Annotated in this window: 184 protein-coding genes, 1 tRNA gene and 1 pseudogene (1 of these 186 only partly in view); 89 read left to right on the top strand and 97 right to left on the bottom strand. The window is 45.9% G+C overall.

The window, feature by feature from the left end; all coding sequences use genetic code 11:
- From ACO08K_RS14600 to ACO08K_RS14590, 3 genes are all read right to left on the bottom strand, one after another.
- A protein-coding gene (locus ACO08K_RS14600) for a methylmalonyl-CoA mutase family protein (RefSeq protein WP_421797142.1) crosses the window boundary here: on the bottom strand, window positions 1-2,821 show its 5' portion. 554 nt of this gene lie to the left of the window's left edge; the window shows 2,821 of its 3,375 coding nt (coding positions 1-2,821); its start codon is at window positions 2,819-2,821; the stop codon falls past the left edge of the window.
- Between the two features lie 272 nt (window positions 2,822-3,093).
- Window positions 3,094-4,092 carry a S1C family serine protease gene (locus ACO08K_RS14595; RefSeq protein ID WP_421797141.1) on the bottom strand — a complete coding sequence of 333 codons (999 nt, stop codon included), beginning with the start codon at window positions 4,090-4,092 and terminating at the stop codon, window positions 3,094-3,096.
- Between the two features lie 133 nt (window positions 4,093-4,225).
- A complete protein-coding gene (locus tag ACO08K_RS14590; RefSeq protein WP_421797140.1) occupies window positions 4,226-4,570 on the bottom strand; it encodes a rhodanese-like domain-containing protein in 345 nt (114 codons plus the stop codon).
- A gap of 242 nt (window positions 4,571-4,812) precedes the next feature.
- Between ACO08K_RS14590 and ACO08K_RS14585 the strand changes: the two genes are divergently transcribed.
- Window positions 4,813-5,307 (top strand): Lrp/AsnC family transcriptional regulator, encoded by a 495-nt coding sequence (locus ACO08K_RS14585; protein ID WP_421797139.1) that lies wholly within the window; start codon window positions 4,813-4,815, stop codon window positions 5,305-5,307.
- Here ACO08K_RS14585 and ACO08K_RS14580 read toward each other — a convergent pair whose 3' ends face one another.
- The 3 genes from ACO08K_RS14580 to ACO08K_RS14570 all read right to left on the bottom strand — a co-directional run bounded on the left by ACO08K_RS14580 (window position 5,308) and on the right by ACO08K_RS14570 (window position 7,743).
- Window positions 5,308-6,489 (bottom strand): glycosyltransferase family 87 protein, encoded by a 1,182-nt coding sequence (locus ACO08K_RS14580; RefSeq protein ID WP_421797138.1) that lies wholly within the window; start codon window positions 6,487-6,489, stop codon window positions 5,308-5,310.
- Window positions 6,490-6,550: 61 nt separating this feature from the next.
- Window positions 6,551-6,913 carry a methionine-R-sulfoxide reductase gene (locus ACO08K_RS14575; protein ID WP_421797137.1) on the bottom strand — a complete coding sequence of 121 codons (363 nt, stop codon included), beginning with the start codon at window positions 6,911-6,913 and terminating at the stop codon, window positions 6,551-6,553.
- Window positions 6,914-7,035: 122 nt separating this feature from the next.
- Window positions 7,036-7,743 (bottom strand): DUF4197 domain-containing protein, encoded by a 708-nt coding sequence (locus ACO08K_RS14570; protein ID WP_421797136.1) that lies wholly within the window; start codon window positions 7,741-7,743, stop codon window positions 7,036-7,038.
- 474 nt (window positions 7,744-8,217) lie between these two features.
- On the opposite strand from ACO08K_RS14570, the gene ACO08K_RS14565 reads away from it, so the two are divergent.
- The 5 genes from ACO08K_RS14565 (at window position 8,218) to ACO08K_RS14545 (ending at window position 15,180) form a co-directional block, all read left to right on the top strand.
- Window positions 8,218-10,596 carry a TonB-dependent receptor gene (locus tag ACO08K_RS14565; RefSeq protein WP_421797135.1) on the top strand — a complete coding sequence of 793 codons (2,379 nt, stop codon included), beginning with the start codon at window positions 8,218-8,220 and terminating at the stop codon, window positions 10,594-10,596.
- 189 nt (window positions 10,597-10,785) lie between these two features.
- A complete protein-coding gene (locus tag ACO08K_RS14560) occupies window positions 10,786-11,862 on the top strand; it encodes a sensor histidine kinase (protein WP_421797134.1) in 1,077 nt (358 codons plus the stop codon).
- 155 nt (window positions 11,863-12,017) lie between these two features.
- Window positions 12,018-12,449: a DUF2141 domain-containing protein gene (locus ACO08K_RS14555; protein ID WP_421797133.1), complete on the top strand. Its 432-nt coding sequence runs from the start codon at window positions 12,018-12,020 to the stop codon at window positions 12,447-12,449.
- Window positions 12,450-12,629: 180 nt separating this feature from the next.
- Entirely contained in the window at window positions 12,630-13,025 is a 396-nt protein-coding gene (locus tag ACO08K_RS14550) for a BlaI/MecI/CopY family transcriptional regulator (protein WP_421797132.1), read from the top strand.
- Between the two features lie 124 nt (window positions 13,026-13,149).
- Window positions 13,150-15,180 (top strand): M56 family metallopeptidase, encoded by a 2,031-nt coding sequence (locus ACO08K_RS14545; protein ID WP_421797131.1) that lies wholly within the window; start codon window positions 13,150-13,152, stop codon window positions 15,178-15,180.
- A 206-nt stretch (window positions 15,181-15,386) separates the two neighbouring features.
- Here the strand turns inward: ACO08K_RS14545 and ACO08K_RS14540 are convergent, their stop codons facing one another.
- Window positions 15,387-16,145 carry a LytR/AlgR family response regulator transcription factor gene (locus tag ACO08K_RS14540; RefSeq protein ID WP_421797130.1) on the bottom strand — a complete coding sequence of 253 codons (759 nt, stop codon included), beginning with the start codon at window positions 16,143-16,145 and terminating at the stop codon, window positions 15,387-15,389.
- 169 nt (window positions 16,146-16,314) lie between these two features.
- Here ACO08K_RS14540 and ACO08K_RS14535 point away from each other — a divergent pair, with 169 nt between their 5' ends.
- The gene (locus ACO08K_RS14535) at window positions 16,315-17,838 is read left to right on the top strand and encodes a hypothetical protein (RefSeq protein ID WP_421797129.1); all 1,524 of its coding nucleotides are present in this window, start codon (window positions 16,315-16,317) and stop codon (window positions 17,836-17,838) included.
- Window positions 17,839-18,019: 181 nt separating this feature from the next.
- On the opposite strand, the gene ACO08K_RS14530 is transcribed toward ACO08K_RS14535, so the two are convergent.
- Entirely contained in the window at window positions 18,020-18,814 is a 795-nt protein-coding gene (locus ACO08K_RS14530) for a hypothetical protein (protein ID WP_421797128.1), read from the bottom strand.
- 315 nt (window positions 18,815-19,129) lie between these two features.
- Between ACO08K_RS14530 and ACO08K_RS14525 the strand changes: the two genes are divergently transcribed.
- Window positions 19,130-24,742, top strand: coding sequence for a T9SS type A sorting domain-containing protein (locus ACO08K_RS14525; protein ID WP_421797127.1), 5,613 nt, complete (start codon window positions 19,130-19,132; stop codon window positions 24,740-24,742).
- 210 nt (window positions 24,743-24,952) lie between these two features.
- Here the strand turns inward: ACO08K_RS14525 and ACO08K_RS14520 are convergent, their stop codons facing one another.
- Window positions 24,953-27,448, bottom strand: a complete 2,496-nt coding sequence (locus ACO08K_RS14520) for a DUF5916 domain-containing protein (RefSeq protein WP_421797126.1) — start codon at window positions 27,446-27,448, stop codon at window positions 24,953-24,955.
- Window positions 27,449-28,130: 682 nt separating this feature from the next.
- Here ACO08K_RS14520 and ACO08K_RS14515 point away from each other — a divergent pair.
- The 5 genes from ACO08K_RS14515 to ACO08K_RS14495 all read left to right on the top strand — a co-directional run bounded on the left by ACO08K_RS14515 (window position 28,131) and on the right by ACO08K_RS14495 (window position 32,922).
- Window positions 28,131-29,699: a DUF4394 domain-containing protein gene (locus ACO08K_RS14515; RefSeq protein ID WP_421797125.1), complete on the top strand. Its 1,569-nt coding sequence runs from the start codon at window positions 28,131-28,133 to the stop codon at window positions 29,697-29,699.
- A gap of 140 nt (window positions 29,700-29,839) precedes the next feature.
- A complete protein-coding gene (locus ACO08K_RS14510) occupies window positions 29,840-30,553 on the top strand; it encodes an endonuclease/exonuclease/phosphatase family protein (protein ID WP_421797124.1) in 714 nt (237 codons plus the stop codon).
- Between the two features lie 14 nt (window positions 30,554-30,567).
- Window positions 30,568-31,059: a TspO/MBR family protein gene (locus ACO08K_RS14505; protein ID WP_421797123.1), complete on the top strand. Its 492-nt coding sequence runs from the start codon at window positions 30,568-30,570 to the stop codon at window positions 31,057-31,059.
- A gap of 146 nt (window positions 31,060-31,205) precedes the next feature.
- Window positions 31,206-32,276, top strand: a complete 1,071-nt coding sequence (locus ACO08K_RS14500; protein WP_421797122.1) for a hypothetical protein — start codon at window positions 31,206-31,208, stop codon at window positions 32,274-32,276.
- Window positions 32,277-32,343: 67 nt separating this feature from the next.
- Window positions 32,344-32,922 carry a Crp/Fnr family transcriptional regulator gene (locus ACO08K_RS14495; RefSeq protein WP_421797121.1) on the top strand — a complete coding sequence of 193 codons (579 nt, stop codon included), beginning with the start codon at window positions 32,344-32,346 and terminating at the stop codon, window positions 32,920-32,922.
- On the opposite strand, the gene ACO08K_RS14490 is transcribed toward ACO08K_RS14495, so the two are convergent.
- The 4 genes from ACO08K_RS14490 to ACO08K_RS14475 all read right to left on the bottom strand — a co-directional run bounded on the left by ACO08K_RS14490 (window position 32,919) and on the right by ACO08K_RS14475 (window position 39,284).
- Window positions 32,919-33,887: an NAD(P)-dependent alcohol dehydrogenase gene (locus ACO08K_RS14490; protein ID WP_421797120.1), complete on the bottom strand. Its 969-nt coding sequence runs from the start codon at window positions 33,885-33,887 to the stop codon at window positions 32,919-32,921. The two genes, ACO08K_RS14495 and ACO08K_RS14490, sit on opposite strands and share 4 nt — an antisense overlap.
- Window positions 33,888-34,105: 218 nt before the next feature.
- Window positions 34,106-36,493: an ABC transporter permease gene (locus ACO08K_RS14485; RefSeq protein WP_421797119.1), complete on the bottom strand. Its 2,388-nt coding sequence runs from the start codon at window positions 36,491-36,493 to the stop codon at window positions 34,106-34,108.
- A gap of 3 nt (window positions 36,494-36,496) precedes the next feature.
- Window positions 36,497-38,872 carry an ABC transporter permease gene (locus ACO08K_RS14480; RefSeq protein WP_421797118.1) on the bottom strand — a complete coding sequence of 792 codons (2,376 nt, stop codon included), beginning with the start codon at window positions 38,870-38,872 and terminating at the stop codon, window positions 36,497-36,499.
- A 178-nt stretch (window positions 38,873-39,050) separates the two neighbouring features.
- The gene (locus tag ACO08K_RS14475) at window positions 39,051-39,284 is read right to left on the bottom strand and encodes a hypothetical protein (protein ID WP_421797117.1); all 234 of its coding nucleotides are present in this window, start codon (window positions 39,282-39,284) and stop codon (window positions 39,051-39,053) included.
- Between ACO08K_RS14475 and ACO08K_RS14470 the strand changes: the two genes are divergently transcribed.
- The 10 genes from ACO08K_RS14470 to ACO08K_RS14425 all read left to right on the top strand — a co-directional run bounded on the left by ACO08K_RS14470 (window position 39,252) and on the right by ACO08K_RS14425 (window position 47,622).
- A complete protein-coding gene (locus ACO08K_RS14470) occupies window positions 39,252-40,841 on the top strand; it encodes an ABC-F family ATP-binding cassette domain-containing protein (RefSeq protein ID WP_421797116.1) in 1,590 nt (529 codons plus the stop codon). The genes ACO08K_RS14475 and ACO08K_RS14470 overlap by 33 nt on opposite strands.
- A 116-nt stretch (window positions 40,842-40,957) precedes the next feature.
- Window positions 40,958-41,443, top strand: a complete 486-nt coding sequence (locus ACO08K_RS14465) for a response regulator transcription factor (protein WP_421797115.1) — start codon at window positions 40,958-40,960, stop codon at window positions 41,441-41,443.
- A 113-nt stretch (window positions 41,444-41,556) separates the two neighbouring features.
- The gene (locus ACO08K_RS14460; RefSeq protein WP_421797114.1) at window positions 41,557-42,063 is read left to right on the top strand and encodes a DUF4199 domain-containing protein; all 507 of its coding nucleotides are present in this window, start codon (window positions 41,557-41,559) and stop codon (window positions 42,061-42,063) included.
- A 68-nt stretch (window positions 42,064-42,131) separates the two neighbouring features.
- A complete protein-coding gene (locus ACO08K_RS14455; protein WP_421797113.1) occupies window positions 42,132-42,455 on the top strand; it encodes an ArsR/SmtB family transcription factor in 324 nt (107 codons plus the stop codon).
- 1 nt (window position 42,456) lies between these two features.
- Window positions 42,457-42,921, top strand: coding sequence for an SRPBCC domain-containing protein (locus tag ACO08K_RS14450; protein WP_421797112.1), 465 nt, complete (start codon window positions 42,457-42,459; stop codon window positions 42,919-42,921).
- 6 nt (window positions 42,922-42,927) lie between these two features.
- Window positions 42,928-43,311: a DoxX family protein gene (locus ACO08K_RS14445; protein WP_421797111.1), complete on the top strand. Its 384-nt coding sequence runs from the start codon at window positions 42,928-42,930 to the stop codon at window positions 43,309-43,311.
- A 9-nt stretch (window positions 43,312-43,320) separates the two neighbouring features.
- Window positions 43,321-43,896 (top strand): YdeI/OmpD-associated family protein, encoded by a 576-nt coding sequence (locus ACO08K_RS14440; RefSeq protein WP_421797110.1) that lies wholly within the window; start codon window positions 43,321-43,323, stop codon window positions 43,894-43,896.
- 17 nt (window positions 43,897-43,913) lie between these two features.
- On the top strand, window positions 43,914-45,008 hold the full coding sequence (locus ACO08K_RS14435) for a DUF4185 domain-containing protein (protein WP_421797109.1): 1,095 nt from the start codon (window positions 43,914-43,916) through the stop codon (window positions 45,006-45,008).
- Between the two features lie 53 nt (window positions 45,009-45,061).
- Window positions 45,062-45,868, top strand: coding sequence for an alpha/beta fold hydrolase (locus tag ACO08K_RS14430; RefSeq protein WP_421797108.1), 807 nt, complete (start codon window positions 45,062-45,064; stop codon window positions 45,866-45,868).
- A 338-nt stretch (window positions 45,869-46,206) separates the two neighbouring features.
- Window positions 46,207-47,622 (top strand): hypothetical protein, encoded by a 1,416-nt coding sequence (locus ACO08K_RS14425; protein WP_421797107.1) that lies wholly within the window; start codon window positions 46,207-46,209, stop codon window positions 47,620-47,622.
- 125 nt (window positions 47,623-47,747) lie between these two features.
- Here the strand turns inward: ACO08K_RS14425 and glgP are convergent, their stop codons facing one another.
- From glgP to ACO08K_RS14365, 12 genes are all read right to left on the bottom strand, one after another.
- Window positions 47,748-49,367, bottom strand: coding sequence for an alpha-glucan family phosphorylase (glgP, locus tag ACO08K_RS14420; protein ID WP_421797106.1), 1,620 nt, complete (start codon window positions 49,365-49,367; stop codon window positions 47,748-47,750).
- A 106-nt stretch (window positions 49,368-49,473) separates the two neighbouring features.
- A complete protein-coding gene (locus tag ACO08K_RS14415; protein WP_421797105.1) occupies window positions 49,474-51,249 on the bottom strand; it encodes a capsule assembly Wzi family protein in 1,776 nt (591 codons plus the stop codon).
- A gap of 196 nt (window positions 51,250-51,445) precedes the next feature.
- Window positions 51,446-51,937 carry a D-glycero-beta-D-manno-heptose 1-phosphate adenylyltransferase gene (gene rfaE2 / locus ACO08K_RS14410; RefSeq protein ID WP_421797104.1) on the bottom strand — a complete coding sequence of 164 codons (492 nt, stop codon included), beginning with the start codon at window positions 51,935-51,937 and terminating at the stop codon, window positions 51,446-51,448.
- On the bottom strand, window positions 51,915-52,997 hold the full coding sequence (locus ACO08K_RS14405; protein WP_421797103.1) for a lysylphosphatidylglycerol synthase transmembrane domain-containing protein: 1,083 nt from the start codon (window positions 52,995-52,997) through the stop codon (window positions 51,915-51,917). The genes rfaE2 and ACO08K_RS14405 overlap by 23 nt, the downstream gene beginning before the upstream one ends.
- 67 nt (window positions 52,998-53,064) lie before the next feature.
- On the bottom strand, window positions 53,065-53,691 hold the full coding sequence (gene rsmG, locus ACO08K_RS14400; protein ID WP_421797102.1) for a 16S rRNA (guanine(527)-N(7))-methyltransferase RsmG: 627 nt from the start codon (window positions 53,689-53,691) through the stop codon (window positions 53,065-53,067).
- Window positions 53,692-53,786: 95 nt separating this feature from the next.
- On the bottom strand, window positions 53,787-54,152 hold the full coding sequence (locus ACO08K_RS14395; protein ID WP_421797101.1) for a transmembrane 220 family protein: 366 nt from the start codon (window positions 54,150-54,152) through the stop codon (window positions 53,787-53,789).
- Window positions 54,153-54,562: 410 nt separating this feature from the next.
- Complete coding sequence (locus ACO08K_RS14390) at window positions 54,563-55,198, bottom strand: LuxR C-terminal-related transcriptional regulator (RefSeq protein ID WP_421797100.1); 636 nt, start codon at window positions 55,196-55,198, stop codon at window positions 54,563-54,565.
- A gap of 296 nt (window positions 55,199-55,494) precedes the next feature.
- Window positions 55,495-56,010 (bottom strand): hypothetical protein, encoded by a 516-nt coding sequence (locus ACO08K_RS14385; RefSeq protein WP_421797099.1) that lies wholly within the window; start codon window positions 56,008-56,010, stop codon window positions 55,495-55,497.
- Between the two features lie 120 nt (window positions 56,011-56,130).
- Window positions 56,131-57,756: a SusD/RagB family nutrient-binding outer membrane lipoprotein gene (locus tag ACO08K_RS14380; RefSeq protein ID WP_421797098.1), complete on the bottom strand. Its 1,626-nt coding sequence runs from the start codon at window positions 57,754-57,756 to the stop codon at window positions 56,131-56,133.
- Between the two features lie 135 nt (window positions 57,757-57,891).
- Window positions 57,892-61,131, bottom strand: a complete 3,240-nt coding sequence (locus ACO08K_RS14375; protein WP_421797097.1) for a SusC/RagA family TonB-linked outer membrane protein — start codon at window positions 61,129-61,131, stop codon at window positions 57,892-57,894.
- 336 nt (window positions 61,132-61,467) lie between these two features.
- Window positions 61,468-61,770 carry a phosphoribosylpyrophosphate synthetase gene (locus ACO08K_RS14370; RefSeq protein WP_421797096.1) on the bottom strand — a complete coding sequence of 101 codons (303 nt, stop codon included), beginning with the start codon at window positions 61,768-61,770 and terminating at the stop codon, window positions 61,468-61,470.
- Window positions 61,771-61,787: 17 nt separating this feature from the next.
- Complete coding sequence (locus ACO08K_RS14365; protein ID WP_421797095.1) at window positions 61,788-62,408, bottom strand: alpha/beta hydrolase; 621 nt, start codon at window positions 62,406-62,408, stop codon at window positions 61,788-61,790.
- Window positions 62,409-62,543: 135 nt separating this feature from the next.
- Between ACO08K_RS14365 and ACO08K_RS14360 the strand changes: the two genes are divergently transcribed.
- Window positions 62,544-64,307, top strand: a complete 1,764-nt coding sequence (locus tag ACO08K_RS14360; protein ID WP_421797094.1) for an SMP-30/gluconolactonase/LRE family protein — start codon at window positions 62,544-62,546, stop codon at window positions 64,305-64,307.
- A gap of 8 nt (window positions 64,308-64,315) precedes the next feature.
- On the opposite strand, the gene ACO08K_RS14355 is transcribed toward ACO08K_RS14360, so the two are convergent.
- Both ACO08K_RS14355 and ACO08K_RS14350 read right to left on the bottom strand, forming a co-directional pair.
- On the bottom strand, window positions 64,316-65,512 hold the full coding sequence (locus ACO08K_RS14355) for an anhydro-N-acetylmuramic acid kinase (RefSeq protein ID WP_421797093.1): 1,197 nt from the start codon (window positions 65,510-65,512) through the stop codon (window positions 64,316-64,318).
- Window positions 65,513-65,720: 208 nt separating this feature from the next.
- Window positions 65,721-66,710: an ABC transporter ATP-binding protein gene (locus ACO08K_RS14350; RefSeq protein WP_421797092.1), complete on the bottom strand. Its 990-nt coding sequence runs from the start codon at window positions 66,708-66,710 to the stop codon at window positions 65,721-65,723.
- A 156-nt stretch (window positions 66,711-66,866) separates the two neighbouring features.
- On the opposite strand from ACO08K_RS14350, the gene ACO08K_RS14345 reads away from it, so the two are divergent.
- Window positions 66,867-67,313 (top strand): GatB/YqeY domain-containing protein, encoded by a 447-nt coding sequence (locus ACO08K_RS14345; RefSeq protein WP_421797091.1) that lies wholly within the window; start codon window positions 66,867-66,869, stop codon window positions 67,311-67,313.
- 111 nt (window positions 67,314-67,424) lie between these two features.
- Complete coding sequence (locus ACO08K_RS14340; protein WP_421797090.1) at window positions 67,425-68,954, top strand: aldehyde dehydrogenase family protein; 1,530 nt, start codon at window positions 67,425-67,427, stop codon at window positions 68,952-68,954.
- A gap of 77 nt (window positions 68,955-69,031) precedes the next feature.
- On the opposite strand, the gene ACO08K_RS14335 is transcribed toward ACO08K_RS14340, so the two are convergent.
- The 4 genes from ACO08K_RS14335 to ACO08K_RS14320 all read right to left on the bottom strand — a co-directional run bounded on the left by ACO08K_RS14335 (window position 69,032) and on the right by ACO08K_RS14320 (window position 73,652).
- Window positions 69,032-69,808 (bottom strand): Fpg/Nei family DNA glycosylase, encoded by a 777-nt coding sequence (locus ACO08K_RS14335; RefSeq protein WP_421797089.1) that lies wholly within the window; start codon window positions 69,806-69,808, stop codon window positions 69,032-69,034.
- Window positions 69,809-69,960: 152 nt separating this feature from the next.
- Window positions 69,961-70,494 carry a hypothetical protein gene (locus ACO08K_RS14330; protein WP_421797088.1) on the bottom strand — a complete coding sequence of 178 codons (534 nt, stop codon included), beginning with the start codon at window positions 70,492-70,494 and terminating at the stop codon, window positions 69,961-69,963.
- A gap of 394 nt (window positions 70,495-70,888) precedes the next feature.
- Window positions 70,889-72,448, bottom strand: a complete 1,560-nt coding sequence (locus ACO08K_RS14325; protein ID WP_421797087.1) for an AAA family ATPase — start codon at window positions 72,446-72,448, stop codon at window positions 70,889-70,891.
- A 55-nt stretch (window positions 72,449-72,503) separates the two neighbouring features.
- Window positions 72,504-73,652, bottom strand: coding sequence for a LacI family DNA-binding transcriptional regulator (locus ACO08K_RS14320; protein WP_421797086.1), 1,149 nt, complete (start codon window positions 73,650-73,652; stop codon window positions 72,504-72,506).
- Window positions 73,653-73,907: 255 nt separating this feature from the next.
- Here ACO08K_RS14320 and ACO08K_RS14315 point away from each other — a divergent pair, with 255 nt between their 5' ends.
- The 9 genes from ACO08K_RS14315 (at window position 73,908) to ACO08K_RS14275 (ending at window position 91,925) form a co-directional block, all read left to right on the top strand.
- Window positions 73,908-76,925 carry a SusC/RagA family TonB-linked outer membrane protein gene (locus ACO08K_RS14315; RefSeq protein ID WP_421797085.1) on the top strand — a complete coding sequence of 1,006 codons (3,018 nt, stop codon included), beginning with the start codon at window positions 73,908-73,910 and terminating at the stop codon, window positions 76,923-76,925.
- A 35-nt stretch (window positions 76,926-76,960) separates the two neighbouring features.
- Entirely contained in the window at window positions 76,961-78,448 is a 1,488-nt protein-coding gene (locus ACO08K_RS14310; protein ID WP_421797084.1) for a RagB/SusD family nutrient uptake outer membrane protein, read from the top strand.
- Window positions 78,449-78,505: 57 nt separating this feature from the next.
- Entirely contained in the window at window positions 78,506-80,413 is a 1,908-nt protein-coding gene (locus ACO08K_RS14305) for a hypothetical protein (RefSeq protein ID WP_421797083.1), read from the top strand.
- A 221-nt stretch (window positions 80,414-80,634) separates the two neighbouring features.
- On the top strand, window positions 80,635-83,142 hold the full coding sequence (locus ACO08K_RS14300; protein WP_421797082.1) for a glycerophosphoryl diester phosphodiesterase: 2,508 nt from the start codon (window positions 80,635-80,637) through the stop codon (window positions 83,140-83,142).
- Window positions 83,143-83,289: 147 nt separating this feature from the next.
- A complete protein-coding gene (locus ACO08K_RS14295; RefSeq protein WP_421797081.1) occupies window positions 83,290-84,975 on the top strand; it encodes a sodium:solute symporter family protein in 1,686 nt (561 codons plus the stop codon).
- A gap of 90 nt (window positions 84,976-85,065) precedes the next feature.
- Window positions 85,066-87,075, top strand: coding sequence for a glycoside hydrolase family 2 protein (locus ACO08K_RS14290; RefSeq protein ID WP_421797080.1), 2,010 nt, complete (start codon window positions 85,066-85,068; stop codon window positions 87,073-87,075).
- Window positions 87,076-87,172: 97 nt separating this feature from the next.
- Complete coding sequence (locus tag ACO08K_RS14285) at window positions 87,173-89,503, top strand: FAD-dependent oxidoreductase (RefSeq protein ID WP_421797079.1); 2,331 nt, start codon at window positions 87,173-87,175, stop codon at window positions 89,501-89,503.
- Between the two features lie 227 nt (window positions 89,504-89,730).
- Window positions 89,731-90,408, top strand: a complete 678-nt coding sequence (locus tag ACO08K_RS14280) for an XAC2610-related protein (protein ID WP_421797078.1) — start codon at window positions 89,731-89,733, stop codon at window positions 90,406-90,408.
- Between the two features lie 89 nt (window positions 90,409-90,497).
- On the top strand, window positions 90,498-91,925 hold the full coding sequence (locus ACO08K_RS14275) for an AAA family ATPase (protein WP_421797077.1): 1,428 nt from the start codon (window positions 90,498-90,500) through the stop codon (window positions 91,923-91,925).
- A gap of 15 nt (window positions 91,926-91,940) precedes the next feature.
- On the opposite strand, the gene ACO08K_RS14270 is transcribed toward ACO08K_RS14275, so the two are convergent.
- Together ACO08K_RS14270 and ACO08K_RS14265 are read right to left on the bottom strand one after the other, a co-directional pair.
- Entirely contained in the window at window positions 91,941-92,303 is a 363-nt protein-coding gene (locus ACO08K_RS14270) for a hypothetical protein (protein WP_421797076.1), read from the bottom strand.
- 102 nt (window positions 92,304-92,405) lie between these two features.
- Window positions 92,406-93,164: a hypothetical protein gene (locus tag ACO08K_RS14265; protein ID WP_421797075.1), complete on the bottom strand. Its 759-nt coding sequence runs from the start codon at window positions 93,162-93,164 to the stop codon at window positions 92,406-92,408.
- Window positions 93,165-93,343: 179 nt separating this feature from the next.
- On the opposite strand from ACO08K_RS14265, the gene ACO08K_RS14260 reads away from it, so the two are divergent.
- Window positions 93,344-95,149 carry an aminopeptidase P family protein gene (locus ACO08K_RS14260; protein ID WP_421797074.1) on the top strand — a complete coding sequence of 602 codons (1,806 nt, stop codon included), beginning with the start codon at window positions 93,344-93,346 and terminating at the stop codon, window positions 95,147-95,149.
- Window positions 95,150-95,382: 233 nt separating this feature from the next.
- Here the strand turns inward: ACO08K_RS14260 and ACO08K_RS14255 are convergent, their stop codons facing one another.
- Entirely contained in the window at window positions 95,383-97,176 is a 1,794-nt protein-coding gene (locus tag ACO08K_RS14255; protein WP_421797073.1) for an ABC transporter ATP-binding protein, read from the bottom strand.
- 222 nt (window positions 97,177-97,398) lie between these two features.
- On the opposite strand from ACO08K_RS14255, the gene groL reads away from it, so the two are divergent.
- Window positions 97,399-99,036 (top strand): chaperonin GroEL, encoded by a 1,638-nt coding sequence (gene groL, locus ACO08K_RS14250; protein WP_421797072.1) that lies wholly within the window; start codon window positions 97,399-97,401, stop codon window positions 99,034-99,036.
- Between the two features lie 171 nt (window positions 99,037-99,207).
- On the opposite strand, the gene ACO08K_RS14245 is transcribed toward groL, so the two are convergent.
- Both ACO08K_RS14245 and ACO08K_RS14240 read right to left on the bottom strand, forming a co-directional pair.
- The gene (locus ACO08K_RS14245) at window positions 99,208-99,909 is read right to left on the bottom strand and encodes a LytR/AlgR family response regulator transcription factor (protein ID WP_421797071.1); all 702 of its coding nucleotides are present in this window, start codon (window positions 99,907-99,909) and stop codon (window positions 99,208-99,210) included.
- Window positions 99,906-100,880, bottom strand: coding sequence for a sensor histidine kinase (locus ACO08K_RS14240; protein WP_421797070.1), 975 nt, complete (start codon window positions 100,878-100,880; stop codon window positions 99,906-99,908). Before ACO08K_RS14240 ends, ACO08K_RS14245 begins: the two co-directional genes overlap by 4 nt.
- Before the next feature lie 156 nt (window positions 100,881-101,036).
- On the opposite strand from ACO08K_RS14240, the gene ACO08K_RS14235 reads away from it, so the two are divergent.
- A complete protein-coding gene (locus tag ACO08K_RS14235; RefSeq protein ID WP_421797069.1) occupies window positions 101,037-101,795 on the top strand; it encodes a hypothetical protein in 759 nt (252 codons plus the stop codon).
- A 151-nt stretch (window positions 101,796-101,946) separates the two neighbouring features.
- On the opposite strand, the gene ACO08K_RS14230 is transcribed toward ACO08K_RS14235, so the two are convergent.
- The 3 genes from ACO08K_RS14230 to ACO08K_RS14220 form a co-directional block, all read right to left on the bottom strand.
- Window positions 101,947-103,278: an IS5 family transposase gene (locus ACO08K_RS14230; protein WP_421796432.1), complete on the bottom strand. Its 1,332-nt coding sequence runs from the start codon at window positions 103,276-103,278 to the stop codon at window positions 101,947-101,949.
- A gap of 131 nt (window positions 103,279-103,409) precedes the next feature.
- Window positions 103,410-103,829 (bottom strand): hypothetical protein, encoded by a 420-nt coding sequence (locus tag ACO08K_RS14225; RefSeq protein ID WP_421797068.1) that lies wholly within the window; start codon window positions 103,827-103,829, stop codon window positions 103,410-103,412.
- Window positions 103,830-103,839: 10 nt separating this feature from the next.
- Window positions 103,840-104,367 (bottom strand): hypothetical protein, encoded by a 528-nt coding sequence (locus ACO08K_RS14220; RefSeq protein ID WP_421797067.1) that lies wholly within the window; start codon window positions 104,365-104,367, stop codon window positions 103,840-103,842.
- A 121-nt stretch (window positions 104,368-104,488) separates the two neighbouring features.
- Here ACO08K_RS14220 and ACO08K_RS14215 point away from each other — a divergent pair, with 121 nt between their 5' ends.
- Together ACO08K_RS14215 and ACO08K_RS14210 are read left to right on the top strand one after the other, a co-directional pair.
- Window positions 104,489-104,803: a helix-turn-helix domain-containing protein gene (locus ACO08K_RS14215; RefSeq protein ID WP_421797066.1), complete on the top strand. Its 315-nt coding sequence runs from the start codon at window positions 104,489-104,491 to the stop codon at window positions 104,801-104,803.
- Between the two features lie 245 nt (window positions 104,804-105,048).
- Window positions 105,049-106,356, top strand: a complete 1,308-nt coding sequence (locus ACO08K_RS14210; RefSeq protein WP_421797065.1) for a hypothetical protein — start codon at window positions 105,049-105,051, stop codon at window positions 106,354-106,356.
- Window positions 106,357-106,840: 484 nt separating this feature from the next.
- Here ACO08K_RS14210 and ACO08K_RS14205 read toward each other — a convergent pair whose 3' ends face one another.
- Complete coding sequence (locus ACO08K_RS14205; RefSeq protein ID WP_421797064.1) at window positions 106,841-109,465, bottom strand: DNA gyrase/topoisomerase IV subunit A; 2,625 nt, start codon at window positions 109,463-109,465, stop codon at window positions 106,841-106,843.
- A 356-nt stretch (window positions 109,466-109,821) separates the two neighbouring features.
- Between ACO08K_RS14205 and ACO08K_RS14200 the strand changes: the two genes are divergently transcribed.
- The gene (locus ACO08K_RS14200; protein WP_421797063.1) at window positions 109,822-110,778 is read left to right on the top strand and encodes a threonine ammonia-lyase; all 957 of its coding nucleotides are present in this window, start codon (window positions 109,822-109,824) and stop codon (window positions 110,776-110,778) included.
- 11 nt (window positions 110,779-110,789) lie between these two features.
- On the opposite strand, the gene pabB is transcribed toward ACO08K_RS14200, so the two are convergent.
- From pabB to ACO08K_RS14175, 5 genes are all read right to left on the bottom strand, one after another.
- On the bottom strand, window positions 110,790-112,109 hold the full coding sequence (gene pabB, locus ACO08K_RS14195; RefSeq protein WP_421797062.1) for an aminodeoxychorismate synthase component I: 1,320 nt from the start codon (window positions 112,107-112,109) through the stop codon (window positions 110,790-110,792).
- A gap of 223 nt (window positions 112,110-112,332) precedes the next feature.
- Window positions 112,333-113,412 carry an OmpA family protein gene (locus ACO08K_RS14190; RefSeq protein ID WP_421797061.1) on the bottom strand — a complete coding sequence of 360 codons (1,080 nt, stop codon included), beginning with the start codon at window positions 113,410-113,412 and terminating at the stop codon, window positions 112,333-112,335.
- A gap of 22 nt (window positions 113,413-113,434) precedes the next feature.
- Entirely contained in the window at window positions 113,435-114,568 is a 1,134-nt protein-coding gene (locus ACO08K_RS14185) for an OmpA family protein (RefSeq protein ID WP_421797060.1), read from the bottom strand.
- Between the two features lie 43 nt (window positions 114,569-114,611).
- Window positions 114,612-115,826 carry an OmpA family protein gene (locus ACO08K_RS14180; protein ID WP_421797059.1) on the bottom strand — a complete coding sequence of 405 codons (1,215 nt, stop codon included), beginning with the start codon at window positions 115,824-115,826 and terminating at the stop codon, window positions 114,612-114,614.
- Window positions 115,827-116,067: 241 nt separating this feature from the next.
- Entirely contained in the window at window positions 116,068-117,291 is a 1,224-nt protein-coding gene (locus ACO08K_RS14175; protein ID WP_421797058.1) for an acyl-CoA dehydrogenase family protein, read from the bottom strand.
- A 105-nt stretch (window positions 117,292-117,396) separates the two neighbouring features.
- On the opposite strand from ACO08K_RS14175, the gene folB reads away from it, so the two are divergent.
- Window positions 117,397-117,756 carry a dihydroneopterin aldolase gene (folB, locus tag ACO08K_RS14170; RefSeq protein WP_421797057.1) on the top strand — a complete coding sequence of 120 codons (360 nt, stop codon included), beginning with the start codon at window positions 117,397-117,399 and terminating at the stop codon, window positions 117,754-117,756.
- 15 nt (window positions 117,757-117,771) lie between these two features.
- Here folB and ACO08K_RS14165 read toward each other — a convergent pair whose 3' ends face one another.
- Together ACO08K_RS14165 and ACO08K_RS14160 are read right to left on the bottom strand one after the other, a co-directional pair.
- On the bottom strand, window positions 117,772-118,575 hold the full coding sequence (locus ACO08K_RS14165) for a segregation and condensation protein A (RefSeq protein WP_421797056.1): 804 nt from the start codon (window positions 118,573-118,575) through the stop codon (window positions 117,772-117,774).
- A 100-nt stretch (window positions 118,576-118,675) separates the two neighbouring features.
- Window positions 118,676-121,828, bottom strand: coding sequence for a TonB-dependent receptor (locus ACO08K_RS14160; RefSeq protein WP_421797055.1), 3,153 nt, complete (start codon window positions 121,826-121,828; stop codon window positions 118,676-118,678).
- A 168-nt stretch (window positions 121,829-121,996) separates the two neighbouring features.
- Between ACO08K_RS14160 and ACO08K_RS14155 the strand changes: the two genes are divergently transcribed.
- Complete coding sequence (locus tag ACO08K_RS14155) at window positions 121,997-122,965, top strand: tocopherol cyclase family protein (protein ID WP_421797054.1); 969 nt, start codon at window positions 121,997-121,999, stop codon at window positions 122,963-122,965.
- Window positions 122,966-123,107: 142 nt separating this feature from the next.
- Entirely contained in the window at window positions 123,108-123,401 is a 294-nt protein-coding gene (locus ACO08K_RS14150; protein ID WP_320030862.1) for a hypothetical protein, read from the top strand.
- A gap of 7 nt (window positions 123,402-123,408) precedes the next feature.
- On the opposite strand, the gene ACO08K_RS14145 is transcribed toward ACO08K_RS14150, so the two are convergent.
- Window positions 123,409-124,419 (bottom strand): tetratricopeptide repeat protein, encoded by a 1,011-nt coding sequence (locus tag ACO08K_RS14145; RefSeq protein ID WP_421797053.1) that lies wholly within the window; start codon window positions 124,417-124,419, stop codon window positions 123,409-123,411.
- Between the two features lie 43 nt (window positions 124,420-124,462).
- On the opposite strand from ACO08K_RS14145, the gene ACO08K_RS14140 reads away from it, so the two are divergent.
- From ACO08K_RS14140 to ACO08K_RS14125, 4 genes are all read left to right on the top strand, one after another.
- Window positions 124,463-126,103, top strand: a complete 1,641-nt coding sequence (locus ACO08K_RS14140; protein ID WP_421797052.1) for a T9SS type A sorting domain-containing protein — start codon at window positions 124,463-124,465, stop codon at window positions 126,101-126,103.
- Window positions 126,104-126,266: 163 nt separating this feature from the next.
- Window positions 126,267-127,199, top strand: coding sequence for a DMT family transporter (locus ACO08K_RS14135; RefSeq protein ID WP_421797051.1), 933 nt, complete (start codon window positions 126,267-126,269; stop codon window positions 127,197-127,199).
- A gap of 120 nt (window positions 127,200-127,319) precedes the next feature.
- Entirely contained in the window at window positions 127,320-128,087 is a 768-nt protein-coding gene (locus tag ACO08K_RS14130) for an alpha/beta fold hydrolase (protein ID WP_421797050.1), read from the top strand.
- A 26-nt stretch (window positions 128,088-128,113) separates the two neighbouring features.
- Entirely contained in the window at window positions 128,114-128,785 is a 672-nt protein-coding gene (locus tag ACO08K_RS14125; protein ID WP_421797049.1) for a DJ-1/PfpI family protein, read from the top strand.
- Here the strand turns inward: ACO08K_RS14125 and ACO08K_RS14120 are convergent.
- Window positions 128,782-130,944, bottom strand: a complete 2,163-nt coding sequence (locus ACO08K_RS14120; RefSeq protein WP_421797048.1) for an alpha-galactosidase — start codon at window positions 130,942-130,944, stop codon at window positions 128,782-128,784. The two genes, ACO08K_RS14125 and ACO08K_RS14120, sit on opposite strands and share 4 nt — an antisense overlap.
- 286 nt (window positions 130,945-131,230) lie before the next feature.
- Between ACO08K_RS14120 and ACO08K_RS14115 the strand changes: the two genes are divergently transcribed.
- The gene (locus tag ACO08K_RS14115) at window positions 131,231-131,632 is read left to right on the top strand and encodes a cyclic nucleotide-binding/CBS domain-containing protein (RefSeq protein ID WP_421797047.1); all 402 of its coding nucleotides are present in this window, start codon (window positions 131,231-131,233) and stop codon (window positions 131,630-131,632) included.
- Between the two features lie 108 nt (window positions 131,633-131,740).
- Here the strand turns inward: ACO08K_RS14115 and pth are convergent, their stop codons facing one another.
- The 3 genes from pth to ACO08K_RS14100 all read right to left on the bottom strand — a co-directional run bounded on the left by pth (window position 131,741) and on the right by ACO08K_RS14100 (window position 134,862).
- Entirely contained in the window at window positions 131,741-132,301 is a 561-nt protein-coding gene (gene pth / locus ACO08K_RS14110) for an aminoacyl-tRNA hydrolase (protein WP_421797046.1), read from the bottom strand.
- A 226-nt stretch (window positions 132,302-132,527) separates the two neighbouring features.
- Entirely contained in the window at window positions 132,528-133,346 is an 819-nt protein-coding gene (locus tag ACO08K_RS14105; RefSeq protein ID WP_421797045.1) for a 2,3,4,5-tetrahydropyridine-2,6-dicarboxylate N-succinyltransferase, read from the bottom strand.
- A gap of 157 nt (window positions 133,347-133,503) precedes the next feature.
- Window positions 133,504-134,862, bottom strand: coding sequence for an MFS transporter (locus ACO08K_RS14100; protein WP_421797044.1), 1,359 nt, complete (start codon window positions 134,860-134,862; stop codon window positions 133,504-133,506).
- Between the two features lie 303 nt (window positions 134,863-135,165).
- Here ACO08K_RS14100 and ACO08K_RS14095 point away from each other — a divergent pair, with 303 nt between their 5' ends.
- The 6 genes from ACO08K_RS14095 (at window position 135,166) to ACO08K_RS14070 (ending at window position 139,473) form a co-directional block, all read left to right on the top strand.
- The gene (locus ACO08K_RS14095) at window positions 135,166-135,834 is read left to right on the top strand and encodes a C40 family peptidase (RefSeq protein ID WP_421797043.1); all 669 of its coding nucleotides are present in this window, start codon (window positions 135,166-135,168) and stop codon (window positions 135,832-135,834) included.
- 177 nt (window positions 135,835-136,011) lie between these two features.
- The gene (locus ACO08K_RS14090) at window positions 136,012-136,584 is read left to right on the top strand and encodes an adenylate kinase (protein WP_421797042.1); all 573 of its coding nucleotides are present in this window, start codon (window positions 136,012-136,014) and stop codon (window positions 136,582-136,584) included.
- Between the two features lie 141 nt (window positions 136,585-136,725).
- Complete coding sequence (gene obgE, locus ACO08K_RS14085) at window positions 136,726-137,802, top strand: GTPase ObgE (protein ID WP_421797041.1); 1,077 nt, start codon at window positions 136,726-136,728, stop codon at window positions 137,800-137,802.
- Between the two features lie 171 nt (window positions 137,803-137,973).
- Window positions 137,974-138,447 (top strand): single-stranded DNA-binding protein, encoded by a 474-nt coding sequence (locus ACO08K_RS14080; protein ID WP_421797040.1) that lies wholly within the window; start codon window positions 137,974-137,976, stop codon window positions 138,445-138,447.
- Between the two features lie 79 nt (window positions 138,448-138,526).
- Complete coding sequence (locus tag ACO08K_RS14075) at window positions 138,527-139,123, top strand: hypothetical protein (RefSeq protein WP_421797039.1); 597 nt, start codon at window positions 138,527-138,529, stop codon at window positions 139,121-139,123.
- 137 nt (window positions 139,124-139,260) lie between these two features.
- Window positions 139,261-139,473, top strand: coding sequence for a hypothetical protein (locus tag ACO08K_RS14070; RefSeq protein WP_421797038.1), 213 nt, complete (start codon window positions 139,261-139,263; stop codon window positions 139,471-139,473).
- On the opposite strand, the gene ACO08K_RS14065 is transcribed toward ACO08K_RS14070, so the two are convergent.
- The 4 genes from ACO08K_RS14065 to ACO08K_RS14050 form a co-directional block, all read right to left on the bottom strand.
- Complete coding sequence (locus tag ACO08K_RS14065) at window positions 139,453-140,094, bottom strand: LysE family translocator (protein WP_421797037.1); 642 nt, start codon at window positions 140,092-140,094, stop codon at window positions 139,453-139,455. The genes ACO08K_RS14070 and ACO08K_RS14065 overlap by 21 nt on opposite strands.
- Window positions 140,095-140,199: 105 nt before the next feature.
- Window positions 140,200-141,051, bottom strand: coding sequence for a lycopene cyclase domain-containing protein (locus ACO08K_RS14060; RefSeq protein ID WP_421797036.1), 852 nt, complete (start codon window positions 141,049-141,051; stop codon window positions 140,200-140,202).
- A gap of 8 nt (window positions 141,052-141,059) precedes the next feature.
- Window positions 141,060-141,896 carry a phytoene/squalene synthase family protein gene (locus ACO08K_RS14055; protein WP_421797035.1) on the bottom strand — a complete coding sequence of 279 codons (837 nt, stop codon included), beginning with the start codon at window positions 141,894-141,896 and terminating at the stop codon, window positions 141,060-141,062.
- Window positions 141,897-141,928: 32 nt separating this feature from the next.
- The gene (locus ACO08K_RS14050) at window positions 141,929-143,401 is read right to left on the bottom strand and encodes a phytoene desaturase family protein (protein ID WP_421797034.1); all 1,473 of its coding nucleotides are present in this window, start codon (window positions 143,399-143,401) and stop codon (window positions 141,929-141,931) included.
- 202 nt (window positions 143,402-143,603) lie between these two features.
- Between ACO08K_RS14050 and ACO08K_RS14045 the strand changes: the two genes are divergently transcribed.
- Window positions 143,604-143,843 carry a hypothetical protein gene (locus ACO08K_RS14045; RefSeq protein ID WP_320027591.1) on the top strand — a complete coding sequence of 80 codons (240 nt, stop codon included), beginning with the start codon at window positions 143,604-143,606 and terminating at the stop codon, window positions 143,841-143,843.
- 177 nt (window positions 143,844-144,020) lie between these two features.
- Complete coding sequence (gene recA / locus ACO08K_RS14040) at window positions 144,021-145,082, top strand: recombinase RecA (RefSeq protein ID WP_421797033.1); 1,062 nt, start codon at window positions 144,021-144,023, stop codon at window positions 145,080-145,082.
- Between the two features lie 66 nt (window positions 145,083-145,148).
- Here the strand turns inward: recA and ACO08K_RS14035 are convergent, their stop codons facing one another.
- The 4 genes from ACO08K_RS14035 to hutH all read right to left on the bottom strand — a co-directional run bounded on the left by ACO08K_RS14035 (window position 145,149) and on the right by hutH (window position 150,867).
- Entirely contained in the window at window positions 145,149-146,156 is a 1,008-nt protein-coding gene (locus ACO08K_RS14035) for a formimidoylglutamase (protein ID WP_421797032.1), read from the bottom strand.
- Window positions 146,157-146,332: 176 nt separating this feature from the next.
- The gene (gene hutI, locus ACO08K_RS14030) at window positions 146,333-147,574 is read right to left on the bottom strand and encodes an imidazolonepropionase (RefSeq protein ID WP_421797031.1); all 1,242 of its coding nucleotides are present in this window, start codon (window positions 147,572-147,574) and stop codon (window positions 146,333-146,335) included.
- Between the two features lie 118 nt (window positions 147,575-147,692).
- A complete protein-coding gene (gene hutU, locus ACO08K_RS14025) occupies window positions 147,693-149,345 on the bottom strand; it encodes a urocanate hydratase (protein ID WP_421797030.1) in 1,653 nt (550 codons plus the stop codon).
- Window positions 149,335-150,867: a histidine ammonia-lyase gene (gene hutH / locus ACO08K_RS14020; protein ID WP_421797029.1), complete on the bottom strand. Its 1,533-nt coding sequence runs from the start codon at window positions 150,865-150,867 to the stop codon at window positions 149,335-149,337. The genes hutU and hutH overlap by 11 nt, the downstream gene beginning before the upstream one ends.
- Before the next feature lie 94 nt (window positions 150,868-150,961).
- On the opposite strand from hutH, the gene ACO08K_RS14015 reads away from it, so the two are divergent.
- Window positions 150,962-151,834 carry a LysR family transcriptional regulator gene (locus tag ACO08K_RS14015; RefSeq protein WP_421797028.1) on the top strand — a complete coding sequence of 291 codons (873 nt, stop codon included), beginning with the start codon at window positions 150,962-150,964 and terminating at the stop codon, window positions 151,832-151,834.
- Between the two features lie 30 nt (window positions 151,835-151,864).
- On the opposite strand, the gene ACO08K_RS14010 is transcribed toward ACO08K_RS14015, so the two are convergent.
- Window positions 151,865-152,626 (bottom strand): NIPSNAP family protein, encoded by a 762-nt coding sequence (locus tag ACO08K_RS14010; RefSeq protein ID WP_421797027.1) that lies wholly within the window; start codon window positions 152,624-152,626, stop codon window positions 151,865-151,867.
- 92 nt (window positions 152,627-152,718) lie between these two features.
- The gene (locus tag ACO08K_RS14005) at window positions 152,719-153,303 is read right to left on the bottom strand and encodes a hypothetical protein (protein WP_421797026.1); all 585 of its coding nucleotides are present in this window, start codon (window positions 153,301-153,303) and stop codon (window positions 152,719-152,721) included.
- 86 nt (window positions 153,304-153,389) lie between these two features.
- Between ACO08K_RS14005 and hisIE the strand changes: the two genes are divergently transcribed.
- From hisIE to ACO08K_RS13985, 4 genes are all read left to right on the top strand, one after another.
- Entirely contained in the window at window positions 153,390-154,004 is a 615-nt protein-coding gene (gene hisIE / locus ACO08K_RS14000; RefSeq protein WP_421797025.1) for a bifunctional phosphoribosyl-AMP cyclohydrolase/phosphoribosyl-ATP diphosphatase HisIE, read from the top strand.
- 282 nt (window positions 154,005-154,286) lie between these two features.
- A complete protein-coding gene (locus ACO08K_RS13995; protein WP_421797024.1) occupies window positions 154,287-154,775 on the top strand; it encodes a methylated-DNA--[protein]-cysteine S-methyltransferase in 489 nt (162 codons plus the stop codon).
- Window positions 154,776-154,802: 27 nt separating this feature from the next.
- Window positions 154,803-155,591: a hypothetical protein gene (locus tag ACO08K_RS13990; RefSeq protein ID WP_421797023.1), complete on the top strand. Its 789-nt coding sequence runs from the start codon at window positions 154,803-154,805 to the stop codon at window positions 155,589-155,591.
- Entirely contained in the window at window positions 155,506-155,964 is a 459-nt protein-coding gene (locus ACO08K_RS13985; RefSeq protein WP_421797022.1) for a T9SS type A sorting domain-containing protein, read from the top strand. Before ACO08K_RS13990 ends, ACO08K_RS13985 begins: the two co-directional genes overlap by 86 nt.
- Window positions 155,965-156,196: 232 nt before the next feature.
- On the opposite strand, the gene ACO08K_RS13980 is transcribed toward ACO08K_RS13985, so the two are convergent.
- On the bottom strand, window positions 156,197-156,910 hold the full coding sequence (locus tag ACO08K_RS13980) for an NUDIX hydrolase (RefSeq protein WP_421797021.1): 714 nt from the start codon (window positions 156,908-156,910) through the stop codon (window positions 156,197-156,199).
- A 234-nt stretch (window positions 156,911-157,144) separates the two neighbouring features.
- Here ACO08K_RS13980 and ACO08K_RS13975 point away from each other — a divergent pair, with 234 nt between their 5' ends.
- A complete protein-coding gene (locus ACO08K_RS13975; protein ID WP_421797020.1) occupies window positions 157,145-158,755 on the top strand; it encodes a carboxylesterase/lipase family protein in 1,611 nt (536 codons plus the stop codon).
- A gap of 80 nt (window positions 158,756-158,835) precedes the next feature.
- Here ACO08K_RS13975 and ACO08K_RS13970 read toward each other — a convergent pair whose 3' ends face one another.
- Both ACO08K_RS13970 and ACO08K_RS13965 read right to left on the bottom strand, forming a co-directional pair.
- A complete protein-coding gene (locus tag ACO08K_RS13970; RefSeq protein WP_421797019.1) occupies window positions 158,836-159,948 on the bottom strand; it encodes a DUF2911 domain-containing protein in 1,113 nt (370 codons plus the stop codon).
- Window positions 159,949-160,365: 417 nt separating this feature from the next.
- Window positions 160,366-162,801 (bottom strand): outer membrane beta-barrel protein, encoded by a 2,436-nt coding sequence (locus ACO08K_RS13965; RefSeq protein WP_421797018.1) that lies wholly within the window; start codon window positions 162,799-162,801, stop codon window positions 160,366-160,368.
- Between the two features lie 106 nt (window positions 162,802-162,907).
- Between ACO08K_RS13965 and ACO08K_RS13960 the strand changes: the two genes are divergently transcribed.
- The 4 genes from ACO08K_RS13960 to ACO08K_RS13945 all read left to right on the top strand — a co-directional run bounded on the left by ACO08K_RS13960 (window position 162,908) and on the right by ACO08K_RS13945 (window position 167,564).
- Entirely contained in the window at window positions 162,908-163,780 is an 873-nt protein-coding gene (locus ACO08K_RS13960; RefSeq protein ID WP_421797017.1) for a 3-keto-disaccharide hydrolase, read from the top strand.
- A gap of 84 nt (window positions 163,781-163,864) precedes the next feature.
- On the top strand, window positions 163,865-165,025 hold the full coding sequence (locus ACO08K_RS13955; protein ID WP_421797016.1) for an alginate lyase family protein: 1,161 nt from the start codon (window positions 163,865-163,867) through the stop codon (window positions 165,023-165,025).
- Window positions 165,026-165,260: 235 nt separating this feature from the next.
- Window positions 165,261-166,106, top strand: a complete 846-nt coding sequence (locus ACO08K_RS13950; protein ID WP_421797015.1) for a sugar phosphate isomerase/epimerase family protein — start codon at window positions 165,261-165,263, stop codon at window positions 166,104-166,106.
- Between the two features lie 21 nt (window positions 166,107-166,127).
- Window positions 166,128-167,564, top strand: coding sequence for a hypothetical protein (locus ACO08K_RS13945; protein ID WP_421797014.1), 1,437 nt, complete (start codon window positions 166,128-166,130; stop codon window positions 167,562-167,564).
- Between the two features lie 7 nt (window positions 167,565-167,571).
- On the opposite strand, the gene ACO08K_RS13940 is transcribed toward ACO08K_RS13945, so the two are convergent.
- The 3 genes from ACO08K_RS13940 to coaD form a co-directional block, all read right to left on the bottom strand.
- Complete coding sequence (locus ACO08K_RS13940; RefSeq protein WP_421797013.1) at window positions 167,572-168,117, bottom strand: GNAT family N-acetyltransferase; 546 nt, start codon at window positions 168,115-168,117, stop codon at window positions 167,572-167,574.
- Between the two features lie 114 nt (window positions 168,118-168,231).
- Entirely contained in the window at window positions 168,232-169,863 is a 1,632-nt protein-coding gene (gene pruA / locus ACO08K_RS13935; protein WP_421797012.1) for an L-glutamate gamma-semialdehyde dehydrogenase, read from the bottom strand.
- 19 nt (window positions 169,864-169,882) lie between these two features.
- Window positions 169,883-170,341 carry a pantetheine-phosphate adenylyltransferase gene (gene coaD / locus ACO08K_RS13930; RefSeq protein WP_320028841.1) on the bottom strand — a complete coding sequence of 153 codons (459 nt, stop codon included), beginning with the start codon at window positions 170,339-170,341 and terminating at the stop codon, window positions 169,883-169,885.
- Between the two features lie 132 nt (window positions 170,342-170,473).
- Between coaD and ACO08K_RS13925 the strand changes: the two genes are divergently transcribed.
- Window positions 170,474-172,444, top strand: coding sequence for a glycoside hydrolase family 127 protein (locus ACO08K_RS13925; protein WP_421797011.1), 1,971 nt, complete (start codon window positions 170,474-170,476; stop codon window positions 172,442-172,444).
- A 127-nt stretch (window positions 172,445-172,571) separates the two neighbouring features.
- On the opposite strand, the gene ACO08K_RS13920 is transcribed toward ACO08K_RS13925, so the two are convergent.
- On the bottom strand, window positions 172,572-172,745 hold the full coding sequence (locus ACO08K_RS13920; protein ID WP_320028843.1) for a hypothetical protein: 174 nt from the start codon (window positions 172,743-172,745) through the stop codon (window positions 172,572-172,574).
- Window positions 172,746-172,990: 245 nt separating this feature from the next.
- Here ACO08K_RS13920 and ACO08K_RS13915 point away from each other — a divergent pair, with 245 nt between their 5' ends.
- From ACO08K_RS13915 to ACO08K_RS13890, 6 genes and pseudogenes are all read left to right on the top strand, one after another.
- Window positions 172,991-175,213, top strand: coding sequence for an NB-ARC domain-containing protein (locus ACO08K_RS13915; RefSeq protein WP_421797010.1), 2,223 nt, complete (start codon window positions 172,991-172,993; stop codon window positions 175,211-175,213).
- Window positions 175,214-175,298: 85 nt separating this feature from the next.
- A pseudogene (locus ACO08K_RS13910) lies at window positions 175,299-175,457 on the top strand (hypothetical protein); the annotation flags it as partial.
- 2 nt (window positions 175,458-175,459) lie between these two features.
- Window positions 175,460-175,603: a hypothetical protein gene (locus ACO08K_RS13905; protein WP_421798330.1), complete on the top strand. Its 144-nt coding sequence runs from the start codon at window positions 175,460-175,462 to the stop codon at window positions 175,601-175,603.
- 410 nt (window positions 175,604-176,013) lie between these two features.
- Window positions 176,014-177,564 (top strand): DNA cytosine methyltransferase, encoded by a 1,551-nt coding sequence (locus ACO08K_RS13900; protein WP_421797009.1) that lies wholly within the window; start codon window positions 176,014-176,016, stop codon window positions 177,562-177,564.
- A complete protein-coding gene (locus tag ACO08K_RS13895) occupies window positions 177,557-180,013 on the top strand; it encodes a sensor histidine kinase (RefSeq protein ID WP_421797008.1) in 2,457 nt (818 codons plus the stop codon). Before ACO08K_RS13900 ends, ACO08K_RS13895 begins: the two co-directional genes overlap by 8 nt.
- A complete protein-coding gene (locus ACO08K_RS13890; RefSeq protein ID WP_421797007.1) occupies window positions 180,010-180,942 on the top strand; it encodes a hypothetical protein in 933 nt (310 codons plus the stop codon). The genes ACO08K_RS13895 and ACO08K_RS13890 overlap by 4 nt, the downstream gene beginning before the upstream one ends.
- Before the next feature lie 9 nt (window positions 180,943-180,951).
- Here ACO08K_RS13890 and ACO08K_RS13885 read toward each other — a convergent pair whose 3' ends face one another.
- The 5 genes from ACO08K_RS13885 to ACO08K_RS13865 all read right to left on the bottom strand — a co-directional run bounded on the left by ACO08K_RS13885 (window position 180,952) and on the right by ACO08K_RS13865 (window position 185,608).
- Window positions 180,952-181,290 (bottom strand): XisI protein, encoded by a 339-nt coding sequence (locus ACO08K_RS13885; protein ID WP_421797006.1) that lies wholly within the window; start codon window positions 181,288-181,290, stop codon window positions 180,952-180,954.
- Between the two features lie 91 nt (window positions 181,291-181,381).
- Window positions 181,382-182,314, bottom strand: a complete 933-nt coding sequence (locus ACO08K_RS13880) for a tryptophan 2,3-dioxygenase family protein (RefSeq protein ID WP_421797005.1) — start codon at window positions 182,312-182,314, stop codon at window positions 181,382-181,384.
- Between the two features lie 64 nt (window positions 182,315-182,378).
- Window positions 182,379-182,747 (bottom strand): fluoride efflux transporter CrcB, encoded by a 369-nt coding sequence (crcB, locus tag ACO08K_RS13875; protein WP_421797004.1) that lies wholly within the window; start codon window positions 182,745-182,747, stop codon window positions 182,379-182,381.
- The gene (locus ACO08K_RS13870; protein WP_421797003.1) at window positions 182,744-183,826 is read right to left on the bottom strand and encodes a glycosyltransferase family 4 protein; all 1,083 of its coding nucleotides are present in this window, start codon (window positions 183,824-183,826) and stop codon (window positions 182,744-182,746) included. The genes crcB and ACO08K_RS13870 overlap by 4 nt, the downstream gene beginning before the upstream one ends.
- A gap of 57 nt (window positions 183,827-183,883) precedes the next feature.
- A complete protein-coding gene (locus ACO08K_RS13865; protein WP_421797002.1) occupies window positions 183,884-185,608 on the bottom strand; it encodes a M3 family oligoendopeptidase in 1,725 nt (574 codons plus the stop codon).
- Window positions 185,609-185,893: 285 nt separating this feature from the next.
- Between ACO08K_RS13865 and ACO08K_RS13860 the strand changes: the two genes are divergently transcribed.
- The 3 genes from ACO08K_RS13860 to ACO08K_RS13850 all read left to right on the top strand — a co-directional run bounded on the left by ACO08K_RS13860 (window position 185,894) and on the right by ACO08K_RS13850 (window position 189,764).
- Window positions 185,894-186,634, top strand: coding sequence for an isoprenyl transferase (locus tag ACO08K_RS13860; RefSeq protein ID WP_421797001.1), 741 nt, complete (start codon window positions 185,894-185,896; stop codon window positions 186,632-186,634).
- Between the two features lie 50 nt (window positions 186,635-186,684).
- Window positions 186,685-187,296 carry a nicotinate (nicotinamide) nucleotide adenylyltransferase gene (gene nadD, locus ACO08K_RS13855; protein ID WP_421797000.1) on the top strand — a complete coding sequence of 204 codons (612 nt, stop codon included), beginning with the start codon at window positions 186,685-186,687 and terminating at the stop codon, window positions 187,294-187,296.
- Window positions 187,297-187,403: 107 nt separating this feature from the next.
- Window positions 187,404-189,764 (top strand): hypothetical protein, encoded by a 2,361-nt coding sequence (locus tag ACO08K_RS13850; RefSeq protein WP_421796999.1) that lies wholly within the window; start codon window positions 187,404-187,406, stop codon window positions 189,762-189,764.
- Between the two features lie 23 nt (window positions 189,765-189,787).
- Here ACO08K_RS13850 and ACO08K_RS13845 read toward each other — a convergent pair whose 3' ends face one another.
- Window positions 189,788-190,420, bottom strand: coding sequence for a thioredoxin family protein (locus ACO08K_RS13845; protein ID WP_421796998.1), 633 nt, complete (start codon window positions 190,418-190,420; stop codon window positions 189,788-189,790).
- Window positions 190,421-190,667: 247 nt separating this feature from the next.
- Here ACO08K_RS13845 and ACO08K_RS13840 point away from each other — a divergent pair, with 247 nt between their 5' ends.
- From ACO08K_RS13840 to ACO08K_RS13815, 6 genes are all read left to right on the top strand, one after another.
- Complete coding sequence (locus ACO08K_RS13840) at window positions 190,668-191,993, top strand: UDP-glucose dehydrogenase family protein (protein ID WP_421796997.1); 1,326 nt, start codon at window positions 190,668-190,670, stop codon at window positions 191,991-191,993.
- A gap of 1 nt (window position 191,994) precedes the next feature.
- Window positions 191,995-192,723, top strand: a complete 729-nt coding sequence (locus ACO08K_RS13835; RefSeq protein WP_421796996.1) for a toxin-antitoxin system YwqK family antitoxin — start codon at window positions 191,995-191,997, stop codon at window positions 192,721-192,723.
- A 14-nt stretch (window positions 192,724-192,737) separates the two neighbouring features.
- Window positions 192,738-193,796: a type IX secretion system protein PorQ gene (gene porQ / locus ACO08K_RS13830; protein WP_421796995.1), complete on the top strand. Its 1,059-nt coding sequence runs from the start codon at window positions 192,738-192,740 to the stop codon at window positions 193,794-193,796.
- Window positions 193,797-193,865: 69 nt separating this feature from the next.
- Complete coding sequence (locus ACO08K_RS13825; RefSeq protein WP_421796994.1) at window positions 193,866-195,182, top strand: hypothetical protein; 1,317 nt, start codon at window positions 193,866-193,868, stop codon at window positions 195,180-195,182.
- A 252-nt stretch (window positions 195,183-195,434) separates the two neighbouring features.
- Window positions 195,435-196,280: a glycosyltransferase family 2 protein gene (locus ACO08K_RS13820; RefSeq protein WP_421796993.1), complete on the top strand. Its 846-nt coding sequence runs from the start codon at window positions 195,435-195,437 to the stop codon at window positions 196,278-196,280.
- Window positions 196,281-196,412: 132 nt separating this feature from the next.
- The gene (locus ACO08K_RS13815) at window positions 196,413-197,216 is read left to right on the top strand and encodes a glycosyltransferase family 2 protein (protein ID WP_421796992.1); all 804 of its coding nucleotides are present in this window, start codon (window positions 196,413-196,415) and stop codon (window positions 197,214-197,216) included.
- Between the two features lie 96 nt (window positions 197,217-197,312).
- On the opposite strand, the gene ACO08K_RS13810 is transcribed toward ACO08K_RS13815, so the two are convergent.
- Window positions 197,313-198,551 (bottom strand): hypothetical protein, encoded by a 1,239-nt coding sequence (locus ACO08K_RS13810; protein WP_421796991.1) that lies wholly within the window; start codon window positions 198,549-198,551, stop codon window positions 197,313-197,315.
- Window positions 198,552-199,225: 674 nt separating this feature from the next.
- On the opposite strand from ACO08K_RS13810, the gene gmd reads away from it, so the two are divergent.
- The 4 genes from gmd (at window position 199,226) to ACO08K_RS13790 (ending at window position 202,545) form a co-directional block, all read left to right on the top strand.
- Window positions 199,226-200,341 (top strand): GDP-mannose 4,6-dehydratase, encoded by a 1,116-nt coding sequence (gene gmd, locus ACO08K_RS13805; protein ID WP_421796990.1) that lies wholly within the window; start codon window positions 199,226-199,228, stop codon window positions 200,339-200,341.
- A gap of 49 nt (window positions 200,342-200,390) precedes the next feature.
- Complete coding sequence (fcl, locus tag ACO08K_RS13800; RefSeq protein ID WP_421796989.1) at window positions 200,391-201,323, top strand: GDP-L-fucose synthase; 933 nt, start codon at window positions 200,391-200,393, stop codon at window positions 201,321-201,323.
- 396 nt (window positions 201,324-201,719) lie between these two features.
- The gene (locus tag ACO08K_RS13795) at window positions 201,720-202,307 is read left to right on the top strand and encodes a plasmid pRiA4b ORF-3 family protein (RefSeq protein WP_421796988.1); all 588 of its coding nucleotides are present in this window, start codon (window positions 201,720-201,722) and stop codon (window positions 202,305-202,307) included.
- Between the two features lie 163 nt (window positions 202,308-202,470).
- A tRNA-Val gene (locus tag ACO08K_RS13790) sits at window positions 202,471-202,545 on the top strand.
- Between the two features lie 87 nt (window positions 202,546-202,632).
- Here ACO08K_RS13790 and ACO08K_RS13785 read toward each other — a convergent pair.
- Complete coding sequence (locus ACO08K_RS13785) at window positions 202,633-206,538, bottom strand: T9SS type A sorting domain-containing protein (protein ID WP_421796987.1); 3,906 nt, start codon at window positions 206,536-206,538, stop codon at window positions 202,633-202,635.
- Between the two features lie 480 nt (window positions 206,539-207,018).
- Here ACO08K_RS13785 and ACO08K_RS13780 point away from each other — a divergent pair, with 480 nt between their 5' ends.
- Window positions 207,019-208,089, top strand: coding sequence for an NAD-dependent epimerase/dehydratase family protein (locus tag ACO08K_RS13780; protein ID WP_421796986.1), 1,071 nt, complete (start codon window positions 207,019-207,021; stop codon window positions 208,087-208,089).
- Between the two features lie 569 nt (window positions 208,090-208,658).
- On the opposite strand, the gene ACO08K_RS13775 is transcribed toward ACO08K_RS13780, so the two are convergent.
- From ACO08K_RS13775 to ACO08K_RS13680, 20 genes are all read right to left on the bottom strand, one after another.
- The gene (locus ACO08K_RS13775; protein ID WP_421796985.1) at window positions 208,659-209,669 is read right to left on the bottom strand and encodes a glycosyltransferase family 4 protein; all 1,011 of its coding nucleotides are present in this window, start codon (window positions 209,667-209,669) and stop codon (window positions 208,659-208,661) included.
- A gap of 193 nt (window positions 209,670-209,862) precedes the next feature.
- A complete protein-coding gene (locus ACO08K_RS13770; protein ID WP_421796984.1) occupies window positions 209,863-211,587 on the bottom strand; it encodes a carbamoyltransferase in 1,725 nt (574 codons plus the stop codon).
- Between the two features lie 25 nt (window positions 211,588-211,612).
- A complete protein-coding gene (locus tag ACO08K_RS13765; RefSeq protein WP_421796983.1) occupies window positions 211,613-212,749 on the bottom strand; it encodes a glycosyltransferase family 4 protein in 1,137 nt (378 codons plus the stop codon).
- 6 nt (window positions 212,750-212,755) lie between these two features.
- Window positions 212,756-214,201 carry a hypothetical protein gene (locus tag ACO08K_RS13760; protein ID WP_421796982.1) on the bottom strand — a complete coding sequence of 482 codons (1,446 nt, stop codon included), beginning with the start codon at window positions 214,199-214,201 and terminating at the stop codon, window positions 212,756-212,758.
- Between the two features lie 172 nt (window positions 214,202-214,373).
- A complete protein-coding gene (locus ACO08K_RS13755; protein WP_421796981.1) occupies window positions 214,374-215,354 on the bottom strand; it encodes a hypothetical protein in 981 nt (326 codons plus the stop codon).
- Between the two features lie 397 nt (window positions 215,355-215,751).
- Entirely contained in the window at window positions 215,752-217,209 is a 1,458-nt protein-coding gene (locus ACO08K_RS13750) for an MBOAT family O-acyltransferase (protein WP_421796980.1), read from the bottom strand.
- A gap of 306 nt (window positions 217,210-217,515) precedes the next feature.
- Complete coding sequence (locus ACO08K_RS13745; protein ID WP_421796979.1) at window positions 217,516-218,358, bottom strand: FkbM family methyltransferase; 843 nt, start codon at window positions 218,356-218,358, stop codon at window positions 217,516-217,518.
- On the bottom strand, window positions 218,355-219,161 hold the full coding sequence (locus ACO08K_RS13740; protein ID WP_421796978.1) for a CgeB family protein: 807 nt from the start codon (window positions 219,159-219,161) through the stop codon (window positions 218,355-218,357). The genes ACO08K_RS13745 and ACO08K_RS13740 overlap by 4 nt, the downstream gene beginning before the upstream one ends.
- A gap of 218 nt (window positions 219,162-219,379) precedes the next feature.
- Window positions 219,380-220,270: a hypothetical protein gene (locus tag ACO08K_RS13735; protein WP_421796977.1), complete on the bottom strand. Its 891-nt coding sequence runs from the start codon at window positions 220,268-220,270 to the stop codon at window positions 219,380-219,382.
- A gap of 3 nt (window positions 220,271-220,273) precedes the next feature.
- Window positions 220,274-221,434, bottom strand: a complete 1,161-nt coding sequence (locus ACO08K_RS13730) for a glycosyltransferase (protein WP_421796976.1) — start codon at window positions 221,432-221,434, stop codon at window positions 220,274-220,276.
- Window positions 221,431-222,570, bottom strand: a complete 1,140-nt coding sequence (locus ACO08K_RS13725) for a glycosyltransferase (protein ID WP_421796975.1) — start codon at window positions 222,568-222,570, stop codon at window positions 221,431-221,433. The genes ACO08K_RS13730 and ACO08K_RS13725 overlap by 4 nt, the downstream gene beginning before the upstream one ends.
- 340 nt (window positions 222,571-222,910) lie before the next feature.
- A complete protein-coding gene (locus tag ACO08K_RS13720; RefSeq protein ID WP_421796974.1) occupies window positions 222,911-223,597 on the bottom strand; it encodes a class I SAM-dependent methyltransferase in 687 nt (228 codons plus the stop codon).
- Between the two features lie 384 nt (window positions 223,598-223,981).
- Window positions 223,982-224,911 carry a glycosyltransferase gene (locus tag ACO08K_RS13715; RefSeq protein ID WP_421796973.1) on the bottom strand — a complete coding sequence of 310 codons (930 nt, stop codon included), beginning with the start codon at window positions 224,909-224,911 and terminating at the stop codon, window positions 223,982-223,984.
- A gap of 13 nt (window positions 224,912-224,924) precedes the next feature.
- Window positions 224,925-225,956: a glycosyltransferase family 4 protein gene (locus ACO08K_RS13710; protein WP_421796972.1), complete on the bottom strand. Its 1,032-nt coding sequence runs from the start codon at window positions 225,954-225,956 to the stop codon at window positions 224,925-224,927.
- Between the two features lie 266 nt (window positions 225,957-226,222).
- Window positions 226,223-226,972: a hypothetical protein gene (locus tag ACO08K_RS13705; protein WP_421796971.1), complete on the bottom strand. Its 750-nt coding sequence runs from the start codon at window positions 226,970-226,972 to the stop codon at window positions 226,223-226,225.
- Entirely contained in the window at window positions 226,965-227,690 is a 726-nt protein-coding gene (locus ACO08K_RS13700) for a glycosyltransferase family 2 protein (protein WP_421798314.1), read from the bottom strand. Before ACO08K_RS13700 ends, ACO08K_RS13705 begins: the two co-directional genes overlap by 8 nt.
- Window positions 227,690-228,013, bottom strand: a complete 324-nt coding sequence (locus ACO08K_RS13695) for a hypothetical protein (RefSeq protein ID WP_421796970.1) — start codon at window positions 228,011-228,013, stop codon at window positions 227,690-227,692. The genes ACO08K_RS13700 and ACO08K_RS13695 overlap by 1 nt, the downstream gene beginning before the upstream one ends.
- On the bottom strand, window positions 228,013-228,750 hold the full coding sequence (locus ACO08K_RS13690; RefSeq protein ID WP_421796969.1) for a glycosyltransferase family 2 protein: 738 nt from the start codon (window positions 228,748-228,750) through the stop codon (window positions 228,013-228,015). The genes ACO08K_RS13695 and ACO08K_RS13690 overlap by 1 nt, the downstream gene beginning before the upstream one ends.
- A gap of 2 nt (window positions 228,751-228,752) precedes the next feature.
- Window positions 228,753-229,382 carry an HAD family hydrolase gene (locus ACO08K_RS13685; protein WP_421796968.1) on the bottom strand — a complete coding sequence of 210 codons (630 nt, stop codon included), beginning with the start codon at window positions 229,380-229,382 and terminating at the stop codon, window positions 228,753-228,755.
- On the bottom strand, window positions 229,369-230,010 hold the full coding sequence (locus ACO08K_RS13680; RefSeq protein ID WP_421796967.1) for a hypothetical protein: 642 nt from the start codon (window positions 230,008-230,010) through the stop codon (window positions 229,369-229,371). The genes ACO08K_RS13685 and ACO08K_RS13680 overlap by 14 nt, the downstream gene beginning before the upstream one ends.
- A 437-nt stretch (window positions 230,011-230,447) precedes the next feature.
- On the opposite strand from ACO08K_RS13680, the gene ACO08K_RS13675 reads away from it, so the two are divergent.
- Complete coding sequence (locus tag ACO08K_RS13675; RefSeq protein WP_421796966.1) at window positions 230,448-230,621, top strand: hypothetical protein; 174 nt, start codon at window positions 230,448-230,450, stop codon at window positions 230,619-230,621.
- The last annotated feature ends 65 nt before the right edge of the window (window positions 230,622-230,686 follow it).

Raw genomic sequence — 230,686 nt, 5'->3', positions numbered from 1 at the left:
GGGTGGTGATTGCTTCGTCGTAGGCATTGGTATGCAGGGAGTTGCAGTTGTCATAAATGGCATAAAGTGCTTGTAGGGTGGTACGGATGTCGTTGAAGTCGATCTCCTGTGCATGCAGGGAGCGTCCACTGGTTTGGATGTGGTATTTGAGCATTTGGGAGCGCTCGTTGGCTCCGTATTTTTCCTTCATGGCCTTGGCCCAAATGCGGCGAGCCACCCTGCCAATCACTGCGTATTCAGGATCGACGCCATTGGAAAAAAAGAAGGAAAGGTTGGGTGCAAAATCGTCGATGTGCATGCCCCGGGAGAGGTAGTACTCCACAAAAGTAAAACCATTCGCAAGGGTAAAAGCCAGTTGGGAAATCGGGTTGGCACCTGCTTCAGCGATGTGGTAGCCCGAAATGGACACCGAGTAAAAATTGCGCACCTGTTGCTGCACGAAATACTCCTGCATATCCCCCATCAATTTTAAGGAAAACTCGGTGGAAAAAATACAGGTATTTTGCGCCTGATCCTCTTTCAGAATGTCCGCCTGCACAGTTCCCCGCACGGCACTCAGCGCTTTGGCTTTGAGTTGGGCGTATACCTCGGCGGGCAAAACCTGATCGCCAGTAATGCCCAATAAAAGCAACCCCAGGCCATTGTTGCCCGCTGGAATTTCGCCATGGTATTGCGGGCGATGCATACCCTTTTTATCATACAACTCCTGCAACTTGGTCTCCACCACCGCTTCCAAATGGTGCTCCCGAATGTATTTTTCACACTGCTGGTCAATCGCCGCATTCATAAAAAACGCAGTGATGGTGGCGGCAGGGCCATTGATGGTCATCGATACCGAGGTACGCGGATCACAAAGGTCGAAGCCGGAGTACAGTTTTTTGGCATCGTCCAAACAACAAATGCTCACCCCTGAATTGCCAATTTTTCCATAAATATCGGGTCGGTAATCGGGGTCTTCGCCGTACAGCGTCACTGAATCAAAGGCGGTGGAGAGGCGAATGGCGGGCATGTCTAGCGATACGTAGTGGAAGCGGCGATTGGTGCGCTCGGGGCCACCTTCGCCAGCGAACATGCGGGTGGGGTCCTCCCCTTCCCGTTTGAAAGGAAATACTCCAGCGGCATAAGGGAACTCACCCGGCACATTTTCGCGCATCACCCAACGCAGGATTTCGCCCCAGTCCTGGTATTTCGGCAGGGCTACGCGGGGAATGCGGGTGTGGGAAAGAGAGGTGGTGAAAGTGGGCACCCGAATTTCTTTGCCTCGTACCTTATACACAAATTCGTCGCCGGCATAGGCGGCAATGCGGGCAGGCCACTCGGCCAGGATTTTTTTGGCCGCGGGCGAAAGGTATTGTTCAAGTTGTTGGTATTGTTCGCTCAGTGCCTGGATCAGCTCGGTGGAAACACCGCGTTGTTGCAAGGTTTTGATACTGGTATCGAGTGCAAAAAGTTGGCGGGCCAGTTCACTTTCCTGGATTACCTTTTGCTCGTAAGCGCGGTTGCTTTCGGCAATTTCCGAGAGATAGCGCACCCGCTGGGGAGGAATGATGAAGACCTTTGTGCTCGCCTCAGTTCCAGCTTGGAGGTGGGAGGGCAAATTGGCCCCCGTTTTTTCCACCAGCACCTCCATCACTTTGCGGTACAGGCGGTTCATTCCCGGGTCATTGAACTGCGAAGCGATGGTGCCAAAAACGGGCATGTCCTCTACTGCTTTTTGCCACAATTGGTGGGCTCTTTGGTATTGTTTTTTGACGTCGCGCAGGGCATCCAGCGCGCCGCGTTTGTCAAATTTGTTGATGGCAATCACGTCGGCATAATCGATCATGTCGATTTTTTCCAGCTGGGTAGCGGCGCCGTATTCGGGGGTCATCACGTAGAGGGAAATGTCGGAATGGTCTACAATTTCAGTATCCGATTGGCCGATACCCGAAGTTTCCAGGATGATCAGGTCGTATTGGGCGGCCTTGAGGATATTGACTGCGTCGGCTACATAGCGAGAGAGGGCCAGATTGGATTGGCGGGTCGCCAGAGAGCGCATGTACACCCGGGGATTGCTGGCGGCATTCATGCGGATGCGGTCGCCGAGTAAGGCCCCGCCCGTTTTGCGCTTGGAGGGATCGACGGAAACGATGGCGATGGTTTTATCGGGGAAATCGAGTAAAAAACGCCGCAGTAATTCATCTACCAAACTACTCTTGCCCGCCCCACCCGTGCCAGTGATGCCAAGTACCGGGATGTTTTTATTGCCAACTTCTTTGCTCAATTTTTCCAACCACTCCCGATTGGCTTCGGGATAATTTTCGATGGCTGAAATCATCCGCGCGATGCTGCGCCCTTCGCGCAGGTGGAAAGTTTTTAACTCTCCATTGAGGTGTTGCCCTACCGGGAAATCACATTTTTGCAACAAGTCATTGATCATGCCTTGCAAACCCATGTGCCGCCCATCGTCGGGTGAGTAGATTCGGGCAATGCCGTAGGCCTGAAGCTCTTCAATTTCCTGGGGCAGAATAGTGCCACCGCCTCCGCCAAAAATTTTGATGTGCCCCGCGCCTTGTTCCTTCAGTAGGTCGTACATGTACTTAAAGAACTCCAGATGCCCGCCTTGGTAGGAGGTAATGGCAATGCCTTGTACGTCTTCCTGAATCGCTGCGTCGACGATCTCACGCACCGAGCGGTTGTGCCCCAGGTGGATGATTTCGGCACCTGAGCTTTGCAGGATACGCCGCATGATGTTGATGGCGGCATCGTGGCCGTCGAAGAGGGAGGCGGCGGTGACGATGCGGATTTTGTATTGGGGCTGGTAGGCGGTGATGGTTTCCATAATTTGGCGATCTGGTCAGTTGGGAAATTCACCACCAAATATTTTTTACTTACGAATGCATTAGAAGCATCGTTGCTAAGGTGCTCTAAGGTGCCTAAGGTGGTTCAGAAAAAAAGTGTTCTACGCGCTTGCGCGCAAAAGTTTTTATTTGAACCACCTTAGGCACCTTAGGACACCTTAGAATGGATACGCGAAGTGGTATATCCTTAAGTCAAAAATACTGTGGTAATTCCCAGCGCAAATTTACACAAAAAACCAGCGCCTCGCAGCATTTAAAGCGTCACTTGCCCCGGAATGACTTCTACATCAACCCGGTGCCCATTTCGCAAAACACCCAGCTGGGTGCGTTGCCCGATGCGGCTGAAATTGAGCAGTTTGTGCAGGTCGTCCACGGAGGCAACCGGATTCCCTTCAAAGTCTACGATGATGTCGCCTTTGCGCAATTGTTGGTTGTTGAAATGCCCGTCGGGGATGACCTCGTAAACGTATACGCCCGTAGCAGTGCTCAGGCGGTTGGCGGCGATCATACGGTTCGTGAGATTGACACCCTGGGCACCGATGCCGATTTGGGCGCGGCGCACCTGGCCATGGAGGATCAATTGTCCGGCAATGTATTCGGCCAAATTGGAGGCGATGGCGAAACATAAACCTTGCGCTGAGGCGACAATAGCGGTGTTGACACCAATCACCTGTCCGAGAGAATTGAGCAATGGGCCGCCACTATTGCCAGGGTTTAATGCAGCATCGGTTTGAATTACATCGTCGATCAATCGGCCATTGTTGGCGCGTAAGGTTCGGCCCAGGGCGCTAACGACCCCTGTGGTTACTGTGTATTGCAAACCCATCGGATTGCCAATGGCTACCGCGATTTGGCCAACTTGAAGATGTGAGGAATCCGCCAATTGTAAGGCTTTGAGCCCGGTATCGTCAATTTTTAAGACAGCGATATCTGTGGATGCATCTTTACCTTTGATCTCGGCATTGACCCTACGCCCGTCGGTGAAGGATACGCTGATTTGATCCGCCGCATCTACTACGTGGTTGTTGGTGAGGATAAATCCGTCGGAGGAGATGATGAATCCCGAGCCAGTACCAGCGGGCATGGCCTGTCCTTTGTTTCTTCTATCGTTGCTTTTCTTCTTTACTTCAATGTGTACTACCGAGTCGGCAACCGCCGCAACCACTCCGGTGATGGTCCGAGAATAGGCATCCAGCAATGGGCCATCGTTGTGGGTAGTCGAGATATGGGTGATATGGGATGAATGTTCCATACTTTTTTCCCATCAAAACAATGTCCAAATGGAAAAAGATGACAGAGTGGCGGATGAAAAAAAGAGGTTGTGGAGATTTTACCAATTTTGGCAGATATCATTAATAATTTAAAATCGAGAATGGCCAAAAAAATTATTGCCATGCCTTTATCCCTCCATCCAGGTTGTACACTTCTTTGAATCCACTGTTGCGCATCAGGACACAAACCCTTACTGAGCGCCGACCGCTGCGGCAGTAAACGAGGTAAGGTTTACTTTTGTCCAATGCATCCATTTGTTCGATCAAATCGGGGCCAAAATAATCCATGTGGATGGCACCAGGCAGGTGCCCTGCTTCAAATTCGGACTGGGTGCGGACATCCAGAACGATCGCATCCGGTGCGGCTTGTACCAATTCCTCGAAATGTTGTTGATCCAGGTTGTTCAATTGGCGGCGGAGTAATTCCCAACGATTGATTTCACAAGCATCCACATTCATTTTTTCTGCTTTTAGTCGTATTCATACTCAAAGAAATCGGGCACAAGATACGCAGAATGGCTAAATGCTGCCATTTCTTTTATTTTTCCAAAAAATGAACTGTTTTTAGAATAAATTTTCATCATATTGCTTAAATGCTGGAACAGAATACTTATTTTCACCTATTATTCAGTTCTGTATAGATCTCAAGCGATTTTGACCTCCTACCACACTCTGCGCTAAACCCTCAATCCGAGATTAGTATGAAAACGCTGGATCACATTGATTACCGCATTTTAGATTTATTGCAGGTAGATGCCAAGTACACCATCAAGGAAATTGCCTCCGAATTAGGCATGACTGCTACGCCCGTTTACGAACGTATTCGCAGGATGGAGGAAGAAGGCTACATTAAGCGCTATGTAGCGCTGGTGAACAAAGACATGCTCGATTTTCATGTAGTTGTATTTTGTAGTGTTTCACTCAAGGGACACAATCGGCAAGTCCTCAAAACCTTTGAACAGCAAATCAGCGGTTTTCCTGAAATCGTGGAATGTTACCACATTGCGGGTACTTATGATTATTTGTTGAAGGTCATTGTCCGTAGCATGAACGAATACCAGGAGTTTATGGTCAATCGTTTGGCCAATTTGGAAGAACTGGGGCAGGTACAAAGTTCCTTTGTCATGTCGGAGGTCAAATATTCGACCGGTCTGCGGCTGGATGGGCACCTGAACGGGAATGGCGAAATTACCTGATCAATCGACCTCTACTATCTGCTCGGCCCTGGGCATCCGCAACATTTCCCAAATGATTTTCCCCCAAATAAGGATACAAGGTACCGCCTTGACCACATAAGGTTCTAAAAAACCCTTGCGGATGAATTTGGGGAACAAATCGGTGGGTGAAAGGGATGTAAAAACAATCGCCAGTATTAGTAGTACCAGATTTTCCGTGCTCAATTTTTCCTGTGCAAAAAACCAGATCGCAATGCCACTCATGGCAATCACAAAGGTGGCTGACTCCGCTTTGTGGTTAAAAATAATTACCCAAATGAGCACGGAGCAAAGGGTTAGGGTGCGAAAGGTGAAATTTGAATACAACTTGAAGCGCAGCAAGGGCAGGCAAAACAACAACACGCCGATGCCAAGCACTACTATTTTGTCTGGCATCAAGCCAAACCAGGTATTCAACCAACCCATCACCGAAAAACCGTAGGAAATGCTATGGTCGTCCTGCAACAAATGGCCCCAACTGCGGTAGAGGAACAACAATTGCTGCCAATCCACTACGACCAATGGCAACACGAACAAAACCACTGCCCAAAGCGCACTGTACAAGGCCAATTGACCTTTGCGGGGGTAAAACAAAAACAGGGCCATGGCCACCAGCCCAAAAATTTTGATGTACACCGTTGCCATGATAAAAAACGTGGCTGCCAGGTATTGCCGGCGTTCAAGGCAAGCAAAAGCCCAGATCAACAGCCCGGCCATCATGGCATTGCTTTGAGCGTTTTGCAGGCTGGTCATGAGTTCCAGTACCACCACCAGGAGCAACAATGCCTTTTGTTTATTGGTAAAGTTAGGTAGCGCCTTTACTCCAAAAAACAAAATCAGCGCATTGAGCACATTCCATAAACTCAAGCCGACTACAGCAGGCAAATAAGCAAAGAGCCCAAAAAACAGGGCAAAAGTTGGACTGTATTTGTACAAATCCCAATGTTCGGCGGGGTAGAGAATGTAGAGGTCTTTTTGCTCCACCAAGTGGAAAAAGGACTGGACAAAAATGACGTAGTTGTTGTAATGGGTATACAACGGCCCGTCGGGCTGGAAGGTTTTGAGTCCCAATAAAACGGATTGCACAGAAGCCAAAATGGCGAGTAGAACGAATAGAACAAGGAGGGTAAGGGGCTGTGTAAACAGCTTTTTCAGGTGTTGCATGATTTCAGGGTGTTTCAGGAGGTGGAGACGCACGGCCGTGCGTCTCTACACGCGCATTGCATCATGGTTCCGGTACAAAACGCATCGACAAACTATTCACACAATGCCGCGTATTTTTGGCAGTGAAACGTTCGCCTTTAAATACGTGCCCCAGGTGCCCGCCACAGGTATTGCAAAGAATTTCGATGCGGCGACCATCGGCGTCGGGTACCTGTTTGACTGCACCGGGAATTTCGTCGTCGAAACTCGGCCAGCCGCAACCGGAATCGAATTTGTCCTCCGAGCGGTACAAGGGCGTATTGCACTGGCGGCAAAGATAAGTACCCGCTCCTTTAAAATTGTAATATTCGCCGGTAAAAGGCCGTTCGGTTCCTTTTTTCAGGATGACGTATTCTTCTTCTGGACTAAGCTTGTTGTATTCCATAGTGATTGAGTTGAGCAATTGAGAGGGTTGAGGAGTTTAGGCTGCCGCAGCGACTCTGACCAGGATGTGTCTAAGCAACTGCGGCAGCCTAAACTTCTCAACTCCTAAACTTCTCAACAAAGTTACTTCTTGTCTTGTTTAGCAAAAACTTTTCGCAGCAAGTCGCTCGTCCGGGCGGAGACATTGGTACGGATGTTTTGCTCTTCTTTGGCCACCATGCCAAACATACCTTTCAGCGCTTCACGGGTAACGTAATCGCCCAAATCAGGGTTGGCTTTGTTGATCAGCGGGATTTTGTTGTACACCGCTACTGCGTCCGACCACACTTTACGGGCCTGGAATTTATCCAAGGATTCAACGATGACCGGATTAAACTCCTGGTACAATTGTTCATTGGTCTTTTGTTGCAGGTATTGGGTTGCTGCATCCGGTTGCCCCATCAGGATATTCAAAGCGTCGCTAAAAGTGATTTCAGTGATGGCTGACACAAAAATTGGTTTGGCCTTTTTAGCGGCATCTTCGGCACCTCGGTTGATTTTTTCCAGGATTATATTTTCCAGGTCGGAAAAACCTGGTACGTTTTTCAACTTGGCGGTGACGTTGCGGGCTTCTGCTGGTAAGAGGATTTTGTAGGGGCTTTTGAAATAACCATCTACCTGTGAAAGTGCATCGGAGCCTTTGCTGATGCCAATTTCCAGCGCAGACTTCAAACCGGAGCCAATTTCTGCCTCAGTGGGTTCGGAATATACCGATGTAACGAGGTTGGAAAGGGTGTCACATGAACTGGCCAAGAGGGCGATGCTCAGTACGAACAAGGTTCTTTTAATCATTTTCTTTGGTTTTTTGAGTAAAAACAATCCTTCATAACAAGTACAAAGATTGTGCTGCTCTAATAATGGTTGTTTGTGGTGAAAATTGTGTTTTGCCCCAAAAATGGCCTTCTGCCCCAACAACTCAGCCATTTAATCCTACAATTCACTCCATTCAAATTACAACTGGGCACAAAACGCTGGTTTACGGCCCGATATCAGGCCATTTTTGCAGCGTAGTCAGCCACGGGTGTGTCCCGCATACTGTCTACTCCTCTTGCTGGTTCAAGTCTCCAGACTTGAACCTATATTTTCGCGTCTCTGACGCATGAGCAATGCGAAAATATCGAGCAAACACACGTCTGGAGACGTGTTGATATTGGTTCAAGTCTGGAGACTTGAACCAGCTAGCACTTGAACCAGCAAGGCGTTGAATTTTAGAATTGATCGAATCTGATCGACACCGACTTATACCAACACAAACCTATACTCATTATGAAGGCTCTTAAACACTCGACTGTTTTTTTTATCCTCTGCCTCTTTGGCCTATCTGCGCTGGCTCAAAACAGCCAAACGGTAAAAGGAAGCGTTTTTGACAAACAATCCGAACAAGCCCTGATCGGCGTAACCATTGAACTGCTCAACTCCAATCCGGCCAAAGGCGCCGTGACGGATCTGGATGGTAAATTCAGCATTGAAGCAGTACCCCTGGGGCGCCAGGCTTTTCGGGTCAGTTACCTGGGCTACAACAGCATTACCGTACCCAATGTGCTGGTTTCAGCGGGCAAAGAAGTGGTACTCGAGCTTAGTCTGGAAGAGGCCGTAGTCAAAATGGACGAAGTGGTGATTTCTGCCGCCGTCAACAAAGACAAAGCCAACAACGACATGGCCAGTGTCAGTGCCCGTTCCTTTAATGTGGAAGAAGTAAACCGTTTTTCGGGAGGGCGCAACGACGTTGCCCGCCTGGCCGGAAGTTTTGCCGGGGTAGCTGCGGCCAATGATTCCCGCAACGATATCGTCATTCGAGGTAACTCGCCTACGGGATTGTTGTGGCGTTTGGAAGGCATTCCTATTCCCAACCCCAACCATTTTTCTACCTCCGGTACAACGGGTGGCCCGGTAAGTGCGATCAACCCCAATTTGCTGCGGAGTTCTGATTTTTTTACCTCTGCTTTTCCTTCAGAATATGGCAATGCCATGTCGGGGGTGTTTGATTTGGGTTTCCGCAGTGGCAATTCAGACAAGGCAGAATACACCTTCCAATTGGCAGCCTTTAGTGGTTTGGAAGCCATGGCAGAAGGACCTTTGAGCAAAAAGCACAACTCTTCTTACATTGTGAGTGTGCGCAACTCCTTTGTACAATTGGCCGATGTGGTGGGTATCCCGGTTGGTACGGCTGCCATTCCGAATTATCGGGACGTATCCTTTAAGTTTGATTTGCCCAACAGCAAAATCGGCAAGTTTTCCATCTTTGGCATTGGGGCGAGCAGCAACATCGACTTTTTGGGCAAAGACCTGGATGACGATGACCTGTTCGCCGAAACGGGCAAAGATTCCTACGTGAAATCCCGCCTGGGCATTTTAGGGCTGCGGCACAACATCGTGGTGGGTAAAAATGCCTACTGGCGCACAGTGGCATCTTGGTCAACTTCTGGTAACCTCTATGACGAATACCAGTTGCCCAATGATGAAGTCCCAGAGCGACGCCAGATTGTAGAAGTGGATGACCGGACCGATACCTGGTCTTTGTCTTCGTACTACAACCAAAAATTCAATGCCCGCTTTACCCTGCGCACCGGGATTTTGGCACAATTTTATGATATAGCGACCAAGGTGCTGGATCGGGAGGATACCCCAAACTGGCAAACTGTGCGCGATTTTGACGGTGGGATGGGGCTATGGCAAGCTTTTGCGCAAGGACAATTCAAGCTGGGGCAAAAATTGACTTTGAATGCAGGCTTGCACGGCCAACTATTTGATTACAACAATACTTCAGCCCTGGAGCCTCGCCTGGCATTGAGCTGGCAATTGGCGCCCACTCAGACTTTGACACTTGGCTATGGTTTGCACAATCAAACGCAACCGCTTCCGGTATTTTTCTTCCGCGAGGAAACCAGTCCTGGCGTATTTGTACCCTCCAATGAAGACCTGGATTTCACCCGCGCCAACCATTTTGTATTGGCTTACGACCAAAAAATTGGCACCGACTGGCGGGTAAAAGCGGAAACCTATTATCAAACTTTGGATAAGGTGCCTGTAGAGGCTGCACCCAGCAGTTTTTCCCTGTTGAATGCCGGGGCGGACTTTGTGTTCCCGGAAGCGAGTAACCTGGTGAACGAAGGTACTGGCCAGAATTACGGGGTGGAGTTGACCATTGAGAAATTTTTCAGCAAGGGCTACTATACCTTGATTACTGGCTCGGTATTTGATTCAAAATACAAGGGCAGCGATGGCATTGAGCGCAATACAGCCTTCAACAATGGCTACATTTTGAATGTTCTAGCGGGAAAGGAGTTCCGTTTTGGCAAAGGAGGCAAAAATGCCTTTACTTTTGACACGAAATTCACAACTGCTGGCGGGCGGAATTATACGCCGATCAACCTGGAGGCTTCGCGAGCAGTAGGTGAAGAGGTGTTGTACGAAGACCAGGCCTTCAGCAAACGTTACGAACCTTACCTGCGCTGGGATGTTAAATTCGGCTACCGGGTGAACAGCAAGAAGAAAAACGTTTCCCAGCAGTTTTTTATGGATTTTCAGAATGTTACCGGCAAACAAAATATCTTTAGTCGGAGGTTCAATACCCGGACAAATGACATCAACGATGTGTACCAGTCGGGATTTTTCCCGGATATTATGTATCGGATGCAGTTCTGAGTTGAAGATCACAAAGAGGAATTGTTTATCATAAAGAATGCCTAAAGCGACATTTTTTTAGCACAAAGGACACAAAGGAAGGCACAAAGGACACAAAGTTAGACAATGACTGTTCTTTGTGCCCTTTGTGCCTTCCTTTGTGTCCTTTGTGCTAAAATGTGTCGCTTTGGGATTGAAACCAGTGTTACCATGACGCCCAAAAAAGGCAGAAAACTGAGCAATCGCGAGCTATTTGGATTTGACGACCGTTGGGCGATTGTCATTGTTGTGCCCATTCTGGGGGCAATTATGCCTTTTTTGTTGTTTAAGGACTATGTGTATACCACTTTTCAGGAGTTCTCAGTCAATTGGGCGATGTCTTGTACCTATACCATCAGTTATTGGATGGCGGTACGCACGGTGATTGCCCGCAAACGGATTCGTTATCCTCATCCGAGTCAAATTGGGAAGCGGATTGGGTTTTCAATTTTGTTGATAGGTGGTTCCTACATTATCTTGAATTTTTTACTGGATATCGTGCACCATTGGGTCATGGCGCATATGGACCATGCCGAACCATCGGAATTGACCACCAACTTGATTTCCATTTTCCTCATTGCCCTTTTTTGGTCCATTTACGAAAGCATCTACATGTACCACCGCTGGAAAGATTCGCTCAATGAAGCGGAGCGACTCAAGCGGGAATTTGTACAAGCCCAACTGGATGGCCTCAAAAGCCAGGTCAACCCTCACTTTTTATTCAATAGCTTGAACACCTTGGTGTACATCATCCCGGAAGACCCCGATAAAGCTGTGGAATTTGTACAAAAACTGGCAAAAGTATACCGCTACATTCTGGAAATTCAGGAGCGCCGCCTGATCCCGCTTTGGGAAGAAATGGAGTTTCTGGAATCGTTTTGGTTTTTGCACAAAGAGCGTTTTTGTAATAACCTGCGTATCAGCATTGACATCCCCAAGGCAGAGCGCAAACACCTGATCGTGCCCCTTTCACTACAATTGCTTTTTGAAAATGCCATCAAGCACAACATCATCTCGAAGGAAAAACCATTGAGCATTTCGTTAAAAATTGAAGATGGGAAAAGGCTGGTGGTGCGCAACACCTTGCAACTGCGTTCCAACCCCGAACCTGGTACTCAAACTGGCCTGGCCAACATCAAAAACCGCTACGAATATTTCAGCGATCAGCCGGTAGTGGTGGAACAGACGGATCAGGAATTCGTCGTCAGTTTGCCACTTATTCAGGAAGCAATAATTGCTACGGCATAACCATTTGTTCATTTTTGCGTTGTAATGCTTAAGTGTCCCTTAAGTGCCTTTGGTTTCTTAGGTGGTGAAAAACAAAAAACCTGCGAAGCAGAGTATTTTACCACCTAAGAAACCAAAGGCACCTAAGGAACACCTGAGCATTACAAGCCTAGATGATGAACATTCTTTTTATCCTTCTCCTCAGCTGGGTTCAAACCGACCAAAAAGGTACGCTGACCGTCAAAGTAAAGGACGTTTTGCAAGCCCAAGGCAGCGTTCGAATGGCAGTGTACAACAATGAAAAATCTTTTCCCAGTGAATCCCAATCGTTTCGTGGTGCTACACTTCAATTGAAACCAGGGGTCAATCCCCAACTCAACTGTGATCAACTTCCCTTTGGCACTTATGCTGTGGCCGTTTACCACGATGTTAACAACAATGGTAAAATGGATAAAAACGGGCTGGGTATTCCCACCGAGCCTTATGCTTTTTCGAACAATATCAAAGTGAAATGGCGGGCACCGAAATTTCGTGAAGCTGCGTTTAGCTTTGCGGCTCCACAGCAGGAGATTGTAGTGGTGTTGAAGCGCTGGTCGGCGCAGGAGTAAAGCGCAGATTTTATCATCTCTCCTTAAAAACGCTCTTTAATTTATCGCATCCGCGATGCAACCTTCTCTATTCATTCCCTGTCTTTTGCATTAACTACGAAATTCTTCGTAAGAAAAATTTGCAATTACGAAACGCTTCGTATATATTTGTCTACGAAATTCTTCGTAATCACCGGGAAGATGAAAACAAACGAGATACCACAACCCACCGAAGCCGAACTGGAAATCCTCACCGTACTCTGGGAACAAGGCCCGGCAACGGTCCGGGAGGTCAACGACAAGCTCAATGAGCGACGTAGTAAAGAAATGGGGTACACAACTACCCTGAAGCTTTTACAAATCATGTTTGAAAAAGGCCTGGTCACCCGCAATGCCGATGCGCGAACCCACATCTACAGCGCTGCAATGGCTCAAACGGATGTGCAGCGCAACATGCTTCAGCGCCTGGTCGATACCGCTTTTCAAGGTTCGGCCATGCAAATGGTCATGCAGGCTTTGGGCGATCACGATGCTTCGACGGAGGAATTGCAAGAAATAAAGGCATTGATTGAAAAGGTTGAGAAGTTGAAAAGTTGAGGAGTTTGGCTACCGCGAGCGACTTAGACAAGGACATTGTCAACCTAATTCGCAGTAGCCTCAACTTCTTAACTCCTCAACTCCTCAACTCCTCAACTCCTCAACTCTTCAACTTCTCAACTCTATGGAAAGCAACTACACAGATGCACTCATCTACGCTACAGGTTGGACGGTGGTTCACTCTTTGTGGCAGGCATTGACGATTGCTTTGGTCTTGTCGATCATCCTGATCAGCACACCACGCCGACTGGCCCATTGGCGCTACAGCTGCGCTGGGGTTGCACTCTTGTTGGTATTATTGGTGGGAGGGGCCACCTTTTACCACTACTTCCAACAGGCGATGCTACAAGTAGAATCGGATTCGACTAGTCTGGTCCAGTTTACAGAAGTAGCAGGCCCTGCTACCGAAAGTTTTTGGCAGTACTGGCAAGGCCGTTTTACCGATTATTTCAACCAGCATTTACCGATGATCGTGACGGTGTGGTTGTGTGGCCTGGCCTTTTTTATGCTGCGCATGATGGGAGGATTAGCCTATATCCGGCAACTGCGCTACCAAGGTACTCAGCCCGTACAGGAGGAATGGGAAGAAATGTTGCGCGAATTGGCACAAAAGCTCAAAATCCAGCGCCCAGTTGCCATTCTGGAGTCATTGCGCATCCAATCGCCAGTAGTGATTGGGCATTTCAAACCTTTGGTTTTGGTTCCCGTAGGATTGCTGGCGGGTTTGAGTATAGATCAGGTTGAGGCCATTTTGGCGCATGAATTGGCGCATGTCTACCGCCGTGATTATTTGCTGAACCTTTTACAAACCCTGATTGAAGCCTTGTTTTATTTCAATCCCGGGGTATGGTGGATTTCCAGTTGCATCCGCATCGAGCGGGAGCATTGTTGCGACGACATTGCCGTTGCCGTTTGCCAAAACAACCTGGAATACGCCAAAGCCCTGGTCAGCATCAAAGAAATGAAGCAGGGCTTTACACCCCAACTGGCCATGGCAGCCCGTGGTAAAAAGAAATTGTTGCTTACCCGCATTCAACGCATTTTACAACAACCCGTAAATACGTCCGACATGAGTGAAAAAATAATGGTTACTGGCATGCTAGCCTTTATGCTGGTGTGTATGAACCTCAAAGCTGAGCGCAAACTGCCCGAGCCCGAGCGAGAAAAAGCTGCCATCTCGGTAAGTTCAGCTAATAGTGCTTTACCTGCAGCAAATGTACCTTTCGATACTTTGCCAGAAGGGAAAATTACCATTCGAACCAGTCGAAATGGCAAAAAAATTGAGGCCAAAATTTCCGATCAAAAAATCCAGGAATTGATCGTGGATGGCAAAACGATTCCCTCCTCTGAGTACAACAGTTACGAAGAAACCCTCAATGACATCATTGCTTCGGTACCGCCGCCGCCGCCGCCGCCATCTTTCCCCAAAATGCCCCCTCCAGGATTACCCGGTGATGTGCCTCCACCGTCTATTCCGGCACCACCTAAGGTTCCGATGCCTCCCAAAGGCAATGGCTACTACTATTATCACAATGGCGACGACCACATCATCATTGAAGGGTCGAAAAAAGGGTTTGGTTATCAGTATAAAATGAAACCTGAATTTAAATACAACTGGGTTGATAGCCCGCTTGGCTTTGATCGCTCGATTGTGATTGATGGAATGGATTCCACTGAGGTGGCTTTTTTTAGACCTAATTTTAGTTTTCGTGGGGCTGAATCGGTCAATGTATATTTTGATTCTGTTAGGCTAAGACTGGACACTGCACAGATGCGCAAATTGAAGCACAAACTGGGTAATGTACACATCCAGCTGGATGAACTGAAGCATAAGTTAGGTGACCGACAGTTTCATTTTGAAGGGCAAAAATTTAACATGGAACCTGGTGTCTTCAACTTTGGACTACAAACACCTATGCCTTTGATGAAAATGAAGGGCTGGGGTGGTAGTACCAGAGAGCGCATTGAGCAGACCCTGATCGGGGATGAATTGATCAAATCGGGTAGCCGTTATACCTTTGAACTAACCGACAAATACCTCAAGATCGACGGCAATAAAATGCCGGAGGCCTTGTTTGAAAAATACCGAAAAATCTACGAGGAAAGTACAGGCATAAAATTGGAAGGCGAGAGCAAAATTCTGCTCAGTAACTGATTATGACGCAAAAAATTACTTCCCGATTTTTTTTGAGGCATTTGAATAGGAAGCTCACTTGGAATGAACCGTTCGACTTCCTATTCAAAACCCAAATCGGGAAGTTAATTTTTCTGCGTTATTAAAGAAGCAAAAGCTAGCGAATAGTAAGGCTTGTAAGGGTTGGAAATACCTTGCAAGCCTTTTTTTATTAAACTTGAATTGGTTTATTGATCAATCCAATTTTTAAAGTCTTGTACCCGCTCCCGGCTCACCACGATTTCAAACCCGGGACTGGGTTGGAGTTCCAATTTGAGTCGATTGTTGAAATAGGGGTGAATTTTGTCTACTGCGTCGATGTGTAGTAAAATTTTACGGTTGATTCTGAAAAAATGGGTAGGGTTGAGCAATTGCTCCAGTTGTTCAAGTGTATGATCGAGGGAGTATTTTTTGCCATCGGCCAGGCGTGTAAAAACCAGGCTATCCTCGGCGTAACAAAACCGCATCTCCTGCGCTTGAATGTAGGTGAAGGCATTGCCAAACTTAACGAGAAAACGCTCCCGATAATTGCGGTTTTTCAGGTTGTCCAACATCCCATTGAGCATTGAATAATCAAAGCTTGCTGTATTGCCGCGCACCTGATCGTACTTGTCCAGGGCATTTTTTAGCTCCAGCGCGTCAATGGGTTTCAACAAATAATCAATGCTGTTGACTTTAAAAGCACGAATCGCATATTGGTCATAGGCCGTGGTGAAAATGACCATAGACTGGATTTTGATCGACTGAAAAATATCAAAACTCAAACCATCGGCCAAGTGAATGTCCATTAAAATCAGTTCAGGAGCAGGGTTTTGAGCAAACCATTTTACGGCTTCCGAAATTGAATCGATTACTGCCAGGATTTCCACTTGTGGGCGTTGTTGGCGAATCAGCTGTTCAATTCGGCGCGCAGCGGGCAACTCGTCTTCAATGATTAAAATCCTCATTCAGAAAATTTGTATTTGTATTTATGGGCGAAGTTAGTAACTTAGCATTAATTTCATGTCAAATCCACTATAGAGACTACTCTACTGTTCCATTCACCTCACACCCATAGTATGCTTTAATTACTAACACCTGGCTTTTGTCAAAAAGCTGGAAAATACTGTAATACGTATGAAGGCCCTATCTGAGTTGGCCGAGATGGTGCACAACACAAAGATCAGAGAAGTTGAGTTGGTGCAACAAAATCGCAATGACCATTCGCCACTGAATACATTGCTAAACGGCATTTTAAACAATGAGTTCTCTTCAGATCAGGAGGCCGCACAAAAAGTACTCCAGGTAGATGCCACTGATCAATTGTATCAGCGCTTGCGGCGCAAGTTGCGGCGCGGCTTGCTCAATGCTGTATTCTTCTTCGATTTACCCCAATCTGATTACAATGAGCGCCAGCGAGCCTACCATGAAAGTTGTAAAAACTGGGCTGCCGCCAAAATCCTGCTTGCCAAAAATGCGAATTACATCGGCATTGAGTTGTGCCATAAACTCCTAAAAAAAGCCGAAAAATTTGATTTTACCGACCTTGTGATGGACATTACCCGCATCCTTCGCTTGCATTATGCCACCAGGGAAGGGAACATCAAAAAGTATGAACTGTACAATGATCTTTTTAAACAATCCGAAAAGACCTGGATTGAAGAAAACCTGGCTGAAGAGCTGTATATGGAACTGGTTTTGCGCTACGTCAACAGTCAAAATATCTTAGAAGAAACCCATTCCAGAGCCATAGGCTTTTACAAACAAATTGAGGGCTCGCTTGCACAAAATAAAAGCTTTCGCCTGCATTTGTGTGGTATGCTGATTCAACAAGTTATTCATTCCACCAAATACGATTGGGAAGGGATGATTAATTTATGCGAAGAATCGATTCAATTTTTTCTCAACAAACCCTACAAAGCATCAGTCCCCTTACAAATCGCTTACCATCACCAATTGATCGCGTATACTCAACTTTTGAGATTTGAAGAAGGCCAGAAGGCCGCTACTTCTTGCCTTGAATACCTGGAGCCAGGAAGTTTTAACTGGTTCAAACACCAGGAATACTATTTTTTATTGTGCATGAACACAAGGCAGTATCAACAAGCTTTTGAAATTTTTAAAGAAACCACCACCCATCGCAGGGTACAATTCCTTTCTCCTGCTGCCGCTGAGGTGTGGAAAATTTATGAAGCCTATCTCTACTTTTTGCATTCCAATGGTGAAATTTCAATCCCTGAAAGTGATTCTTCCTTGTCAAAATTCAGGATATACCGCTTTTTGAATGAAACTCCCATTTTCTCCAAGGACAAAAAAGGAATGTACATTCCCATCCTCATCGCTCAGATCCTGATTACGCTGAAGGACAAAAAATACAACCAGGCCGTTGTGAATATTGAGAACATTGACCGGTATTGTTCACGGTATTTAAGGCAAGGGGAAACTTTTCGCAGCAATTGCTTCATCAAAATGTTATTGACCATTCCCAGCTCTAATTTTCATCGGGAAGCAGTAGTACGTAAGGCCGCAAAATTGAAGAAAAGATTAGAGCAAGAGTCAAATAAATTTGTGCGTGCTGAGATTGAGATTATTCCCTATGAAACCCTATGGGAGTACGTACTCAACTCTTTGAGCAATAAGGCCTATCAGGTAAGGAGATAGCTTTAGATAAAAAAAGCAGAGACCAATAAGGTAAGAGTCTCTGCTGCTACAATGTGCTTGTTATGGAAAAACTTAAATTTCAACTCAAAAGCGAAAAAAAAGTTCATACACAAGCCAAAAAAAATAGCAAAGCTTGTCTTATATTGGTCGAAATCTTAGCACGATAATAGTTAAACTCTCATCAGGCCCGCTCTCTTTGTAGCGTTTTCACTTGTTGAACCAAAGCTGTATTGATCTCAGGAGCAAACATATTGCCCGCCAAACGATCGTCAAAAATTTCCAATTCCAGTTGTTTAGCGAGGTTTTTTGCCAGGTCACCCATCGCCCGGGCGAAACCTGCCGTTTTACCTAAGGCCATAAAATGGTCTACAATGGCCGCACGAATGGTTTCCAGGGGATCGATGTACTGCAACATTTGGCGCTGCGTTTTGCCTTTGCTGCTCACTCCTTTGTTTTCGAGGCGTACCCGCAAATCGTCGGCGTTAAACCCTAGCAGGCTGGAGCGGTAGTTCCACCAATTGCCCGTAGAGTTGCCATTGCGGGCTGCATATACTTCCATATGGTGTTGTTCGGCAGCTTCCTGGCAAGAACGCATACTCATGGCTTTGACCAGTTCGATCATGTTGAGCACTTCTTCCTTGTCCAAAGGCATTTGGCTACCTTCTGAGGCTTCAATTTCCTGGAGGTAACGAGCCAGTTTGAGTTTGACCTTACTTTTAGATTGTAGGGCAATCAACTTGGCCAGTTCTATGGAGAGGTAATAATCCTCCAATACACTGCTATCTTTTTGTTTGCGTAATGCATAGTCCTTCATCACTACCGGGCGCCGAATGCCGTCCTGAAACTGATAAACATCCTTTAGCCAGCGTCTTACATTCACGCCGTAATGATGGTTGCTTAGCTCCAGCGTTTGGTGCAGATCCATTGCCGTCACTACTTTAGTTCCTTTCTTGCTGGTGAAAACTGCGATTTCCATACGCAAATGATTGATTTTCAATGAAAATTCGTTTCTACACTTCAAATATACATTAATAGTTTTAAAAGTCAAAATTTTTAAAACTATTTTTTTATTTTTTAAACTAGACTTTTCCTGACCATTGCCGTATATTGCATTGGTTTTACCCATCAATTTGTTCAGATCTCACTGGCAACTTATAATCCACGTCCTTTACAGCACTTGCAAAAGAGCTTAAACCAGCTTTATGCCTGTGACAAAACCTATTTTTTACTGTCAAAACTTCAAACAATTCTATAGTACTTGTTTGAGTCATGAACATTATCCTTTTGACGCATGAGAAAACGTTTACTCTCCTTGTTGAGCACATTGCTGTGCGTGGTAACAGTTATTCAAGCCCAAAACAATTGTTGTGTTGGAGAAAACCTGGGTGGTGCCTGTTTGGGGGAAGAGAACTGTGAAAGTTTTGTCCCTTACATTTGTGACACGCTCAACAACCGTTGTTTCCAAAAATGGTGGACCTGGCCAGGTACATCGATTACAGCTGAGGACTATGTGCCGGCCAATTTGAGCTCCTCACGCCGATACGAAGGTAGCCGCTCCTTGCACATGCGACCCGATGCCAATGGTGCCCGACCCGACGTGGTTAAGGATTTGTTTGATTTGTCGAGTGGCATTCACCGACTTTCCTGGAAAATGTACGTGCCGAGTGGAAAAACCGGATATTTCAACATCCAGCACGATTTCAAACGATTGATGCGAGGGCAGCCCAATTGGGCGTACCAGGTGTTTTTTACCCCCGATGGTTCTGTGCAGATACGGGTTGGTGCAGAGGGCACTTTTCGCGTATCCTCCTTCAAACCCGATTGCTGGCTGAAGGTGACCCAGGTCATCAACCTCGATCGGGACAGTGTGCATTTTTTTCTCAACAACCGCCTGGTTGCCCGCTGGAAATTTAGCTTTGGCGTAGTTGACCTCGACAATGACGGCCGGGGAGATCAAAAGTTTGTTGACCGCAAGTTGGGGGCCATTGATTTTTATGCCGACAATGGCTTTGAATACTACATCGATAAAATTTGTTACCAACAAGCTCCGGTATTTTCCGGTGGCAATTGCCCAGCCCAGGGCTTGGGTACTTACTGCCTTGGTGGTGTTGTCCCATATACGCCCACCAATGCCTGTGGTTTACCCGCATATGATGGCTACGTGGAAGGGGAAGAAGCTTTTCCCGGAGCCTGCAATCCTGGAGTCAGTGCCTGTGCCGATGCAATACCCCTGGCCTGTGGCCAAACCCTGAGCAATCAAAGCAATGGAGGTATTGGCGCTAAAAACACCTTTACCTCAAAAGATTTTTCTTCCTGTATTTCCACCCAAAATGCCTACGGAGGCAATGACAAAGTTTACCGTATTGTCATCACGGAACCCACCAATTTACAAGCTACCTTAAACATCCTTGATGCGGGGCGCAACCTGGACATGTTTCTGATGAGCAGTTGTTTGACCTACCCATTTGCGAATACCAGCCAACCCGAATGTGTGTATTGTATCGCCTCCAGTACCAACAACAACCTGAGCAACCCGGAGGAAAGTTTCAGTACCTTCCTCGAGCCCGGCACTTATTATTTGGTGGTGGATGCACCGCAGGCGGGCACAAGTGTCCGATTTAATTTGAGTTTGTCCTGTGGCTGTAGCTGCGTAGAGGGAGGCGACACCCCTCTGGGGCCAAACGTCTTGTGTGAAAATTTTGACGTATACAACCCTGGCGCTTTGGTAGCACAAAGTCCACGTTGGAAACTCTGGGATGCCACTTCGCACGACGCCATTGTTGAAGCTTCGACAGAAGGCACCGGAAAAGTACTGCGCATCCAACGTACGAGCACTTTAGCCCCGGATGTGGTATTTCCACTGGGCAATCGGACGACTGGGCGTTATCGCCTGTCCTTTAACCTGTTTGTGGTAAAAGGAGCCAGTGGCTACTACAATGTACAACATACTGATGGGGGCGGAACGAACCCCAACTGGGCTTTCCAGGTAGAATTTCAAAGCAATGGTTTTGGTCGCCTCTTCATCACGAGCAATCGGGTGATTGGTGCTTTTTATTACAAAAATGGTGAATGGAACAAAATCGTTCAAATCATCGACCTGGATAAAGACCGTGCAGAATTGTGGATCAACAACCAGATGGTTCATTCCTGGCGCTTCAGCGTAAGCAATACCGTGGAATTGAATCAATTGGGGGCCTTGAATTTCTACGCCAATACCGGGAATAACATTCTGCTGGACAACATTTGTATGTTTGCCAAAGAGTCGACCTGCACTGATGCAAGCCTGAATCCCGTTTGCCTCAGTGATGGCCGCAGTTACCGCAATGAAACGCAAGCACGCTGTGATTTGTACACTTCAGCTGAACTGGGCGCTTGTGTGTCAGTTTGCGATCTGGGAGGCACCATGATTTATCGGGGTGACCGCTTTTCGGGCACTTTGGCCGTTACCGATCAGGCCCCCAACTTGTCCTGGCAAGACTCTTGTGTCACTGCAACTTTTGCTCAAGCTGGGCTCGATTCACTGTTCAGCCACGGCTATATTTTTTACAATGATGAAGCCAATCCTTTCAACATTAACCTCACTGCGACCAATGGGGCAAGGGCTTTCATCTACCGCTGTTCTCAAGATGGCATCAGCAGCAATACGGCGCGTTTCCGCTGTATTGGTCGCGACGGGGAAACTTTTTCCCAAAAAGGATACTACTACGTTTTGATTATGGGGCCGCGCAGCAACAGCACTTATGCTTTTTCGGTATTGCCAGAAGCAAATTGCCGCCTCAACCCCACTGAAATAGCCTGTAACGTTCCATTTGCCAATACCTTGAGCAGCCCTAGCCGTTATGGGATAGGCAGCGGCGGAACCAATGTTTACCAAAGTTGTTACCAAGGCAGCCGTACTTACTCCGGCAGTGACCGGGAATTTTCTTTCCGCCTGACCAAAGCGGGCAAAGTGAGCATCAGCATTCAGGGGCAGGCTGGTTTAGGCGTTTTTGTATATGACTTTCTTTGCGGCAAAAACTGCATCAACTTTGCCGAAACCAACGATCAGGGTGCCTTGGCCCGGACGGATACCATGCTATTGAACCCAGGGATTTATTACGTGATCGTGGATCAAGCGATAAGTGGTTCCAATGGGACTTTCACCCTCACGGTCAATTGTACGGATTACAACCAAACGGCCTTTGTGCAAGAGATTGGAGCGCCCAATTGCGCCATCAACGCCAGCGGCCGCCACAACGTGATCCTGCGCTCCTTGCGCAATACCCGGGTGAATGGCCAAAGGCTGAATGCCAATGATCGACTCCACTTTTTTTACCCCAAAAACAATCGGGGAGATCTGTTGGCCAGTTCCGTGAATTGGAATGGTAGCGAGTTACAAGTGTCTTTGCCCCAGGATGCAACAGGGGATACGCTCAAGTGTGGCTATGCCAACAATGACTTAATAAAAATCAAACTCACGCGCAACAATGTGGTGTATGACCTTACGCCTCAGTATCAACCCATCGATGGCAGCGCGGTAACCGCTAGTAATCGCTTCGCCAGCAATGGCACCAGTTTGATTACGGAACTCAACAGCTGTTGTACACCCCACAACCTGAAAATTTCGCCCTCCCAACGCGAATTAACTGGCCAGGGTGGCCTAGCCGAATTCCGGGTGGCTTCCAACATGTCCTGGACGGCGCGCATCAAAGGAAACAGCTCCTGGCTTAAAGTGACGAATGAAAATGGCTTTGCCAACGACATACTGCGGGTGGAGGTAGACCCCAACAACTCCAATGCCGAGCGACGTGACACCATATATCTGGTCAGCCCATCCAACGAAGTGCAAAAGGTGGTGATTACCCAAAGCCGTAGTTCATGTGCCGCAGTTGCGGTCAACCTAGGCCCCGATCGGCAGATTTGTAGAGGGGAAGCCCTCAATTTAACCGCAGCGGGCACTGGTAATTTCCTCTGGAGCACAGGCCAAAGCGGCAGTACGATCAATGTGCGCCCCCAGGTCAGTGCCTCTTATTCGGTTACGATCACCCAAAATGGTTGTTCCGGCGTGGATGAAGTCAATGTTACGGTGAACGAAACCCCGGTCGTAGACTTGGGGCAGGACCTGCAATTGTGCTCTGGTGACAACATCGTTTTTGTGGCTACCGGCGGTGACAGTTACCGCTGGAGCAATGGGGCCTCGACTGCCACGGTTTCGGTACGGCCGATCCAAAACTCTACTTATGGGGTCACCGTCACCAAAAATGGTTGTGCGGGTACGGACGAAGTGGTCGTAACCCTGGAGGAAGCGCCCCAAGTCAATGTCACCGCCAATCAGTCTATTTGTTCAGGGAAATCGGTGAGCCTCGTGGCTACCGGCGGCGCTTCTTATCTTTGGAGCAATGGCCGTACTTCTTCCACCATCTCGGTTTCGCCGACATCAACAACCTCGTATACCGTTACTGTCACCAATGGCAATTGTAGCGCCATCGGGCGCACCACGGTCAACGTCACCCCGGGTCCTACGATAAACACAAGTATTGACCTAACGATCTGTGCGGGGGAAAGCCCGACTATTGCAGCGAGTGGTACCGCTCCATTCCGCTGGAGTACTGGTGCGACAACTTCCAGCATTGTCGTTAGCCCTACCGAAACAACGACTTACAGTGTTTCAGTAAGTGCAAATGGCTGTGAAGCCAGCGACGATGTCAAGGTTACGGTCTTGCCCAAACCGAGCATCAATGCAGGTGCTGACCAGACGATCTGTGACGGGCAGGTAGCCAACCTGGCCGCCACTGGTTCGGGGGGGAATTACCGTTGGAGCAACGGGGCAACTACAGCTTCCATACAAGTCCAACCCAATACCTTGAGTGAGTACACCGTCAGTTTGACCAAAGATGGTTGTACCAGCACCGATAAAGTAATTGTTGACGTCAACGCCAGCCCGGTGGCCAATGCGGGGCCAGACAAAACCATCACCTGTGAGGCTACGCAGGTCAGACTGGACGGGAGCAAATCTGCTTCGGGGGTACTGATCCGTTACCAATGGACGGAGTTGGATGATGGGCGGATCATATCCGGGAACACTACAGCCAGCCCCGTCGTCAATCGCCCGGGCAATTACAGCTTATTGGTGAGCAACATCATCACGGGTTGCTCTTCCACGGATCAAGTCAGTGTAAGTGGCATCGGACCTGTAGAAGTATTTTCCATTCAGTTGTTAGAAGTGCGTTGTTATGGGGAAGCAACCGGCTCGGCAAACCTGACCTTGCGGGGTGGCCAACCTCCCTATCAATACAATTGGAGCAATGGAGCCACAACCAATGTGGTGCGTGGATTGAAGGGGGGAACTTATACGGTTACCGTTTCTGACCAAAGCACTTGCCGCGATACGCTCTTGATAGAAATTGTCCAGCCAGAAGCAGTCAAAATCACCAATATTCGGGTTACGCCCGCACCAACTGGCAATACCGGAAGAATCGACATCAGTGTGACTGGTGGTTCGCCGCCTTATGATTACCGCTGGTTCAAAGGCAGCACTTTGCTAAGCGCCACCGAAGACTTGACGGGCATTGGTATTGGTGAATACATCGTAGAAGTATACGACGCCAACAACTGTTCTTACCGCAGTGATCCCATTGTTGTCAGTAGGACAGTGGGGGTTGAGGATTTGGCCCTGGCGAAAGCAAGTAAAATTTATCCCAATCCTACCGATGGAAAATCTACCCTGGAGATTAACCTGCCCAAGGCGGAAAAAATCACCCTGGAGTTGTACGATTACCTGGGCCGTAGGCTGGAGCAGCGCAAGCTGGGCAATGGCTCCAGGTTTGTGGAGGTTTTTGACCTCAGCAAACGGGCGGCAGGACTGTATTATGTGCGCATGGTGACGAAGGACGGATTTGCGGTGAAGGAGGTGGTGAAGGAGTAGCTCTGGATTAATAAGTTTTTACTAAAAAGCCTTCTTTACAGCACTGATAAATCGAATTTGTATAGCTGAGGTGTGGCTGAGGTGTCTTTGGTTTCTGAGGTGGTGAAAATACACTGCCTGCTTTGCAGGCTTTTTCTTCACCACCTTAGAAACCAAAGACACCTAAGAGGCACCTTAGGCTGTCGAAGCGACCCTAAATTTCCCTTAAGCTTATTCCTTACCTTTTTTCTTCCCCTTCAACTGCAAATAATCCAGGAAATAAATCACCTTCAGCGAAAGGTTGTTGTTCTGATCGGCGTCCAGGGTATTGCTCAGGTTTTCGAAGTAGCCGTCGCGGGGTGAATCTGCGCCATAAAATGTGGCATTTTTCCACACCGCATTCAGGAAGCTACCTGGGGCAAACTGCCAGGTATACACCATGTCAATGTTGAAATAATTCACGTTGCGGTCGAAATTCTGGGTGATTTTGTCTGTGGGATTTAAGGAGCCGTTGGGATTGAGTGTAAAAAACGACTTGTTTTCCACCGTACTCACATAATGACGCAGGCGGAAGGTCAGTCCCATTTTATTGGTAAAGTTGTATTTCAGGTTCAACACGTTGTCGATGGTATTGACTTTGCGCAAGGCAAAAAGGATGCTCTGATCTGCAAGGATACTGGTAAAGCCTACATTCTTGGGGCGAGGATTGATACCCAGACGGTAGTTGATCGAAAACTTGCTGCTGAAGCGATAGGTTTGCCCAAAGAAAATGTCCAGCCCATTGGCATCGTAGAAGTTGAAAAACTTGCGTTCGAACAATTCCATTACGACGGAGTATTTTTTCGCCTGGTTGGTTTCTACCCAACCACCGATGGTCACACTGTTTCCCCGGCGAAACAGGTAACCTTCCCGACGTGGTTCGTAAAAATCGTGCTCGTGCGGGCGGTAATTCAACATCAAACCAAACCACATCAGTTTTTTGGTCTGAGCATTGATATTGACCTGAACACGAGAATTTTGATAAGTACTTTCCAGGCCACCGATTGGGGCAAAAAGGGAGCTATAATGCGAGTTGAAATTTAAAAAGAGCCGATTGTACCAACCTTTGGGCTCAGTGTAGCGGTAACCTACTTGCAGGTAATGATTAATGTAGTTGTTGTTGGTAAAATAGCCCAGGTCATTGCTATTGAACTTGGTATCGGCCAGTTCCTGATTGTAGTTAAAGGTGAACAGGCCACTGTTTTTCCCAAAATGCAGGGTATGCTGATAGCCCATAATGTTGCGCCCTTCGGGACCTTTGTGTGTCAAGTTGCTCAAGGCCGCCCCACCAGACAAATTATAGGTGTTCTTTTTGTCAAAAAAACTAAAAAGTCCGGAACTCACATTGGCGTTGTAGTTGCCACTACCACGCAAAACATTGGTATTGATGAAGCTGACGCTGGAGTTGTTTTTGAGGGTTTGATCCAGTACAAGGATATTGTAGTTGGTGAGTGGGTCGGTCTCTATTTGCCGGGTACTTTTGGTTTCCAGGTTTTCAATGGTGGCAAATTGCGCCCTTGTAATGGCATTGAGAACCCCTATACCCAGGCCATTTTTGGTTCGACCCGAAATTTTGGAGGCATTGATCAGTTTGGATTCGTTCGGATTGCTGAGTATTTTTTCGTTGGAATCCACGTTTTCATAGGCTTTGTGCAGGTTGATGGGCCTGCCACCGATGCGGCGGGAGTAGACGAGGTTCCCTTTCCCAAATAGCTCCGTTCCTTCAGTGAAAAATGCCCGGTTTTCATTGAATTTTACCTCAAAAGGGGTGAGGTTGAGCACCTGGTTGTCGCTTTGTACCTGGCCAAAATCGGGTATGAGGGTCGCGTCCAGGGTAAATGCCTGGTTGAGCCCCAACTTGAGGTCAAGCCCTCCGGAAACCTGGCTGGTCCAATTGTTTTGCCCGGGCAGATTAGCCGGAAAATGGTTGCCATAGACAGAAAAGTAAGGCGACAATTGCAAGCGCAAAGGTGGTTTGATATCGGTGATTCCCGTCCAGGTGCCTTCCTGGGTCAAAAATCCATTGACGTTTGGGTCAATGGCATTCCAGGTGTATTGCTGCTCGGTTTTGCGGCGTCGGCGGGTGATGTTTAAACCCCAATCCTGGACTTTGTCCTTGCTGAATCGGATGGCTGAATAGGGCAGAAACATTTCAAAAGACCAGCCTTTTTCATGGATGACCACGGCGCTTTTCCACACCGCATTCCAGCTGAAATCTTCACCCCCATTGTTGCTGTTTTGGTTGGAGGTCATCTTGGCGTCCCACTGCTCACCCAAAGGGGTTACAAAGTATTCAAAGCCGTTGAGCTTGTCATTGTAGGTATCAAAAATGAGCCCGATGTAGTCATTCATTCCAAAACCATCGCGGCCCGCCAACTCCTTGGCAATACTATCAATGCTGCGTTCGTAACAGGTTCCTCCAAAATAAATGCCCTGATCATCGTACATCAGAAAGGATTCGGTGCGGTTCTCATAGGATTCTTTGCGCCCGATCACCGGACGAAATTCAACATATTCGTCAGCCTTAGCTGCGTCTTGCCAGGCGGCTTCATTTAACTTACCGTCGATGGTGACGTGCTTGTTGGTGCGCTGCGCAGGAAGCTTCTTGGGCGTGATTTGCCCAGATAAAATAGCGGTCGTAAGCAGAGTGGTGGCAACCGTAAGGCAGCACATAAACCTGTTTGTCATGGTCAGTCGGATGAGAGTTTTAAGAGAGCCTGTTTAAATTTTTGGGATCGGGCTGCAAACGGCCCATTTTGACTGAAATTTCGTTCCGAAAATGCTCATTTAGCCCTGCTAAACTCCGCTTTTCGTGCCTCATTTCAGCCAAAATGGCCTCGTTTTCGCCTTCGTCCCAAAAAATTAAACAGGCTCTAAATCGGGTGTTACTTGATTTCAAGTAAAGACAGCTCTTTTTTGTACATGTTGCATGGCAATGGTAAGATTACTATTGCTCATGCTAGTATGGCTTTATAGGGTGATAAAAGGTTTTGGATCAAAATTTATACCAAGAATTTAATCAACTAATTATGAGTTTTTTATGCAAAAAAACAAAGCACAGATTGTTCGTTTTTGAACACTAAGTGTACGAAAAAAATACGATAATATCCACTTCAAGCGCTCGTAGCTAATTGAGTTATTATAAAAAACAATCTCTTCCAGTAAAAAAAATGAACTTACCGCAATCCGGTTTCACATAGCGCTTCGTAGCTATGTATGAATTCAACTTCTAAGTATGGCGCAAAAAATTAACTTCCCGATTTTTTAAGAGGCTTTTGAATAGGAAGCTCACTTGAAATGAAGCGTTCGACTTCCTATTCAAAACCCAAATCGGGAAGTTAATTTTTATGCGTTCCTAAATCAATTTCACATGCTACCAAATCAAATGAAGCTTGGTGCAGCACTGCTGCTATCAGGCCTAGTCACCTTTTTCTCCTGTACGAAGGATCAGGACAATCTATCTAGCAGCGCCGAAGATTTTCCAGCATTGGGAATCAAAGATTTTTACCGGGATCTGTACACCAAAGATGTCAATGTGTATGCCCTGGTTGACAGCAATACACTGGTGAAATACATTGCCCGCCAAACGTTTAGTGAAGATAAAACGGTAAGCATTACGGGCCTGCAAGCCAGTGAAAAAATCCTCGCCATTGATTTTCGCCCTGCTAGTGGCCAATTGTATGGGGTAAGCAACCAGAGCCGGATTTACATCATCAATCAAAATACAGGTGCTGCCGTAGCGGTTAGTGCCACTCCGTTTACACCCGCCATCAGCGGAACCCAGGTTGGCTTCGATTTTAACCCAACCGTAGATAGAATCCGCCTGGTGACCAATACAGGCCAAAACCTGCGCCTGCACCCAGAAACTGGAGCCCTGGCCTTTACCGACGGCAACCTGAACCCAGGTACTCCCGGGGTTTCTGCAGTGGCGTATACCAATAGTTTCGCGGGAGCCACCAGTACCACACTTTATGATATTGATGTGACCAGCGATAAACTGTTCATCCAAAATCCACCGAACAACGGAACCCTGGTTGAGGTTGGCGCCTTAGGCATTGACGTGGTTGGCGAAGGTGGATTTGACATTTCTCCTAAAAATGACATGGCCTTGGCGGCATTTTCGGCCAATGGTACTGGCGACGACACCCCAAGTTTTTACAGCATTGATCTGAAAACAGGCTTGGCAAAAAATGTGGGAAAAGCCAAAAAAGGAGTCATTGATATTGCAATTCCGACTGGCATGGTGGCTTATACTGTTACGGGAGGCACCAATTTAATGATCATCAACGGCCTGGCCAATGGAGACCGCTTCACTAAAGCCATCACTGGTTTGCAAAGTGGCGAAACGGTTTTGGGCATTGACATGCGTCCGGCCAACGGGCAATTGTACGCACTGGGCAGCTCCAGCCGTATCTACACCATCAATACCTCTAATGGTGCTGCTACGGTGGTAGGAACAGGCTTTACTCCAGCGCTGAGTGGTACCGAATTTGGCTTTGATTTCAACCCAACGGTCGACCGCATCAGAGTGGTCAGCAATACCGGCCAAAACTTGCGCCTGCATCCCACTTTAGGGACCGCAGTGTTTACCGATGGTGCACTGAACCCAGGTACCCCGGCAGTAGATGCTGCGGCTTATACCAACAATTTTGCAGGCGCAACCACCACTGCTCTGTATGACATTGATTACGAAACGAATTCACTTTACCTGCAAGCACCACCCAATGATGGCAAACTTACGCTGGTTGGTGGTTTGGGCGTAAATATCAACTCGGGTAATGGATTTGACATTGGTGGCACCTCTGGCAAAGCCTACGCCATCTTAAAAACGGGCACGATCTCCAGTGTATATTCTATCAATCTGACTACAGGTCAAGCGACTCGTTTGATCGGGATTACGACCAGTGCCAATGGATTTGCGCTGGGCAATGGATTCTGATTTTTCAGATAAATTGGGTAAATTTAGCGTTTAGAAGGGTAAGGGGGTAACTCCTTACCCTTCTTTGTTTTTTAAAGAATATACAGCTATCGATTATATTTATTCCCAATTTCAAGTAAGAGCATGTCTAAAGACCAAAAATGAAATTAATCACCTGGAATTGCCAAGGCGCATTCAGAAAAAAAGCAGCCCAAATTTTGCTGCACCGCCCGGATATTGTGGTGGTTCCAGAATGTGAGCACCCCGATAAACTAGTCTTCAACTCAACCACCCCACAGCCCAATGATCTGCTTTGGGTTGGCGACAACGTACACAAAGGACTTGGCGTTTTTTCTTACAGCGACTACAAATTTCAACTGCACGAGCAACACAACCCCGCCCTAAAAATCATTTTACCCATTGCGGTTACTGGTGGGCAATTTGACTTCACCCTTTTTGCCATTTGGGCCAACAATCGCGAGGATCCGGATGGGCAGTATGTGGAGCAAATCTGGAAAGCGCTGCACCATTACGAACACCTTTTAAACAGTGAACGGAGCATCTTAACAGGCGACTTTAACAGCAACAAAATTTGGGATAGGCCCCGCAGAATGGGTAATCACTCAGCAGTAGTGGCCAAGCTGGCCGAGAAAAACATTCACAGCGTTTATCACGGGTATTTGAATCAGGAACAAGGCCAAGAAAATGACCCGACTTTTTACCTCTACCGGAACAAAAACAAACCTTATCACCTCGATTATTGCTTCAGTTCCGCTGAGCTCTACCACAAAGTCACAGCGATAGAAATAGGAAAATACGAACAGTGGATAAACTATAGTGATCATACCCCATTATTCGTTAACTTTGGAGAATGACAACCACAACTCCAATGCGCAAACAGCGCAACACATCCTCCATCTGGAAATTAATCATTGCCATCCTCGCTTGTGAGGTAATTGGATTCACCAGCGGCCTGATCGGCAGTGCGGCCATGAATACCTGGTTTGACAACCTTCAAAAACCTTCCTGGAACCCTCCGAGCTTTCTTTTTGCGCCAGTATGGACTACTTTGTATGCCCTCATGGGGATTGCTTTTTGGCTAATTTGGAAAAACGAAACTCCTGAAGCCAACAAACGCAGTGCCTATCTGGCATTTGCTATCCAACTCTTCCTTAATTTTTGCTGGAGCATTATTTTTTTCAAGTTCCAGGCGCCATTTTTTGCCTTGATCGAGATTCTGTTGCTGCTGGCCATGATCCTCCTGACGGTTTATCACTTCGCGAAAATTTCAAAAACAGCAGCCTACCTACTGATTCCTTACGTTTTATGGGTATCCTTTGCCAGCTTTTTAAATTACACCCTTTGGAGTTTAAATTATTGAACAGCAGTAGGAAAGTAACGCAATGGCGATATTATTAACGGTACGGTAGTTGTAATTTCAGGGTAGAAATTTTTAACACTGAGCCTTTGCAACAGTCAAAGGTTTAAGCTTGTCTTTTAGTCAATTATACCATCACCGACACTGTTATGAAGCACAAATTTACCTTACTCTTTGCGGGCATATCCCTCATTGTCGCCTGCGAAAAAAGAACAGAAATTCTCGAAATTCCTGTTGAAAAAAAGTATAGTTGGATCGAAAAAAAGCGATTTACAGGTACGGAAAAAATCTTCTTAAGTTCAGGGAAAAAAGCTAATTCCATTTACCTGCAACAGCCCTACAATTTCACCGCCCTTACCAATCAAAATGCAACCACAGGAATTACGGTATATGCTGCCGCCCTGCCAACCGACATTGAAATCAGAATTCCCATCAACGGTGATTTTTGTGCGTTCCCTTATTCGGACACAATCCTGCGGGTAATCAACAATGCTCACCCCCTGGTAAGCCTTTCGGGAGGCTATTTTAATTTAAAAAAAATTGACCCTAGCCTGAGCGCCATTCAGAAGCATTATTACACCCTGTTTAAGTCCATGGCCATCAACAAAAACGGGGCCTTGCTCTTGGCTTATTTCAATAATCGGCCTGTCCCGGTACTCACCTTCATGCTTTTGAAAATTAAAACCAGCCCGAGCTTTCCCTATGTTGATACCTTATTTACGAAAAAAATAGCCATTCCCAAAACTGGTGTGGATGCCTATGTAAGGCACATCGCTGCCGTAAATGATTATTTTCTGCTGGATCTTTCGAGCAATGGCATCTATAAAATAAAAGAAAATGGAACCTTTGAACGGGTTTACGGTCCAGCTACAATTGATGCTTTTTATGAGTGGCAAGGGAGAATTTACGCCCATGGTGAAAACGACCGACTTTTAATTTCAAGCAATAACGGGGATAGCTGGCAGGAATTCGGCGGCATAAATACTTCAATGACCTTTAGCAATTATTATGTGATCAACGATAGCTTAATTGGCGTTTATCGGGATAATTTATTTACCTTAAAATGGAATGGTTCGAGTTATAAACAACGTTTTCTCAAAAACGATGGTGTTGAAGGAACGAGAATAAATGGTGTTGAAATTTTGGGTGATACCGTTTTCCTGGCTACTACTTCGGGGCTTTTTGTCCGGCCGATCAAGGGATTTTTTGATACAAAATGAACCAATAGCTCATTAATCGTTAAATTTGGAAGCTGACAACAGCCCACACTTGGATAAGCATTGAGCAATGAACAACAAATTTGTACAACACTTTTCCAAAATAAGCCCTCTCTCCGCAGAAGAGGCCGCCGCAATCGAAGCCAGTATGCGCGTCGAGACCTTCAAAAAAGGCACCCTGCTTTTGCGGGAAGGACAAATTCAGGTTAATTCCTACTTCATTTTGGAAGGCTGCATCAGAGAGTACATTTTAGTCGATGGCGAGGAAAAAACGACCAATTTTTTCACTGAGGAACAATGGGTGATTTCTTTGGGCAATTTCGGTGCACCCAGCCCGGCCATGCACAATCTGGTTTGTGTGGAAGACACCTCGGTGTCGATTGGGAATGAGCGCGAAGCTCAGGAAATGTTTAAACGTTTTCCCCGTTTTGAAACCATCTCCCGAGCGGTTGTGGAAGCTGCTTTTGCCGAACAAAAACAAGCCTTAACTGCTTACCTGACCGACTCCCCGGAACAGCGCTATTTGAAATTATTGAACACCCGCCCAGATTTGTTCCAACGAATCCCGCAGTATCAACTGGCCAGTTATTTGGGGGTAAAACCGGAATCATTGAGCAGAATTCGGAAAAGACTGAATCAAAAGCCTTAAACCATTATGACCAAATTTCCCCTTTTGTGCCCTTTTTCAACGTACTGATGCGCCGCCGCCAATTGTGATAAGGGGAAATGCTGGTCGATCACCGTTTTAATTTTCCCCAATCTCAACAGCTCCTTAATCTCCAGAAAATAGGCAAAACGTGCCTTCACTGGCAGCATTCCAGTTGAGGAAGATTTGGCTTTTTTGCTGCCAAATATCGAGGTCCAGATCATGTGCAGCAGCAAGGAAAAATCAATCACGCTTGAAAGGTAAATCCCGTTCTGGCTGAGTGAATTTTTGCATTCTCCAAAACTCCTTTTGCCCACCGTATCAAAAATGATGTCGTATTGTTCACCATTTTTGGTGAAGTCTTCCCGGGTGTAATCAATCACGGTGACCGCCCCCAAAGCTTTGACCATTTCTACGTTGCCAGTGCTACAAACGCCCGTTACTACTGCGCCATAATGTTTGGCAATTTGTACCGCGTAAGTGCCCAATGCGCCAGACGCACCGTTGATCAGCACTTTTTGGTTCGGCTGGATTTTGGCCAGGCCTTTCAAAAAATTCAAAACCGTGATGGCACTTCCACTGACCGGAGCGGCCTCCTGATAGCTGATGTTGTTGGGCATGGTGGTGATGACGTCATTTTCACTCACACATACATATTCCGCGTAGCAACCGAGGGTAGTAGTGCCACCAAAAACCTTGTCGCCAGATTTGAACAGGGTAACCTCAGCACCTACTTCGACAACTTCGCCGGCAAATTCAAAGCCCAGGATGGTTCGGCTGGGTTTGTTCAAACCGAGGTAAAGTCGACCAATCAGTGGCTTGCCGTTGCGCATCATTATGTCCGCGGCGGTAACGGTGCTGGCGTAGTTTCGGATCAGTACCTCATTGGGCTTGGGAGAGGGTTTGGTTACTTCACTGACTTGGAGAACTGTTGCTTCTCCGTATTGCAGATATTCAATTGCTTTCATGTCAACGCTTGTTATTGTGTTTGATTTTTTCATGACACAAAATTATAGCGCTGATTTTTCGGGTTCATTGACCTGGGTTAAGAAATGGAAAAGGTCCAGAGAAATTGCTATAATCATTCGAGTAAATAACAAAATCGGGCAACACAAAAAATGATGGATGATTCCGGATTGTAGAGACGCACAGCCGTGCGTCTCTACGGTGCGTTGCCCCCACTTTATCACTCCGATTTCAATGACTTCACCGGATTCACCAAGGCCGCCTTGAATGCCTGATAACTCACCGTCAGCAAAGTAATCGCCAACGCACCTATAACAGCCACAGCAAAAACCCACCAGGAAATTTCGATGCGGTAGGTATATTTTTGCAGCCACTCGTTCATAAAATAATAAGCAATGGGTGTAGCAATCAGGCAAGAGATCAGCACCAAAACCACGAAGTCTTTGGATAAGGATTGCCAGAGTTTGGCTACCGATGCGCCCAAAACTTTGCGAATGCCAATTTCTTTGGTGCGCTGCTCAGCCATGAAGGACGCCAAACCAAATAAACCCAGGCACGAAATAAAAATGGCTAAAATGGAGACAATCAAAGAAAGGTTGCCAATGAAGGCAGTGTATTTGAATTTTTTGGCGTATTCGGCATCCGCAAAGGCATAGTCAAATGGAAATCCGGGATTGTATTTGTCGAATATCGGCCCAATTTTGGCCATGGCCTCCGAGCTTGAAACATTGGGATTTATCCTCACACATAGGCACTCCACCCAATCTTTATCGAATACGATTGATAGGGGTGAGATGCTTTGGAAAGGCGATTCCATGTTGATGTTGGGAATTACTCCAACGACGCTCAGGGCTTTTCCATTCCATTTCACTACTTCACCGACGGGGTTTTCCAAGCCCATCCGTTTGACGGCAGCTTCGTTCAAGATCACCCCCGTAGCATCGGTGCTGAATTCCCTGGAAAAATCCCGCCCTGCCTTGAGTTCAACGCCCATGGTTTGAGTGTAGTCATACGTGGTGGCAATGATGTTAAAAAGGGTGCCTTTGTCGGCTGGAGTGGAGCCACGCCATTCCCAACCATTGCCGTTGCTCCAAATTTCAGAGGCGGGCGAGCTCGCTATACAAATCGAGGACACCATTCCCGAAGCCAGCAATTCATTGCGCAATGGCTCGAAATTCTGCGTCAAATCTTGAGAAATAGCGACCGAAATTAGGCCTTGGTTGTTGAATCCAATGGGTCGGTTTTTGACAAACTGGATTTGTTGGTAAATAATCATGGTGCCGATCATCAGCACTATGGAGAAGGAAAATTGTACCACGATCAAAACTTTACGGGGCAAGGCTGCATTTTTACCCACCCGAAACCCACCTTTAAGGATTTTCAGCGGACTGAAAGACGACAAATAAAGCGCAGGATAACTTCCGGCCAAAAGCCCGGTAAACAGGGTAAAAACAAGCATCACTCCCCAAAAAGCCGGGCTCCCAAATTGAATGCTCAACTCCGTTTCGGTGAGGGCATTGAAAGAGGGCAAAAAAACTACCACCAGGATCAAAGCCAAGGCCAGTGCCAAAAATGTGATGAGCAGCGATTCCCCTAAAAACTGTCCGATGAGTTGTTTCCGCCTTGAACCTATGGCTTTGCGCACCCCAACTTCTTTGGCGCGTTTTTCGGAGCGGGCTGTACTCAAGTTCATAAAATTGATGCAGGCAATCACCAAAATGAATAGCCCGAAAATCCCAAACAGCCGCACATATTTGATGAAACCGCCCGTGTTTTTCCCATTTTCAAATTCCCCATACAATCGCCATTTTGACATTGGGTGGAGAAAAACCGCAGGTTTGATGGCTTTTTGCATCAATTTGTCTTCACTGACATGGTTCAGGACCACATCTTTGATTTTGGCCTCGGTATTTTCTGGCTGTAATCCTTCCTTGAGTTGTACATAAACCTGATAGGAGTTGTCCTTCCAATTGGTTGCAGAGGTTTTTACCCAATCGTAGAGTTTGATCTGTAAGTCCCAGGGCAACAAATAGTCAAATTGTAAACTCGCATTTTGCGGCTGTTCGGCCACTACGGCGGTCACTTTTACATCCACGATATTGTCTACCCGAATGATTTGATCAAGAGGATTTTGTTTTCCAAAAATCGCTTGGGCGGTTTTTTCGGTCAGCACAATCGAATAAGGGTCTTTTAAGGGGTTTTTATCACCACTCAAGATGGGCAATGAAAACATCTCAATGGCCTCTGTTCCAATGTAATGCCCTTTTTTGAGGAACTTTTTATTTCCAGCTACCAAAGCCCGTTTTTCTCCCCAATCACACATCGCAACTGCTTTAAAATCGGGGTACTTTGTTTTTAGTTCAGTCCCCAATGGATAAGGCATAGCCACTTGTGAACTGCGCTCCCCATCAAAAGTTTGATGCATCATCACCTGGTAAAGGGTTTGGTAGTTTTGGTGGTGCTGGTTGGCCGACAATTCATTGTTCACCCAAAGCGCAATCAGCATCGCTACAGCCATGCCCACGGCCAGCCCAGCGATGTTGATGAAGGCCGAAACCTTGTTTTTCAGGAGGCTGCGAAAAGCGATTTTTAAGAAGTTGCGGTACATGGCTTATTCGGATTTGAGTGATTGAACTGGATTCACCAACGCCGCCCGGATCGCCTGATAACTCACCGTCAAAACGGTAATCACCAAGGCCCCGGCTCCAGCCGCAGCAAAAATCCACCAGGAGATTTTGATGTGGTACGTATACTGCTGCAACCAATCGTTCAGGTAGTAATAGGCAATGGGAATCGCCAACACGAAGGCAATGAAAACCAGGCCCAGAAAGTCTTTGGACAATAGGCCCCAGAGGTTGAGTACGGAAGCGCCCAGCACCTTGCGGATGCCAATCTCCTTGATGCGCTGCTCTGCCGTAAAGGAAACCAGACCAAAAAGCCCCAAACAGGAAATAAAGATGGCCAGGATGGCAAAAAACGCCGCCAGTTTGCCGATCTGTACTTCAAATTCAAACTTCCGGGCGTATTCTGCGTCTACAAACTGGTACTCAAAAGGCGCCGAGGGGTTGTAGGTTTTGACCACCTTTTCCACCTTGCTCAAAGCGGAACTGGTGCTCAAGCCAGCCGCCAGTTTGATGTTGATGACGTTGGCCATGCCCTTGTCCAGGGTATAAAAGGAAGGTTTTATGCTTTCAAAAGGAGACTCTTTGATGATGTTTTTGACCACGCCGATCACCCGATAATCCCGACCGGCCCATTTTACAATTTCATCCACCGGCTTTTCAAAACCCATCAGGGCTACTGCTTCTTCATTGATGACCATGGCAGCTGAATCCGTTAAAAACTGGGGCGAAAAATCCCTGCCTTCCAGCAATTGCCAACCAATCGTTTTGCCGTAATCAGTGGTAATGACGTTGGAGATCAACAGGGGATTGTGGTCTTCTTTTTTCCCTTTCCAGGACAGGCCAGTCACCCCACCGTAATCCACCGTGATTGAGCCAAAAGATTTTGACACCCCATCCACTGCGCCCTCCTTGAACAAATCATTGCGCAAGGCATCGTAGTGCTGCTTCAATTCAGGTGTCTTCATGGTGATTTCAATCAGGCCATCGCGGCTGTAACCAACTGGCCGGTTTTTGGCAAATTGAATCTGCTGAAATACAATCAGGGTGCCTATGATCAAAGTAATGGAAACCGTGTATTGAAAAACCACCAAAACCCGCCGCGGAATGGCCGCAAACCGTCCGGCCCGAAAGGTTCCTTTCAACACTTTGATAGGCCGAAACGAAGACAAATACAAAGCCGGATAACTGCCTGCCACCAAACTGGTAAATAGGATAAAGGCCAATCCTGCTGCCCAAAACCAGGGCTTGTCCCACAGAATTTCGACTTTTTTATTGGTGATATCGTTAAAAAAAGGCAAGGTGAGTTGCACCAAAAGTAAAGACAAACCAAAGGCAAAAACCACCACCAAAAAAGACTCCTGAAAGAATTGCAAAATCAATTGGCCACGGCCGGAGCCGATGCTTTTGCGAATGCCCACTTCTTTGGCCCGCCGTTCGGAACGCGCGGTGCTCAAATTCATAAAATTGACACAAGCAAGCAGAAGTACAAACACTCCAATCGCCCCGAAGAGCCAGACAAACCTGATTAGCCCGCCATCATTGACGCCCTGGTTAAAGCTGGAGTACAGGTGCCATTTCGACATTGGATGCAGGAAAAACTCCGGCTTGTAGGAAGGTGGATTGTCCCGCTTCATCCGAATGTCCTTGATTTTGGCCGACACCTGTTCAATATCAGCACCCGCTTTGAGTTGTACAAACAGTTGTTTGGAATTTTCATCCCAGATGTCTTTGGCGCGTGCCGTTAGTTCATCCGTCGCCAACAACAAATCCCAGGGTGCGAGGAGTTTTACGTCCTTGAAGGAGCTGTTGGAGGGAAAATCCTGGTAGATACCAGCAATCTTGACGTCTTGCCGATTGTTGATTTTGATGATTTTATTGAGTGGCTTGTTCTCCCCAAAGAAGGTTTTCGCCAGCGACTCTGAAAGCAAAATGGAATGAATGTCTTTTAGGGCGTCCCGGTTGCCCGCCAGCATGTTCAAGTCCAGCATTTCACTGAACACTGGCTCGACAAAATTGCCGGTTCCGACCATTTTTTTATCCCCGTCGGCCAAAATGAGGTCCATGGTATTGGAGGACAAACTGACTGCCTCAAAATCGGGATACTTGCTGCGCAACTCTTCTGCCAGAGGAATTGGCATGACCTGATAAGCCGCTTTGTCTTTTTCAAAAGTTACAAATTGCCAAACCTGGGCAATGCGCCCGTAGTTTTTTTGATCCTGATCAAAGGACAGTTCGTCCCAAATCCACAATCCGACCAACATGGCGACCGCCATTCCTACGGCCAATCCACCAATGTTGATCAGGGAGGAAGATCTGTTTTTCAGGAGGCTGCGAAAAGCGACTTTGAAGAGGTTGCGGTACATAGTTGAACTTTTAAATTGCTTGGGAATTTTTTATGGGTCGATATTTAGTTTTTAAACCAAATTTTATGCCACCTACCTATCTTTTTAATTGTCAATGGTATAACTGGATTTTGGTTTCTACAAAACGTTCACATTCGGACAGTGATGGCCCAAATACGATCAGTTCAATTAAAAATTCTCAACCCCTTGCATCCAAAATAAAATCCCCATAATTTTGCATCCTCTCACCAAAAGATAATTCAATGTAGGAGACCATTTCTTTCAAAAAGCGATAACTGGCAAACCCGCAAAGCGCTGTGCCATCATTATTCACTTTTTGAGCCTGAGTCAGTTTTTTGCTTTCGCCAAAAAACTGCAGATCGCTCTTAAGAAAGAATTCATGTTGATTCTGCAAAATCTCTCTTATCTCCATCCCAATAAGGATTTATTGTTCGATAACCTCAATGTCACCTTCAATCGGCAACACAAAATCGCGTTGATTGGCAACAACGGCATTGGGAAATCTACCCTGCTCAAAATCATGGCTGGTGCTTTAGTTCCGGCCGCTGGTGTAGTAAAAACCGAACATACTCCTTATTACATCCCGCAACTTTTCGGGCAATTCAACGACTACAGCATTGCCCAAGCCTTGCGCATTGAAGACAAATTAAATGCCTTAAAAGCCATCGAAAACGGTGAGGTCAGCGAAGCAAACCTCAATGCCCTGGACGACGACTGGACGATTGAAGAGCGTTGTCAGGAAGCCCTGATCCATTGGAAATTGGAGGATCTGGATTTGACCCAAAGTATGGGCAATTTGAGCGGCGGGCAAAAAACCAAAGTTTTTCTCGCGGGCATTTCCATCCATCAACCCGAGATCATTTTGCTGGATGAACCCAGCAACCACCTGGATACCGAAGGGCGCCGGATTTTGTACGATTTTATCCAAAACACGAACAGAACCTTGGTCGTAGTCAGCCACGACCGAAAGTTGTTAAATCTGCTGGATACTGTATACGAATTGAGCAAACGTGGCATTACGGTTTACGGTGGCAATTACGATTTTTACGCTGAGCAAAAACAGATTGAAAGTGCTGCCCTTGACCAGGACATCCAAAGCAAGGAAAAAGCCCTGCGCAAAGCCAAAGAAGTAGCCCGGGAAACCCTAGAACGCCAGCAAAAACTGGATGCCCGAGGCCGGAAAAAGCAGGAAAAAGCGGGGGTGCCTACCATCATGATGAAAACCATGAAAAACAGTGCCGAAAAAAGTACGGCCCGCATTAAGGACATCCATGCTGAAAAAACCGGGGGCATCGCCCAAGAACTGACGGAGTTGCGCAAATCACTGCCGGACATCGACAAAATGAAGTTTGGCTTTGATGCTTCCGCCTTACACAAGGGGAAAATCCTGATCAATGCCAAAAACATCAACTTTGGCTATGGGCAGAAAATGCTTTGGGCAGAACCGCTGAACGTGCTTCTCGCCAGTGGGGAAAGATTGGCCATCCGTGGGCTCAATGGCTCGGGCAAAACCACTTTGATCAAAATCATTTTGGGTGAACTGGAGCCACTGGTCGGTAGCATCCAACGGGCGACCACCAAGGCGGTGTACATCGATCAGGATTATTCGCTGATTGACAATCGACTCAGTGTGTATGAACAAGCGCAAAAATTCAATACCAACGCGCTACCGGAACACGACATCAAAATTCGCCTGAGCCGCTTTTTGTTTGGCAAAGACGATTGGGACAAATCCGGGACCGCCTTGAGTGGGGGCGAAAAAATGCGCCTGATGCTTTGTTGCCTCACCATCGGCAATCAGGCACCCGACCTCATCATCCTGGATGAACCAACCAATAACCTGGATATCCAGAACATCGAAATCCTCACTGCTGCCATCAACGAATATAAGGGGACTTTGCTGGTCATTTCTCACGATGCTAATTTTTTGGAGCAGGTAGGGGTAGAGCAGGGGATCGATCTGAGTTGATGCATGTTGCAGCCAAAGCAGTAAAAGCTGTATATATTTGCACACGCTGACTACTATTGACTCTTTTGAGTGAAGAGTGAAGAATACATGAGTTAAGAATTTTGAACTATGCCACAATGACCATGTCGTTTCTAAAGGATTTCTGGCTCAAAACGCGCTACATCACCCTCTATGGCTTGCTCATGGCGATTTTGGTATTTGTGCTAAAATGGTCCCAGTGGCGCTTTTTGATTCTCGACAACGCCTTGGACATTTACATTGGATTGATCGCGGTGTTTTTTACCGTATTGGGTGTATGGATCGCCCTGCAATTGGTGAAACCAAAGGTTGAAACGCACATCGTTGAAAAAGAGGTATACATTCATACTTCTGACGACACGGCCATCAATGAAGCCGAGCTTAAAAAACTGAACTTGAGCACCCGGGAATACGAAGTGTTGCAGCTCTTGACCAAAGGCCAGAGCAACGCCGAGATTGCAGAGAACCTGTTCCTTTCTTTAAGTACCGTTAAAACCCATGTCTCCAATCTATTTGTAAAAATGGATGTAAAAAGCCGGGCCCAAGCCATCGAAAAAGCCAAAAGGCTCAAAATCACCGCATAAATCAACTGGTACTTTAGGCTGAAATCCCTAAAAAAAGCACAATTGGTACTAAAGTATGAAGCCTCCTGTGGCAGCTGGCCTTAGTTTTGCCCTGAATCAAAACCAGCAAAGCCATGAAAAAAACTGTGCTCATTTTTGGACTCGTGCTTGGCATCGTCCTCTGCATCAACATGATTTACACCGTCAATATGGTGCGCAACAATGCTGACTTCAAGGGCAACGAGGTCATTGGATATGCCGCCATGGTCGTGGTATTTTCACTGACCTTCTTCGGCATCCGCAACTACCGCGACAAACAATTGAATGGCGTCATTTCCCTCGGCAACGCCTTTAAAACTGGTGCTCTGATTGCTTTAATCGGTGCGACCATGTACGTTGTGGCCTGGATTTTTTTTTACTACCTCTTTGTACCCGATTTTTTGGACAAATACATTGCGCATGTTTTGAAAAACGTCCCCGCCGCTGATCTGCCTGCCAAAACCAAAGAGATGCAAAACTTCAAAGAGATGTACAAAAATCCGCTGTTCATGATTTTGATTACTTATTCGGAAGTATTGCCAGTTGGGCTGGTGGTTGCTTTTGTGAGTTCACTTATTCTGAAAAGGAAAATCAAGGTTTAGAAAAAAATGAAGAAAAAAATTGCGTAGTCAAGTAACTACACTTATATTTGTAGCCAAATGACTACGCAATGAAAGAAAGACGAGACGTATTCCAAGCCATCGCCGACCCAACCCGCCGGGCTATCCTGCTTTTGCTCGCCACTCAAGCCATGACTGCAGGTGCAATAGCCTCAAACTTTGACACTGCCAGACCCACCGTTTCCAAACACTTACAAATCCTCACCAAGTGTGAATTGCTGGAACAAGAGCAAAACGGCAGAGAAATTCACTACCACATCAATGCAAAAAAAATGAAGGAAGTAGCTGACTTCATTGAACCCTTCCGCGAAATGTGGGATGATCGCTTCAATAAACTGGAAGCCATTATGAAAAACTACAAACCCAAGAACTAAGATGGAACGCAAAACCAAAATCCACGCCGAGGATGGCAAACAAGAAATAGTAATCACCAGGGAATTTGAACTGCCTCTGGAATTGCTGTTCAAAGCCTATGTCGAGCCCGAAATCGTAGAACAATGGATGGGTACCAAAGTGCTCAAACTCGAAAACAAAAAGCACGGCAGTTACCAGTTTGAAACCATCGACCCCAAGGGAAACAAACATGGGTTCAATGGGGTCATCCATGAGTTTTTTCCAAATGAAAAAATCACCCGGACTTTTGAAATGGAAAACAGCCCTTTTGCCGTCCAGCTCGAGTTCCTGAGCTTTGAAGCATTGAGTGCCGACAGCAGCAAGCTCACCATGCAAATCGTGTATAAATCCGTTGCCCTCCGAGACCAGATGCTCCAGCTGCCCTTTGCCCAAGGCCTCAATATGGCTCACAACCGCCTACAAGACATCTTCAACCAACTAAAATAACCAACCATGACCAAAAGAAACAAAATCATCTATTGGATTGCTACCATCTGGCTCGCCTTGGGAATGGTATCCACCGGAGTTGTACAATTGCTCCAGGTAAAGGAGGAAGTAGCCCTGTTTACCCGTTTGGGTTATCCGGCTTATTTGCTGACCATCCTGGCCATTTGGAAATTTTTGGGCGTAGTTGCTGTCCTGATTCCTAAATTCCCTCTGCTCAAGGAATGGGCCTATGCAGGCTTCTTTTTTGCCATGTCGGGCGCGGTGTTTTCTCACCTGGCCGTGAGCGATGGTGCTGTTGAATATTTTGGGCCAGTATTGTTGATTGTGCTGACGGTGGTATCCTGGTACTTCCGGCCTGCGAGTAGGAAACTTGCTTCTGTTAATCTATAAATGAAAAACATGAATCCCAAGGTTGATTTTTACTTCAACAAAGGCAAGTGGCAGGCCGAAATTGAGCAATTGAGAACGATGGTGCTTGACTGCATGCTCAGCGAAGAATTGAAATGGGGCGTTCCTTGCTACACCTATCAAAAAAGCAACATCGTTTTAATTCACGTGTTTAAAGAGTATTGTGCATTTTTGTTTTTCAAAGGTGCCTTGTTGCATGATGCCGAAGGCATTTTGGTTCAACAAACGGAGAATGTAAAAGCGGCACGCCAGATTCGCTTCACCAGTGTTCAGCAGATTCTGGACATGGAAGCCATTTTAAAAGCCTATATTTATGAAGCGATTGAAGTGGAAAAAGCGGGCTTAAAAGTGGAGTTAAAAAAGACTACCGAATTCGCCATGCCCGAAGAGTTTCAACACAAATTAACAGAAAATCCTGCCTTAAAAACCGCATTTGAAGCATTGACCCCTGGACGACAAAGAGCATACTTGCTGCATTTTTCAACACCCAAACAAGCCAAAACCCGGGAAGCGAGAATTGAAAAATGTATGATACAAATACTCGAAGGGAAGGGCTTAGACGATTGAAAGAAATAGCCAGGTTCATGAAAATATATTCCCCCATTGCCATTTTACTACTCCTTGCCCGCATTTGCATTGCTCAGCCATTCGACACGGCAAAGTACAGCATCAAAGTGGAATGGTCCAAAACTGCAGATGAGTATTTCACCCATGATCCGGTTTGGCGTGGGGCCGATGGAGCGGCTTCGATTGACCTTGGAAACGGGAAGGTGTTGTGGCTGTTTAGCGATAGCTTCATCAGCGACTCGGCTGGCTCGAGGAAAAAATCAAAAATCATCCGGAACAGCATTGCCATTCAGGATGGCTTTGATTTACGCACCGCATCCTTGACGTTTTATTGGGATAAGTCTAAAAAAGAACCGGAAGCATTTTTCCACACCCCTGGTAATTTCTGGTTCTGGACCGGGCATGGCACCATGATCAAGGATAAGTTGCTGGTTTTTTTAATGAAGGTGCACGAAGTACCATCCGGCCTAGGCTTTGAAGTTTTTGGGTGGAGTGCAGTACTGATTGCAAACCTGCAGGAAGAACCTTCCACCTGGAAAATGCAATACCTGGACAGCCCCGAGACCTTTGGAACCATTGCTGGCTCCGCCGCAGTGCTTAAAGACAAAAACTACCTTTATGCCTATGGCGCTGTTGAGCCAGCCACCCATGAAGTATTCCTTTTGCGCTGGAAAATAAACAAGATTTACCAGGGCAAAATAAATAAACCGGAATGGTGGATCGCCGGAAAATGGAGCGCCCGGAAAATCGAAAAACCGATTCCTGAACCCCTATTCATTGGAGGCACCGAATATTCAGTCCATTATGACCCAGTTTTGAAAAAATACCTGCAAATCCAGTCCTTCGGTTTTGGTGAGGCAAAATTGGGGGTCAGAATGGCGGATCATTTGTACGGAAAATGGACGGAACCCTATCTGTTTTTTGCACCTGAATACCCGGGGGTAAAAAAGCCTTTTATGTACTCCGCCAAAGCCCACCCCGAGCTCCACGGTGATGGATTACAAATTACCTACAATGTCAATAGTTTTGATTTTGGAGAGCTGATTGAAAACCAGGGTATTTATTTTCCGAGGTTTGTGGTTGTGAAAATTGTGGAGAAAAAAGAGCCTTAGCGTTCTTATTGGTGGCTTTTTAATTTGAATTTTGCAGCATAAAAATGTAGAAAATGGAAATAGAAACCAAAGACAGTTTGACTTTTAAAAGTGGCTATTCAGAGGTGAATGGACTGAAAATGTATTACGAAATTTATGGACAAGGGAAACCAATTGTATTAATCCATGGTGGTGGTTCAACTATCCAGACAAGTTTTGAAAAAATCATACCTCTGCTTGCCCAAAACAGAAAAGTAATTGCAGTTGAATTACAAGCCCACGGTCGGACCAATGACCGAAACGCAGACCTTAGCTTTGAACAGGATGCAGATGATGTTGCTGTGCTGCTCAAAAACTTAAACATCGACCGTGCTGACTTTTTCGGTTTTAGCAATGGCGGAACTACTACTTTACAAATAGCGATTAGACATCCTGAAATGGTTGATAAAATGATTTTGGGTTCAGCTCTTGCCAAACGAAACGGCGCTCCTGAATGGTTTTGGGGCTTTATGGAACAAGCCAAGTTGGAAAATATGCCAGAACAACTGAAAACGGCATACCAACAAGTCGCGGCTGACCCAAATGGCTTACAAGTCATGCACGACAGAGATGCAAAAAGAATGGTAAATTTCAAAGACATTCCAGACGAGCAAATCAAATCGATTAAAGCCCCAACCCTCATCATCATAGGCGACAAGGACATGATTACCCCCGAACACGCCATTGAACTCCAGCGACAAATTACCAATTCTGAATTGGCCATCATTCCAGGTGGACACGGAGATTACATGGGGGAAATTACTACTATAAAACCAGGCTTTAAAACCAGCGACCTGGTTGTTCCGATTATTGAGAAGTTTCTTGATAAGGAAGGAAAGTAGACAAAGAATGACGAAGCATTCAGATCAGGCAATGGAAGTAGAAAATTGATCAGCTCAAACGCCCAGAAAGGTCAAACCTTTGACTTCTTGAACGAGGAAGAAGATTTGTATTCTGTAAGTGATTTGAAGGAAGTTTACAGTGGCTAAGATAAGGTGTATAAGGGAAAGGTGAAAGTGAAGGGGGTGAATGGGGTTGAGGTGGGCGTGAAACCAGGGAAGCCGAGATTTTAGCAATTTAATTTTATTGTTGTGTGACAGAATAAAAATCCATTTTCTTTGTTATAATAAAGAATGGGAAAATATTTATTTTTGTTATTATTTTGTTTTAATAAATAGTTATGAAACTCATACGTTCTCTGTTCCTGATTTTTTCAATTGGCCTCCTTCAATCAGGTATTTTACAAGGCCAAACCAGTTCTACCACAATCACAATCCATGAAGATGAAATCCCACAAAGTGCTTATGCGGTTGATGGCGCAGGTGTTCTATTTCTCAACAAAGCGTCGATGGAGCAAGCAAAACGGGTCGGCCTACGCGGCAATTATCCTGGGGTAAAAATATACCGCATCAATACGCAAGGACAAAAAGTATGGGAAGTATTGACCGGCCCTCAGTCTTTTCAAGGCCTTTTAGATGAAACCAGTGTAATGGGCAAAATGATTTTTTCTTCCGGCTTAGAAACTGTATATTTTGTTTCGGGAACCCAGCAAAAATTGGTGCTTACGCGGATCAATACCCAAGGAGAGACCAAAAGATTAGAGATTGAAAATCTTTTTGGCTACAATTTTCCTCATGCGATGTTTTGTACAAAAAATGAATTTGCAGTTATCATTCGTCGAAACGAGCCTGGTAAAAAAGGGATCCCAGCTAAAAAAATTTACTTCTTAGATACCTGGGATAATGATAATTTGACGAAACGTGAAATTACCCTCGAACTTCCATTGATTGAAAAAAACAGCGCATATTCGGATTGGTCTTATTATAGCAACTCGGATGATGCGATATACTTCGTGAGTCATTATACACCCGAGATGATACATGATACCAAAGTTCGCATTTTGAAAGTTGATTTTGCAGGTAAAGTCCAAGCTGATTTTATGCTGGATTTGGCAATTAACAAGAACCTGGGGATGTATAGTGTCACCAATCCTCGAATGCTCCATGGGGCAGGATATTTTGACACCAACATCAATCAAAGCGATATGGCCTCACTACTATTTGATATTAAAAACAATGCCATCTATACTTGGGGAGTAGGCCTTTGGACGGATCAAAAAAAGCGCAATGAAGGTTTTTATTTGAATAAATATGATTTGAATGGGCAATTGGAATGGACTACTCAGGAAGAAATACCAGAATCTTTTGTAAAAAACGGGCTGGTCAAGTCTGTATATGCCCTGCACAGTTTTAGTGTCTTACAGGTAAATTTTGATCAAACCCTGAGATTGCATTTTTTGGCCCTTGGCGCAATCTATACCCTTGAATTTTTCCCCCATGGAGATTTAAGGGGCTCTTTTTTCAACAATGATGTAGGCATAGGCACTCCAAACATCAGTGATGCCAGCTTTCATTTTGTTGACAGAGATACATCTCCTGCCTTCAATTTTTTACGAAAAAAATATGAAGCAGAGGCCAAGAACAAAGACTTTGCAAAAGGCGCTTTCCATTTCTTTCGCTTCTCAGATGGAGAACTACTTGCTGAGTTTCCCAAAATTTCGGACCGCTTTGACTTGCATTGGTTCAAGAGGGAATGAGGCCTATCATAGGAAGTTTTAAGTCAAATATCAAAGCGAAACTCTTGCTAATGGGTTAAATACAAAAGGGTTTGAGGGACTAAGCGCACCTCAAACCCTTCCAACATATTCAGTATCAGAACTCCCTACGCCTTATACAACAACTCATAATACTCCTCCAACATCCGTTTCACCGCAAACTGGTCCTTCGTACTCAGGATACTCGCCTTCATCATGGCGACCCATTTTTTGCGGTCCTTGTAGTAAGTTGGGATCACTTCGTTCAAAAGCACGTCGTAGAGTGCCTTCAGGTCATGAGCGTCGTGAGCCTCTACATCCTCTTCGTTTTCGTAGGCATCGCCAAATTGCCAGCCGTTCACGCCGTGCTCACAAGCTTCAGGCCACCAGCCGTCTAGGATGGAGAAATTCAATACCCCGTTCATGGCTGCCTTCATCCCTGAAGTACCACTCGCTTCGAGCGGACGACGCGGATTGTTCAACCAGATATCCGAGCCACGCGTGAGCATACGCCCGATCGCCATGTCGTAGTTTTCGAGGAAGATGACCGCTTTGGGGTATTGGCGCGCCATTTTCACCAGGTTGGCTACGATTCCTTTGCCCGTATCATCCAGCGGGTGTGCCTTACCCGAGAAAACGATCTGAACCTTGCGTGATTCCAGCAAGGGTGCAATTACCTCAGGATCAGTAAAGATTAAATCGGAACGCTTGTACGGTGCAGCACGGCGGGAGAAACCGATGATCAGGTTGTTCTCATCCAGGCGGTGCCCCGTTTTGGCTTCGATGAAGTCGATCATCGAACGTTTGTTCTGCAAGTGGGTTGCCCAAAGGTCACCGTCGTTTTCAGCCGCCGCAATCATTGCTGGATCTACCCAGGTAGGCAGGTGAATAGCGTTGGTAATGGCGATAATTTCTGAACGATCCTCAATTTCCGCCCACATTTTATTGGAAGTCTCGCCGTGCAATTGCGCTACGGCGTTTGACTTTTTGGACAAACGCAGTGCTCCAACAGTCATGTTGAATGGGCTGCCCCCCAGTTCTTCCAATTGCTCCCAAGTCAGGTGCATGTTTGCGCCCATGTACATGATGCGCTCGATGGGGTGCGACTCGTTGCCCTGTACAATAGGGGTATGGGTGGTGAACACGATTTCGCTTTTCACTGCATCCACCGCTTCTTCAAAATCCAGTTCTTCTTCTTCCATCTTTTCGCGCAGCAATTCAAAACCCGCGAAAAGGGCGTGCCCTTCGTTGAAGTGGTATACATCTACCTTGATGCCCAGTTTGCGGAGGGCCCGTACACCGCCGATGCCTAGTACAATTTCCTGAGCGATGCGCTCTTCGCCAAACCAGCCGTACAATTGACCGGTCACCCAGGTGTCGTTGTTGCCGGGGATGTCGGTATCCAGCAGATAGAGGGGAGCGTTGCCAAAGGCTTCTAGCTTCCACACTTTACATTCCACTTCCAGGCCACGAATTTCTACGGTAACACTGACGCCAGTGTCCTCCATAAAGTCGTAGTTGTAGTTGTGGTAGGTATCATAAGGCTTACCCATGGGGTCGATCCGCTGATCGGTGTAGCCTTGTTTCCATTTGATACCAATGCCAACGATGGGAAAATTGTGGTCTTTGGCGCCTTTCATGTAGTCGCCCGCCAGAATACCCAGACCACCTGCGTAAGCCTTGAAGGATTGGTCCAAGCCGTACTCCATACAGAAGTAGGCTACTGAAGGATTTGTTTGGGTTGCCATAAGTTGTGTTTATTGTTGAGGGGTTGAGAAGTTGAGGAGTTGAGAACGTTTGCGTCCAAGCCGCTGCGGTAGCCTCAACTCCTCAACCTCTCAACTTCTCAACTCATTAAAAGTCCATTCTAAGTTTCCCCATATTCACCCGTACTCCTGCACTGATGAATTGGGCTTTTTGATCTCGCGCATTTTCGGCGCTGTCCTTTCGGCGGTAAAAATACTGAAGATCAATGAAAACATTATGCGCTAATTGGTAACTCAGGTCCAAACCCAGCAAAGAAGTTTCAGCAGCGATACCCTGACCGATGAAATTGCCGTATTCGCGCTGGAATTTGTAGTTGTTGAGCAGGATGTTGCCGCCCCAGTTGTCAGTCGGACCATCTTCTCCAAAATTGGCTCGGATGTAGCGAACATCCAACACCAGTTTTTTGAAAGGCTGGTAGCGCAGCATGGCGATGAATTCTTTAAAATTCGCACCGAGTGGATGTGCCAGGGGTTGGTTGATCTGAGTATAGGTGGATGCTGTGTCGAAGTGGGCGTAGGTGTAAGGCCGAGCCAGGTTGTACTCCAATTGCAAGTCCAGGTGATCTATCCCCAGTGCATTCACGTATTTCAAGCCAGCTTGCAACGCAAATTTGTTGGCCCAATAGCCTTGGTTGTCAGAGATGAGGCGTTTGAATAAAAATTCATCAATGGTCAACTGGCCGTAGAGTTGAATTTTGCGAAACAGGTTCCACTTGCCATCAAAACCCAGGATCACGTTGTCCGGGCTTCCCAAACCTTGCTCCACTGCCCGATAGAAAATGACTGGATTGAGGTAGTGGAATTCAAAGTGATCGGGCCGGGAGAACATCACGGTTTCAAAAAGTCCCAGGTTGAGATTTGGCCCCAGGTTGATGCTCAGGTGGTGAGCGGCCATGTATTTTTTCTTTTCAATGACATTGTTGCTGTTAAAATTGGGTGAGGAGGACACCATCTCGGCAAAAATGTTTTGAAAATGAAACTTCCAGATGTGCCAATTGAGCTTGAGGTAAAAATAATTAGGTGCAAAATCGGACAACAGTAAGGAGCGGTAGCCATTGCCGATAAAATTGCGGCCAAAACCAACTTGCGTACCAATGTGCCGCGTCAAATTGAACCCGACATAGCCATCACTCAGCAAAAAATCATAGCCATTGTTGAATTTCAGAAACTTGCTGTTGTAATTTTTTACCAAAGCTGCACCGGGTAAAGCATAGGTTTTGTTGTACAAATCCCGCACATACTGGGGGTATTGGGCCTGATTTTCCAGCAAGTTCATGTATACAAATACCCGATCATCGATGCCTGCCCGCAATTCTACACCTCGTGAGTATTGGAAAAATTTTTGAGTATCATCGTTGGTTTTGCCCAGTTGCATGTTGAGGACTGGGTTGAGCCGCAAATGAAAATCGGGGGTATTTACCTCAAAAAGGTTGGCTGGCGTTGGGTAAAGCCATTTGAAGAGCTGCCGTTTGCTGCGTTGGTAATGGGTGCTGCGCAAACTGGCTTCGATCATGTTCACCACACTATCCCCTCTTGGCTGGTATTTGGGGCCACCAATGGTATTGGGCAAAGCGGCTTGCCCCAGCCATTCATTGTTGTCGAGAAAAAGGTAGTTCAAATCCTCCCGATCCAGGGTAGACCAATTGACAGAGGATAAGGAATCCAGTTGTAAGGCAAATTGGGTGACTTTGCTGCGGGCGTAGTATTTGAGCGAGGAGTGATAAGGCGCTTCGATTCCGCCGAGGATTTCTAGGCGATCCAGGATGGAGTAGGCGTAGTTGCCACGGGGAATGGGGCTGCTTTGGGCGTGGGCGTTTCCTGTCGCGATGAGGAACAGGAAGAAAAAAAGGAGTTGTTTTCTCATGTGCGAATTTTCAATGGCGTGGATTGTCTCCAAGCTTTTTCCAAAGCGACATATTTTTTCACAAAGGACACAAAGGCAGCACAAAGGGCACAAAGTTAGACGTTGACGCCGCTTTGTGCCCTTTGTGCTGCTTTTGTGTCCTTTGTGCTCATTTTGTCGCTTTGGGAGAATATTGGGAGTCAATCTATGTCAATCGTTAACTATTCTTGATCTTTTGTTCAATCGAAGTCGTAGAGTACCCCTCCACAAAAGGCAAGGTCATCACTTTTCCACCCCTCCCTAGCACAATATCAGCCCCAACGATGCTTTCCGGCGCATAATCTCCTCCTTTCACCAGAATATCCGGTTGGAGCGCCTGGAGCAAATCCCAGGGAGTATCTTCTTCAAACGTGACTACTATATCGATAAATTGTAGGGAGGCCATTTGCCAGATGCGGGTATGCTCGTCGTTGATGGGGCGATGCGGCCCTTTCAGGCGCGATACCGAAGCAGCCGAATTCAGGCCCAGCACCAGCCTTTGCCCCAAGTCCCGGGCTTGTGCCAGATAGTGCAAATGCCCGTAATGCAAAAGGTCGAAGCAACCATTGGTAAACACTACCTTTTCGCCCAGAGCTTGCCATTCCCGCACTTTCTGGCTTGCAGCATCCCAATCCAGGATTTTAGCTTCAATTTGTGCCAGCATGCTCATGGCTCAAGGTTTTGGGTTGGTAGTTGCGGTTTACTACGGGCAACAACAGCCAGGAAGCCAAGCCAATCCCCACGTTACCACCCAATTGGATGGTAAAGAAGGAGATGTTGGCCCAGGAAAAACCATCATCCCCACTGATGCCGTACATGGCCAGCGCGGTTTGTGCCAAAAAATGGTAGGTGCCCATCCCCCCAGGCGAAGGAATCACAATGCCCCAACCGCCAAACACAAAAGTGATCAGCGCGGCTACCAGGGAAAGGTGTGCGGTGGGGGGAAAAGCATGGAAATTGAGATAAGTCATGGAATAGTACATGAACCAAATCAAAAAACTGTGGAATACAAACAACCAGGGGCGCTCCAATTGGCGTACCGTTTGGATGCCTTGCCAAAAACCTTGTGCCAGATTGGTGATTTTTTGTCCAATGCTGGTCGCCAGCAGTGGTTTGCGGAAGTACCACAGTACACCAAAACCAAGGAGCATCAGCGGAATGCCCCACAAGATCATTTTTTGCAAAAGCGCAATTTTATCTGCAATTGATACATGTTGCTTAGCAAAAGCGAGGATGGTATCGTATTCCAGGCCAATCGACAGGGCGGTAACCAGCAAAATGCTGATCACATCAATCACCCGATCCACCACCACGGTGCCCATTACTTTTTCCACCGGAATTTTTTCGTATTGTGCCATGGTACCCGCCCGCAAAACCTCACCTAAACGGGGCAAACCCAGATTGGCAAAATAACCAATCATGATGCAGAAAAAGGAATTGATGAGCCGTGGCGTATAACCCAGCGGTTTGATCAACATGTTCCAGCGAATCGCCCGGGAAATGTTGCTTACCACAAAGGCACAAAGCACCAAAAACAACCAGCTTACTCTTACTGTGCCAAAATCGTGAACTACTTTATCAATCAAACTACATTCTTCGCCGGGAATTCCCTTCAAGGCGCATTCTGCCTGAAAAGCAGCATTTTGATGGCGGTACAAAAGGTACAAAATGACAACGCCAACGCCCAGGAATAAGAGAAACTTCAAAAAATTGAGCAAATATCGTGGCATAAGTGGTGATTAGAGGTAAGTCAAAGGGGTGATGAATAGACGGTTCCCATTGCTGTAAACGACTCTTTTAAGCTTGAACGTACACAGCATATTTTTCCTCATAATAAGGATCTTTAAAAAAGTTGCTGAGGGGAATTTTGTTCACAAAAGATCCTTTCGGCAAAGCCGCAATTTCTTCACGCAGATTTCCACCCTTGAGCGTGATCAGGCCATTGGGCAAGGCGTGCTGCTGCTTGCGCTTGATGAGTGGCCAACTCCAGGCACACAGTTTATCCAGCGTTGTCACGGCCCGACAGACGGTAAAGTCAAACTGTCGCTTGAGTTCTTCGGCGCGGGCATGCTGGGCATCCACGTTTTTTAATCCCAAAGCCTGGGCAATTTCCTTGACGACCAGGATTTTTTTACCTGTTCCATCCACCAACGTAAACTGGGTTTCGGGAAAAACAATCGCCAGTGGAATCCCTGGCAAACCGCCCCCCGTACCAATGTCGAGTATCTCTGCACCGGGTTTGAACTGCACCACCTTAGCGATGCCCAATGAATGGAGGATGTGGTGCGCATAAAGGGAATCAATGTCCTTGCGCGATACAACGTTGATCTTGGCATTCCACTCCCGGTACAATTCGTCCAACTGCGCAAATTGCGCCTGTTGTTGGGCGTTGAGGTTGGGAAAATAGTCTAGGATAACCTGCATCGATTGGCTTGGCTTTTTTTGTACGCCGCAAAGATAACAAAACTGGAGTAGTTGAGCAGTTGAGGGCTTGAGAAGTTGAGACTACCACACAATACTCAAGCTTTTTGACTTTTGCGCAAGCGATACCATTGCCACCCCAATGCCGACATACACACCACCAGGCCCAAAAACTCCCGGGTCAGCTCAATGTGTGGAGCTTCGGCTTTCATGTGTGCCACAATTGTCGGCATACCCATTTGAACCCAATGGATAAAATCGGGCAGGAGGGTCAACATCCAAATGGCACTCACGCCCAGCCCCAGGATTAGCATAAACTTATTGCTTTTGCCAAAGGCAGCCATGCCGCAGGCAGCCGCTACATACAGGTACAAAGCAGCCCAGCCCCAGGGATCTGGGTCGTTGTATTGGACCACCGCAAAAAGAATAAACAGCACCGCAAGAATCAAATTGAGGACTTTCATAGTATGGTTGATTTTGTGGAGGAAAGTTAGAAAAAAGGAAACAGTTTTGTAACTATTTAGCAGCCGCCTGCGGCGGGATTTTTCACCACGAAGACACTAAGACGCAAAGACACCAAGAGACAACATTTTTGCGCTTAATATCTTTGTGCCTTAGTGTCTTAGTGGTATAAAATAAAAAACCGCCGCAGGCGGCTGCTAAATAGTTACACAGTTTTAATGGAAAACCCCAAAACTTCCCGCTCTACAAAGCCCTGAAGGGGCGTCATCTCCCAATAAAGGGCACCGCCCTTTTTACTTTAAGGGCAAGGCCCTTAAAGTAAAAAAGCCACCTCTGTCACAAAGAGGTGGCCAATCAAAATTAGTATGAAAAAACTCTCAGTCTTTCGCGTGTAAGCACACGCTTCCGGGGTTTAAATCAATTTTTCCAGTGTTGCTTTTTCAATGGCGTCGGCCTTGGAGTGCACCTCCAGTTTGCCGTAAATGTTTTTGATGTGCGAGCGCACTGTTTCTTTGTCTACGTACAAAATGTCGGCAATTTGGGTATAACTTTTTCCCCGCGCCATCCAGCTGAGTACCTCGCGTTCACGGGGCGTAAGCAAAGAATCGTTGTTTTTGAAAAAAGAAGCCACCACCAGGCGGGCCACATTCATGGTCATGGGGGCACCACCATCCTGAATTTCGCGGATGGCTTCGAGCAGTTTGAGTGGCGAGACATCACGGGTCAAAAAACCTCCAGCCCCGGCTTTCAACATATGAAAAACGAGGTCCTCATCCTCCCGTTCAGATACGACAATGATTTTGACCAGTGGCAAGAGGCGCCGAATGGCCGCGATACTGGACAACTCTTCCACATCGGGTTGCCCCAATAAGAACAGCAATACGTCTGGTGAGTCCTTGTTCAGATCTCCCAGCGCCTCTTTGGCCGAGGCATACACATGTGCAACCTGCAGACCAGCAGTACCATTGATGAGCAAGGACAAGCCTTTGGCATTGGGGGATTGCCCATCAATAATAGCCACTCTGATCGGTCGAGCTTGGGCTATCATAAGTCAGTCGGGTTTGGATAAATCAACTTGTGGTCCTCAACTCAGCACGCTAAATGTATTGTCAATTCCCACAAGTCTGCTATATCAACAAAGTGATCATTTTTTTAAAAAGGTTGCAAAAAACAGAGGGTTTAGGTGTTAAAATTGGGTGATTTTGTCAGGTGTTTTACCAAATTGAAAAAACATGTCAACTTGAACGTTTTCTTAAAAACCCCTAAGGTGCACCTTAAGTGTCTTCGGTTTCTAAGGTGGTGAAAAAACTTCTTTACTACCTTAGAAACCGAAGAATCACCTAGCTAGGGTTTAACATCTATTTCTATAAAAGGTGTGAAACTGGCATATTGCCCCTGAATGATACTCGGCGCCGAGTTGGCTGGGCTCATCACCCGTCCATCTGTCAGCGTCACATGGTTTTCCAGCAGAATTTTGTCTCCTGCTTTCAGACTAGAGATACCTGCCAATTTAAAGGCCTTAACCACATCCGCCGCAGTAATGACTCCCCGGGCTTTTCCGTTTGTGAAAGCTGAACCTGGCAAACTTAACAATACCTCATTTTTAACGGTATCGGTTTTGCTAATGTATCCCCCAATCAATTCCACTTTTTGTATATTGTTGTTGATCGAATAGGCATCAAATTCAAAAGTGCTGCTGTTGATGTTGGCCAATTTAAGTGAACTTTTGTCGGCATCAATGACTATGCGCATATTGGCCCCTTCCAGGAAAGGAGGAATACGAATTGCATCTTCGTCTTCACAGGCAAACAAACCGCAGAGCAACAGCGATAAAAAGAAAAATTTATGGATGGTTTTCATACGTGTTATTTTTGGCCACAAAGACACTAAGGCACAAAAGTCAATGTTTAAACTTAGTGGCTTAGTGGCTTAGTGCCTTTGTGGCTACTTAAAAAACGCGAGCCGAAGGCCGCGCAATTATTAATTTTGGTCCCAAAAAACCTTATCCGTAGCAATCACCCGCTGCGTTTTTGGCGCATTGGGATTGATTTGTAAGTCGCTAGTCGGATAGGGGAAGGACACGATGTAATTGCGGATCAACTCCGTATTGGGGTTGTTGTCCGTACTGGGATCGAAGGGCTTGGGATAACCCGTGCGGCGGATGTCGTTGTAGGCTTCAATGCTGAACCCAAAGTTGGCGATCCATTTTTGAGTCATGATCAACTCCAACTTGCGCGCATCATTGGCAGCTTGGTACAGCGCCAGAATTTTGCCTACGTATTCATCAATGCTGGCCTTGCTGATGGTCGCTACCCCTGCCGTGGTCGCAATGCGATTCACTTCGGCAAAAGATTCCTCCATCGCCAGTTTGAACAAGTTCTCCGCATTTTCGCCCGTGTTGCGGGTGAGCGCCAATTCTGCCCGGATGTACAGGCTGTTGAAATAGGTCAACATGCGGTGCAAACCTGCGCCCCGCAAGCCACTGCTAAAGGTTGCAGCACCACCGCGGCCATCGTCAAATTTGCCTCCCGCTGGATACAGTCCCAACACTGTTTTGGAAGTGTTTTGGTCAAAACCCTCGTTGGGGTCAATGTTCAGAGAGCCAAACCAGATCGACACAAAGCCCCCATCCCGGTAGGATACCGCGTTTTGGGCAGGTTGTGCTGGGGTCAGCTGGTTGTAGAAGTAATACGGAATCCGTGGGTCAACAATGTCCTTAAAGATGGTATTCAGCTGGCTTTTGCCTTGCATAATTTGGTAGAAATAAGGACTGATGTTGTAAGCCGGACTGTTCTGGGTGTACTCATCGATGAAAGTTGGGTGCCGGGTATCGGGAGACACCACATTGCCGTACAACATTTCAAAATCGTCGGTCGCAGCCCCCATCAACTTGTTGCCCGTTAGCAGGGATTTAACTGCGGCATCATCGTAGACGGGAGTTAGGCGGGCCTGGTTGTAGAGGCGCAATTTGAGGGTATTGCCAAAACGTTGCCATTTGGCCACGTCCCCGGCAAAGTACAGGTCGGAGTTCCCCATCCGTACATTGCTTACTTTGGCCAGATTGGTCTGAGCTTCATCAACGAGTTTGAGCAAATCTGCATACACCTGACTGCCTGTATCAAATACCGGATAAGGTTTGAGCGAACCCAAATTGGCTTCCCGATAAGGCACATCGCCCCACACGTCGACCAGGGTACCCATCGTAAAAGCGGTCAGCAATTGAGCAGCTCCCACAAAATTCCAGGCTTCATCTTCGGTGCCTACGTCGATGATGCGCCGCAGGTCGGTCAGGGCAATGGTATACAATTGTTCCCAGGGATCGCTGACCGCACCATCGCCACCCTGCGCAAAATAGCTATTGAAGTTGTTGCGCGTTACAATGTAGTGCGAAAAGCAGGCCGCTGGTTCGCCCAAGCCCTGACTGTGTATGGAAAGGGCATTGGACATGGCCAATTCCGCATAGGGCAACAATTGGGTCAGGGGGACATCGGTGGGGTTGTTGGGATCCACGTTGATGTCCAGAAAGCCTTTTTCGCAGGCGGGCAGCACCAGTAAGGCTACCGCGACGATGAGGCTTTGGAGAAGGTATTTATGTTTGGTTTTCATGTATTCGTTTTTTTGGGGTTGAGGAGTTGAGGAGTTGAGAAGTTGAGGCTACCGCAGCGTTTTTGACAGAGATTTTGTCTAAGTTACTGCGGCAGCCTCAACCTTCTCAACCTTCCTAAACCTCCTCAACCTTCATTAGAAAGTCGCTTGCAAATTCAAACCCACTCGCCGAACCGAAGGCGCAGCCTGATACTCAAAACCCACAAAGTTTTGGCTACCAAAAGTGCTGGTTTCAGGATCGAATCTGGTCGATTTGGGGAAATTGGGTGCCCGGTACCAAAGATTACGGCCAGTCAAACTGATGCGCAAAGAGCCCAGGAAAGTGCGCTGCAACAGGTTTTTGGGCAAGGTGTAACCCAGGCTGACCTCGCGGATGCGGATGGTGGTAGCGTCAAACACGCCCCATTCGTCGTTACCGTTCACCGCGAAGGTGTTGCCGAAGTACAAGTCATTCATTTCCAGCTGGATGTTGTTCGGGATTTTGTTGCCTCTTTCATCCAGTAAGGGCTTGTTGGTGTCGGGATCACCCAGGAAGCCAGGAATGATGTAGTTCATTTCCCGCTTTTCAGTGTCTTTCAACACCCCACGACCCAACATCTGATTGACTGTGCCAGAGTACAAATCGCCACCTTTGCGGTAATCGAGTACCACACTCAGACTCAGACCCCGGAAGGAGAAGGTGTTGGTCAAACCCAGGATAAAGTCTGGATTGGGATCACCTACAATTTCTTCCTGCAAAGCCGTAATCAACTGACCATTGCTGGGATCGATCAACAAATTGCCCTCATCGTCGCGCAAGGAAACTGTGCCCCGAATCGCCCCGTAAGGCAAACCCGGGCGCAATACGGGCGTCACACTACCGGCAAACAAACCCTGGATTTCGATTTCCTCCAAGCCCGGAGCCAGTTCGCGCACCAGGTTTTTGTTGTGGGTAAAAGTGGTGTAGATGTTCCAGTTTACCCCTTTTTCCGAGCGCAACGGATCAAGGCTCAGCCCCACTTCGATGCCTTCATTGTCCAACACCCCAAAGTTGGTCAGCAAGTTGCTGAAACCCGAAGCAGCGGGCAGTGACAAACGCCCGATTTGATCCGTGGTACGGGTTTTATAATAAGTCATATCCAGGCCGATCCGCCCGGTGAAAAACTTCAGTTCGGTACCAATTTCCACACTGCGGGTAAACTCCGGTTTCAGGTTGGGATCGGTAGCCGTATTGGACAAGGTGGCAGCAGACAAACCACGGAAAGGGAAGTCGTTTTGGCGAATGCCACCTACCAAATTTTGGCTGTTGCCCAGGTTGATCAGATAAATTGGTGATAGTGCATAGGCCGGTGCATCATTACCCACGGTGGCCCAGCTAGCCCGGATTTTACCGAAATTCAATACCGAAGACTTCATCTTCAAGGCATCGGTGAATACCAGTGAGCCATTCACACCAGGATAGAAGAAGCTGCGGTTTTCAGCGGGCAAGGTGGAAGACCAGTCGTTGCGCCCGGTGAAATTCACAAAAGCCCAGCCCCGATAATCGAGGGTCAAGTCCGTAAATACACCGTACAACCTACGCCGCTCGTAGTCTCCACCGAATGGAATGACATTGGAGGTGTTATCGAGATCCAAAATGTCAAAATTGACCATGCCTTGCCCCCTGAACCTTTGCTCATTGGTAGTGCGTTGGTTCAGGTTATGTCCAACTACGGCTTTGAAGCCAAAATCCGAATTGAGTTGTGTGGTGGCCGTCAACAGGAAGTTGGACTCAATTTCCGTAAAGCTGGTGTTGCCTTCGGCGATTTGACCAATCCCTCCTGCGCCCCGTGAGCCGGGCCGAAACCATTCTTTGTCGTTTTGGGAATAGTTGTTGATGCCAATTTTGTATGCAGCACTCAACCAGGAAGTCAGATCGTAGGCAGCGCCCAAACTGGCGACGACACGGTTGACATTGCCCCCAAATCCATCGTATTTGGTACTCCAGTAGGGATTGGTGGCTGAACCCACTGGCAAAAAGAATACTGATCCCCGGGTAGTGGGGTCTTCAAAAGGTAGCTCCTGCAGCGGCCAGTTGCGGCCCAGGAACATGGTACGACCAAAGGCCGAAGCGTTACCTACGGCGTTGTTGGCTCCACCGGCAGGGCCAAATTGCACCGTGTTGGTAAAGGCCAGGTTGCCGTTGAGCACGAGGCCATTGTCCAGTTTGGTGCTTCCACCCAAACTGACGTTGAATCTTTTAAAGGAAGAATTAGGAATGTAACCCGTTTGATCCAGCTTCGACAGCGTGGCGATCAGGCTACTTTTATTGGTGCCACCCGAGAGCGTCAGGGAGTTTTCCAGGACAACCCCTGTTTCAAAAAAGTCCTTGACGTTGTTGGGATAAGCCTGGTAAACGTGTTTTTTACCCCGCAAAGTAGCAAAGGCATTGCCATAAGCGGCCCACATCGGAATGGAATCGATGGTGGGGTAGTTGACGGCACTTTTGAATGGTGCCCCCCAGGAGCCATTGGAAAATGCAAACACAAAGCCCGTGCCCGTACCATAAGTGTTCTGATAATCAGGTACATTGGCGATGTTTTCCAAGGCTACCGAAGATGAGTAGGTGATCTCCAGACCCTTCTTCGACACCTTGGAGCTCCCCGTTTTGGTGGTGATCAACAATACGCCATTGGCGGCGCGGATGCCGTAAAGGGCCGCGGCTGCCCCACCCTTGAGTACGTTGATGGATTCGATGTTGTTGGGGTCCAAATCGGCCAGACGGCTGGAAAATGCCCCACCACCGACCAGCTGGCTATTGCCCCCGGCACTGATCCCGTTGGTTTCGTTGTTGTACGGAATCCCGTCTACCACGATCAAGGGTTGGTTGTTGCCAAAAAACGAACGGTTGCCCCGCAAGGTGATGCGGGTAGCACTGCCGGGTACCCCACTGGAGCCGATGATGTTGACCCCGGGCACTTTGCCCGAAAGGCTGCGCAACATGTCGGGTTCGCTGGTTTGTTGCACTTTTTCGGCGTCGACCCGCTCGATGGAATAACCCAGGGCTTTTTGCCCGCGGGAAATCCCGACTGCAGTGACGACCACTTCGTTGAGTTTGAGGATATCGGACTCCAGGTTCAGGTCGATGGTGCTGCGTCCATTTATGTTTTCTTCAATGGTGGCAAAACCGGTGTAGCTGAATACCAAAATCCCATCACTGGGAGCACTCAGGGCGTATTTGCCATCAATATCGCTTACAGTGCCCCGCGTTGTTCCTTTGATAAAAATACTGACCCCGGGTAGAGTGAGTCCATCCTCTTTCGATCGGACGGTCCCGCTAACATTGAGGTCTTGGGCCAGCAAGGGGCCTGCGCATAGCAGTAGCCCGATGGCCAACAAGTACAAATTTGGCTTCATCCTTACATAGGTTAGTGAGTGATTGATTACAGTCGTGAAAAATTTTGCGCCAGCGTCAAAAAATCTGTGCTTAAAGATAGAGGGGTGAGGCCGAGTGGGAAATCCTGCAAAATGGGGGATTTTTTAGGCGACGAAATGCAGTTTTTCGGACACAAAATGCAGTTTTTTAACCAAAACGGTCAAAAAACGGCCTTTTTGGCGCAAGGAGGGCTCACCCATTTTGGGGGAGAATCGCCAAGTGGTGCTTTGTCAGTTGGATGACCAAAGTGGATGGAACAAGGGCTGGCAGTACCCGGATTCTGCTCGGGCACCAGCCTTTAGAAGCGTTTGGATGGGTTAAATTTTCAATTTTGTCAGCATTTCCTCCGCAATGGGGTCAGCGTAAATGCCAAATGAGCTGAGCAAAGTACCTTTGAGCTCATGTTTATCCGAAGAAATGGCGTACAACACACTTTCTTCGTCCGGGTCGGAGGAACCCGATTCAAAACGATAAACCTGATCTACGTGAAATTCATCGTGCAGCAATTGGTATTTCCCCGCTCCACATACGAGGCAATTTTGTTTGAGGTTAAAATCTTCGGTATAACCACGGGCCTTCAGGCCATCGAGTGCTTCTAAAACGCTATTGTAATTTTCCATTTTGGGAAGGTTTTGAATTAGGTTGAAAAAATAAATGCTTTGGCCAGGCTCTGCTCTTCTGGCGACACAATGTGGGCGCGTCCGGGATAAATCACCAAATTCAGCTCGGCACCCAGGTTTTCTAAAACAGCCTTGCTCTCTTCACTGCGGCTTTGGGGCACATGCGGATCATTGTCACTGTTCGTCATCAAAATGCGGGTTCCGGCAAATTGGGCCTGATAGGGACTTGTATCCAGCGTTTGACCGATCAGGCCCCCCGTAAAAGCAATCACGCCCCCAAATGGTCGGGCGAAACGAGCTGCACTTTCCAGGGTTAAACAGGCGCCTTGTGAAAAACCCATCAGGTAAATTTGCTTGGAAGGCAACACCTTTTCTGTTTGTTCAATCAATTGCTGAACATTGGCCAAGGCCGAATCCAACCAGGGTTGATTGTCGATCACGGGAGCCATAAAACTATAGGGATACCAGGTATTGTTGGTGGCTTGTAATGCGGCTAAATAGGTGCCTGCCGGGGCGATTGCCCGCCCGAGTTCAAGGATGGCCTGGGCATTTCCGCCCCGACCGTGAAACAAGAGTAAGGCTCGCTCGGCCTGGGCCAAGGGAACGCCTTCTTCAAACAATGTAAAGGTATGCGACATAGCGAATAAGTTATGGGGTTAGAATCTTAACAGCCCTGAAGGAAAATAAGTTGGCAGCATCCCCTTCAATTTTATCACCCTTTTCTCCCACATTCCTGGATAAAAGATTAATTTTCATGCCTATAAACTATAAACATGAAAAAACTGATCGCAAGCTTGCTGTGCCTGGGCTATGCCGCCCTGGCTTTGGCCCAAACACCTGCCGAATCCTATCCCGTCGATGCTGCCTCGGTCGAACAGGCCGGAGTGCCCAAGGGAGAAATCATCAAATTCACTTTTGAAAACTCCAAAATTTTTCCCGGCACCCGCCGCGAGGTATCCGTTTACATCCCTGCTCAATACCGCTCGGACAAACCTGCCTGCGTGTATGTGAACCAGGATGGCGTCCAATGGAAGGCGCCCACCGTTTTTGACAACCTGATCCACCAAAAGGAAATGCCCATCACCATCGGCGTTTTTATCACCCCTGGCCAAGTTAAAGCGAGCAATGAAGAGACTTCCCTTGATCGCTACAACCGCAGTTTTGAATACGACGGCCTGGGCGACGCATACGCCCGCTTTGTGTTAGAAGAAATTTTACCCGAAGTAGAAAAACGCAAAGCCGCCGATGGTCGGGCCATCCTGCTTTCCAAAAGTGGCAACGATCGCGCCATTGGCGGCTCAAGCAGTGGCGCAGTTTGTGCCTTTACCGCAGCCTGGGAGCGACCCGACGCCTTTTCCCGGGTCTTCAGCGCCATTGGCACTTACGTCAATCTGCGGGGTGCTGATCGTTATCCTTCCCTGATCCGCAAATACGAGCCCAAGCCCATCCGCATTTTCTTGCAAGACGGCAGCAATGACCTCAACATCTACGCGGGCGACTGGTGGAAAGCCAATGAAATGATGGCCCGCGCCTTGACCTTTGCCGGGTACGAGGTGAATTACATCTGGGGCGAAGGGGGGCACAATGGCCAACATGGCACCGCCATTTTCCCGCAGGCCATGCGCTGGTTGTGGAAGGATTACCCGAAACCAGTTGGCAAAGGAAGCTCCAAAAATCAGTTTCTCAGCGACATTCTAGTGGAAAATACCGAATGGGAATTGGTTGGAGAAGGTTACTCCTTTACCGAAGGTACTGCTACTAACGCTGCCGGTGAGTTCTTTTTCCAGGATTTTCCTAATTCCAAGACTTACAAAGTTGGCCTGGACGGCAAACTCATTGCCTTGCCCATCGACTCCAAACGGGCCACGGGTACCGCCTTCGGCCCGGATGGCAAACGATACACCGCCGCAGGTGGCAGTAAACAAATCCTGAGTTATGATGCCCAGGGCAATGTAAAAGTAGTAGCGGATAGTGTCGCCAGCAGCAATGACATCACTGTGGCGGCCAACGGCAATATTTATTTCACTGCACCGGATGGTCGCGAACGGCCCAGCAAACTGTATATGATCCGGCCCAATGGTGAAAAAGTGGTGGTGGATGAAGGCTTGAAGTTCGCCAATGGGCTGTGCTTATCCCCCGATCAAACCCAGTTGTACGTGACTGAATCTGCCTCGCATTGGGTTTGGGTGTATCAGATTCAGGCAGATGGCAAACTGGCCAACAAACAAAAGTTCGGCTGGCTCCATGTCCGCGACGAAGACGAAAACGCCTGGTCGGATGGCTTGAAATGTGATCGGGATGGGCGCATTTACGTCACCTCGCTCACCGGCATTCAGGTACTGGATCAATTGGGACGGGTGAATGCCATTTTGCCCGTGCCCCTGACCAAAGGCCAGGTATCGAACTTGTGTTTTGCCGGCCCCAATTTTGACACCTTGTACATTACCTGCCGGGATAAAGTGTATCGCCGGAAAGTAAAGGTGAAGGGCGTGAATGGATTTGAGGCAGGGGTGAAACCTGGGAAGCCGAGGTTGTGAGTGTTTGTTTAGCCCGGCCAACAAATCTTCCCCATCACTACCGAAGGTACCTTGTGCCGATCACCAAAAGAAGTATACCCTCCTGCCACCGCCTCATTGGCCAAAATGGCAAAAAGGACCGCTTCTTTGGCATCGCCAGGTACCCCTAGTACATCCGTGGATTGAAAACTGGCCCCCGGGAATTGTGCCCGAATGGCCCCGATCAAGGCTGGATTGTGCGCTCCGCCACCGCTCAAAAAGAAAGCAAAAGGTTGAGTGCCAATGGCCCGTTTGATGCCTGCCACGATGGTATCTGCACTGAATTGCACTAGCGTGCACAGTAGGTCGGGGGCACCCAGGTGTAGGGTATTGGTTTTCTCCTGTGCTGCTTTAAGGTATCCTAGATTAAAAACCTCTGGTCCAGTGGTTTTTGGGAAAGGCGCGTCAAAAAAAGGATGAGCTTTTAAAGCTTCCAACAATGCCACATTGGTTTGCCCCGACAAGGCAATTTTCCCGTCTTTATCGTAATCCAGGTGGGGATAAAACTGCCGGGTGATGGCATCCAAAAGAGTATTGCCCGGGCCGGTATCGGTGGTAAAAACTTTGCTGGCATCGAGGTCACCTGGTAGGTAGGTGAAATTGGAAATGCCGCCCATGTTCAGCAAAATACGGTCTTCGCCAGCCTTACCCAATACAAAATAATCGCCGTAAACCGCCAGTGGAGCGCCTTCGCCTCCCGCCGCGATGTGGCGCATGCGGAAGTCGGCGAGAGTGATGATGCCTGTGGTGCGCGCTACATGGTCACCATCGCCAATTTGCAGGGTCGTATTGCCATAATCCGCGAGTCCATGCTGGGTTTTGGGCGCGTGATAAACCGTTTGCCCGTGACTCGCTACCAGATCCACTTCCGCTGCTGAGATGCCCCATTCCGCTAAACAAGCATTGATCATTTGGCCGTGCAAGATGCCGATTTTGGGGTGCAAAAGACAAAGGTGCTGGAAGTCGATTTCCCGTTTGGCAAACACCTGGCGAATTTCTGCTTTGAGGGCAGCGTCGTAAGGCACGGTGCTGAATTGTAACAACTCCACCTGGGTATTGGGTCCTGCACCCCGCAAGGCGCAAAGGGCAACATCCAAACCATCCAGTGAGGTACCCGACATCAAACCAATGATGTGGCGCACGGGCTTTTGGGCGATATTGTAGAGTTGCTGTAAATATGGGTTCATTGGAAAAGGATTTTAAAATTTAAGCTACCGTAGGCTATAAAACCCCTTTCCGAAAGTTTTCCACTTTCGGAAAGCTCTTTAGCGCAGGATTTTGAGCAAAAGGCTACTACCTGAATCTTTATGCGCAAGACCCTGCTGTAAAGGAACCTTCCGAAAGTCGAAAACTTTCGGAAGGGGGTGCTTGGATTTTATGGTGAATTTTTAAAAATCAAACGATTGTCAAAAAAATATTTTGCCCTGCTTCAATATTTTTTGAACTATACCCAACCAAACTTTTTCCACCTAACTCAACCCCAACCCGATACCGACTACCTTCAAACACCCCCCACAAACCCTTGGCTGCCAGAGATGCTGGAACCGCTTCGGTATGGATGACGAATTTTTCTGGCCGGATCAACACCTGGTCTTCGGGTAAGGAATGCCCTAGTCCTTTTCCCAACTTTTGAGCCACCCATTTTTTTGGCAAAATATTCACTTCGCCACTCAGCGTGGCCACATAGGCATTGATTGGATTTTTGTAAATCTCCTGAGGCGTACCCACCTGCACCAGGCGTCCCGTTTGTAAGATGCCCATCCGCTGCGACAGGCCCAGTGCGTCCGTAGCATGATGGGTGACAAAAATGCAGGCCGCTCCAGTTTGCGCCACTGAATTGCGGATGGTATCGGCGAGGCGGCGATTGTTTGGCAAATCCAGGTTTGCAAAAGGTTCGTCCAACAATAAAATCCGGGCTTCTTCAGCCAGAGCCCGGGCGATGGCAGTGCGTTGTTTTTCACCACCAGAAAGCAGTTTTGTGGGGCGTTCGGCCAATTCCTGCAATTGACAAAGTTCCAACAACTCCTCAATCCGGGCATCCCGGTAATCTTTTTCGTAATAACGCAGGGCGTAGCGAATGTTTTCGCGCACCGAAAGATTGGCCGAAAGTTGATAATCCTGGTGCACGATTTTGATATCAGGGTGGCCTGGAATAAGCAAGCCGCTTGGCAACGGCAGTTTTTCTCCCTCCAGCCATACCTCTCCCGCATCCGGGTTGATCAGGTTAGCGGCTAATTGCAAGAGGGTACTTTTGCCTGCTCCACTTTCCCCTAACAAACCAAAAATCTCGCCTGCCTGTAAATTCAGGCTGAGTCGGTCAACAACAGGCTGATCCTGCTGATAAGCTTTGCTGATGTGGCGGAGTTCGAACAATGGCGTGCTCAACAAGATGATTTTTGGGGTAAAACGATTAATACGGCGGAAAGTTAAGCATTATCTGGTTTTGTTTTAAAGTTCTATCCCGTACCTTTGCGGCCTGGAACTAAACCATTCCATTTGCTTGTTTGTCTTCCCATTGTAATCATTTAATTAAGTATGAACATGAATTTAGAAGATCGGATCAACGAAGCCCTGAAAGAGGCAATGAAGGCCAAAGACGAAGCCACCAAACGGGGCTTGCGTGAAATCAAAGCCCAAATTCTGCTGGCCAAAACCGATGGGTCTGGCGCGGAGATAAACGAAGACCGTGAGATCCAGATTTTGCAAAAAATGGCCAAACAACGCCGCGATTCCCTGACCATTTATGTGGAGCAAAGCCGCAATGATTTGGCCGAAAAAGAACGGGAAGAATTGGCAGTCATCGAAAAGTTTTTGCCAAAACAACTCAACGCTGAAGAATTGACCGTCATCCTGCAAGGCATCATCGCCGAAGTAGGCGCCAGCTCGCCCAAAGACATGGGTAAAGTGATGGGTGCAGCAACCAAGCAGTTGGCCGGTAAAGCGGATGGACGTTTGGTGTCTGAAGTTGTGAAGCAGCTGTTGAAATAAAAACGAAAGGAGTTTAGTCCAATCCATCAATCAACCGGTCACTGAGCGAAGCCGAAGTGCCGGTTGATTGATGGATTGGACTAAACTCCTTTTCGTTTAAAGCCTTAACCAATGAACAAAGATTTTTTACAAGTGCTCGGTTTACAGGAAAAAAACCATGGAACCAGCACCGGATTGGAATCCTCCAATCTCTCCCAGGTGTACATCGACTCCTACTCGCCCGTCGATGGCGCTTACATCGCCAGTGTCAGCGTAACCAGCCGCAAAGAATACGACCTCACCGTAGTCAAAGCCCAGGAAGCCTTCAAATCCTGGCGCAGTGTTCCAGCCCCCAAGCGGGGTGAAATAGTCCGCCAATACGGCGAGTCCTTGCGCAAAAACAAGGATGCACTGGGCAAACTGGTCTCCTATGAAATGGGCAAAAGCCTGCAAGAAGGTTTGGGTGAAGTACAGGAAATGATCGACATCTGCGACTTTGCAGTAGGACTTTCCCGCCAGTTGTACGGCCTGAGTATGCACTCCGAACGTCCCGGTCACCGCATGTACGAGCAATGGCATCCAATGGGTGTGGTGGGCATCATTTCGGCCTTCAATTTCCCGGTTGCAGTGTGGTCCTGGAATGCCATGATTGCCATCGTTTGTGGCGATACCTGCGTTTGGAAAGCTTCCGAAAAGACTCCCCTCTGCGCCGTAGCCTGCCAGAATATCTTGCACGAGGTGCTGCGCAACAACAATGTACCCGAAGGGGTCTCCTGCATCGTCAACGGCGACTACCGGGTAGGCGAATACATGACCCAGGACAAACGTCTTCCCTTGATCTCGGCCACGGGCAGCACGCGGATGGGCCGCACCGTTGGGGCAATGGTAGCCGCACGCATGGGCCGTAGCATCCTGGAATTGGGTGGCAACAACGCCATTATTGTAACACCAAGCTCCGATTTGAATATCGTTTTGACTGGTGCCTTGTTTGGAGCTGTTGGTACTGCCGGTCAACGTTGTACCAGCACCCGCCGGTTGATTGTACACGAGAGCATTTATGATACCGTGCGTCAGGCACTGGCCAAGGCCTACACCCAACTGCGCATCGGCGACCCTCTCGATCAGAACAACCACGTTGGCCCGCTGATCGATCAGGCCGCAGTGCGCAATTACAATAAAGCACTGGAACAAATCGAGGCCGAAGGTGGCAGCATGTTGGTACAAGGCGGCGTATTGGAAGGCCCCGGTTATGAAAGTGGCTGTTACGTCAAACCTTGTGTGGCCGAAATCAAACACAATGCAGCAATTGTACACCACGAAACCTTTGCACCCATTCTGTACCTGCTCAAGTACTCTGATCTGGAAGAGGGCATCGCCATCCAAAATGAGGTTCCACAAGGGCTTTCTTCAGCCATCATGACCAACAACCTGCGCGAAGCCGAACTTTTCCTTTCCAGTTCCGGTTCCGACTGCGGCATCGCCAACGTCAACATTGGTACCAGCGGTGCCGAAATTGGCGGCGCTTTTGGTGGAGAAAAAGAAACGGGCGGTGGCCGCGAAAGTGGTTCCGATTCCTGGAAAGCTTACATGCGCCGGCAGACCAATACAATCAATTACAGTACGCAGCTGCCATTGGCGCAGGGGATAAAGTTTGAATTATAGAAATGATGAATGATAAATGATGAGTGATGAATTGTCCATACGCTTAGACATCTTGACAATTCATCACTCATCATTCATCATTTATCACTCAAAAAGTACGTCGTTCTCCCCGCAATCGTCCCCTTCTTCACCACACCCTTGCCATCAGCGGGCACAAAACCTTCGACCCGCCATTGCCAGAGCCAATCTTCGGGATAATCTTTGTAATAAGCGCGGCGCTCTACCGCATAATTGAGGATTTTTTGCAGGGTATGGAAAAGCAGTTTTTTCTCCTCCTGAGACAGGTCTTCAATGCGTGCGGCCGGGTGAATCCGGGTTTGGTAGCAGAGCTCATCGGCGTACAAATTGCCAACTCCTGCCAGGTATTGTTGATTGAGCAAAAAGGCTTTGAGTTGGCCTTTTTTAGCGTTGATCAAATCCAGAAAATCGGCTTCGGAAATGCGCAGGGCATCTTCGCCGAGGGGCAAGGAGTCGATGTAGGCTTGTAAATCTTCAAGGTAGAGGATGCGGGCAAACTTGCGGGGATCGTCAAAGCCCAATTGAAAGCCATTGTCAAATACAAAGGCGAAACGTTCATATTTGGGCCGATCCAGGGGGTCTTCGTAATACTTGATGTCGCCCGTCATGCCGAAGTGCAGCAGGACGTGATGGCCGTTGTCCAGTGCGCCAAAAAGGTATTTTCCCCGGCGGTAAGAGCCCGTAAAGCTTCGCCCCTGTAGCCGTTCGGCAAACTGCGCCCCGTCCATGTTTCGAATGATTTTATCGTCGTGTACGTCTACGCGCTGGATGCGTTGATGTAAGGCACTGGCGTCGAAGTAGCGCTGGAAGGTATTGACTTCGGGGAGTTCGGGCATGGTGGTAGTGGTTTTTTTGGAGGATAAACAAGCTTTGGTAGAAAAGGTTAAAAGGGAGGTTCATTATGAGTAAAATTTTTAGATAGTTATTTTTCATCATAGATGTCTATTAATCTTTTACTCTTCGTTTTCCATTTGCAAACTCATACCTTCTATACTATAGGTTCATCTCTAGGGTTTTCAGGTATATATGCCATATTGAATTGTTCTTCAAAATCTTTACTCATTATAATTTTTACTAACTCCTGAAATCCTGTGCAAAGTGAATAGTAATTTTTTTTAATTTCTGGTTTATCTTTAATGTCAAATTTTGCATAAACTACTGGTGATTGATCTACTCTATTGTAGGCATACACAATACCTTTCCAATTTCGATCAATCCGTTTATCTACATATTCACCTAGCATCAAAAAACCTTGAGCGTTAATGTATTGAGGCAAGGAGAAAATAAGCTCATCTTCTGGCAAACCAAAACCATAAAGGGCGACCAAAAAGGTTGAAGAGCTAAAAAAAACGCCATTTATGCGCTGGATAAAATCAACAAACACGGTATCTTTCTTTACAAAAGAATACAAATCAAGGTATTCTTTTGTAAGCTCATGCCTTTTAGAGGATTTTATATTCCTCTCTAAATAGACATGCTTAACACCTTGAAAAAACTCCACAACATCAAATTCTTTATTCATTTTTAACAAAAATATATGTGATAGCAGAACCACACTACTAGACATTTTTTGTACCAAGACGACACAAAGCGCTATTAATCAAATAGTTTTTATTTGATATATTTGAGCCTTTGTGGCAAAAAAATGGAAATATCCAGTAGTGTACGAATAACTCATCTTCTTTGACAAACCATTTGACATCAATGTTCAAATCGAAGAACTTGAAAAGGTTGTTGTGATCACATTCTAAGCTAAAAATGCTATCTACATGATGTGTTTTTTGCAGTACCCCCTTTTCGTTCTGCGCTCTTTCTTTTGGCTGAGTACAAGCACACAAAAATAGCACTGATAATAGCAAAAGCTATTTCATTGAACTATTGAAGAATTGTTTTATTGAAAGCATTTCAAACTCTTCTCACACCCGCACCACAAACACCCTTTTCCCCTTCAATTCCTCCCATCCACTCGTCCAGACCTTCTTTTTCAACTGATCAAAAACCAACAAAAATCCCTCTTGTAGCGCCTGTCGATCCAGGTAATCGACCAATTGTTCCAAGCCCTCAGCGTGTGCTTCGGGGCCACGCCAGATTTTGAGTTCTACAATGTATTTGTGTTGAAAATAGGTGATAGCCACGTCCAAACGGCGCTCCTCCGAGATTTGTGGCTCTTTAAAATCATACCCTGAGCCGTTGATGATGGGTTTGATGAACGCCAAGAACACTAGGCGGGCGTTGCGCTCCAGGAAGTTTTGATCCTTCTCGCTGTTTTGTTCCCGCATGAATGCCTGAAACTTCAGCAGTACAGCTTCCATGTTCAGGCGCTGATCGGGCAGTTTAAAATTTTTGGGCACATTGTATTCGCCCAAGCGCACCTGAGCGGTGGCTTTGGAACTCATGTATGCATAAATGACCTCTTCGTAGATGCGATTATGGACACTAATGCCTTGTCCATTTTTGAGTATCCCGTACATCAAGCCCATGCTCACGGTAGGGTCATGGATGGAGAGTCCCTGGTATTCTACGTCGACCAATTTTTTGAACACCAATTCATACAATGCAGGGTTGTTTTCCAGGTTTTTGATCAGGCTGTCAAAATTGGTGTTGGTTTCCTTGACCACCATGGATACCGCAACATCTACATCTTCCAGGGTCCAGTTTGCTTCTTTTTTTTCTGGTAAAATTTGCTCATCCAGGACTTTGCACAATTTACTCACCAAAAACGGATAGCCAGAGGTGTAATGAAACAAGTGCTCGGAAAGGGCTACTGCGTCTAATCGCACCGCCCGGTCCTTTGCATATTCCTCCAACATTGGGCGAATTTCGCTGGGCTGGAGATTCATGTCTACTGTGAATTCAGCGGCAATGTTCCAGGGGGAATTGAATTTTTGTTCGTCTTCGGGGCGCAGTTTTAACTTGAGCGAACGGACATCATGTAATCCTGCCAGCACTACGGAGTGGAAGGTTTTGAAGGTATGACGCTCCAGGTATTTGTTGCGCAACATAGCCAAAAAACTGATGAACAATTGATTGTTGCTGCTCTTGTCCACCTCGTCGATCATCAACACGATTTTTTTATCGGTCTGATCTGTCATTCTGGTAATTAGCTTTGATAGAGCTTTAAATCCCTGAATTTTAGGTGATTCTTTGATCAACCATCCTTCTAATTTCGGTGCATAAACACTGGCATAATCAGCCAAAAGCTCAACAAAACTTTGCGCGAATACTTTTTCGTCTCTAAAAATATCATCCCCAATTCCCTCAAAACTAGTGTTGAGGACGATGTATTCTCCCGTTTTTTGGAGCATTTCTGCAATGGCATAAAGGGTCGTCGTTTTTCCATACTGGCGTGGCCGGTTGATGATGAAATACTCTCCCGAATCAACCATATTGAATGTTCTGGCCAACTTTTTTGACACATCCGCCATGTAGTGTTCCTGCGGAAAACAAAGACCCGTTATGTTGAATTTTTTTTTCATTTCAGTTCAAAATCATCAATCAAAGATACACTTTTTGCGCATACCAATCATCCCCTCAACCCCTCCTCCGCGACGAATCCCTCACAATCAACCTCGTCTTCAACACCTTCGTCTCCAACCTCGGTTGCTCCAACTGCTCCAGCAACAACTGAGCCGACTGCTCCCCAATTTCCCACACGGGCTGCTCCACTGTAGTCAAAGCTGGTTCAATAATCGCCGAAACCGGGTCATTGCTAAAACCTACAATACCCAAATCCTGTGGGACTTTAATGCCCCGTTGTTTGGCCAACAACAGCACTTCCAGCGCGGAGGGGTCATTGACCGCAAAAATGGCATCGGGGGGCTGAGGCAAATCCAATAAATGTCGGGCACATAGCCGGGCACTTTCCTCGGTCAGATCGTGGTAGACGATCAAACTTTCATCCAGTGGTAGCCCATGTTTTTGTAGGGCATCCACATAGCCTTGCATCCGCAGCCGGGCGATTTGCAGAATGCTGGGTCCGGCCAGGTGTGCGATGCGTCGATACCCTTGCTCAACCAGGTGCTCGACTGCTTGAAAAGCACCGGAATAATCGTCGATAATGACTTGCGGGGTTTCCAGTTCCGGGCAAACCCGGTTGAAAAACACCATGGGGACTTCCTTTTGCAGTACGGTGCGGAAGTGGTCAAAGTTTTGGGTTTTGCCCGTAATCGAAACCAAGAGTCCATCCACTCGGCTACGCAGCAGGGCCTTGACGTTGGCCACTTCTGTTTCGTAGGATTCGTCGGATTGAAAGATCATCAGGTTGTAGCCCGCCTTGGAGAGCACAGCTTGTGCGCCCATGATGATGGTGGGAAAAAAATAATGGCGAAACTCGGGCACCAGCATCCCGATGATGTTGGTACGGCGTTTGAGTAGAGCATTGGCGAGGGGGTTCGGCTCATAATCCAGCTCTTTGGCCAAATCCAGGATCATCTGGCGGGTACCTTCGTGGATGTCGGTATGCCCGCGTAGTGCCCGCGAGACGGTAGACTTGGAAATGCCCAGCTGTCGGGCAATGTCCATAATGGTGACTTCGTGGTGGCGCTTGTGTTCTGTGGGATTGCTTTCTTCAGCAATGGTAAAATGGAAATCGCAGGACTTGCAGTAGTAGCGTTGCTTCCCCCGCATGATGCCCGATTTTTGAATAAACTCAACCTGCTTGCACTTTTTACATTTGATCATACCTCTGGACTGTGCTCTTAGGAACGGAAAAAAAGAGAAGGTACACATTTTGGCTAATTTTTTTTACCAAAATCTCGCTATCGTTACCCGTTTCGAGAACCTTCCCGATAGGTTTTGTCTCCTTCTGTCAGATTCATGCGGTTGATTATTTTGAATGTGGCTTTATTTTCGGAAAAAAATCGGCTCAATAGGTTTTTTAAGCCTAAAAAATTGGTTTTAAAAAATCACTCATCACCGACTTTAACCTTTCTACCTATGTCAGGCAAATTACAAATATGGCTGGTGTTTTTTGGTCTCCTGACCAGCGCCCAGGCCCAAAATCTCTCCCTGAGGGGGAAGATATCCGATTCCAGCGGAGAAGCACTCGTTGGTGCCAGTATCGCTATAAAAGGCACCACCAGTGGAACGGTCTCTGAACTGGATGGCAGTTACCAACTGGAAGGCGTTTCGCCGCAAGCTACACTGGTTGTTTCTTACACCGGGTACCTTACCCAGGAGGTAGCCGTCAACAACCGTACCCTCATTGACATTGTGCTCGGCCTGGATGTGGAAGCCCTCAACGAAGTTGTGGTAGTCGGCTACGGTACCCAGCGCAAATCCAGCACCACGGGGTCCATTGTTTCCATCAAGGCCTCGGATCTGATGCAAACGCCCGTAGCCAACGTAGCACAGGGGATACAGGCGCGTGCTTCGGGTATCCAGGTCACCCAAAACTCCGGTGCGCCAGGTGGTAACATCAGTGTGCGCATTCGGGGCACGAACTCCATCAACGGAACCTCCGAACCCCTCTATGTAGTGGACGGAATCCAGGTATCCAACGGCGGAGGGATCAACGACATCAGCCCTTTGTCCACCATCAACCCAAGTGATATCGAGAGTATTGAAATCCTCAAAGACGCCGGAGCTTCGGCCATTTATGGTTCGCGCGCGGCCAACGGGGTAGTACTGATTACAACCAAAAGAGGTAAAGCGGGCGCAACCCGCGTAACTTTCGATAGCTACTACGGCATGCAGAAAGTACTCAAAACGCTGCCCGTACTCAACGCTACCCAGTTCGCCCAAGTGGAAAATGAGGTTTTTAAAAACAACTATTACAGTGACCCCGCCTCGCTGGGCGAGGGAATCGACTGGCAGGGGCTCATCTTCAGGGAGGCACCCATCCAAAACCACCAGTTGTCCATCAATGGTGGCAATGAAAAAACCCAACTGGCGGTTTCATTAAACTACTTCAACCAGGATGGCGTCATCATCAATTCCAACTTCAAACGTTATTCCTTCCGTACCAACATAGACCACCGCATCAGCAAAAAATTCAAGGTAGGGACCAGTATTTTGGGCAGTTACTCCATCAACTCCGGGGTTACCACTGGCTCAACCTCTGTAGGTGACGGCGCGGTAGTAACGGGCAGTATTCTGGGCGCTGCGATTGGTGCGCCTCCCGTCCTGAAACCCTATCGTGCCGATGGTACCATCTTCCCCTTTGGAGAGCAAGGCGATGGGCGTTACCGCGAGGTATCCAACCCCTTGGGCTTTGCCCAAACCCTGAACAACACCGATCTGCGCCGCACTTTGGCCAACTTTTATGGCGAATTTGAGATTTTGAAAAACCTGACTTATAAGGCTTCCTTCAATGTCGATTTGCAAAACAACCTGAATGATCGGTACTCACCTCGTTCAATTATAGCTGTGCGGGACTTGAATGACAACTCAGGCTCTGGTTCCAAGTCCAATTCCAACTTTACCGGGCTTTTGCACGAAAGTATTTTGACTTATGCCCGCAGCCTGGGCGCAAATCACACGCTGAAATTTACGGGCGTTTTTGCCACCCAATCTGACTTGAGCAACAGCAACTCCATTAGTGCTTCAGGTTTTCCAAACGACGCTACACGCAACGAAGCCCTGCAATTGGCCCTCAACCGCACCGTAAGCAGTGGCCGCAGCAAACAACGCCTGGACTCTTACATGGGTAGGATCAACTACGGTTTTAAGGATAAATACTTCATTGACGTGGTGGCCCGGGTGGATGGTTCCAGCCGTTTTGGAGCCGAAAACAAGTACGGCTTTTTCCCTGCTGCATCCGCATCCTGGCGGGTCATTCAAGAGCCGTTCATGGACAACCTGAAGTGGATTTCTGATTTCAGAATCCGTGGTGGTTACGGCATCACGGGTAATGCTGGGGGTATTTCGCCTTACCAGTCGCTGAGTACCGTAGCTTCGGTGGGTAGTGACTACACCTTCAACAACACCTACGTGACCGGCATCAACCCTACGGGTATTGCCAACCCAGCGCTGCGTTGGGAGAAATCCAAACAGGCAACCCTGGCGGTAGATTTGGCCTTCTTCAAGGATCGCTTCAGCATCCAGGCAGAAGTTTACCACAAAACAACCGAAGACTTGTTGTACATCAAAACCCTACCACTGAGCTCCGGTTATACCAGCATCACGGGTAACTTCGCCTCTTTGGAGAACAAGGGTTTTGAACTCATGGCCAACGCCCGCATCAGCGACGGCGCCATAAAATGGACCGTATCAGCCAACGCTACCATCAACCGGAATAAAGTATTGGATCTCGATGGCGGCACTACTCAGGAGCGTTTTGTGACTTCCTATACCGTTCTGAAAGTAGGTGAGCCTTTGGGCTTGATTAAAACCTTCGTGTTTGATGGTGTCAACCAAACTGGTGAAACCATTCTGCCCGGCTACGACGGCCGTTTGGGCGGTCACAAGGTCAAAGACATCAATGGTGACGGTACCATCAGCGCAGCAGATCAAATCATCGTAGGCAACCCTAACCCGGATCTCATTTTTGGTTTTTCGACCAACTTGTCTTTCAAAGGTTTTGATTTGAGCACTTTCTGGTCCGGCACCCAAGGCAACGACATCTACAACGTCAGCCGCCTGTCTTTTGAAAACCCACTGGGGCAACGCAACCTGTATGAAGGGGTAGTGAACCGTTGGTCGCCAACCAACCCCAGCAACCAATACGTGAGTGCTGCTCAAGGTGGTCGCCTACCGGTAAGTGATTATGCGCTGGAGGATGGTTCTTACCTTCGCTGCAAAAACGTCACTTTGGGTTATACCATCAAAGGCATCAAAGGGTTACAAAACATCCGAGTGTATGTAAGCGGAAACAACCTCATTACCATCACTGATTATTCCGGCTTTGATCCTGAAGTAAACACCTTCGCAGGTTCCAACACCGTAATCGGCATCGACAACCTGGTGTATCCTCAGGCGCGTTCCTTCATCGGCGGCCTACAAGTGAATTTTTAAGGGTGAAAATTTTAAAGATTTTAAAAGTAAAAAACATGCGAGCACCATATAAATTAATCGGACTGGGCCTGGCTTTTTGCCTGCTGAACACGTCCTGCGAGTTGGAGGAAACCATTTATTCTTCCATCTACACTGAAGCATTTTACAAAACTGCCTCTGATGCCGAAAAAGGGCTGGTCGCGGTATACGACCCGATCGGCGACATGGGCTCAGGGCCAGCCTTGACCATCGTGTCCGATTTTAGTGCCGACCAATGCTACCCTCGGGCCGTAGTAGGGCGAAATACCCTCACCATTTTTGCTTACGATGACAACTACACCACCCAGCGCACTGCGGGTCGGATCAATGAATCACCGCAGCAAATCTGGCAATCTTGCTACGATGGCATCGAAAAGGCCAACTGGGTCATTGCCAAAGTGCCCGATGCGGTGATGGACGCTACGCGCAAAAATCAGATTCTCGGCGAAGCTTACTTTTTGCGGGCTTTTTACCACTGGAACCTGACTAAAAACTTCAGAGACGTGGTCATCAAAACCACGCCTAGTTATTCAGAGGCAGAAGGTATTTTACCTAAAAGCCTCAAAGCCGATGTATACAAGCAAATTTACGCTGATTTGGATCTGGCTCTGGCAGCAGGATTGCCATCTTATCCCGCCGTGGAAAAAGGCCGTCCTTCCAAAGAAGTGGTGAATGCACTGTATGCCAAAGCCGCTCTGTACAATGAAGATTGGGCCAAAGCCCTGCAAAAAGCCCAGGAAGTAATCAGCTCCGGCAAATACAGCCTTATGGCCGATGTACGCGACGTGTACCGCTACGACAAGGAAGACGCTGCCCGGGTTGAAAACATGTGGGCTTATGAATCTGCGCCAATTTCCCCTGGCCGTAGCCATCAGTTGACCAGCCTTTGTGGCCCTCCAGGTAGTGCAGGTGCAGATTATTCCCGCACCTCTTTCGGATCGATGTTTGCTTTCCAAACTTTTTTTGATTCTTTTGATCCCAAAGACAAGCGCCGCCAGTTGCTGGATACCACTTACGTCAACCGCAGCGGTGTGACGGTGAAGCAAAAAGACATTACGCCGATCACCACCAAAGCTGTTTTGATCAAAAAATACCAGGATCCAATTTCTACCACTGGTCTGATCTCCAACATTCCCATTTTGCGTTTGCCCGACATGTACTTGATTGCAGCAGAAGCAGAAGCCCGTCTGAACGGAGCGACCACCGCCGCTTATGGTTTTATCAACCCAATCCGCAAACGTGCAGGTTTGGATGACCTCACGCCCGGTTTGAGCAAAGAAGCCTTCATCGATGCGGTATTGCAAGAGCGTTCATGGGAATTTTTTGCAGAAGGTGACCGCTGGTACGACCTTACCCGGACCAATACATTTCTCACTGCAGTACCTAAAGCAGTGAACAACGTGTATCCCGAGCGCAAGCCATTGGCCAAGCACCGCTATTTCCCCATCCCCTTGGATGAGCTATTGGCCAATCCTAAAATCGAACAGAATCCAGATTGGAAATAAATTCAAACCATGCAGAGGCTGTATGATGCATATCTTCATACAGCTTCTTTTTTTACAATGAGAGCATTTTTCACCATCCTACTCTTCTCGATTTGTGCAATAGTTTTTGCTCAAAACAACCCCTTGGTCAATCAAGCAGGTTACAATTTGGGCGAAGCCAAACGTTTTGTCTGCCCAGGAGCTAAAGACGGCACACCTTTCAAAATCCGCGACTACAGCACCAAACAAGTGGTGTTTGAGGGCGAAATCCTGAATCAGGAAGGCTGGTTCAGCAAGTTCAACCCCAAGACGAAAGATGAATTTTACATCGACGTAAATGGACATGGCCAATCGGTTCCCTTCTGGATTGCCGATCATTTGATGGAAAAAATTTCTGCTAAACTTGCCTACGATTTTTTCATCGATGTACGGGGTTCTGAAGACGCCGCTATTGCGGATTTGAGCAAAATCTATGGCGGTGGCCCCTCGCGCGATGGCGGTGCTTACGGGCTCGAAACCATTTTCGAATGCCTCTACTACGCCTCCAATCCGGCACTGTTTGACCGCTGGAAAACGGAACTGGGCGACAACAATGTGCCCGATCTCATTGACCTGATCCTTTGGCACGCCGAATTTGCCTACGCCCATGTCGCCTATCAAGGCCCAGTGGCCAGTCGGCACGGCAGCCTGGGTTACGAGGGTCAGCCGAGAATGCAGTACGATTATTGGAATCACCTGGATCAGTTGTCGGTAATTTGTGCGGCCTATCACGATTTTTTAAAACCCTATCTCCCCCGCGAAAAGTACTTGCTTTACCGCAAGGTTTGCAACGAAAAATGGCTGGCTTACGAGCGCCACCACGAGAACCGCTACTGGACTTACAGCACCAAATGGGTGGATCTTGGTTTTCAGGAATTCAATGAAATGGGCAATGCCTTCGGGCAGTCGGTTTTCCGCAATTTATTCATGTATTATTGTGAAAAAAATGAGGTGGATGGCCAGCCTGCCAAATACCTGAAATGGGCTCAGGAAAGCGCCCGCGACATCATTCAAAACTGGGATTTCAACAACCCTCGCCACATGTGGTGGATCCGCAATGCGGAACACATTACCCAGCAAGCCTTGGCCTATTTCCTACTCCTGGCACCCGAACAAGCTCCCCTTGGAACACGTGAAAAACTGAATGCATGGGCGATTCACATGCAGCAAAAAACGAACAATTTCTGGAAATACCGCGTACACAGCGAAACGGAATGGGCCCATCCCAAAACCAAAGAATTGGGCGGAGCTCCTGCACTGGGCGGTTCACTGTTTGCCGTAGCGCACTTGCTGAAAAATCCCCGACTCCGCGACATCGGCTGGGCACAGGTGGATTTTGTTTTTGGCGTCAATCCACTCGGCGCACACTTGAGCAACAAAAGCCAGGATCGCTTGGCCATTGGTGGGTATTGGGCCGGGGTCGAAAATGGTTGGCCCGCAGCACACCCCAATGGTTACGGGCAATTGGGCAAAGTGCGCGGCACGCTAGACGGCTCTCCGTTGGACAAGGATTTTCAACAAAAAGCAACCACCAGCACGGAAGGCAATATCCCCAAAGACCAGATTGGCAAAGACGCCTACGCCACCGAAGGTTGGTGCGTGTCCAATCGGGGTTGGATGGCCACATTGACTTTTTCTACCCTGGGTAGCCAAGAAGTCAAAATTTTGAATGCTAGCGGAACAGCCGTCACTCAGGCCAAAGTTGGTGAAACCCTGACGATTGAACTAAAAGCGGCTTTGAATCTGGATTGGGATCAGGTCGAGAAAGGTAAGGTTTGGGTCAAAATGGATCAAAGACCCGCCATCTCCCTCGAAGTGACGGAAACGGGTGAAAACACTGGCCTTTTTAGGGCCAACTACAAAGTGCCAAGCACTGGACGTACCCTACAAGTTAGCTACGGTTCCTTTGGGTTTGCCCAGAGAGCCAGTATCAACATAAAACCTTGATTGAGCAAACAAAAAGCACCGCATAATCAGCGCTGTGCTGGTACAAGTCTCCAGACTTGTACCAGTATCGACACGTCTCTGACGTGTATTTATGCCCTGTTTTCGCGTTACGCATGCGTCAGAGACGCGAAAATATTGGTACAAGTCTGGAGACTTGTACCAGCTGATCTGGAGCCTTTTAACAGCGCCAGTGGACGGGTGATACTTAAAAGTCAAAAGACATGAAATTGTTATTCTCTTTTTTGTTCTGTAGCATGATCCTCTGCCTCGCGGCCCAAACGCCGCAGGTGCTCAATCTGGCCAATGCCAATCTGCGCCTGCGTTGGGAAAACAGCGGATCGGGCTGGCGCATCAAAACCATTGCCGTTAAAAAAGGCCAGACCTGGGTCAACCTGGAGCAGCCCTCAGGAGAACACACTTTACTGTACAGCGCCGACAAACCCCAAACAGAGCCCGACTCCACCTTCAAAAGCATCACCGGACAAAAATTTCCCGAAGACACTTACCATTACCAGCAAAAGATCTGGGCGGAAAGTATCAACCCCGTTTCCCTCAACACTGCCGGACAGGCACTGCATTTTTTTGCGCAAAAAGGCCGGCAAATCGCCCCCAATCAACTGCGTTTTGAACAAGAAACCGAGCAAGGAACGCTGATAGCCGAATGGCGTTTTGACCCCAAATTTCCCAACAATATCCTGTTGACTCAAACCCTTACAATAAAAAAAGACGGGTATTACTCATTGGCTACTCCTAGTTTGGCCAACATCGGCGAAAGCAACCTGGCCTGGGCTTCGGTACCGGGCTATTTTCATGGAAACTACATCCAACCCAACTTTGCCCTATCTTATGCTTACGGACATGGAGTTCCTGCCTTACCCGTGGTTTATCGCGAACGCTCGGCCAGCACTCTGGCACCATTGGTGAGCACTAAAACCGGACTGACCCTGGCCCTGATTGCCGATCCCGGCCTCTGTCGCGATCCCTGGGCCAAAGACAAAAACACGCTCCACGACTGGAACATTGGTCTTTCCCACAAAAATCGCAGAGCCCAACTGTCGCCGACCTTGTACTACCCCGTTTTGGGCGAGCCCAAATCTTTGCTGAAAGCGGGTGAAGCAATCAGCTATACTTCTCGCTACCACCTCGGCACTGGTGATTGGTTTCAGGCCATCAAACACGCGGCCTATGATGTGTACCAACTCAAATCGGCCCTGGCGCTGCGCCAAAGCAAACAATCCTTGACCAGCCGCATCCAACACATGCACCATTACCTGACCGATCCACAAACTTCCTTGTGGAACATTGAGGAGTTTCAGGGACGAAAAATTGGTGCACAATCCTACCTCGGTGGCGTAGTGGGTTCGAACAAGGACGCCATGAAAAATTCCGATTACGGTGCCATGTGGATGTTGGCGAATGCTACGCAGGATACCTTGTTGACCAAAAATGTGCTGCCTTATGCACTCAATTTCAAGTTTGTGCAACAAATCAGCGAGCCCGGTTTTTTCAATGGCTCACTTGCGGGACAATACTACCTGGCCAAAAGCAAAAAATTCGTAGAAGAATGGGGCGAAGTGGTTGAACCCATCGCGGTGACCTACTACACCATGCTCGACCTGGGCAATATCCTGCTTTTTGAACCCAACAACAATGAGCTGAAAGCACGGCTCCGCGCCGGAGCAGAGTGGTTGTTGAAAAACCAAAAGCCCGATGGCAGTTGGGCCGTAGCCTACGACCGCAAAAATGAGGCAGAATTGTTCAAAGACATCAAAGATTTGCGGGCTACTTTTTATGGATTAGTGGTGGCTTACCGCATTTTGAAAGATCCGCGTTACCTTGTCGCGGCTCAAAAAGGTGCCGATTGGTTGTTGCAGGCCGCCGTTGCCAAAGGGAGCTACCTAGGTGTGTGCGGGGATGCGCGTTACGCCCCCGATTTTGCCACGGCTCAAACCGCCCAGGCATTTCTGGATCTTTTTGACCTGACCCAACAAGCGAAATATAAAGCGGCTGCCATCAGCGCGGCGAAGATATACACCACTTCCATTTTTACCCACCCTATTCCCACTACTGCTGCTAAAACTGTGAATGGAGTGGAGCGCCAGGACTGGGAAATTGCCCAGGCTGGGCTCAGCTTTGAACACGGCGGGATTTTTGGTTCTTCCAATATCCACGGCCCCATCCAATTGTGCAGCCACGCGGGTTTGTTTATCCGCATGTACGGCATCACCAAAGAACCCATCTTCGCCGACCTCGCGCGGGCGGGTGCCTGGGGCCGCGATGCCTTTGTTGACGCTAAAACCAGTGTAGCTTCTTATTACTGGAATGCGATGAACCGGGGCGCCGGGCCTTACCCTCACCACGCCTGGTGGCAAATTGGTTGGTTGACCGATTACCTGATGGCCGAAGCGGAATTGCGCTCAAATGGCCAGGTGCGTTTCCCCCGTGGATTTGTGACGCCTAAAGTTGGTCCACACCAGTCCTATGGTTTTGCTCCTGGCACAGTCAATGGTCAAAAAGCACAGCTAATTGTGGATGAAAACATAGTCAAAGTGGATCATCCGGCAATTGACTACTTGCTGGCAACTACTGAGAAAAAAGACAAGGTTTTTGTGATCTTGATGAACAATCGGGCACAGGCTACGGATTTTCAAATCAGCATCAAGGGGGCTGCGGGAAAGGCAAAGCAGTTGCCGGCATTGGGTTTTGAAATTTTGACGATCACGCCTTAAATGATTTTATTTTTATCTGTTATTCCTGAGGTGTGTCTTCGGTGCCTAAGGTTTCTTAGGTGGTGAAACAGTTTTTTTACCACCTAAGAAACCTTAGGCACCGAAGACACACCTCAGGGCGAAACAATTCACCAAAACAAGTACATTTTGAACGCCTACATCGATACCGCCGTCATTTTTATCTTCTCTGCCTTTGTGTTAAGCATTGGTTTGCTCTTTGCCCGTACCGGCCGCAACCTCAAATCCTTCTTTGCCGGCGGCGAGGCAGTACCCTGGTTCATTGGAGGTTTGTCTCTCTTTATGTCTTTCTTTTCAGCGGGTACATTTGTAGCCTGGGGTTCCATTGCCTACAAACACGGCTGGGTAGCAGTGACCATCCAGTGGACGATGTGCCTTGGAGCCATTGTAACCGGGTTGTTTCTATCCCCGCGTTGGCGGGCTACGGGCAACCTCACCGCAGCAGAATTCATCCGCGAGCGTTTGGGCGAAAACGTGCAAAAAATCTACATCGGCATATTCACGCTAGTATCTGTATTCATCAAAGGTTCGGTATTGTATCCGGTGGCGAAATTGGTGAGTGTTTCGCTGGGCTTTCCACTCTTTGAATGCACCATAGTGTTGGGCATTTTTATGATTGCCTACACGGCGGTGGGTGGCCTATGGGCCGTGATGGTTACGGACATTTTGCAGTTTGTGATTTTGTCAGCGGCAGTCTTCATTTTGCTGCCGCTTTCTCTGGGCAAAGTGGGCGGATTTGAGGCCTTTACCCAGCAAGTTCCTGATGATTTTTTCAACCTGCTGAATGGCGAATACACCCTCGGTTTTATCCTGGCTTTTATTTTTTACCACATCGCTTACATTGGTGGCAACTGGACTTTTGTGCAGCGCTACACCAGCGTGGATAGTCCAAAATCGGCCCGAAAAGTCGCCTTTTTGTTTGCCGCCCTGTATTTCATCAGCCCGATGATCTGGATGTTGCCACCGATGATTTACCGGGTTTTGAACCCAGATCTGGTAGGGCTGGATACCGAAAATGCTTACTTGAAAATTTGCCAAACCGTATTGCCTCCAGGCCTCTTGGGGCTCATGCTGACGGGTATGTATTTCTCTACTTCGGCCAGTGCGAATACAACTTTGAATGTGGTGTCGGCGGTCTTCACCAATGATGTGTATCGGGGTTTCATCAACCCGGCGGCTACTGATCGGCAGTTGATTCGGGTAGCACGATTGTCTTCCTGGGGCTTCGGCCTGGGCATGATTGGCATTGCCTTGATGGTACCCGCAGCCGGGGGAATTGTGGAAGTAGTGTTGAGCATTTCGGCGATTTCGGGAGGGCCGCTGTTGGCACCGCCGCTCTGGGCACTGTTTTCCAAACGACTCAATGGACGCACCACTTTTTGGATCACCCTCATTGGGCTTTCGGTCAATTTATTTTTTAAAATCCTTGCCCCCATGTTGCTCCACTTCAAATTGACGCGGAGTGTAGAAACGATTGTAGGCATTGGCTTACCGCTGGTCCTGCTTCTTGCCTACGAACTCTATGCCCGAGCCAAAGGCAAAATTGCCCCGGAATACCTGCAATACCTCGAAACCAAAGCCAAACGTACCGCAGATGCTCTGGCTGAATCGCCGGAAGAGGCACTGGAAGTCAAAAAACAAAACCGTTTTGGTATGCAAGTCATTGCTGGGGCCTTGGTTTTTGTAGCTCTTATTTTATTGATTTTGAGCTTTCTGACTACGTCCGGGGTAGTGGTTACGCGCCTAATTTCACTGGCAATTTTGCTAGGCGCACTGATCCCTTGGCAAGCAGCGCGAAAAATTTTGGCAGCGTAGAGACGCACGGCTGTGCGTCTCCGTCCAATGTTTCAGAGACGCACAGCCGTGCGTCTCTACAGTCCCATCAAACCATCAACCTAAACAAATATGCGCTATATCCTTTTTTTCTTACTCCTCTCCACCCAATGCCTCGCCCAGTTCACCCTGCGGCAACCCGACGCAATCCCCCTGCACGGGCAATGGTCTTTTGCGATGGACACCCGCGAGATTGGCGAAGCCCGTGGTTGGTACAAAGACAGCTTTACCAGCAACAATTGGGATCAGGTGACGGTGCCCCATTGTTTTTCGGTGGACCCCCGGTATCAGTTTTTCACGGGCACCGTTTGGTACCGCAAAAATTTCCCCTGGCAACCTCAGGCTGACAAACGGGTCTTATTGCATTTTGACGCAGCATACTACAAAGCAGGCATATGGTTGAACAACCAAAAAGTGGGTAGCCACGAAGGCGGTTATACCCCATTCCACTTCGACGTCACGGACTATTTAAAAGCAGGAGACAACCTGCTCTCCGTTTCCGTCAATAACGACACCTGGCAAACCGGCTCCATCCCCGGTTCCAAAGACAATGGCAATCCAAATGATCCTTTCCCAGGTTGGATCAACTACGGGGGGCTCAATCGCCCAGTTTATTTGACCGTTGAACCAGCAGTTTATCTGGAAAACCTGAAGATTGAAGCTACTCCAGACCTTGAAAAAGGAACCGCCCTCCTGCGCGTGAAGGCGCGGGTGCGCAACGCCTCGGCACAAGGCAGTACGGGTAAAATCAGTCCATTGGTATGGTTGAAAAACCAGTCACTTAAACTGGTTTGGAAAAGCAACACTGGGACCATTCCAGCGGGGCAAACTGCCATTTTAGAAGCGGAAGTCAGCCTTAAAAGTAACGAGGTTCAATTGTGGAGTCTTGATGCTCCCCACTTGTATCAACTCAAAGTAGGTTTGGGCAGCGATACCCTGGCGACTCACTTTGGCATCCGCAAATTGGAGGTAAAAAACGCCCAAATCCTGCTCAATGGGGTGCCTCTGCGTTTGGGTGGCGGCAACCGGGTAGTGGACTATCCTGGTCTGGGCGCTTTGGAACCCGATTGGTTGGTAGAAAAAGATTTTCGCCTGATGAAAGAAGCGGGCATGGAATTCCAGCGCCTAACCCACTATACCCCCAACGAAGCTTTTTACGACTGGGCTGACCGCTATGGCATGCTGATCATTTCGGAACCAGGCAATTGGCAACTCACGCCTACGCAGATGGACAATGACACCATTCGGCAAAAATTCCAGCAGCAGTTCCGCGAAATGATGGAGCGCGATTGGAATCACCCCAGCGTAATCGCCTACAGCGTGGGCAATGAATACCTGTCGGAAACACCCTCCGGGCAACGCTGGACCAAAGACATGATCGATTATGGTCGCAGGCTCGACCCGACCCGCCTGTACACCTTTGCGAGCATGCGCCTCAATATTTTGCCCAAAAGGCCCGAAGACGAGGCCAGTCAATACTGTGATTTTGTCTGCACCAATACCTATGGCAACCATGCCAAAGTACTGGACCATATCCATCAGCTTTACCCCGACAAACCCATCCTGATCAGTGAATGGGGCACCCGGGCCGACGGGCCCAATGGTGAAGCCGGGCAGGTCAGCCACCTGGAGTCGGTGATGGCCGAAATCCGTAAACGCCCCTACGTGGTAGGTGCAGCCTGGTGGACGTACAACGATTACCAAAGTCGCCACGTAGGCACCAATCCCAATGGGTATCGCCCCTGGGGTTTGGTAGGGCCAGATCGAAGCCCTCGCCCACTGTACGCATCGCACCGCCGTGAGATGGCTCCCTTAACCCTGAGTAAAGTAAGCTATGTGCCGGGAGGACAGGGCAAACATGAGTTAATCCTGCGGGTAACAGCCCGGGCAGATTTTCCAGCTTATCCTTTGAAAGGTTTCAGCTTTAAAACCAGGGATGTACAGGTGGCTATCCCAGACGTGCAGCCCGGTCAAAGTGTAGATGTAAAAATCCCCATTACGGGTTTTGACAAAAACATCCAGGTGGAAGTGCTGAAGGCCACAGGTTTTTCGGTACTCAGTGAAAGTTTTGAATTGAAATAACTTAGAAAGGTTGAGCAGTTGAGAAGTTAAGAAGTTGAGGCTACCGCTGCGACTTCCTCAACTCCTCAATTCCTCAACTCCTCAACTTCTTGAGATCATGATAAAAGCAGCAGCAAGCGATAAAAGAACTCCCAAAAATACCACCCTGAATAGTGAGCTGGTGGTGGTAGGTGGTGGTTTGTCGGGTTTGTGTTCCGCGATTACGGCGGCACGTGCAGGCATTCGGGTGACCCTGGTCAGTGACCGGCCGGTTCTAGGTGGCAACTCTTCCAGTGAAGTGCGTTTGTGGGTATTGGGCGCTACCTCCCACATGGGCAACAACAACCGCTGGGCCCGGGAGGGGGGCGTTTTGGACGAGTTATTGGTGGAAAACATGTACCGCAATCCCGACAGCAATCCCCTCATTTTTGACACCATTTTACTGGAAAAAGTGGTGAGCGAGCCCAACATCACGCTGCTGCTGAATACTGCTGTATACGATCTGGAAAAATCGGATGCGGATACAATCTCCAAAGTGTACGCTTTTTGCTCCCAAAACTCCACCCGCTACGAATTGGTCGCGCCCTTGTTTTGCGACGCTTCGGGCGATGGCATTGTAGGTTTTCTGGCGGGAGCGGCTTTCCGCATGGGCGCGGAGGCGCAGGAGGAATTTGGAGAAAAATTTGCCCCTTCTAAAGCCTACGGCGAGCTGCTGGGGCATAGTCTCTATTTTTACTCGAAAGATGTAGGCAAACCCGTCAAGTTCGTGGCACCGAGTTTTGCCCACGATGTCACCCAAAAGGTGCCCAAGTTTCGTTCTTTCAATACCCAGGATTTTGGTTGTAAACTCTGGTGGATCGAATATGGTGGCCGACTCGATACGGTACACGACACCGAAACCATCAAATGGGAACTTTGGAAAGTGGTGTACGGCGTTTGGAATTACATCAAAAACTCGGGCCTCTTCCCGGATGCAGAAAACTTGACCCTGGAGTGGGTGGGCCATATTCCCGGCAAACGGGAAAGCCGGCGTTTTGAAGGCGATTACATGCTGATCCAGCAAGACATCGTCGAACAACGCGCCCATTACGATGATGTGGCCTTTGGCGGCTGGTCGATTGACCTACACCCTGCCGACGGCGTTTTTTCGGAAAAAGAGCTCTCCAGTTGCAATCAATGGCACAGCAAAGGGCTTTACGGCATTCCTTACCGCTGTTTTTATTCGCGCAACATCAGCAATCTGTTCATCGCCGGGCGGATCATTTCGGCCAGTCACGTGGCTTTTGGCTCTTCCCGGGTGATGGCCACGAGTGCGCACGGCGGGCAGGCAGTAGGCATGGCGGCGAAGTTTTGTGCCGAGCATGGCTTGTTGCCCCGCGATTTGGCGAAGCCGGAATTCATCCAATTGTTGCAGCAAGAACTGCTCAAAACCGGGCAACACATCCCCAACCTGCGCTTGTATGATCCGCAGGATTTGGTGCAAAGTGCCCATATTTCTGCCAGTAGCCAGTTGCAATTGGCCGAATTGTTGCCTACTGGCGAAGCGGAGCCAATGCCTTTTTCCCTGGCGCAAATGCTACCCTTACAATTTGGCGCAAACCAGGCTCCACTCCAATTTGTCATTCATCCCTACGCCGATACGGCTACGGAACTGGAAATCGAACTACGCGTATCCAGCAAAGTAGACAACCATACCCCCGATGTCATTTTGGCCAAACAGGTCGTACAACTGCAGCCTGGTCGCAACTGTGTGCCGCTCAGTTTTGCACTCAATGAGCACCCACTTTTGGCCAAAAACAGTCCTGCGGCCCAACTACAGGCTTATGGTTTTGTGACCATTTTGAAAAATGAGCAGGTCAAATTGCAATTTTCAGACCAGCGCATCACGGGGATATTGACCGTGTTCAACGCCGTCAACAAAGCGGTTTCCAACTACGGCAAACAGGAGCCATTGGAGGATATTGGAGTAGATGCGTTTGAGTTTTGGTGCCCCCAACGCCGCCCTGCGGGGAAAAACCTGGCCCTGAAATTTACTCCTGCGCTGACTGCCTTTGCTGCTGAAAACATCCGCAATGGTTTACAACGCCCCACCAATCAGCCAAATGCCTGGGTGGCTGACCCTGCCGACGAACGGCCTAGTTTGCACCTAAGATGGGAGGAGCCTCAAAACATCAAGCAATTGGTGCTGCATTTTGACAGCGATTTTGACCATCCCATGGAAACGGTGCTAATGGCACACCCGGAGAATGAAATGCCTTTTTGTGTGAAAAGGGTGCGGGTGTGGAATGATCAGGAGGAATTGGTGGCGGAGATTTTGGGCAACCATCAGAGTCAGCGGAGGATTGATTTTGGGGTGGTATTGAGCACTCGGTCTTTGCGGATAGAGGTAGAGCATCCTTCTGCCTTGGTGCCTGCTGCACTGTTGGAGGTGAGGTGTTATGGGGGTTGAAATGGTTGAAAATATCGTAATTGTATAGTTATAGCTAAAATGAGGGTGTCATTTTGGCTATAACTGGGTTTTGGAATCACTTTTAGCTGAGATGGGGGGATTCGGCAGCTTAAAACTGTTTACCTATGCTAAAACAAAATCAATATTTTCTCAGCCATAGGGTAGAATAAATCGGACAGTAGCTTGTTTTATTAAAGTGTTGATTTTGACCACAACACTGAGTCTCCATGAAAAAATGGCCTATTTACTACCTTCTATGGCTTGCTTATCTAAGTATCGGGTTATGCTACTGTACCCAACCACCCCAGACTCATACCCCTACCACAACAAAAAAAGTGGACTACGGCACCTGTTATTTTAAAAACCTTTCTACAGCCTATGACCTAAACCTCAAGGTCACTAAATTTAGAGAATTTGATGGTCAGCTGGATTCCTGCCTGGTAAGGCTTATTTTGATTGATAAAACAGCTCAAATCCAGGTTGATAGTCTACATTTCTCCGCCATTCTATTTTTAAACGAGACTTATGAGGATTGTAATGAAGTGTTGTCCTATACAACTGGACAAAACATCTCCAAGGAAATTGTAGACAATATGTATGGGGACATAGTTGTTGCCGATTTTAATTTCGATGGATTAGAAGACATTGCGATGCTGAACGATAATGGGGGAAATGGTGGACCTTATTACAACTTTTACTTACAAGGGAATGGTCAAAAGTTTAAAAAGAGCCAATTTTTGACCGACTCTGTAGCTTTTTTTCCCTCTAAAATTAATCCTAGTACAAAAACATTAACCACTTATGCTCATGCTGGTGCATGCTTGATGGAAAAATGTGTTTTTCTTTTGGAGAAAAATAAAGCCTGGAAAAAACAAAGTCAAAGGCTTATTGACGTTTGTAAATAGCAGTAATTATATAGTTATAGCTAAAATGAAGGTATCATTTTGGCTATAACTCATTTTTTGACTATATTTATAGCCAAAATGAAAACCAAATGACCAACCCAATTATTGGCAGAAACAAAGAATTAGCACTTTTGAAGGGTTTAGCCAATTCTTCAAAATCTGAATTTGTTGCGGTATATGGTCGGCGTAGGGTTGGTAAAACGTTTTTGATTCGGCGGGCTTTTGAACAAGGCTTTGCTTTTCAGGTGACAGGGTTGGCCAATGCCAGCTTGGAACAACAATTGCTCAATTTTCATGTAGCCCTGGAAAAAATTGGTGCAAACCCAAGTGATAAACCAGCCGAAAATTGGTTGTACGCCTTTTTGCGTTTGAGCAATCACCTTGAAAAACTAGAGGGCAACAAAAAGGTGATTTTTATTGACGAATTGCCCTGGTTCGATACGAAGGGGTCAGGTTTTGTGCAGGCTTTGGAGCATTTTTGGAACAGCTGGGCCTCTGCCCGAAGCGACATTGTTTTAATTACGTGTGGTTCGGCAGCTTCCTGGATGATCAATAAATTGCTTAACAACCATGGAGGGTTGCACAATCGGGTAACCAAACGATTAAAAATCAATCCCTTTACCTTACACGAATGCGAAGCCTTTTTGCGCGCCCGAAACTCAAGCCTGGAGCGTTACCAAATCATCCAATTGTACATGGCCTTGGGCGGGATTCCTTTTTATTGGGATGAAGTGGAGCCCAATCAAAGTGCAGCTCAGAACATTGAACAGCTCTGCTTCAGTGAGAATGGCCCCTTACGCACGGAGTTCAACAACCTCTTTAGTTCCCTTTTTAGCCACTCGGAACGACATATTGCGGTGGTACGCGCTATAGCTAGCAAGGCAATGGGGCTCATGCGGGAAGAAATCATTGCGCTCAGTGGCCTACCCAACGGAGGTACAATGAGTACGCTCCTGCAAGAGTTAGAAGAAAGTGGATTTATTCGCCGCTACGTACCTTTTGGTAAAAAAACACGCAATAGCCTCTATCAATTGGTGGATTTTTATACGCTGTTTTACCTTCGCTTTCTGGAAGGACTGGTGGAAATAGAGGAAAATCATTGGATCAATGGTCTCGATAATCCACAGTTTCGCGCCTGGAGTGGCTATGCCTTTGAGCAGGTTTGTTTGTATCATGTGGCTCAAATCAAAAAGGCTTTAGGTATTAGTGGCGTACAGACATCCACCTCCGTTTGGCGGGGCAACAGCGGTGGTACAGGCGCTCAAATTGACTTGTTGATTGATCGTCGTGATCAGGTCATCAACCTCTGTGAGATGAAATATTCAGTCAATGAATACAGCATTGACAAAAAATACGCCGAGGAATTGCGCAATAAAGTAGGGGTTTTTAAAGCCGAAACGGGCACCAAGAAGTCGGTCTTTTTGACGATGGTGACCACTTTTGGTTTGAAGCAAAATCAGTATTCGCTGGGTTTGGTGCAAAATGAATTGAGGATGGAGGTGTTGTTTGAACTTTGAATCCAAATGGACTACTCATTTTGTCCCACTAAATTTAATAGTCAAGCCTTTGCTGATTTTGAATTCAAGCCCATACACAAAAGCGATATGCCTTAAATGTAAGCTTAAATCAAACCATCTGGTTCCATTATGATGGGGTTTACTGGTCGTTTGGTTAAAAATTTCGACTGCACCAAGTATGTCTTCTTGGCTTAGCTCATCCTTTAGTAAAATGGTATTGATTTCCTTTATCGCTTCATAATTCGGATAAAAATTGGGGTCTTCTTCAGCATGACGTTTAAAGTAATCTTCTGTATTTTTTAAACGGAGGAAAAAATTTGGATCGAGCTTTTCTCCCTGATTTGATGCTTCCAACGGTGATATTTTACGGTTAACCATCACTAATATTTTTTAAAGATTGGGTACGAAATCCACAACAAGATGAGTCTTGCATAATAAGCACAACGAATATTCAGCGGTGTCGGGCTTGCTCCCACCTTGTTACTTCAGTCGGTTAAAAACTTTTTGCTCAACCTCTTCGATTAATGCTTTTCGATCCTTTTCTTCTACTGGCCTTGAAAGCTCGATATGATGGAGCTTCAACTCCGTTTGAGCTCCTTTCTCCTCAGTTGAGACCATAATTTCAATTGATTCACTATAAAGATCTGAAGGAATAAACAAATAAAAAGCACCTGAATGTTCAAACAAAGAATCGAGCCCCAACCCATTGTCGAATGAATCAATTCTATCGCTCAACCGAGCAATTAACGTGTCTTTGGAAAATGGATAAGTGTATGTTTTTTCAACCTTAAACCCAAAATCTTTAGTTCGACTTGTCGCCACGAAAGCAAAGCATGCCACCAACATAGGCAAAATGGGATTAAACTTAAGCTCAGGTGCTTTCGGGACTGTTTTCGAATGCAATCCAGCGAGGGGCAACATCAACAAAGCAACAAGATCAGTATAATCAACAACACGCTGAATATTGAAAATGGAGAGGCTACTCCAAAAATTTATGATCGGCTGCGAAAAAGGTGATTTCCAAAAAATGAACAAAATTCCCGTAGTATACAACACAACTTGCCTGTACTTGGGGAAAAAGGCAATAAAAAACAGCGAAAAGACAAACAATCCAGCAAAGTCGGATAGTTTGCCTGTCAACCAATTGCCATATAGGTCCTTCAGGATAAAATCGTTTAGTAACAAAATGACAAGGGCAATGATAAACCAATAGGAATTAAAAATATGCTTATTTTCCATTGGACACCTTATTTAAAAGCAATATAACAATTTAGAAACTACAATCCAATTTTTGGGGTTTTTAACAACTCCTCCTGAATACTATACTGCCCACAATTTACAGCACCAACAAAAATCCCCCTCCCAATCACCGCTTTCTGAACTTTTACCAATAGCTTTAGCCCACAAAAATACACACCATGCCTCGCTCCGCCCTTGCCGCCCTACGCCAAGCCCTCCAGCGCCAGGAGATATCTGCCTACATCGTGCCCAGCAACGACCCGCACCAAAGTGAATACGTGCCTGAATATTGGAAACTTCGCGAGTGGCTGTCTGGATTTACCGGCTCAGCAGGCACTCTGGTCATTACAGCTACCGAAGCACAAGTTTGGACGGACGGCCGCTACTTCATCCAGGCCGAGCAGGAACTGGCTGATGGCCCTTTTGTGCTCAAAAAGCAACAAGTGCCCCATGCCCCCGAGCACATCGACTGGCTGATGGAAAACCTACCTACGGGTGCGGTGGTAGCTGCGGATGGCAAACTCTTTAGTGTCCAACAGCAGCGCTACATCGAAAAACGTTTTGCCCAAAAAGGCATTGAATTTGATACCCAGCTCGATTTGTTGGGACCACTTTGGGAGGAGCGTCCAGCTTTGCCTCTCAATCCGGTTTTTGAACAAGACACCTATTTCGCGGGTCTGAGTCGCGCCGAAAAATTGCAGGCCTTGCGCGCCGAAATGCAGGCACAAGGCTGCACCCAGCATTTGGTCTGTACCCTCGAAGACATCGCCTGGTTGCTCAACCTGCGCGGCAGCGATGTGGCCTATACCCCCGTTTTTGTGGCCTACCTGATTGTGGGTTTGGAAGAAGCCAATCTGTTCATTCATTCGGCCAAAGTGCCTGCCGATATTTATACCCAATTGCAGCAAGACAAAGTCCGGGTGCAATTGTACACGGGCATCGATGGCTTTTGTGCCGAGTTGAGTGCCCGCGACACCATTTTGATCGATCCGGGTTCCTGTAGCTGGCACCTGTACCAAATGCTCGTTAAGGTGCGCATCAAGGAGGGTGAACACCTGATTCGCCAGCAAAAAGCCATCAAAAACCATGCGGAGATCTATCACTTCAAAGCCGCCATGCGCAAAGACAGTGTAGCGCTGCTGCGCGCTTTCCGCTGGTTGGAAGCAAGTCTGGCGGCGGGCGAGCAGCCTAGCGAGTACGATTTTGCGCAAAAAATTGCCGCCTGTCGCGCCGAGCAAGCCGATTATGTGAGTGAAAGTTTTCCGGCCATCATCGGTTACCAGGGCAATGGGGCCATCATCCATTATCGGCCACCGCAGATAGGATCGGCGCGCATCAAACCGGAAGGCATCCTGCTGGTAGACTGCGGCGCACAGTACCGCGACGGAACCACCGATATTACCCGGACCATTGCGCTAAGTGAACCGACTACCCAGCAACGCTTGCATTTCACGCTGGTATTGAAAGGCATGATTGCCCTGAGCAGCGCCGTATTCCCCAAAGGCACCAACGGCATGCAGCTGGATGCACTGGCTCGACAAGCTCTTTGGCAACACGCTCTGAATTACAACCACGGCACCGGACATGGCGTAGGGGCCTTCCTGAGTGTACACGAGCCGCCACAAGGCTTTGCCAGCAATGCTACCACCAGCAGGGGGACTTGTGCCCTTGAGCCGGGCCATATTTGCTCCAATGAACCTGGCTTTTACCTCCCCAACGAATACGGGATTCGGGTGGAAAACCTGATCCTTTGTGTGCCCCATCTGGAAACGGAATACGGCCAATTCTTGCGTTTTGAAACGCTGAGCCTGTTCCCGATTGATTTGAAATTGGTGGAGATTGATTTGTTGACTGCTGCCGAAAAACAATGGCTGGATACCTATCACGCTACCGTGCTGGAGCGTTTGCAGGATTTATTGACTACGGAAGAGTTGGATTGGTTGAAAGAAAAGGCGAAAATAAGCCCTAACCGTACCAGCCGCTAAGTCGACTAAACTCAAAATAGCTTCGTAGTGCATCAACTTAGTAGTGGGGCAAAATGATCACTTATTTTTTTATCGCCCCTTATCAATTTTGACACACCACCCACACTACTGGACATTTTTTTGCCACAAAGGCTCAAAGGCACTAAGCAAAAACCTATTGATTCATAGCCCTTTGTGTCTTTGTGTCTTCGTGTCTTTGTGGCAAAAAAAATGCCCCGTAATGCACACACCACCTATGCTATTCCTGCCTGTTCCTGGTGCTTCCACATCTCCTGAAACGCAGGGCTGTGCTCCCGCAAATACTCAAAAGTCCCTTCGTCGACGATGTAGCCATTTTCCATCACATAGACGTAGTCGAAGTGGACCAGTAGGTGCAGGCGGTGTAGGGCGGACACAATGGCTTTATCTGAAAACTCCTGGAACATACGCTCATAGATCAGCAATTCGGTTTTAGGGTCGACACTGCTGGTCGGTTCGTCCAGCAAAATGATGTCGCTGTCTTTGGCAGCCAGAACTCCACGCGCCAAAGCCAATCTTTGTTTTTGCCCACCGGAAAGATTCACTCCTTTTTCGCGGATGTTGGACTCCAGGCCCGAGGGCAATTGCTCTACCACATCTGAGAAATGGGCGGTTTCGCACACCTTCATCACTTCTTCCTTGCTGAAAGGTAAGCCCAGGGTTATGTTGTATTCAATGGTGTTTTCAAAAATTTCGGGCTCCTGGGGGAACAAGGTGATGTAATCAGAAAGCACCTCCAGTCTGTCGTAATTTTGGCCATCCGCAATCAATTGCAGACCTGGTTTAGGTGGGTACAGGCCCCGCATCAAGGCCAGCAAGGTACTTTTGCCACTACCACTTTCCCCAATGAGTGCGACCCGTTTGCCCCGCGCGATTTGGATGTTCAGGTCATGTAAGCCCGGTCGATACTGGCCTTCTGCGGATGCACCCTCCAGTTCGTGGACGTAATTGAGCTGACTGATCTGAATTTTTTGCCATTGCTTTGGCAAAAGCCCGGCGGATTCGGGCAGATGTTGCTGGTCGTAAGCCTCAAAGATGCTTTTGGCAGTTTGTACATCGGTGTGTTGAGTGACAATCTGGTTGTACTGCCAGGCAATATCGTGGAACACACTGGTGAAACGCTGGACATAACTCATCAAGGTGACCAGCCCCCCAATGAGGAAAAGTTGGCCAGGAACATAAGTTTGATAGATGTAGCCCACGATGATGGTGCAATAAATAATGGCTACAATGCCGTCAACGGTGAACCATTTCAGTTCGTTGATCCAAATTTTGCGCCGAAAAGGTGGGAAAATTTCGGCCACTTTTTGCATCAAACCACTCTCCATTCGTTTTTCCAGCCGCAAAGTGATGACCGTAACAATATTGGAAAGGCTATCAAATAGATTGGCCGAAACCGCATGTTCCCGCTCGTTTGTTTCCCGCTGGTATTTGATCATGGGTTTATCAAATTTGAAAATGGTGTAAACGGCGATAACCCCCAACAGAATGGCAATTGAACCAAACAAGGGCGAGAAATAGAGCATTGCAGCAAATGAAAAAACGAATTTGGTGAACGCATGGATGTACATAAAGCCATTTTGGAAAAAATCCTTGAGGGCCTCATAAGCTTTACGAACCCGGTTAATGGTCATTCCGCTGTGGTTGTCCTGGTGCCATTTTACGGTTAAGTGCAGCACTTTGTGGTACATTTCCTGGAGAAAATTCCGACTCAGGTTAAAAGCAATGCTTCGCTCCATAATCCGGGCAAAAAAGTGAAAACCCCAGCCGCTAAAATGCAAGACCAAATAAGCCACAACGTAGACCCAAAGGGATTTTAAAACATCAACCCCCTCCTTTTGGAGCTCATTGATGAACCAGCCCCAGGCAATGGGCATGCAGGCATCAATTAAGTTGTTGGCCATAAACATGCCATACACAATCAGGTAACGCCAGCGTTCCTCACGGGCATATTTCCAGGATGTAATCAAAAGGGAGATATAGGGATTGCTAGCAATGGATTTGAACATGGCAGGAGTGATTTCTAAGCAGCAAAATAAGGTAGCTTTCGGGCAATGAACCCCAATCACACTGAAAAAGTTTCCTGCTGGCTGACATTCTGCCTGCCAAAATGACAAATTAGTCGATTGTTCGGTGCTTGGCACAACCTTTGACAACAGCAGGTGAGCCAATGTAGCAGTACAGGGCCTCAATTTGCTTATTTCTTCCAGAAAAATAAAATCAAAACCATTATGGCAGCAAAGGAAATTACCCTCAGCAATGCCGCTCAGGAAAAACTCAAACGTGGCATTGATAAACTGGCCAACGCCGTTAAAGTAACCCTCGGGCCCAAAGGCCGTAACGTGGTGATTGAAAAAAAATTCGGAGCTCCACAAGTCACTAAAGACGGGGTAACCGTAGCCAAAGAAATAGAACTGGAAGACGCACTCGAAAACATGGGTGCCCAGATCATCAAAGAAGTAGCCTCCAAAACGGCCAATGCGGCAGGTGACGGAACAACTACTGCCACTGTTTTGGCACAAGCCCTGATCACCGCAGGCTTAAAAAGTGTCACTTCGGGTGCCAACCCCATGGACCTCAAACGCGGCATCGACAAAGCAGTCAGAGCTGCCGTGGCTAACCTGAAAGAGCAAGCCGAACAAGTAGGCGACGACTACAATAAAATCAAACAGGTAGCCACCATTTCAGCCAACAACGACGAAGAAATTGGTGAACTGATTGCCGACGCCATGAAGCGGGTCAGCAAAGACGGCGTCATCACCATCGAAGAAGCCAAAGGCACCGAAACCTACGTGAAGGAAGTAAGCGGCATGCAATTCGACCGCGGCTACCTCTCGCCCTACTTTGTGACCGATACCGAGCACATGGTAGCTGAATACGACAATCCTTTCATCCTGATTCACGATAAAAAGATCTCCAACGTCAAGGACATCCTGCCGATTTTGGAAAAGACCTCTCAAATGAGTCGTCCTCTGTTGATCATCGCTGAAGATGTGGATGGATCGGCATTGAGCACCCTGGTGGTCAACCGCCTGCGCTCCGTGTTGAATGTGGTAGCCGTTAAAGCTCCAGGTTTTGGCGACCGCCGCAAAGCCATGTTGGAAGACATCGCCATCCTGACCGGAGGCACCGTGATCAGTGAGGAGCAAGGTTACGCGCTGGAAAATACCGACATTACGATGCTCGGCCAGGCCGAAAGAATCACCGTAGACAAAGACAACACCACGGTTGTAAATGGCAAAGGTGCCGAAGACGCAGTGAAAGGCCGGGTTGGTCAAATCCGTTCTCAAATCGAAATCACCACATCCGACTACGATCGCGAAAAACTGCAGGAGCGCCTGGCCAAATTGGCGGGCGGTGTAGCCGTACTGAACATCGGTGCAGCTACCGAGATGGAAATGAAGGAGAAAAAAGACCGGGTAGACGATGCACTGCACGCAACTCGGGCAGCCATCGAAGAAGGTATTGTAGCAGGTGGTGGGGTAGCATTGGTGCGTGCCATCAAAGCACTTGCCAACCTGAAAGGAGTAAACGAAGACGAGAACATCGGCATCGACATCGTGCGCAAAGCCCTGGAATCTCCCTTGCGCAACATCGCTGAAAATGCAGGTGCAGAAAGTTCCGTCGTATTGCAAAAAGTGCTCAACGGCAAAAGCGGCTACGGCTTCAATGCCCGCACTGAGGTATACGAAGATTTGATGGGTGCAGGGGTGATCGACCCCGCCAAGGTTACCCGCGTAGCCCTGGAAAATGCTGCTTCGATCTCCGGTATGGTGTTGACCACTGAGGCTGCAATCAGCGACAAGCCTGAGAAGAAGAGTGCAGGCGGTGGCGGACACCACCATCACCACGATGATTACGGAATGTAATTTTTAGCATAAAGACAGAAACGAGGGTACAAGGAACACCAAGCGAAGCGTTGTCAACGTCTAACTTTGTGTCCTTTGTGCCCTCTTTTTTTTCTTTGTGGTAAAAAAATGTCGCTCTAGTTTTTTGGCTTAGTAGTGGGGCAAAATGATCACTTATTTTTTTATCGCCCCTTAGACCTTAAAGTAACTCAACACACTCTGCTTGTACGACACCCCAATCGGGATTTCCGCCCCACCCTGCAAATACACCCGATTGCCCTCCAATCTGCTCAGGTAATCCACATTGATCAAATACGACTTGTGTACCCGGATGAACTGCGGCAATAGTTTTTGTAGGTCCCCCATTGTTTCACTGGCCAATAAAGGGCGCTGCTGCAAGAAGTGCAACTGCGTGTAATTGCCCGCAGCTGCGATGTAAACAATATCGGCAGTATCGATTTTTTGTCGGGCATTGTTGATGTTCAACAAAAGATAACTTGGTGCTGCATGGGAAGTACTAGGCACAACCGGTGGCTCCGCGCCAGGCGCAATCAATCGGTCAACCGCTTTGATGAAGCGCTCAAAACGAATCGGTTTGAGCAAATAATCCACCACACCATACTCATACCCTTCCAATGCAAACTCAGCATAAGCAGTGGTGAGAATCACCCGCGGAGGATTTTTTAAAGCGGTCAAAAGCTCCAGGCCGCTCAGTTCCGGCATGTCAATGTCCAAAAACAACAAATCGATGGGGTGCTGGTGCAAAAAATTGAGAGCATCCAGCGCATTGTAGCAATGACCCAGTAAGGTCAGGCGCTCAATTTTTTCGATGTAGCGTTCTAGCACCACATGGGCCGGGGGCTCGTCGTCGACAATCAGACAGCTTAATTTCATCGGCTTTCGAGTTGTAGGGTTAGGGTCAAATGGTATTTTTCGGGCGTATGTTCGATGTCCAGCTGGTGCCGCTGTGGGTAATCGGCCAACAAGCGCTGGCGGACGTTTTGCAAACCCAGCTGATTCGAGGTTTTGGGGCTGGGTTTGGCCGCAATGGAGTTTTGGCATACAAATTTCAGCCTCTCTCCTTCCACCTCAAAACAAACCTGGATGCGCTGCGGCCCAATGCCTGCGCTGTGCTTGAAGGCATTTTCCACCAAGGGCAAAAACAGCAAGGGAGTGATTTGCAAGTGCTCAAAATTGCCCCGTTTTTCCACTTCCACGACTGCATCGTACAAGCGAATTTTTTCCAATTCAATAAAATGTTCGGTCAAGGTAATTTCTTCGGCCAGGGCTACTTTGGCGCGTTTGCTGATTTCCAATTGGTAGCGGAGTAGGTCGGCCAATTGCAGAATCATTTCATTGGCTTTGGTGGGGTCTTGCAGGTTCGTGGCGTAGAGGTTGTTCAGGGCATTGAACAAAAAGTGGGGCTGGATTTGCATTTTGAGCAACTGCATTTCCGCTTCCAATTGCCGGGCCCGGGCATCCTGTAACTGTCTTTGTCGCCGGATACCGGATTGAAAAAAGTAAGTCCCCGTCGACAGCAACCAATTAATGAACAAGGTAGGGAGCAGACCCCAAAATGCCAGCTTCTCCTCGCGCACGTAAGCCAAAGCCAGGCCCAAGACAAGGTTGGACAGGAAAAAGAAGGGCAACATGCGCAGGAAGTAAGCGCCATAACGCTGCCGATCCAGAAAGCGCTCCAGACAAAGGTAATTGACATAGCTCAGTACCGTAGAAACGACCACAAAGCAGGCCAGAGACCCCAGGATCAAGGACCATTCGGCTCCTTCTCTGCCCCTGGACAGGATGAGCGCTCCCCAAAAGCCCAACCAGGCCACCAAATGCCAAAGCCAATTTTTCCACTTCATCTGCGGAAAATACGCTTAGAAAATGAATAGGAAAAATGTTGAATGATGAACCGCATTCATCCGGCATCAACTGCGTTCGTGTAAACACAGCAGGGCTTCATCATTTGGATTTGGAATTGCCCTGGCCTGCGTAGAGTTTTGTACACAAAAAGCACGATGAAAATTTACCCGACTGTTGTTTTTTGTTTCTTTTTTGTAGCCCAAATGGCTGCCCAACAAGTAGATACCATCCACATCGACAAGCAGGATCTACTCACCCAAAACCTCAAATCGGCCAAAAGTCAGTACCTGGTTTCTGTGCACAGCACTGACCCCGCACGGATCCGCAACCTCTTCCTCTGGACGCGTGAGCTCAGCCTGGAGACCCGTCAGGGCAAAGAGATAATTGTGGTAAAGCAAGATTGGCAGGGGCAAGATACCCTCTTCAACCGCAGCATTTATTCAGTATCGGAAAAAGCTACGTTCAAGCCCATTTACCACTACGCCAAATCCCCACGAGGCATCGAGGCCTACAATTTTGAAGCCGGCCGCATCATTGGTGCCGACAGTGTCGCCAACAATACCCGCAAGGCTTGGCAGATCCCCTTGTCAGAACCCACCCTGAATTGGGAGCTGGACTTGGAAATCCTGGCACTCCTGCCTTTTAAGGAAGGCAAAACCTTTGCCGTCAATTTTTATCACCCTGGCAGTAAGGGAGGCCCCCAATATTACCTCTACAAAGTGATTGGCAGTGAAATGCTCGACCTCGCCGGAGGCCAACGCGTGGATACCTGGAAACTCCAGATCGATTACGGCCAGTACAATTCAACGGCTACGTTTTGGGTGAGCAAAAAAACGAGGGAAGTGTTGAAGTCGCTGGATTTGTTTAAAGGAGGGTATCGGTACAAGGTGAAATTGGTGAATGGAGTGGAGTGAGTACAGGGGGATGGAGATTTTTCCCTGCAATTTCGTTTTTTCATGGCGAAATTGCAGGGAAAAATCTACTGCGAACTGTTTATTATCTAGTCGACCCTGAGAAACCCTATTCCCCAATAGGACTTGTTTAGAAGCTCTGTTGTGAAGAACTTCATCTCCAGCCCAAAATTGGCGTAGCGAAGCATCTAACGAGGCAGCACAAGCCCTCCCAGGTGTAAAAAATAAGTGCCCTGATCTCTCTGAGGCGGATTCTGAAGTTGTAAGCAGCGCCAGCCATCAAAGCATTGAAGGCATCCCCCAGGGTTCCGCTCAAGAAGTTACGCTCCAGGCCAAAATCGCTTTTCAGATGGCCAATGGTCGGTTCGATGGCGGCTCTGGATCGGAATAATTGTTGGAGTATTTTCTTCTCCTTTGCACTCACCTTACTCGATCCGTTTGAAGGGATTAATACCTGTGTGTCCCCAATTTTGGACCGACCTTTTCCTCCTCGATCATAGATGACCTTTTTGGGCCGTTCGCCTCCCAAGGGCTTAACGATTCGTTCCAGTTGTTCCAGAGTAGGTTCAATCGTATCTCCATCATAGGGATTGCCCTCAAAGCACTTCATGGCTACAATTACCCCTTTTTTTACTGTTCGGCTAACCGATACTTTGCAGCCAAACTCATACTTTTTATGCGCTTTACCTTTGGCAATACAACTCACCTGGGGTTCATGAATGGAGTAGCACTTGTTTTTGTCGCTCCGCTTTTGCTTTAGTAGATCTTTAAAAAACGAGAGGTAAGGCGCATAATGTTCTCGTAATGAATCCGGTAATTCAGATTCCACCTCCCGCATTAAGCGCCCTGCAATGGTCCTTAATCGTTTCAGGGCAGCCCTTCGTTTTTGTTCAAGACCTTTCTGCCGACTGGGTACTGTGATCTGACGGCGCAGCCGCTTTTCTTCCTTGTCGTAGGTTTGCTTCAACTTAATTTCGCTGCTCTTGGCGATGCGACGAGTCCAAAACAGAATTTTTGACGCTAATTTTTGATCAGTGGGATAGGTGATGTTTTTCTCCTGAACTGTGGTGTCCATTTGGACCATCTCCGCTTTTTCTTCCCCCTTGTGCACCTTCACACTCAAGGTCAGGATTTTCTCCACTCCTGATTCGCCGACCCTTTTGCGGAACAGTACAAAATCGGTCGGATCGAATGGTTTCCGCTTTTGAAAATAGGTCTCACCCGTGAAATATTGCCAATACGGATTCTCGATCCACCGCGCAATCACTGATTCATCCGACTCATTGAACAATTGCTTGAGGATAAGCAACCCAGCTATTTTTCGAATCGGAACGCTGGGACGACCTTGGTCAGCATAAAAAGGCGAAAGCTCCGCTTCCAGCCATTTCCAGTCTAGTTCTTTGGATAGAATCACCAGGTCATGATTCATATCGAGTAGCGTTTCGAGTCGTATTTCGCCTTTGCCAGGCCCTAAGCGTCCTAACATTTCTCCCAGTTTTTGACCTAAAACTCACGATTCTTAATAGAAATATACCGCTTTATTCTTAATATACAAATTCTATGCCTTTGATTTACAGCAAGGTATTAGTCGATTCTGACTTCGTCAGGGTCGACTATCTAAGCCTCCACGGCCGCTAACCACCCTTGCTGTTCAAATACATCTTGCACATCCTTGACAAAACGCTTCCAGTCAAAATTGGCAATCTTCTTCTTGGGCAGCCACTGCTGCATGGTTTCGATGTACTTCGCCGCCATCATGTGCAGCACTTCTTGTGGGGTAGATTTTTGGACTTCGTGGTAAGAGAGGCGTATTTGGGTATGAATTTCTTTAAGCTTGGGTCGGTAGCTGAAACCATCCTGGTAGAAATCCTCCTCCTGTTCAATCACATAAATGAAAGCCACTCCAGCAATGTCACCATAATCGCTGAGCTGTATCTTGGCTTTTAATAGTTCTTCTATACTGACAACATTATCGATGGCCACTTCAAGGGGCACCTCGCGCCAGCTGATGCTGGATACAACAAATGGGTCTCGCATAGTTTTAGTTTTATCGGTCTACTTTGTTTCCCGGAGGCCGAATCAATGGCCTAGCCCTTTTCAGGTTCTCCGGAAGGGTAGCATAGTTGTAGATTTTATTGGCTTCTTGTATAAGGCAATCCTCAAGGTTGCCCCAGTATTCCGTTTGTGAAATAAGATTCATTCTGGACAGCCAAGCATTGCTATAACGCGCATTACCATAGGTTACACCGTATTTCCAGACCTCTCCTTTATGCAGGTAAATGAGCGAATCTTGGCCACAATTGAAACAAGGATAGTATCCATCTATGGTTGCCAACAGTACATATTGCTTAGCCTTTCGGACTTGTTTGAGCCGCTTTTGCAACTCTTTTTGTCGCTGTGGTGAAATCTGGACGTTTCCCGATTCGTCCACCACAAGAAAATCCACACCTTTCCAATGTGCATAAAACCCCAAGATAGTCAGCATTAAGAAAAAAAGCAAGACTGGCCCACGGCCTTTTGGCTGCGGCATTGGAGGTTCACTAATAGGCTGGTATTTTTTAGTCACAGCATTCATAGGGGAAATTAGTTAGGGGGAATGAAGAAATAAATGTGTTATTTTGGAAAACAGTTCCTTTAACCAGGGCAAAAATAAAAGAGAGTTTTATTTTTTAGACTATTTTTTCATTTTATTCCATATGGGTGAGCAAAATTTTTCCAAATCTTTACATGAGCGGGCCAAAACAGCGATCAAATCATTGAATCTCGATCAGCAGCAACTGGCCGAAAAACTGGGGCTTACCCAAGCCGCAATTAGTAAAGCACTGAATGGAAAAAGTGATCGCTCATTCCAACGTTTGTTGGTTTTGCTCTCTGATGAATATGGCGTTAGTTTTGATGCAGTGCCAAAAACGGTGGAAAATGAAGACCTGGAAGCAATCAAAAACGAATTGAAGGAGATTAAACAGGGGATTGAGGAATTAAAGGAGATGTTTGGAAGGTTTGAGAAATGATTTTTTGGAACGGTTTTGAAATAAAAATGTCATAATCAAATTAATAAAAGGATGTCACGAAAAAATGACTGAAAAGATTTTTGCTGATAACTTGAAAATATATCATACATAAAGGAACTAATTTGGATTTTTTCTTGTTACTTTAAACATCTTGTTGCCCATTAAAACTATAACAAGGAGTTAGCTAGATGGGTGGAGAAAATTGGGAATAAACCCTATTATTTGTAATTTATAAAGACACAACAATGAAACAAGCATTAATTCTTGATAATATAGATAGAGGTCCTACTTATACATTTTTTCAAGCGAATGATTTCTATATTACGAAAAAGGTTTTAAAATCTAGTATTTCTAATTGGGAATCTATTTGTGTGATTCTAGAAAATGACCATAAGGATGAAATTGTTATCGTTGGAAAATTTACTGAACATATATTGGGCTATTTTTTAGACAAAGAGTATTCAGATGTTTCAAAACGCCTTATTCAAAATATTTTAAAAAAAAGGCACATAATTTTTGTTTATTCAGATAATTATCACGGCTACTTTAATTTTAATGATGGTTACGTAAGTCCAGATGAAGCAAAAAATCAAAAAACCGAATTTGACCCTAAACTTAAAGACTTAATAGATAAGTTCAACAGGTTGGACTTAAATATTGCTATATACGAAACTCTAGTTGATCTTGAAATTTCATCACAAAACTTTATTGATAATGTTTCTCAAGGGCTATTGCTAAGATTTTATATACCAAATGACAAGTTTGGAAGTACAGAACTTGACAAGTTTATTATCCTATTTAAAGACTTTATTTCAACTGTAACAAATAAAATCATTAACATAACTCAAAACAGAACAAAACATGGAATAACCTGCACTCTTTATTCAGAAACTGCTGAAATTAAACATGAAGACCTGTATAAAATGTTTGATGACTTTACAAAGTTTATGGAGCTTTGTCTAAATAACCCTGAAGCAGCAGCTGAAATTCTTATAAATAATGATATCCCAAGAGAAAGGGTATCATACTTAATTACAAAACATATAAAGGAAGCTAAAAGAATTTTTTTAGACTTAAAGCAAGATAAAGAAAGACGTTTACTTTCAATCAAACAAAATCTAGAATCAGAGTTACTAGAAGAACATTTAGGAAATGAACTGAATAAAAAAATTGAATCTTTGGTTCCTAATATTACTGGAATTGTCGATTTAATAATTGATAGAAAAATTGACAATCTTCAAATAAATATTAACCCCCAAATAATCAGCAAAGTTGAAGGTGTAGTAGCTAAAGAATTCAACGGCTCGGTTGTATTTACTAAAGAAGATAACCAGCTAAAAGAAATGATTCAGGAATATTCCGTAAGTAAAGCCCAATTTGCTGAACTTATTTCCGCGCTCTATGAAATGAAAGATTCAGAAATATCTTCAAAAGACAAGAAAGCAGCAACAAGTAAGTTGAAAAATTTCGTATTGAAAATTGGGGAAAAAATTGGCGATGTTGCTTTTGACCTTTTAACAAAATATTTAGAAAAAAAAATGGGGCTTGATTAAAACTATGCATTATAACAGCTGAAAGAAATTGGTTATTTAGTGATAGTTGAAACCTTGTGCTTTGTCTTAAGTTAAGGATGGGTAAACAGGTTAGTGCTTCCAAATTGCCAACTTCTTGTAGTCGTAATCATTGACCACAATTCGACCCTATAATTTCAGCAAGACCCATTTAAAAAACTTGCAAATCCCTATTTCTCCCCACAACTTTTAACTTCAAAGTACTTATTTAAAACATCCAAACCCACCTCCATAAAAATCGGCATCATCCTCGCCTACATCCAACGCTAGGAATTCGACCACAAAAAAGATTTTGTCCCGCCCATCACCGGCATTCATCTAGCCGCCCTTACCCCTGAAAAGAAAAAAGAGGATACAAGGAACACAAAGCGAAGCGTTGTCAACGTCTAACTTTGTGTCCTTTGTGCCCTCTTTTTTTTCTTTGTGGTAAAAAAAACGACTTGTGCCCTGGGTGAAATGGTGTGGATTAAAACAACTTCGTTTGTCCATCCACATCAAACTCGATGCTATCACCTGCATGCAGCTTATCAGGCATTACCTCAGCAGGTTTTTCTGCGGGTTTATCAGCAGGAGGAATGAGTTCTACCTCCGTTAGTTTCTGATCACTCAATTTATTGCCCAGGGCTTTCCAACCTTTTACATCAATGAAGTCGGCCAGATTGAGCTCGCCTTGCATTTTTTTGTTCTTCAGTTTCATCGAGTAGCGCACCTGTGGATTGGTCTCGATAGTCGCAAAGAGGAGCCGCGAATCCTTGTGGTCGGTCAGGTAGCTGAAGCGTTCCTTGAGTTTGGTGGTTTCTACCCGGAAGCGTTTGACCATCGTCAGGCCCTTGTTTCCATCGTAGTGTACCGCGCTGATTACCATTTCGGGATCAAATTTGCCAAGGTGGTACAACTCGACAAGGTTAAAACGACGGGTCATGTCCAGTTCGGCCATTTCGTAGGTACCGTCCTTGAAGAGGATGAACATCAGTTCGCCAGTATCAAATTCACCCAACAGCCGACCACGGCCATCGTTGTTCAGGCGGCCACTCACGTCGTCGATGTACACTTTCAATGCCCCAATGGTGGAACGGCCAGCTTCTTTCAAACTGACTTTTCGGACAGGATATTTGGTGATGAGATTACCCTGCGAGCTACGGCCTTTGATGGCGAGTTCTTTGAAGTCGTAATCGAACATTTTTTTCTTTGCCGTAGAGGCCTGGGTCAGTTGGATGTTGACCACTTCCGCCTCCCCATTTGGGTTTGCCGTGAAGTAGAGTAGTTTTGAGCCCTTGGCTTCTGAAGTCAACACATATTCCTTGTCCCTCGTGATGGCCGTAACGTTGAAACGTTTGGCGAAAGTGCGGCCATTGGCGCCATCGGAGTAGACCAGATTGTAAGTCGTCCGTTCGTCATTTTTCTTCCAAACGGCGGCGTGGATGATGTCTTTGCCCACAAAAACCTTGTCCGCGATTCGTTTGACCATGAAGCGGCCATCGGCGCGGAAGACAATGATGTCATCGATGTCGGAACACTCAGAAACAAAGACGTTGTTTTCGTCTTTTTTCAAACCAAAGCCAATAAAACCCTCGGTGTAATTGACAAACAGCTTGGCGTTGTTGGCGACTACTTCGGTGGCCTGAATATATTCGAAGGAAGTGATTTTGGTGCGGCGTTCGCGGCCTTTGCCATATTTTTCCAACAAACGTTTGTAATAGGCAATCGTAAAATCGGTGATGTGCTCCAAATCGTAGCGCACTTGCTCCATTTCCGCTTCCAGGGCGGCAATGTGCTCATCCGCTTTGAAGGTATTGTATTTGGAGATGCGTTTGATGCGGATTTCGGTCAATTTGACGATGTCATCTTCGGTGATGTCGCGCATCAGGCGCATGCGCTGGTCGTTTGGGCCTGGGTTGTCAACTGGCGTCACCACGTATTTGCGCAACTCGCGGTCGATGGTCGTCAGGACTTCCTCCCAACTCTCACATTCTTCAATTTGGTGGTAAATCCGGTTTTCGATGAAGATTTTTTCCAAACTGGCCATGTGCCATTTTTCCAACAGCTCACCCAATTTGATTTCCAGCTCCGTTTGCAACAGGTCACGGGTGCGGAAGGTATTGTGCTCCAGGATTTCCTCAACGGTCATAAAGCGCGGCCTATCCTCATGGATTACGCAGGCGTTGGGCGAAATGGATACTTCACAATCGGTAAAAGCATAGAGGGCGTCAATGGTGACATCGGGTGAAGTGCCGGGGATCAATTCGATTTGCACTTCTACGTCCTTACTGGTCAGGTCGACCACCTTTTTGATCTTGATTTTCCCTTTGTCGTTGGCTTTAATGATGCTTTCGATCAGGGATTCGGTCGTTACGCCGTAGGGCAACTCCTTGACGGCCAGCAGGTCTTTATCTAGTTTCTCGATCAGGGCACGGATTTTGATTTTGCCCCCACGTTTACCCCCATTGTAATCGCTCACGTCGACCATAGCCCCGGTTTGGAAATCGGGGAAAATCTGGACTTTTTTGCCTTTGAGGATATCAATCGATGCCTTGATTAGTTCAATGAAATTGTGAGGCATAATTTTGGTGGACAAACCCACCGCAATGCCATCTGTACCCGAGGCCAGCAACAAGGGGAATTTGGCAGGTAAGGTCACGGGCTCCCGTTTGCGCCCGTCGTAGGACATTTGCCACTCGGTCGTTTGGGGGTTAAACATCACCTCCAGCGCAAACTTGGTCAAACGTCCTTCGATGTAACGGGGAGCAGCGGCACCAGCCCCGGTGGCTACATCACCCCAGTTTCCCTGGGTGTCTATGGTGAGTTCTTTTTGCCCCATGTTTACCAATGCGTCGCCAATGGCGGCGTCGCCGTGGGGGTGGTATTGCATGGTCAGACCAATGACGTTGGCAACTTTGTTGAAGCGCCCGTCGTCGGTTTCTTTCATGGCGTGCAGGATGCGCCGTTGTACTGGTTTCAGTCCGTCGTCGATATGGGGTACCGCACGTTCCAAAATAACATAGGAGGCATAATCGAGGAAATAGTCCTGATACATGCCCTGCAAATTGATTAGCTGGCCGTTGCCGTTGGCGGTTTTGTTCGATTGATCCATGCTCAAAAAACAAGTAGAAGTTGAGTTGAGGAGTTGAGCAATTGAGGAGTTTAGATCGACGCTTCGACTCCGCTCAGCGACCTATTTAAACTCCTCAACTTCTCAACTCCTCAACTAATTCAGCAAAAGTACACAAAATAATTTTAAACACAAATTGTTTTTGATTAAAAAAAGCCAACAAACCTATTCAAAAAGCGATAAAGTAGTGGGGCAAAAATAAGTGTTCATTTTTCTTGAGCCAAAGGATTAGATAAGACGCTTAAAATGAACCGCTTACTTATCTAATCCTTTGGCAAAATGAAGCACTTATTTTTTTATCGCCCTAAAGCTGCGATATTGAGGCAAAATTATCCGTCATGCAGCCTTTAGTTCAGGTGCCTAGTGCAGCCGATATCCAGCAATCCCACGCCTTGATTCAGCCTTACATCCACCGTACGCCGGTGCTGACCTGCCAAAGCATCAACACGATCAGTGGCGCACAATTGTTTTTTAAGTGCGAAAACTTTCAAAAGATCGGGGCTTTTAAAATGCGTGGTGCCAGCAATGCCGCTTTGCGCCTGGATGAAGCAGCGCAGAAAAAGGGCCTGGCTACCCACTCTTCGGGCAATCATGCCCAGGCCGTGGCCAAAATTGCCCAGGCCCTAGGTGTACCCGCACACATCGTGATGCCCGAAAATGCGCCGAGTGTAAAACGGGAAGCCACTGCTGGTTATGGGGCAAACATCGTGTTGTGTGAAGCCACCCAGGCCGCCCGCGAAAGTACCCTGGCCCAGGTGTTAGCCGAAACGGGAGCTACCTTTATCCACCCTTACGACGATTACAATGTGATCGCTGGGCAGGCGACCGCCGCTCTGGAATTGATTCAGGAAGTAGCAGATTTGGATGCAATCATTTCCCCCATTGGCGGCGGAGGCTTGATGAGCGGAACGGCTTTGAGTACGCACTATTTCTCGCCAAATACCAAAATTTATGGCGCGGAACCAGAGCAGGTGAATGATGCCTGGCTATCGTTTAAAAGTGGGGTTCGGACGCCCCATCGTGGCTTGCCTTCCATTGCCGATGGTTTGTTGACCAACATGTCGGAAAAAACCTTCGACATCATTAAAACCTACCTCAGCGATGTGTTTACCGTTACCGAGGCGGAGATAGTGGCGGCCATGCAATTGGTTTATGAGCGGATGAAAATTGTAGTGGAACCTTCCTGCGTGGTGCCGCTGGCCGCAGTGCTGAAGAATGGGGAGATTTTTGCCGGAAAGAAGGTGGGCATAATTTTGACCGGGGGGAATGTGGATGTGCGGAACTTGCCGTTTTGAACTGCAAGCAATTAGCTCCGCAGCACCTCTCGCAGCCTTTCCGCCTTCAGCAAACACTCCGCATACTCTTCCTCAGGGTCAGAGTCGAACACAATCGCGCCTCCAACCTGTAAGGATAGGTACCCACTTTCCTGCTGGTACAACAAACTGCGGATGACTACATTAAAATCAAAATCGCCATTGGGCGCGAAATAACCGATTGCTCCAGAGTACAGCCCCCGGCGACTCTGTTCCAATTGCTCGATCAACTGCATGCTGCGCAGCTTGGGCGCACCGGTCATGGAACCCATTGGGAAAGCTTTTTTGATGGCTTCAATCGCTGATACTCCGGCAGACAAAGTCCCGGTCACCGTCGAAATCATCTGGTGGACCGTGCTGAAGCTGTAAATGCCAAAAAGCTCTTCCACATTGACCGTTCCCGGCTGGCAGCTACGCGCCAGGTCATTGCGCACCAGATCTACGATCATCACGTTTTCGGAACGGTTTTTCGGGCTGAGGAACAATTCAGTTTTGAGCGCAGTATCCTCTTCCTCGGTTTTGCCCCGACGGATGGTGCCTTTGATGGGCTGGGAAATCAGTTTTTGCCCGCGCTTGGCCAAAAAGCGTTCCGGGCTGGCACACAGTGCAAAATGATCCTGCCAACGGAAAAAAGCCGCGAAAGGGGTCTGCGTTTTGAGCCGCAGGCGTTGAAACAGGGCAAAAGGATCTAATTCACAAGCCGGGTGGAAAAACTCCTGGCAGAAGTTCATTTCATAAATGTTCCCCCGGCCAATTTCCTGGCGAATTTGTGCTACAGTGTGCAGGTAATCCTCGCGTTGGATACGGGGTTGTAGCTCAATTTTTTCGGCAGCTTTGGGAGAGTGGACTTTGGTTTGTACAATCTCCTGGTAAAGGTCTTCAGGTGCCCGGGTCGCCGAGGCAATCGTCAGCACCTGATTCTGTACACTGATGCGGTGCTCGGGCACAAAAAAGCACAGATCGGGCCATTCCATTGGGTCGGGATGGCGGGAATCCAGTTTTTCCAGCTCGTTCTTCAAGTCATAAGCCAGGTAACCAAAAAGGTATTCCTGGGGGTACTGATTCTTGAACTGGGTCAATTGTCCAAATGCGCCCTCTCCCGCCCGGGCCTGGATGGCATCCAAACAGCCCACTCCAACCAGTAAATCATAAGTTTGATAAGCATCCTGGCCGTGCCCATTGGAATCGAGGTAGCTGAATTGTTCAAAACGCGCCAACCACTGGATGAGCTTGGTTTTAAAAGCTTCCAATGCAGCTGGATCAGCCAGTTTGCTGCGGTAAATGCGCCAGGTGGGTGCCGATAGGTCTACCATTCAATGCCGGGTGTGTCTTTTTGCTGCAAGGCTAATCAAAGCCCTGCATATACCCTAAACATTTAGAAAGGATTTTTGTCGCAGGGTCACAAGGGGCGATAAAAAAATAAATGTTCATTTTGCCAAAGGATTAGATAAGTAAACGATTCATTTAAAGTGTCTTATTTAATCCTTTGGCTCAAAAAAAATGAACATTTATTTTTGCCCCACTACCAGGTGTTTTTTAAAAATCGGCAATTTTGATTTCGACACGCTCGTCTGCATCGCTCAGTTGTTTGGCATTGAGTGGTTGGCCATTGCCATAACCCCGTATCTTGAAGCGGCTTTTTTTGACCAGTTTATCCAACAAATATTGCTCGATGGTATTGGCTCGTTGCACCGAGAGGTCTTCGGCATCGGTTTTGTCGTAGCGGTAACTGAGGTGCACACTGATTTCAACCACTAGCGTGGGGTTCAGGGTCAAGGTTTCGATCAATTTGTCCAGGGTTACGTATCCTGAACGTTGCAGGTCGCTAGTACCAGTAGAAAATTTGATGGCTTTGAGGGGTAGCGGCTCTCCTTTAACAAATTTTGGAAGCTCAGGAGCAGTCACTACAATTGAAGGGTTTGGGTCAGATAAAGTATCAGATGGTAAAGCAGAAGTTTCACCCGAAACAGCCATTCCTTCTTTACACGTTATTGGAACAATTGCCGAGGCATTATCCAGGAGAATATTTCCGTTGTAAGGGAAAAGATTGGGTTTTTGATAAAATGCTTCGAAGACGATGAAAGTAAAATTGTCTTTGGGAGATAAGGTGAAAGTAAAGCGCTTCCAGTCGTAATCTTGGACCAGTTCGGATTCTGCCAGTAATTGCTGGCGATCACATGGTGTATTGCCCCCATAAATACGCAATTTGATACTTCGATTGTAATTTACCTCTTTTTCACTCAGCCGACTCTGGCTTAAATATATGGGGCTTTTGGCCATATGAATGCTGAATTCATAACAATTGCCTTGTACCAAGGCCTTGTTGAGATGCTGACTGACTCTTTCCCAGGTTTCGTTGTCGCGCACCACCATACCCAGATAGGTAAACCCATCAAAAGGCCTCATGGTCACCCCAAAGTGACCGCTGGGCTGGATGTCCGGCTCGGATTCACCAGTAAACCCACAATCGATCCATTCTTTTGGTGTTTTGCTATGACTAGGTTGATCCTCAAACGAGGCATTGCGGAGCACAATCGTCCCTTGTTGAGCATACAACACAACACCTGCAAACAGCAGGCATAGCGCGGCCAATAGTCTGAGTTTAGCTTTTTCCATCACCAGTTGAGTTTTATTTGTTTTACAATTCCAAAATCTTCACATCCACGCGCTGATTTTTCGGATCATTTTTCACTGCTGAAACTGGCTGCGTTTTCCCATAGCCCTTCATCACCAGGCGCTCTTGTACAACCCCTTTACTGATCAAATAATTCCCGACAGCGGCAGCCCGGCGTTGGGACAAACGGTTGCAAAAATTATCCTCACACAAACCATTGGTGTGGCCACCAATCTCGATGAGTACGCCCGGGTTGTTGGTCAAAAACTTTACCAGGTCATCCAATTGAGGATAAGATGCGCGATTGATGATGGTATCGTTGACGGCAAAATTGATGCTCGACATGCGGAAGGTTTGCCCCTTGCTGAGGTCTTCCGTTTTGAGCGCGCTGAAGTTTGGATTGAGCACGACTTTGGCCTCAGCTACAGGTGGCTGAATCGGCGCAGGAGGAGGGGTAGTGACTACAGGATTGACAACGCTGTCTTTTTTGGGTTGCTCAACTTTGGCTACTTCCGGTTTTTCCTCACAGTCTTCCGTGATGGGTGTGATGGGTGAGGCATTGTCCAGCAAGAGGTTGCCATTGTAGGGAAACAAATTCGGCGTTTTGTAAAAAGCCTCAAAAGTAATATGCGTATAGTCGTCAGTAGGCTCGAAGCGGAAGTTGTATTCCAGCCAGCGGAAGTGTACAATCAAGTTGGTTTCCGCCAACAAGAACTGGCGGTCACAAGCGGAAAAACCGCCATAGATGCGGAGTTTGGCCGGGGTGCCATAATTGGCTTGGCCCCCTTTGGCTTCACTTTGACCAATGTATTTTTCGCTACGCGCCAGGAAAATTTTGAACTCGTAACATTTGCCCCCTTTCAGCGGTTTGCTCAGTTTTTGGCTGATTTTTTCCCAGGTTTCGTTGTCGCGCACCACCATGGCCATGTAGGTCTTGCCGTGTTGGGCAGGAGTAGTTACGCCAAAATCACCACTGGGTTGAATATCCGGTGCCAGGGCTGCATCGCCATTGCAATTCACCCAACCTTTGGGCAGGTGGTTGGCCTGAGGTACATCTTCAAAGGAAGGATTTTGCAAATAAATCAAAGAGTCTTGTGCAAAAACACCAGAACAGACTGTGCTGAACAAAACAGCTACAGCAAAAAACAACTTGTACATACGATGATATTTCAAAGCGGAACCAATTGATACTGCCCCATTGCTACAACTCCAGGATTTTTATCTCTACCCTTTGGTTCAAGGGGTCGTTCTTAACTGCCGATAGTGGCTGGGTTTTGCCATACCCTTTGACTTCCAGACGATTAGCTACGATTCCATTTTTGATCAAATAATTGGCCACAACTCTGGCCCGCCGCAAAGATAAACTATTGCAGTAGGAATCGTCGCACAGACCATTGGTATGACCACCAATTTCAATCACCACCTTCTCATTTTGCTTCAGGAAGTTGTTGAGCTTATCTAAATCCACATAAGAACTGCGGTTCAAAGTGGTATCATTCACCGTAAAAATAATCGAGCGTATCCGGATGGTTTGCCCTTTAGTGAAATTGTTCAGGGTGTCCAGGTTAGGGTTCTCGATGACTTTCGGGCCTTTAGGCGTGGTGTTTACAGTCGTTGTGTTGACTGGAGGTCTTACTGGATTTGAGACCGGAGGATCGGTGCTTTTAGGGTTGTCTACGGTAGTTTTTTTGATCCCCCCAGTGGTTTTGGGTCCATTTGAAGTGTCTTTTCCAGGAGGTGGAGGAGTTGAGTTGGTTTTAGTGGTGACCACTACCGGTTTACAAGGCACTACTGTCAAAGCAGAAGCATTGTCCAGCAAGATGTTGCCATTGTAAGGAAACAAGTTGGGGGTTTGATAAAATGCTTCAAAAGTGATGTAGGTAAAATCATCATTAGGCTCAAAGCGGAAATTAAATTCTTTCCAGGTAAAACTCCCAATCATAGCCGATTCGGCCAATAACTGTTGTCGGTTACAAGGAGAAAAGCCACCGTAAATCCTCAATTTGACGCTTCGGTTGTAATTCACCTCTTTTTCACTCAATCGACTTTGGCTTAGATATTGAGGGCTTTTGGCCAAATAAATGCTAAATTCATAACATTTGCCATTTTCCATCGGGCTACTTAGTCTTTGGCTTACTCGTTCCCAGGTTGAATTATCCCGCACAACGAGCCCCAGGTAGGTATCTCCATGCTGAGGTAACATGGTTACCCCAAACTGGCCGCTGGGCTGCACGTCTGGCTCTGACTCTCCGGGAAAGCCACAGTCGATCCAGTCCCTTGGCGTTTGGCTATGGCGAGGTGCATCCTCAAAAGACGGGTTTTTGAGTTGAATCTTTTGCTCCTGGGCTTGTGCAAAGTTGCTGGTTCCTCCGAAAACAAGTACCAGGGCCCCAAAAAAGAATAGTCCACTCCTCATATAACAGTATTTTCGGATAGTTTGCCTAATTGGAAAAGGAACGTTTAAAGGGTATCAAATGGTCTTTTCTTCTACCCAAATTATAACATTTAGGTAAAAAAAGAAAGGCTTAGGCCCCTTGGATGGGTGAAAATTTCAATTTTAACTAAAATTTTCAGCTTTCCTTTGGTTTATAGCCTAGCCTTTCACTACTACAAAACTACCGTTTCCGGTCAAATTATTACCTTTTCTCTTTCACTTTTTATTGAAAAGCATTGAGTCCGGTCACATCATTGCCCGTAATCAGCAGGTGAATATCGTGGGTGCCTTCGTAGGTAAGTACCGTTTCGAGGTTCATCATGTGGCGCATCACCGGATATTCGTTGGTAATGCCCATCCCACCGTGGATTTGCCGGGCTTCGCGGGCTACTTCCAGGGCCATGTGTACGTTGTTGCGTTTGGCCATCGAAATCTGCGCGGGACTGGCTTTGCCCTGATTGGCCAAAGTACCCAGGCGCCAGGCCATCAGTTGGGCTTTGGTGATTTCGGTAATCATTTCGGCCAACTTCTTCTGGGTCAATTGAAACTGACCAATTGGCCGACCAAACTGCATGCGTTCTTTGGAGTAGCGCAGTGCTGAATCGTAACAATCCAGCGCAGCCCCGATCACTCCCCAGGCAATGCCATAACGGGCTTTGGACAAACAGGACAATGGCCCTTTCATCCCTTGTACATTGGGCAATACATTGCTTTTGGGCACCCGTACGTCCTCAAAAACCAGCTCACCCGTAATGGAAGCACGCAGTGACCACTTTCCGTGAATTTCGGGGGCAGAAAAGCCCTTCATACCGCGTTCCACAATCACTCCACGCACCACACCACCTTCGTCTTTGGCCCAAACGACGGCTACATCGGCTAAAGGGGAGTTGGTAATCCACATTTTGGCACCGTTGAGGATGTAGGAGTCCCCGTCATCTTTGATGTTGGTTACCATCCCGTTGGGATTGGAACCGTGATCGGGTTCGGTGAGGCCAAAACAGCCAATGAAGTCGCCATTGCCCAATTTCGGCAGGTATTTGCGGCGTTGTTCCTCTGAACCAAAGCGGTAGATCGGGTACATCACCAGGGAACCTTGTACGGAGGCCATGGAGCGGATTCCGGAATCGCCGCGCTCCAGTTCCTGCATAATGATGCCATAGGCAATTTCATCCATGCCGCCACCGCCGTATTCTTCGGGCAAACTCGGCCCAAAAGCGCCAATTTCGGCTAGCCCTTTGAACAAATGAGTAGGGCACTGGGCCCGATCTGCATATTCTTCAATGATGGGAGTTACTTCTTGTTTGACCCAGGTACGTACTGCATCGCGGGCTAAGAGGTGGTCTTCGCTGAGCAGCTCGTCAATGTTGTAATAATCGTGCCCCTGAAAGCGATCCTCACGTGCTCGCTTCTGAATTGGCGGTGTGCTCGCCCCATTTTCTAAGGACATAATGTTAGTTTTTTGTGGTTAGGATTGCAATAATTCATTCAAACGACAAAAATACGGATTTATCCTGCTCAGTTTTAGTATTTTCGCGCCGTTAAATCCGCTATTATGACGACGATTGCGCTGGAGGGTATGCAGTTTTTTGCCAATCATGGCTATTATGAGGAAGAACAGGCTACCAACACCTATTTTATTGTGGATGTATACGTGCAAATTGGGGACAAAAGTATGCGCGAGGTGACGATTGCCGACGACCTCACGGGTACGGTCAACTACGAAATGATCTACGAGATTTGTAAAATGGAAATGAAAAAAACCACTCGACTGATTGAAACCCTGGCGCAGCGCATCTACAATCGACTAAAAATGCAGTTTCCTTTTGCCACCAAGATAGAAGTGAAGTTGAGTAAAAAGAACCCACCTTTGGCGGGTGTGGTGGATCGGGCTTACGTCTACATTACGCAATGATTGCGGCGTTAGCGCTTATTCTTCTTCCTGTTCTAAGTTTGGTTCCTCTTCCCACTCTGAGGCCATTTCTTCGTTGGGGGCCTCCTCCAGCCAAAAATTATTCATGCCTTCGCCTTGCAGGACTTTCACTTTATGCAGGTTCACCAGATCGAGCAGTGCCAGGAAGGTAATGATGGCGTGGATGCGGTCTTTGCACTCGCCAAAAATAGCTACAAAATCGGCCCGGCGACCATTGCTGATGCGGCTGTAAATGAATTCCTGTTGGCCTTCGATGGTATGGTTGAAGCGGGCAATCTGGTGTACTGCCTTGGGCTGGGGCGTTTCAAAACGCGTCATCACACTCTCAAAAGCGCGTAAGAGGCGGAAGAGCGTCAGCGATTCCAGCTCGGTGTCAACCAAGGCTTTGGTGGCAATCTGCTGGAGCTCCTGGGTGATGTTGCCCCGAACTTCCTGCATGGCCCGGTGTTCCTCCATTTCGCGCATTTCATCGAGCACACTTTTGTAGCGTTTGTACTCCAAGAGGCGTTGTACCAACTCATCACGAGGGTCAATTTCATTGCCTGCTTCGTCTAGTTGTTTGCGGGGCAGCAGCATCTTCGCTTTGATCCGGCAGAGGGTGGCCGCCACCAGGATGAATTCGCTGGCCATGTCGATGTTCAGCTGCTCCAGGTGGTGCAGGTATTCCAAAAAATCGTCGGTGATGGTGGCAATAGGAATGTCGTTGATGTCCAGTTCATCACGCTCGATGAAGAACAACAAGAGGTCGAAGGGGCCTTCGAACTGCGGCAGGTGGATGGTATAGGTATCGTTTACGGCCATAGAGGGGCGAATTTAGGGAGAATTTGGGGAAAAATAAAGCGCTACCCACCTAGCAGTGAATAGCGCCTTAATGCTACCTAAAATATTTTCAGCTTACGATTTAGAAAGTATACCGCAAACCCACTCTCGCCTGCCATCTCGATAACAAGCTAAAGTCGTCAGCAAAAGTATTTTTGAGCGAAGCGTCAAAGGAGTAAGTTGGTACTCCATTGGCCACACTTACGCCCAGCGGCTGGGTATTCACTGGCAATTGGCGTACACCCCAGTTGGAGTTCAATAGGTTGCCAAAGTTCAGAATATCCAGGCTGAGCTGGATTCCACGGCCACCGTCACCCATCTTCATGTCTTGTGCGATACGAATGTCCCACTGCGAATACCAGGGCGCCAGGATGCCGTATTTTTCAACGTACTTGCCGCGGTTGGCACTCAAGTATTTGTCTTGCTGAATGAAGCTGCGGAAGGCATCACGCTGGGCCGCAGTTTGGAAGTTCATTTGGCTCAATTGAGCATCAGTTGGGATGAAGAGCAGGTCGTTGAGGCCTGAGCCATCGTTGTTGATGTCACCAGAGTAAGTGTAGCTGAAGCGGAAGTCGGCTACGTTGTCGTTTTGAGTGGTACCACCTTGGGCATACTGGAAGAAGGTCGACAAAGTAGTCGCCCAACGGCCACCGTACTCAAACGTTTTGAAGGCCGAGCCAATGATGCGGTGCTTCGCTCCAAACAAAGAAGGTGCCAAGAGCGCATTGTTTACATGGTTGATGGCCGGGTTGCGGTCGAAGGCATCGCTGGAAATTTCTGCTTCCACCGAAGAAGCATCCTTGGCATCCAGGAAGTTGTAACCCAACATCACCTGGCCATTTTTGAAATTGCGGCGCAACTGTACGCTGGTATTGAAGGAGTAACCCACGTTGGTGTTGGAGAACACGTAAGCATTGGTGGGGCCACCAAACACCAGGGTGCGGTCAGCATTGGTATAAATCGGACGATTGTCGGGGCCTTGCAACTTGCCAGTTGGCAATTTCAGGCCGTAGTTGCGCACCATGGCAGCTTGCAGGTCTTTGGTATACAGCACATCGAGGGTGAAGACCCAATTACCCATTTTGCGGTCATAGCCCAGGTTAGAGCGCCATACTTGTGGGAACTTGAAGTTCGGATCGGTGTAGTTGTAGAAAAAGAAGTTGGGGTTTGCAACCTGGTTGCCAATCCATACGAAAGGCAAACGGCCCGTGAAAAAGCCCGTCCCCCCGCGCAATTGAGCACTTTTGCCATCGTTGCTCAGGTCGTAATTGAAGCCAATCCGGGGCGAGAAGAGTGGTACCTGTTTGGGCAACTTGGTATGGTCAAATTTTTGAGGGTCTCCCTGCTCGTTGTACCAGGTGATGCTTCCGTCATAGCAGCAGTTGCGGTCGATGTTTTCCTGGATTTTTTCAGGCGTGTTGAAGTACAAAGGCATGTCCATGCGGATACCATAGGTCAGTGTGAATTTTTTATTCACCGTCCATTCGTCTTGCAGGTAAAAGGCAAATTGCCCCACGTTGGTTTCAGCAAGAGCCCAACCTTTGCCTGGGGTGCCATTTTCACCCCCATTGGCATTGGCAAAAGCGCGGGCAGCGGCTACTTCATTGTCGAAAGCGCCTGTGTTTACGCTGTCCAAAAAGGCAGTTGTGCTGACGAAGTCAGGGCCAAAGGTGCCTCCATAAGCATTCAGGTTGAAGGAGTTGTCAAAACTAAACACTTCCAGACTGGTGCCGATGGTGTAGTTGTGTTTGCCTTTGTAGATGTTGAAATTGTCGTTAAACTGGAAAACGTCTTGATTCAAGCGGTTAAACACCGAGAAGGGCTCATGGCCCGCTACGATGTAACGAATCCCGTCCTTGGCGATATTGATTACCGGGAATGGCTCTGAAAAAGGATCGCGGGCGTCGCGGAAAGCAGTGTAGCCCACTTGCAACTTGTTGGCCGCAGAATTGCCAAACAAGGAACGCAATTCGATGATGCCGGAATTGATCTTGTTGTTGATCTGATAGCCGGAATTGAAAAATTGCAGTGTAGTCAAGTCTGGTCCCCGGCGACCGATTGCCGAAGGGTGAGCAGGTTTTTGTTTGAAGGCATCCAGGAAGTTGTAGGTTGCCGTCAGGGTATGGTTTTTGCTGATTTGGTAGTCCAGTTTCAAGATGGCCTTGGTGCTATTGGTATTGTGCAGATAGTCTTCGTACGGGCCGGTTTTGTATTGGTATTTGCGATTCAAAGCTTCGGAAACCGCGTCCAAATCCGACTTGGCTACCCGCGATACGTTGGAACCTGTGCGTCCGGCGGCAGCAGCAATAGCGGTGGAGCCGAGGTCGCTACGATCGTCGATCTCAGCGTTGGCAAAGAAGAAAAGTTTGTTTTTGATGATCGGACCACCCAATGCAAATCCGTACTGGACTTGAGAAAGATCCGGTACGACAATTTTTTCTCCACTTACTTTTCCACCCGTCAAATCCTGGTTGCGGAAAAATCCAAATACGGAACCTTTGAGGGTATTGGTTCCCGATTTGGTTACCGCGTTCACCGAAGCACCTGTAAAGCCAGCCTGGCTTACATCATAAGGTGCCAGGGAAACGGTGATTTGTTCAATGGCATCCAGCGAAATGGGTTGGGCATCCGCCTGTCCACCCGGAGTAGCCGCATCCAAACCAAATGGGTTGTTAAAAATGGCGCCATCAATGGTGAAGTTGTTGAACTGGTCATTGCGGCCCGCAAAAGAAACCCCATCCGAAGCTGGAGTAGCCCGGTAGAAATCTTGTGCCGAACGGGTGATGGTGGGCAGTTTGGTCAATGCGTCCGAACCAACGTTGGTCTCAGAACCTGTCCGGCCTTTGCCAAAAATATCGGTACGGTTAGACGTGATTTCTACCTCGCCTAAAAGTGCAGAATTTTCAGCCAACTTGGCATTGACGGTGAATTTGCTGCCCAATTGCAGGAAAACGCCATCGAGTTGGAAATCTTTAAAGCCTACGTAGGTCACTTTAATCGAGTAAGGGCCACCTACCCGCATGTTGGGAATCGTAAAGCCCCCATCTCCACGTGTGTCCACACCATAAACGGTGCCTGATTCAACGTGCGTGGCAACTACACTGGCACCTACGAGGGCTTCGCCAGATTCAGAAGTTGCAGTACCTTGGATGGAAGAAGTAGTTTGTTGTGCGTAAATGTTTGAGCATAAACACAACATGGCCAGGAGTGGCCATAGTCGTAAACCTAGTTTCATTGAGTGTACGTTTTGATTAGGGTAATTTGATCCAGACAAAAATAGTTTATACAGGCTTAACCAATGGATTACTAAATTTAAGTTATTGTAAATAAAAGGTTAAATCATTGTTGAGAATAAACATAAATTAGAGCGCGGCATTTTCAGTTTAAAAAAATGTAAATCACCATGCAAAATCAAACACTCCGCTGGCGCGCCCTTTGGCAGCCCGAAATGTACCACGGCTGGGGGCGTACCCGCAACTACTTTGAAGGCTGGTACTTCAAATTGGTTGACCCCAGTAGCAAGGCGGTTTTTGCGGTGATTCCCGGGGTGAGTTATGCACAGGATGGGCAGGCGCATGCCTTTATCCAAGTTTTGGATGGCATTCAGTGCAAGGCCTTTTACCACCAATTCCCCATTGAAGCCTTTCAGCCCAGTACGGATCGCTTTGCCGTACAGTTGGGCGATAATTTTTTTTCTGCCGAAAAAATCACCCTCAATCTGCCCCAATTAAAAGGCACCCTCCACCTGCAAAACCTGCATCCCTGGCCCAAAATGCTGGGTGCCCCAGGCATCATGGGGTGGTTCAGTTTTGTGCCATTTATGGAGTGTTACCACGGGGTCGTGAGTGTACACCATCGTTTGCAAGGGCAATTGGAAGTGTACGATCAAGCTGTTGACTTTAGTTCTGGTATCGGTTATGTCGAAAAGGACTGGGGAGTGTCCTTTCCAAAAGCTTGGATTTGGATGCAAAGCAACCATTTTGACAGCACCAAGCCCATGTCCTTGATGGCTTCAGTGGCGCATATTCCCTGGCTGGGCAGCCATTTTATCGGCTATATTGTTGGTTTTTTGTGGGAAGGGAAATTGTACCGTTTTGCCACCTACACCGGAGCCAAAATGCAGGTGGAACTGGCGGAGAACCAAGTGAAACTGGCTTTTTTTGACCGCAAAAACCGCCTTGAAATCACCGCGCACCCTGCTCCGGGGGCCAATTTGATTTCTCCCATTAGTGGCCAAATGACGGGCAAGGTGAACGAGAGTATGCAGGCCACCCTGGATGTTGCTTTTTATGAAAGGGGGGAATTGCGCTACCAGGGCCAGGGGAAAAATGCCGGGCTGGAGCTGGCCGGAGCCTTGGATGGATTGGTATGACGCAAAAAATTACTTGGTTGGAAAACCTGCAAAAAACCAATAAACAACAGTGCGAAGCCTTAAAAAAATGTAGATTTGTAGGAAGTTACCAGGGTGCTAATTTAAGTTTTTTAGTTAGGGCTACAAACGACAATTTCTTCCTATGCTCATTGTGATACGAATCTTAATCATCTTGTTTATTCTGGGCCTGATGGTTTTCATGGGGCACCTTTCCGTGCGGATGGAAAAGCGGCGCGTCGGCGGCAAATACCACGATTTTTGGCAGGACACCATGGGGTCGGTGTGGCGTACTGGTGGTGAAAATTTTCTGCCTGTTCCTTCCTGGAAAGAAGAAAGTGACGCGTACTGTGAGCGATTGAGGCAAAAGCGAAATTTGGTGGTGTATTTGTTTTGGTTGATCTGGGTGCTGATTGTCTTGGTTTTTATTGTTTTTTGAAAAAAAACTACCTCACCCTTTCCAATCCCTCCTTCGCCTTTGTATAATCCGGAGCCAACTTCAGCGCCTGCTCATAATCCGCCTTGGCCTGTTGCTTTTTGCCCAAAATTTCCGCCGCGACGCCCCGGTAGAAATAGGCTTGAATGTGTACTGGTGAAGCTTTAATAGCCGCATCAAACTTTTCATAAGCCGAAGGAATCGAGTCCATGTCCATCAGCAAGAGCCCGGCGTTAAAGTAACCTTCGGCGTATTTAGGATCAATGCGGTTGATCTTGCGGAAAGTAGCCAGTGAGCCTTTCAGGTCGCCGATGCTTTGCTGGTAATAGCCGCGAGCGTGAAGTGCTTCGATGTTTTTAGGGTCAATGCGGGTAGCAGTCTCAAAATAACGCCCGGCGATGGCATTGCCCAGAGCAGCATGCAATTGCCCAAGGTTGATCCAGGCATCTACCAGCTCGGGGTCGTTTTCGACGGCGGTTTGAAAACTGTTGATGGCGCGGGCCGTATCCCCCATTTCTTTGAAGTTCATTCCGAACATGAAAAAGGCTTCCGCATTTTGGGGGTCAATTTGCAAGACCTGATCGATGCTTTTCATCGATTCTTTGTGCATTTGCAGGATCATCTGAAATTCCGACAATTTGAGCAAGGTGGGAATGCGTCGAGGAAAGCGCATCACCGCCGTTTCCAGGGTTTTCAGCGCCTTAAAACTTTTAAAATAATCCATGTATGCATCCGCCAGGAGGTGGTAGTAGTCCACTTTGCTGGAATCGATGCTGATGGCTTTATTGAGGTCGGCAATGGCTTCATCATAACCTTCCAGTTCAAAATACTGCTCGGCACGGGCGTAGTACAAGTCTGCATTTTTGGGGCTCTTTTCAATTCGGGCATTGAGCTGATCCAATTTGGCATTGCCCGTTTTTTGAGCCTGATTCGGATCCTCTCCTTTTTTCTTACAGCCGACAAATACCATAAAAACCAAGAGGATTAGGGCAAAATGCCGATATTCGATGAACTTATGCATGGTGCAGTGTTTCTGTTTTAGAACAAATTAACGACAAGCCAATATGATTCGTATAGCCGCCTATTCCAGAATCGCAAAATTCAGGTTAATCATTTGCCTGGCATTTTTTCTTCCGAATTGGATTTGCGCCCAAAAATGGCAAAATCTCCAGACATTCGGTGGCTCCGGCAATGAAAACCCTGGAGATTTGTACTGCAATAGTGAAGGACACTGCGCCACGGGGTTTAGCTTCCAGGGGAAAATGCAGTTGGGTGGGCGTACGCTCACTAGCCAGGGCGGTAGTGATTTTGTCATCCTGCAACGCCCCAAAGGTAGCGCCCAATACCGTTATTTCAGCCATGGCGGCGGCCCATTGGATGAGGAAATTGTAGCGGTGCGACCCTTGAGCAATGGCGGCTTGTTGTGCGCAGGCGTGTTTTGGCGGGAACTGGTTTTGCCCGATACTACGCTGGCTGCCCGGGATGCGGGCAAGGCTATTTTTGTGTTGTCATTTCTGCCCTCGGGCCGTTTGTCCTGGGCTAAAGTCATTGATGGTTCGGGCCTAAAAAGTGTCAGCGATGTGTTGCTCAACGACAATGGCAACATCTGGGTAAGTGGTTCTTTTGGTGATACGCTGTTTGTGGAGGACAAAAAATGGGCAGCAGCGGGGCAAAGCGACCTTTTTTTGCTGCGCCTGGAAGCAGACGGGCGTTTGCAGTGGCTGCAACACCACGGGGTGACGGGCAGTACCCGTCTGGCAGGTATCGCTGAATTACCCGGACGAGCAGTGGTAGGCCTAGGCAGTTTTGACAAAAGTGTACAATTTGGCAACGATATTTTTGCTGCCAATACCACTGACCAGGATTTATTCATAACCGCCTGGGGGCCTGATGGCCAGGTGTTGTGGGCGCGCAAGGGCGGGGGCGTATACGATGCTACCCCCATCGATATTGCCACAGATGACAGAGGGAGCATTTATTTTTGTGGCAACATCGTCGGAGTAATCCGCTTCGACAATGGCCTGAGTATCCAAAGTAAGGATGGCAATTCCGATTTGTTCCTAGGTGCTTACTCTGCAGCGGGGGCGCTCCAGTGGGCACGAACTTTCACTGGTGAACAAGTGCAGGAATGTTCGCGGATGTTGTGGCAAAACAAACAAATTTACCTCAGTGGCTATACCTTGGGGCGATTCAACTACGGTGGAAAAGACATCAATCCCAGCGATGGCTTTAGTTCGTTTCTGGCGGTGCTGGATAGCATTGGACGGCCCGTCTCTGTGGAAGTGTTGGATGCAAGCGGGGGCTTGTACACCGGAGGGTTGGCTTACAGTGTGGGTAGTCAGTTGCAATTGGCGGGGGTATATCGAGGGACGGGCAGCCTGGAAACCCTGGCTTTGCCAGGGAGCAGTTCTTTTGATTTTTTTACCGCCGATTTTTCAACCTTGGTTACTGGTATTCCAAGCATTTTAGTAGACGATCCCCAATTCAAAGTTTTTCCAACGCCTAGCAAAGACATTTTATACATTCAAAATACCAATCAAGCAGAGCGGTACAGTGCATGTATGTATGACGCTTTTGGACGAATGGTTCAGGAAACTAAAGGCAGTCCCAACGCTCTGGATATCTCCCGCTTGAGCCCCGGAGTTTATGTATTACAAATTCGCCAGGAGGCTAGCTGGTCGCTTTACAAAATAATCGTGCAGTAAATCCGGCATCAAAGCAGCCTCTGTGAGGAATCATTTCGGTTAAATCAAGGTTTAAAGAAAAATTGCCCGCGTTTTCAAGGTTGGAAAACGAGCCTTTTTTGCGCGCAACCAGCTCGCGGAAAAGGCTGTTTTTTATACCTGGAACCTTCAAACCTGCACCCAAATGTCTACAGCACCTGCTTTAAGCAACAATTTTTCCCAACGTCGACGCATCATCGCTTCTGTTTTGGTGTTGATTGCCGCGCTTTGTTTTTCGGCCAAGGCCGTTTTGGTCAAATTGGCCTACCGCTACGAAATTGACAGCATTTCCTTACTCACCTTGCGGATGGTATTTTCGCTGCCTTTTTTCCTTGTAATTGCCACTTGGGCCAAACAAAAGGCCTTGAAAGAAAATCGCCACGTAATCCTGAGCACCCGCGACTGGGTTGCCATTTTCCTGTTTGGTCTTTGTGGGTATTACCTGGCGAGTATGCTCGATTTTATGGGTTTGTTTTACATCACTGCGGGCCTGGAGCGCTTGATTTTGTTTCTATACCCTACCATGGTGTTGGCCATCAACGCTATTTTTTTGAAAAAACCGGTAACCCGCATCCAATGGATTGCCTTGGCCTTGACTTATGGCGGAGTGAGTTTGGCCTTTTTGGATGGGGATCAGTTGGGGGTAGGTCGCAATGTGTTGTTAGGCAGCATCCTGATTTTTTTTAGTGGATTGACCTATGCCATTTATCTGGTTGGTAGCGGCAAGTACATCGCCAAAGTGGGCTCTTTGCGCTACACTTGTCTAGCCATGTTGGCTGCCAGTGTGGGCGTGATTGTGCAGCATGGGATCATTTACCAGTGGGCCTTGTTTCATTTTCCAGCACCAGTGTATGTCCTGGCATTAATCATGGCGATTCTTTCCACGGTGTTGCCCACTTTTATGATGAGTGAAGCCATTCGCATCATTGGATCCAGCAATGTGGCCATCATTGGTAGCATCGGCCCGGTAGCGACCATTGTGATGGGGTATTTCTTGCTGGGCGAGACTTTTGGATTGTGGCAGTTCCTGGGCACCATTTTGGTGATCATTGGGGTCTTGCGGATCAGTTTGAAATGATAACTTTGTAGCAGTTTATAAGTTGAGGAGTTTAGAAGTTGAGGCTGCCGCAAATAACATGGTCAAAACAACTCACGGCAGTCTCAACTCCTCAACTTCTCAACCCCTCAACTTTAAGGCATGGAATTAAACCATAAATCGCTCGGCCAAGGCGAACCCCTCATCGTTTTGCATGGCCTCTTTGGAACCCTGGACAACTGGCAAACCCTGGCTAAATCCTGGGCCGAGCATTACCTGGTATACCTGGTGGATTTGCGCAATCACGGGCGTTCGCCGCATGTGGATGGCTTGAGTTATCCGGCGATGGCGCAGGATTTGCACGATTTTATGGAGCAGAACTGGATCCATAAGGCCCATATCCTGGGGCATTCCATGGGTGGCAAGGTGGCGATGGAGTTTGCCTTGACCTACCCCGACATGGTGGATAAACTCATTGTGGTTGACATTGCCCCGCGCCCTTACGTCCCTGGGCACGACGAAATTTTTGCCGCTCTTTTTGCCGTTGACCTCAATACACTGGAAAGCCGCCAGGCTGCTGAAGCCATCCTTGAGCAATACATTCCAGAATGGGGCGTGCGGCAGTTTTTGCTCAAAAACCTGTCGCGGCTGAAAGAAGGTGGTTTTGAGTGGAAAATGAACTTGCCCATTATTTACCGCGATTATGCCCAGATTTTGGAACCACCCACTGAGGCTGATCCATTTGAAGGCCCTACCTTATTTATACGCGGAGAACAATCCAGGTATGTGCGCGACGAAGATATTCTACACATTCAAGAGCTTTTTCCCCGTAGTACATTACAAACGATTCCCAATGCTGGCCACTGGGTTCATGCAGATCAGCCTGAAGTTTTAAAAGGTATGGTGAATGATTTTTTGAATCACAATTGACCCTCTCAACTCCTCAACGCGCACTCATGACCACCATCGGTTTTATTCTTTTTCCTCGACTCACCCAACTCGACCTTACCGGGCCATACGAGGTATTTGCCCGTTTGCCCGATACGCAGGTTCTATTATTGGCAAAAAACCTGGACCCCATTGTTACCGAAAAGGGCCTGAGCATTCTGCCCAATGGCACTTTTGATACAGCACCCCAGCTGGATGTGCTCTGTGTACCCGGTGGACCGGGCATCAACGAGTGTTTGCAGGATGAAGTATTGCTGCAGTTTTTGCGCCAGCAAAGTCAAGATGCGCGTTACGTTACTTCGGTTTGTACAGGAGCATTGATCTTGGCAGCGGCAGGTTTATTGGACGGGTATCAAGCTACTACCCACTGGCTTTCGCTGGATTTGTTGCGGCAGTTTGACGTGGATGTCCGTACCGAACGGGTTGTACAAGACCGCAATCGCATTACCGGAGGCGGTGTTACTGCGGGTATTGATTTTGGGCTGACCATTGCAGCTGCTTTGTTTGATCAAACCACTGCCGAGTCCATTCAACTGATGATGGAGTACAATCCTCAACCGCCCTTTGATAGCGGGCATCCCAGTACCGCCCGACAAGAAGTTATTGAAAAAGTGGAGCAGGCCGCGGCACCTTATCAGGAAGAACGGAAGAGGATTGTACAAGGCTTAGATAAGCTTTAATTGATCACATACCAGGTGTAGCTTTCTGCCGGGATTTCCACTTCCAGCGTCGCCTCGTAATTTCGGTTCAATTTCAATTTTTGGGACTTCCCCCCTTTTTCCTTAAAAACCGCAGTTGTTTCTAATCCAGCATAGTACAAAGGCACTTGAATACTCCGTTTAATCGGCACTTTGAGTGGATTGTACAACATCAAGAGTCCTTTTTCGGGCAAATTGGGGTCAACGTGCAGGATGCCATCCCAATCCCGGCCATCGGGCCGCCGCAGGTGTATGATATCGGCGTTCAGGATCTGGCGATACTTTTTATACCAGTCAATCACCCGGATCACGGTTTGTTTGGTTGTTTCGGTATCGTACAACCTGGGTCCACGGTAACAAGCCTGTATCCCGGCACCATAATATTGTACCATCAATTGTTCGTAATCGTTGAGGTGTTCGGAAAGGGGCTCCAGTACCGCTTCGGCACCACCACCCTGGTAAACGGTCAAAGGCACAAAACCCCAGCCCATCGAAGGGGTCTTTTCCCAGGTACCATCAAAAATATTCTGGCGATTGAGGATTTTCTGCTGCGCCCGTGGCAAAGAGAAATTGACCTCCCGGTAACCCAGCCCAATTTTATGGGTACCATCCAAAAAATACCAGTCGGGCGCATTCACGTAGATGCCATTTTCATTGCACCAACGGTAAAGGCTCTTTTGCAGGGCCATTTGCCGCCATTGTGAGTCTTCCAGTCCGCGGTGGCCGGGGTGAGTGGTGGAGGCACAGCGGTCGCCCGGATAAGGGCCGTCGTTTTCAAAAATATCGAACCCGGTTTTGAACATGAAGAATTTAAGTTTTTCCAGGTAAGCCAGGCCCCATACGCTGCCAAAACAAGGAGCATTGCCAAAGAAAGCGCCCCCGGGTTTCCCAGTCAACGGATTGATCACATCGTGCTCATCGCTGATGCGCCGACTACTGAACAAGGAATAGCTACCGATTAGGATTTTTTTGCTGTGCGCATAATCGGTCAATGTTTTCCAACGCTGGATGTTGGCGGCACTGGTGTCCTCCATATTGCAATGGCTGCCAAAACTGAGAATGACCCCTTCGTATCCCGTTTCCGCACACTGGTCAATGATGCTGCGCACCTGCTCGTCATTTTTGCTGACCAGATGCATAAAAATCGGGTTTTGGGTCGTCCAGGGTGCAACCGTGCGGTACATCTTGCGCACCATCAAACCCCGGCGCTCGCGGTCGTAACTGTCCAAAAGCAACTCGTAGGTACGGATGGATTCAAAATGCTCGCCTGCTTGAAGTTCGATGCCTGGAGCGAAGTCTGGATACACTTCTAAAACGCAGGGTGTTTCGTAATAATAGTTGACTTGTGAGGTATAAGCCGAGTCCGTTTTCCAATGCGTAGTTTGGTCACTGATGTTGTAACGCATGGCATTGTTGAAGGCATAATTGGTTTCAATGTAAATACCCTGGGGTTTTTTCATTTGTTCGGGTTTACCCACTACGGCACTTTCTTCTTCGGGCATGGCCAGAATTTCGTTGAGTACGCGATCCAGTTTGAAGCGGCTATTGGAGCTTTGGTTGTCGATGCTCACCCATTTGCACAAAAGGGGAATGCCATCGTAAAGGGCGTAGTGCACCTTGATGCTCAGCCCAGCCAGTGCAGGTGCATTGTGCCGAAAAGTCAAACTCAGCACTTTGCCTTTCGCTTGCTGGGGATTGCCCGTCCAGGTGGCTGATCGCCAATTGAGGAAGGGTTTTAACTCCTGGATTTCATAAGTTTGGTATTGAAAATCTTGCGGGTTCGCGCTGAAGGTATTCAGCCATTCCGGCAAAAGATAGGCTTGTTCTTTTTGCCCATACAAACCACCAATGGCGTATTTTTTACCGCTGATGCTCACTTCTGCTTCGGGTTTGAGGGCTCGAATGAGTTGTTGACCGTTGCTCAGGTTGTAATAATCGTAACAAACCAGATTGGGCTGCAAACGGAAGCTCCGGCGCAACAGGCCATTGTTGAGCTCAATGGTTTTTCCATCGGCACTGACCAGTACTTGGGCTTTGGCGGTGCTGGGCTGAATCAACCAGTCAGTAGGCTGTAACTGCGCAGTGGTTAGATTGGGCCAGGCAAAAAAGCAGCAAAATAAATAGGGTATGAAAAGGCGCATAAACGTTTTTTTTAACAATATACCCCTTGCATTAATCCTTGGATAGATTTAAATTGAAAAAGTTTGAAATTATCCTCTCCAAAAAAATAGACAAGCACTTAAAGGCCCTTTTTCGCTGCTGCAAAACCCCAAACCTGCAACGCTGATAACCAATTGTGAAGTAATTTATTACTGATTGACTTGACCAAAATCATCCTTGGTCATGACTGAAATCAGTGCATTTTGACCATAATCTCGTAAAAATTAGGGCAATCCACTATTGATCATTTATAAAGCCATAACACTGATGAAGACCATTAAGCAACTCATGAGTAGTCCTGTCGTGATGGCCACTGTAGAGACTACTGTGCAAGATTTAAGGAAATTAATGAGCAAGCACGACATCGGTGCTGTTCCCATTACCGATGAAGGCTCGGGTGCAGACATCCTGGGCATTGTAACCGACAGCGATCTGCGCAACGTCAAGGATTCCACTTTACCTGTAATGAGTGTGATGAGTACCAAGCTGTGCTACATCAACAAAGATGACTCCACTGCTACTGCAGCCAATTTGATGTTGAAAAATGGCATTCACCATTTGTTGGTCAGAGAGCACAACGAAGTGGTAGGGATTTTGAGTTCAGTTGATTTGTTAAAATTGGTAGCAAGTAAACCGATTACATTCCAACCACAGCTGTTTTTTGTGTAGCAATTGCTTATTTTGATGTTGGGTTAAACAAAAAACGTACATGGTACAAATGCGAAGGCACCAAAAGACTTGTTCTCTTGGTGCCTTTGTATTCCAGCAAAAATAAAATCACTTCTTATTAAATGTATTCATCGTATGTGCCAGGCCTACTGCCGCAAAACTTTTACTCGTATCGGCGGCATACTTGATGATTTCGGGCAAATCCACATTCTCCTCATCCGACCATTCACCGAGTACAAAATCCACTTGTTGTCCTTTGCGGAAATCATTGCCGATCCCAATGCGCAAGCGGGCGTAGTTGTTGCCAATGGCCTGATCAATGTCTTTGAGTCCATTGTGTCCTCCATCACTACCCTTGCCGCGCAGGCGCTGTTTGCCAAATTCCAGATTGAGGTCATCCAACACAATCAGCAGATTTTCAATCGGAATTTTTTCCTTCTGTAACCAATAATTCACCGCCTTGCCACTGCGGTTCATGTACGTGGAAGGTTTGAGCAAAATGAGGGTACGTCCTTTGTGTTTGACCTTGCTCAGGGCACCCAAATGTTCGGTTTCCCAGCTAGCCTCGGCGTCTTTGGCCAGTTGATCCACCACCAGAAAGCCGACGTTGTGCCGGGTGTCTGCGTATTCGGCACCAATATTCCCTAGGCCGACAATTAAATATTTCATGATTCCAAGGTTCTGGAGTTAAATCGCACAGAACTCGACGGTTTTGCTCGGAGGACATGAATAGCCCCTGGCTTCAGGTTAACGTAATAACCTCCAATTTCGGCTTTAGCCCTAGCTTGATAATTAAGGCGGTGGCTAAAGCCCAATCAAGAGGGCGTTTCCACGACCCCAGGCTGAAGCCAGGGGCTATTCATGTCCTCCGAGCAAAAATGTCCAGTATTGGTTCTTAAACCGCTACACTGTAATCCCGCAGCGCATCATTCAGCGATACCTTTTTATCGGTACTTTCTTTGCGCTGCCCGATGATCAACGCGCAAGGCACCTGGTAGGTTCCGGCAGGGAATTCTTTGGTATAAGACCCGGGAATGACCACCGAACGTGCTGGTACCCGGCCCCGATAGGTGACCGGCTCTGGGCCACTCACATCAATGATATGGGTACTGTTGGTGAGCACTACGTTGGCCCCCAGAACACATTCTTTTTCAATCCGTACCCCTTCAACCACGATGCAGCGAGAGCCGATGAAACAATCGTCTTCGATGATCGTTGGAGCAGCTTGTGGTGGTTCCAGTACCCCGCCAATACCTACGCCCCCGCTGAGGTGTACGTTGCGCCCAATCTGAGCACAGGAGCCTACCGTAGCCCAGGTATCCACCATCGTGCCACTACCTACCCAGGCACCAATGTTGACGTAGCTGGGCATCATGATGACGCCACGCTCCAAGAAAGAGCCATAACGCGCAATGGCGTGAGGGACTACCCGCACACCCATCTCGGCATATGATTTTTTGAGTGGAATTTTGTCGTGAAATTCAAATGGGCCAACCTCGATGGTTTCCATTTGGCGCAGTGGGAAGTACATCACTACCCCTTTTTTGACCCAATCGTTCACCTTCCAGTTGCCATCGGCAGTGGGTTCGGCTACGCGGAGTTGCCCCTTGTCCAGTAGCTCTACTACCTGAAATACGGCTTCTTTGACCTCCGTTTGGTCCAGGAGACTGCGGTCCTCCCAGGCTTGTTCAATCGTTTGTTGCAGCGTGCTCATTTGTATTGGATGTTAAAAACGAGCTGCAAAAATAGAAAAACGATTGGAAAAAGTTGAGGAGTTGAGAAGTTGAGGAGTTGAGGCTACCGCGAACGGTGTTGACATGGTCTTTGTCTAAGCCGTTCGCGGTAGCCTCAACTCCTCAACTTTCCTCAACCTACCCTAATTCAGTTTCCTCTTTAGTAACCACCACCCGCCGCATGATAATCAGGCTGATGATAAAAAACACCGCCAGCGACAGTACCGAGTTGCGCATTCCGCCGCTGAGTTGGGTGATCAGGCCAAAAACAAAAGTGCCCATCACGGTGGAGAGTTTATCCAGGATATCGTAAAAACTGAAGTAAGAGGCGGTATCAGGAGTATCTTCAGGCAACAATTTGGCGTAAGTCGCCCTTGCCAGGGACTGCATGCCCCCCATCACCAGGCCTACAGCTGCGGCAAGAAAGTAAAAATCCAGACCCGTCCTGACCACATAGCCGCCAACACAAATCATGGTCCAAATCACCATCATGTACATCATCGCATTTTTATTGCCCTTTTTGCTGGAAATCCAGGCAAATAAATAGGCGCCCCCAATGCCAACCACCTGCAAAATCAAAATCAGCACAATCAAATTTGAGGTATTAAAATGCAATTCCTTTTCGGCAAAAATGGAGGCCAGATACAGTACGGACTGTACACCTGCATTGGCAAAAAAGAACGCAGACAGGTAGCGCAACATATTGGGACGGGCCAGTACCCGACGAGCCGTTTTACTCACTTCTTCATAACCTCGCTTGAGCAAGGCTCTGGAATAAGGATGGCGCGCATCTTCCGGCAAACGGCGCAGGGGGATTTGTGCAAAACCAAGCCACCACAAACCCACCATTACAAAAGCTACTGGAACCGCCTTTAAACTTTCAGAAAAACCGAACCACTCGAAGTTCTGAATCACGATCAGGTTCGTCACCAGCAAAATGATACTCCCCGCAAAGCCGTAACTAAACCCCGTCGCGCTCACTTTGTCGTAACGATCCTCCGTTGCGATCTCCGGCAAAAAGGCATTGTAAAAAACCAGCCCACCCGAAAAACCGATGGTAGCCAGGATAAAACAGGTGACCCCAACCCAGAGCGTTTTCATGTCCGTAAAAAACAACAAACCAATGCAAGCCAGTGCACCTAATGTGGTAAAAAAGCGCAGGAAAACTTTTTTGCGCCCTCCATAATCGGCAATTCCGGAAAGTAGGGGTGAAACCAGGGCAATCAGCAAGTAGGCAAAGGACAAAGAAAAGGAATACAGGGTACCATCACTGATCTTTAACCCCAAAATTTTGACCTCGTCGGCAGTAACGTGCAAAAAATAGCCCGGAAAGATTGCTACGGTTATCACGAGCGCATAAGCACTGTTGGCCCAGTCAAAAAAAGCCCAACCTTGCAGGATACGGGGTTGATTTTTTACAAAAGGAATCGCTAAAGAGCCGGATTCATTGGTGTTTTTTTCCATGGATTGACTTCCTTTTTTTCGGAAAGTAGACATTTTATTTAGATTGATGTACGAAATCCAAAACAAATTTCCTATCTTGCCAATGTTCAACTTTTTCCACTCCCATGAGGCGAATTTTCGCCAGTTTTTTTAGTCTTTTTTCAACAAATTTTCCCTGTAATTACTTGAAAATGAGCAAATTGAAAGTTTTAACACTTTCAAGTGGTGAAACTTTCAGAAATTTTGCTTTATCTTTGCATCGGTCCCATCCGAACATATTTGTCAAATAATCACCCAGTTACACATCCCATGTAGTCCCATACATAAATCATTCATGCGAACCAACGTACTTATTATATGCTAGAAGTATTAACTACTTGTTTAGCCTTAGGAACTTGTGCACCTACGACGCTTAACGTATCTATTCCTGCAGATCTGCCTACAACGGTAGCAGAAGCAGAAAAGCGATTTCGCAAGGACGTTCTGGATTATGCACAACTTTACATGGGGTTGCCATACCGTTACGCCGGATATTCTCCGGTAACCGGTTTTGACTGCTCCGGGTTTACTTCCTACGTTTTGGCTCATTTTAAAGTCAACGTTTCACGTTCATCTCGCGCCCAGGAACTGGAAGGCGAAAAAATTGAACTGAGCGCTGCACAGCCTGGTGATCTGCTTTTTTTCCGCCGTTCGGCCAACAGCAGGGTTTTTCACGTCGCCATGGTTTACTCCAACGATGAAAATGGCCTCAGATTCATCCATAGCTGCTGCTCCAAAGGCGTCGCTATCGACAATCTGAATGAATCAAGCTACTGGAACGCCAAAAGCGTTTCCGCACGAAGAATTGTACAAAAAGCCGACTTTGTTGGGTTGTATGGCCCACAAGTCATGCAGGTGGCTCCTGCACCCACTGCCGCTCAGGTAGTAACTGCTCAGCTCAACTTGGTGCCCGAAGAAACAATTGAACCCATGGGTTTGATTGCCGAAATTGAAACTCGGTGCTTTTCGATCGGTCCAAGAAGGTAAAACTTAAGTTGAGGGAGTTAAAAAACAGCCACTGAGCTAAGCCGAAGTGCCGTTTTTTAACCCCTCAACTTTTGCCAAATGAATCACTTGAGGGTTTGAAGGTTAATTAATAACTTTCAAACCCTTAATTTTTTCAATAACTTTTGCTTCTTTTGCTACGCAAAACCTACTTTAAACATGATCAATTTGATACTCTTTGGTCCTCCAGGATCAGGTAAAGGAACCCAAGCGGCTAAACTGGTTGATAAGTATCAGCTCTTGCACATTTCTACAGGTGATCTTTTTCGTTATGAAATAGGAAATAGTACCCCCCTCGGACTGGAAGCCAAAAGTTTCATGGATCGGGGCATGTTGGTGCCTGACTCTGTGACCATTGGAATGTTGCGCAATAAAGTGGAAGCCAATCCCGACGTAGCCGGGTATATTTTTGATGGTTTCCCTCGTACCATTCCCCAAAGTGAAGCTTTGAATGCGCTGATGGATGAAAAGGATGAGCGCATTTCAAAATTGATCATGTTGGAGGTACCCGATGAAGAACTCGTGGACCGTTTAAGCAATAGAGGCAAAACATCAGGACGTGCCGACGATGCCAGTGAAGATGTCATTCGCAAACGCATCGCGGTATACAAAGCTGAAACCTCCCCCGTTTTTGATTTTTACGACGAATATGGTCGCTCAATTAAAATCAATGGCGTTGGGGAAATTGAAGAAATTTTCGAGCGCTTGTGCGCGGAGATAGATAGTCTTTAATCATGGGTTGAGAAGGTTGAGAAGTTGAGAAGTTGAGGCTGCCGCAGCGTCGGTCACCGAGCGAAGTCGAGGTGCAAGATGCTGCGGCAGCCTCAACTTCTCAACCTTCCTCAACTTCCTTCAACTCCTCAACTATGCAGTGTGGCTGAACAGAACTTTGTAGATTATGTGAAAATTTGTTGCCGTTCTGGCGCGGGGGGATCAGGATCTGTTCATTTTCTTCAGGACAAAATGACGGCAAAGGGAGGCCCTGACGGCGGCGATGGCGGCCGGGGTGGGCACATCATCCTGCGGGGCAATCGCAACGTGTGGACCCTGCTGTCCCTCAAATACCGCAAGCACGTGATTGCTAAAGCGGGCGGCAACGGCCGGGGTGGCAATTGTACGGGCGCCGATGGTGAGGACGTCATTCTGGACGTTCCACTGGGCACGGTAGCCAAGGACGCAGAAACGGGCGAGATCGAATTCGAAATCACCGAACACGATGAAATAAAAATCATCACACCGGGTGGCCAAGGTGGCAAAGGCAATGCCTTTTTTAAATCCCCCACCAACCAAACACCCAGCCATGCCCAACCGGGCGGGCCAGGGCTTGAAGAATGGAAAATTCTGGAGCTGAAGGTATTGGCGGACGTAGGTTTGGTTGGCTTTCCAAATGCAGGTAAATCGACCCTCTTGTCCGTGATTTCGGCGGCCAAGCCCAAAATTGGCGATTATCCCTTTACTACCCTGACGCCTAACCTGGGGATTGTGCCTTACCGCGATGGAAAATCCTTCGTGATGGCCGATATACCGGGGATCATCGAGCACGCCAGTGAGGGCAAAGGTTTGGGTTTGCGTTTTTTGCGCCACATCGAGCGCAATTCAACGCTCCTGTTCATGGTACCTGCCGATACCGACGACATCAATCGGGAATACCAGATTTTGGAGAATGAGCTGCGGGTGTACAACCCGGAATTGTTGGACAAACCCCGATTGTTGGCCATTACCAAGGCAGACCTGATCGACGATGAGCTAAAAGAAATGCTACTGCCCACTATTCCGAAAGATATTCCACATTTGTTCATCTCCGCCGTAGCCGAACAGGGCCTGATGGAACTCAAGGATTTGTTGTGGGAAAGCATCAATTCAGCGCCAAAGGATACGATCAATTTGAACATTGCCAATCCTCATCGCTTGATCCACGGTACCCGTTCGAAGCATTCCGAAGAGGAATAAGGTACAAAAAGGAACTCGATCTTTTTTATACAGCACTGTTTATCAAATAGCTATACTTTTGGACTGCCTTCTTTTTGCCCAAACTGCGCGGGAACAAAAAAATGAAAAATGGTAGTGCGGGGGTATAGCTTTTTGTTTTACTTTGTTGTAAATTTATAAAAATTTAAAACAATGGTAAATCGTGTAATTCTCATTGGCAACTTGGGACGCGACCCCGAAGTCCGCAGTTTGGAAAATGGTGCAATGGTAGCCAAGTTTTCACTGGCTACAAGTGAAAGTTACAAGGACAAAGAGGGCAACTGGCAGGATCTGACCGAATGGCACGACATTATTTTGTGGCGCTCAGTTGCTGAACGGGCCGAAAAGAACTTGAAAAAAGGTATGATGATTTATCTGGAAGGTAAGTTGACGCATCGCACCTGGCAAGACAAAGAAGGCAATAACCGCAAAACCACAGAGGTGGTTGGCGAGTATTTCCGTATCGTAGACGCGCGTAAGGGTGGCACAGGCGGCAACAGCAACTATTTCCCTTCCGAAAAAGACGATCCATACAATCGCAACAATACTTCCAGCGTTAGTGAAGCGCCGATGCCCACTTCTGCTGAGGAAGCACCCGTAACGGCAGATGATGATTTGCCCTTTTAGTTTACAGGCATACATCGCAAAGTCAAAGGATTAAGCCCTCAGACTTTGCGATGTTATGGCCGCATGCTGATTTAAATACATGGCCTTACTCTTTCGTTTTGCATTTTTATTATCGATTGCTGGATTGGCAATAGCTTGTGATGCGCCCACACCCATTCCACGCCCAAGGGCCTTTCCTCGGGTCATTTATCCACAAAAAGCCTTTCGGCCTTTTGATGAAAACTACTGTGCATTTACTTTTCAATATCCTACTTGTAGTGTAGTCCAGCAGGACACCGGGCAAAACGGTATAAAGCCTGATAACCCCTGCTGGTTTGATTTATACTATCCAGATTTTGAGTGCCGGATTTATTGCACTTACTCCAGAATTGGGGTAGGGAAGTCTCTGGATAAACTCAAATCCGATGCATTTGAACTCGTGGACTGGCACAACAAAAAAGCCAATTACATCGAAGAAGAACGCATCAATCGTGGCCCAGACCTGCAAGGGATGGTTTTTTCCATTGAAGGCCCTGCGGCAACCCCTTTCCAATTTTTCATTACGGATGAAAAAGAACATTTCTTTCGGGCTTCCTTGTACTTTAAAACCAAGATCAACACGGATTCATTGGCCCCCGTGTACGATTTTGTAAAAAAAGACCTGCGAAAAATGATCGAAACGTTTGAATGGAACTAGAATAATTGTACCTTAATTCCTACATTCTATTCCCCAATTTTTTTGACTCCCTCACCAAAAAACTCATAGCAATTTGCCTTCTTCCTAGTGCAAAAAGTGTCTAGATTGGACATTTTTTGTTTAAACTGTTATGAGTTGTGAAGCTACCACGCATCAGCTTTAAAAAAGGTATTTCTTTGGCCGAAGTAAAAAAATTGTATCCGGATCTTCAGGTTTGTCCGCAGGTGCTTGCGGGAAAAGAATACATTCAGGCCCAGGTCAGTGTGCCTGGAGTAGGTTTATTGATTTTCGTTTTCTCTACGTTGGAACTACTGCTCGAATTCGAAATTTTACCCTTGCAGCAGGAATAAAACCCTGAACAACAAAACCACTCCGAAAACAATTAAAGCGCCCCCCGATATTCGGCGCAACCAAAGCAGGTGAACGGGTCGCAAACTGTAGCGAATTTTTTTCGCCAAAATCACTTTTAATAAATCGGTTACCACAATGGTACCCAGTACACCCCCAAAAAACCAGGAGGCCTGCTGGCCATCAAACCCATCTTTAACCACTACTGTTCCCATCAAGCTGGTCCAAAAAAAGACGGTAAAGGGGTTGATCGTATTGATCAAAAAACCTTTGATGAATAAGGATAAATAACTTGAACTGCGTTTGTACTCCGGCAGGACACCGGTCAATAAACCCTTGGGGATGGTCAAAAGGGTGACCAATCCAAAACAAGCCAGCAAGATGCTGCCTGCAATGCCCAGAATCAGGGAAAAACTTGGTGCTTTTACAATTTCTGCCAAATAAGACACACCATAATATACCGCCAATACAAAAGAGGTATCACTTACCCAAATGCCTAAGGCAACCATTGCGCCGGCTCGGAAGCCTTCTTCAACACTAGTTTGTACCAACGCGAAGAAAATGGGCCCAATCATAAAACTAAGAATAAGCCCTACTTTGATACCACTCAAAAGCATGTCCATCTTGTACTCGGTTCTTTATCGCTTGCTGAAATAGTGGCCCAAAGTTAAACGCAAAAAAAAGAAGGACGTAAAAAAGTAGACTAAGGGACTATAAAAGCCCCACTACTAATGGTTCTTGCGCAACCACTCCAACCAGTAACAAACCCCAAATAGGAGTAAAAAACCATACACCGCATCTTCAAATGGTACAGAAAGGATACGAATGCCCATATACTCTTCAGGGTTGTACAACACAATCGGCTCTTTGGTAAAACCACCAGTAAGTACCCCATCTACCAATAAAAAAGGGATCAAAATGACCAAAAAAGCCCGATAAAAGCGGGTACGGTAAGTGTTTGGAACATAGTACCAGTGGTACAACATAAAGCCACCAGTAAGGATAAAGGTAGTACTGGAATACGCTTTGCTAATATAAAGAAGGCCAAGTATAAAACAGCCAATGATCAATCCGAGGGTGATGGGTTTGTCCCAACGCGCCAATGGATCGCCCGGAAAGTAGGCGTTGAGGCATTCGTAGATAAAGATACTGGCAAAGGGTACCGTTACAAAAAACAGCAACTCTTCCCAGGGCAAGTATACGATGTTCAGCCCGGTGACATAATACCCATTAAAGCCCCAGACCCCGGCTAAAGTTTTGTACACATCCCAGACGATGAAAAAAGCCGCCATGATGAGGATGGAAGGAAACAAATCCAGCCAGGATTTATAATAATGCACCTTGCGGTCAAAACTCAACAAAAAAACAGGCACGAAAGTGAAAATATGTACATAAGCATAAGTCAATCTGCTTTCCAGAAAAGGCAAATGGGCCAAAGTTGGTACATCGTAAACCAACTGCCCCAGGTTGATGTGTCCTAAAACCGCGAGTAAAATAACAAGTGCATAAGGCCATAACAAAATAGGCCATTTCCAACCATTCGACATCGGTGTATGGGGAGCTGTAAGATCTGTTTTCATATTCGATTTTACAGCAAATTTAAACTATTCCTGACGGCTGAGCTCAAAAGTAGAGCAACCTTTCGACCATCGTGCACCCGAATTCTTTGTTTTTGTACCTGATGCGCCGGAGAATTTTTGATTTTTTGAAACAACTTGGTATAATACACGTACGCCAAATACACCCCAAAACGTACACCCTTAGGCAATTGTACAATACCCGTATAAGCGTGATCAAAATCAGCTTTGATATCGGACTCTATTTTAAGTTTATCTGCTTCGGTAAATTGACGAAAATCCACTCCTGGAAAATAAACCCTGCCCCTTTCATCAAAATCACTTTTCATGTCGCGCAGAAAATTGATCTTTTGGAAGGCTGCTCCCAGACTACGTGCCGGCGCTTTCAGGCGTTGGTATTCCTCATCATTGCCATTGGTCCATACCCGCAGGCACATCAGTCCGACCACTTCTGCTGAACCATAAATGTACTCCTGGTACAAACGATCCTCGTACTGGTGATGGTGCAAATCCATTTCCATGCTGAACAAGAAAGCTTCAATCAGTTCACGTTCGATTTTGTACTGATTGACCACTTGTTGAAATGCTTGTAAGACCGGGTTAAGGCTAATGCCCTCCTCGATGGCCCGATAGGTGTCTTCTTTAAAGCGCTGCAAGAGCTCGGCTTTGTTGTATCCGTGAAAAGTATCCACAATTTCATCAGCAAAGCGGACGAATCCGTAAATCGCATAAATCGGTGCTCGATAAGCTTTGTCAAACACCTTGATCCCCATCGAAAATGAGGTACTGTAGCGTTGGGTGATCAGTTGGCTGCACTCCATACAAGTGCTGTTGAATAAACTCATCATAGGTTCGGCTGATTTTTAGCGTGTTTTTGATTTTATGGCCATAATTTAGCGACCTCGCGCGCTACCACCTGCCCCGAAATGAGTGAAGGTGGTACGCCTGGTCCAGGGGTTGTGAGCTGGCCCGTAAAAAACAGGTTCGCTATTTTTTTACTACGTAGTTTAGGCTTCAAAAAGGCGGTTTGAAATAAAGTATTTGCCAGGCCGTAGGCATTTCCTTTAAACGCGTGGTAATCCTGTACAAAATCGCGATGCGCGTAAGAGCGCTTGTACACCACTTCCGAGCGGATTTCCTGCCCCGTGAGTCGCTCCAAACGTTCCATCACCACCTGGTAATAGCGTTCCCGCAGGGCTTCAGTATCTTCCAAATCCGGGGCTAAGGGAATCAGGATAAACAAGTTTTCATATCCTTCCGGGGCTACACTCGGATCGGTGATAGAAGGCGCACAAACGTAGAACAAAGGCTTCTCGGGCCAACGCGGCTGCTCATAAATATCGATCGCGTGTTGGGTGAAATCTTCATCAAAAAATAGGTTGTGGTGTTGGAGGTTCTTCAGTCGCTTTTTCACTCCTACATAAAACAACAAAGAAGAAGGTGCCATAACCCTGGTTTCCCAATACGTCTCATCGTAATTGCGCTGATCCGGAGCCAGTACTTGTTGGTCCAGGTGGTGGTAATCCGCACCACCTACCACAGCATCGACCGCATATTCTGCGTTCTGGGTGATGACTTTTGTAGCCAGGCCATTGCTAGTGACGATTTGTTTGACCTCTTGATTGAGCTGCAATACAACCCCCAATTCTTCGGCCAGACTCACCATGGCCTCTACAATTTTGTACATGCCACCCATGGGGTACCAGGTGCCCAAAGCCATATCTGCGTAATTCATCAGGCTGTACATGGCTGGAGTTTTGGCTGGGGTTGCTCCCAGGAAGAGTACCGGAAATTCCAACAATTCGATCAACTGACGATTCTTGAACAATTTCCGCACATGCGTCGACATGCTGGTGAACATTTGCAGGCGAAACATACTTTTGAGGATACGCATGTCGGCAAATTCCAGGATGGAATGACTGGGCTTGTGTACAAAATCAGCCATTCCAACCTCGTATTTGTATTGAGCTTCGTCCAGAAATTTTTTCAGGTTGTGGCTGCTCCCCGGCTCGTAGCGCTCAAAAAGTGCAAAGAGTTCGTCCATGCCCGCAGGCACCTGCATGACATCATCCTGGCTAAAAAAAATGGAGTAAGAAGGATCCAGACGCTTGAGTTGGTAATAATCAGCGGTTTTTTTTCCAAAATGGTTGAAAAACTGTTCAAACACATCCGGCATCCAGTACCAGCTGGGCCCCATATCAAACACAAAACCGTCTGCAGTATACTGGCGGGCACGACCACCGGGCACACTGTTTTTTTCCAAAATAGTGACGCTGTGCCCTGCTTTTGCCAAACAACATGCAGCAGCCAGGCCAGCAAATCCAGCCCCAATTACAACTACTCTTTTTGCCAAGGTATTTTCTTTGTTGGTGTAAAAACTGGAAGGGTAACAGCGTTTGGTGATTTTTGTTTAAGCTTTTCCTTTAAAACTTAGACAAAACCAAATTGCCCAAAAGACGCCAATTAGGCATTTGTGAAATAATTTTCGGATTGGTGCAATATTTTTTTAGCTTCGTTTGTTTTACACTTGATATTCAGTCATTAAACAATGCTACATGGATCAAACCTTTACTCAAGACATGCTCATTAAATACCTTTATCAAGAAACTTCGGCTGCGGAAACGCTGGCCGTTCGTGAAGCGCTGCAAGACAACATTTTACTACGCGAAGAATACCGCGAACTGCGCAAAGCTTACGAACAACTGCCCAAGGTAAAGTTCAATGCGAAGGCATCCACTTTACAAAATATCCTGCAGTACAGCAAACGCTCAGCTGCCCTTCAAGGTCAGGATTAAGGTATCAGATGGTACACGTGAAAAAGCGGAATCTGGATGATCATCCAGGTTCCGCTTTTTCTTTTTTCTAAAAATTGTTTCACAAAAATTTGCATTTAAAACATTTAATACTAACTTTGTAGAAGCTTGTTTAAGCTGTTAATATTATTTGAGCATACAAACGTAACACAAATCACCATGTCGCAACTGGACAAAGACCAAAAGTTAAAAGCCCTCCAACTTACCATGGATCGTCTGGATAAGACCTTCGGTAAAGGCACGATCATGCGTTTGGGCGATAAACAAGTAGCCCATATTGAAGTCATTCCTACAGGTTCATTAGGTCTGGATATTGCGCTGGGCATCAATGGACTCCCCAAGGGTAGAATCGTGGAAATTTATGGCCCGGAATCTTCCGGTAAAACCACACTAGCCATTCACGCCATTGCAGAATGTCAGAAGCAAGGTGGAATTGCGGCCATTGTGGATGCAGAACACGCCTTTGATCGCTTTTACGCTGAAAAGTTGGGCGTAAAGACGGATGAGCTCCTGATTTCTCAACCCGACAATGGTGAACAAGCCCTTGAAATTGCTGAAAACCTGATTCGCTCCGGCGCTATCGATATTTTGGTTGTGGACTCTGTTGCTGCACTGGTACCGCGCAGTGAAATTGAAGGGGAAATGGGCGATTCCAAAGTGGGTGTACAAGCCCGTTTGATGTCCCAGGCCATGCGGAAACTGACCGCCAGCATCAGCAAAACCAATTGCTGCTGCATCTTCATCAACCAGTTGCGCGAAAAAATTGGGGTGATGTTCGGTAACCCTGAAACCACTACTGGGGGTAACGCATTGAAATTCTATGCTTCCATTCGTTTGGACATCCGTAAATCCGGCGCAGCCATCAAAGACAAGGATGGAAACGTGGTTGGTAACCAGGTGAAGGTAACCGTAAAGAAAAATAAACTGGCACCACCATTCCGCGTTGCTACTTTCGACATCACCTTTGGTGAAGGGGTATCTAAATCCGGCGAGATTGTGGACATGGGCGTCGATTACGATGTCATTCAAAAGAGTGGGGCCTGGTACAGCTACGCTGGTGCTAAAATTGCCCAGGGTCGTGAATCTGCCAAGCAATTTTTGGTAGACAACCCAGAAGTGGCTCTGGAATTGGAACTCAAAATTAAGGATAAACTCCTCGCAAGCCCTGAAGCCATTAAATTGGCACCCATCAGCGGCAGCGATGATGATTCCGACGATTAAATACTAGCTCACAATGAGCACAAATAAAAACCGCGTTGATCAATAGACCAATGCGGTTTTTTTATTTTATGGATTTCGCTCCAGATATCCTTTTACAAAATCGCTAACCAAGTAACTCAATAGTTTTCCCGTACTGCGGTTTTCTAAACCGTTTTCCAAACTAGTAGCGGCCTCACAAATGTGCAAGTAGGCAATTTCACAACGCCGAGCCGTTTGGTACAAATAATACCGGACTTGTTGGGTACTGATGCCGCTCGGGGTTAGGGCACTGGACAATACATTTTCGATACAATCTACATCCAACTCAATCCCTACCCGATTTCCTCCACGCTGCGTAAAGGCAATAGATTGCTCCAGGGCTTGAGCAAAGTTTAGTTTCTCCCGCAAAAAGATGTCTTCCCAGGTTGAAAACTGGATACCAGGATGCTGTTGTAAATCCTCTAAAATGGTTTCAGGGGTATAGTTTTCATGCAAACCCAAGATGGAATACCCTTGCAAATACCCCTCTTCCTGCGCGTAACGAAAACCATTGCCACTATGCCTACCTTCCATTATGCGATAATCGGAATGCGCATCCAGATTGATACAATTCACCACTGCATCGGGCTTGTTTTTTCTCATGCCCAGGGCTGCTCCCTTCAGGTTGGCATAGGCTCCGGCGTGGCTTCCTCCAATGATCAAAGGGATTTTCCCGGCGCCCACAATCTGGCTAACCAATGCACTGACCTCGGCATCGATCTGCTCTACTTGTTGCCGCATCAAGGCTACATCGGTATGATTTGGCAAAACCGTAAAATCAAAATGCCCCAACAATTGAATTTCCTGGCCCCGCAAAAATGGCGTGTCTTGCACGTTCAGAAAGGCGTTTAGAAAAGCATCCCATGCCGTAGCTGCACCACCCAGGCCAAAATTGGCGCGGGCACCCAGGTCTTCTTTTACGCCAAATAAGGCAAACCGAGGGCCGGAGGATTCGAGCTCAGCTTGAACCAGGATGCGTTCACCTAACTTGGTTTCATATGGGCGGATGCGGGTACGGGATTGGACGTCGGTGAGGTTAGCGGGATGAAAATGCATGGTTCAACGTTGAAAGAACGTGCATCATCTCGAGTTTTTGCAACGCCAAAGCGACATTTTTTTAGCACAAAGGACACAAAGTGGGCACAAAGGACACAAAGTTAGACGTTGACGACTCTTTGTGTCCTCTGTGCCCACTTTGTGTTCTTTGTGCTAATAAAAATGTCGCTTCGGGATCACAACTCCCGATGATACACACTCCCATTAATCAATACTTGTTCAATCAAATTGCTGCCAAAAGCATAAGGCAGATACGCCAACGAAGGCATCGCTTTGGTCACCATCAAGTTGGCCCTTTTGCCCACCGCAATACTCCCTACTTCCTCTTGTACTTCCATCGCACAAGCTCCATTAAAAGTTGCTGCATTGATGGCTTCTTCGGGCAGCATCCGCATTTGGATACAACTCAATGCGACCAGAAATGGCATATTGCCACTTGGCGAAGAGCCCGGATTGAAGTCAGTAGCCAAGGCCACTGCCGCCCCCGCTTCGATCAACTGCCGCGCCGGAGGGTATGGTAAACGCAGGAAAAAAGCGGCTGAAGGCAGCAAGGTTGCAATCGTAGGATGTTGGGCCAAAAGTTGAACTTCTTCTGGACCAATGTTTTCCAGGTGATCTACCGAAACCGCTCCCGCCTGAATCCCCACTTGCACTCCCCCTGAATTGTGCAATTGATTGGCGTGTAACTTGGCTTTTAACCCGTAGCGTCGACCGGCCTCTAAAATCTGTGCGGTTTCAGCTGGTGTAAAAAAACCTTGTTCGCAAAATACATCGATGTAGTCGGCCAATCCTTCGAGGGCAATGACTGGCAACATTTCTTCAATGATTTGGCGGATGTAACCACGCCGATCATCTTTAAACACAGTTGGAAAAGCATGTGCGCCTAAAAAGGTGGCTTTGATCGGAATATTTGCTTCCTGCTTGAGGCGTTTGATTACCCGTAGCATTTTTATTTCTGCTTCGGGAGTCAGCCCATAGCCACTTTTGATTTCAATCGCGCCAGTGCCTAGTTTTTTTAAGGCCTCCAATCGTTTCCAGGCTTGTTGGAACAGTACTTCGGCTGGTGTTTTTTGCAGTAACTGGGCTGAATTCAAAATTCCTCCGCCTTTTTGAGCGATCTCCGCATAAGTAAGTCCGCGGATTTTGTCCACAAATTCCTGCTCACGGCTGCCTGCAAAAACCAGGTGGGTATGCGAATCACACCAACATGGCAGTACGTACCGACCGCTCAGGTCTTGAGTCTGAGTGGGGCTTTCGTAAGTTTTTAATGCACTCATTGGACCGTAGTCCACGATCTGAGTGCCTTCTATGCGCAGGTAAGCTTGCTCGATACTGGGCAATTGCCCCAGTGCCTGACCACGCAAAGCTTTGGTTTCAGTATGTACACCCAATAAGTATTTGATATTGGTCAAAAGCATGGAGGTGGCAATTTTAACCAGCTAAGTTTTAGTGAACCACCTTAGGCACCTTAGAACACCTTAGGAGTATACTTCTGAGGTGTTCTAAGGTGCCTAAGGTGGTTCATTAATAGTTCTTCTATTTCAATTCCAAACGATGTTGCCGCGCCACATCCTTCGCAATATCATACCCAGCGTCCGCATGGCGAATAACCCCCATCGCAGGGTCGTTGTGCAGTACCCGCTTGAGGCGGCGCGCAGCCTCTTCGGTACCATCGGCCACGATTACCATCCCGGCATGGATGGAGTAGCCCATACCTACCCCACCGCCGTGGTGCAAGGACACCCAGCTGGCGCCACCCGCTGTATTGATCAGAGCGTTGAGGATCGGCCAATCGGCTACGGCGTCTGAACCGTCGAGCATGGCTTCGGTTTCGCGATTGGGGGAAGCCACCGAACCTGTATCGAGGTGATCGCGCCCAATCACAATCGGAGCTTTTACCTTACCCTGCCTCACCAGTTCATTGAAGGCCAGTCCAGCTTTTTCCCGTTCGCCCAATCCCAACCAGCAAATCCGGGCAGGTAGCCCCTGGAAAGCAATTTGTTCCTGCGCCTTGTGAATCCAGCGGTGCAGGGAGTGATTTTCAGGAAACAGTTTCAGGATGAGCTCGTCGGTGACCCGAATGTCTTCTGGATCGCCAGAAAGTGCAGCCCAGCGGAAAGGTCCTTTGCCTTCACAAAACAGGGGGCGAATGTAAGCTGGAACAAAGCCGGGGAAATCAAAAGCATTTTTCAACCCTTTTTCAGCCGCCCGACCCCGCAGGTTGTTGCCATAATCAAAGGTGACAGCCCCGCGTTTTTGCAGTTCAATCATCAACTCTACGTGCCGGACAATGGAGCGATAGGCCATTTCCAGGTATTGCTCGGGGTTTTCAGTTCGCAGGATATTGGCTTGTTCAACACTGATCTCGTGTGGAAAGTACCCAATGATCGGGTCGTGTGCCGAGGTTTGGTCGGTTAGAATATCCGGGGTGATGTTGCGTTCCAACATCCGCTCCAATAAATCCACAATGTTGCAATGCACCCCAATGGAGCGTTTTTCACCCAGTTTGCGCAATTCCAATGCCCGGTCAATCGCCGCATCGATGGACTCCATTTGTTCATCCAGGTAGCGGGTTTGCAGGCGTTTTTGGATGCGCCATTCTTCTGCTTCGGCCACCAGGCAAACCCCATCGTTCATGGTCACGGCCAGAGGCTGAGCTCCACCCATACCACCCAAACCCGCCGTAACGGACAGCGTGCCGCGTAAGGTGCCACCAAAATGTTGATTGGCGATTGCAGCAAAGGTTTCATAGGTACCTTGAACAATCCCCTGAGAACCAATGTAAATCCAGGAGCCTGCGGTCATCTGACCGTACATCATCAGTCCCTTTTTCTCCAACTCGTTGAAGTGTTCCCAGTTGGCCCAATTCGGTACCAGTTGGGAATTGGAAATGATTACCCGGGGTGCATCGGGGTGAGTAGGGAGCACGCCGACTGGTTTGCCCGACTGGATGAGTAAGGTCTCATCGTTGTTCAGGTTTTTGAGCGCCTTGATGATCAGGTCCAAAGCGGCATGGTTGCGGGCGGCCTTTCCACGACCACCGTACACGATGAGTTCTTCAGGCCGTTCGGCTACCTCGGGATCAATGTTGTTGAGCAACATGCGCAGGGCGGCCTCTTGAATCCAACCCTTGCATTGCAGGGTGCTGCCGGTGGGCGTTTTATACTGATTTATGGTTTCAAGCAACATGGGTTGTCCATTTATAACGATTGATGAAGGAGATGCTTAGTTGTAAGTCATCGGCCAATACCCGATCAGCCTCATTAAAGGAGACTAATTTTCGAAATGCCTGGTGTAAATCTTCCACCTGGCTTGAACTGGTCAAAGGTCGCCGAAACTCCAGCGCCTGAGCCGCAGTCAAAAGTTCAATGGCCAATACCTTGTACACATTGTTCAACACGCGGGCACATTTGACGGCTGCATTGGCGCCCATACTGACGTGGTCTTCCTGCCCATTGGAAGATACTATCGAATCAACTGAAGCGGGCGTACAGAGCTGTTTGTTTTCACTCACGATCCCCGCCGCAGTGTATTGGGGAATCATCAAGCCGGAGTGCAAGCCAGGGTTTTTGATCAAAAACAAGGGTAAACCCCGTTGACCAGACAACAATTGATAGGTACGTCGCTCCGAAATGCTGCCGATTTCAGCCATGGCAATGCTCAAAAAATCGAGTGCCATGGCTAGCGGTTGGCCATGAAAATTGCCGCCGGAAAGAATCAGATCATCGTCGGGAAAGACATTGGGGTTGTCGGTCACTGCATTGGCCTCGCGGGTCATCACTGTGAGGGTTTGGGCAAAAACGTCTTTGGAAGCGCCATGCACCTGGGGAATGCAGCGAAAAGAGTAGGGGTCCTGGACTTGCTCCTTGGTCTTTTCGGCAATGCTGCTGCCACTCAGGTATTGGCGAATTTTTGAGGCGGTGTCGATTTGTCCGGGATGGGGACGGATTTGGTGCAAACGTTCGTGGAAAGGTTGTAAACTTCCATCAAAGGCATCAATGCTCATGGCCGCAATGAGATCGGCCAACTGCAGCGCACGTTCGGCCTGGATCAGGTTGTAAAACCCGTAGGCCAGCATGAACTGGGTGCCGTTGATCAGTGCGATGCCCTCTTTAGCCTGGAGTTGGATGGGGTGCCAACCGTGTTGGGCCAGCACCTGCGCAGCAGGCACTTTTTTACCTTTAACCGTCATTGTTCCCAATCCAATCAGGGGTAGGCTGAGGTGTGAAAGCGGAGCCAAATCACCCGAGGCACCCAGTGAGCCCTGGGTGAATACGACGGGCAAAAGGTCGTGGTTGAAAAAATCGATCAGGCGTTCAACGGTGTTCAGTTGCACGGCGGAATAGCCTTGTGCCAAGGACTCGATTTTGAACAAAAGCATCAGGCGTACAATATCCGCTGGCACTTCTTCGCCCAAACCACAGGCGTGGGATTGCAGCAAATTGTACTGCAAATCGCTGGTTTCTGCCCGGTTGATGCGCACATTTTGCAGGTACCCAAAGCCGGTATTGATGCCATAAAACAATTGCTCCGAGCTGGCCAGTTTTTGATCGAGATAGGTTCTACAATCCTGGATACGAGCTTTCGCCGCTGGGGCCAAGGCCAATTGCCAACGTTCTTGTACAATGGTTTTGATCAGCTCCAGGGTCAATTCGGTGGAGCCGATTTCATGCACACTCGTTTTAATCACTCGATCCAGGACTGCAGGCATGTGTATTGGTTTTATTTGGTCCCACAAAATTACATTCCCTTATTAATTGCTCTAAATGGTATTTTTTTGCATTTTTAATCAAAAAAAGTGATTAATGGAGCTGCGACATCTACGTTATTTCGTCACCCTGGCCAATGAGTTGCATTTTGGGCGGGCAGCGAGCAAACTATTTATCGTGCAACCTGCCTTGAGTAAGCAGATCCAGGAACTGGAAAAAGAACTGAAGGTGACTTTGTTGGAACGTACCAAACGCAAAGTGAGTCTGACCCCTGCCGGAGTCTATTTTTGGGAAGAAGCCCAACGCATTCTGGGGCAAATCGAAGAGATCCGCAATCACTTGCCCATGATTGAAAGGGGAGAGCACGGGGAAATTCGCCTAGGGTACGTGGGTTCTTGCATCCACACCTTTTTGCCAGAGATTTTAGTGGCGCTCAACCAGCAATACCCACTCATTCAAACCTACTTATCGGAAATGACTACCGCCTCCCAACTGGAAGCCATGCAAAAAGGGATGCTGGATGTGGCCTTTGTACGCAATCCTCCTTTTGACAAACGTTGGGATAGCCGCTTGATGTACCAGGAAACTTTTTCACTGGTTTTGCCTGCTGATCATCCAATCGATACCCACAATTTTGAGGGCTTGCAAGCATTCGCCCAGGAAAAATTCATCCTTACCACCCGTCAGGATGGCGCAGCCTACCACAATCAACAATTGAGTATTTGTGAAGACGCGGGATTTTTCCCCAACATCGTTCATGAAACCGTGCACGGCCATACCGTACTGCAACTGATTGAAAAAAAGCTGGGTATCTCCTTTTTACCTACCTCTTTTAGTCGGGTGACCACACTCGCAGTAAAGTTTATTGAATTGAAGGACATTCCACAAAGAGCAGAGATCACGGCTTTGTGGGAAAAGGAGAATCCCAATCCGGTGTTGAAAGTGTTTTTAAGCTTGTTGGGGCGATAAAATAAAGCACTTATTTTGCCCACTGCTTGGCTATTTAATGGGTGAAAAATCCAAAGGCTTTAAATACAGCGACTCCACCTTGAGTGTCAAGGAGCCTCCAGCCTTGTCTTCCGAATCTTTGCGCACCTTGATCCACTCGGGGTCGTTCCGAAAATCGGTAAAAGCTTTCAAACCCGCTTCCTGACTGGGATGGGCCAGCATATAAATCAAGGTTTCCTGCGCAGGGTAAGCATCCACCACGGTCCAGTACCAAAGGTTGGTCATGCCATATTTTTCAAAAAGTTTGCGTGTGTGGTTGCGAAAACGCTCCAGAAGATTGGGCAACTTTCCGGGAGTAGCATAATAGGTTCGCAATTCAAACACCCGGCCTTTAGTACCATTCCGTGGAAACTTGGCCGCGGAAAAATCAGTCAGTCGCATAAAAGATTTATCGGAGCGAGCTTCCAGGCGGCCTACGGATTCAGAATCCTCAATACCTTTTTTCCACTTGGGATCCCGCAAAAAATCCTTGGTGGAACGCAGCCAGGAAGCCTGACTGTAGTAGGACAAAACGCTTACTATCCGCTCATCTTTTGGGTCAACTGGCGACCAGAAACCCTCAACCTGAATGTTGTGTTTGCGGTACAGCGGTATAGCAAATTGGCGGTAGCGGTTTTGCAAATACTTCAACCTACCGGGTTCGGCCTGGTGAATCTGGATTTCGTAATAACGGGGTTCCGGCCCTTTGGGTTCTTGCTCATTGCTGCTAAAAAGGCTAGAAAGACAAAGAAAAAAACTATAAACCATTCCCATGTTGACACACTTTGAGTGCTAAACTACAATATTGTTAGGGAATTGCAAAACCTTTGGTTTGAATGACTTTCTGCTTATGTGGTCTAAAGGTATTAGGGCAATAACTCTACTTTTACTTCAGGATAAAAAGGATTGTTTGCAATAGAAACAATCAGTGGCTCAAAAGGAGGGTCAAAAGTAAGCGCTTTTAGCTGGCTGCTGAGGGTTTCCCGCCAATCGGTTTGGCCATCATCCGATTCCAACCAGCATACAAATTGCGCTTGCCGCTCGCTATGCGCCCGTTGAAAAGCCAGGGTCCAAAACACCCACTCCGATCGGCTGCGCCGCAAACGAAAAGACCAGGATAAAAAAAAACGATAAGTCCAAAGTCGGCGGTAATAACGTTGAATGGCGTCGATAGCCTCCAGGGTATCTGCTGATTTTTTTTGTAGTTTATCGGCCAGTATATCCGGAGCTGGCAATTGTTCAGGTGGAACTGGAGCATTGACCCGGGGATCGCGATTGAAATAATTTTTGATCTCGATCAGCAACAAAGGGCCATCAGGAGGCAGGGCAATAAAGTCCACTCCCTTGAACCCAAAACCACTCAGCCCACGGTAAAAGTGGTGGCTGTCAAACTTGCGCACCAACCAGTCGGATGGAAAATGAAACCGCAAACCACTTTCCTGAAAGGTCATAATCTTGGGTTAATGATACAATGTACAGGCTTTTTTTGGGTCTTTGGACATTTGGGTGTTAATTTGCGGCAAATTCAACAGATACAATGTCTTTCAATTTCGACCCAAACAGTGTTGATTTTCAAAAATCTGGAGGTTTAGTGCCTGCCATTATCCAGGATCACCTCAGCAACAAGGTGCTCATGCTGGGCTACATGAACCGCGCCGCACTCGATCAAACCCTGGCTGAAGGGAAAGTTACTTTTTTCAGCCGCTCCAAAGAACGCCTTTGGACCAAAGGGGAAAGCAGCAATAATTTTTTGCACCTCGTTGATATTGCCGTGGATTGTGACCAGGATACACTCCTGATCAAAGCCCGCCCAGATGGACCAACCTGCCATACTGGTGCGGATACTTGCTGGAATGAAAAGAACCATTCCAACGACTTTTTGCAGCAACTCGAAAATGTGATCCGCCAGCGCCGCGACCAGCCGGATGACAATTCCTATACCACTTCTCTGTTCAAAAGAGGCATCAACAAAATCGCCCAAAAAGTAGGCGAAGAAGCAGTAGAATTGGTCATTGAGGCCAAAGACAACAACGCCGATTTGTTCTTGAATGAAGCTGCCGACTTGTTGTTTCACTACCTGATCTTGTTGTCCGCCAAGGGGTATGAATTGGGTGATGTGGTGAAAATATTGGAGAGTCGCCACAAGAAGTAAGGCTAAAACCACACTACTGGACATTTTGCTCGGAGGACATGAATAGCCCCTGGCTTTAGCCTGGGGTCATGGAGGCTCCCCTAGTTTGGGCTTTAGCCACAGCCTTTATTTTCAAGTTAGGGCTAAAGCCCAGATTGGAGGGTATTACGCCAACCCCAGGCTAAAGCCAGGGGCTATTCATGGTCCCTCCGAGTCTGAAAAACAAAAATCTCCAGTAGTGTGGGCTAAAGCTTGTGCATTTGTTGAAAAAGTTTGAACTTGAGCAATTGAAAGGCACAAAAAATGTTGCAACAAACCTACTTCGCTTCTCCCTTCGGCTGCATTGAAATCAAAGGCAGTGAATTGGGCATTACTTCGGTCAAGTTGACCAAAAAAGAAACCTGTCCCAGCGAGGAGGCCCCACCAGAATTGCGGGAATGTGTGCAACAACTGGATGAGTATTTTCAGCGCAAACGAGATGTGTTTGATCTGAAGCTCGATTTCAGCGGTGCACCCGAGTTCAATCTCGCCGTTTGGCAGGAACTGCTCAAAATCCCTTATGGCCATACCACCTCTTACCTGGCCATCGCCAAAGCGCTGAATAACCCAGATTCCGTTCGGGCCGTAGGGCAGGCCAATGCCCACAATCCCATTGCCATCATCGTGCCTTGTCACCGTTGTATTGCCAGCAATGGTGATTTGCACGGCTATTATTATGGTTTGGATATGAAGCGGCGTCTGCTGGAATTGGAAAACCCAATGAGTTTTGGGCGGCAGGGAAGCTTGTTTTGAGATAGAGCTTCAAGTAGAAATAAAAAAATGGCTGAACCAATCTTTAATTTTTATGCTATCATTCTATTGTTGACTTTGATTCAGTCAGTACTTTTTACGTTTATCCTGGCGATCAGAGCTGTCACACAAAACAATCACTCAGATGTTATTTTGGCCTGCCTCACGTTCATTATGGGCTTTAGTGCTGTACCACATCTATTGGGTTGGTTAGGAATCGGTTTGCTGTGGAATCAACTCACATTCTATCCCTGGAATGGGATGGAATTAGCGGTTTTGCCAACGGTTTTTCTGTTTTTACAAAGCCGATTAAACAGCCAATGGAGAATGCGTTTTCAAGACCTGAAACACTATTGGCTCTACCTTATTTATTTTGTTTACCATCTCGTAGTAGCAGTACAGGGGAAAGAGTTTGCAAAATGGTGGTGGTTTGAGGTAAACAATCGCTACAATATTGACGCCTTATTTAGCTTTTGCAATGTTTTATTGTTCGCTTTCCAACTCCGTCGTTTTTTCAAGATCAACTCAGCTTACCAATTGTGGAGTGCCAATCGTTATTCCAATCTGCCTTCACTGAATCTTTCCTGGATTCGTAATTTCTTAATTGCCTACTTCATTTTTATTTTGGTTGATATTGGTTTGACCATCATGAAATTGACTATTGGGGCGCAGTATGACAAGATGTGGGGGGCATACCTCGCAAACTTAGGCTTGGTTTATTACATCAGTATTTATGGGTTTTACAATTGCCCGATTCAAATGGAGCGTAAGTCAGCGGGAAGAAGCTTTTGGATGGTTGATTTCGGACTCCAACGGTAAGGAATATTTTGCAGTAACCGACCAAAGCACACAAATTCCAAGTCAAGGCTGGGATATTGCAAGGGCGGGCGTGGGACTTAATGCTTACTTTGATTTAACGGTCAAAGACGGTAGCAGCATCCAAGGCAATGCGCTAACGCTCTCCAATACACTGCCTTCAGATATTAAAGTGTACCCCAATCCAACCCGTGTAGAAATAGTCGTGGATGCCAAAGAGATAGTACAAAACCTGTTTCTCACGAACGCTACAGGGCAAGTCTTACTTTCGCAACAGAACAATCGCCTGAATTTGTCGAATTTACCAAATGGCATTTACAACTTGACCATACAAACTATGGGTGAAAAAACCGTCAGACGGATTGTAAAACAATAACTAATAAACCACACTACTGGACATTTTTGTTTTTCAGGCGCGGAGGACATGAATAGCCCCTGGCTTTAGCCTGGGGGCAGCGCAATATCCTCTTGATTGGGCTTTAGCCCTCGTTTTAAATTAGTGCTAGGGCTAAAGCCCATCAAGCGAGCGTTTCCATGACCCCAGGCTAAAGCCAGGGGCTATTCATGTCCTCCGAGCAAAATGTCCAGTAGTATGCTAAAAAACCTTCTCAACCCTTAATAAAACTGTACAAATACGGCGCCTTATGCGCTCCCCCCGAGTATTGCTTCTCGTGCCGTTCCAACAAGTTCAAACTCAACATCCGGCGCTGAAAAGTAGTGCGCAACAGTTTGGTGCCTAAGATCGCTTCATAAGCTTGTTGCAATTCTTTCATGGTAAACTTAGGTGGCAACAGATTGCCCCTCGCCAATTTCCGATCCAGGTTGTCCCGCAGGGTTTGTAAGGCTTTTTCAACGATCAGCGCGTGATCCATCATCAGCGGCGGCAAGGCATTGACGGGATACCAACGACAAGAATCTGACAAGGCATCCGGCTGTGGCACCACATCCTTGTAATTGATCAAGGCATAGTAGGCCACCGAAATGAAGCGCTCCAACATCCAATGGTATTTTTCGGGAGAAAGCCCGTTTTTGATCAAAATGGTCCGCATCGGCTCTGCATTGTTCCGATCGGCATCACCAAAGGTGTAAAACTGCTCCAGGTGAATATTGTCCAGCCCGGTCCGCTCCTTCAGGCCACGCCTCACCGCATCATTCAAGTGTTCATTTTTTTGTACAAAACCTCCCGGTAGTGCAAAAATATTGGTGTTGTGGTATTCCATGATTAGGATTTTCAGCTGGGTACCAGAAAATCCAAAAATCACCGAATCGTAGGCGAGATGGGGTAAATGATCAATGATGGTAGGTGGAGAAGTCTTCTGCATAATGGGCTATCAAACCTTTTTTCTCAAAAGTAATAGGATTTTTTCAAAAATAGCGCTATTATTGTCACGAATTGAGACAATAGAATTTTTGCCCATTTACAACACATAAATAACTTACAGTTGAGCGGTTGAGAAGTTGAGGAGTTTAGAGCGGCCAGTGTCTATGTCGCTGCGGTAGCCTCAACTTCTCAACCACTCAACTTCTCAACTTTCTTTAACTTTCATCCATTCGCAATGAAAAAACTAGGATTGAGCTTCCTTTTAGTGGGAGCTGCCATTGCTGCTTTTGCACAGCAGATCACGGGCGAAAACGTAGCAGTTGCCAACACCGACGCCGGTAAAGTACGGGGCTACATCAACAACGGGATTTTTACCTACAAGGGCATTCCCTACGCCGAGGCCAAGCGTTTTGAATCGCCACAAAAACCCAAGCCCTGGACAGGAGTGCGCAGTTCGATGACTTACGGGCCAGTTGCACCACTGATGACCCCCACCAACGTAACCGCAGCAGGTGACGAATCAGAATTTGTGTTCAACCACAGCTGGGGTTTTCCCGGAGAAGACTGCATGCGCGTCAACGTTTGGACTCCCAGCATCAGCGACGGCAAAAAACGCCCGGTGATGTTTTGGATCCACGGAGGAGGCTTTACCGCAGGTTCTTCTCAGGAGTTGCCTTCTTATGATGGCGAAAATCTGGCTAAAAAAGGCGACGTGGTAGTGGTGTCCATCAACCACCGCCTCAACATTTTGGGCTATTTGGACCTTTCGGCTTATGGCGACAAGTACAAAAACTCCGCCAACCTGAGCATCCTCGACATGCGGGTGGCTCTGGAATGGGTCAAAGCCAATATCGCCAACTTTGGCGGCGACCCCAACAACGTAACCATCTTCGGCCAATCCGGCGGTGGTGCCAAGGTGAATACCCTCATGGCCATGCCATCGGCCAAGGGTTTGTTCCACAAAGCCATCAACCAGAGTGGAGCTTTCCGTTCAAATATGATGGGAAAAACGGAAACCCAAGCCATTACCGCTGAAGTACTCAAAGTGCTCAAACTGGCGCCCAATCAGGCTGATAGCCTTCAAAAAATCCCTTTTGCACAATTGAGCGCTGCGGGTAATCAGGCATTGCGGAATATCACCGAGCGCATGCGGGCCGAAGGCAAAACAATCCCAGGTTTTGGACTCAGTTGGGGTCCCAGCATTGACGGCGATTTGTTGCCTTACCAACCCATGTCGCCCGAAGCGCTGGAATTGTCCAAAAACGTTCCGCTGCTGATTGGTACAGTGAAAAACGAATTTATGGCTTCAGGCCGTGCCGGACTGAGTAATGGCAGCCAGGAGCAGATAATGGAATACATCAAAAAACAGCAGGGCGACAAAACTACAGCCTTTGTTGCCGCAGTAAAAAAGGCCTATCCTACCGATAAAAAACCTTCGGATCTGTTGGATGTAGACATGACGTTCCGCCCAGGTTCAGTGAATCAGGCCAATGTCAAATCGTCTTTAGCGGGCGGTGCCCCAGTGTACATGTATTTGTTCACTTGGCAGTCGCCAGTTATGGATGGCAAGTACAAGGCCATGCACTGTATGGAATTGCCTTTTGTATTCAACAACATTGCCCGTTGTGCTGAAATGACCGGAGCAACCAAAGAGGCTTATGCCCTGGCGGCAAAAATGAGCCAATCCTGGATCAATTTTGCCCGCACCGGAAACCCCGCTCATGCTGGGCTTCCTGCCTGGGAAAAATACACTGAAGCCAAAGGTGCTACCATGTTTTTTGACAACTTGTGCCAAATCCGTTACCACCACGATCAGGACTTGATCAAACTGGTGGCTGCACAATAACTGAGCGATTATAAAACAGGAGGGGTACTTTGCTTTTGGCAAGGTACCCCTCCTCTAATTTTAGGGCTTTTTATACCTGGCTAATTCACATTTTTGCCCTCTTCCAATTTTTTGATCATTACTTCCACATTCGTTTTATTCAAGTTATCTGGTGCCAGAGGCAGAGCCGCTTTCATATAGATGGCAGCATTTTTGTAATCCCCTAAAGCCGAATACGCCCGACCCAAACCTACGTTGGTAGTATAGACGTTGGGGTATTTGTCATAGTTTGCCTTAAACACTTTAAAGGCATCCTGAACCTGGCCCGAGCTAAGTAGTGTCCGCCCATAAAAATGCACATCTTGCACTGTTCCCAGCGGCAATGCTTCTTCCATTATTTTTTTGGCTTCCTCCGCCCGGTTCAATTTGCTCAAAATGGCCGCTTTGGTGCTCAAAGTGCGGAAGGTTTTTTCGCCCATGACGCGGAAATAAATGCCTCGGTCGATCCAGGCCAGGGCTTGTTCTAGTTCAATGTTGTTGCGTAGGCAATAGTTGGCGGCCTGTACAAAATCGTCGGGCGACCGGGTGGTTTGTAAGTCTTTTTTGAAGGCCTCGATTTGTAACTTTTGCGTTTCCGCTTCCACTTTAAAAGGGATCATCCGCTTTTCCCAGGAAAGGGCAATGGTGGCCGAATTGTCGGTTTGATTGATGAATTCGTATTTCAACCATTCGACGCTGCTCGGAAGGCTTTGGTTTTTCACCGTCACCCGTAGGGCATCGGCTTCGGGTTGGTAATAAAAGCTACCCCAGGACGTGGAGTTATTGGAAAAAATGAGGGTACTTTCGGTTTCTCCGTTGATGATAAAAAAACCATAAGTCCCGGGAGCCAAATCCTTGCCTTCAATTTTTACTCGATGCGAAAAAGAAATGGTAGTGTTTTCGTTGGCCCCGGCGCGCCAAGGTACTGCATAGCTGGTGCCGTGCCCCATATCTACCAGGCCATAATGCGCCACAGGGGTACCCCAAATTTTACCTTCTCTTCCTTTAACTCCTGGTCGGCCATAAGTGATCGCAATTTTGACAATACCAATTTGTTCGGCTACCCAGGCTTTTTTGTTTCCTCCGTCGGGCTCCGAGGTCAGGGGCATGATTTGAGCAGAAACAAGGTGTATTAAGCCCAAAAAGAGACTTAGACTGAAGATGATTTTTTTCATATTTTCCTAGCTTTAAATGCACTGTGATGTTGATTATTCCCGATAGCAACGAGCGGTAAGAAATAATAATGATAATTGCTCACACTTGATTTAATTCAACCAAAGCGGCATGATGGCAACACGGATGCCACGGATGCCACGGATGCCACGGATAAAAACGGATTTTTTTCCGCCGCAGGCGGAAAAGGACGAACCAAAGGTGAGTCAAAATCCGTTCTAATCCGTTTAATCCGTGGCATCCGTGTTCCAATTGCGTCGCTTTTAGCAAAGAGAAGCGAAGCCTCAACAGCGCAAAGCGCATAAACGTAGTCGTGGTTAAATTAAAGCAGGAAAGCTGCAAAAATGCTGGATATTACTTTTCACTGCTCATAACTATCAGGATTGACAAACAATCAAAAATGCAGTCCAGGCTGGCACCTACCCAACCCTTCTTCTTTCATCTTCTACCCCGCTATTGCGTTGCCGGGCTCTGGTAACGGTGTTTTTCCCAAATCGCTGTGTATACGAAGCCGTGACCACTTTGGAATCCCAGGTGCGGTCGGTGAAAAAGTCCATGTTTTGGTACTTGACCAATACTGCGATGCGGTTGGTGTAAAAAATGTCCGAGATGGCCAGTTTGAAGGTGGCGTTTTTGTCTTTGGATACTTTTTGCAGGCCGGATGAAACCTGCGCCAGATTGCGGATGATGAACAAACCCCAGGCATTTTTGGACTGATAAAAGCCACTCAACTCAGCACTCCAACCTTTGCCCAGGGTAATGGTATTGTTCAGACTGGCATCCCAGGCGGTGAAATCATTGATCAGATTGCCCCCTTGCAGCGGACTGGAATATTGGTTCCGGTATACACTGGCATTGAGGTTGGCGTTCAGCCATTTTTTGATGGAAATGGGGATAAAAACACCAAGGTTGACCTGGTCAAAATCCTGCAGGTTGGCCGGGGTTTGGTAAGAGATTTTGGTCAAATCGTCCTGCACAAAAATGTCCGTGATCACCTCGCGGGTGCTGGCGTAGCTGAAGGAAGTGACGTATTTGTTTAAAAAAGTATGGTTCACTTCGTAGGAATTGGTCAGTACCGGTTTTAAGGTTGGTTCGCCCACCACGTAGGTATAGGGGTCGACAAAAATTTTGAAGGGATTCAATTGCCGGTAACTCGGGCGGTCGATCCTTTTGGCGTAGGAGAGTGAAAGTTGGTGTTTGTCGGATAATTTCCGGTTGATTACAAAATTGGGAAACAGGTTGGCGTAGTTGCGGCTGAACACCTCACCTGTGGCCAATTGTTCTCCTCGGGTCGAAGTTTGTTCCAAACGCAGCCCCGCCTGAAGGTCAAATTTTTTAAAGGTTTTGGCAAAACTGACGTAGGCAGCATTCACATTTTCCCGGTAAATGAAGTGATTGGAGCGGCTTTTATCCAGTACGGGCGTCTCTTCGGTGACGTCAAAAAATTTCACATCATTGTCCGAGTCCACGATGCTCAACTTAATGCCCGCTTCAAACTTGGCGTTGTTTTTAAGCGGGTTTACATAATCCGCTTTTAAAGATCGTACCGTGATAAGGCCATTTTGGTCAGTGTTCAGTTTATCCCCCGCAATCAAGGCATTGCCGGCATTGTAATTGGCATTGTTGATGTTTTGGAAGGTATTGGCCTTGAACTGTCCGTAGTCAAGGTCGGTAGTTAACTCCCGGCCTGTGCTATCAAAAGTGTGTTTAAAATTAAAATTGCCAAAGCCATTGAAGCGGTTTTCATTCAAGCGGATGTCCGTTTTAGTGGTGTAATCCAACTGGCCACTGGGCAAGGTGATCAGGGAATTGGTGCGGCCATCGCGTTCACTGCCATTCCAGTTGAGGTTAAAGAGGCCCCCGATGACCGTTTTTTTGTTCAGGTAATAATCCACTCCAAAGCGAGTATTGTCGCTGCTGATCGGTTGTTTGATGAAGGAGGTTTGATCAAAAGTGGATTGCAGGGCCTGGTTGGCGTCAAAAAACTTCCGATTGATGTAAAAACGGGTAAAATGCTGTGGCTGGGCATGGGAATAATTGCCAAAAACATTCCACTTTTTTTTGCGGAAATTGGCATTCATGCTGGCCGAAGGTTTGCTGTAAAAACCCTGGCCAAGACTCAAGGTCAGCGCGCCGTTGAGGCCCTGGCGTTGGTCTTTTTTGAATTTGATGTTGATGATGCCTGCATTGCCCGCCGCGTCATACCGTGCGGAGGGTTGGGTAATGATTTCAATGGTGGCAATGTTGGAGGCTGGGACACTTTTGAGGTAGGCTACCAAATCCGCACCAGAGAGTGGAGAGGGCTTTCCATCAATCATCACCACTACGCCCTGTTTGCCTTTGAGGTTGATGGAGCTTTCCTGATTGACCATCACTCCGGGTGACCGCTCCAGCACTTCCAGCACTGAGCTTCCCGCACTGGCAATGCTGTTTTCCACATTCACCACCAGTTTATCCAGTTTTCTTTCGATGAATGGTTTTTTGGCTTCAATGGTGACTCCGGTCAAAGACTGTACCTGAGGGCTCAAGACAATCAGGGGCAATTTGACCAGCTGATTGCTTTCGCCGATGGTCAATACCTCCGATTTGATTTTGCCATAACCGACCTGTGAAACGGCTACGACGTAGGTCCCCGCTTTGATGTTTTCAAACTCAAAAACACCATCTTCATTGGGTAAAGCCGTTTTTACCAGCACGGAATCCGCACTGCGTTCCAAAACCACAGTGGCGTTGAGGGCGGGCTTGTTGTTTTCAAGTTGAACTTGTCCGGAAATCATTCCATTGCTTGCAACCTGTGCATGGATAAGGGTAACCTGAATGAAAACCAATAAGGTGAGCGGTAAATATTTCAGCATCGGGTGATTTTTTACACAAAACTATGCCCTGGAAACCACTAAAAAATCACCCAAGATGGGGGGAAATAAATATCTTACCGTGCATTTGATCACAAGAGAAATTCCAATGAAAAAAACATTTTCCAGCATCCGAGGTATCGGTGCTTTGTGCGCACTCCTGATCCTTTTGAGCTATTCCAGCTGCTCCACCACCAAAAAAAGCGCCGAGTCCAAGGGCTGGATCTCCCTATTCAATGGCAAAGACACCAAAGACTGGATCGTCAAAATTTTCCACCACGAAGTGGGCGACAACTACGGCAACACCTTTCGCGTGGAGGATGGCATGATCAAAGTGCGCTACGACCAGTACGATAAATTCAACAACCGTTACGGCCACCTTTATTACAAACAACCTTATTCGCATTATCACCTGGTCATCGAATACCGCTTTGCCGATGAGTGGCGCAAGGACGCTCCTAGCTATACTCAACTCAACAGCGGCGTGATGTTCCATTCCCAGGATCCGCGCACCATGCCCAAGGAGCAAGACTGGCCCATCTCGGTGGAAATGCAATTCCTGGCCGGATTGGGCGACGGCAAACCCCGCCCCACCGGCAACATGTGCTCCCCCGGCACCGATGTGATTTTTCAAGGTAAAAAAGACCCTCGCCACTGCATCGAATCGAGCTCCAAAACCTATGGCAAGGATGAATGGGTGCGCGCTGAATTGATCGTACTAGGGGATTCCCTGATCACCCACATCATCAATGGAGAGGTTGTGCTGCAATACTCCCAACCCCAAATTGGCGGCGGCGTAGCAAATGGCTTTGATCCCAAAATCAAGGTGGATGGCAAATTGCTAAAGGAGGGGTACATTGCTTTGCAAAGTGAGGGGCAACCGATTGATTTCCGGAAAGTGGAGTTGTTGAATTTGGAGAATTTGAAACCGAAGTCGGCTTTATATCAAAAGTATTTTGCACCACCAGCGGAGATGAAGTAAAGGGAACAATTAGTGAAATTAGGGAAAACCACCTCTTCATCCGTCTATACCCCAACACCTCTGCCGTTTCAAAAATTCAACTCGATGAAAAAGCTGGTTTTCCCTTTGCTCCTCTTGTCATTTTCGTTTTCAGTAAAGGCGCAAAACACCTTAAGCAAAGTATCCAAAATTTTAAAAAAAGAAACCCTCGCTCAAGCCCAATGGGCGCTAACCCAAGCCCCCATCACCGTCACCTCCACTCAGTGTGAACGCTCAGCAGGCGGCCCACACGATTTTTACTCCGAAGGTGATTATTGGTGGCCCAATCCCGATGACCCGCAAGGGCCTTACATCCAGCGCGACGGTCAATCGAACCCCAGCAATTTTACGGCCCATCGCCAGGCCATGGTGCGCTTTAGCCAAATCATTGGAGCCTTGGCCTCCGCCTATCGTTTGACCAAAAACGAGCAATACGTCAAACACGCTTTTACCCACTTGCGGGCCTGGTTCATCGCTGAGCAAACCTACATGAATCCCTCCCTGTTGTATGCCCAGGCCATCAAAGGTCGGGTAACTGGCCGGGGCATTGGCATCATCGACATGATTCAAATGATGGAGGTGGCGCAAGGGATTCGGGTCATGGAATCGGCAAAGAGTGTAAATCGGGACGAACTGGCAAAAATCAAAAACTGGTTTGCCCAATACCTCGACTGGGTGACCACTCACCAATATGGCATTGACGAACGCGATGCCAAAAACAACCACGGCACCTGTTGGGTGATGCAAGTGGCCGTTTTTGCCAAACTGACGGGCAATCAAGCCCTGATCGAAGAGTGTAAAACCCGCTTCAAAACCATCTTGCTCCCCAATCAAATGGAGCCCGATGGCAGCTTCCCCCTCGAACTGCGGCGCACCAAGCCCTACGGTTATTCCCTGTTCAACCTGGATGCGATGGCGAGTATTTGCCACATTTTAAGTGATGAGCAGGAAAACCTCTGGGAATTCACCTTGCCCGATGGCCGCAAACTCCGCAAAGCCATTGAGTTCATGTATCCCTTTGTTGCCAATAAATCGAGCTGGACTTACCCAAAAGATGTGATGTATTGGGAGGAATGGCCGGTAGCGCAACCCTTTTTGCTCTTTGCACACCAACAATACCGTCAAAAAGAATGGTTAGAAACCTGGGTAAAACTGGAGCATTTTCCCAAAACGGAAGAAGTAATACGCAATCTGCCCGTCCGAAATCCGGTCATTTGGTTAGAATAAATATCAAGATTAAGGGCTAGGGAGTTATTTTACGTCTAAATGGAATAAAAACCCGGGAAACCATCACCATTAAGCGCAAAGCGCAAAATCCCTAAGGTGCCCTAAGGTGTCTAAGGTGGTTCAAAAAACAATGCATAATAATTTGAACCACCTTAGACACCTTAGAGCACCTTAGCTTGTGACACACAGCTGCATAACTGATTAGTGGTGTTAGCATCCCAATATCTCCAATCCAATGAAAAACATCAGTTTCCTCATTTTGAACATTTGTTTGTGCATCCCCAGTTTTGCACAACCCCGTTTTGGCAAATTGCTCAAAACCACCCCCGGCGTAGTCTCCTACACCTTCCGCAATGAGTTTGCCAAAAACGTGCCGCAAACCCTTGACAACATCAAAGCACTCGGCATCACCAACATCGAATTTTCAAATCTATTTGGCAAAACCTCCGCCGACTTGCGCGCCATGCTCAATGAACGGGGTATGATTTGCACCAGTTATGGCGTTAGTTATGATGCCCTGCAAAACAAAATAGATGCCGTGATTCAGGATGCCAAAAACCTGGGTGCCGAATTTGTACGGGTAGCCTGGATTCCCCACACCGCGCCAATGGATTTGACGTTGGCACAAAAAACGGTATCCGATTTCAACAGTTTTGGTCAAAAACTCAAAGAAAATGGCCTGACTTTTTGTTACCACAACCACGGTTTCGAGTTTTTACCTTACCAAAACGGCACCTACTTCGATTACATCGTGCAAAATACCAATCCCGATTACGTTTCTTTTGAAATGGACATCCTCTGGGTATTCCATCCCGGCCAGGATCCAGCGGCTTTGCTCAAAAAGTACCCTACCCGTTTTCGCTTGATGCACGTCAAAGACTTGAAAAAAGGCGTGAAAGGTGATTTCAGCGGGGGCACTCCGGTGGAAAATGACGTAACTCTGGGAACCGGGCAATTGGATTTGCCCAAAATCATGAAGGCTGCCCGCAAAACCAAAATCAAGCATTACTACATTGAGGATGAAAGCCCGATTGCTGGTCAGCAGGTGCCGCTGAGCTTACAGTATTTGAAAGGTTTGTAGATTTACCTAAACATTCAACCTATGCGAACTTCTGCAAACTTGGCCATTCAATGGGTGCTCATTGGGATTTCCTTTTGTTTTATCCAAAGCAGCCTCGAAGCACAGACCCCCACTCAAATCAAGGGTGTTTTCCCTCAAATGGCCATTGTCGCTGACCACAAAGACCGCTCCGAAGCGGGCATTGGCGCAGTTATTCCCTGGGCCAACAAACTTTGGGCGGTAGGCTACGTAGCACACATCCGGGGCTCTGGCCTGGGCTTGTACGAAATCAGTGCAGACATGACCAGCCGCCAGCATCCAGCCAGTTACACGGGCACTTACGCCAATCGCCACATCCACAACGAATCGGACCAGGCTTTCATCGGCCCTTACGCCATCGATACCCTGGGGCGGGTACGCATCATCGAAGACCTGAAACGGCATCGCCTCACCGGGACCATGCAACACTTGACGCGTCCGGACTCCATGGTTTATTTTTTAACCATGGAAGGCCTGTTTTTTGAAACCAATGTGTATACGCTCAAAAGCAAACAGTTGTTCGATCTGGTGGATGAACTGGAAATCCCCAAAGCGGCGCAAGTGCATTTCAAAAGTGCCTTTACCCAGGATGGGCGGGTAGTGGTCGCCAACAACTCCTATTACGAGGACGATTTTTTGGGCAAAAGAGCAGCCGGTCGCCTGGCGGAATGGGATGGCAAAAAATGGACCATTCTGGATCGCAATCCTTACGTAGAGGTTGCGGGAAAAAACTGGTCAGACAAAACTTACGGCAACGCCATTTACGCTACTGGCTGGGATCAAGGCTCGGTGGTTCTGAAGTTTTACAAGGCTGGTACCTGGAAAACTTACCGCTTGCCCAAAGCTAGTTACGCTTTCGACCACGCCTGGAATACCGAGTGGATGCGCATTCGGGAAGCTCAAACCGAGCGCTACCTGATGGACATCCACGGCATTTTTTACGAAATGCCGACCATTACCTACGGTGGAAACATTTTAGCCATTCGCCCCATTTCCAATCACTTGCGCATTGTGCCTGACTTTTGCTACTGGCGAGGCATGCTCGTGCTGGCCGGTGATCAGGTGGATCGTTCAACCGGGCAACCACAATCCAACCTCTGGTTCGGCAACATCGACGAGTTGTGGCAAATGGGCAAACCTACGGGCTGGGGGGCACCCTGGTGGGAAAAAACGGTGCAAAAAGGGGAGGTTTCTGACCCGTTTTTGATGACGGGTTTTGATAAAAAAGTGGTACACCTGACGCAGGACTCCGATCAGGAAGTGGAGTTCAAAATTGAAATTGACTTCAAGGGCACCGGGGATTGGCATACTTATCAAACGGTCAAAGTGCCCGCCAAGGGTTATGTGCACCATGAATTCCCCAGCGGATTTTCTTGCCATTGGGTGCGGGTAACGGCGAGTAAGGCTTGTAAAACGACAGTTTACTTTGTGTATACCTGAGAAGCTGTTAATTTTCACTCACTTTCTCCACTTTCCATTGCCAAATTGTACCATCCTCCGGATCAAACATTTCTTCGACAAAATTCATCCCGCATTTTTTCAATACATGGGTGGATGCATTGGGCTCGGCTAGAGTGTGTGCCTGTACTGCTTTGACGGCTTCGTTTTGAAAAGCCTGATCAATCAAACCTTGTGCAAACTCCGTGGCATAGCCTTGATTGCGGTATTCCGGGCGGATTTCGTAACCTATTTCCACTACCCCATAACGAGTAGGTCCACCTTTGTAGCCACCCGCACCGATCAAACGATTGTCTGTTTTGTGAATGGCCAGGTATTGCCACCAGGCTTCTTCCGCCGGATTAACCCGCACCCTTTCCATGGAATAGACGCTGGGTTCGTCCCCAAATTCGGTCCAACCAGCCGTCACTTCTACATCCAAATAAGCAGCCACTTCGCGGTCATGCCGCAAAATAGCTTCATACAATGGAATGGAACAGGCCACCAGGTAAAGGCGAGGCGTTTCGAGAATGAATTCGGTAAGGTTGGGTTTCATGTGTCTTTTTTAGTTGAAAAGTTGAAGGGTTGAAAAGTTGAAAAGACTGGTCACCGAGCGGAGTCGAGGTGCCGTCTTTTCAACTTTTCAACCCTTCAACTTTTCAACTTTCAATTACTCCTCTCCCATAAACGGATACTTATAATCCACGGGAGGATCAAAATTTTCTTTCATTGCGCGGGGAGATACCCAACGCAGTAAATTCCAAACCGAACCAGCTTTGTCATTGGTTCCCGAAGCCCGGGCGCCGCCAAAAGGCTGCTGGCCGACTACCGCTCCGGTTGGTTTGTCGTTGATGTAAAAATTACCTGCGGCATTGCGCAGGGCCTTGGAGAGGGCATTAATAACGCCGCGATCCTGGGCAAAAATTGCTCCTGTCAATGCGTACGGTGAAGTAGAGTCTACAATTGCAGTCATTTGATCAAAATCCGCATCTTCATACACATAGATGCTCAAGACTGGCCCAAAAATTTCCTCCTGCATCAGGCGGTGTTTGGCGTCCTTTACTTCTACCATGGTTGGTTCAATGAAGTATCCTTTACTTTTGTCGTATTTGCCACCGGCAATGATTTCAGCATCACTGGCATCACGGGCGACTACGATGTAATTGCTGATTTTGTCAAAAGCCCGCTCGTCAATCACGGCTGTGATGAAATTGCGAAAATCTTCCGGTGAGCCCATTTTCATGTCTTTCACCATGGCCACGGCTTTCTCTTTCACCTCTGGCCAGATGCTCCGAGGCACGTAAGCGCGTGAAGCCGCCGAACATTTTTGCCCCTGGAATTCAAAAGCGCCGCGTACCATTGCCACTGCCAGTGCCGTAGGATTGGCAGAAGGGTGAGCCAGAATGAAATCTTTACCGCCTGTTTCTCCCACAATTCGTGGGTAAGATTTGTACTTGGTGATGTTTTTGCCAATGGTGGTCCACATGCCTTGGAACACCTTGGTGCTGCCCGTGAAGTGCAGACCGGCAAAATCCGCATGGCTAAAAATGATGTCACCAGCAATCGGGCCATCTACCAGCAACAGGTTGATCACCCCCGGAGGAAGGCCAGCCGCTTCAAAAATTTCCATGATCACTGCCGCCGAGTAAATTTGGGTTTCAGCAGGTTTCCAAATCACGGTATTGCCCATCAGGGCTGGCGCTGCGGGCAAGTTGCCGGCAATGGAAGTAAAGTTGAAAGGAGTGATGGCAAATACAAAACCTTCCAGTGCCCGGTATTCCATGCGGTTCCAGGTCAGTGCAGGGCTTTGCGGCTGCTCGCTGTAAATTTGCACCATGTATTCCGCGTTGAAGCGAAGGAAGTCGCAAAATTCAGCAACTGCATCAATTTCAGACTGGTAGGCATTTTTGGACTGGCCCAGCATGGTCGCTGCATTCATCTTGGCGCGGTAAGGCCCGGCCAACAAATCGGCAGCTTTGAGGAAAATGGCCGCCCGCTCTTCCCAGGGCATGGCTTCCCAGCTGGGTTTTGCAGCCATGGCCGCCTCTATGGCCAGGTGAACATGCTGAGTTCCACCTTTGTAATAATACCCCAGGATGTGTTTGTGCTCATGCGGGGGACGGATGGCGATCTTTTCTCCCTCCAGTATTTTTTTCCCACCAAGGGTTTGAGGAATTTCGATGACCTGGCCCTTCATTTCAGCCATTTTGGCCTTGAGGGCGGCTTTTTCTGGCGAGCCGGGGGCATAACTCCAGACCGGTTCGTTTTTAGCTTTGGGTAGTTGAAAAAAAGCGTCAGACATATTTGGTAATTTGGTTGTACTAGATTTTTACCTGGGGCGGAATAAAGGGCGAAGCATCGCCACCACCTTTGATGATTTCCCGTACGATGGTTGAACTGATGTGGGAATAGGCAGGTTGGCTGATCAAAAAGATGGTCTCCAAACCGTCCCCAATGATGGCGTTGAGCTGGGAGATCGTTTTTTCGTAATCAAAATCGGAAGCGTTGCGCAAGCCCCGCAGCAGGTATTTTGCCCCGATTTTTCGGCAAAAATCCGCCGTCAGGTTTTCAAAATAGTCTACTTCCACGCGGGGTTCATCGGCAAATACCGCCTTGATCCAATCCAGACGCTGATCCAGCGTAAAAAGGGAATTCTTTTGGGTATTGACACCCACCGCTACAATCACTTTATCAAAAAGAGGGAGGGCGCGATGCACCAAATCGACATGACCAACGGTGATGGGGTCGAATGATCCCGGGAATACTGCAATCTGAGCCATAAGGTGCAGGGATTTCCCGTCAAAGATAAACCATAGATGATGGAATGGGATAAATCGACTCAAAATATTGCAGAGGTAGCTTTATTTTGTTTACTTGTCAGACCAAATTAACCATCTCAATTCTTGCGGTCTATGAAAAACCTGCTCTGCTATACCTTTTTGATTGCTGCATTTTCTTCTTTTAACCTGGCAGGCCAAACCAAATTGGCCAAACTCAGTCCGGTCAAATTTTCAGAAGTACAAATCACCGATGCTTTTTGGAAGCCCCGCATTGATAAAGTGGCCAATGTGACCGTGCCAGTTTGTATCCAACAAACGGAGGTAAAAACCGGGCGCATCCGCAATTTTGAGCGGGTAGCAGGCACTCGTGACGGAAAATTCGAAGGCATTTTTTACGATGACTCCGATGTGTACAAGGCACTGGAAGCGATGGCTTATGCCCTCAAGAACAAACCCGACCCACAACTCGAGGCCAAATGTGATGAGTGGATCAACAAAATTGCCGCCGCTCAACAAAAGGATGGCTACATCAACACCTATTACACCCTGACGGGCATCGACAAACGCTGGACCGACATGTCGATGCATGAAGACTACAACACCGGGCACTTGTTGGAAGCTGCAGTGGCTTACTACAATGCCACGGGCAAGCGCAAGTTGCTAGATGTGGGTATCCGGATGGTGGAACACATGATGAGCCTTTTTGGCCCGGGCAAACGCCACTGGGTAACGGGGCATCAGGAACTGGAACTGGCCCTGGTAAAAGTATATCAAGTCACCAAAGACCAACGTTTTCTCGATTTTTCGCATTGGCTGCTTGAGGAGCGGGGCCACGGCTACGCGCATGGCTACACCTGGACGGAGTGGAAAGATACGGCCTACGCTCAGGATGTAAAACCAGTGAGCCAAACCACCCAAATCACCGGCCACGCCGTACGTGCCATGTACCTGTACACGGGTGCTGCCGATGTGGCTACCTACACCGGGGATGAGAGCTACCTCAAGGCCATGAGTACGGTATGGGACGACGTGGTGGAGCGCAACATGTACATCACCGGAGGGATTGGGTCTTCAGGTTCCAATGAAGGTTTTTCTAATGATTATGACTTGCCCAACGAAAGAGCTTACTGCGAAACCTGCGCCTCGGTAGGTATGGTGTTTTGGAACCAAAGAATGAACCGCCTGACGGGTCAAAGCAAGTTCATAGATGTATTGGAAAAAAGCTTGTACAATGGGGCCCTTGATGGCTTGTCCTTGAGTGGTGACCGTTTTTTTTATGGTAACCCTCTGGCCTCCAGTGGCACCCACAATCGCCGGGAATGGTTTGGCACCGCTTGCTGCCCCTCCAACATTGCCCGTTTGATTGCCTCGCTGGGCGATTACATTTACGCAGCCGATGCCCAGAGCATTTATGTCAATTTGTTTGTGGGCAGCAATACCAAAATTGGGCTGAGCAGTGGCACAGTAGCGATTAAACAGGAAACAGAATACCCTTGGAAGGGTTTGATCAAAATCCAGGTTGATCCCCAAACTGCGGGGCAACAATTCGCCCTTAAGATTCGTCTGCCCGGCTGGGCCAAAGGCAATCCCGGAGCAGGGTCGCTCTACAAATTTTTAGATGCGACACCCACCAATTTTGCCACGCTACGGGTCAATGGCCAAACCCAAACCCTGCGCCTGGAAGAAGGCTACTTGATTGTAGAACGCAGCTGGAAAGCAGGCGATGTGGTAGAACTGGATCTGGCCATGCCCATTCGCAGGGTTGTTGCACGGGATGAAGTAAAAGACAACCTCAATCGTGTCGCCTTTCAACGGGGACCACTGGTGTATTGCGTAGAGGGAGTCGACCACAAAGGTTCAGCCTGGAATTTGATCGTGCCCGATCAGGTGAAATTCGCCGCAGAATGGCGGCCTGAACTCCTGGGCGGCGTGATGACACTGACGGGGACCGGTATGGCCATTGTGCCTACCACCGACGGAATTGGTGCACAAACCATCAAACAAAAAATCACGGCTGTGCCTTATTTCTCCTGGTGCAATCGGGGATCGAACCAAATGCTGGTTTGGTTGCCGAGGAAGGTGAAGGAGGTGAAAATTCCGTGAGAGGTTGAGATGGTTGAGGGAGGTTGAGAAAGGTTTAGGCTACCGCAGTGATTTTGACAAGGTCTTTGTCTAAGTCGCTGCGGTAGCCTCAACCTCCCTCAACCATCTCAACCTCCTCAACCTTATTTCAGTCTCTTAAAATCCGATACGCACCATACCCTAACAACGCCACTACCACAATGATACCAATCAATGAAAAGGCATTGCTGGAAATGATGGCCAAATCGGATTGAAATTGGACAAATCCGAATCCAAGCATGGCTAAGATGAGGAAGCCAACCAAAATTTGCTTGACGTTCATTACACTAATGATTTGATGAATGATGCTGCAAAACTGCATTTTTTTGGGGAAAGATGCAGGGAAGTTTTGGGTTGCACGCTCTTGCTTTGTAAAATGAATCGCAGTCTATGTTGCTATATACCACAGTAAATCAATACATCATAAAAAAAAACATTAAGAACTAGTTAAGCTACGATGAAATTTAATATTTTTGCACATTACACCTAAATAATTTCCCAAAACACATATATAGAAACATTTAAGAAATGAATACATTGAAAAAAAAAGCTGTTTCTGAGTTAATTGCCAAGGATAAAATTGCCGAAGCTTTTGATATAGCAACTACTTTCATGGCAAACATCCAGGATAAAGAAACCCAAAACACTATAGTGATCCTATCAAATAGATACATGCAACTCTCCAAAGAACACAGAAACGCAACAATAACTGAAAGTAATTTTGAACAAAACAAAAACAAAATAATATATTCATTGCTGCAAACAATAACCTCTATCCCTGACCCACTAGAAAACATAACTTTTTCAAATCGAGCTAGTTTTTTAAAGCCAGGCCTTGGTAAGCTCATTGATTTTAAAAAAAACAATGAGCACAAGTTTATTATAGAAGCCTCGGATATAGAATTTTTTTTAAAAACACATTTAACAAATACATTTAATTGGGCAAAAAAAATTTCATTTAAAGATTCTCAGCATACTAAATTGACCTCAAAAACATACATTGATCTAGATTTATATTTAAGTCCAAAAAAGCAGCATATTGATAGTAACAATGATATAGTTAAGTTTTCCGAGCTCATTAATGATTATGAAACAAATAAACTATTTTGCGGTGGACCTGGGGCCGGCAAAACAACTACTATAAAAAAGATTATCGAAGAAGTCATTTTAAAAAATGGTAAAATTGGTGCAAGATTTAATACTGCGATTACAATTAGACTGAGGGAGCTAAACATATCCGACGAAACGCAAAGTTCGCTAAATATTATAACAAAAAAAATAGCCGAAATATTTAATATTTTTATAGCCCCAATTCCAGGGGACCCTTTTGAAATTGAGGAGCTAGCAAAAATAAAAGTAAAACCTAAGGAAGGAAAAAACACATTTGAAGATATCCAAAAATTTGAGACCGAAAAAGCAAAAATTTCTCAAGGTATCCAACTTAAAAGAGAAACAGAGATTAAAAATTTTATGATCACTTTCATAGACTCTATAAACATTTTGATAATCCTCGATGGGTTTGACGAATTAAATAACCAAATTAAGAGGCGAGTATTAGCTGAAATTCAAGAAATTTTACTATCATTGTATAATTCTAGAGTTATCTTAACTTCTCGAACAGGAGAAATAAATGTAGATCTTCAAAACATAGAAGAATATGAAATTAAATCTCTAACGCAAGACCAGCAGTATCTGTTTGCCCATAAATGGCTAGATAATAATTCCCTTGCTATTAATTTTGTTGAGCAGTTAGCTAACTCTCCATTTTCTCAATCAGAAATCAGTCCGCTAGTATTAGCACATTTATGCGCCCTATATGAAAGATATAAAAAAATCCCTGAGCGACCTAGAATAGTATATAAAAAAATAATTAATTTATTATTAGAAGAATGGGATATACAGAGAGGGGTTGTACGTGAGTCGTCCTTTGATAATTTTTACTTGGAAAGAAAATTTGAATTCTTATCTCATCTCGCATTTGAGCTAACTACCACATATGGGAAAAGTATTTTCAACACTTACGAGCTTTTTGAAGTTTATAAAAAAACTGCCTCATTTTTTAATTTTCCTGCGCGATCAGAAAAATTAGTGCTAGAAGAAATAGAGTCTCAAACAGGTATTTTTATTCAAACTGGCTATGATAAATACGAATTTTTCCACAAATCAATTCAAGAATATTTAGTAGCGGAGTACATTGTAAGGCTCTCTAATGTACCAGCTTCAAAAATCAATATCTTATCACAAGAATTAGCAATTGCAATTGCAATTTCATCTAATCCGAATCTATTTTTTTTAACTCTTGTATCTGTTCATTTTAAAAAAACAAGATTAACACACCAATTCATAGTGTCATTTATTAACCGAATGTTACTTGAAAAGATCGATTTTTCTTCTGATGCTTTACTCGGGTTTTCAATTATTTATTTTTGGAATTTGTTGAAAATATACTTATCAGAGTATAATCTAAAATTAAATTCTTTTGATAATTTATGCCAAATTCCCGCCATAAAGGACTCTATCAAAAGCTTAAAACAATATTATAAAGTTATCAACTCTTCAGATTTGAAACATGAAGAAAATCTTGGTGCTTCCGCAAATGACTTCCCAATTAATTCTATATTTTCATATTTCCATAGTCGTGATCTTAACGAGAACGAAATTCTGATTAGGAAAATCTATGAAATTGAGAATGAATATCTAGTTACACCCAAATTCATGTATTTTAACAAAAGTATTTGGTTTAGCCTTTGATCGTTTCCTTAGAGCATGTCAAAAAAATACAGTTTAAAAAGGGATTCAACAATCTTTAATGTTGGAAAAAACACGAGATAGGTGATTGAGCATTACCGTCCGCTCTCTGACTCTCAGTGGGAAGGTATCAAGAGTTTTTGAGCCTGGAAAGAAAAGGAAAATTGATCTTCAGGAAGTAGTAGACGCCCTTCATTATATTGCCCGCTGTAGAATTCAGTGGCGAGCGTTGCCATTATGTTACCCTAAATGGAAAAACATGTACTACTATTTCAGCAAGTGGGAAGCAGATGGAATGATGAAGAGGACATTGCCTATCGGGTGGGTACTGAAAACAACATTTCCTGGACTAATTTTTATCTCCGCTTAGCCAAAGATTTGATCGAATCGTAGAAAAAAATTCTGCTACATGGACTATTATTAACGCTAACCAGTAAGCTCTCATTAGGAGAATAAAAGTTTTTATACATGTTCTCACCTTGTCTAAAGTATTGATTTTTTGAGGAAAAAACAAATTGAAAGCTAAACAAACAATTTTATCAGCTAAACTCCTCTTTTGTCTGAAGAGAGGCAATCCTTGCTTGACTTTAAAAATGTTTGTTGTTTTTAGGTTTGATTTTTATGATTATGATTAACTTAGCTACTTATAATGTTATGCTAATAATGTAGTATCAATTCCTAAGGCGTTTTGCAAAACTCAATCTTGTGGATGCTTAGTCTTTATGATTTTTGATACCAAACACAAATTACCATGCATTTCCCAAAGTTTTCGGGTGCGCTTAACTTAAAATATTTTGTAGCTTATGCCTTATCAAAACATTGAATTATTTGCAGGATGTGGAGGATTTAGCCTAGGGCTAAAAGCATCTGGCTTTAAACTATTATTTGCGAATGAATTATCACCGATGGCTGGTGAAACTTTTTCTTATAATTTGTTAAATGAAAATTTATTTGAACTGGCCAGTTCAAATAAGACAGCTACAAATACATTGTGGATTAATAGTCAATTTCCTGCTCAAAAGCTCCATGAAAGATTAAAAGAGAGACCTGAAAATGCCTCAAATGGGGTTTATTCTGATTTATCATGCGATATTTGGAAAAACAAGCTCCTTGTTGGTGATATAGCTAATTTGATCAATTTTTTCATGGAAAACCCAGGCCTAGAAAAAAAAATCAAAGAATTAGATGTTGAGGTAATATCAGGGGGCCCACCTTGTCAGAGTTTTAGTTCAGCAGGAAGACGAGAAAAGGAAAACCATAAGAATAAACTTCCTCTGCAGTTTGCAAAATTTGCAGGAATAGTAAAACCTAAATTCGTGCTATTAGAAAATGTAAAAGGTATTACTTTAGCTTTTAAGGAAAATGGAAAGAAATACTTTGCTTGGCAAGAGATAGCAAAAGCATTTGCCATAGAAGGATTTATCCCAGTTTGTACATTGCTTAATTCTAAATATTTTGGCGTTCCCCAAAATAGGGTAAGGTTTGTAATGATTGGAATTCGTAGAGACATTGCAATGCGATTAAGAAAGATTATTGATCAAGATTATTTAGATGATGCAATCAAATTTTATTATAATGTCCAAGAAAATTCGTCAAAAGAAAATCATGCTATTTTCAAAAATATTAAATTATTAAACATAGAAGAAGCCCAGAATCAATTACTCTTTAATGGTATTTTACTGCCCCAAATTATTAATTCAGAAGGGAATTACTATTCTACAAAAGATGCTTTAAATGATCTTATTGGCCCAAAAACCAAGTCAAAGTATTTGGCATTACTTGATTCAAGCTTTGGTGAAAAAGAAAATAAAAGTATTGAAAATCATGTTCTAAGAAATCACACTGAAAGGGTTAAAAATAGATTTATGCTTTATCAGAATATCAACCAATTAAAGAACGGGTTAAAAAGCAAAGCTCTAAATATAATAGAAGGCGTCAATATATCGGAAGAAGAAAAAAACCTTGTTCTGGAAAATTTGCTCGCCGTAATGAAAATGCAAAATATAGAATTAAAATATTCTTTAAGGGATTTGATAGATGATGTTCGGACAAATAAACATAGCCAGCGAGCACTAATAGCAGAGCTTCCATCGCCCGCCCAAATGACTATTCCTGACGAATTATGTCATTACGACATTCAACACCCGAGAACATTGACAGTGAGAGAGATAGCAAGAATACAATCTTTTCCTGATTGGTTTACCTTTAAATCAAAAGCAACAACTGGAGGAAAAAAAAGAGCTTATGAAGTTCCGCAATATTCTCAAGTTGGCAATGCGGTACCTCCACTTATGGCAAAAGCGATAGGGGATGGAATTGTTAATGCGTTAAAATTAATAAGTAGTTATGGATAATCCTCAAAGTGAGTTAAAATTTAAGGTAAGTTCACAAATAAAAAATATTGTCGGGAAAGACCTTATTTCTGATGACAATATTGCCGTTTTTGAACTTGTTAAAAACTCATTTGATGCTCATTCGAAAAAAGTTAAGATCATCTTTGAGCCTGAAAAAATAATAATTTGGGATGATGGAAAAGGCATGGATAAAGATGATATAATCAATAAATGGCTATTTCTCGCCTATTCTGCAAAAAAAGAAGGCGATGAAGATATTGAGTTTAGCTCAAATGAGTTTGAAGATTATAGGAATAAAATTCGGCCAAAAAAATACTATGCAGGAGCAAAAGGTGTAGGTCGGTTTTCAACTGATAAACTAGGTGAAAAGCTTACTTTAACTACCCGAAAAATCAGCGAGTCTTTCAATACCTTTCATCAATTAGAGTTTTATTGGAAAAAGTTTGAAGAAAATCCTACCCTTCTTTTTCAAGATATAGAGATAGATTATAAGGAATTACAAGAAGCTCCGATTCCAGATTTTAAACACGGCGTAATCCTTGAAATCTCGTCACTTAGAAGCAATTGGGGGCGAAAACAGATGCTTGACTTGAAGAAAAGTCTTGAAAAATTGATTAACCCCGTTGAAGAAGGGACTGATGACTATGATTTTGACATTGAAATTATTTGTGAAAGGGAGAAAGAAAAAGATAGCTTTTTTATAGAGCGAGATAGAGTAAATGGTAAAGTAAAAAATTTCATTTTTGAAACTCTTGAAATTAAAACCACCCAAGTTCAATCTGAAATTAAAGCCAATAAAATTAGAACCTCTTTATTTGACAGAGGAAACCTTGTCTATGAAATTGAGGAGGCAAATTCATATGATCACATTCAAAATGCGCGTATTCGAATTTTTTACCTGAATCATTCAGCAAAACTCAACTTCAAAAATTCAATGGGAATTGAATCAGTAAGGTTTGGGCACATTTTTTTATTTAATAATGGTTTTAGAGTATACCCATATGGGGAAACGAATTTTGATCCACTTGGAATAGATCGAAGAAAAGCTCAGGGTAGAGCAAGATTTTTAGGAACAAGGGAAATGGTAGGTAGGATTGAGCTTTGGAATAACTCTGTAGAAGAATTTCAAGAGAAATCAAGCCGTGATGGAGGATTAAAAGACACACTTGGAAAAAAAGAAATGGAGGAATATTATTTTGAAACATTAAAAAAATTAGAGCGTTATGTTGCACCGATCCTCTGGGGGATTACAAAGAGGAGCGGGAATTCAGAAGAAAATTTAGACCTACAGTCAAAAAAGCAGATTATTGATTTAATAGTTCGATTAGCTGGTTCTAAAAATATTGAGCTCATAAAGTTTGGCCAAGAAGTTATTGATATTTTTAATGAAAGTATTGAAAATCAATCTGACGAAGACTTTGATAGGCTTATTGAAATAGCACAAAAAACTAATAACCAAGAGTTTGAACAAGAAGTAATTCTTGCAAAAAAAAGATATTTTGATCTATTACGAGAGAAGGAGCATGCGGAACAACTGCAAAGAGAGGAAGAAGAAAAAAGATTAGAGGCGGAATTTAGAGCAAAGGAGGAGGAACAAAAAAGGTTAGAGGCAGAACAAAAAACTAAAGAAGAAGAAGAAAAGAGGCTATTAGCAGAGCAAAGGGCAAAAGAGGAGGAATATAAACGCCTTAAAGCAGAGGAAGAAGCTCGGGAGTCTAGAGAAAAAGCTGCATTGGAAGAGCAATTAAGAAAACAGAAAGAAAGTCAAGTCCGTTTTCTTGAATCAGTATCTTCTTTAGATATAACAGATGTCCTTAATTTAAATCATCAAATTGGTATCGATGCAAATACAATTAAAAATACATTGATCAATTTTCAAAATAAATTTACCAAAGAGGGAAGTTTAAATCTTAATGACGCAGAAAATTATATTAATAGGATATCTTTAGCAACAGAAAAAATATTATCTGTTGTCAATTATACAACTAAAGCTAATTTTATGGCTGCTACACTAGAAACAGAAGCAGATATTATTGGTTTTTACAGAAATTATATTTATACTATTCTAAATCAACACCTCGGAAAAGACATTACAATTAATATCGATAAAATTGATTCGCCATTTATTCGAAAATTCAAACCGATTGATTTAACAATTATCATTGATAATTTAGTTTCAAATTCCAGGAAAAAACATGCAAAAAATGTATTTTTATCCTTTGAAAATTTAGGTGAAAAACTGTGCTTAACATATCGAGACGATGGTACTGGGTTAGATCCAAAAATAGCTAACCCTCAAGAAATTTTTCAGCGAGGTTATACAACCACAAGAGGCTCCGGGTTAGGTATGTTTCACATAAAAAACATTCTAACTGAGATGAAATCAACTATTTATGTTGACACCAAGGTAGAATCAGGGATTGAATTTAAAATAAATTTCTCAAAATGAATTTACAATACTATACACTTTGGGTTGAAAACGAACCAGAATGGTTAGAATCAACAATTGAATATGTATCTGACATTGTGTTGGAACATGGTTTCATTTTGAAATCAGAACAATGCCTCTCTGCTGAAGAATTTTATGAAAAAACTAAATCTAATCTGAATTTTCTAGATAAATTTGATTTAATACTTACAGATTTCAACTTAGGTGAAGGAGATAATGGGAATGTACTAATTAAAAAAATTCGTGAAAATAATCGAAACCCCTTTACAGACATCATCTTTTATGGCCAAGACCAGGAGGCTATTAATCAGAAACTAAATGACCATTTCATTGAAGGAGTTTATAAAGCACCTAGGGAAATTGGGCTTTTTAGCGAAAAATTCGAAAAAGTATTCGTATCAACAATAAAGAAAATGCAAGATATTAGTATGATGCGTGGCTTAGTAATTTCCGAAGCTAGTGATATGGCAATGAGAATTTTAAGATTGATAAAAAATTACATAGGAAAAACCAGCGAAGGTACTGTTAACGAATTACGTAGTTACATCTTAAATAAAATAATTAAACAGCACATCGAAAATAATGAAAAATTTGTTGGCAAAGCTGAATCCATGAATGTTGACGTCTTATTGGAAGAGCGATTCTTTGATGACAGCAAAAAATTACGAATTTTAGATAGAATATTTAAACAACATAAAATAGCAAATTTTTCCTTCTATGAGGACTACTTGAATGAGGTAATCAATGTAAGAAATGAACTTGGACATTGTGAAGAAATAGAGAAAGATGGTGTGAAAATATTATCAACACTTAAAGGGGAAAAAACATTTTCTCACAATGAATGTGTTGAAATTAGAAAGAAAATTATTTTGCATCAAAAACGACTGGATGAAATTGAATTTTATATCCAAGAACTCAAGGGTCAATGACAGGGGGAATTACGCCCTCATCTCCGAAGTTAACCTCATCATTTCTGGATGCATCATTCCAGAAAAAATATCTTCTTTATCTACCCCAGTCTCGATCAATTCCTCATCAATTTTTACATCCGTTCTATTCTCTTGAATCCAAATTTTATCGCCCAAAATGTCAAAATGAAACACGGTGTAATGAACGTGCCGATCTTTATAGCAGCCCATTCTCACTAACTGATAATGGTGATTTTTGGTGTCCGCAATAATCAGATTCTCCACTTCCGGCATAAAGGGGGATTTGATATTGGCATAGACTTCCAATACCTGCAAGATTATCTTTTGATATTTTTTTACCTTTTCCATTGTTTAACCGTCTCTGTGAATGGATCAAAGATAATGAACTTCAACCTGATGAAACGTGTCCTTCTTTGGCATATCCTTGAAATTTAGAGCCTTACACTCTCTTTCCCCACTCCCCCTTCTCCTCCTCCGACCACAATCCAGGATAAAACGACACCAACTGAAACCTTGGTGGCAGGTACTTCTGCCAGTTCGTCCCGCCGGTGGCTTCGATGATTTGTGGCTTATTGTCCAGGTAGCGCACGGCGGAGCGGAAGTGGGACAAGCGCCATTTTACGTTCACTTTTTGGTCGAATTCGCGCAACTCCTGGCGGATTTGTTCAGCTTCTTCACCCTCCAGGTGCAATTGTTGGTAGCGTTGCCAGCTGTTTTTGTAGCGGTAATCTTCACCCAGTTGGATCAAATCCTGGCGGTATTTTCGCTCGAATTGCTGTAGGGTGAGCGTTTTTTTGCCCGTAGCCAACTCTGTTGCACCCGATTGCCAGTACAAATAAGGATACAAATCGGCACAGCTAGCAGATTCAATTGCCTTATCACGATGCTCGTGGTGGAGCAAGTTTACAAAATCAGTACACAGGATTTCGATCATGCGGAATTGAGCCGATTGGAAGCCGCTGGAGGGCAGGAGGCTCATGCGAAATTTGAGGAACTCATCCTTGTCCATCCCTTCCACCATGATGTCGAAGGATTGTACCAGTTGATCAAAATAACGATTGACCCGCTGCATCTGCCGCAAGAAGAAAGCAGGAGTGGGGTGATCCTCCGACAACAATTGCCGCAAAGCCAACAAACTCAATTTGAAATACAGCTCGGTAATTTGGTGGTAAATGATGAAGATGTTTTCATCAGGGAATTGGGTTTGTGGTTTTTGCAAGCTCAATAAGGTATCCAGGTGGATGTAATCCCAATAAGTCAGGTAATCCGCGTACAACAATCCATCCAGATAGGACAACATATCCTGGCCCATTTGGCCATATTTAGCTTCTAGTTGGTCCAGGCGGTCCAACATTTCGTGAGTTAAGCGCATAACCAGCACATTTTTACTTGAGAGCTTGTTTGATTTTTTTCTAAAAGCAAAAAAATCAAATAAGCTATACCATCATTACAGCTTTGATGCCGCAAAAAATCATCAAAACCCCAAAAACAACACTGAGCAATACGTACAGCAAAGCCAGCGTCAAGTGTTGCTGTTCCAACAAACTCCAGGCCTCCAAACTCAGGGTAGAAAAGGTGCTGAAACCACCACAAAACCCTGTCATCAGTAGGTATTGGGCATTGGGTTGCAAGAGTCCTTTGAGGCGTAAACCCGCCAATACGCCTAGCACCACACAGCTTATCAAGTTGGTCCAAAAAGTAGCCCAGGGAAAATGCGGCCCCGGCTGAGCCAGCCAACGCGCCATTCCAAAACGAACTAAACTACCCAAACCTCCCCCCAAAAAAACCAGCCACCAATGCATCATAAAGATTCTTTCAACTGTAGGTTCTTCATCTGACTCCGCGTCCGTACCCGCTTGTGCAGATAATACGTGAGTGCACCTGCGACCAGGCCCATAATGAGAATGATCCAATGCATGTTGAGCAGGGCGTGAAAGCTAAATACAAACAAAATAAAACAGCTATTGACAAAAACCAAAATAGCCGTAGCCTCCATATGATTGAAACCCACATCAACCAACAAATGGTGGATGTGTCGGCGATCCGGTTTGAACGGCGAAATCCCGCGCATTATCCGGGTGATGAAAACCCGCAAAGTATCAAAAATGGGGATGATCATGATGCCAATAGCTACTGCGGGACCACCTTGAAAGCGATAGGCATTATCCGCCGGGAGATTGTAATTGGTATCGATGAATTTAACAATCAAAATGGCACAAATCATACCAATAAGCAAGGAGCCAGTATCGCCCATAAAAATCTGAGCGGGGCTGATGTTGTAGCGCAAAAATGCCAAAATCCCCCCCACTGTTGCAAAAGCGACTACCGTAAACTCCATTTGACCAGTGAGGTAAAACCAGCAGCCCAACACCGTACAAATCAATGCACCAATACTAGCAGCCAGGCCATCAATGCCGTCAATCAGGTTAAAGGCATTGATCAAAACCAAAATGGTAAAAATGGAAACAAAGAGATAAAAACCAGGATGTAAAGAGTTATGGATTCCCAGTAATCCATAAAAACTATGCAATTCAACGTTGGAATTGAGTACTATGATGATTGTTGCACCGACTTGCGCCAGCAGCTTTTTAGTTGGCGACACTGGGGCAATATCGTCTTTAGCCCCAATTAAAAAGATGATGATAAAAGCTCCAAGTAAGTATTGCACCTGGGAAAAAACCAGGGTAGGTGCCCACATGACAATCGCAAAAATCACCCCAGCAAAGATGGCAAAACCTCCTAAGGAAGGGGTACTGACTTCATGTGAACTTCTTTCGCCAGGATTATCCATCAGATTTTTGTCCAAAGCAATTTTGATAATGGATGGAATAGCAAAATAGGTCAATGTGAATGCCGTAGCAAAGCACTGAAGAATCAGTTCCATGAGATTAGGTATTAGTTATACAAATATTGGTTTCTCAAAGGTAGTTACACAAAAAAATCAAAAACGTGAATCGTCGATATTTTCCAGCCAATTGGCAATGTCTTCGGCCACTTCCTGTACACAACCTTTCTGAAAAGGAGACTTGATACCCGCCAGATCTACCAGTTCCAAAAAGGATTTACTGCCTCCTGCCTTGCACAAACGCACATAACTTTCCCAGGCTGCTGCATGGTTGTGTTGATCCCATTTCCAGTACTGGAAAGCACAAATTTGAGCCAGAACATAATCGATGTAATAAAATGGAGTGGTAAATACGTGACCCTGCTTGTGCCAATATCCACCTCGTTTTAAAAAGTCATTATCGCCATAATTGCGGTGAGGCAAATACTTTTGTTCCATTTCCGACCACACCTGATTGCGTTCCTCCGGGCTCATCTCCGGGTTGGCATAAATCCGGTGCTGAAATTCATCAATGGCGGCGCCATAAGGCAAAAAGTAAATGGAATTGGACAAATGCATGAACTTGTATTTGTCCGATGAGGGGCCAAAAAACAATGGCATCCAGGGCCAGGCAAAAAACTCCATACTCATCGAATGGATTTCGCAGGCTTCAAAAGTTGGCCATTTGTATTCACTCAAACCAATGTTTCGACTGTTGAATACTTGAAAAGCATGACCACACTCGTGCGTGAGCACATCCACGTCACCGCTGGTGCCGTTAAAATTGGAAAAAATATAGGGTGCTCGGTATCCTTCGATGTAGGTACAATACCCACCAGTGGCTTTACCTGCTTTGTTTTCAAGGTCCATTAGGTGAGCGTCCTGCATGAGGGTAAAAAACTCGTCTGTCTCCGTCGACATTTCCCTATACATCTGTTGGGCCTGCTCAACTATCCAGGAAGGTTCACCTTGAGGTTTGGGGTTACCCGAAGCAAATCGAAACTCTTCATCATAATAAAAGAGTTGATCCAATCCGAGGCGTTTTTTTTGGCGTTCGAACAAGCGACTGGCCAAAGGAACAATGTATTTGACAATTTCTTCTCTAAAGCCAATTAGATCATCAGCATGGTAATCGGAGCGAGTCAGGCGGTCATAGCCTAAGTCCGTGAATTGGGAATAGCCTAGTTTTTGGGCAATATTGTGGCGGGTTTTCACCAACTGGTCATAATAACCTTCAATTTCTCCCGCGTGTTCCGCAAAAAAAGCCCATTTGGCTTCGCTGGCAGCTTGACGGATCGCACGATCCTCCGAGAGTTCTAATGGAGAAAGTGCCGACAAGTTGTAGGTTTCTCCCTGAAACTCAATTTGAGCTCCCGCTTTGGTACGGACATACTCGCTACTCAGCCGGTTTTCCTCCTGCAAATCAGTTAAAATCTCCGGGGTAAAGGTGCGGCGATTGAGTTCCGCAATCCGAAAAAACTGTTCTCCCCATACTTGCTCAAAGCCATCACGAAAGCGCGAGTTTAGCAGGGCATTGTGAAGCCTGGTGTTGAAAGATTGAAAGGTAGGCAGCTCCTGGTTGAAAAAAGTATTCTCGGCGTCATAAAAAGTATCCCTCGTGTCAATGGTATGCCGAATGTGGCAAATATTGTACATCGTACTGAATGTAACCCGCAGTCCATTCATTTCTTCGAAAATAACTCGTTGCTGCTCAAAAGATTCCGCTTCGTTAAAAGCAGTAAAAAGTCGCTCAAAATCAGCAGACAATTGAGCCATATCTGGGCGTTTGTAATCAAACTCCTCAAATTTAAGTACCTCCGTCTCTACGCTTTCGATAATCATGATTGATCAGGGTTATGGTTATTTGCAAAACTTATGCAAATAAACGGTTCTGATGATAAAAAATTGGAGCACGTTTTTACTTGGTAGTGGGCAAAAATAAGTGTTCATTTTTCTTGAGCCATAGGATTAAATAAGACACTTTAATCGAACCGTTTACTTATCCTATCCTTTGGCAAAATGAATACTTATTTTTTTTTCGCCCTCTTGGTATATTTTTGTGGCAAGATAAGGAAATGCCCCGTCATATGAATTTAAAAACCAAGCATTTCTTTTTACTTTTGCAAGATGGACTTGAAACAACTGATTGATACTGATCGCTTGCCAAAGCACATTGCGATCATCATGGATGGAAATGGGCGATGGGCCAAGCAGCATGGACAAGCCAGGGTATTTGGGCACCGCAATGGAGTCAAAGCAGTGCGAGAAACAACTGAAGCAGCCGCAGAGTTGGGTATAAAATACTTGACCCTCTACGCTTTTTCGACCGAAAATTGGGGCCGGCCAAAGTTCGAAGTAGATGCTTTAATGACTTTACTGGTTGATACCTTACACAAAGAAATCTCTACACTCAATAAGAACAATATTCGTCTGGAAGCCATTGGCGACCTGAGCAAGTTACCCAGCAGTACTTATCGCGCCTTGCTGGAAGGGATTGCCAACACCAGCACCAACACCAGAATGACCCTGGTTTTAGCCCTAAACTACAGCGCTAAATGGGAAATCCTGGAGGCGACGCGGCAAATGGCGGCCCTCGTCAAGGATGGAAAAATGAACCTGGAAGACATCAATGAAACAACTTTCGCCAATGCTTTGTCTACCCGAGGTATCCCCGATCCCGAGTTGTTGATCCGCACCAGTGGCGAAAACCGACTCAGCAACTTTTTGCTGTGGCAGTTGGCTTATGCTGAGTTTTATTTCACCCCCACTATGTGGCCTGATTTTCACAAAGAACAATTTTTTCAAGCCATTATTGACTTTCAAAACCGGGAGCGCAGATTTGGGAAAATAAGTGAACAAGTGGTTTAAATCAATTCAAAGAGGCAACGATTTCAGGCCATCCCGAATCTAATTATTCAATGAGTACCCGTAATCCTACAAAAATTGGGCTTTTTTTTGGATCCTTTAATCCCATTCACGTTGGCCACTTGATCATCGCCAACTACATGGCAACCCAAACGGATCTGAAAGAAGTATGGCTGGTGGTTTCGCCGCAAAATCCATTGAAACAGAAACAGTCACTGGCTCGGGATCAGGATCGTTTGCACCTGGTGCGCATTGCCATTGATGATAACCTCAAACTACGCGCCAGCGACATCGAGTTTTCGCTGCCGCAACCCTCCTATACCATCGATACCCTGGCTTATTTGCGTGAACGGCACCCGGAAAAACAGTTTGTGCTCATCATGGGAGGGGACAATTTGCCTACTTTGCCCAAATGGAAAAATTACGATTTGATTTTGCGCGATTTTGAAATCTACGTCTACCATCGACCTGGATATGAGTTGGGGGAGTTGGCAAACCATCCCCAGATCAAAGTGTTTGATAAGGTACCCCAAATGCAAATTTCGGCCAGCTACATTCGCGAATGCCTTGCTGCTGATTTGCCCATTCAGTATTTGGTTACTGAACCCGTACTGAAATACCTGGAAAGTAGTGGACTGTACAAAAAAAGCCGGGTTAAAGAATAAAATAGTTGAAAAGTTTGTAGTTGAAAAGTTGAAGTGAACGGCGCTTCGACTTCGCTCAGCGACCGGTTCACTTCAACTTTTCAACTACAAACTTTTCAACTACAACTATGCGCCATACCATCCTACTCCTCTTGTTTCTTTTGTGCTTGTCCGGGCTCCAGGCCCAAATCGACACCAGCACTCTGGCCATTGGTCAATGGCGGTCGATGTTGCCTTTACGTACCGGGCGTTTTGTCGCCCAAAGCAGTGACAAGGTTTATTATGCTGCAGAACAATCCATCCTGGTCATTGACAAGACGGATTTTTCCCTTGAGGAGATCAGTCGGGTGCATGGGCTGAGCAATACCAAAGCTAAAATTTTGACCTATGTTCCGGGCAGTAAATCATTATTGGTGCTCTACGACAACAGTGTGATTGATGTCGTACCAGAAAAAGGTCCCGTTTTTACCCTCAACCAAATCACCAATTTTAGCAATTTTGTGGGGGACAAAATTGTACACGCCATCAATGTTGAAAATACCGAGAATGTATTTGTTTGTGGCAACTATGGCCTGTCTCGCCTCAACCTCAACAAGCGGGAGTTTTCCTTTTCTACTTTTACTGGTTTGGATGTTTACGGCGCAGTAAGTTTTGAGGGATTTATTTATGCTGCTACCGAAGGAGGCATTTATCGGGTAGCCCTTACTGAACCCAACTTGCAAAATTTCAGCAATTGGCATTTTTTAGGCCCCGAGTCTGGATTTCCAGCTTCTTACGAGTCTAAGGCCATTACCATATTCAACAATACATTGTATTTTGACATCAACCGCAGTTTGTACCGCATGGAGGCGGCTCGCCCGGCCTTGTTGTACACTCGGGCCGGTTTTTCTATCCAATACTTGAGTGCCGAGGGCAAAAATTTGCTGGTTGGTTATCGTTGTCAAAGCAATTGTGATCGGGGGGCACTGGTCGCTTTTGATGCCAATGGCACGCGCCAGGAGGCAAGTGGTTCTTGTATGGGCATACCCAACTATGCGGTAGAAGATCAGGGAGGGCGCATCTGGATGGGGGATGAGTGGATGGAGTTTCGGGTGCTCAACAGTTTAAAAGATGCCAATTGCCGCAATTATGTGTTCAATTCCCCTTTTTCCGACAAGGTATGGGAAATGGCCGTGCGCGACCAGGAACTGTGGTTGGCTACCGGAGGGGTCAACCGGACCTTTAGTTACCTCAATCGTTCGGATGGTTTTGCATCCTACATTGATGGCCAGTGGAATGTATTCACCCGCTTCAATGCACCTTATTTGCGCGGAGAAAACCCCAATGATCTCCAGGACGACCTCACCGATGTAATGACCATCGCACCTCACCCCAGCAACAACAAAGTGTACATTGGGTCTTTTTATGAAGGGCTGGTAGAGCTGAACGGCGATCAGTACACCTTGTTCAACGAAAAAAATTCTACCCTCAACAATACCGTCGGTGATGCCGCCCGTACCCGGATCAGCGGCCTGGCTTTTGATGATGATGAAAACCTCTGGGTAGCCAACCACCTGGCGGCCAATCCCATTTCGGTACTAACCAAGGATGGAAAATGGAAGAGTTTTCGGCCTTCATGCGGGGTCACTTCACTGCACCAGGTAGCCGTAGATCAGAATGGATACAAGTGGTTTTGTTCCAGTTCAAACTCGGCAGGTTTGATTGTATTTGATTCGGGTAAACTGGAGGACGATGCCGATAACCGTTGCCGGGTATTCACCACGGCCAACAGCGAGTTACAAACCAATCAGGTCAATTGCCTGGCAGTAGACCTGGATGGTGACGTATGGGTCGGCACGGGTGAAGGAGTGGTTATTTTTGAATGTGGTTCGAATGCTTTTGACGAAAACTGCCGGGGTACCCGGCGGGTAGTAGAAATCATCAATGGCTTGGGGGCCTACTTACTGGAAACCGAAGTGGTAACCACCATCGCTGTCGATGGCGCCAACCGCAAATGGGTGGGTACCCGCAATGGCGTTTTTGTACTTTCACCCAGTGGTCGTGATCAATTGTCGCATTTCACTACCCTGAATTCCCCACTTTTGAACAATGCTATTTTAGACATTGTGGTCAACCCCAAAACAGGTGAAGTGTTTATTGGCACTGAAAGTGGCATTATCGTATTGCAAAGCGACGCGGTAGAGGGTGGAAAAGTGCACAATGCAACCCTCAAGGTTTATCCTAATCCAGTTCGACCAGACTACAACGGCCCCATCGCCATTCGGGGGCTAGCCCGTGATGCTGCCGTAAAAATCACTGATGTGGCTGGAAACTTGGTGTACGAAACCCGCGCACTTGGTGGACAAGCCATCTGGGATGGTCGCGACTACCTCGGACGCAGGGTGCAATCCGGAATCTATTTGGTATTTAGTTCAAGCAATCCCCGGGAAGCCGGATTCGGAAAGCCCAGCACAGCAACGGGTAAAATTGTAGTTTTACACGACAACTAGAGTGAGCATCCCTGGTTAATGCACTAGGCGTTCGCTTTTTTCAATACATCCAAAAATTCCTTTTGGGTACTGTAGGTTTTATCCTTGGCGTACCAACGTTGAACCTTGGTTAAAAACTCGGCATTGTACATTTTGTACTCTTGCTCATCCTTGATTTGATTCAGGATTTGCAGGTTTTCCAAAACGAATGCCTGCAACTCTTGTGGTCGTGGTCCCCAATGCCCCAGCACTTTTAAGGATTCTTTGCTGAGGACAATGGTGAGTGGAATGGAGCGGGTTCCCTTGGTTAAAAAAGCATCCATCAACTCAGGATGTTGATCTCTAAAGACCAAACGGTGCTCAACATTGGCATTTAAAGCAGCCATTTTTTGAATAGTAGGAACAATTTGAGCCGCATCGCCACACCAAACCTCGGTTATAGTAAGCCAAATCAAAGGAGTCTGAATGGCAGCCATTTGCAAGCGGGTTTGGGCGGTCATCCGGGCGGTTTTGTCCAAACGCTCCATCCGAATCAGGTTCAAACGGGTGTCGTGGATGTCATTTTCGATACTTTTGAGCGCCAAATAGTGATTTTGGGACAAAATTTCTTCAATCAAAGCATGGTATTCTACATAGCCAATTGACTTTTTGAGAATAGCGGGATCAACGTGTTGCATAGGTGTTCTTACTTACAGTGGTGATCAGGTGTTCGTTTTATGGATAGAGCTCCAACCAGCTCTTAAAGATGGGGCAGGTTCTACCACAAAGTAACGAAATATTTTTAGTCGTTAGCTTTCCTAACGAATGATAATTTTGGTTAACAAAGTTTTTGTCAGATACGAGGCAATCGTTTTTAACTTTTTGAGTTTAGTGAAAAAAGTTATACGGGATAAGCTGTAATTTTACGTTTAAAACCTAAAAAAAATGAACTTAGCTGTAATTGGTACTGGTTATGTCGGTTTGGTTACCGGAACTTGTTTTGCAGAAACAGGAAACAACGTAACCTGTGTTGACATTGATGTTAACAAAGTAGAAAAACTGCGCAATGGCGAAATAACCATTTATGAACCTGGTCTGGAAATTTTGTTTGAACGAAACACCAAACAAGGTCGCTTGAAATTTACCACAGACTTGAAAGAGGCTGTTGATGCAGCACAGATTATATTTTTGGCATTGCCAACTCCTCCTGGTGAAGACGGATCCGCTGATTTGTCTTACATCATGGGCGTTGCCAAACAATTGTCACTCTTGATCAAAGACTACAAGGTTGTCATTGACAAGAGTACAGTTCCGGTAGGTACCGCCGAAAAGGTTCACGCCATCATTGCTGAGCATGCCAGCGAAGACCTCTTCGACGTGGTTTCAAACCCCGAGTTTTTGCGTGAAGGGGTAGCCGTTGAAGATTTTTTAAAGCCTGATCGGGTAGTTATAGGTACCAATTCCGAAAGAGCTCGTAAAATAATGAAACAACTGTACGAGCCTTTTGTGCGGCAGGGCAACCCAATTTATTTTATGGACGAGCGTTCGGCAGAAATGACCAAATACGCTGCCAACTCTTACCTGGCTACCCGGATTTCCTTTATGAACGAAATTGCCAACTTGTGTGAAAAAGTAGGCGCAAACGTCGATATGGTGCGTATGGGGATGGGGAGTGACTCGCGCATTGGCAAACGGTTTTTGTTCCCGGGAGTAGGTTATGGGGGGAGTTGTTTCCCCAAAGACGTTCAAGCTTTGGCTAAAACGGCCAGCGATTTTGACTATGATTTTAACATCCTCAATGCCGTGATGGGCGTAAATGACAAACAACGCTACACCCTGGCCGACAAAATCAAAGCCTATTTTGGGGATACACTCAGCGGGCGAACCATTGGTATTTGGGGCCTGGCTTTCAAACCCAATACGGATGACATTCGGGAAGCGCCTGCATTGTACACCATTGAAGCATTGCTGGAAGCCGGAGCGACCGTCAAAGCCTTTGATCCAGAGGCAATGGAAAACATTCAGCGGTATTTTGGCAACCGCATTGAGTTGTGTAAAGACCAGTATGAAGTGCTCATCAATGCTGATGCCCTGGCCATCATTACGGAGTGGAGTGTATTCCGCACGCCCAGCTTCCAGGTGATGAAAGAACTCATGAAAAGTGAAATCATCTTTGATGGCCGCAATCTTTACGATCTGGAGGTTATAGCTGATCACGGGTTTCACTACCATAGCATTGGCCGCGAAACTGTTGGAAAAAAACCAGTGTAGTATGTATAAATCAATTCAACATGGGTTATGTCTTGGTTTACTTGTGGTGTTGATGGTTGCCTGTGGCAACAACAATGCCGAGTTGAACACTGACAAAAAAACAAGCTCGCCTAGCCAGGAAGCAACCGAAACCACCGCTGAGTTCTCGCTCGAAACGGTCGAAGAAACTGATCCTGATGGAAATTTGCTTCAATTCACCCGCCGAGACAGCGATGGGTTGAAAGAAGGGGTCTTTACTAAAACCACTACCAAAGGTGTGAAACTGGAAGAGGCCCATTACAGCAGCGACAAACTCAACGGAAAACGGATCCTGTTTTACCCCAGTGGGGATACCCTGATTGTTGAATCGTACCTGGATGATGTGTTTGATGGGCCTTACAAGTCTTTTTACCCCAACGGTAAGCTCAAAGTAGTCTGCACCTACGAGGACAACAAAATTGAAGGCAAGTGGCTACAATACTACGAAACGGGGCAACTCAAAGAAGAAGTGCTCTTTGTGGACAATGCCGAAAATGGACCATTTAAGGAATACCACCCCAATGGCCAAATGAGTGTAGAAGGTACTTACAAAGATGGCGACAATGAACATGGCCCACTCAAGTTTTTTGACGAGCAGGGTCAGCACTACAAAACGATGGAGTGCAACATGGGCATTTGTCGCACGGTTTGGACCCAGGAAATCAGCAAAGGCACCAAAGGGAAAGGCAAAGGGAAAAAATCAAAAGGTTGAAAAACAATTACAGCATGAAGGTTCGTCTATACTTGGTATTGCTGGGCATGAGTGCTTGGACCTCTATCCAGGCACAAATCACGGGGGGGCAAAGTACCTATGCCTTCCTGGGCATTCCTGCCTCTGCACGAGTATCGGGCCTGGGGGGACACCTGATTACGGTGATCGACGACGATGTAAGCCTGGCCTGGAGCAATCCAGCCGCGCTCAATCCCACAATGCACCAGCAATTGGCCTTCAATCACGGTTTTATCGGTAAACAAATGCAGCATGGTGCGTTCAATTATGGCCATCGTTTGGGCCAAAAAGGCACCACCTTGCACGCCGGTGTACAATACGCCCGTTATGGGGAAATTGAACATACCGATGAATTTTTTCAAACCCTCGGCACGTTTAATGCAGCCGAGTATGCGATCGTAGCGGGGATTGCCCACCCCGTTTACGACCGACTCAATGTGGGTGCAAATTTGCGTTTGATCAGCTCGCAGTTTGGCCAGTACAGTTCATTGGGTCTGGCTTCAGACCTGGCTGCTACTTATCGCGACACGGCCAAACGCACTGCCGTCACAATCGTGTTTCAGAACTTCGGCAGGCAATTGTCGACCTACGATCCCAGCATTGGAAAAGAACCGCTGCCTTTCGATCTTCAAATTGGATTTTCCAAACAACTCAAATATTTGCCTTTCCGCTTTTCCTTCATTTATACCTCGCTCAACCGTTGGAATCTGCTCTATGATGACCCAAACCTGGAAACAGGTACTATTTTTTTGGGGGAAGAACCCAGCGAACCTTCAGATTTTAACCTTTGGCTGGACAATTTTTTTCGCCACCTGGTTTTTAATGGTGAATTGTTGATTGGTGCGCGGGAAAACTTCCGCTTGCGTTTTGGGTACAATTACCGGATGCATCGCGAAATGACCGTTCAGGGTTACAGTAGTTTGGCGGGTTTCACCTTTGGTGTTGGGATGAAGGTAAATCGTTTTCGGATTGATTTTGGTCGAGGTGTTTACCATTTAGCTGGCGGCCAAACCCAGCTGGGAATATCTACTAATTTTGCAGCTTTTAAAAAGTGAGCATTGCTGCCGATTAGAAGAGAATGCTTGGAGAACAATGGTATCGATTAAGGGGAAACGATTAGACTTATGATGCCTTATTTTACGGTGCTCTTTTTTTTTGCTGCTCTCCTGGCAATCCTTTTTAGTGGACTGCAGGCAAGTTTTCGACGACTGCCTATCTTTTTTTTGTACAATGCACTAGCCGTGTTGACTTTGGGCTTGGCGCCCAGTTTAGCTTATCTTTTACAAGCTACCCTTCCTGCCGAAACGGTATTGCAACCCATGCCCATTTCCACTTCCTGGTATTTTTCTTCAGTTTTTCCCATCCTGGTAGCCATTGCTTTGGGTACTATTCCCTGGAGCAAGCAGGCGAATTCAAGTGACCAGGATATTGTTCAAGCCATTAGACAGGCTTTACAGCAACAGTCCTATTTGCCTTTTTTACTCTTGCTGTATGGTATGCTGATGTATTTTTGTACCCCATTTTTACCCGGCACGATGAGGCAAATTGGGGTATTCAGTGGCCTGGTGTTATGGGTCGGGTTGCTGCATTTGTTTTTTTCAACCTGGTCTTGGCAAGTAAAAACAGTCGCAATGGTAGTTGTTGCAGCTTTTATGCTGATTAAAACACTTCAAAGCACTTTTTTTGGCGACCTTTTTGTGTGGCCTTTGTGGATGCTGCTCTATTTACAAACGCGATACCACTGGCCCAAAAAAACCTTAGTGTTAGTTGGGGGAATCACCGCATTGTGCTTAGCCCTCGTCTTGGTCTGGAAGTATGATTATCGCGAACGGGTACAGGAAAAAAACGGGAATAGTTATACAAAAAACTTCTCAAACACGGTAAAAGATTGGGCTAAAGACCCCTGGAAAACCAAACGTTGGCAACAAGCCCTGGACCGTTTTAACCAAGGAAACCACCTCGCTCAAGTGTACCGTTGGGTACCAAAGGAAGAACCATACGCCCGGGGAGAAACGATCCTACTGGCCATCAAAGCCTCCCTGGTTCCTCGTTTTTTTTGGCCAGATAAGCCGGGGGCTGGTGGCGCGCTCATCTGGTATCGATTTACTGGAAACCCGCTCAGCCCCAATGTCTCAATGAACATAGGAATGCCAGGAGAAGCCTATGCCAATTTTGGGCCCTGGCTGGCACCTTTGCTGGTCTTTGTCTGGGTTCGTTTTTTGTATTGCCTGTACCATGGCCTGAGGCAACTGGCTTTGCGGCATTACCCATTGTTGTGGTTGTGGATCCCATTGATCTTTTACCCCCTTATGGATCAAGAAAATGACCTCGTCACGATTTTGAACCATGCCGTAAAGGGGACAGTTTTTACTTTGGTGTTTTGTTGGGGCTTGTTTAAACTAAACAATTATTTACCCCGCCATCCCTCCACAAATACATAATCAATCCGTTTTTTGGCGCTTGATTATATATTCTTAATTCGTTGATTTTCAATCAAAAAAAGATTTGTCAAAAAATATTCAAAATCAGCATCACGAACCCTGCGTTTATAAGTCCTTGTGAATTAACTTTGTCCCTGCAAAATCTTCTAGAAACCCGTAACGTTATCTTTCAGTCCGGCCAAACAGTCTATTTATTCCCAAATTTAACAAAGGGCATAGCCCTTTATAATCCCAAGAACGAAAAACCGAAGGATGAAGATTTCAATCGTTACCCCTGCGTTCAATAGCGCAAAAACCATTCGACATACCATTGAAAGTGTGGCCCGTCAAACCTACTCAAACGTTGAATACATCATTGTAGATGGAGGCTCACAAGATGCTACAGCAAAAATCGTAGCCCAATATCCCGATGTAGTTGACCTGTTCATTTCTGAGCCTGATCATGGGGTGTACGATGCAATGAACAAGGGCATTCGTGCCGCAAGTGGCGACATCATCGCCATCCTCAACTCTGATGATTTTTACATCCACTCCCACGTATTGGCCCAAATCGCAACTACCTTTCAGGAATCGGGTGCCGACTCGGTGTATGGTGATCTGCAATACGTAGACCAGCACAATCCACACAAGGTGATTCGCCACTGGGAGTCCGGAGCTTTTCAACGGCGCAGCTTTTTAGCAGGTTGGATGCCTCCTCACCCCGCATTTTTTGTCAAAAGAGCAATTTATCAACGGCACGGATTGTTTAATTTAAGCCTCAAAAGTTCTGCAGATTATGAGTTAATGCTGCGGTTTTTATATAAATATCAGGTTAGCGCAGCTTATGTGCCCGATGTGCTCGTGCGGATGCGGGTAGGCGGCTTGAGCAACGCCACCTGGCGCAGCCGACTGCGTGCCAATCGTGAAGATCAGGCAGCCTGGAAAATTAATGGCATAAAACCTCGATTTTATACTACTATATTAAAACCTTTGCGTAAATTGCGACAGTTTTACAGTCATCCCTATCAGCGTTCAATTACTTTTTCGCAGCATCATCCCGAAAACTTCACTTTGAAAAAAAATGAATCCGCACATTTGCAGGATTTTAATCTACGTTAGATAATTTACCAAGAGCATCATATTTAATTTACCTGAATGCATACAACATTCAGGTTGTTATGTGTTGACGTTTAAAATATGAATTATTATCACTTATCCCAATATTAAGTACCCTATAAATAAACTATGCTAATGAAAGTTTCAATTGTTACCGTTTGTTTCAATAGTGCAAACACTATTCGAGACGCCATCAGCAGCGTGATTAGCCAAAGCTACCCCAACATTGAATACATTATTGTTGACGGAGGATCAACTGATGGTACCACCGATATCATCCAAGCCCACTCTTCTTATCTAAGTCACTGGATATCAGAACCGGATAATGGCACCTACGACGCCATGAATAAAGGCATCCATTTGGCTTCAGGTGATGTTATAGCCATTTTAAATTCAGATGATTTTTATGTACATTCTGAGGTTATCGCCCAGGTTGTATCACAGTTTCAGCGCACCAATGTCGATTCCGTCTATGGTGACCTGCAATATGTAGCCAAAGACGATACGGAAAAGGTGACGCGCAGTTGGGTATCCGGAATGTACCAGCGCCGAAATTTTTTGTATGGGTGGATGCCCCCTCATCCGGCATTTTTTGTCAGACGATCAGTTTATAAATCTTTGGGGTACTTTGATACTCGACTTCGCACCTCGGCAGATTATGAGTTGATGCTGCGCTTTTTATACCGGCATAAAATATCAACCCATTATTTACCCGAGCTTATGGTACGCATGCGTGCAGGAGGAGCAAGCAATAGCTCCTGGGAAAAACGCATTAAGGCCAATTTGGAAGACCGTCAAGCCTGGAAAATGAATGGCCTGCGTCCTTATTTTTTTACTCCGATACTTAAGCCGCTCCTTAAGGTAAAGCAGTTCTTGGTATTTAAACAAATAAGGGTTAGTGCGCCCCAGGTGCAAAAGCGAGAAAGCCAATACGTTTAAACAAAAGAGGGGTGGATTGATGCAATCAATCCACCCCTCTTTTGTTTAGTAAAAATCAAATCATCCTATCGATTGAATTATTGAAGATCTAATGCATCATTTGATGCGAACACTCATTGATACTTCATTGTAATTGGCGCTCCGATTGTCACCAACTGCCCAATTGGTATGGCCATGAAGCATTCTTAAGTGCAGAGCCTGCCATTGAATACCACTTACCACTTGCCAGCTATTAAAGGGGTAGTCAGGACAACGAAGTACGTACCCTTTGCTGTGGTTGGAATAACCATAAAAGCTGACCTTGCCCGCATTGACAGCAAAACCCAGCCTTATCTCAGGTCCAAACCCGGTGGTTTTGCCCTGGTTGTTCAGTGAAGCTGGTTTATTGGGGTTGATGCGTGCAGGCATGTAAGCACCTGCATTTGCGCCTACTCCTGTAATGAGCCGCATTACTCCTTTGGCAAAGGGAAGCTCTGGTCGGTACTGGAAAGACACGTTACCTCCAGCCAATAGCGACTGGAAGCCATTGGTGTTTGGCGAAAGGTTTTCACTGCTCTGGCTCTCCGTGCTCCCCTTAAAAGACACCCAAGCATTCCACTCGGCACCCCACAGTTGGTTATAGTTTGGAGCAGTACCAAATCGAACCAACATTGCCGTGGTACTATCCGGTGCTTCATCGTAATAGGTCGCAAATACCGATTGAAGTCCCGCACCTATTTCCAAGGCCCCAAAGTCGTTGAGAAACTTATCAACAATTACCTCCCAGGGCCGCTCGTTGGATTGATTTGAGGTGCTCAAAAAAATGTTTGTAAAATCTTGATACTGCTGATCAAGGTTGGTTTGCATGGTAATAGAAGCATCTTCATAAGCTGCCTCTGCTTCAGCAAGCGTGTTGGGATCAACTTGCAAACTGTCTTTAAAATCTGTAAATCCGTTTTGGATTAGCGTTAGATTCTGAATCCAGGCTGCATTAGCTTGGTCGTAACCGCCCAAGATCGCCGCGACCTCTAAAGAATCAAACTCATTTCGATTCCCCAAGAGGATTGCGGACAATCCAGTTCTGCCAGCAGACCAGGCTTGTAAAATGGAATCAATCCCTTCGGTGGGATTGGTAACTGGCAAACCAGCACGGAGATCTTTAAATACGTCATCCTGCAGCTGATCCGCTAAGTTAACTTTGTTGGTCAAATCCTTTAAATTAGCCAGGAACTGTACCCGCTCGCCTTTGTTTAGTGATTTGAATAAAGGCAAATACGTTTTTAGGTCTTGTGCGTACAAAGAATTAACCAGGAAAAACGCTCCCAGTGAGAGCAAGGCCGTCAATAGTTTTTTCATGATTTTACATTTAATGAGACTACCGGAAAATTGAAAATTTGATTTTAGCCAAAAACCTGCCATTCCTGTTATAGGGGTTAGCCTACACAAGTGAATAATTATCCCATAAGACAGTGCACCAATTCAATTTGTGCACATCTTACTACAGAGCAAGTTAAATAGATGCGGGGGGCAGTACACAAAGCGCATGTGCAATTTGCGCGACCTGCGAAATTGACAGTACATTTTACATACTCAAAAAAAAGGGACGAAAGGGAAAAAACACAACGTCCAAATATGAGCTATGTCACTCAGGAACAAGTCCATATGACATATTCATCAATACGTTGTTAACAGTGTGGCATGTGCAGATAAATGGATTAGCATTTTAATAGGAAGTTAGGATGATATTCAGTAAGTTAATTTTAAAAGTGATTATTAATTACTTGAAGTGAAACCTTTCTAAACAGCCTCTTGCGAAAGATGTTGATAATATCCTGATATATCGAATGCAAATCTACTCTGTGTTTTCATCAAATGCAAATATTATTTTATTTTTTTATAAAATTTAACACACGCGTTATATTCCTGCCAATAAGGGATTTATTCTTACGGTGTAAAAGCTTCTTTCTGGAAGGTACAAGCCGTAACTTAAAAATGACTATTTTTGCTTTTCAAACAACTAACTTCCCTTTATGAAAAAACGTGCATTGTTGACGGGTGTAACTGGGCAGGATGGTGCCTATTTATCCCAAATCCTCCTCGCAAAAGGGTATGAAGTACACGGCATCAAACGCCGCTCGTCCTTATTCAATACCGCCCGCATCGACCATTTGTACCAGGATCCGCACGATGAAGACCAGCGCTTTATCCTGCACTACGGCGACCTTACCGATAGCACCAGCATCATTCGTTTGTTGCAAGAAGTGCAACCCGATGAAATTTATAACCTGGGTGCCCAGTCGCATGTACAGGTTAGTTTTGAAGCACCGGAGTATACTGCAAATTCTGATGCCATTGGCCCCTTGCGTATTTTGGAAGCCATCCGGCTCTTGGGTTTAAAAGACAAAACGCGTTTTTACCAAGCTTCTACTTCTGAACTGTACGGCAAGGTGCAAGCCATTCCCCAAACGGAAACCACCCCATTTTACCCACGCTCACCTTATGCAGCTGCTAAATTATACGGGTACTGGATTACCGTCAACTACCGCGAATCGTACGGTATTTATGCCTGCAATGGCATTCTGTTCAACCACGAATCACCACTGCGGGGTGAAACCTTTGTGACCCGGAAAATTACCCGTGCAGTCGCAAAAATTGGCTTAGGTTTGCAAGACAAACTCTGGCTGGGCAACCTGGACGCCCAACGTGACTGGGGGCACGCCAAAGATTATTGCGAAGCCATGTGGCTCATGCTCCAGCAAGCTGCGCCGGATGATTATGTAGTCGCTACCGGAGTAACCACCAGTGTGCGCGATTTTATTCACCTGGCTTTTGCGGAAATTGGCGTGAGTCTGGAATTTCAGGGAACTGGCGTGGGCGAACGTGCCATCGTCACTGCCTGTAATGACGAGCGTTACCAATTGCCGCTGGGTAAAGAGGTCGTAGCCGTTGATCCAAGGTATTTTCGGCCGGCCGAGGTGGATTTACTGGTCGGAGACCCCCGCAAAGCCAAAGAAAAACTGGGCTGGACCCCCACCTACGACTTGCCAGCCCTGGTGCAGGAAATGGTAAAAGCCGATTTACATTTGTTCGAGCGGGACGCCGTATTGCTCAAAAGTGGTTTTGAGGTAAAACGGGAATTCGAGTAAACAACGCAGAAAAATCGGGAAGTAATTTTTTGCTTCAGACCAATCGATTATGGAAACGAACACCAAAATATTCATTGCAGGGCATCGGGGCATGGTTGGCTCGGCCATTCATCGCAAATTGCTTCAAGAAGGCTTCCAAAACTTGATTGTGCGGAATTCCCGGGAACTGGACCTGCGAAATTCAATCGAGGTTGAAGCCTTTTTCCGCGCAGAACAACCCGAGTATGTCTTCCTGGCCGCGGCCAAAGTGGGCGGCATCATGGCCAATAATACCTACCGGGCCGATTTTTTGTACGAAAACCTGATGATCCAGAACAATGTCATCCACTGTGCCTGGAAATATGGTGTAAAAAAATTGCTGTTCCTGGGCTCGTCCTGTATTTACCCAAAGCTGGCACCCCAGCCCCTCAAGGAAGAATACCTGCTCACCGGGTTATTGGAACCCACCAATGAGCCTTATGCGATTGCCAAAATTGCGGGTATTAAAATGTGTGACGCTTACCGGGCACAATATGGTTGTAATTTCATCTCGGCGATGCCTACCAATCTTTATGGCCCCAACGACAATTACGACCTCGAAAAATCACATGTGCTTCCCGCTTTAATTCGCAAATTTCACGAAGCCAAACGCCAGCAATTGCCCGAGGTCGTTTTGTGGGGATCGGGCACTCCCTTGCGGGAATTTTTGCATGTTGACGACCTGGCGGATGCTTGCTTTCACCTGATGCAAACCTACAATGAAGCAGGTTTGGTTAATGTCGGGGTAGGCCATGATTTGAGCATCAAGGACTTGGCCTTGTTGATCCGGGATGTTGTGGGGTACCAGGGCGCCATCGTTCACGACTTGTCCAAACCTGATGGCACTCCCCGCAAACTGATGGATGTAGCCAAACTTACAGCAGTAGGCTGGCAAGCTAAAATTGGTTTGGAAGAAGGCATCCGGCGGGTATACGCCCAACTGGGAAATGAAACATGGTTTTAATGAGAGATGAGTCATCCCAAATTTCTGAAAAGTCAAAATCGGGCATAAATCTAATCGCGGAGCGATTGAATTTTGAATAGCCCCGGTCGTCCGGGGTAAATAGTTGGGCCAAATTGGCGGCAACCACGGCAGTGGTTGAACTCAATTGAGCAAAAAGTTCAACCGCATCCGCGGTTGCGAAACCTTTTGCTACCCAAATGACCCCGGACGACCGGGGCTATTCAAAATTCAACCGCATCCGCGGTTTATCATCCCAAAAATTCGGGATGACTCATGTTTCCTCTCTCCTCTCTCATCTTTCATCTTTCCTCTCTCCTCTCTCATCTTTCCTCTCTAATCTCTCATCTTTCATTATCTTTGCCAAATAACTCGTAGATTGAACCAAAATTTGTTACTGTGAGTAGTTTACAATTAAAAGTCCAGTTGGAGGACATCAATCCGGTCATCTGGCGTACTTTTCAGATAGATCAAACGGAAACTTTTTTTGATCTGCATGAGATCTTGCAAATCGTCATGGGCTGGGAGAATGCACACCTCTTTGAGTTTCAAATCAAAGAACGGAAAATTGGTTTGTTGCCCGATGAAGACGAAATGTGGGATACTGATGCGAGTTTGGAAGACAGCGAGTCGATCCTGATGCTCGATATGAACTTAAAAGAAGGGGATTCTTTCCACTATATTTACGATTTTGGCGACAACTGGAAGCATCGGCTGACGGTGGAGAAGGTGCTTGTCGACGACGAAACCAATTGCCCAATTTGCCTGGGAGGCGCTCGCAACTGTCCACCCGAAGATTGTGGCGGAGCTCCGGGCTATGTCGATTTTTTGGACGCCCTCAAAAACCCCAACCACCCGCAACACGAAGAAATCATTGATTGGATTGAAGAATTTGATCCAGAAGATTTTGACCTGGAGGAAACCAATGAGATCCTTCAGGAGTTTAATGATTGGCGACAAGACCTATTCCTCGAAGAGGAAGAGTAACAAGCTTATACTTTTGTTCACTTATAATGCCGATGGATCATGCTATTTTCATCGGCTTTTTTATTTTTTTCAAAAAAAAATAAGCCCAAGACTTGCGCAAACTGAAATGAGCGTGTATATTTGCGCACGCTTTTGAGCAAAAGGCTCAAAAAACCAAATACAAGGGTGATTAGCTCAGCTGGTTTAGAGCATCTGCCTTACAAGCAGAGGGTCGGCGGTTCGAATCCGTCATTACCCACGATACAAAAAAGAGGCTACGATTTCTGAAATCGTAGCCTCTTTTTTTTTGCCTGCAAAAGGCTGGGGCTGGTCAATAAGCCCCACGTCAATTCACCAGCAACAACCGGGTAACCACCTGTTGGCCATTTTGCCGGATGATCACGGAATAGGTCCCTGCCCCCGGCAAATCCTGCTGATCGTACGTAAAGTTGTTCTCGCCCACAAACAAATTCACCCGATCCTGCCGTACGGTTCGGCCATAAGTATCGATGACCTGGAGGATGGCTTCGCCACCACTTGGACTGGACCACTTGATTTGCACCTGATCGCGGAAAGGATTTGGATGTACCGACAGCACCTTGAAGTCCAGTTGTGGACGCTGTGGGGTCAATTCAACGTCATTTTTTATGATGCTTGGGCTCAACTGAGTCAGGCCATTGGTTTCTACGTTGCCGTTTACATCCCCCAGTTTGATGCCAATGAAGCGGGCGTCGGACACCGAGCGATCCAGGTCGTTGAATTGGATGAACTTCGGAATCGCTTCGGCCCAGGGGTTATTGGGGTCTTTGAAGCGGTGCTTGGCATCCACAAAGAGCCAACTTTTTCCACCCTCAAAAGTGTCATCCAAATGCAGGATGACCCGCCGGATTTTGATCAAATCGATGGTGGAAATAGAGCCGGACTGGTTTACGTCGGCTGCCAGCAATTGGTAAGGCGACGTGAGCCGTTGTTTGCCCAAAATATGTTTGGTGATCAATAAAACATCAAATGTGGTGACCCCATTGCGGGCATCATCCGCTTTATCCGCAGTGAGGGTATAATCATAACCTTGCGCGAGCCCCTGCATGAGGTAATCGCCGGTTTGAACACTCACGGCTTTTAAATTCTTGGCACCACTGCTCTCGACTACTACCCCGCTCAGGCTGAGGCCCAATTCGGTGCGGGTATTCCCCTCGATGATCAGGGTATCGCCAGGGTCTTTACAAAGATTGAATTTGTTGTCCTGCACCTTGATGTAGGTCAAACAGAAATCGTGATTGGGGCCCGGAGGGCTGAGTTTGGTATTGACGGCATTGTCCCAGGCGTGCAATTCCACTTCGGTCAAACCCAAATCGTCGCAGGTAAGGATGATGTAATCCTGGTTGATGTTGGCTTTCTCCCCCTTGCGGTTGACCGAATAGCGTACCGGACCGGAACAAGAATCGATGCTGGGGCTCGCCAACAATTCTTTGGCCCAAACAATGGTGGAAGCCCTATCCACGTCGCCGTCGCCATCAGCATCGGTATTCGGTGGCAATTCACTCAATTCGGCAGATAGGCCGTGAATACAAGTGACAGTGGGTGGTTTACAATCCACTACTTTAAATTTGACAAAACCTCTGCCCGTATTGCCACAAGCGTCGGATACCTTGATCTCCAGCTGGTAATCCCCTTTGGGTACGATTCCAGTGAACAAGTACTTGGGATAACGCCCAAAGATCCGCCAGTTGGTTTGGCTGCTGCTGGAGCTTTCGTTGATCTCCAGTTTTAGATCGGTATCGATGTTGAGGTTATTCGGATCGCAAGCTTCCTGGATCCCCACCGACAAAATGATATCCGCTTTACAATCACTGCGATTGATGCAAAAAGATACGTTGGACTCCGTGAAAATCTGTGGCGCTTCGTTGTCCACCACTTTGATGATTTGGGTATAGGTCCATTGCCCGGTTGGTTTCCGGTTCAATTTTTCCCAATACCCTTCTGGATTGCCCCCGCAGGTACGGGAGTTGGCCAGCGGGAATTTGTTCTTTTCATTGTTGTCCGCATCAAAATAGGCAGTGCCGTCGCGGCGGACAATCACCCACACATCGTCTTCTCCACCGGTGCCGTCGCAGTCGATATCGCGAGGAACTGGAATGACCTCGTCACCATCTTTGTACTCGCACCAGTTGATGACATTGTAGGTTCTGAAAATTTTGTAACATTCCACCCCATCACCCTGGTAACGTTTGTCGCTGACGTTGACCGCCAGGATATCACAAGCCAGTTCAAAGGTGCCGATGGTATCGGGACTGGGGTCTTTACAATATTCGATGTAATCCTTGGGGAATTTGATCATGTACTCATGGGCGGCCACTACCGTAATCCATTGAAAACAAGTATCCGGCGATTGGTTGCCGGATTCATCCCGGGCCAAAAATTTGCGTTTAACCGTTCCTACCCCACAATTGTTGATTTTTACCACTGGATCAAATTCGATCCACTCCGCTTTGAAACAGTTGTCGCCTACCTTGGGCGCTCCAAAATACCTGGCAATGGTGCTGCGGTTTTTGAAATCAACCCCTTTGGGCAAACGGTCGCAATACACCGTGGTATCTTTGGGTGCCTGGCACCAGGGCTTCATTTTGTCCTCAATCCATACGGTTGTCCAGCAATAATCCGCATTGCCCGCAGCGTCGGTGGCCCGCAGCTCTACTTTGACGTAGCCTAAGGCAAGGTCACAACAGGTAAAAGTCAGGATCGAATCCCAACGACTTACCCGGGGTGTATCCAGTGGGTTGCAATTTTCATCCTGGGTGATGGGCCGACGGATGTGGAGTTTGGCCAATTTACAATTGTCCTTGCTGCCTTCGTCAACGTCTTCTGCACGCAGCTGGGCATAGCCGGCTTCATTGAGGCTGATGTTGATTTTATCGTCACAGATGGCTACCGGACTGATTTTGTCCTGTACCTCCAGGTGGATGGTGTCTTTTGCTTCATTGTGGCAAGCATCGCGTACCGTATAAATGAGGATGTGGCAGCCGATGGGCAGATTGCCAATGTAGCGTTTCTGGGCCCCACTATTGGTAAATCCCAAACGCACGGGAGGTTTGGGGTCGATGGCCAGGCCGAGGGTGTCCCGACAAGTATCGGTCCAGATTTCTGCAGTCCAGCTGTAGCCAGAACAGGCATCGCTTACAATCGGGGGCAATACCTCAATGGCCGCTGTACAATCAAAGGGGCTGGTAGAAGTGCTCAAAAAATCATTGGCGTAAGGACTTTTAATGATGGGTTTGTCCACATCACCTACTTTGATGACCTGGCTCAACTCAATGGAAGTTTTTTTACACCAATCTTTGATGATCCAGCGGCGCAGTACTTTATAGGTAGTTGGGCATACTTCAAAACGGGTATCCACATAGGTAGAACTGAGCCCACAGGAAGAGTCAACGGTGATGTAATCAATTTTACCCTGGTAATTGACCACATAAGGGTAGCCACTCACATCGGGGTGAATGTTTCCGTTTTTGTCCTTTTTCGGGTTGTTGTTTCCGGTACAGGTATTGATGCCAACACTATCCGGCAATTGAATGGAGGCCAATGGCGCGCGAAGCAGGGTAATGAATTGTGGATCAGTATCTTGATTGCCCTTGGCATCGCTGGCAAAAAACAAACGGCGAATGATGAGGGTATCGCAGCGGTTGTCGTAATAAATGGCGTCGATAAAACTGCGAATCTTCAATGTCCTTTTGTTGCAATTGTCCTTGAGGGTAGCAATTCCAAAACTGTCGGTACTGCTCAGATTCTGGTAAATGTCCGTGATTTCGTCACAAAAAATAAAAAGGGTCGTATCCGCAGGCGCGGTAACGACCGGCGCCATTTTGTCCTCGGCAGCTACAATGCCCCAGCAATTCGAAAACTGGGTGCAAGACTTGGGATTTTTGATGTTGACGATAAAACGGAAATTACCGCAACCGTCTACCGTATCGCGGTTGAGCGGGTTTTCATCGTCCACAAAAATTTCGTAATCTTCTGGGCTTAAACAAGCCCCCGAACCTTCCAAAACCAGTTTAGGGGTAAGTACAAACTGACAGTTCGAGTCCAGCGTAATGTGTACGGTATCGATGCATCCTTGGTTCACAGTTGTCCGTACGGATGGTGCAGTTTGTACCCCGGGTACAAGGGAGGTCGACAACTTGTGACCAAAGTTGCCGAGTAGCAGCATGGCTTTAAAAGCTACCGCTACGGGAATTAGTTGAAAAAAACTGCGCATGCCGATCTTATTCTTTCAATCGATTCCTAGATCAATAGCCTCAATGACTATTGTTCTTCATCAAATGAGATTATGACAAAAATTCGTTCAAAGGATTGTTACCGAGCTTCTTAATCTGAATGGCCAAAACAACGGCTAGGAATGCGACCACGAAACCTTCGACTCTCTCTCCGGTTCCTAAATGTCAAAAGGTTTATGTTGTAAAATCCTGCAATCACACTTACAGGTGGCTTTTTTATGGGTATTTCCGGCAATCACTTACGACGTGATCCAAAAGGGGGTAGGACCGGATGTCTCAATGGGGGTAAATATACCCAAATAATTTTTATTCGTGAAAGAAAAAATATGACCTTAACAATTGTGTTTTCGCTTCTCTAACTAAAATACAGTCGATTGTGTTAGTTTTGGCCACTGGATACAAACAAGTTTGCAATTTGTTTTACAGGAATATGCCCTGTCCAGCGTATAAAATTTTTTCTCGTGCAGATACAGTCATTTGATCAATCCTTACCGATTTTGGTCACCGGAGGCTCGGGTTATTTGGCATCCTGGATAATTAAATACCTCGTCGAGGCCGGCTATTATGTACGCACTACCGTTCGGAATCGGCAAGATGAGCGCAAAATTGCCCACCTCAAACGGATTGCGGAAGCTGGCCCCGGTCGCCTGGAATTTTATGAAGCTGATCTGATGCGCCACGGCGACTTCAACAATCCAATGCGGGGTTGCGAGTTGGTCATCCACACTGCTTCTCCTTTTTTGATCGGAAAAATTAAAGACCCGCAGCGACAACTGGTTGATCCGGCCCTGGAGGGTACCAAAAACGTATTGTATTCAGCAGGGGAAACGCCTTCCGTCAAACGGGTAGTCATGACTTCCAGTGCCGTTGCGCTGTATGCCGAAGCCCGCGAGATCCTGGATCAACCCAGTGGGGCTTTTGATGAGCACAACTGGAATTTGATTTCGGACCTGCATTATGATCCCTACGGTTATTCCAAAACCCTGGCCGAAAAAGAAGCCTGGATCATTGCCAATCAACAAAAGCAATGGGACCTGGTATGCATCAACCCAACTTTTTTGTTTGGGCCTACCCTGTCCGGGCGTGGCGACAACGTGAGCGTATCGACCATTCGCCAACTGATGAACGGGGAGCTGCGCCTGGGGGCACCACAATTGTATTTTGGCGTTGCGGATGTGCGGGACGCAGCGCAGGCACACCTCTTGGCTGCCTTCACGCCCGAAGCCAATGGCCGCTACCTGATTTGTGCCCAAACCATGAGTATATTGGAAATTGCTGCGGTGATGCGAGCCTCGGCTTCGCTCGGCCAACGATCTGGCGATGCCCTTAAACTTCCCAAAAGGCCTTTGTCCAATTGGTTGTTGTACCTGATTGGCCCTTGGGTAGGCTTTAGTCGGCGCTTTTTGCGGGGCAATTTGGGTTACGCCCCACAGTTTGATGCAGCACGAAGCATTAATGAGTTGGGCTTGAGTTACCGGCCAGTGGAGGAGACGATTGTGGAGATGGTGGAGAGTTTGAACCTGGACCATTAAGCAACAGCCCCCAGGCCAAGGTCATTGATTGAAGGAATTTTGCGTTGGATTTGGTAGGGTGCATTTGTCGCAGAACCCCCGACCCCTAATGGCAGGGTCGATTGGTTCTGATTTTTATTCATTGAAGCAGCTTCGCTGCTTGTTTTTTTATAACCGCGACGACGCGACGGCGCGACGAAATGTGTGCTTCGCACACCTTTTCGTCGTCTTACGTCGCGCATTTGGCGCAGCCAAATGAATCGTCGCGTCGTCGCGTCGTCGCGGTTATTAAAAACGATTGGGCGCAGCCCAATCCAAAATGGTTTAAAAACAGAACCAAACGTCCCTGCCTTTAGGGGTCGGGTCGATCAGTTCTAGATTTGGAAGTAAAATCTGACATGGTAGAGACGTTGCATGCAACGTCTCTACAGTGTTTCGGGTAATACAACAATATTAATTCACCCCAAAATAAAGAAACCCAGGGCAAATAGACCTTTTGAAAAATAGAACTGATCGGCCCTGCCTTCAGGGGTCGGGGGGTCTAAGGCTTTTGTAAAACGTTCAACATCAACCACAAATATTTTCACTCATCACTCATCACTCATCACTTCCTCATACAACTCCCCATACGCCCTTGCCACCGTTTCCGCCTGAAAACGTTTCACATTCTCAAAGCCCGCTGCGATCAAGCCTTCGCGGTAAGGCGCATCCTGAATGACCCGCAGTACACCCTCCCGAATGGAGGCTACCGACAAGGGATCCACCAAACAAGCCGCAGTACCCGCTACCTCGGGCATCGACGAGAGATTGGAAGTGACCACCGGCCGACCCACCGTTTGGGCCTCCAGAATGGGCATGCCAAAACCCTCCAGCGTGGACGCAAACAGCAGGAGGTCGCAGTTGTGGTAAGCAGCCTGGACCTGGGCGTCGCTGAGGTCGTATTCATTGAAATAGTCGATGTGATGCGCCTCGAGTTTTTGTTGCACCTCCGCAGAGAGTTTTCCAATGACGTGAAAAGTACAATCGATGCCCGCAATGGCCTCAATGTGCCGCAGGAGATTTTTGTTCGGTGCCGTGCCAATGTGCAAAATGCGGGGTTTGGAGGCCGGAAAAGGCTTCGGCTGCGCGCTAAAATGGGTTTTGATGATGGTCGGAATCACCCGGATTTTGGCGGGGTCACAACCCGTAAAACGAATCAGTTCGGCTTTGGTGGCTTCCGAAATGGCCGTCACCACCTGCACGCGTGCGATGGGCAATTTGAGCCAAAACAACCACAAAAACCAACGCGCCACCGGATTGCGGTGCCGCATGAAGCCACAATCGTGCACCGTAAGAATGGTACCACGCCGGGGCAGCGCCAAGGCCACAAAATGAACATCGCCCGTAATGTGGTTGATGTCGTGACCGCCACGCCGCGCCGCCAGTGAGGCCTGCACCCGTGGCCAAATTCCATTGCTATAGGTAGGTGATTCAAGCGTTTTGGGTGCATACCCCATCACTTTGGGAAACACCGACAACATGGTATCAAAAGAAGCCTCAATGCTAAAATTGCCCCCAGGACGGGATTTTCGAAAAAACAGGCACACATCAGGAGAGTCCATAAAACATCTATTTTTGAAAACTTCTAACTTCTGGGTAGTGGATATAACTATTCTCATCCACTTTGCTAGAGTAGCTCATTTTTTTTCCAATATACCACAATTACCACCTCGTGCGGTAGTAAAGGGCTCACTCAACTCCTCCGTTGAGGCAGTGAGTCAAAAAAAAGAAAAGGTTTGTAAGAGGGAGTGGGGTTTAACGAGACACCACCACGTTTTCCAATACCAAGAGGTCCATTTGGGTGCGCAGGAAACATTCCAGCGCGTGTTCAGGGCTGTTTACGATGGGTTCGTTTTCGTTAAAAGAGGTATTCAACAGGATGGGAACTCCAGATTTTTCAGCAAAAGTTTTGATCAAACGGTGGTAACGTGGGTTGTCCCGCTCCTCCACGGTTTGTAGGCGTCCGGTGCCATCTACGTGCGTGACCGCCGGAATACTCGCCCGTTTGTCGGGCCGGATCAGGAACACCTTCTCCATAAAGGGCACATCGTCGTCTTGCTCAAAGTAATCCAACACGGCTTCCTTCAAAATAGACGGTGCAAAAGGCCGAAAACTTTCGCGGCGTTTGATTTTTGAGTTCAATAAATCTTTGGCATCGGGCCGACTGGGGTCCACGATGATCGAGCGATTGCCCAGGGCCCGGGGACCAAACTCGGCCCGCCCCTGAAACCAACCGATCACCGCCCCCTGGTGCAGCGCCTCGGCTACGTGGGGGAAAAGTTCCTCGTCGGTATAGCGCTGGTAGGCAATGCCCCGCGACTGCAAATACGCCTCGATCTGTTCGTTGCTGAAGCAGGCACCCGTGTAGGCCTGGTGCCGGAAGGGCGCCCGAGGCTGATTGTCGACCTGGTGTAAGGCGTAGAGTGCCGCCCCGATACTGGTACCCGCATCGTGCCCGGCGGGGGGTACAAAGAGTTTTTCAAAGGAAGTATTGGCCAGCAATTTACCATTGGCCACCGAATTTTGAGCTACGCCACCGGCCAGACAGAGGTTTTTTTGCCCGGTTTTGCGCTGCAAATCTTCGGCCAGGTGGAAAATCACTTTTTCCGCCATCCGTTGTACCGAGGTGGCCAGGTTGCGGTGGTAGTCGCTCAGGGGCTCGTCCGGGCTGCGCGCAGGCCCCAACAAGGTACACAAAGCCTCGGTGTACAGGGTGCCTACGTGGGGCGAACCGCCTTGCCAATCCATGTTTACGCCTTCTTTGAAGTGCCGAAAAAAGCGGGGATTGAGCTCAAACAAACCATTGTCTTTGAGCAGGATGAGTTGGGCTACTTTGTCCTGCTCAGTGGGCTGCCCGTAGGGGGCCAGGCCCATCACCTTGTATTCGTCGCCGTAGTGGGGAAAACCCAACCACTGGGTCAGGGCCGTATAAAAAATACCCAAGGAATGGGGATAGGATACACTGTCGATGACCTCCATTTTGCCGTTTTTGGTGTAGCCGCGCATGGTGGACGAAAAGTCGCCCATCCCATCGATGCTCAACAAGGCTGCATCGGCAAAGGGGGATACAAAATAGGCCGAAGCCAGGTGACTGCGGTGGTGTTCAGCGTACACAACCCGGGCCTTCAGGTCGGCCTCCTGGTAGCCAAAGGCTTCCGCCAACTCTTTTTTGAAGGCCCCTACGTTGAGGGAATTTTTGGCGCGGTCCAATATGCTGCGCAGCTTGACACCCTTGCGCAAAGTGTACCATACCTTTTCCATAAACTTGGCCTGCGGATCGCGCGAAATGGCAATCACATCCACCTCGGCCAGGGTGATGCCCGCTTCATCGAGGCAAAACTTGACCGCCTCGGTGGGCAAACCCGCCCAGTGTTTGATGCGGCGAATGCGCTCTTCTTCAGTGGCTACCAATAGCTCGTTGTGGCGGTAAATGCAGGCCGAAGAGTCGCCGTGGTAGGCGTTTAGTCCAAGTGTGTACATGTTCTAGGTATAATTTTATGGGGCTTTAACTAAACAAATGAAGGTAAGCAGCTTTCAAACCCGCTTTTTCTACAAAACCCTGCGCAAACGCCTGCGCTTGAGCCGACCATTGCGCGTATTGTTCCTGACTCATCCTTGCCGCCTGAGCAATGGCCTCGGCAAAGCCAGCAGGCTGATCCAACGGCAAATCCCAACCAATCTGCTGGTTTTGTAAATCTTTCCAGGGTGTTTGATCACTGATGATGACGGGCAAACCCGCCGCAAAAGCTTCAAAAATGGCGTGCCCAAAATTTTCGCCCTGGGTGGGTAGCAACAAAAAATCGTATTCCGGCAACAAGGCGCGTACCTGCGGATGGGGCAACTCGCCCCGGTAATGTACCTGCAAATGGGCCGGAAGATCGGCCAAAAGTGCAGCGCACTGCTGCCAATAGGCCGCGTCTTCGTTGCTGCCGATGATGGCCAGTTCGGCAGGTACGGGGCATTCCCGAAACTGGGCAATGGCTAGGTGTACGTTTTTGATGGGGTGAATGCGCCCCAGCAATAAAAAACGGGCTACGGTGTTTTTGCCCTTGGGCTGCGCCAAGGGCAAAACTGGAGCTGGAAAATCGGGGACGACTACTATCTTGCACCGCGAACCAAATATTCGCTCGATGTCTTTCTTCTCCTGGGCATCGCTGGCGTGAAACACGACGGACTGTGGTAAACCACTCCAACGGAACAGTTGTAAAAACAGTTGCTTTTTGCGTGTCTTGAACTGTAAGGCACTGGCTTTGAGCATGCCACGAGGGGCCAAGACCACTTGGGTTTTGATCCAGCCCAAACGGAAAAACAACAAGGGCAACAAAGTAAAATACAAGGAAAACATACTATTTAAGTACAGGTACTGTGGCTGCACCTGTCGGAGGTAACGCAAAATGCGCCGGGCACTCAAAGCTGGCGCGGCAGTGTACAATACTTCTACTTCCGTTCCTTCAAAAGGTTGCCAGCACTCGGGTACGACTCCGGCATAAGGCACCGCGGCCTCCAAATCTCGATCAGTGGTCAATACCTTAATGGGATAATGCGCCCGCATGGCTATCGCAAAATTGTAGGCGGACTGGATGGGGCCGCCTGCGCGATAGCCGGGAAAAAACCAGTCGCTGAGGATCAGTAGAGGCTGCAAATTGTGTTACAATTTAATTTTAAAAATCATTGGGAAAATTCGGTACATTATAAACACAAAGAATCCTGTTTTAATCAAGTGATTAACAACCGTAAGTACGTCATTTTCAACACCAATTGCCTGAAAAAATAAGATTGGAATCCATATAATTACAGTCGGATGTTTATGGGAAAGTTTAATGACAAAATTATAACACCATTGAAATAAAAATCCATAAATAAATAGGAATAGACATCCCCAGAAAGCCCCGAAGTTTGCAAAACTTTCTCCTAGAAGCCCTATATTCATACTAGTATTACCCAAGTTCCAGCCCAGAATTTTTTCTATATTTTGTTTTCCTCCTGCCTTTGGTTTATTTAGCCAAAGAAACCTAGGAACAACGGATGCGATTAGGGAAGTAGTGATTGTTTCTCCGTTCGCGAAAGGGACTACGGCGGGTACTCTTTTGATAACATGCGCGACTAGTCTTCCCTGGTTGAACCGGTCAGCAATATGAAAAAGTCGTTCTTCTGAAAAAGCATCATTGGTGTTACTAAAGCGACTTGAAATTAATGTTGAGAAAATTGAAAAATAGGATTGGCCATTTTTTCCTTCTGTAATTTGAACACGGTAATCCTGCTTTATACTCTGAATCAAAAATATAATGCAAATGCCAAGTAAAATCATAACAGTTTTAAAAATAAAACTATAATTATTACCTATAGTAAAAAGAATTAAAAATATTAAAGTGATAAAAATTAATTCCCCAAACATTCCGGATTGCAAAGCTTGAGTAATCAATAAAACTCCTGCAATCAATAACCATATGTAATTCATTCGGGTTCCCGAAAAAAATAGGTAAAACAAGCCTACAAAAGACAATTTTATCATTAAAAAGATAAAGAATTTGACTCCTTCAGACACAAAAGGAAACATAAACGTCGCAAAAAGACTAATCAGAATCAGTAAAAAACTGACCCTAATAGGTCTTTTTAACAAAGATAAATTAATGTATTCTTTAATTTTATACTTAAGGTTTATTCTTTTGATTAAAGGTAGATTGAACCCTGCAATCAAACTTAGAGAAGCGGGAAATGCATAATCATAATATTCCTTAGAACTAATCGGCATAGCCTTAACCCATAAACGCGTTAAGAAGTGTGCTTCTGTAAAATGAAGGTAAAAAACCATTGGCGTAATCAAACAAGTCAGCACAAGTAGTAGAGAAATAACATCTAGAAAGACCCAAACGGTCTGACCGAATCCTCTCACAATTTTGATGAAAAGAAAAATAAGTAGAAAAATGCTTAGAGTTTGATAATTAGAAACACCCCAAGTATCACCCAGGTAAATGGTAACAAAGATTGTAACCATTATTCCAATAACATTACCCATCATTCTTTCCATAAATACAAAATAATCGCGTTCAAAAATCACCCTATGCTCAGCAAAATTTGGCGAATAAAACTCCATTCAATCAATTGACAGGCAAAAGAGTTTAACTTAATGAATAAACATTTAGACCAGATTACTTAGGTATTTTAACTTGTCAAAAGGAATCAAGTGCAATCATTGGTGGTATATAAGCTTTCTAGATTTCAAGCAGAGTAAACATGTGGCCTATTTAGCATTCAAAACGAGTTAGTTATTTCCTCCTGTTTTCAAAAAAATTCATTAACCCATTTTTATCAAGTGTATCTATTAATTTTCTAGTGAACAATTTAGATCCTGCAAGATTCATATGCATTGAGTTGTAAAACATTTTTTTATTATATGAAATTTCATCTTGTGAAAAATCATAAAAAGGTATTGAGTATTTTTTACTGTAATTGTTGTAAATTTTTATGATTTCACTTTTGTTTTTTATAAATTTTTGACCTTCAATGTATTCTGGCGTATAAACAAACACTAAAAAAATATTATTTGATCTGCAGTATTTTAAATATGCTTCAAACAAATTCATCGACGTTTTATCGATAATAACTCGATAATTTTTTAATTTTGTTTTTGCTTTATTAAAATCAGAATTCCACGATATATTCTGCCCTTGATATCCTCTAATTCTCTTAACTGGGTTGTTTTTGGGAAATAAATACATGTAAATTGCCGTTTTGATTGCGCTTGGCTTTCCATAATATCTCAGTAAAGGAATTCGATAATCCCAAAACTTGTATCCAACATATGGCATAATTGCTTTTTCAATTTCTTCATTCCACAACATATATGGTAAAAATTGGTCAGGGTTGTTTAAATTCGCGCCTTTTTGAAGGGTAAATACATCTAAAGAATGTATAATCATTTTAGGTTTTTTGTTGTATTTCAACAATAATTCGTGCCTTAAGTTTTGCAATCTAAAATTATGGCCATCTATACCTAAATTGTATGCAGGTACATTAAATTCATTACTTATCATTGTTGGATTTATATGAACCCATGCTCTAGAAGATCCATATATAAGAATATCAGCATTTATAGTGCCTTCAAAAATTGCATCCCAAGTTTGATATTCGCCCCCTGTATAAGTGTTAGATTTTTTTAAATTTAAGGAAATAAATGAATCAATCGAATAAGCTAACACTATTACAGGAAGGAAAAAAATAGCAACTTTAATAATAAATCTTTTCATGTTTAGTATTCTAGATAGAGTATTTTAAATTCGTTTTCATACCTCACAGATTCAGGTTTTGTGCAACTCGTTCCAGGGAATACCTATAAAATTTGGATTTTCAAAACCCATTTGCACAAAGCCTGAATCCTTAGGCATAATTCAAAAGCCGATGATTGCATAAAAAATTGGCATCGGAAATCGAGAAAATAGTTTCTTGCACAAACTTCTACCTTGACAAACTTCCATAATCGTTTAATCGATACTGGTGTTCGCCAAGCCTTGTGCATGAGTATTAGGAAAATTAATTGAAAGCCAAAAAATCAATAGAATCAATGCTGAATTTCTTAAGAAGCTTAACAAGATAAATTTCATATCAGGAATTACCACATCAAAATGATATTAATCTATGAATTTATTAAAATTGAAAATAAATAAATTGCTGATTTGTGCCAGCAAAAATAAAAATAATGATCAATAAAAAATAGTAAAAAGATAGGCGATATAGTTGATGTTTTTTCATTAAAAAACTAGCAATCGCATATTGTTCTCTTCTTCCAATCCATTCAATAACTACAAAAAACAATATAAACAAAGCTGAAAGAATGGCAAATTTACTAATGGTCTCGTCGTTAAAAAAAGGAAAGGTAAAAAATGATTTAGAAAAAATTTTAGAAAAAATTTCTAAAGCATGAGTTACGTTCTCTGCTCTGAAAAAAATCCAAGCAAATACGGTTAAACAAAAAGTGCAGCAAATAGAAGTAAATTCGACCATTGTAGGTAAAATTTTATCTTTTGCAACTACTTCAATGTTTATTCTATTGGAGCGAAAAATAATAGATGGCATTATATATAAAGCATTTAAAAAGCCCCAAATAATAAAAGTCCAATTGGCGCCATGCCAAAAGCCGCTTACAATAAATATTATAAATACGTTCCGTGTTCTTACCCATCCTGAGCCCTTGTTTCCGCCAAGTGGGATATATAAATAGTCTTTGAACCATGATGATAGTGAGATGTGCCAGCGTCTCCAAAACTCTGCAATATCCCTTGAAAAATATGGATACGCGAAATTTCTGAGCAATTCGATCCCAAAAAGCCTGGCTGTACCCAAAGCAATATCAGAATACCCCGAAAAATCACCATAAATTTGGAAGGCAAAAAAAATTGCTCCGATAAACAATGTACTTCCAGTTAAGTCCATATTATTTTCGAAAATATAATTCGCAATCTTAGCACAATTATCTGCAATTACAACTTTTTTAAATAAGCCCCATAATATTTGCCTTAGCCCATCAACGGCTTTTACTTTGTCAAAAGATCTATTATTCTGGATTTGAGGTAAAAGATGAGTAGCTCTTTCTATCGGTCCAGCAACAAGGAGAGGAAAAAAGCTCACAAAAACTGAATAATTTATAAAATTAATTTCAGGCTTTATTCTATCATTATAGACATCTATAACATAAGAAAGACCATGAAAAGTATAAAAAGAAATACCAACAGGTAATATCACTGTCAACGTCCAAACGTTTACCTCTAATCCGAAATTAGAAAGTACAGCCTCAAATGAAGTTGCAAAAAAATTGTAATACTTAAATATCCCAAGAAAACCAAGATTAATTATAATGCTCAAATATAACCAGTTTCTTTTTAAAATATGATTTTTTGTTTGCGCTATTTTAATTCCTGAATAAAAATCCAGTAATGTAGAGAAAATGAGTAAAAATAAAAATCGCCAATCCCAACATGCGTAAAAAGTATAGCTTGAGACTAATAAAAGTATATTTTGGAACATGAAACTTTTTTGTGCCACGAACCAATATAAAGTGAAAACAATTAATAAAAATATCGTAAAATCAAAAGAATTGAAAAGCATAGCGCTATGGTTAAGTTGATTTTTTTAAAACCATATAATAAATAATAGAGATTTTTTATACATACCCAAATAGAAGGAATAGTCGAAATTTTTTTACTTATCTTTTTAAATGATTTTTTTACAATTCTAAATCAAGATAAAATCGATTTTTTAACAAAATTTGAAAGGGCAAATGTTTAGGATAACTTCTCATTGAAGATCGGTTTTGCGTTTTTTTGCTGGTACATTCTACTCTTTGCTTTTTAATTTTGAACAACCTGAAGATAGCAACCGATTCATACTTCGACAAAATATTTTAAATCTAAGCTATGCCAATAGTTGTTTTTGAGCATAAATCATATAGTCACCATCTGTTTTGGGTTCAAGAATTGGTGTGAGTCGCTGAGGATTGGTTGCATCAAAAAGTTTGTAGCCATAGTCCATAAGTATCCTTTGAGCATCTCCCGCTTTACTGTCATCCAATTGACTTTCCATCCAAGCAGAAAATTCAAAGAGCACTTTGGGCGCATTATCATTCGATAGTAACTCAGCCCCGCCTAAGAAGATCATTTTTTCGAATCCTTCAACATCAACCTTAATAAAATCCACTTTTGGGAAAGTTATTTTTTTGTGCAATGAATCCAAAGTAATGGTTTGAACCATCTCGGGCTTAGCAGTGAAAACTGGGCTCAGACTGCCTTTTCCAAAAAGCTCTTCTGGACTGTAAAAAGGGACATTTCTATCATCTTCCTCTGCTATTGCGTTGTTGAAAATCTCTACATTAGCGCAATTGTTTACTTCTATATTTTTGCTTAGGTATTCAAAGACCCTTGGTGAGGCCTCAATGGCTATGATGCGAGCATCTGGCCTCTGCTTTGCAATAGATACGGTTATTGCCCCAATATTTGCACCCACATCAATAAAAACGCCATTCTCAGGGATTCTCTCAACTATGAAATTAATGTTATCGGTTTCATATTCTCCGTTAACGAACAAGTTAAATCCAATAGCCTCTTTGATATTTGGAATGTAATATTTAACATTATTTTTGCCTTCAATGAGGGCATTAACAGTTTTTTGTCTACTCCAAATAAAAAGTGAAGCCAACCTATTTTTTCCCCGAAAAGCAGGCAAAATTCTAAATAGCTGTCCAATAATCTGCTGGATCATGTTCTTGTGATATTCATTTGTTTAAGGATGCGAATAAGTATCGATTTGTAATCATACCCATCCCGAATGGTTTTCGCTGTGCCCCTTTCTGAAATAGCTCTTAACAATGGCTTATCCTTTAGTGTTCTTTTCAGGATTCCGACTATTTCTTCTGGGCTATTAAAAAACAGCGCTTCATCTTCCATGAAAATAGATCTGGTCTCCCTGGTTGATTCTGTTAGTAAAACCGTACCACAAGCTGGAATTTCCAAAGTCCTGGTGGTATGCTCCTCTGGGATAATTTTTGAAAGGAAGCCAATGCCAATCAACGCTTTGGAGATGACTTGTGCGTATTCATTTGCAAATACGCCATCACCTAGATAATGAAAATGTGATTTATTATTCCATTTCTTAGCCAAATTTTTCCAGCCAATTCCTGCCAAGGTTAAACTGATGCCCTCTTTGAGAATTTCCTCCACTACAATTTCCCTATTTTTTTCATGATGTCCTATAAAGACAACTCCTTCTTTCTCTTCAAAAGAATAGTAAGGTTTGTGGATATCCGGGTGATACCCTTGCGTACACGTTAATACATTTTTTCCACCTTTTTGATAATAGCTTTCAACTTCAAACAATTTAGAAGTAATGCAATAGTCATAGTACTTGATTGCATCAAAAAATAATTTAGATCTATGATAAGTAAATGCAGGATCTGGAGTAAAGTGAACCATCAATTTTGAGTGAGTGGCCAGTTTTTGAATGATTTCAGGCTTGATGAACACTCCCTTATCGACCCAAACAAGATCATAATCCCATTTATCCATAATCACTGAAATTAGATATCTATTGAGCCTTTTTATCAAAGGTCCTTTTTTGAAGCGCCAGCCAATTGATCGGAATATCCTGCTTGTTTGTAACAAAGGAACATCTATATTAACGAGCGTAAAGCTTTTTACCGCAAGTAACTCCTTAAGATATTCCCCCCGCATTCTACTTGTAGAACCATTACTGTAATGACCTATATAAAGAATATCCATGGACTCTAGGAAAGAAATTTAGACTTGAAGAAATTCTTGACCTTGTTTTCTATTCTCAAGTAAGCTGCAATAAAAAAATCTATTTTCTTAGTAATCTGAGATTGGTTTGAGTAAAAATAGTTACGATAGAAAAGTAAAATATCTGCTCTCGGGTAACTGGTAATAGAATTAAATTTCATTCCTGCCCAGTGAATTACAAAAGGGTAGCTACCTTCTTTTTTTTTGATATTGTTTAAGTCAATAAAATCTGCATTGCCTAATTTCGGCCAAATCATTAATTTAAGTCTGGTAACTTTTAACTTATTTTGCTGTTCATAAAGGTGAATTACAAAATTCAAGTGCGTTTGGTCATTGTTGAAAATTATTTGGGGGTATTTAGTAGACGGAGGGTCACTCCAGTTCAATGTTAATTCAAAATCTTTTCTTTCGAGTACACCAGTTTTTCCAAACCATTGTCCTGTATTAAAGCTATAACCAGGATAGATAAAGGTATCTTCTATTTCATTGATCCGATCAAGATTATAATAAATCTCGTTGAATCTCTCTTTGGATTGAACTTCATCATCCACCACAAAATCGCTTTCAATGTTTGCAACAATATCTAAAACAGGGCCCGTGATCACAGTATCAGCATCAAGAATTAAAAAACATTCGTTAGAATCTAAAAACAATGGCTCTAGCTTTCCGTATCCCCAATTAAATTTTTTGCGTGTAAGTTTCAGTGTTTTTATATTCCACCATCTTTCTGCTTTCCGTGAAAGCGGATCGCCCTTTCCGTAGTCTTTTATTAAATAGATAGGAATATCGGGATACCAATAACGAATACTGGCGATACAGATTTTTGCATGATCAAAATCGTATCTATATGTGTTTATAAATATCCGGTTTATATGCATTGCTTACTGATAGTTTTGAATCATTCTGCGTACTGAGTTCTGAATTGAAAAAGGCGATAGTTCAATTTTATTGCAATATGAAGCTCTTCTCTCTGAGTCATGACTAGGTGTACTTTTAATTTCATAAACCCATTCGATAACCCCGTCTTCAAGTTTTTTTACTTTGACCAAATCCTCACAAACAATAGCTTCCTGAGGAACACCTTCTGACATCAATACATTCAAGCCATTTGCCTGAGCCTCTACAGCCACCATGCCTAAACCTTCCCAAAAAGAGGGAAAAACAAGTACATCGCTTGACGACAATAGACTTGGGATATCCTTTCTTAGTCCTAGAAATTTAATGTCTTGGTCAATTCCAAGTTCTCTTAATTCCTGCTCAAATATATTCGCAGTCTTTCCTTTGTAACCGACAAAAAGAAATTTCCAACTTTTATCGGATAAAATCAATTCCTTCGCTATTTGAAAAGCGAATTCAGGATTTTTCTGGTTCTTAGCTGAATCGTAGTCTTGAAGGCCAATTCTACCAATAAATAGTGCGATTTTTATCTGTTTGAAGTCTTTCCATTCCATTTCTTCGCACACATTTTGTTTACATTCTTTGTCAAAAAAGAAATTTTTTGAATCAAACCCGCAATAGATTGGTTGAATTTTTTTTACTGAATAGGGCCATTTGTGCAAGCCATATTCACGCATTACTGATTCAGAAGTACCTGTTATTTTTGTTGATAAAATATATGAGAAGAACCTGCCAAGAATGTACGAAACACATCTGGAATTACTCACTATGTAGTTTCTGACAAAATTATATGGATTGTGCAGGTGACTGATTCTTATCTTTGGCAAAAGGCCTAGTCCCAACAAAAAATGCCAACCAGATACAAAATCTTGGTGGTGATGTACCGCATCGTATTGATTTGCAGCTAATATCTCTCTTACTGTTTTAGTGAATTTAAACACTGTTGACCTTGAAAATTTTACGTAAAAAATTTTCGACCCTAGTGCAATTACCTCTTCGTCAAAAACTCGTTTCACTCCGCCAGTACACAAAAAATCAAAACTTACATTGAGCTGTTGATTTTCTTTTAAATACTTCACAGCTTTCACTAACCATGTTTCTGCCCCTCCAGCTCCAAAGCCATCAATTACATGTAATACTCTCATACTAATTTGGGTGAATATAGATTCAGTAAATTCAATGTAGCAATCCTTAAGTCGAATCGAGACTGTGTCATGAGCGAACATGCATCTTCATTAGAAATTATTTTAGGTCCTGAAATTATTTTATCAACTTGATTTGCCCAATCTTTTGGGTTGTTTTTTAGTTCCATGTAAAATGCTAACTTCTCAATAACGATAGCGTCTTTGACTATAGCATGTGTAATTAGCATCGGAAGAGCCGCGGCTTGAGCTTCGACCACAACCAGGCCTAGTCCTTCTTTGGGATGTTCCAATCGTGGAAAGATAAAAACATCCGAACTTTTCATAATTCGGGCAGAGTCATTTCGCCATCCCAGGATTCTAATGCGGTCATATAGGTCTAATTCCTTGGCTTTCTGTACCACTTTTCCGCTTTCGTCACCTTCTCCAACAAAAACTGCGTACACCTCGTCTCTTTTTTTCAAAATTTCTGCTAATACTTCAACCACAAATAATGGGTTTTTGAATTCATTCATCCTCCCAATAAAAAGCATAATTTTGGCCGTATTAGGTAGTGAAACTTCTGCTCGGAATGCTTGACTATCTACATCTGCTTGGAATTGATTGAGGGAAATTCCATAGTATAGAACACTAGCTTTCTGCTTGAGCCTCTTGCTTTTTCCAATAAATGTTTCCAGCGTATGCTCGGAAATTCCAATTATTGTTTTGTTCATTCCAACTCCAATCCATTTCAAAATAGGCAGTAGGACTTTATGCAAGTATGGGTTACCTACGGGTAAAGCTTCGTCTGTATTGTGGATGTGAAGAATAGTGTTTTTAAAAGACAAACCAAGCATCGCTAGACTGTAAAAACCACTAAGATAATCATGGTGAGAATGAACAATGTCATAGTTTCCAGCTTGCAATGCCTTTCTCAAGTGCATTAGAAACAGGAGCTTATTGCTTATACTTACAGGAGAATACACAATCTTTCCTCCAGAGTTTTCTACAATCTCGTTCAATCTGCCAGGTTTTCCCAAAAGGCAGTAGAACGTCCACTCCCAATCAGGCTCAATTTTTTTAGATTCAATAAAAACCCTTACCAACCAATTTTCAACGGCCCCTTTGTCGAGGTTTTCAACAATGTTGATTATTTTCATTGCAAAATACATTTTTAATAATCACACTCAGCCCTTGTCTTCTCTAAGATCACTATTTTTTTTCAAATAAGAATTCAATTTGAAAAAGTGCTTGATCTAGAGGCCTACGATTTTATGAGAAACACTTGTTGATCTGTTAATGTAATAATTTAGGGTAGCAGAATGTACAGAATTTTATATACAGTAATCTATAAGTTAAGGTCCGTCGTATATACACTTACGTAATATAGACTGAGTTTCAACAAGTCAATTTATTTTCGAAGCCAATAAAAACTGCCAAAAAAGCTCATTCAGTCAGTTTCAAAAATATTCGGCATATACATTACGGCGTGAGGTGTAGCTATTTAAATGTTTCAAAATATAGACTTTCCCAACTATATTTTTCATCATCAACAACCAATTCTTTTTCTTGAAAAGTAGTTTCCTTAAAACTTGTTTTTGTTGAAGAAGAGAAGCCTACGCTTTTCAATAAGTAACCCATATATGGTTCGTCATAAATACATTGATGTTCATAACGCTGGTAAAACCAACTATTTACAGCTTCCATCGGTAGTCCAGAATTGCAGTTTTTGTAGTTTACGATAAAGGAAGGGTCATCAAAATAAGAACGTAGAATTTTTTCGCCATCAGGAACAATTATTCTCATCACTCCTCCTTTTTTCAAGACTCTGTAACATTCATTAAGCAATAACCTTCCACTATTAAAGTCGAAATGTTCTAAAACATGCTCACAAAAAATCCCGTCAAATGTTTCATTATTAAAGGGAAGTTTTCTATTGAAATCGCATAAAAAATGAACATTTAGATCCTTAAATCCATCGATATTTACCCACTTTTCGTTATTTATACCTCTTGGGCCGCTACCTAAATTAAGAAATTTACGGTCAGAAGGAATTTTCAATCTTTTATCTAATGTTCGTCGCTTTAGAAAAATAAAGTTAAAAAACCTAAGTTTCATAAAATATAAATCCCATCTTAAAAGTGCCAAAGTTCGATGAGAGAAAAAGAAAAGTAGGATTTTTTTCATTTTTTGATTTTTAAATTAAAAAAAGTGTTTTCGTTAAAAAACATTATAACTCATTTCTTAGAGCGTGTCTAAAAATTTTATTCTGCAAATCAGAGGACATTGTTTAGAATTAAAGAAATATTGGCACAAATAACCCACTTTGCTAAAATAGTAGTACACGTTTTTCCATTTAGGGTAACATACCTGGCAAAGCTCGCCACTGAATTCCGCAGCGTACAATATAACGAAGGGCATCTGCTAATTCTCAAAGATCAATTTTTCTTTTCCTTTCCAGGTTCAAAACTTCTTGATGTCTTCCCATTGGGAGTCAGAGGGCGGACTGTAATGCTCAACCATCTATCTCGTATTTTTTTCCCAACACTAAAGATAGTTGCTGAGCCCCTTTTAACCTTTATTTTTTAGACACGCTCTTAATATTTGCTTGCCTTGTTTTTGACCTTTTAAGGTTGCGATATAAAAAGCACGCTCTCTTCTTTTCATAAATAAAAATCTAAGAATATTTACAAGTTTCCGTTTCAAGGAAATTCGTTGAGGGAGCTCACCTCGATATGATTTAAAAATAACAGATGATGCCCAAATGCCTGATGCTAAATTCAATAAATAGTCAAGCTTTAGACGTTTACTTGGAATAAAATGATCTACAACTATATCTTTAAATAAACCAACTCCCAAACCTAAATCGCATGCACAGCCAGCAAGATCGTTATCTCCCCCTGATAATAATGAGGTGGCAGTTCTATCTAGTTGAATCGTTCGCTTTCCTTCTAAATGAAGTTGACGATACAAGCTTGCTACTTGCATTCTAACAAATAATCCAGCACCACAAGGCATGGTCTCATCAAGAAGCGGAAGATTTGACCACTTATCTACAGAAAATTCACGGTGAACCAATAGCCCCCAATATTGTTTAGTCCAAGCAGGAGGTTTTTCCTCAAACACCAACTTAACCTGACCACTCCATGCTCCAATATGAGGGTGCTTCTCGGCTATTTTAATTCCTTTTTCAAAAAAATCAGCACGGAGAATGTTGTCATCGTCTACGAAAACCAAAACATCACTGCTTGACGAAGCTATGCCTCTAAGCCTTGCAGGGGTCAAACCTTGCTTAGATTCATTGATGAGCTTAGCATTTGAGACTTCGATGAAATCTCTAAAATATTCCTCTTGATCAAACCTGTTATTGGAATTGTTGTCAATAATAATTATTTCACTTGGTTTGCAGATTTTAGCAGCTTCAAGTATCGAATCTAAGCATTTGGAAAAAATATGTTGAACTGGGTTGTAAGTGCATATTACAACTGAAAAATCGCTCATAAATGACTTGGTTTTAATACTTATTTAGAATGTTTATGATTTTTTCACCTACTCCTTCCCAAGTGAAGAATTCCTGAATTCTTTGTTTTGCTTGAATTCCCATCCTGTCTCTTTCCTCTTTGTTTTGGAGAAGCCAATGAATTGAATCAAATAAATTATCTTCTATTGTTGCCTGATCTGATTCAATCAATAAACCAGTTTGACCATCCACAACAATTTCAGGAATACCGAAATTGTTAATGGATATTACAGGACAACCCATACTTGCGGCTTCTACAAGTACGAGTGGCGTCATATCCTTGCTACTTGGAAGAACAAAACAGTAAGCATTTTTAAACGCCAATCTTAATTGATCCATATCTCTTGGGTTGTTTTTATTCAAAGCGCCTAAATAGTCTATCCCAGGATGTTCCAAAACCTTCTGAGGAGGTTTCTGGCCAATTATTTTTAATCTTAAATTTTTAACATTTTGAATACGGTTAAAGGCTGATACCAATTTATCGCCTCTTTTTCCCAAAAAATCCCAACTAATAAATAATAAGTAGGTTTCCTCATTTTTGTCACGGTTATTTGTTATAACATCCTCAAGGCCTCCTCCTAAACCGGAATAGTGAAAATTATTACCCATTAATTGATAACGTTGTTTAGCATCTTCTAATGCCCACCTTGAACTAAAAAAGACTGCACTTGCATCGCCTAAAAATTGAGCTTCTAACTTAAATAGTGTTTCGATTTGTTTTTTTGAAAAGTCCTCAATATCATGATAAACATTTATATATGTCGCAAAACAAGCGTCTAAGTATGCAAAATATGGAGCCTTGCTTTCTATATAAAGCCATGGTGTAGCCCCATGAAAAAAATTCATATCTGCAGTCATGTCAATTTTTAATTCAACCTGGTTTTTTATTTTTAAAAGCCTTGATTCACTAAAAGCGGGGAAACTCCCCCTTTGGAATAATAATTTTCTTAAAATTTTGGATGATATTTTTTCAAACAGGTCAAATGAAGGCGAAATATTGTCAATTAGGTTTACTAGGTATTTCAACTCTAATTGTTTAAATACATTATAGTTCATGGAAGACCACCCTCCTGAAGTCTCAACTATATCGATGTTTGTTATGTAATTTATTTTTTTCAACTTATAGAGTATATATCGCCCTGAGCCATGTTTTGTGCAAAAGGTTTTGAAAAATTAAGGTTTATGAGGGCTTCTTCGAAATAATTTGCGCAAACCTAATTCCGTGTAGTATAAAACATATTGCGAAATTAGAACAAACCCAGACTTCGCCGTTTTATGGACCAAGTTTCAATCTATTTTTCATACTTTATTATTTTTTTTACAATATATTTTGGCAAAATCCATAAAAAATACAAAACGCGTTCTTTAATTCTCGGCTTCAGAACAAGAATGTTGTTATTGTCATAATATTCTTTATAATCGATATTCTTTTTTAAATTCAAATAGTTGATTTTTTTGGATGAAATAAAAAAATAATTTTTAATTAATTTGTTGATATTTTTTTTTATGTATCTTTTTTCTTTGAAATAATTAACTTCAAGCCATTTTTCAGGAAATGGAAGCCCTATTTCCAATTCGCTTTTTGGGGAAAATAACAAAACCATATCTTCGTAATAACCTGCAAGTATAAAATCTATCATAAAAAAATCTGATTTAAATGTAAAGGGGTATCCAATCATATAACCGATTGAACATATTCTATTGTAATTTAATGAATTTTCAATTTGTGTTATCAACTCCTGAACAGGATTAACTATGAAGTCGCTTCTTACTTTTATAAATTTATTAACATTAAATTTATTTCTTAAATATTCGATTCCTCTTAATGTTGAAATGCATTGAAGATTACAATTCCAATAACCTGCTATTACCGGCTTCTTATTCAACACCAAATTGATGCCTGATTTCTCAAGTTGGACAATGTTTTGTTCTGGTTCATCATCCCAGGTTGACCAAACTAGATACTCATAATTTACATAATTACGCAAAATTTCCGCAAAATATGTAGTTGGTCCTTGAATTACTATTCCAATTTTATCCATTCCCATTAAGATATTTTTGGAGATCATCAGGAGTGCCTAAACCATGCATATTTTGATGTGGTATAGGATATATCCCAATATTTAAGTTTTCTTTTATCATAAAATTATAAACAGGGCAAGTATAAAATTCATTATTTACTCTATCATTGTTAATGATCATATCTATAGCACCATCAACAAAATATTTTCCGCGAGAAAATAAGTAAATCCCTACAGTTGCATGCGCTGATATCGGTTTTTTTTCTTGGACTTCAAGTACTCGTCCATGATCATTAATTTTTGCATATGACCATTTAGCGCTCATTCCGGGGTCTGAAAATGTTAGAATCGAACCGTCGAGCTTACGGTAATTACAATCATTGATAAAATCAATAATGCTTATATCTACGATTTGATCAGAATTAGCAATTACCAGTGGGCAATCATTGTTGATGTACTTGCGCGCAAAAAGAACAGTGCATGCTGTTCCTTCTGTTAATTGCTCAATTGGAATAAACAAAATAGGGAATTTGTTCTGAAGATCTGCAACTATTTCTGATTCCTTTTCTAAATGGTTTTTTTTAGCTATTAGATAATATCTGGCGTCCGGCAAATTTAGGTTTTCTAAAACCCTTTGTATCATTGGTTTACCAGCTACATCAATAAAAGGTTTAGGCTTTTCATATCCTTCTTTTGCGAAGCGGCTACCTTCGCCAGCCATTGGAATTACGATATTGATCATTGTATTAAGTATTTATCGTTATTTGCTCCTGGGATTTTTACGACTACAGTAGTGACATCTGTTATGGCTTTAAAATCGGTCACCTCATAGGGGCGTATTATGATTATGTCCCCAGTTGTGTATCGTTTTTGGTTCATTTCTATTTCGCCAGAGATAACAGCAGTAAACTCAGTTGAAATTTCGTGATAGTGCGATGCCTCATACTCTCCAGCATGATAGTTTTTGATACCGACCTCAACATCATTGGTTTGGTAAAGGCTTGGGATAAAGTTTCCAATGAACCAGCCTTTAGTCATATCTTTGAGATGAAAAACCTCCATTAGTTTTTTAAAGTTTTTTGGGATTCAAATTCTTTAATCTTTTGGGGGGAATAGAAGGAATGGTAATTCTTATTTTCTATTTTATAATAACCAACTTGTTGATTTGTAAGAATCAGTTCATTAACTGCCGCAGAAATAAAGAAAAAGCCTTCATGGCTACTATCTTTATAAAGCGCGTCAAAAGCAGCTTTAATGAAATAGCTTGTTTTCTTAAAATAGTATATCCCAGCTACCGCGTCTCGGCTAATGGGCCGTTTTTCTGCAGTTTCTACTACGTTATTACCTTCCGTACGAATGAAAGACCATTTTGGGTGTACTGATTGAAATGTAACAACTCCTGCATCTAGTAGAGATGTATCAAAATAAGTAACTGCATCTTGCAGTTCTTTTTCAATGACTTGGTCTCCATTTGAAATTAGTAGAGGCGATTCAGTGTCTAATTCATCTATTGCCATTAATGCGCTACAGATTGCTCCTTTGGTGGCATTTTTAAGTTTAACTATGATAGCCTGGTTATCTGTCAAAATACTTATTGTGTCATCAAGATGAAACTTAGTGCAATCACGCTCATTAAGAATAAAGATGAATTTTTTTGCCCCTTCTATTTTTTGAAGGCATTCAATTACCCATTGTATCATAGGAATGCCCTTAATTTCGATCAAAGGTTTGGGATATTGAAATTCCTCTTCTTGAAAAAATGAACTACTCCCAGCTAATGGCACTAAAATTTGAATCATGCTTAGTTAACTTGAATTGTATGAATGCGGCGTTGTATGTCATACCAATTTACGTCCTCAATGGATTCTACTTTGTATAAATGAGCACCGGATGCTAATGCGGCCTGAACGCCATGTTCATTATCTTCCACAATCAGACATTCCTCAGGTTTTAAACCTAATTTATGGATGGCCATTGTATACATTTCAGGATCTGGCTTACCTTTTGTTACATCTTCGTTTGATAAAAAAAATTCGAAATAATTTAATATTGCTGCCTTAGTAAGCATAGTATAAACAGTATCTCGGATGGAGTTAGAACAAACAGCCATTGTATAGCCTTCAGCTTTTAATTTTGACAGCGCGTATTGGTGTATGAATATGGGTTTACATTTTTGAAAAATAATTTCCATCGTGAATTTTTGCTTAAGATCATTCAAAAAAGTATGCAGGCCTTCCGGTAATCCTTTTTCTTTAGACAACATTTTAAGTTTCGTACGTGTAGGTAACCCATCATACGTGACTAGGTGATCATAACGTGTTATTTCAACACCGAAATATCCCAGGGCTCGGTTCAAAGCTTCATAATGCCATTCTTTAGCATCAATGAGTACCCCATCCATATCGAATATCACAGCTTTAATTTGAGTCATAATTGAAGAATTGTTGTGCTAATTCCGGATGGTCTGTACATAACATCAATTGATTTGGTTCAACTTTTTTTTGAATTTCTCTGTAATGTTCCCATTCAATTTCGAAAGTTCTGCCGTGTAATTCAGGGGAAACAATGCACACTTGTTTATTTTCTTGAAGATGGAAATTAATAATTTTTTCGTTAATCCAATGTCCATGGAATTCATCTAACCAGATCCCATGAGCTTCTTTATAAAAAGATGGAGTAACTTCATATTCGCTTTGCCGTGTAAATACGCGTATACCATTCTTCAAATATGCCAACCCATCTGGAACAGACATATCAAACACAAAATAATTATTCACATTGAATTTATCTAAAAGCCTTTTAAGATGAACTTGAAGTCCATCAGATTTTATATTAATTGCAAGGGGAAGAGAGGGGGCATGATTGCAATATAATTCTAGGAAATTTTCAAATAATAAATCTTTTGGTGTCGCAAGGTCATGTGCAATAACTAGTTGTTCTTTCCAGTCTCGAATATCAGTTTCTGTTCCAAATCCTAAGTTGAAAGATCGACTAAATGCTACTTTAGTATTTTTTTCTTTTTCCAGTTTCCAATACCCACGGTGGCTTAATACAATCATTTGATGCTTAATTTAATCAATTGTGTTTAAGTATATTGTTTTTTACTAGCCTCCTTCAAGTAGAGTATAGTAATTCTTCGATCAGATGCACCAGACACTATTGAGGCTTTTTGTTCCAGGTTTTGATTTGAGCACGCCAACAGTCAGGGCACAGGGTTGCATAGACAAAACCCTCTCAGAGAATAATTTGATTTATCAACAAACTCTGCCATACAACTAGTGCAAACGGTTAAAAAGATAACGATGGTACTTTACTAAACACATACTCGTTGCTTTTCTCATTGACTTTGCGCCCAGTTTCATCGGAACCTACCTCCCTAGCCTGTCCACTTGTTGGCGTAAAACCTCCTTCCGTGGACGGGCTTTTTGTGCTGTTCGAGCTACTATATTTTCTAAAGCACTAATCCTGAGCTGAACTTGACAAATCTGAGCAAAAATTGTTACAAACAACGGTAGGCTATTTATTGATAGATGTTTTGGTACACCGCCAAAGCCATAATCGGCATTCCGTATTGGATATGACCCGCTACGGCATCATGGAAAGTACTGTGCTGATGATGTTTACAAATACAGGTAGCTTGATAGCACTGATTTTCTTTGATTTATGCTAAAATGGGTGAAATGTCCAGGGCTTGGCGACGTTCCGTCAAAATCCCAAATGCTGCATCTTGGATGC

It is taken from the genome of Haliscomenobacter sp., from assembly GCF_965225875.1.
In the GTDB taxonomy this organism is placed as follows: Bacteria; Bacteroidota; Bacteroidia; order Chitinophagales; family Saprospiraceae; genus Haliscomenobacter.
The sequence above is the reverse complement of the archived record's forward strand: the minus strand, read 5'-3'. Positions and strand labels throughout refer to the sequence as shown.

Bases quoted from the DNA above. Each gene is read 5' to 3' on its own strand.
- ACO08K_RS14595 (WP_421797141.1), bottom strand. From the start codon at position 4,092: ATGGAACATTCATCCCATATCACCCATATCTCGACTACCCACAACGAT.
- ACO08K_RS14590 (WP_421797140.1), bottom strand. From the start codon at position 4,570: ATGAATGTGGATGCTTGTGAAATCAATCGTTGGGAATTACTCCGCCGC.
- ACO08K_RS14585 (WP_421797139.1), top strand. From the start codon at position 4,813: ATGAAAACGCTGGATCACATTGATTACCGCATTTTAGATTTATTGCAG.
- ACO08K_RS14580 (WP_421797138.1), bottom strand. From the start codon at position 6,489: ATGCAACACCTGAAAAAGCTGTTTACACAGCCCCTTACCCTCCTTGTT.
- ACO08K_RS14575 (WP_421797137.1), bottom strand. From the start codon at position 6,913: ATGGAATACAACAAGCTTAGTCCAGAAGAAGAATACGTCATCCTGAAA.
- ACO08K_RS14570 (WP_421797136.1), bottom strand. From the start codon at position 7,743: ATGATTAAAAGAACCTTGTTCGTACTGAGCATCGCCCTCTTGGCCAGT.
- ACO08K_RS14565 (WP_421797135.1), top strand. From the start codon at position 8,218: ATGAAGGCTCTTAAACACTCGACTGTTTTTTTTATCCTCTGCCTCTTT.
- ACO08K_RS14560 (WP_421797134.1), top strand. From the start codon at position 10,786: ATGACGCCCAAAAAAGGCAGAAAACTGAGCAATCGCGAGCTATTTGGA.
- ACO08K_RS14555 (WP_421797133.1), top strand. From the start codon at position 12,018: ATGAACATTCTTTTTATCCTTCTCCTCAGCTGGGTTCAAACCGACCAA.
- ACO08K_RS14550 (WP_421797132.1), top strand. From the start codon at position 12,630: ATGAAAACAAACGAGATACCACAACCCACCGAAGCCGAACTGGAAATC.
- ACO08K_RS14545 (WP_421797131.1), top strand. From the start codon at position 13,150: ATGGAAAGCAACTACACAGATGCACTCATCTACGCTACAGGTTGGACG.
- ACO08K_RS14540 (WP_421797130.1), bottom strand. From the start codon at position 16,145: ATGAGGATTTTAATCATTGAAGACGAGTTGCCCGCTGCGCGCCGAATT.
- ACO08K_RS14535 (WP_421797129.1), top strand. From the start codon at position 16,315: ATGAAGGCCCTATCTGAGTTGGCCGAGATGGTGCACAACACAAAGATC.
- ACO08K_RS14530 (WP_421797128.1), bottom strand. From the start codon at position 18,814: ATGGAAATCGCAGTTTTCACCAGCAAGAAAGGAACTAAAGTAGTGACG.
- ACO08K_RS14525 (WP_421797127.1), top strand. From the start codon at position 19,130: ATGAGAAAACGTTTACTCTCCTTGTTGAGCACATTGCTGTGCGTGGTA.
- ACO08K_RS14520 (WP_421797126.1), bottom strand. From the start codon at position 27,448: ATGACAAACAGGTTTATGTGCTGCCTTACGGTTGCCACCACTCTGCTT.
- ACO08K_RS14515 (WP_421797125.1), top strand. From the start codon at position 28,131: ATGCTACCAAATCAAATGAAGCTTGGTGCAGCACTGCTGCTATCAGGC.
- ACO08K_RS14510 (WP_421797124.1), top strand. From the start codon at position 29,840: ATGAAATTAATCACCTGGAATTGCCAAGGCGCATTCAGAAAAAAAGCA.
- ACO08K_RS14505 (WP_421797123.1), top strand. From the start codon at position 30,568: ATGCGCAAACAGCGCAACACATCCTCCATCTGGAAATTAATCATTGCC.
- ACO08K_RS14500 (WP_421797122.1), top strand. From the start codon at position 31,206: ATGAAGCACAAATTTACCTTACTCTTTGCGGGCATATCCCTCATTGTC.
- ACO08K_RS14495 (WP_421797121.1), top strand. From the start codon at position 32,344: ATGAACAACAAATTTGTACAACACTTTTCCAAAATAAGCCCTCTCTCC.
- ACO08K_RS14490 (WP_421797120.1), bottom strand. From the start codon at position 33,887: ATGAAAGCAATTGAATATCTGCAATACGGAGAAGCAACAGTTCTCCAA.
- ACO08K_RS14485 (WP_421797119.1), bottom strand. From the start codon at position 36,493: ATGTACCGCAACTTCTTAAAAATCGCTTTTCGCAGCCTCCTGAAAAAC.
- ACO08K_RS14480 (WP_421797118.1), bottom strand. From the start codon at position 38,872: ATGTACCGCAACCTCTTCAAAGTCGCTTTTCGCAGCCTCCTGAAAAAC.
- ACO08K_RS14470 (WP_421797116.1), top strand. From the start codon at position 39,252: ATGTTGATTCTGCAAAATCTCTCTTATCTCCATCCCAATAAGGATTTA.
- ACO08K_RS14475 (WP_421797117.1), bottom strand. From the start codon at position 39,284: ATGGAGATAAGAGAGATTTTGCAGAATCAACATGAATTCTTTCTTAAG.
- ACO08K_RS14465 (WP_421797115.1), top strand. From the start codon at position 40,958: ATGACCATGTCGTTTCTAAAGGATTTCTGGCTCAAAACGCGCTACATC.
- ACO08K_RS14460 (WP_421797114.1), top strand. From the start codon at position 41,557: ATGAAAAAAACTGTGCTCATTTTTGGACTCGTGCTTGGCATCGTCCTC.
- ACO08K_RS14455 (WP_421797113.1), top strand. From the start codon at position 42,132: ATGAAAGAAAGACGAGACGTATTCCAAGCCATCGCCGACCCAACCCGC.
- ACO08K_RS14450 (WP_421797112.1), top strand. From the start codon at position 42,457: ATGGAACGCAAAACCAAAATCCACGCCGAGGATGGCAAACAAGAAATA.
- ACO08K_RS14445 (WP_421797111.1), top strand. From the start codon at position 42,928: ATGACCAAAAGAAACAAAATCATCTATTGGATTGCTACCATCTGGCTC.
- ACO08K_RS14440 (WP_421797110.1), top strand. From the start codon at position 43,321: ATGAATCCCAAGGTTGATTTTTACTTCAACAAAGGCAAGTGGCAGGCC.
- ACO08K_RS14435 (WP_421797109.1), top strand. From the start codon at position 43,914: ATGAAAATATATTCCCCCATTGCCATTTTACTACTCCTTGCCCGCATT.
- ACO08K_RS14430 (WP_421797108.1), top strand. From the start codon at position 45,062: ATGGAAATAGAAACCAAAGACAGTTTGACTTTTAAAAGTGGCTATTCA.
- ACO08K_RS14425 (WP_421797107.1), top strand. From the start codon at position 46,207: ATGAAACTCATACGTTCTCTGTTCCTGATTTTTTCAATTGGCCTCCTT.
- glgP (WP_421797106.1), bottom strand. From the start codon at position 49,367: ATGGCAACCCAAACAAATCCTTCAGTAGCCTACTTCTGTATGGAGTAC.
- ACO08K_RS14415 (WP_421797105.1), bottom strand. From the start codon at position 51,249: ATGAGAAAACAACTCCTTTTTTTCTTCCTGTTCCTCATCGCGACAGGA.
- rfaE2 (WP_421797104.1), bottom strand. From the start codon at position 51,937: ATGAGCATGCTGGCACAAATTGAAGCTAAAATCCTGGATTGGGATGCT.
- ACO08K_RS14405 (WP_421797103.1), bottom strand. From the start codon at position 52,997: ATGCCACGATATTTGCTCAATTTTTTGAAGTTTCTCTTATTCCTGGGC.
- rsmG (WP_421797102.1), bottom strand. From the start codon at position 53,691: ATGCAGGTTATCCTAGACTATTTTCCCAACCTCAACGCCCAACAACAG.
- ACO08K_RS14395 (WP_421797101.1), bottom strand. From the start codon at position 54,152: ATGAAAGTCCTCAATTTGATTCTTGCGGTGCTGTTTATTCTTTTTGCG.
- ACO08K_RS14390 (WP_421797100.1), bottom strand. From the start codon at position 55,198: ATGATAGCCCAAGCTCGACCGATCAGAGTGGCTATTATTGATGGGCAA.
- ACO08K_RS14385 (WP_421797099.1), bottom strand. From the start codon at position 56,010: ATGAAAACCATCCATAAATTTTTCTTTTTATCGCTGTTGCTCTGCGGT.
- ACO08K_RS14380 (WP_421797098.1), bottom strand. From the start codon at position 57,756: ATGAAAACCAAACATAAATACCTTCTCCAAAGCCTCATCGTCGCGGTA.
- ACO08K_RS14375 (WP_421797097.1), bottom strand. From the start codon at position 61,131: ATGAAGCCAAATTTGTACTTGTTGGCCATCGGGCTACTGCTATGCGCA.
- ACO08K_RS14370 (WP_421797096.1), bottom strand. From the start codon at position 61,770: ATGGAAAATTACAATAGCGTTTTAGAAGCACTCGATGGCCTGAAGGCC.
- ACO08K_RS14365 (WP_421797095.1), bottom strand. From the start codon at position 62,408: ATGTCGCATACCTTTACATTGTTTGAAGAAGGCGTTCCCTTGGCCCAG.
- ACO08K_RS14360 (WP_421797094.1), top strand. From the start codon at position 62,544: ATGAAAAAACTGATCGCAAGCTTGCTGTGCCTGGGCTATGCCGCCCTG.
- ACO08K_RS14355 (WP_421797093.1), bottom strand. From the start codon at position 65,512: ATGAACCCATATTTACAGCAACTCTACAATATCGCCCAAAAGCCCGTG.
- ACO08K_RS14345 (WP_421797091.1), top strand. From the start codon at position 66,867: ATGAATTTAGAAGATCGGATCAACGAAGCCCTGAAAGAGGCAATGAAG.
- ACO08K_RS14340 (WP_421797090.1), top strand. From the start codon at position 67,425: ATGAACAAAGATTTTTTACAAGTGCTCGGTTTACAGGAAAAAAACCAT.
- ACO08K_RS14335 (WP_421797089.1), bottom strand. From the start codon at position 69,808: ATGCCCGAACTCCCCGAAGTCAATACCTTCCAGCGCTACTTCGACGCC.
- ACO08K_RS14330 (WP_421797088.1), bottom strand. From the start codon at position 70,494: ATGAATAAAGAATTTGATGTTGTGGAGTTTTTTCAAGGTGTTAAGCAT.
- ACO08K_RS14325 (WP_421797087.1), bottom strand. From the start codon at position 72,448: ATGAAAAAAAAATTCAACATAACGGGTCTTTGTTTTCCGCAGGAACAC.
- ACO08K_RS14320 (WP_421797086.1), bottom strand. From the start codon at position 73,652: ATGATCAAATGTAAAAAGTGCAAGCAGGTTGAGTTTATTCAAAAATCG.
- ACO08K_RS14315 (WP_421797085.1), top strand. From the start codon at position 73,908: ATGTCAGGCAAATTACAAATATGGCTGGTGTTTTTTGGTCTCCTGACC.
- ACO08K_RS14310 (WP_421797084.1), top strand. From the start codon at position 76,961: ATGCGAGCACCATATAAATTAATCGGACTGGGCCTGGCTTTTTGCCTG.
- ACO08K_RS14305 (WP_421797083.1), top strand. From the start codon at position 78,506: ATGAGAGCATTTTTCACCATCCTACTCTTCTCGATTTGTGCAATAGTT.
- ACO08K_RS14300 (WP_421797082.1), top strand. From the start codon at position 80,635: ATGAAATTGTTATTCTCTTTTTTGTTCTGTAGCATGATCCTCTGCCTC.
- ACO08K_RS14290 (WP_421797080.1), top strand. From the start codon at position 85,066: ATGCGCTATATCCTTTTTTTCTTACTCCTCTCCACCCAATGCCTCGCC.
- ACO08K_RS14285 (WP_421797079.1), top strand. From the start codon at position 87,173: ATGATAAAAGCAGCAGCAAGCGATAAAAGAACTCCCAAAAATACCACC.
- ACO08K_RS14280 (WP_421797078.1), top strand. From the start codon at position 89,731: ATGAAAAAATGGCCTATTTACTACCTTCTATGGCTTGCTTATCTAAGT.
- ACO08K_RS14275 (WP_421797077.1), top strand. From the start codon at position 90,498: ATGACCAACCCAATTATTGGCAGAAACAAAGAATTAGCACTTTTGAAG.
- ACO08K_RS14270 (WP_421797076.1), bottom strand. From the start codon at position 92,303: ATGGTTAACCGTAAAATATCACCGTTGGAAGCATCAAATCAGGGAGAA.
- ACO08K_RS14265 (WP_421797075.1), bottom strand. From the start codon at position 93,164: ATGGAAAATAAGCATATTTTTAATTCCTATTGGTTTATCATTGCCCTT.
- ACO08K_RS14260 (WP_421797074.1), top strand. From the start codon at position 93,344: ATGCCTCGCTCCGCCCTTGCCGCCCTACGCCAAGCCCTCCAGCGCCAG.
- ACO08K_RS14255 (WP_421797073.1), bottom strand. From the start codon at position 97,176: ATGTTCAAATCCATTGCTAGCAATCCCTATATCTCCCTTTTGATTACA.
- groL (WP_421797072.1), top strand. From the start codon at position 97,399: ATGGCAGCAAAGGAAATTACCCTCAGCAATGCCGCTCAGGAAAAACTC.
- ACO08K_RS14245 (WP_421797071.1), bottom strand. From the start codon at position 99,909: ATGAAATTAAGCTGTCTGATTGTCGACGACGAGCCCCCGGCCCATGTG.
- ACO08K_RS14240 (WP_421797070.1), bottom strand. From the start codon at position 100,880: ATGAAGTGGAAAAATTGGCTTTGGCATTTGGTGGCCTGGTTGGGCTTT.
- ACO08K_RS14235 (WP_421797069.1), top strand. From the start codon at position 101,037: ATGAAAATTTACCCGACTGTTGTTTTTTGTTTCTTTTTTGTAGCCCAA.
- ACO08K_RS14230 (WP_421796432.1), bottom strand. From the start codon at position 103,278: ATGTTAGGACGCTTAGGGCCTGGCAAAGGCGAAATACGACTCGAAACG.
- ACO08K_RS14225 (WP_421797068.1), bottom strand. From the start codon at position 103,829: ATGCGAGACCCATTTGTTGTATCCAGCATCAGCTGGCGCGAGGTGCCC.
- ACO08K_RS14220 (WP_421797067.1), bottom strand. From the start codon at position 104,367: ATGAATGCTGTGACTAAAAAATACCAGCCTATTAGTGAACCTCCAATG.
- ACO08K_RS14215 (WP_421797066.1), top strand. From the start codon at position 104,489: ATGGGTGAGCAAAATTTTTCCAAATCTTTACATGAGCGGGCCAAAACA.
- ACO08K_RS14210 (WP_421797065.1), top strand. From the start codon at position 105,049: ATGAAACAAGCATTAATTCTTGATAATATAGATAGAGGTCCTACTTAT.
- ACO08K_RS14205 (WP_421797064.1), bottom strand. From the start codon at position 109,465: ATGGATCAATCGAACAAAACCGCCAACGGCAACGGCCAGCTAATCAAT.
- ACO08K_RS14200 (WP_421797063.1), top strand. From the start codon at position 109,822: ATGCAGCCTTTAGTTCAGGTGCCTAGTGCAGCCGATATCCAGCAATCC.
- pabB (WP_421797062.1), bottom strand. From the start codon at position 112,109: ATGGTAGACCTATCGGCACCCACCTGGCGCATTTACCGCAGCAAACTG.
- ACO08K_RS14190 (WP_421797061.1), bottom strand. From the start codon at position 113,412: ATGGAAAAAGCTAAACTCAGACTATTGGCCGCGCTATGCCTGCTGTTT.
- ACO08K_RS14185 (WP_421797060.1), bottom strand. From the start codon at position 114,568: ATGTACAAGTTGTTTTTTGCTGTAGCTGTTTTGTTCAGCACAGTCTGT.
- ACO08K_RS14180 (WP_421797059.1), bottom strand. From the start codon at position 115,826: ATGAGGAGTGGACTATTCTTTTTTGGGGCCCTGGTACTTGTTTTCGGA.
- ACO08K_RS14175 (WP_421797058.1), bottom strand. From the start codon at position 117,291: ATGTCCTTAGAAAATGGGGCGAGCACACCGCCAATTCAGAAGCGAGCA.
- folB (WP_421797057.1), top strand. From the start codon at position 117,397: ATGACGACGATTGCGCTGGAGGGTATGCAGTTTTTTGCCAATCATGGC.
- ACO08K_RS14165 (WP_421797056.1), bottom strand. From the start codon at position 118,575: ATGGCCGTAAACGATACCTATACCATCCACCTGCCGCAGTTCGAAGGC.
- ACO08K_RS14160 (WP_421797055.1), bottom strand. From the start codon at position 121,828: ATGAAACTAGGTTTACGACTATGGCCACTCCTGGCCATGTTGTGTTTA.
- ACO08K_RS14155 (WP_421797054.1), top strand. From the start codon at position 121,997: ATGCAAAATCAAACACTCCGCTGGCGCGCCCTTTGGCAGCCCGAAATG.
- ACO08K_RS14150 (WP_320030862.1), top strand. From the start codon at position 123,108: ATGCTCATTGTGATACGAATCTTAATCATCTTGTTTATTCTGGGCCTG.
- ACO08K_RS14145 (WP_421797053.1), bottom strand. From the start codon at position 124,419: ATGCATAAGTTCATCGAATATCGGCATTTTGCCCTAATCCTCTTGGTT.
- ACO08K_RS14140 (WP_421797052.1), top strand. From the start codon at position 124,463: ATGATTCGTATAGCCGCCTATTCCAGAATCGCAAAATTCAGGTTAATC.
- ACO08K_RS14135 (WP_421797051.1), top strand. From the start codon at position 126,267: ATGTCTACAGCACCTGCTTTAAGCAACAATTTTTCCCAACGTCGACGC.
- ACO08K_RS14130 (WP_421797050.1), top strand. From the start codon at position 127,320: ATGGAATTAAACCATAAATCGCTCGGCCAAGGCGAACCCCTCATCGTT.
- ACO08K_RS14125 (WP_421797049.1), top strand. From the start codon at position 128,114: ATGACCACCATCGGTTTTATTCTTTTTCCTCGACTCACCCAACTCGAC.
- ACO08K_RS14120 (WP_421797048.1), bottom strand. From the start codon at position 130,944: ATGCGCCTTTTCATACCCTATTTATTTTGCTGCTTTTTTGCCTGGCCC.
- ACO08K_RS14115 (WP_421797047.1), top strand. From the start codon at position 131,231: ATGAAGACCATTAAGCAACTCATGAGTAGTCCTGTCGTGATGGCCACT.
- pth (WP_421797046.1), bottom strand. From the start codon at position 132,301: ATGAAATATTTAATTGTCGGCCTAGGGAATATTGGTGCCGAATACGCA.
- ACO08K_RS14105 (WP_421797045.1), bottom strand. From the start codon at position 133,346: ATGAGCACGCTGCAACAAACGATTGAACAAGCCTGGGAGGACCGCAGT.
- ACO08K_RS14100 (WP_421797044.1), bottom strand. From the start codon at position 134,862: ATGTCTACTTTCCGAAAAAAAGGAAGTCAATCCATGGAAAAAAACACC.
- ACO08K_RS14095 (WP_421797043.1), top strand. From the start codon at position 135,166: ATGCTAGAAGTATTAACTACTTGTTTAGCCTTAGGAACTTGTGCACCT.
- ACO08K_RS14090 (WP_421797042.1), top strand. From the start codon at position 136,012: ATGATCAATTTGATACTCTTTGGTCCTCCAGGATCAGGTAAAGGAACC.
- ACO08K_RS14080 (WP_421797040.1), top strand. From the start codon at position 137,974: ATGGTAAATCGTGTAATTCTCATTGGCAACTTGGGACGCGACCCCGAA.
- ACO08K_RS14075 (WP_421797039.1), top strand. From the start codon at position 138,527: ATGGCCTTACTCTTTCGTTTTGCATTTTTATTATCGATTGCTGGATTG.
- ACO08K_RS14065 (WP_421797037.1), bottom strand. From the start codon at position 140,094: ATGGACATGCTTTTGAGTGGTATCAAAGTAGGGCTTATTCTTAGTTTT.
- ACO08K_RS14060 (WP_421797036.1), bottom strand. From the start codon at position 141,051: ATGAAAACAGATCTTACAGCTCCCCATACACCGATGTCGAATGGTTGG.
- ACO08K_RS14055 (WP_421797035.1), bottom strand. From the start codon at position 141,896: ATGATGAGTTTATTCAACAGCACTTGTATGGAGTGCAGCCAACTGATC.
- ACO08K_RS14045 (WP_320027591.1), top strand. From the start codon at position 143,604: ATGGATCAAACCTTTACTCAAGACATGCTCATTAAATACCTTTATCAA.
- recA (WP_421797033.1), top strand. From the start codon at position 144,021: ATGTCGCAACTGGACAAAGACCAAAAGTTAAAAGCCCTCCAACTTACC.
- ACO08K_RS14035 (WP_421797032.1), bottom strand. From the start codon at position 146,156: ATGCATTTTCATCCCGCTAACCTCACCGACGTCCAATCCCGTACCCGC.
- hutI (WP_421797031.1), bottom strand. From the start codon at position 147,574: ATGCTTTTGACCAATATCAAATACTTATTGGGTGTACATACTGAAACC.
- hutU (WP_421797030.1), bottom strand. From the start codon at position 149,345: ATGTTGCTTGAAACCATAAATCAGTATAAAACGCCCACCGGCAGCACC.
- hutH (WP_421797029.1), bottom strand. From the start codon at position 150,867: ATGCCTGCAGTCCTGGATCGAGTGATTAAAACGAGTGTGCATGAAATC.
- ACO08K_RS14015 (WP_421797028.1), top strand. From the start codon at position 150,962: ATGGAGCTGCGACATCTACGTTATTTCGTCACCCTGGCCAATGAGTTG.
- ACO08K_RS14010 (WP_421797027.1), bottom strand. From the start codon at position 152,626: ATGGGAATGGTTTATAGTTTTTTTCTTTGTCTTTCTAGCCTTTTTAGC.
- ACO08K_RS14005 (WP_421797026.1), bottom strand. From the start codon at position 153,303: ATGACCTTTCAGGAAAGTGGTTTGCGGTTTCATTTTCCATCCGACTGG.
- hisIE (WP_421797025.1), top strand. From the start codon at position 153,390: ATGTCTTTCAATTTCGACCCAAACAGTGTTGATTTTCAAAAATCTGGA.
- ACO08K_RS13995 (WP_421797024.1), top strand. From the start codon at position 154,287: ATGTTGCAACAAACCTACTTCGCTTCTCCCTTCGGCTGCATTGAAATC.
- ACO08K_RS13990 (WP_421797023.1), top strand. From the start codon at position 154,803: ATGGCTGAACCAATCTTTAATTTTTATGCTATCATTCTATTGTTGACT.
- ACO08K_RS13985 (WP_421797022.1), top strand. From the start codon at position 155,506: ATGGGTTTTACAATTGCCCGATTCAAATGGAGCGTAAGTCAGCGGGAA.
- ACO08K_RS13980 (WP_421797021.1), bottom strand. From the start codon at position 156,910: ATGCAGAAGACTTCTCCACCTACCATCATTGATCATTTACCCCATCTC.
- ACO08K_RS13975 (WP_421797020.1), top strand. From the start codon at position 157,145: ATGAAAAAACTAGGATTGAGCTTCCTTTTAGTGGGAGCTGCCATTGCT.
- ACO08K_RS13970 (WP_421797019.1), bottom strand. From the start codon at position 159,948: ATGAAAAAAATCATCTTCAGTCTAAGTCTCTTTTTGGGCTTAATACAC.
- ACO08K_RS13965 (WP_421797018.1), bottom strand. From the start codon at position 162,801: ATGCTGAAATATTTACCGCTCACCTTATTGGTTTTCATTCAGGTTACC.
- ACO08K_RS13960 (WP_421797017.1), top strand. From the start codon at position 162,908: ATGAAAAAAACATTTTCCAGCATCCGAGGTATCGGTGCTTTGTGCGCA.
- ACO08K_RS13955 (WP_421797016.1), top strand. From the start codon at position 163,865: ATGAAAAAGCTGGTTTTCCCTTTGCTCCTCTTGTCATTTTCGTTTTCA.
- ACO08K_RS13950 (WP_421797015.1), top strand. From the start codon at position 165,261: ATGAAAAACATCAGTTTCCTCATTTTGAACATTTGTTTGTGCATCCCC.
- ACO08K_RS13945 (WP_421797014.1), top strand. From the start codon at position 166,128: ATGCGAACTTCTGCAAACTTGGCCATTCAATGGGTGCTCATTGGGATT.
- ACO08K_RS13940 (WP_421797013.1), bottom strand. From the start codon at position 168,117: ATGAAACCCAACCTTACCGAATTCATTCTCGAAACGCCTCGCCTTTAC.
- pruA (WP_421797012.1), bottom strand. From the start codon at position 169,863: ATGTCTGACGCTTTTTTTCAACTACCCAAAGCTAAAAACGAACCGGTC.
- coaD (WP_320028841.1), bottom strand. From the start codon at position 170,341: ATGGCTCAGATTGCAGTATTCCCGGGATCATTCGACCCCATCACCGTT.
- ACO08K_RS13925 (WP_421797011.1), top strand. From the start codon at position 170,474: ATGAAAAACCTGCTCTGCTATACCTTTTTGATTGCTGCATTTTCTTCT.
- ACO08K_RS13920 (WP_320028843.1), bottom strand. From the start codon at position 172,745: ATGAACGTCAAGCAAATTTTGGTTGGCTTCCTCATCTTAGCCATGCTT.
- ACO08K_RS13915 (WP_421797010.1), top strand. From the start codon at position 172,991: ATGAATACATTGAAAAAAAAAGCTGTTTCTGAGTTAATTGCCAAGGAT.
- ACO08K_RS13905 (WP_421798330.1), top strand. From the start codon at position 175,460: ATGGAAAAACATGTACTACTATTTCAGCAAGTGGGAAGCAGATGGAAT.
- ACO08K_RS13900 (WP_421797009.1), top strand. From the start codon at position 176,014: ATGCCTTATCAAAACATTGAATTATTTGCAGGATGTGGAGGATTTAGC.
- ACO08K_RS13895 (WP_421797008.1), top strand. From the start codon at position 177,557: ATGGATAATCCTCAAAGTGAGTTAAAATTTAAGGTAAGTTCACAAATA.
- ACO08K_RS13890 (WP_421797007.1), top strand. From the start codon at position 180,010: ATGAATTTACAATACTATACACTTTGGGTTGAAAACGAACCAGAATGG.
- ACO08K_RS13885 (WP_421797006.1), bottom strand. From the start codon at position 181,290: ATGGAAAAGGTAAAAAAATATCAAAAGATAATCTTGCAGGTATTGGAA.
- ACO08K_RS13880 (WP_421797005.1), bottom strand. From the start codon at position 182,314: ATGCGCTTAACTCACGAAATGTTGGACCGCCTGGACCAACTAGAAGCT.
- crcB (WP_421797004.1), bottom strand. From the start codon at position 182,747: ATGATGCATTGGTGGCTGGTTTTTTTGGGGGGAGGTTTGGGTAGTTTA.
- ACO08K_RS13870 (WP_421797003.1), bottom strand. From the start codon at position 183,826: ATGGAACTGATTCTTCAGTGCTTTGCTACGGCATTCACATTGACCTAT.
- ACO08K_RS13865 (WP_421797002.1), bottom strand. From the start codon at position 185,608: ATGATTATCGAAAGCGTAGAGACGGAGGTACTTAAATTTGAGGAGTTT.
- ACO08K_RS13860 (WP_421797001.1), top strand. From the start codon at position 185,894: ATGGACTTGAAACAACTGATTGATACTGATCGCTTGCCAAAGCACATT.
- nadD (WP_421797000.1), top strand. From the start codon at position 186,685: ATGAGTACCCGTAATCCTACAAAAATTGGGCTTTTTTTTGGATCCTTT.
- ACO08K_RS13850 (WP_421796999.1), top strand. From the start codon at position 187,404: ATGCGCCATACCATCCTACTCCTCTTGTTTCTTTTGTGCTTGTCCGGG.
- ACO08K_RS13845 (WP_421796998.1), bottom strand. From the start codon at position 190,420: ATGCAACACGTTGATCCCGCTATTCTCAAAAAGTCAATTGGCTATGTA.
- ACO08K_RS13840 (WP_421796997.1), top strand. From the start codon at position 190,668: ATGAACTTAGCTGTAATTGGTACTGGTTATGTCGGTTTGGTTACCGGA.
- ACO08K_RS13835 (WP_421796996.1), top strand. From the start codon at position 191,995: ATGTATAAATCAATTCAACATGGGTTATGTCTTGGTTTACTTGTGGTG.
- porQ (WP_421796995.1), top strand. From the start codon at position 192,738: ATGAAGGTTCGTCTATACTTGGTATTGCTGGGCATGAGTGCTTGGACC.
- ACO08K_RS13825 (WP_421796994.1), top strand. From the start codon at position 193,866: ATGATGCCTTATTTTACGGTGCTCTTTTTTTTTGCTGCTCTCCTGGCA.
- ACO08K_RS13820 (WP_421796993.1), top strand. From the start codon at position 195,435: ATGAAGATTTCAATCGTTACCCCTGCGTTCAATAGCGCAAAAACCATT.
- ACO08K_RS13815 (WP_421796992.1), top strand. From the start codon at position 196,413: ATGAAAGTTTCAATTGTTACCGTTTGTTTCAATAGTGCAAACACTATT.
- ACO08K_RS13810 (WP_421796991.1), bottom strand. From the start codon at position 198,551: ATGAAAAAACTATTGACGGCCTTGCTCTCACTGGGAGCGTTTTTCCTG.
- gmd (WP_421796990.1), top strand. From the start codon at position 199,226: ATGAAAAAACGTGCATTGTTGACGGGTGTAACTGGGCAGGATGGTGCC.
- fcl (WP_421796989.1), top strand. From the start codon at position 200,391: ATGGAAACGAACACCAAAATATTCATTGCAGGGCATCGGGGCATGGTT.
- ACO08K_RS13785 (WP_421796987.1), bottom strand. From the start codon at position 206,538: ATGCGCAGTTTTTTTCAACTAATTCCCGTAGCGGTAGCTTTTAAAGCC.
- ACO08K_RS13775 (WP_421796985.1), bottom strand. From the start codon at position 209,669: ATGGACTCTCCTGATGTGTGCCTGTTTTTTCGAAAATCCCGTCCTGGG.
- ACO08K_RS13770 (WP_421796984.1), bottom strand. From the start codon at position 211,587: ATGTACACACTTGGACTAAACGCCTACCACGGCGACTCTTCGGCCTGC.
- ACO08K_RS13760 (WP_421796982.1), bottom strand. From the start codon at position 214,201: ATGGAGTTTTATTCGCCAAATTTTGCTGAGCATAGGGTGATTTTTGAA.
- ACO08K_RS13755 (WP_421796981.1), bottom strand. From the start codon at position 215,354: ATGAAAAGATTTATTATTAAAGTTGCTATTTTTTTCCTTCCTGTAATA.
- ACO08K_RS13750 (WP_421796980.1), bottom strand. From the start codon at position 217,209: ATGCTTTTCAATTCTTTTGATTTTACGATATTTTTATTAATTGTTTTC.
- ACO08K_RS13745 (WP_421796979.1), bottom strand. From the start codon at position 218,358: ATGATCCAGCAGATTATTGGACAGCTATTTAGAATTTTGCCTGCTTTT.
- ACO08K_RS13740 (WP_421796978.1), bottom strand. From the start codon at position 219,161: ATGGATAAATGGGATTATGATCTTGTTTGGGTCGATAAGGGAGTGTTC.
- ACO08K_RS13735 (WP_421796977.1), bottom strand. From the start codon at position 220,270: ATGCATATAAACCGGATATTTATAAACACATATAGATACGATTTTGAT.
- ACO08K_RS13730 (WP_421796976.1), bottom strand. From the start codon at position 221,434: ATGAGAGTATTACATGTAATTGATGGCTTTGGAGCTGGAGGGGCAGAA.
- ACO08K_RS13725 (WP_421796975.1), bottom strand. From the start codon at position 222,570: ATGAAAATAATCAACATTGTTGAAAACCTCGACAAAGGGGCCGTTGAA.
- ACO08K_RS13720 (WP_421796974.1), bottom strand. From the start codon at position 223,597: ATGAAAAAAATCCTACTTTTCTTTTTCTCTCATCGAACTTTGGCACTT.
- ACO08K_RS13715 (WP_421796973.1), bottom strand. From the start codon at position 224,911: ATGAGCGATTTTTCAGTTGTAATATGCACTTACAACCCAGTTCAACAT.
- ACO08K_RS13705 (WP_421796971.1), bottom strand. From the start codon at position 226,972: ATGGATAAAATTGGAATAGTAATTCAAGGACCAACTACATATTTTGCG.
- ACO08K_RS13695 (WP_421796970.1), bottom strand. From the start codon at position 228,013: ATGGAGGTTTTTCATCTCAAAGATATGACTAAAGGCTGGTTCATTGGA.
- ACO08K_RS13690 (WP_421796969.1), bottom strand. From the start codon at position 228,750: ATGATTCAAATTTTAGTGCCATTAGCTGGGAGTAGTTCATTTTTTCAA.
- ACO08K_RS13685 (WP_421796968.1), bottom strand. From the start codon at position 229,382: ATGACTCAAATTAAAGCTGTGATATTCGATATGGATGGGGTACTCATT.
- ACO08K_RS13680 (WP_421796967.1), bottom strand. From the start codon at position 230,010: ATGATTGTATTAAGCCACCGTGGGTATTGGAAACTGGAAAAAGAAAAA.